Annotated in this window: 177 protein-coding genes, 4 pseudogenes and 1 other annotated feature (1 of these 182 only partly in view); of the genes and pseudogenes, 102 read left to right on the top strand and 79 right to left on the bottom strand. The window is 66.1% G+C overall.

Going from position 1 to position 201,935, the window contains the following annotated elements:
- Positions 1-89 precede the first annotated feature (89 nt).
- Together ACIGHN_RS04020 and ACIGHN_RS04015 are read right to left on the bottom strand one after the other, a co-directional pair.
- Positions 90-697, bottom strand: a pseudogene (locus ACIGHN_RS04020) (IS3 family transposase); the annotation flags it as partial.
- Positions 303-419: a sequence feature (AL1L pseudoknot), on the bottom strand. Its footprint overlaps the pseudogene before it by 117 nt.
- A complete protein-coding gene (locus ACIGHN_RS04015; protein WP_396503363.1) occupies positions 597-1,340 on the bottom strand; it encodes a hypothetical protein in 744 nt (247 codons plus the stop codon). The gene ACIGHN_RS04015 and the pseudogene ACIGHN_RS04020, both read right to left, overlap by 101 nt.
- A gap of 803 nt (positions 1,341-2,143) precedes the next feature.
- Between ACIGHN_RS04015 and ACIGHN_RS04010 the strand changes: the two genes are divergently transcribed.
- Both ACIGHN_RS04010 and ACIGHN_RS04005 read left to right on the top strand, forming a co-directional pair.
- Positions 2,144-3,136, top strand: coding sequence for a hypothetical protein (locus ACIGHN_RS04010; protein ID WP_396503362.1), 993 nt, complete (start codon positions 2,144-2,146; stop codon positions 3,134-3,136).
- A gap of 219 nt (positions 3,137-3,355) precedes the next feature.
- On the top strand, positions 3,356-4,261 hold the full coding sequence (locus ACIGHN_RS04005) for a hypothetical protein (RefSeq protein WP_396503361.1): 906 nt from the start codon (positions 3,356-3,358) through the stop codon (positions 4,259-4,261).
- 593 nt (positions 4,262-4,854) lie between these two features.
- Here ACIGHN_RS04005 and fusA read toward each other — a convergent pair.
- Both fusA and ACIGHN_RS03995 read right to left on the bottom strand, forming a co-directional pair.
- The gene (gene fusA, locus ACIGHN_RS04000; RefSeq protein WP_396503360.1) at positions 4,855-6,903 is read right to left on the bottom strand and encodes an elongation factor G; all 2,049 of its coding nucleotides are present in this window, start codon (positions 6,901-6,903) and stop codon (positions 4,855-4,857) included.
- A 539-nt stretch (positions 6,904-7,442) separates the two neighbouring features.
- Positions 7,443-8,339, bottom strand: coding sequence for a LysR family transcriptional regulator (locus ACIGHN_RS03995; protein ID WP_396503359.1), 897 nt, complete (start codon positions 8,337-8,339; stop codon positions 7,443-7,445).
- Positions 8,340-8,426: 87 nt separating this feature from the next.
- Between ACIGHN_RS03995 and ACIGHN_RS03990 the strand changes: the two genes are divergently transcribed.
- The 9 genes from ACIGHN_RS03990 (at position 8,427) to maiA (ending at position 16,108) form a co-directional block, all read left to right on the top strand.
- Positions 8,427-8,807 carry a carboxymuconolactone decarboxylase family protein gene (locus ACIGHN_RS03990; RefSeq protein WP_396503358.1) on the top strand — a complete coding sequence of 127 codons (381 nt, stop codon included), beginning with the start codon at positions 8,427-8,429 and terminating at the stop codon, positions 8,805-8,807.
- Between the two features lie 244 nt (positions 8,808-9,051).
- Positions 9,052-10,314 (top strand): aromatic ring-hydroxylating dioxygenase subunit alpha, encoded by a 1,263-nt coding sequence (locus ACIGHN_RS03985; protein ID WP_056417183.1) that lies wholly within the window; start codon positions 9,052-9,054, stop codon positions 10,312-10,314.
- A 2-nt stretch (positions 10,315-10,316) separates the two neighbouring features.
- Entirely contained in the window at positions 10,317-10,790 is a 474-nt protein-coding gene (locus ACIGHN_RS03980) for an aromatic-ring-hydroxylating dioxygenase subunit beta (protein ID WP_396503357.1), read from the top strand.
- Between the two features lie 9 nt (positions 10,791-10,799).
- Positions 10,800-11,114 carry a non-heme iron oxygenase ferredoxin subunit gene (locus ACIGHN_RS03975; RefSeq protein WP_396503356.1) on the top strand — a complete coding sequence of 105 codons (315 nt, stop codon included), beginning with the start codon at positions 10,800-10,802 and terminating at the stop codon, positions 11,112-11,114.
- A 28-nt stretch (positions 11,115-11,142) separates the two neighbouring features.
- Positions 11,143-12,420, top strand: a complete 1,278-nt coding sequence (locus ACIGHN_RS03970) for an NAD(P)/FAD-dependent oxidoreductase (RefSeq protein ID WP_396503355.1) — start codon at positions 11,143-11,145, stop codon at positions 12,418-12,420.
- A gap of 82 nt (positions 12,421-12,502) precedes the next feature.
- The gene (locus ACIGHN_RS03965) at positions 12,503-13,210 is read left to right on the top strand and encodes a fumarylacetoacetate hydrolase family protein (RefSeq protein WP_396503354.1); all 708 of its coding nucleotides are present in this window, start codon (positions 12,503-12,505) and stop codon (positions 13,208-13,210) included.
- 32 nt (positions 13,211-13,242) lie between these two features.
- Complete coding sequence (locus tag ACIGHN_RS03960; protein WP_396503353.1) at positions 13,243-14,367, top strand: cupin domain-containing protein; 1,125 nt, start codon at positions 13,243-13,245, stop codon at positions 14,365-14,367.
- A 98-nt stretch (positions 14,368-14,465) separates the two neighbouring features.
- Entirely contained in the window at positions 14,466-15,467 is a 1,002-nt protein-coding gene (locus ACIGHN_RS03955; protein WP_396503352.1) for a Bug family tripartite tricarboxylate transporter substrate binding protein, read from the top strand.
- A gap of 2 nt (positions 15,468-15,469) precedes the next feature.
- Positions 15,470-16,108 (top strand): maleylacetoacetate isomerase, encoded by a 639-nt coding sequence (maiA, locus tag ACIGHN_RS03950; RefSeq protein WP_396503351.1) that lies wholly within the window; start codon positions 15,470-15,472, stop codon positions 16,106-16,108.
- Between the two features lie 2 nt (positions 16,109-16,110).
- Here maiA and ACIGHN_RS03945 read toward each other — a convergent pair whose 3' ends face one another.
- Positions 16,111-17,097: a 2Fe-2S iron-sulfur cluster-binding protein gene (locus ACIGHN_RS03945; protein ID WP_396503350.1), complete on the bottom strand. Its 987-nt coding sequence runs from the start codon at positions 17,095-17,097 to the stop codon at positions 16,111-16,113.
- 97 nt (positions 17,098-17,194) lie between these two features.
- On the opposite strand from ACIGHN_RS03945, the gene ACIGHN_RS03940 reads away from it, so the two are divergent.
- The 3 genes from ACIGHN_RS03940 (at position 17,195) to ACIGHN_RS03930 (ending at position 19,511) form a co-directional block, all read left to right on the top strand.
- Positions 17,195-18,133 (top strand): LysR family transcriptional regulator, encoded by a 939-nt coding sequence (locus ACIGHN_RS03940; RefSeq protein WP_056417194.1) that lies wholly within the window; start codon positions 17,195-17,197, stop codon positions 18,131-18,133.
- A 290-nt stretch (positions 18,134-18,423) separates the two neighbouring features.
- Positions 18,424-18,579: a hypothetical protein gene (locus ACIGHN_RS03935; RefSeq protein WP_396503349.1), complete on the top strand. Its 156-nt coding sequence runs from the start codon at positions 18,424-18,426 to the stop codon at positions 18,577-18,579.
- A 44-nt stretch (positions 18,580-18,623) separates the two neighbouring features.
- The gene (locus ACIGHN_RS03930) at positions 18,624-19,511 is read left to right on the top strand and encodes an alpha/beta fold hydrolase (RefSeq protein ID WP_396503348.1); all 888 of its coding nucleotides are present in this window, start codon (positions 18,624-18,626) and stop codon (positions 19,509-19,511) included.
- Positions 19,512-19,697: 186 nt separating this feature from the next.
- On the opposite strand, the gene ACIGHN_RS03925 is transcribed toward ACIGHN_RS03930, so the two are convergent.
- From ACIGHN_RS03925 to ACIGHN_RS03885, 9 genes are all read right to left on the bottom strand, one after another.
- Positions 19,698-20,450 carry a response regulator gene (locus tag ACIGHN_RS03925; protein WP_396503347.1) on the bottom strand — a complete coding sequence of 251 codons (753 nt, stop codon included), beginning with the start codon at positions 20,448-20,450 and terminating at the stop codon, positions 19,698-19,700.
- Positions 20,447-21,157 (bottom strand): helix-turn-helix domain-containing protein, encoded by a 711-nt coding sequence (locus tag ACIGHN_RS03920; RefSeq protein WP_396503346.1) that lies wholly within the window; start codon positions 21,155-21,157, stop codon positions 20,447-20,449. The genes ACIGHN_RS03925 and ACIGHN_RS03920 overlap by 4 nt, the downstream gene beginning before the upstream one ends.
- Positions 21,158-21,292: 135 nt before the next feature.
- Complete coding sequence (locus tag ACIGHN_RS03915; protein ID WP_396503345.1) at positions 21,293-21,799, bottom strand: chemotaxis protein CheW; 507 nt, start codon at positions 21,797-21,799, stop codon at positions 21,293-21,295.
- A gap of 29 nt (positions 21,800-21,828) precedes the next feature.
- Positions 21,829-24,357, bottom strand: coding sequence for an ATP-binding protein (locus ACIGHN_RS03910; protein WP_396503344.1), 2,529 nt, complete (start codon positions 24,355-24,357; stop codon positions 21,829-21,831).
- Positions 24,358-24,359: 2 nt separating this feature from the next.
- Positions 24,360-25,301: a hypothetical protein gene (locus ACIGHN_RS03905; protein ID WP_396503343.1), complete on the bottom strand. Its 942-nt coding sequence runs from the start codon at positions 25,299-25,301 to the stop codon at positions 24,360-24,362.
- A gap of 74 nt (positions 25,302-25,375) precedes the next feature.
- On the bottom strand, positions 25,376-26,125 hold the full coding sequence (locus tag ACIGHN_RS03900; protein ID WP_396503374.1) for an ABC transporter substrate-binding protein: 750 nt from the start codon (positions 26,123-26,125) through the stop codon (positions 25,376-25,378).
- Between the two features lie 75 nt (positions 26,126-26,200).
- The gene (locus tag ACIGHN_RS03895) at positions 26,201-26,971 is read right to left on the bottom strand and encodes an HD-GYP domain-containing protein (RefSeq protein WP_396503342.1); all 771 of its coding nucleotides are present in this window, start codon (positions 26,969-26,971) and stop codon (positions 26,201-26,203) included.
- Positions 26,968-27,339 carry a response regulator transcription factor gene (locus tag ACIGHN_RS03890; RefSeq protein ID WP_396503341.1) on the bottom strand — a complete coding sequence of 124 codons (372 nt, stop codon included), beginning with the start codon at positions 27,337-27,339 and terminating at the stop codon, positions 26,968-26,970. Before ACIGHN_RS03890 ends, ACIGHN_RS03895 begins: the two co-directional genes overlap by 4 nt.
- A 129-nt stretch (positions 27,340-27,468) precedes the next feature.
- Positions 27,469-29,094, bottom strand: coding sequence for a PAS domain-containing methyl-accepting chemotaxis protein (locus ACIGHN_RS03885; RefSeq protein WP_056417215.1), 1,626 nt, complete (start codon positions 29,092-29,094; stop codon positions 27,469-27,471).
- A gap of 218 nt (positions 29,095-29,312) precedes the next feature.
- On the opposite strand from ACIGHN_RS03885, the gene ACIGHN_RS03880 reads away from it, so the two are divergent.
- The 7 genes from ACIGHN_RS03880 (at position 29,313) to ACIGHN_RS03850 (ending at position 38,143) form a co-directional block, all read left to right on the top strand.
- A complete protein-coding gene (locus ACIGHN_RS03880) occupies positions 29,313-29,528 on the top strand; it encodes a hypothetical protein (RefSeq protein WP_396503340.1) in 216 nt (71 codons plus the stop codon).
- 67 nt (positions 29,529-29,595) lie between these two features.
- The gene (locus tag ACIGHN_RS03875; protein WP_396503339.1) at positions 29,596-31,317 is read left to right on the top strand and encodes a methyl-accepting chemotaxis protein; all 1,722 of its coding nucleotides are present in this window, start codon (positions 29,596-29,598) and stop codon (positions 31,315-31,317) included.
- 235 nt (positions 31,318-31,552) lie between these two features.
- A complete protein-coding gene (locus ACIGHN_RS03870) occupies positions 31,553-33,466 on the top strand; it encodes a PAS domain S-box protein (RefSeq protein WP_396503338.1) in 1,914 nt (637 codons plus the stop codon).
- A 225-nt stretch (positions 33,467-33,691) separates the two neighbouring features.
- The gene (gene paoA / locus ACIGHN_RS03865) at positions 33,692-34,336 is read left to right on the top strand and encodes an aldehyde dehydrogenase iron-sulfur subunit PaoA (protein ID WP_396503337.1); all 645 of its coding nucleotides are present in this window, start codon (positions 33,692-33,694) and stop codon (positions 34,334-34,336) included.
- Positions 34,333-35,283, top strand: a complete 951-nt coding sequence (locus ACIGHN_RS03860) for an FAD binding domain-containing protein (protein WP_396503336.1) — start codon at positions 34,333-34,335, stop codon at positions 35,281-35,283. The genes paoA and ACIGHN_RS03860 overlap by 4 nt, the downstream gene beginning before the upstream one ends.
- Before the next feature lie 4 nt (positions 35,284-35,287).
- Positions 35,288-37,528: an aldehyde oxidoreductase molybdenum-binding subunit PaoC gene (gene paoC, locus ACIGHN_RS03855; RefSeq protein WP_396503335.1), complete on the top strand. Its 2,241-nt coding sequence runs from the start codon at positions 35,288-35,290 to the stop codon at positions 37,526-37,528.
- A 198-nt stretch (positions 37,529-37,726) separates the two neighbouring features.
- The gene (locus ACIGHN_RS03850; protein ID WP_396503334.1) at positions 37,727-38,143 is read left to right on the top strand and encodes a surface-adhesin E family protein; all 417 of its coding nucleotides are present in this window, start codon (positions 37,727-37,729) and stop codon (positions 38,141-38,143) included.
- Between the two features lie 43 nt (positions 38,144-38,186).
- On the opposite strand, the gene ACIGHN_RS03845 is transcribed toward ACIGHN_RS03850, so the two are convergent.
- Positions 38,187-39,743: a methyl-accepting chemotaxis protein gene (locus ACIGHN_RS03845; RefSeq protein WP_056417232.1), complete on the bottom strand. Its 1,557-nt coding sequence runs from the start codon at positions 39,741-39,743 to the stop codon at positions 38,187-38,189.
- A 389-nt stretch (positions 39,744-40,132) separates the two neighbouring features.
- On the opposite strand from ACIGHN_RS03845, the gene ligD (ACIGHN_RS03840) reads away from it, so the two are divergent.
- From ligD (ACIGHN_RS03840) to ACIGHN_RS03795, 10 genes are all read left to right on the top strand, one after another.
- A complete protein-coding gene (gene ligD, locus ACIGHN_RS03840) occupies positions 40,133-43,564 on the top strand; it encodes a DNA ligase D (RefSeq protein WP_396503333.1) in 3,432 nt (1,143 codons plus the stop codon).
- A 123-nt stretch (positions 43,565-43,687) separates the two neighbouring features.
- Positions 43,688-45,895: an ATP-binding protein gene (locus ACIGHN_RS03835; protein ID WP_396503332.1), complete on the top strand. Its 2,208-nt coding sequence runs from the start codon at positions 43,688-43,690 to the stop codon at positions 45,893-45,895.
- A gap of 249 nt (positions 45,896-46,144) precedes the next feature.
- On the top strand, positions 46,145-47,377 hold the full coding sequence (locus ACIGHN_RS03830; protein ID WP_396503331.1) for a SpoIIE family protein phosphatase: 1,233 nt from the start codon (positions 46,145-46,147) through the stop codon (positions 47,375-47,377).
- Positions 47,378-47,391: 14 nt separating this feature from the next.
- Complete coding sequence (locus ACIGHN_RS03825) at positions 47,392-47,964, top strand: SiaB family protein kinase (protein WP_396503330.1); 573 nt, start codon at positions 47,392-47,394, stop codon at positions 47,962-47,964.
- A 33-nt stretch (positions 47,965-47,997) separates the two neighbouring features.
- A complete protein-coding gene (locus ACIGHN_RS03820) occupies positions 47,998-48,387 on the top strand; it encodes a DUF1987 domain-containing protein (RefSeq protein WP_396503329.1) in 390 nt (129 codons plus the stop codon).
- Positions 48,388-49,149: a GGDEF domain-containing protein gene (locus ACIGHN_RS03815; protein WP_396503328.1), complete on the top strand. Its 762-nt coding sequence runs from the start codon at positions 48,388-48,390 to the stop codon at positions 49,147-49,149.
- On the top strand, positions 49,139-51,397 hold the full coding sequence (locus tag ACIGHN_RS03810; RefSeq protein WP_396503327.1) for a putative bifunctional diguanylate cyclase/phosphodiesterase: 2,259 nt from the start codon (positions 49,139-49,141) through the stop codon (positions 51,395-51,397). The genes ACIGHN_RS03815 and ACIGHN_RS03810 overlap by 11 nt, the downstream gene beginning before the upstream one ends.
- Positions 51,398-51,451: 54 nt before the next feature.
- Entirely contained in the window at positions 51,452-51,700 is a 249-nt protein-coding gene (locus ACIGHN_RS03805; protein ID WP_396503326.1) for a hypothetical protein, read from the top strand.
- On the top strand, positions 51,697-51,993 hold the full coding sequence (locus ACIGHN_RS03800; RefSeq protein ID WP_056417258.1) for a hypothetical protein: 297 nt from the start codon (positions 51,697-51,699) through the stop codon (positions 51,991-51,993). The genes ACIGHN_RS03805 and ACIGHN_RS03800 overlap by 4 nt, the downstream gene beginning before the upstream one ends.
- Positions 51,994-52,327: 334 nt before the next feature.
- Complete coding sequence (locus ACIGHN_RS03795) at positions 52,328-54,925, top strand: membrane-bound PQQ-dependent dehydrogenase, glucose/quinate/shikimate family (RefSeq protein WP_396503325.1); 2,598 nt, start codon at positions 52,328-52,330, stop codon at positions 54,923-54,925.
- Positions 54,926-54,934: 9 nt separating this feature from the next.
- Here the strand turns inward: ACIGHN_RS03795 and ACIGHN_RS03790 are convergent, their stop codons facing one another.
- Complete coding sequence (locus ACIGHN_RS03790) at positions 54,935-55,879, bottom strand: LysR family transcriptional regulator (protein ID WP_396503324.1); 945 nt, start codon at positions 55,877-55,879, stop codon at positions 54,935-54,937.
- A 176-nt stretch (positions 55,880-56,055) separates the two neighbouring features.
- On the opposite strand from ACIGHN_RS03790, the gene ACIGHN_RS03785 reads away from it, so the two are divergent.
- Positions 56,056-57,705: an argininosuccinate lyase gene (locus ACIGHN_RS03785; RefSeq protein WP_396503323.1), complete on the top strand. Its 1,650-nt coding sequence runs from the start codon at positions 56,056-56,058 to the stop codon at positions 57,703-57,705.
- 69 nt (positions 57,706-57,774) lie between these two features.
- Here ACIGHN_RS03785 and ACIGHN_RS03780 read toward each other — a convergent pair whose 3' ends face one another.
- The 7 genes from ACIGHN_RS03780 to ACIGHN_RS03750 all read right to left on the bottom strand — a co-directional run bounded on the left by ACIGHN_RS03780 (position 57,775) and on the right by ACIGHN_RS03750 (position 68,731).
- A complete protein-coding gene (locus tag ACIGHN_RS03780; RefSeq protein ID WP_396503373.1) occupies positions 57,775-59,853 on the bottom strand; it encodes a TonB-dependent receptor family protein in 2,079 nt (692 codons plus the stop codon).
- 216 nt (positions 59,854-60,069) lie between these two features.
- Positions 60,070-61,425 carry a PQQ-dependent sugar dehydrogenase gene (locus ACIGHN_RS03775; protein WP_396503322.1) on the bottom strand — a complete coding sequence of 452 codons (1,356 nt, stop codon included), beginning with the start codon at positions 61,423-61,425 and terminating at the stop codon, positions 60,070-60,072.
- A gap of 279 nt (positions 61,426-61,704) precedes the next feature.
- Positions 61,705-64,329: a diguanylate cyclase domain-containing protein gene (locus ACIGHN_RS03770; RefSeq protein ID WP_396503321.1), complete on the bottom strand. Its 2,625-nt coding sequence runs from the start codon at positions 64,327-64,329 to the stop codon at positions 61,705-61,707.
- Between the two features lie 157 nt (positions 64,330-64,486).
- Positions 64,487-65,203 (bottom strand): glutamine amidotransferase, encoded by a 717-nt coding sequence (locus ACIGHN_RS03765; RefSeq protein WP_056417274.1) that lies wholly within the window; start codon positions 65,201-65,203, stop codon positions 64,487-64,489.
- A gap of 88 nt (positions 65,204-65,291) precedes the next feature.
- Entirely contained in the window at positions 65,292-65,555 is a 264-nt protein-coding gene (locus tag ACIGHN_RS03760) for a DUF2024 family protein (protein WP_396503320.1), read from the bottom strand.
- Positions 65,556-65,646: 91 nt separating this feature from the next.
- Positions 65,647-66,420 (bottom strand): hypothetical protein, encoded by a 774-nt coding sequence (locus tag ACIGHN_RS03755; protein ID WP_396503319.1) that lies wholly within the window; start codon positions 66,418-66,420, stop codon positions 65,647-65,649.
- A gap of 160 nt (positions 66,421-66,580) precedes the next feature.
- Complete coding sequence (locus ACIGHN_RS03750; RefSeq protein ID WP_396503318.1) at positions 66,581-68,731, bottom strand: ATP-binding protein; 2,151 nt, start codon at positions 68,729-68,731, stop codon at positions 66,581-66,583.
- A 294-nt stretch (positions 68,732-69,025) separates the two neighbouring features.
- Here ACIGHN_RS03750 and ACIGHN_RS03745 point away from each other — a divergent pair, with 294 nt between their 5' ends.
- On the top strand, positions 69,026-71,422 hold the full coding sequence (locus ACIGHN_RS03745) for a catalase (RefSeq protein WP_396503317.1): 2,397 nt from the start codon (positions 69,026-69,028) through the stop codon (positions 71,420-71,422).
- A gap of 106 nt (positions 71,423-71,528) precedes the next feature.
- Here the strand turns inward: ACIGHN_RS03745 and ACIGHN_RS03740 are convergent, their stop codons facing one another.
- The 3 genes from ACIGHN_RS03740 to ACIGHN_RS03730 form a co-directional block, all read right to left on the bottom strand.
- Positions 71,529-73,157, bottom strand: a complete 1,629-nt coding sequence (locus tag ACIGHN_RS03740; RefSeq protein ID WP_396503316.1) for a methyl-accepting chemotaxis protein — start codon at positions 73,155-73,157, stop codon at positions 71,529-71,531.
- Between the two features lie 77 nt (positions 73,158-73,234).
- The gene (locus tag ACIGHN_RS03735; RefSeq protein ID WP_396503315.1) at positions 73,235-73,435 is read right to left on the bottom strand and encodes a hypothetical protein; all 201 of its coding nucleotides are present in this window, start codon (positions 73,433-73,435) and stop codon (positions 73,235-73,237) included.
- A gap of 63 nt (positions 73,436-73,498) precedes the next feature.
- Positions 73,499-74,392 (bottom strand): Ku protein, encoded by an 894-nt coding sequence (locus ACIGHN_RS03730; RefSeq protein ID WP_396503314.1) that lies wholly within the window; start codon positions 74,390-74,392, stop codon positions 73,499-73,501.
- Positions 74,393-74,531: 139 nt separating this feature from the next.
- Here ACIGHN_RS03730 and ACIGHN_RS03725 point away from each other — a divergent pair, with 139 nt between their 5' ends.
- Entirely contained in the window at positions 74,532-74,873 is a 342-nt protein-coding gene (locus ACIGHN_RS03725; RefSeq protein WP_396503313.1) for a hypothetical protein, read from the top strand.
- A gap of 67 nt (positions 74,874-74,940) precedes the next feature.
- Here ACIGHN_RS03725 and ACIGHN_RS03720 read toward each other — a convergent pair whose 3' ends face one another.
- From ACIGHN_RS03720 to ACIGHN_RS03685, 8 genes are all read right to left on the bottom strand, one after another.
- Positions 74,941-76,611: an ATP-binding protein gene (locus ACIGHN_RS03720; protein WP_396503312.1), complete on the bottom strand. Its 1,671-nt coding sequence runs from the start codon at positions 76,609-76,611 to the stop codon at positions 74,941-74,943.
- An 18-nt stretch (positions 76,612-76,629) separates the two neighbouring features.
- A complete protein-coding gene (locus ACIGHN_RS03715; protein ID WP_396503311.1) occupies positions 76,630-78,147 on the bottom strand; it encodes an ATPase domain-containing protein in 1,518 nt (505 codons plus the stop codon).
- Between the two features lie 376 nt (positions 78,148-78,523).
- On the bottom strand, positions 78,524-80,272 hold the full coding sequence (locus tag ACIGHN_RS03710) for a RecQ family ATP-dependent DNA helicase (RefSeq protein ID WP_396503310.1): 1,749 nt from the start codon (positions 80,270-80,272) through the stop codon (positions 78,524-78,526).
- A gap of 103 nt (positions 80,273-80,375) precedes the next feature.
- Positions 80,376-81,740 (bottom strand): iron-containing redox enzyme family protein, encoded by a 1,365-nt coding sequence (locus tag ACIGHN_RS03705; protein WP_396503372.1) that lies wholly within the window; start codon positions 81,738-81,740, stop codon positions 80,376-80,378.
- A gap of 296 nt (positions 81,741-82,036) precedes the next feature.
- On the bottom strand, positions 82,037-83,371 hold the full coding sequence (locus tag ACIGHN_RS03700; RefSeq protein ID WP_396503309.1) for a phosphoribosylamine--glycine ligase: 1,335 nt from the start codon (positions 83,369-83,371) through the stop codon (positions 82,037-82,039).
- Positions 83,368-84,315 (bottom strand): methyltransferase, encoded by a 948-nt coding sequence (locus tag ACIGHN_RS03695; protein WP_396503308.1) that lies wholly within the window; start codon positions 84,313-84,315, stop codon positions 83,368-83,370. The genes ACIGHN_RS03700 and ACIGHN_RS03695 overlap by 4 nt, the downstream gene beginning before the upstream one ends.
- Positions 84,316-84,338: 23 nt before the next feature.
- Complete coding sequence (locus ACIGHN_RS03690) at positions 84,339-84,821, bottom strand: hypothetical protein (protein WP_056417307.1); 483 nt, start codon at positions 84,819-84,821, stop codon at positions 84,339-84,341.
- 193 nt (positions 84,822-85,014) lie between these two features.
- The gene (locus ACIGHN_RS03685) at positions 85,015-87,024 is read right to left on the bottom strand and encodes a S9 family peptidase (protein WP_396503307.1); all 2,010 of its coding nucleotides are present in this window, start codon (positions 87,022-87,024) and stop codon (positions 85,015-85,017) included.
- A gap of 242 nt (positions 87,025-87,266) precedes the next feature.
- Here ACIGHN_RS03685 and ACIGHN_RS03680 point away from each other — a divergent pair, with 242 nt between their 5' ends.
- On the top strand, positions 87,267-87,503 hold the full coding sequence (locus tag ACIGHN_RS03680) for a hypothetical protein (protein WP_396503306.1): 237 nt from the start codon (positions 87,267-87,269) through the stop codon (positions 87,501-87,503).
- Between the two features lie 45 nt (positions 87,504-87,548).
- On the opposite strand, the gene ACIGHN_RS03675 is transcribed toward ACIGHN_RS03680, so the two are convergent.
- A complete protein-coding gene (locus ACIGHN_RS03675) occupies positions 87,549-87,986 on the bottom strand; it encodes an IPTL-CTERM sorting domain-containing protein (RefSeq protein ID WP_396503305.1) in 438 nt (145 codons plus the stop codon).
- Between the two features lie 405 nt (positions 87,987-88,391).
- On the opposite strand from ACIGHN_RS03675, the gene ACIGHN_RS03670 reads away from it, so the two are divergent.
- Genes ACIGHN_RS03670 through ACIGHN_RS03650 form a run of 5 tightly spaced genes read left to right on the top strand, consistent with a single transcriptional unit; the run spans position 88,392 to position 94,610 of the window.
- A complete protein-coding gene (locus ACIGHN_RS03670; protein WP_396503304.1) occupies positions 88,392-89,852 on the top strand; it encodes an NAD-dependent succinate-semialdehyde dehydrogenase in 1,461 nt (486 codons plus the stop codon).
- An 18-nt stretch (positions 89,853-89,870) separates the two neighbouring features.
- Positions 89,871-91,238 (top strand): aminotransferase class III-fold pyridoxal phosphate-dependent enzyme, encoded by a 1,368-nt coding sequence (locus ACIGHN_RS03665; protein ID WP_396503303.1) that lies wholly within the window; start codon positions 89,871-89,873, stop codon positions 91,236-91,238.
- On the top strand, positions 91,235-92,521 hold the full coding sequence (locus ACIGHN_RS03660; protein ID WP_396503302.1) for a Tm-1-like ATP-binding domain-containing protein: 1,287 nt from the start codon (positions 91,235-91,237) through the stop codon (positions 92,519-92,521). Before ACIGHN_RS03665 ends, ACIGHN_RS03660 begins: the two co-directional genes overlap by 4 nt.
- A complete protein-coding gene (locus ACIGHN_RS03655) occupies positions 92,518-93,189 on the top strand; it encodes an HAD-IA family hydrolase (RefSeq protein WP_396503301.1) in 672 nt (223 codons plus the stop codon). Before ACIGHN_RS03660 ends, ACIGHN_RS03655 begins: the two co-directional genes overlap by 4 nt.
- A gap of 32 nt (positions 93,190-93,221) precedes the next feature.
- Positions 93,222-94,610, top strand: a complete 1,389-nt coding sequence (locus ACIGHN_RS03650) for a transaminase (RefSeq protein WP_396503300.1) — start codon at positions 93,222-93,224, stop codon at positions 94,608-94,610.
- Between the two features lie 70 nt (positions 94,611-94,680).
- On the opposite strand, the gene ACIGHN_RS03645 is transcribed toward ACIGHN_RS03650, so the two are convergent.
- The 8 genes from ACIGHN_RS03645 to ACIGHN_RS03610 are packed head-to-tail and all read right to left on the bottom strand — an operon-like array spanning position 94,681 to position 103,126.
- Entirely contained in the window at positions 94,681-95,820 is a 1,140-nt protein-coding gene (locus ACIGHN_RS03645; RefSeq protein ID WP_396503299.1) for an ABC transporter substrate-binding protein, read from the bottom strand.
- The gene (locus ACIGHN_RS03640) at positions 95,817-96,761 is read right to left on the bottom strand and encodes a branched-chain amino acid ABC transporter permease (RefSeq protein WP_396503298.1); all 945 of its coding nucleotides are present in this window, start codon (positions 96,759-96,761) and stop codon (positions 95,817-95,819) included. Before ACIGHN_RS03640 ends, ACIGHN_RS03645 begins: the two co-directional genes overlap by 4 nt.
- On the bottom strand, positions 96,758-97,624 hold the full coding sequence (locus ACIGHN_RS03635) for a branched-chain amino acid ABC transporter permease (RefSeq protein WP_056417341.1): 867 nt from the start codon (positions 97,622-97,624) through the stop codon (positions 96,758-96,760). The genes ACIGHN_RS03640 and ACIGHN_RS03635 overlap by 4 nt, the downstream gene beginning before the upstream one ends.
- Before the next feature lie 6 nt (positions 97,625-97,630).
- The gene (locus ACIGHN_RS03630; RefSeq protein WP_056417344.1) at positions 97,631-98,329 is read right to left on the bottom strand and encodes an ABC transporter ATP-binding protein; all 699 of its coding nucleotides are present in this window, start codon (positions 98,327-98,329) and stop codon (positions 97,631-97,633) included.
- Entirely contained in the window at positions 98,316-99,041 is a 726-nt protein-coding gene (locus ACIGHN_RS03625) for an ABC transporter ATP-binding protein (RefSeq protein WP_396503297.1), read from the bottom strand. The genes ACIGHN_RS03630 and ACIGHN_RS03625 overlap by 14 nt, the downstream gene beginning before the upstream one ends.
- Before the next feature lie 12 nt (positions 99,042-99,053).
- Positions 99,054-100,367: an ABC transporter substrate-binding protein gene (locus tag ACIGHN_RS03620; RefSeq protein ID WP_396503296.1), complete on the bottom strand. Its 1,314-nt coding sequence runs from the start codon at positions 100,365-100,367 to the stop codon at positions 99,054-99,056.
- 30 nt (positions 100,368-100,397) lie between these two features.
- Positions 100,398-101,465: a CobW family GTP-binding protein gene (locus ACIGHN_RS03615; RefSeq protein ID WP_396503295.1), complete on the bottom strand. Its 1,068-nt coding sequence runs from the start codon at positions 101,463-101,465 to the stop codon at positions 100,398-100,400.
- Positions 101,462-103,126 (bottom strand): amidohydrolase, encoded by a 1,665-nt coding sequence (locus tag ACIGHN_RS03610; RefSeq protein ID WP_396503294.1) that lies wholly within the window; start codon positions 103,124-103,126, stop codon positions 101,462-101,464. The genes ACIGHN_RS03615 and ACIGHN_RS03610 overlap by 4 nt, the downstream gene beginning before the upstream one ends.
- A gap of 163 nt (positions 103,127-103,289) precedes the next feature.
- On the opposite strand from ACIGHN_RS03610, the gene ACIGHN_RS03605 reads away from it, so the two are divergent.
- Complete coding sequence (locus tag ACIGHN_RS03605) at positions 103,290-104,432, top strand: helix-turn-helix transcriptional regulator (RefSeq protein ID WP_056417359.1); 1,143 nt, start codon at positions 103,290-103,292, stop codon at positions 104,430-104,432.
- Positions 104,433-104,434: 2 nt separating this feature from the next.
- Here the strand turns inward: ACIGHN_RS03605 and ACIGHN_RS03600 are convergent, their stop codons facing one another.
- Positions 104,435-105,373: a transporter gene (locus ACIGHN_RS03600; RefSeq protein ID WP_396503293.1), complete on the bottom strand. Its 939-nt coding sequence runs from the start codon at positions 105,371-105,373 to the stop codon at positions 104,435-104,437.
- Positions 105,374-105,574: 201 nt separating this feature from the next.
- Here ACIGHN_RS03600 and ACIGHN_RS03595 point away from each other — a divergent pair, with 201 nt between their 5' ends.
- Positions 105,575-106,597 (top strand): helix-turn-helix domain-containing protein, encoded by a 1,023-nt coding sequence (locus ACIGHN_RS03595; protein ID WP_396503292.1) that lies wholly within the window; start codon positions 105,575-105,577, stop codon positions 106,595-106,597.
- Positions 106,598-106,921: 324 nt separating this feature from the next.
- Positions 106,922-109,039: a putative bifunctional diguanylate cyclase/phosphodiesterase gene (locus tag ACIGHN_RS03590; protein WP_396503291.1), complete on the top strand. Its 2,118-nt coding sequence runs from the start codon at positions 106,922-106,924 to the stop codon at positions 109,037-109,039.
- 183 nt (positions 109,040-109,222) lie between these two features.
- Here ACIGHN_RS03590 and ACIGHN_RS03585 read toward each other — a convergent pair whose 3' ends face one another.
- Positions 109,223-109,711: a hemerythrin domain-containing protein gene (locus tag ACIGHN_RS03585; protein WP_056417371.1), complete on the bottom strand. Its 489-nt coding sequence runs from the start codon at positions 109,709-109,711 to the stop codon at positions 109,223-109,225.
- A 229-nt stretch (positions 109,712-109,940) separates the two neighbouring features.
- On the opposite strand from ACIGHN_RS03585, the gene ACIGHN_RS03580 reads away from it, so the two are divergent.
- Positions 109,941-111,674, top strand: a complete 1,734-nt coding sequence (locus tag ACIGHN_RS03580) for a hypothetical protein (RefSeq protein WP_396503290.1) — start codon at positions 109,941-109,943, stop codon at positions 111,672-111,674.
- A 34-nt stretch (positions 111,675-111,708) separates the two neighbouring features.
- Here the strand turns inward: ACIGHN_RS03580 and ACIGHN_RS03575 are convergent, their stop codons facing one another.
- The 7 genes and pseudogenes from ACIGHN_RS03575 to ACIGHN_RS03545 all read right to left on the bottom strand — a co-directional run bounded on the left by ACIGHN_RS03575 (position 111,709) and on the right by ACIGHN_RS03545 (position 117,488).
- Positions 111,709-112,473: an SDR family oxidoreductase gene (locus tag ACIGHN_RS03575; RefSeq protein ID WP_396503289.1), complete on the bottom strand. Its 765-nt coding sequence runs from the start codon at positions 112,471-112,473 to the stop codon at positions 111,709-111,711.
- 236 nt (positions 112,474-112,709) lie between these two features.
- Positions 112,710-113,702 carry a Bug family tripartite tricarboxylate transporter substrate binding protein gene (locus ACIGHN_RS03570; protein WP_396503288.1) on the bottom strand — a complete coding sequence of 331 codons (993 nt, stop codon included), beginning with the start codon at positions 113,700-113,702 and terminating at the stop codon, positions 112,710-112,712.
- A gap of 192 nt (positions 113,703-113,894) precedes the next feature.
- Positions 113,895-114,209 (bottom strand): HU family DNA-binding protein, encoded by a 315-nt coding sequence (locus tag ACIGHN_RS03565; RefSeq protein WP_369817143.1) that lies wholly within the window; start codon positions 114,207-114,209, stop codon positions 113,895-113,897.
- A 174-nt stretch (positions 114,210-114,383) separates the two neighbouring features.
- Positions 114,384-115,109: pseudogene (locus tag ACIGHN_RS03560) on the bottom strand (amino acid ABC transporter ATP-binding protein); the annotation flags it as partial.
- Entirely contained in the window at positions 115,106-115,837 is a 732-nt protein-coding gene (locus ACIGHN_RS03555; RefSeq protein WP_396503287.1) for an amino acid ABC transporter permease, read from the bottom strand. The gene ACIGHN_RS03555 and the pseudogene ACIGHN_RS03560, both read right to left, overlap by 4 nt.
- 16 nt (positions 115,838-115,853) lie before the next feature.
- A complete protein-coding gene (locus ACIGHN_RS03550; RefSeq protein ID WP_396503286.1) occupies positions 115,854-116,549 on the bottom strand; it encodes an amino acid ABC transporter permease in 696 nt (231 codons plus the stop codon).
- A 99-nt stretch (positions 116,550-116,648) separates the two neighbouring features.
- Complete coding sequence (locus ACIGHN_RS03545) at positions 116,649-117,488, bottom strand: ABC transporter substrate-binding protein (protein WP_396503285.1); 840 nt, start codon at positions 117,486-117,488, stop codon at positions 116,649-116,651.
- Positions 117,489-117,845: 357 nt separating this feature from the next.
- On the opposite strand from ACIGHN_RS03545, the gene ACIGHN_RS03540 reads away from it, so the two are divergent.
- The 6 genes from ACIGHN_RS03540 (at position 117,846) to solA (ending at position 124,192) form a co-directional block, all read left to right on the top strand.
- Positions 117,846-118,733: a TauD/TfdA dioxygenase family protein gene (locus tag ACIGHN_RS03540; RefSeq protein ID WP_396503284.1), complete on the top strand. Its 888-nt coding sequence runs from the start codon at positions 117,846-117,848 to the stop codon at positions 118,731-118,733.
- A gap of 30 nt (positions 118,734-118,763) precedes the next feature.
- The gene (locus ACIGHN_RS03535; protein WP_396503283.1) at positions 118,764-119,774 is read left to right on the top strand and encodes an ABC transporter substrate-binding protein; all 1,011 of its coding nucleotides are present in this window, start codon (positions 118,764-118,766) and stop codon (positions 119,772-119,774) included.
- Positions 119,775-119,776: 2 nt separating this feature from the next.
- A complete protein-coding gene (locus ACIGHN_RS03530) occupies positions 119,777-120,670 on the top strand; it encodes an ABC transporter ATP-binding protein (protein WP_396503282.1) in 894 nt (297 codons plus the stop codon).
- Positions 120,667-121,539, top strand: coding sequence for an ABC transporter permease (locus ACIGHN_RS03525; protein WP_396503281.1), 873 nt, complete (start codon positions 120,667-120,669; stop codon positions 121,537-121,539). Before ACIGHN_RS03530 ends, ACIGHN_RS03525 begins: the two co-directional genes overlap by 4 nt.
- 80 nt (positions 121,540-121,619) lie before the next feature.
- Positions 121,620-122,966, top strand: a complete 1,347-nt coding sequence (locus ACIGHN_RS03520; protein WP_396503280.1) for an LLM class flavin-dependent oxidoreductase — start codon at positions 121,620-121,622, stop codon at positions 122,964-122,966.
- Entirely contained in the window at positions 122,963-124,192 is a 1,230-nt protein-coding gene (solA, locus tag ACIGHN_RS03515; RefSeq protein ID WP_396503279.1) for an N-methyl-L-tryptophan oxidase, read from the top strand. Before ACIGHN_RS03520 ends, solA begins: the two co-directional genes overlap by 4 nt.
- Positions 124,193-124,412: 220 nt before the next feature.
- On the opposite strand, the gene ACIGHN_RS03510 is transcribed toward solA, so the two are convergent.
- The 3 genes from ACIGHN_RS03510 to ACIGHN_RS03500 are packed head-to-tail and all read right to left on the bottom strand — an operon-like array spanning position 124,413 to position 126,876.
- Entirely contained in the window at positions 124,413-125,000 is a 588-nt protein-coding gene (locus tag ACIGHN_RS03510; RefSeq protein WP_396503278.1) for a hypothetical protein, read from the bottom strand.
- Positions 124,997-125,716: a hypothetical protein gene (locus tag ACIGHN_RS03505; protein ID WP_396503277.1), complete on the bottom strand. Its 720-nt coding sequence runs from the start codon at positions 125,714-125,716 to the stop codon at positions 124,997-124,999. Before ACIGHN_RS03505 ends, ACIGHN_RS03510 begins: the two co-directional genes overlap by 4 nt.
- A gap of 29 nt (positions 125,717-125,745) precedes the next feature.
- A complete protein-coding gene (locus tag ACIGHN_RS03500; protein ID WP_082516727.1) occupies positions 125,746-126,876 on the bottom strand; it encodes an AP2/ERF family transcription factor in 1,131 nt (376 codons plus the stop codon).
- A gap of 272 nt (positions 126,877-127,148) precedes the next feature.
- On the opposite strand from ACIGHN_RS03500, the gene ACIGHN_RS03495 reads away from it, so the two are divergent.
- The 10 genes from ACIGHN_RS03495 (at position 127,149) to ACIGHN_RS03450 (ending at position 137,856) form a co-directional block, all read left to right on the top strand.
- On the top strand, positions 127,149-129,506 hold the full coding sequence (locus ACIGHN_RS03495; RefSeq protein WP_396503276.1) for a type VI secretion system Vgr family protein: 2,358 nt from the start codon (positions 127,149-127,151) through the stop codon (positions 129,504-129,506).
- Entirely contained in the window at positions 129,496-130,104 is a 609-nt protein-coding gene (locus ACIGHN_RS03490; protein WP_396503275.1) for a DUF6484 domain-containing protein, read from the top strand. The genes ACIGHN_RS03495 and ACIGHN_RS03490 overlap by 11 nt, the downstream gene beginning before the upstream one ends.
- A 16-nt stretch (positions 130,105-130,120) precedes the next feature.
- Entirely contained in the window at positions 130,121-131,227 is a 1,107-nt protein-coding gene (locus ACIGHN_RS03485; RefSeq protein WP_162241050.1) for a DUF2169 domain-containing protein, read from the top strand.
- Position 131,228: 1 nt separating this feature from the next.
- Entirely contained in the window at positions 131,229-132,311 is a 1,083-nt protein-coding gene (locus tag ACIGHN_RS03480; protein ID WP_156371914.1) for a hypothetical protein, read from the top strand.
- Between the two features lie 9 nt (positions 132,312-132,320).
- The gene (locus ACIGHN_RS03475; RefSeq protein WP_082516725.1) at positions 132,321-132,713 is read left to right on the top strand and encodes a DUF4150 domain-containing protein; all 393 of its coding nucleotides are present in this window, start codon (positions 132,321-132,323) and stop codon (positions 132,711-132,713) included.
- 17 nt (positions 132,714-132,730) lie between these two features.
- Positions 132,731-133,972 (top strand): HNH/endonuclease VII fold toxin-2 domain-containing protein, encoded by a 1,242-nt coding sequence (locus ACIGHN_RS03470; protein WP_396503274.1) that lies wholly within the window; start codon positions 132,731-132,733, stop codon positions 133,970-133,972.
- Positions 133,972-134,943 (top strand): hypothetical protein, encoded by a 972-nt coding sequence (locus tag ACIGHN_RS03465; protein ID WP_396503273.1) that lies wholly within the window; start codon positions 133,972-133,974, stop codon positions 134,941-134,943. Before ACIGHN_RS03470 ends, ACIGHN_RS03465 begins: the two co-directional genes overlap by 1 nt.
- Positions 134,944-134,945: 2 nt before the next feature.
- Positions 134,946-136,361 carry a hypothetical protein gene (locus ACIGHN_RS03460; protein WP_396503272.1) on the top strand — a complete coding sequence of 472 codons (1,416 nt, stop codon included), beginning with the start codon at positions 134,946-134,948 and terminating at the stop codon, positions 136,359-136,361.
- On the top strand, positions 136,358-136,717 hold the full coding sequence (locus ACIGHN_RS03455) for a hypothetical protein (RefSeq protein WP_396503271.1): 360 nt from the start codon (positions 136,358-136,360) through the stop codon (positions 136,715-136,717). Before ACIGHN_RS03460 ends, ACIGHN_RS03455 begins: the two co-directional genes overlap by 4 nt.
- Positions 136,718-137,106: 389 nt before the next feature.
- On the top strand, positions 137,107-137,856 hold the full coding sequence (locus ACIGHN_RS03450; RefSeq protein ID WP_396503270.1) for a hypothetical protein: 750 nt from the start codon (positions 137,107-137,109) through the stop codon (positions 137,854-137,856).
- 709 nt (positions 137,857-138,565) lie between these two features.
- Here ACIGHN_RS03450 and ACIGHN_RS03445 read toward each other — a convergent pair.
- Positions 138,566-138,910: a hypothetical protein gene (locus ACIGHN_RS03445; RefSeq protein ID WP_396503269.1), complete on the bottom strand. Its 345-nt coding sequence runs from the start codon at positions 138,908-138,910 to the stop codon at positions 138,566-138,568.
- 29 nt (positions 138,911-138,939) lie between these two features.
- Here ACIGHN_RS03445 and ACIGHN_RS03440 point away from each other — a divergent pair, with 29 nt between their 5' ends.
- The 3 genes from ACIGHN_RS03440 to ACIGHN_RS03430 all read left to right on the top strand — a co-directional run bounded on the left by ACIGHN_RS03440 (position 138,940) and on the right by ACIGHN_RS03430 (position 140,254).
- Positions 138,940-139,449, top strand: a complete 510-nt coding sequence (locus ACIGHN_RS03440) for an AHH domain-containing protein (protein ID WP_396503371.1) — start codon at positions 138,940-138,942, stop codon at positions 139,447-139,449.
- Positions 139,450-139,457: 8 nt separating this feature from the next.
- Entirely contained in the window at positions 139,458-139,991 is a 534-nt protein-coding gene (locus tag ACIGHN_RS03435) for a hypothetical protein (RefSeq protein ID WP_396503268.1), read from the top strand.
- Between the two features lie 62 nt (positions 139,992-140,053).
- On the top strand, positions 140,054-140,254 hold the full coding sequence (locus ACIGHN_RS03430; RefSeq protein WP_396503267.1) for a hypothetical protein: 201 nt from the start codon (positions 140,054-140,056) through the stop codon (positions 140,252-140,254).
- Between the two features lie 150 nt (positions 140,255-140,404).
- Here ACIGHN_RS03430 and ACIGHN_RS03425 read toward each other — a convergent pair whose 3' ends face one another.
- The 3 genes and pseudogenes from ACIGHN_RS03425 to ACIGHN_RS03415 form a co-directional block, all read right to left on the bottom strand.
- Positions 140,405-140,764 (bottom strand): AHH domain-containing protein, encoded by a 360-nt coding sequence (locus ACIGHN_RS03425; RefSeq protein WP_396503370.1) that lies wholly within the window; start codon positions 140,762-140,764, stop codon positions 140,405-140,407.
- Positions 140,750-140,869: pseudogene (locus ACIGHN_RS03420) on the bottom strand (RHS repeat-associated core domain-containing protein); the annotation flags it as partial. The pseudogene ACIGHN_RS03420 and the gene ACIGHN_RS03425, both read right to left, overlap by 15 nt.
- A gap of 12 nt (positions 140,870-140,881) precedes the next feature.
- A complete protein-coding gene (locus tag ACIGHN_RS03415; RefSeq protein ID WP_396503266.1) occupies positions 140,882-141,400 on the bottom strand; it encodes an RHS domain-containing protein in 519 nt (172 codons plus the stop codon).
- Between ACIGHN_RS03415 and ACIGHN_RS03410 the strand changes: the two are divergent.
- From ACIGHN_RS03410 to ACIGHN_RS03385, 6 genes and pseudogenes are all read left to right on the top strand, one after another.
- Positions 141,387-141,560 (top strand): annotated as a pseudogene (locus ACIGHN_RS03410) (IS481 family transposase); the annotation flags it as partial. The gene ACIGHN_RS03415 and the pseudogene ACIGHN_RS03410 overlap by 14 nt on opposite strands.
- A gap of 212 nt (positions 141,561-141,772) precedes the next feature.
- Positions 141,773-142,252, top strand: a complete 480-nt coding sequence (locus tag ACIGHN_RS03405) for a rhodanese-like domain-containing protein (protein ID WP_056169053.1) — start codon at positions 141,773-141,775, stop codon at positions 142,250-142,252.
- A gap of 23 nt (positions 142,253-142,275) precedes the next feature.
- On the top strand, positions 142,276-143,214 hold the full coding sequence (epsC, locus tag ACIGHN_RS03400; RefSeq protein ID WP_396503265.1) for a serine O-acetyltransferase EpsC: 939 nt from the start codon (positions 142,276-142,278) through the stop codon (positions 143,212-143,214).
- Positions 143,211-143,483: a helix-turn-helix domain-containing protein gene (locus ACIGHN_RS03395; protein WP_056167206.1), complete on the top strand. Its 273-nt coding sequence runs from the start codon at positions 143,211-143,213 to the stop codon at positions 143,481-143,483. Before epsC ends, ACIGHN_RS03395 begins: the two co-directional genes overlap by 4 nt.
- Positions 143,484-143,564: 81 nt before the next feature.
- On the top strand, positions 143,565-144,497 hold the full coding sequence (locus tag ACIGHN_RS03390; protein ID WP_056167209.1) for a family 2A encapsulin nanocompartment shell protein: 933 nt from the start codon (positions 143,565-143,567) through the stop codon (positions 144,495-144,497).
- Positions 144,498-144,503: 6 nt separating this feature from the next.
- On the top strand, positions 144,504-146,624 hold the full coding sequence (locus tag ACIGHN_RS03385; protein ID WP_396503264.1) for a family 2A encapsulin nanocompartment cargo protein cysteine desulfurase: 2,121 nt from the start codon (positions 144,504-144,506) through the stop codon (positions 146,622-146,624).
- A 136-nt stretch (positions 146,625-146,760) separates the two neighbouring features.
- Here the strand turns inward: ACIGHN_RS03385 and ACIGHN_RS03380 are convergent, their stop codons facing one another.
- The 3 genes from ACIGHN_RS03380 to ligD (ACIGHN_RS03370) all read right to left on the bottom strand — a co-directional run bounded on the left by ACIGHN_RS03380 (position 146,761) and on the right by ligD (ACIGHN_RS03370) (position 148,810).
- Positions 146,761-147,189 (bottom strand): surface-adhesin E family protein, encoded by a 429-nt coding sequence (locus tag ACIGHN_RS03380; protein ID WP_396503263.1) that lies wholly within the window; start codon positions 147,187-147,189, stop codon positions 146,761-146,763.
- Positions 147,190-147,271: 82 nt separating this feature from the next.
- Positions 147,272-147,772: a flavodoxin family protein gene (locus ACIGHN_RS03375; protein ID WP_396503262.1), complete on the bottom strand. Its 501-nt coding sequence runs from the start codon at positions 147,770-147,772 to the stop codon at positions 147,272-147,274.
- Positions 147,773-147,868: 96 nt separating this feature from the next.
- The gene (gene ligD / locus ACIGHN_RS03370) at positions 147,869-148,810 is read right to left on the bottom strand and encodes a non-homologous end-joining DNA ligase (RefSeq protein ID WP_396503261.1); all 942 of its coding nucleotides are present in this window, start codon (positions 148,808-148,810) and stop codon (positions 147,869-147,871) included.
- A gap of 96 nt (positions 148,811-148,906) precedes the next feature.
- Here ligD (ACIGHN_RS03370) and ACIGHN_RS03365 point away from each other — a divergent pair, with 96 nt between their 5' ends.
- Entirely contained in the window at positions 148,907-149,119 is a 213-nt protein-coding gene (locus ACIGHN_RS03365) for a hypothetical protein (RefSeq protein ID WP_156370719.1), read from the top strand.
- Positions 149,120-149,198: 79 nt separating this feature from the next.
- On the opposite strand, the gene ACIGHN_RS03360 is transcribed toward ACIGHN_RS03365, so the two are convergent.
- From ACIGHN_RS03360 to ACIGHN_RS03325, 8 genes are all read right to left on the bottom strand, one after another.
- Entirely contained in the window at positions 149,199-150,362 is a 1,164-nt protein-coding gene (locus tag ACIGHN_RS03360) for an SDR family oxidoreductase (protein ID WP_396503260.1), read from the bottom strand.
- Between the two features lie 58 nt (positions 150,363-150,420).
- A complete protein-coding gene (locus ACIGHN_RS03355; RefSeq protein WP_200912429.1) occupies positions 150,421-150,567 on the bottom strand; it encodes a hypothetical protein in 147 nt (48 codons plus the stop codon).
- Positions 150,568-150,675: 108 nt separating this feature from the next.
- Positions 150,676-151,446, bottom strand: coding sequence for an alpha/beta hydrolase family protein (locus ACIGHN_RS03350; RefSeq protein ID WP_396503259.1), 771 nt, complete (start codon positions 151,444-151,446; stop codon positions 150,676-150,678).
- Complete coding sequence (locus ACIGHN_RS03345; RefSeq protein WP_396503258.1) at positions 151,430-152,596, bottom strand: DUF3182 family protein; 1,167 nt, start codon at positions 152,594-152,596, stop codon at positions 151,430-151,432. The genes ACIGHN_RS03350 and ACIGHN_RS03345 overlap by 17 nt, the downstream gene beginning before the upstream one ends.
- A 300-nt stretch (positions 152,597-152,896) precedes the next feature.
- The gene (boxA, locus tag ACIGHN_RS03340) at positions 152,897-154,180 is read right to left on the bottom strand and encodes a benzoyl-CoA 2,3-epoxidase subunit BoxA (RefSeq protein WP_396503257.1); all 1,284 of its coding nucleotides are present in this window, start codon (positions 154,178-154,180) and stop codon (positions 152,897-152,899) included.
- A 148-nt stretch (positions 154,181-154,328) separates the two neighbouring features.
- Entirely contained in the window at positions 154,329-155,756 is a 1,428-nt protein-coding gene (boxB, locus tag ACIGHN_RS03335) for a benzoyl-CoA 2,3-epoxidase subunit BoxB (protein ID WP_056417424.1), read from the bottom strand.
- 123 nt (positions 155,757-155,879) lie between these two features.
- Positions 155,880-157,550 carry a 2,3-epoxybenzoyl-CoA dihydrolase gene (gene boxC, locus ACIGHN_RS03330; RefSeq protein ID WP_396503256.1) on the bottom strand — a complete coding sequence of 557 codons (1,671 nt, stop codon included), beginning with the start codon at positions 157,548-157,550 and terminating at the stop codon, positions 155,880-155,882.
- A gap of 216 nt (positions 157,551-157,766) precedes the next feature.
- Positions 157,767-158,708, bottom strand: coding sequence for a helix-turn-helix transcriptional regulator (locus ACIGHN_RS03325; protein ID WP_056418279.1), 942 nt, complete (start codon positions 158,706-158,708; stop codon positions 157,767-157,769).
- A gap of 241 nt (positions 158,709-158,949) precedes the next feature.
- Here ACIGHN_RS03325 and ACIGHN_RS03320 point away from each other — a divergent pair, with 241 nt between their 5' ends.
- The 10 genes from ACIGHN_RS03320 (at position 158,950) to ACIGHN_RS03275 (ending at position 168,464) form a co-directional block, all read left to right on the top strand.
- Complete coding sequence (locus tag ACIGHN_RS03320) at positions 158,950-159,417, top strand: DUF4863 family protein (protein ID WP_056417430.1); 468 nt, start codon at positions 158,950-158,952, stop codon at positions 159,415-159,417.
- A gap of 98 nt (positions 159,418-159,515) precedes the next feature.
- Entirely contained in the window at positions 159,516-161,066 is a 1,551-nt protein-coding gene (locus tag ACIGHN_RS03315; protein ID WP_396503255.1) for a 3,4-dehydroadipyl-CoA semialdehyde dehydrogenase, read from the top strand.
- A 79-nt stretch (positions 161,067-161,145) separates the two neighbouring features.
- A complete protein-coding gene (locus tag ACIGHN_RS03310; protein ID WP_396503254.1) occupies positions 161,146-162,696 on the top strand; it encodes a benzoate-CoA ligase family protein in 1,551 nt (516 codons plus the stop codon).
- The gene (locus ACIGHN_RS03305) at positions 162,693-163,508 is read left to right on the top strand and encodes an alpha/beta fold hydrolase (protein ID WP_396503253.1); all 816 of its coding nucleotides are present in this window, start codon (positions 162,693-162,695) and stop codon (positions 163,506-163,508) included. The genes ACIGHN_RS03310 and ACIGHN_RS03305 overlap by 4 nt, the downstream gene beginning before the upstream one ends.
- The gene (locus tag ACIGHN_RS03300; RefSeq protein WP_056417441.1) at positions 163,505-164,677 is read left to right on the top strand and encodes an ABC transporter substrate-binding protein; all 1,173 of its coding nucleotides are present in this window, start codon (positions 163,505-163,507) and stop codon (positions 164,675-164,677) included. The genes ACIGHN_RS03305 and ACIGHN_RS03300 overlap by 4 nt, the downstream gene beginning before the upstream one ends.
- 42 nt (positions 164,678-164,719) lie before the next feature.
- Positions 164,720-165,592: a branched-chain amino acid ABC transporter permease gene (locus ACIGHN_RS03295; RefSeq protein WP_056417445.1), complete on the top strand. Its 873-nt coding sequence runs from the start codon at positions 164,720-164,722 to the stop codon at positions 165,590-165,592.
- 5 nt (positions 165,593-165,597) lie between these two features.
- The gene (locus ACIGHN_RS03290; RefSeq protein ID WP_396503252.1) at positions 165,598-166,632 is read left to right on the top strand and encodes a branched-chain amino acid ABC transporter permease; all 1,035 of its coding nucleotides are present in this window, start codon (positions 165,598-165,600) and stop codon (positions 166,630-166,632) included.
- The gene (locus ACIGHN_RS03285) at positions 166,629-167,381 is read left to right on the top strand and encodes an ABC transporter ATP-binding protein (RefSeq protein ID WP_396503251.1); all 753 of its coding nucleotides are present in this window, start codon (positions 166,629-166,631) and stop codon (positions 167,379-167,381) included. Before ACIGHN_RS03290 ends, ACIGHN_RS03285 begins: the two co-directional genes overlap by 4 nt.
- 37 nt (positions 167,382-167,418) lie before the next feature.
- Positions 167,419-168,120 (top strand): ABC transporter ATP-binding protein, encoded by a 702-nt coding sequence (locus ACIGHN_RS03280; RefSeq protein ID WP_056423067.1) that lies wholly within the window; start codon positions 167,419-167,421, stop codon positions 168,118-168,120.
- A gap of 65 nt (positions 168,121-168,185) precedes the next feature.
- Entirely contained in the window at positions 168,186-168,464 is a 279-nt protein-coding gene (locus ACIGHN_RS03275) for a hypothetical protein (RefSeq protein WP_396503250.1), read from the top strand.
- Positions 168,465-168,509: 45 nt separating this feature from the next.
- On the opposite strand, the gene ACIGHN_RS03270 is transcribed toward ACIGHN_RS03275, so the two are convergent.
- Positions 168,510-169,205: a Crp/Fnr family transcriptional regulator gene (locus ACIGHN_RS03270; protein WP_396503249.1), complete on the bottom strand. Its 696-nt coding sequence runs from the start codon at positions 169,203-169,205 to the stop codon at positions 168,510-168,512.
- A 132-nt stretch (positions 169,206-169,337) separates the two neighbouring features.
- Between ACIGHN_RS03270 and ACIGHN_RS03265 the strand changes: the two genes are divergently transcribed.
- The 16 genes from ACIGHN_RS03265 (at position 169,338) to ACIGHN_RS03190 (ending at position 187,859) form a co-directional block, all read left to right on the top strand.
- A complete protein-coding gene (locus ACIGHN_RS03265; RefSeq protein ID WP_396503248.1) occupies positions 169,338-170,261 on the top strand; it encodes a 3-keto-5-aminohexanoate cleavage protein in 924 nt (307 codons plus the stop codon).
- A gap of 74 nt (positions 170,262-170,335) precedes the next feature.
- Positions 170,336-171,331: a Bug family tripartite tricarboxylate transporter substrate binding protein gene (locus ACIGHN_RS03260; protein WP_396503369.1), complete on the top strand. Its 996-nt coding sequence runs from the start codon at positions 170,336-170,338 to the stop codon at positions 171,329-171,331.
- 55 nt (positions 171,332-171,386) lie between these two features.
- Positions 171,387-172,337: a 3-hydroxyacyl-CoA dehydrogenase NAD-binding domain-containing protein gene (locus ACIGHN_RS03255; protein ID WP_396503247.1), complete on the top strand. Its 951-nt coding sequence runs from the start codon at positions 171,387-171,389 to the stop codon at positions 172,335-172,337.
- A 59-nt stretch (positions 172,338-172,396) separates the two neighbouring features.
- Entirely contained in the window at positions 172,397-174,196 is a 1,800-nt protein-coding gene (locus ACIGHN_RS03250) for a feruloyl-CoA synthase (protein WP_396503246.1), read from the top strand.
- Between the two features lie 146 nt (positions 174,197-174,342).
- Positions 174,343-174,855, top strand: coding sequence for a sigma-70 family RNA polymerase sigma factor (locus tag ACIGHN_RS03245; protein ID WP_056417463.1), 513 nt, complete (start codon positions 174,343-174,345; stop codon positions 174,853-174,855).
- Positions 174,852-175,934 carry a FecR family protein gene (locus ACIGHN_RS03240; RefSeq protein WP_396503245.1) on the top strand — a complete coding sequence of 361 codons (1,083 nt, stop codon included), beginning with the start codon at positions 174,852-174,854 and terminating at the stop codon, positions 175,932-175,934. Before ACIGHN_RS03245 ends, ACIGHN_RS03240 begins: the two co-directional genes overlap by 4 nt.
- Before the next feature lie 230 nt (positions 175,935-176,164).
- Positions 176,165-178,621 carry a TonB-dependent siderophore receptor gene (locus ACIGHN_RS03235; protein WP_396503244.1) on the top strand — a complete coding sequence of 819 codons (2,457 nt, stop codon included), beginning with the start codon at positions 176,165-176,167 and terminating at the stop codon, positions 178,619-178,621.
- Positions 178,622-178,778: 157 nt separating this feature from the next.
- Complete coding sequence (locus tag ACIGHN_RS03230; protein ID WP_396503243.1) at positions 178,779-180,401, top strand: PepSY-associated TM helix domain-containing protein; 1,623 nt, start codon at positions 178,779-178,781, stop codon at positions 180,399-180,401.
- A 70-nt stretch (positions 180,402-180,471) separates the two neighbouring features.
- Positions 180,472-181,122 carry a nickel uptake transporter family protein gene (locus ACIGHN_RS03225; RefSeq protein ID WP_396503242.1) on the top strand — a complete coding sequence of 217 codons (651 nt, stop codon included), beginning with the start codon at positions 180,472-180,474 and terminating at the stop codon, positions 181,120-181,122.
- 6 nt (positions 181,123-181,128) lie between these two features.
- Positions 181,129-181,440, top strand: a complete 312-nt coding sequence (locus ACIGHN_RS03220; protein WP_396503241.1) for a DUF3649 domain-containing protein — start codon at positions 181,129-181,131, stop codon at positions 181,438-181,440.
- Positions 181,437-181,799 (top strand): DUF3325 domain-containing protein, encoded by a 363-nt coding sequence (locus tag ACIGHN_RS03215; RefSeq protein WP_396503240.1) that lies wholly within the window; start codon positions 181,437-181,439, stop codon positions 181,797-181,799. The genes ACIGHN_RS03220 and ACIGHN_RS03215 overlap by 4 nt, the downstream gene beginning before the upstream one ends.
- 160 nt (positions 181,800-181,959) lie before the next feature.
- Complete coding sequence (locus ACIGHN_RS03210; protein WP_396503239.1) at positions 181,960-182,595, top strand: hypothetical protein; 636 nt, start codon at positions 181,960-181,962, stop codon at positions 182,593-182,595.
- Positions 182,595-183,917 (top strand): efflux RND transporter periplasmic adaptor subunit, encoded by a 1,323-nt coding sequence (locus ACIGHN_RS03205; protein ID WP_396503238.1) that lies wholly within the window; start codon positions 182,595-182,597, stop codon positions 183,915-183,917. Before ACIGHN_RS03210 ends, ACIGHN_RS03205 begins: the two co-directional genes overlap by 1 nt.
- Before the next feature lie 59 nt (positions 183,918-183,976).
- The gene (locus ACIGHN_RS03200) at positions 183,977-185,944 is read left to right on the top strand and encodes a MacB family efflux pump subunit (protein ID WP_396503368.1); all 1,968 of its coding nucleotides are present in this window, start codon (positions 183,977-183,979) and stop codon (positions 185,942-185,944) included.
- Positions 185,945-185,979: 35 nt separating this feature from the next.
- A complete protein-coding gene (locus ACIGHN_RS03195) occupies positions 185,980-187,389 on the top strand; it encodes an efflux transporter outer membrane subunit (protein WP_396503237.1) in 1,410 nt (469 codons plus the stop codon).
- On the top strand, positions 187,386-187,859 hold the full coding sequence (locus tag ACIGHN_RS03190; protein ID WP_396503236.1) for a transcriptional repressor: 474 nt from the start codon (positions 187,386-187,388) through the stop codon (positions 187,857-187,859). The genes ACIGHN_RS03195 and ACIGHN_RS03190 overlap by 4 nt, the downstream gene beginning before the upstream one ends.
- An 81-nt stretch (positions 187,860-187,940) precedes the next feature.
- On the opposite strand, the gene ACIGHN_RS03185 is transcribed toward ACIGHN_RS03190, so the two are convergent.
- From ACIGHN_RS03185 to ACIGHN_RS03175, 3 genes are all read right to left on the bottom strand, one after another.
- The gene (locus ACIGHN_RS03185; RefSeq protein WP_056417487.1) at positions 187,941-188,429 is read right to left on the bottom strand and encodes an HU family DNA-binding protein; all 489 of its coding nucleotides are present in this window, start codon (positions 188,427-188,429) and stop codon (positions 187,941-187,943) included.
- 253 nt (positions 188,430-188,682) lie between these two features.
- Positions 188,683-188,856, bottom strand: coding sequence for a hypothetical protein (locus ACIGHN_RS03180; RefSeq protein WP_200912430.1), 174 nt, complete (start codon positions 188,854-188,856; stop codon positions 188,683-188,685).
- Positions 188,825-188,953, bottom strand: coding sequence for a hypothetical protein (locus ACIGHN_RS03175; RefSeq protein WP_255593410.1), 129 nt, complete (start codon positions 188,951-188,953; stop codon positions 188,825-188,827). Before ACIGHN_RS03175 ends, ACIGHN_RS03180 begins: the two co-directional genes overlap by 32 nt.
- A 169-nt stretch (positions 188,954-189,122) precedes the next feature.
- Here ACIGHN_RS03175 and ACIGHN_RS03170 point away from each other — a divergent pair, with 169 nt between their 5' ends.
- Complete coding sequence (locus ACIGHN_RS03170; RefSeq protein WP_396503235.1) at positions 189,123-190,127, top strand: M14 family zinc carboxypeptidase; 1,005 nt, start codon at positions 189,123-189,125, stop codon at positions 190,125-190,127.
- Positions 190,128-190,170: 43 nt separating this feature from the next.
- The gene (locus tag ACIGHN_RS03165; protein ID WP_396503234.1) at positions 190,171-190,995 is read left to right on the top strand and encodes an alpha/beta fold hydrolase; all 825 of its coding nucleotides are present in this window, start codon (positions 190,171-190,173) and stop codon (positions 190,993-190,995) included.
- A gap of 41 nt (positions 190,996-191,036) precedes the next feature.
- On the opposite strand, the gene ACIGHN_RS03160 is transcribed toward ACIGHN_RS03165, so the two are convergent.
- The 3 genes from ACIGHN_RS03160 to ACIGHN_RS03150 form a co-directional block, all read right to left on the bottom strand.
- Positions 191,037-191,819, bottom strand: a complete 783-nt coding sequence (locus ACIGHN_RS03160) for an SGNH/GDSL hydrolase family protein (protein ID WP_396503233.1) — start codon at positions 191,817-191,819, stop codon at positions 191,037-191,039.
- A gap of 211 nt (positions 191,820-192,030) precedes the next feature.
- Positions 192,031-193,524 carry an SPOR domain-containing protein gene (locus ACIGHN_RS03155; protein WP_396503232.1) on the bottom strand — a complete coding sequence of 498 codons (1,494 nt, stop codon included), beginning with the start codon at positions 193,522-193,524 and terminating at the stop codon, positions 192,031-192,033.
- A 228-nt stretch (positions 193,525-193,752) separates the two neighbouring features.
- Positions 193,753-194,811: a DUF533 domain-containing protein gene (locus ACIGHN_RS03150; protein ID WP_396503231.1), complete on the bottom strand. Its 1,059-nt coding sequence runs from the start codon at positions 194,809-194,811 to the stop codon at positions 193,753-193,755.
- A gap of 398 nt (positions 194,812-195,209) precedes the next feature.
- On the opposite strand from ACIGHN_RS03150, the gene ACIGHN_RS03145 reads away from it, so the two are divergent.
- The gene (locus ACIGHN_RS03145) at positions 195,210-196,724 is read left to right on the top strand and encodes an AMP-binding protein (RefSeq protein ID WP_396503230.1); all 1,515 of its coding nucleotides are present in this window, start codon (positions 195,210-195,212) and stop codon (positions 196,722-196,724) included.
- 214 nt (positions 196,725-196,938) lie between these two features.
- Positions 196,939-197,199 carry a hypothetical protein gene (locus tag ACIGHN_RS03140; RefSeq protein WP_056417505.1) on the top strand — a complete coding sequence of 87 codons (261 nt, stop codon included), beginning with the start codon at positions 196,939-196,941 and terminating at the stop codon, positions 197,197-197,199.
- A 326-nt stretch (positions 197,200-197,525) separates the two neighbouring features.
- Here ACIGHN_RS03140 and ACIGHN_RS03135 read toward each other — a convergent pair whose 3' ends face one another.
- Complete coding sequence (locus tag ACIGHN_RS03135) at positions 197,526-199,076, bottom strand: SIR2 family protein (RefSeq protein WP_396503229.1); 1,551 nt, start codon at positions 199,074-199,076, stop codon at positions 197,526-197,528.
- 666 nt (positions 199,077-199,742) lie between these two features.
- Between ACIGHN_RS03135 and ACIGHN_RS03130 the strand changes: the two genes are divergently transcribed.
- The gene (locus ACIGHN_RS03130; protein WP_396503228.1) at positions 199,743-200,216 is read left to right on the top strand and encodes a hypothetical protein; all 474 of its coding nucleotides are present in this window, start codon (positions 199,743-199,745) and stop codon (positions 200,214-200,216) included.
- 217 nt (positions 200,217-200,433) lie between these two features.
- On the opposite strand, the gene ACIGHN_RS03125 is transcribed toward ACIGHN_RS03130, so the two are convergent.
- Positions 200,434-200,916 (bottom strand): DUF488 family protein, encoded by a 483-nt coding sequence (locus ACIGHN_RS03125; RefSeq protein ID WP_396503227.1) that lies wholly within the window; start codon positions 200,914-200,916, stop codon positions 200,434-200,436.
- A 735-nt stretch (positions 200,917-201,651) separates the two neighbouring features.
- Here ACIGHN_RS03125 and ACIGHN_RS03120 point away from each other — a divergent pair.
- Positions 201,652-201,935 carry the 5' portion of a helix-turn-helix domain-containing protein gene (locus ACIGHN_RS03120; protein WP_396503226.1) on the top strand. The gene runs 199 nt beyond the window's last position, so 284 of the gene's 483 nt are visible here — the first part of the coding sequence; it begins with the start codon at positions 201,652-201,654; the stop codon falls past the right edge of the window.

The following is a 201,935-nucleotide window of genomic DNA, read 5'->3' as shown; positions in this document are numbered from 1 at the left end:
ACTCTTCGGGATATGGCTGCTTTGTCATGGCACCTCCTATTGGGCCTCAGGTTTGAGGCTCGAAGGTGTCTAGTTCAGCCGGGGCGATTCAGCCCCAGCTTGCGCATCAGCCGTTGGACCGTGCAGCGAGCTACGACAACGCCCTCGCGGGCCAACTGCCGCCAGACCTTCTCGACGCCATAGACTTGCATGTTGGCCCGCCAGACGCGTTGTATCTCCGGGACCAGCGCTTCATCTCGGCGAGCCCGTGCACAGCGCTTGTGAGGGGCACGCAGCAGTGCGACATGCCGCCGATACGCTGATGGGGCAACCTGCAGTACCTTGCAGACCGGCTCGACCCCGAACGTATCGCGATGCTTGTCGATGAAGGCTCTTAAGACTTCAGTCGGCGGTCGAGCTCCGCCTGGGCGAAAAACGCACTAGCCAGCTTCAGTATCTCGTTGGCTCGACGCAGTTCCTTGACCTCGCGCTCCAACTCCTTCATCCGCTGCGCTTCGCTGGTTGTGACGCCTTCGCGCACGCCTGAATCGACCTCAGCACGCTTGACCCATTCGTTCAATGTTTGCGGCACACAGCCAATCTTGGGAGCTATGGATTCAATGGCGGCCCACAGCGATGGGTACTCGCCTCGGTGCTCTTGCACCATGCGTACGGCACGCTCGCGAACCTCGGGTGAAAACTTGTTTGACTTCGTCATGGCTCAATCCTCTCAGAGTGTTGAGCCTCCTCAAAAACCGGGGTGATTCAGTGTGCCACTCGTACACCGGCGAAGAGGTAGACGAAAAGCCCAGAGCCTGAGTCATCTGGTACTCCACACCGTCCGGCGATGTAACGATGAGGCCGTCACCACCCGGGTTGCAGTCAGCCCGCCAGCGCTGAGTGGTCAGCGCCATGGGGGAGTTCTGGTTGGTGAAGGTGAGCAACTGACGGCTTCCGTCCGGCAACTCCAGCACTGGGTTCTCGGCGACTGTTTCCACGTTCTTGTTGAAGCACGGAAAGCCTTCGCGGGCTTTGAGGATGCGGCCGAAGTGAATGGCCCAACCCCACCCAGCCGTGGTTCTGGGCTGGCCGGCGCTGGCCGGGTCGACGTTGCTGCTGTTGTATGAGCGGATGACTTTGAGGTCCAAGCCGCCATTGCCCGGAATTCGGATGTCCACGTAGTGCCGCTGCAGCGAGCCGGTGAAGGGGTCGATGCTTTCGTGGTGGCTTTGATTGACCGCGTCGCGGTTGGGCTGGATCCCGGGCTCCTTATAGAAGTCGGGGATGACCTCCTGGGCTTGTGCTGCGCTGGCGGCAGCGATCAAGGCGAAGCTGATTCGCCGAAGGGTTGGGTTTGACACTGGGCTCTCCTCCCGTTGAAGGTGATAAATCACTCAGCAAGCACACGTGTGGGGCGGCCTCACATGTGCTCACGTCTTGTCGCAATCTATCTCTTCAATATCCACCAGCGATGAAAACCTTAAAAACTACCTATGTGGTCTTATGCACAAGTTGACCGGAGAAGTCAATTTGCTTTTGTAGCGCGCAAATTTTCACCAGTATCGGCGGAATCGTATTGTTTTGGGAAAGCAAAATGCAAATTAGTATCAGTGGCGAAGGTTGAATGCTGTTTTGCACACAAACTATTTGCTTTTGAATGTGACAATAATTCGAAATTTGCAACAAACGAAACGATTCACTTTGCTGTGGTGTATGGCGAAGTTAATTTGTAAGCATTAATTTGTTTTGCAACTAAACGATTTCAAAATCTCACATGTGTTAGTGGTGAGGATATGGCACCAATAAGCACAATCATGCAGTAAGTGAACACTTCGGCATACTTTCACTCACAAACAGCCCTTTTCAGAAACCATTGAAGCTTGCTTAATACAAATCAATCGCAATGGGTGGCTAGGCGGTGTTTTCTAAGGATACCTATCAAAAATGATATTGCATCAGTTGCGGCTGCTGCATTATTTGCCGGTTATTGCGATTGCGCGCGTGAATAAGGATGAGGGATCTGCGACGTCTCGCGATGGAGCTGTCCTTGCACATTGCAAGTGAACCCTGCTGAAGTTCCACTGATGCAGATGAAACACCTTATTTACCGCATTGCTTGCCTTGCTGAAGTACCGACCTTGACCTCAACCAGGAGATTTTTCGCATGAAGCACATATTCCTTTCGGTGGCACTGCTCGCATCCGTGGCTGCGTCGGCCCAGGAGTTCGAGAAGGACAACGGTGTCATCCGCATCAAACTGAACGAGGCCATAGCGCCCTACGGAACCAACTCGCCGATGATCACGAACATGTGGATCGCCGGCCGCAAGGTGGTGCCCCACGACAACGCCGGCGCAGACTTTCAGATGACAAGCCGCAGTAGCCAAGGCAACAACTACAACCCGACGCAGGGTGGTGATTGCGCAGGGCGCACCTCAGTGCTGATGGGCTCGATTCCGAATTGGAATGGCGCCCAGCTCGGAACCCCGGCAAGCAACGGCATCCTGCTCGGCATCGACCCACTGCTCTATGACGAACCGGGCCTCTCCGGCACCTGCAATGGCGGGCAGCCAGGCGTGGCTCCGTACGACATGGCATTCGGCGTGACGTTGGGCGACGGCATTGCGGTACCGCGCGAAGCGATGGTCGTGGACATGTCGATTCGCAAGGACGGCCCGGCATCTCCTGACCTGGTCAAAGCCCTGTCGGAACTGCCGGTGGCTTTTGTGGATGCCAACTTCTTGCGCTATGCCTACTACAGCGTCGACGGAGTGAATTTTCAGCCACTGCTAGGGTCGACCGGACCTAGCGTCAGTCACGATATCAAGCAATGGGTCTGGAACGATAACTTTGAGCGGAGTGGTCACGCGATTGCACTTTGTGACCGCGCGGATGCGGTCGAGCAACCAGCCCAAGGTACGTGCATGGCGTTCTATGCGCACGAATTCACCCGTGTCTACGCAAGCCGCCGCCAGGGCTCACCCACCGAGCTGGCGTTGATGTCCGTACTGGGTGACAACGCAGCTGCACCCACCATCTCCGACACGCAGTGGCACACAGCCCGCCGGTTGGTCGCCGTCGGCAACTTGTCGACGGTGGCTGCAGTGATTGGACATGCCGAGCAGAACTACCCTGCGTCTGGATGGGCGCGCTGGTAGGACTGCGCTTGTACTTAACAAGCCCGGCCGCCGGGACGATGTGGGTGGGCAACCCCCATGACGTCACCCGGATTGGCACCTGATCAAGTGCCATATGCCGACATGACAAAAGTTGGCTTCGCCGCGGGCGGGTGCGCCGTGCAGCGAACCATCGTCCCGCGCACTTCCTGCCCAGGCCCGCCCATCGCGGCGCCGAGCCACCACCACTGAGGAGCCGCTATGAACATTGCACAACGTCGTCCCCTATTCCCCGCTCTGCTGCGTCTGGCCGCAACCGCAGCAGTGTCGGTCCTGCTGCTGGCGCATGGCAGCTTGCTGCATGCGCAAGTGATCCCCAAGAAGATCGCTGTCTATACCGACTCCATCGGGGACGGAGGCAACGTCGGTGGCAATCCCACTACCGCTGCTGGCGCACCTTTGGGTACGGGCCCAATTTCTCAGTTCACAAGCTACCCGGCTCATGGTGCACACCCCAGCCTCTACGATCTGGCGTGGCGTATCTTCGGTGCCAGCGGCGCCTCCAGCTACGACGCGCAGCAGTTTGGCGGAAGCACGCTCACCGGTATGGTCAACGGCTATCGCAAGAGCTACGCCACCGACCCCGCCAGCGACGTGTTGGCATGGGGCGGCCTGACGCTGGTGCAGCACGCTGCAGCCATCCAGGCTGATACCGTCATCATCCACCTCGGTGGTAACGATGGCGAGGGTGAAGGTGTTTTTAACACGACCGACAAGCACAACATCGTGGCCTACCAAATCGGCATGCTTGGCAAGCAACTGGCCGCCCAAGGTCGCCGCCTCGTAGTGATCGAAGCACCCTACACGGTGCCCGAAGACGCCTACGCTGCTGGTCTCGTAACGCCCGGCCTCACTCCAGACTACATTGCTGCGAAGGTTTCGGAGTGGCAGGCGTATTTCCCTGCGACAAACACCGGCATCGACGCTGGCGTGGCCGAAGTGAATGCCCATTACCCCGGCTTCGCCATCCGCTCCAACTACTGGAGCGACGGCACCGTGGCAATGAACCCCGGCACGACCCACGAGGGTCTGCACCCGACGCTGGCAACGCACGCAGCCATTGCTGCGGCGGTGGCTGCGGACTTGAAGGCGTTTCGAGGCTGGTAAGCATGAGGGCTTAGGCCATCGTGGAGTGAAACATGGATCAGCTTCTCACAAGACTTATCTCTGCGGGCTGATTTGCATGGCGCGCTGAAGCAGAAAAGCCCGCAGACGATTCCGCGCCATCCAAGTCGCTGCAGAGAGTCTGCCGGAACCTTAGGCCGAAACACGGGCTACCCTGCAAGCCTTCGCCTCGGAAAACGACGGCGGTCGGGTATGCATGCGCCAATAGCTGGCGCCTAGGACTCGACGACCGTTGTGACAGTGCGCTTTCGCGTTCACGGTACTTCCCTGATCACAGGTCTGCAGGTTGGCACAGCGTGAAGTTTCGCGCTGAGCGTGTAGAGGGGGAAAACGCCCTGACTTAGACCCGTGGGGTGGCCCCGTGTGTGCGGTTTCAGCCGTGTGATTGACGCGACGGCCGTTTGTAGGGGCCCAACTGCATGTGTTTGGTTCGATAGTGAATCCTGGGCTCGAGTGATCAAACTCAGCGGTGCACGCAGCCACCAAAAAAGGGGCGCAGACATGCGTCCGCACCCCTTCCTGCTTGTCGCTGGCGCGCCCGGGCCATCCCGCCTGGCCCGGCGTGGTTCAGCCCACTATGGCAACAAGGCAGCCATCTGCGCCGCAGGCACCACCTCGTAGTGGTCCAGCTGCATCGAGTACTGCGCTCTCCCGGAGGACAAGGCGCGCAGGCTGCCGATGTAGCCGAACATCTCTTTCAGCGGTACCTGGGCCTCGACCGTGGCCGCGTTGCCGCGCTGGCCCTGGCCGCGCACGAGGCCGCGGCGTCGGTTCAGGTCGCCGATGCTGTCGCCCAGGTACTCGGCCGGCGTGATGACTTCCACAGCCATCACCGGCTCCAGCACCTGCGGCCCGGCCTGGGCGAACGCCTCGCGGAAAGCGGCCATGGCCGCCAGCTCGAAGGCCAGCGTGGACGAGTCGCGTTCATGGAAGCTGCCATCCACCAGCGCGGCCACGAAGTCCACCGCCGGAAAGCCGGCCACCACGCCCGAGAGGGCGGCGCGGCGGATGCCGGTCTCCACCGCGGGGATGAACTCGCGCGGCACGGCGCCGCCGACGATGCGGCTTTCAAAGCGGATGCCTTCGCCCCGGGGCAGGGGTGCGAGCTGCAGCCTCACCTCGGCAAACTGGCCGGGGCCGCCCGATTGCTTCTTGTGCACATGACTCACCTCCACACTCCGTGAAATGGTTTCGCGGTAGGCCACCTGGGGGCGGCCGACCGACACGTTGACGCCGTGGCGGGCGCGCAGCTTCTCGATCGAGACTTCGAGCTGCAGCTCGCCCATGCCGGACAGAATCGTCTGGCCGGATTCGGCGTCGTGCTGCAGCCTGAGGCTCGGGTCTTCGCGCAGCAGGGACTGCAACGCCTTGGACAGGCCTTGCTGGTCCGCGCTCGTCTTGGGTTCGATGGCCACATGGATCACCGGCTCGGGCACGCTGATCTGCTCCAGCACCACGGGGTGTGCGGGGTCGCTCAGGGTGTGCCCCGTCAGCGTGTCCTTCAGGCCCACGACGGCGGCGATGTCGCCCGCCACCAGCTCGTCGCGCTCGATGTGCTGGTCGGCATGCACTTCGTACAGGCGCGACACCCGCTCGGTCTTGCCCGTGCTGGTGTTGAGCACCACATCGCCCCGGCCCAGTCGGCCGCTGTACACGCGCACGAACACCTTGGCGCCATGGTCGTCGGTGACGACCTTGAACGCCAGGGCCGCGAAGGTGTCGGCGGCCGCACCGGGCTTTCCACTGCCTTCGCGCACGATGTCGTCCGGCGAGGGCAGGTAGTCCACCACGGCGTCGAGCAAAGGCTCCACGCCGCGGTTCTTGAACGCCGAACCGGCCAGCGCGGGCACGAAGGCGCCAGCTAGCACACCCTTGCGGATGGCGGCACGCAACACATCCACAGCGATCTCCTCACCGTTCACGTAGGCCTGCAGGGCCGCGTCGTCTTGCTCCACCGCGGCCTCCACCAGGCGGGTGCGGGCGCGCGCTGCCTGATCGGCCAGATCGGCAGGCACATCGGCTTCGCGGTAAGGGGCACTCGCGTCGTCCTTGTCCCAGATGCGGGCGCGCAGGCTCAGCAAGTCCACCACGCCGCGGAAGTCGCCTTCCACGCCGATGGGGATCTGCAGCGGCACCACGTGCACGCCCAGGCGCTCTTGCATCATGGCCACGACGCGGTGGAAGTCGGAACCCACGCGGTCAAGCTTGTTGATGAAGGCGATGCGGGGTACACGGTACTTGTCGGCCAGGCGCCAGTTGGTCTCGGTCTGCGGCTCCACGCCGGCCACGCCGTCGAACACGACGACCGCCCCGTCGAGCACGCGCAGCGAGCGGTTCACCTCGATGTTGAAGTCGATGTGGCCGGGCGTGTCGATAAGGTTGAGCTGCGTGCCCTTCCAGTGCACCGTGACGGCCGCACTGTTGATGGTGATGCCGCGCTTTTGCTCCTGTGGGTCGAAGTCCATGTGCGCCGTGCCGTCGTGCACTTCGCCGATGCGATGGCTCTCGCCCGTGTAGAACAGGATGCGTTCGGTGGTCGTGGTCTTGCCCGCGTCCACGTGGGCAATGACGCCGAGGTTGCGCAGTTGCGCGTTGCTGTGCGGGTTGCGTGAATTCTTGGTCATGGCGAATCTTTCAATCTGTCTTGCGGCTGCACTCGGCTCTGCGAGCAGCTGCCGCCTGGTTGGCTTTGCGCCAGCCCAGGCGAGATGGATTCGCCTGGTCGCTAGCGTCTGGGATGTGTGCTGTCGCCGGAGCCCGGGCGCACGGAACTCAAGCTCCGGCGGTCGGGAATCGTGGCGATCAACTTGTCGTAGGTACGCATAGGTGGGTGAGGGTGTCGATGGATCTGAAAACAAAAAACCCCGGAGGGATGGGCCTGCCGGGGTTTGTTGGACCGGAAGGCGCACAGCCCTCCGACACGCGATCGAGGGGCGCAGCTAGGTGGCGAACGATGCCTTGATCACGTTGGTGAGAATTTTCATAAGAGCGAATTATCCTCCTCGCGCAAAAAGCTTGCAAGCGACCGTGCTGCCGGTGCCACCGGTCCGCATCACGTGCGCAGGCGGTGCCTCCAACGCCCGGGCCGGGCGCAGGTCTTGTCGCGCAGCGGCGCCACCGCCGCGCTGCATTGAGCGAGACGGCGCGCGCTCAGAGGGCGCGATCAGACCGACTGCCGCACAAGTTCAAGAAACGACTTCAGGACGGGCGACGGATTGTTCTCAGCGTAGGCGACGGCAATTCCGCTGGAGAGATCCCGGGCTTCGCTCTTGAGCGGCCGAAAGACCACTCCGCGCCGTTTGACATTCTGCAGCGAGGGCGAGATGAAAGCGATGCCTTGCCCTTCGGCGATGAGCCCGAGCAGGATGTGATGGTCGTGGGGTTCCGGGATCGTGCAGGGCTTGAAGTCGATCCGTTCGAAGAAGGCTTGGCAGTGATCGTAGAAGCCGGGATTCAACCGGCGCTCGAAGCGGTAGATCGACTCGCTGCGCAGGTCATCGAAGCCGATCTTGCGTTTGCGAGCGAGCGGATGGCCTGCGGGCACGGCGGCCAGGAGGGATTCTTCCCGCAATGTCTCCACCCGCAGGCCTTGGGCTTCGGTGTGCAGGCCGATGAATGCGGCATCCATCGTGCCGTTCTGGACGTCTCTCACCAGGCTGATCGAATGCTTGCCTTGGGTGACGATGCGCCATGCCGCGAAGCGCTCCTGCAAGCGCGCAGTCACGTCGGGTATGGCGCTTTTGTCGAACACCGTGGTGTATCCGATGACGAACTGCTGGCGCTTAGGGCCTCGCGCGGCTCTGGCGGCGGCCACGGCCTTGGCGGCCTGGGCGAGTGTCCGCTTGGCCTCCGGCAGGAATGCGGTTCCCGCCTCCGTCAGCGTCACACCGACCTTGGTGCGGACGAAAAGCTCGACGCCCAGTTGATCTTCCAATTGTCGAATCTGCCTGCTCAGGGGCGGCTGGGAGATGTGCAGGCGCGCAGCCGCTCGACCGATGTGGCGTTCCTCGCTGACGGCGAGAAAGTACCGGAATTGCCGCAGGTCGATGGATGTGTTCATACCAAAAAGGTATCACACAAACGGTATTGGATGAACCTGCGGCACATCCGTAGAGTGCGCTGCATGAACACATGCAAAGGAAACGTCATGGACAGTGAACGCTATATCCGGGGCTGGAAGAGGCTGAAGGAAGTGGATGGACAGGCGGGCGAAAACGTCATCGAGAGTCTCAAGGACATCGCACCCGACTTCGCACGCCTGCTCATTGAATTTCCATTCGGCGACATCTATTCGAGGCCGGGCCTCGACCTGAAGGTGCGGGAGCTCGCGGTGGTGGCAGCGCTCACCGCGATGGGAACAGCCGTGCCGCAGTTGAAGGTGCACATCCATGGCGCCCGCAACGTCGGCTGTACCCGTGAGGAGGTCGTCGAAGTGATCATGCAGATGGCTGTCTACGCCGGCTTTCCCGCGGCGCTCAACGGCCTTTTCGCGGCCAAGGAAATCTTCTCTCAGGAGACGCCTGCGTGAAGCAACGCCCGACGCTTGCCGGCGCGGACTTGCGGATGTGAGTTGCGGGGGGCCTGCGTGGGCACTGTCGCGGCCCCGGGGCCTGATGGATGCCCTGGTCAGGGGTCCACGCAATATTCACATGGGTGATGTGAAACATCACTGTGGGTCCATTGACTGATATTGCAGGGGCGCGAATGATCGGTCCCCAGGCGCTGAATGCATCTGCATCGGCACCTGCCGACATGACAACAAGGAGACGCCCATGCATGAATGCCCCGTCACTGTCTTTCCGCAGCAGATACGCTGGGAAACGGACGGCACCAGCCGCATTCCTTTCCAGGCCTATACCGACGAGGCGCTTTACCGCAAGGAGCTGGACCGGCTGTTCTACAACGGCCACTGGTGCTACGTCGGCCTGGAAGCCGAGATTCCCAATGCGGGTGATTTCAAGCGCACCGTCATCGGTGAACGATCCGTGTTGCTGGTGCGTGACAAGGATGCTTCGATCCACGTGGTGGAGAACGTCTGTGCGCACCGCGGCATGGCTTTTTGCCGGGAGCGGCATGGCAACCGCGACAGTCTGACCTGCCCGTACCACCAGTGGAACTACACCCTGTCGGGTGACTTGCAGGGCGTGCCGTTTCGGCGTGGCGTCAAGCAGGATGGCAAGGTCAATGGCGGCATGCCGGCGGACTTCCAGCCAGCGGACCATGGCCTGACCAAGCTCAAGGTCGCCACGCGCGGCGGGGTTGTGTTCGCGTCTTTCGACCATGGCGTGGCGCCGCTGGAGGACTTCCTGGGGCCCGAGATCCTGGGCTACTTCGACCGGCTGTTCGATGGCCGCAAGCTCACGATCCTGGGGTACAACCGCCAGCGGATTCCGGGCAACTGGAAGCTGATGCAGGAGAACATCAAGGACCCCTACCACCCGGGCCTGCTGCACACCTGGTTCGTGACCTTCGGGCTCTGGCGCGCCGACAACAAATCCCAGCTGCTGATGGACGCGCAGCACCGCCATGCGGCCATGGTGTCCACCCGCGGCGCGGCAGGCAAGGCGGCCGACGTGACCCAGGTGTCCAGCTTCAAGGCGGGCATGCAACTGCACGACCCGCGCTTTCTCGACATCGTGCACGAAGACTGGTGGGGCGCGCCCACGGCCGTGATGATGACCGTGTTTCCGAGCGTCATCTTCCAGCAGCAGGTCAACAGCGTGTCCACGCGCCACATCCAGCCGGATGGCCAGGGCGCCTTCGATTTCGTCTGGACGCATTTCGGCTTCGAAGACGACAGCCAGGAGATGACGCAGCGCCGCCTGCGCCAGGCCAACCTCTTCGGGCCGGCGGGCTTCGTCTCGGCGGACGACGGCGAAGTCATCGAGTGGTCGCAGGAAGGCTTCGAGACCAAGCCGGCGCACCGCACGCTGGCCGAACTGGGTGGCCGGGAGGTGGGCGATACGGACCACATGGTCACGGAGACGCTGATCCGCGGCATGTACGAATACTGGCGCAAGGTGATGGAGGCGTGACCATGGACTTCCAGACCTACTACGAGCTGACGCAGCTCTATGCCCGCTACGCAAGTGCACTCGATGCCGCCGATTGGGATGCCTGGCCGGAGTTCTTCATCGACGACTGCAGCTACAAACTGCAGCCGCGCGAAAACCACGAACGCGGTTTCCCGCTCGCCACGCTGGCTTTCGACAGCAAGGGCATGTTGAAGGACCGCGTCTATGGCATCCGCGAGACGCTGTTCCATGACCCCTACTACCAGCGCCACGTGGTGGGTGCGCCGCTCGTCCACCAGGTCGGTGCCGATGGCCGCATCCACAGCGAAGCCAACTATGCGGTGCTGCGCACGCGCCTGTCCAAGGAGTCGACCGTTTTCAACGTGGGCCGCACGCTCGATGAAGTGGTGCGCACGCCAGAGGGGCTGAAGTTCGCTTCGCGACTGGTGATCTACGACAGCGAAATGATCCCCAATTCGCTGATCTACCCCATCTGAGGAACTGCCATGACCACGAACTGGATTGACGCGGTCGCGCGGAGCGACGTGCCGCAGGATGATGTGATGGGCCTGGCCGTTGCAGGACGCGACATCGCGCTGTATGGCGTGGACGGCGAGGTCTTCGCCACCGACAACGTCTGCACCCACGGCCATGCACGGCTGTGCGACGGCTTTCTGGACGGGCACGAGATCGAATGCCCCCTGCACCAGGGCAAGTTCGATGTGCGATCCGGCCAGCCCACCTGCGCACCGGTGACCGAGCCGCTGCGCAGCTACCCCGTCAAGATCGAAGGCGGCCGCGTCTGGCTGGCCTTCGACTGAGCGCTGCCACCCCTCACAAGGAGAGCCCATGACCGCCGAGCGACCAGAGGTTGCGGCCGCCGCATGGCCGGATGAAGGCGCGGACGCCCGCCCGATCCACACCATCGTGATCGTCGGCACCGGCCAGGCCGGTGGCTGGGCCGCGCAGACGCTGCGAAGCGAAGGCTTCACAGGCCGCATCGTGCTGATCGGCGACGAGATCCACCCGCCGCACGAGCGGCCGCCACTGTCCAAGGCGGTGTTGTCTGGTGCGGCACAGCCTGAGACCACGCGGCTCATGAAGCCCGAGGCCTTTGATGCCCTGGGTGCGCAATGGCGGCCCGGCGTGCGGGTACGCCGCATCGACCGCGCTGCCAGGCAGGTGCTGCTGTCCGATGGCGAAGCGGTGCCGTACGACAAGCTCATCCTGTGCACCGGAGGGCGGGCCCGCACGCTCGCGGTGCCAGGGGCCGACCAGGTGCCGCTGCACACGCTGCGCACCATCGAAGATGCGATGGCGCTGGCGCCCGCACTTGTGCCCGGCCGCCGCGTGGTGGTGGTGGGCGGCGGCTGGATCGGCCTGGAGGTGGCGGCCACGGCACGCCAGAGGGGCGCTGACGTCGTGGTGGTCGAGACGCAGGCCCGCCTGTGCGAACGCACCGTACCCGCCGAGATTTCCGACTATTTGCTCGCGCTGCATCGCGCCCAGGGAACGCGCGTTGTGCTGGGCGCTGGCGTGCGGGGCTTTGCGCGCGCGGCAGATGGGCGCTCGGAATTGCTGCTCGCTGATGGCAGCGTGCTGGCGGGCGACACCATCGTGCTGGGTATCGGCCTCGTGCCCAACGACGAACTGGCGCGCGATGCGGGCCTGGCCTGCGAAGGCGGCGTGCTGGTCGATGCCCGGTGCCGCACGTCAGACCCCGACATCCTGGCCGCTGGCGACGTGGCCGTGGCTTCCAACCCCTGGGCCGGGCGCAGGTTGCGGCTCGAGTCGTGGCAGAACGCGCAGGACCAGGGCATCGCTGCCGCGCGCTCGGCACTGGGCCACGCGGTGGACTACCAGCCCTTGCCCTGGTTCTGGTCCGACCAGTACGGGATGAACCTTCAGATCTACGGCGTGCCGACGCCGGCGCACCGTGTGGTGCAACGCGGCGACCAGGCCAGCGGCAGCTTCGTGATGTTCTACCTGGCCGGCGATGTGGTGCAGGCGGCCATCGGCCCCAACGCGGCCCGTGACCTGCGCTTCGCGCGCCGATTGATCGAGCAGCGCAGGCCGGTCGATACCGAGCGCCTGGCGGACATGGGAACGCCTATGTCCAAGCTGTGAATCGGGCGCCCGTTGCTTCGCTGCCCAAGGCTTGAACCCTACCCCACCCCACCACCCTCACTTTCAAACAAGGGAAACCCCGATGACATCCACCTCCTATCTCTGGACTCCACCGCCGGTCTACGCGCTGCCGGTGCGTGGCCGAAGCGAGCGGCTACCGATCCAGCGGCTGTTTTTTGTCGGCCGCAACTACCACGCGCACGCGGTCGAGATGGGCCGTCCGGTCGATAAGTCGGTCGAGGTGCCTTTCTACTTCACGAAGGCACCGTCCACGCTGGTCGCGTCCGGTGCCACGGTGGCCTACCCGCCCGGTACCCAGGACTACCACCACGAAATGGAACTGGTGGTGGCCATCGGCGCGGCCGGCTTCCGTGTGAGCGAGTCCGAGGCGCCGCGCCTCATCTATGGCTATGCCTGCGGTCTGGACATGACGCGCCGCGACCTGCAGCTCGCGGCGCGCGAGAAGGGCCGCCCCTGGGACCTGGGCAAGGATGTGGAGCAGTCCTCCGTGGTCTCGGAGGTCGTTCCGATGCCCCAGGTCGTCCTGAGCCAGGGCGAACTGGCGATGTCGGTCAATGGAAAGGTGCGCCAGAAGTCCGACCTGTCGAAGCTGATCTGGAACATCCCCGAGCTGATTGCCGACCTGTCCAGGTTCTACCACCTGCTCCCCGGCGACCTGATCTTCACCGGCACGCCCGAAGGCGTGGGCCCGGTGCAGCCCGGTGACCACATCGAAGGCCGGATTGCCGGCGTGGGCAGCATCGTGCTCGACGTTGGCCCGGCGGAGTGATATGGCTGAACACCTTGAGGAGACAAACCACCATGACCACCGACCTGACACCTTCTCCCGTGCGGCTGCATGCCGTTGCGGGGCGGGGCCAGCCCGACCCCACGCCCGCACTGGAGCAGCTGTACCGAGGATTCGAGCAGGAACTGCTGGTCCCGCTCTGGACCGAGATCGGCGACCTGATGCCCCGGCATCCCCAATCCAGAGCCGTGCCGCACTTGTGGCGCTGGGACCGGTTGAAGGCGCTGGCCGCGCAGGCCGGCGAGATCGTGCCTGTGGGCCGCGGTGGCGAGCGGCGTGCGATCGCGCTGGCCAACCCGGCGCTGGGCGGCCGTCCATTTGCCACACCCACGCTGTGGGCCGCCATTCAGTACCTCATGCCGGGCGAAGACGCCCCTGAGCACCGGCACACGCAGCACGCCTTCCGGTTCGTGGTGGAGGGCGAGGGCGTCTGGACCGTGGTCAACGGCGATGCCGTGCGCATGTCACGGGGCGACTTCCTGCCGCAGGCAGGCTGGAACTGGCACGCCCACCACAACGCCGCCACCGAGCCCATGGCCTGGATCGATGGCCTGGACATCCCCTTTTCGTACTACACGGAGAGCCAGTTCTTCGAGGTCGGGCGCGAGCGGATCTCGCCTGCCGAGCGCACCACGGCCGAGCGTTCGTACTCCGAAAGGCTCTGGGGCCACCCTGGCCTGCGTCCGGTGTCGATGGCGGGGGCGCAACCCGCCACGCCGCTCCTGGCCTACCGCTGGGTGGACACGGACCGCGCACTGGCCGACCAGCTCGCCCTGGAGGCCGAGGGCCAGGCCGGCACGCTGAGCCCGGGCCATGCGGCGGTGCGCTTTACCAACCCGGCCACCGGCGGCGACGTGCTGCCGACGATGCGCACCGAGATGCACCGCGTGCGCGCGGGCGGCGCAACGCGCGTCCATCGCGAGGTGGGCTCGTCGGTGTTCCAGGTGTTCGACGGCAGTGGTTCCGTGACGGTGGGCGATCGCACCTGGCAAGTGGCGCGTGGCGACTTGTTCGTGGTGCCGTCGTGGCAGCCGTTCTCGGCCCTGGCATCCACCTGCGGTGCGCTCGACCTCTTTCGGTTCAGCGACGCGCCGATCTTCGAGGCGCTGCACGCGCACCGCGCCCAGACCACCGGGTGAGCCGGCAGCCTCCGGCCCGCATGCCGCACTTGCCCAGCCCGCTGACCAGCCACGAAACAACAGGCCGATTCCGGCCCCAATGACAAGGAGACATAGCCATGATCACAGCCATCCGTACTTCCATTTTCCGCACGGCCACTGCGCTTTGCGCCTGGGCCCTGCTGACCGCCGCGGGCCTGCCCGGCGCAGCGGCGCAGACATACCCCAGCAAGCCCGTGCGCTCCGTCGCGCCGTATTCCCCGGGCAGCGGCCCGGACGCGGTGATGCGCATCCTCAGCGAGAGGTTGTCGCGCCACTGGGGCCAGCAACTGGTCATCGACAACAAGCCGGGCGCCAACGGTTTCATCGCCATTGGCGACGCCAAACGCGCAGCGCCTGACGGCTACACCGTTCTGCAGGTGGACAACACCCACATGGCCCTGCAGCCGCATGTGTTCAAGCAACTGCCCTACGACCCGCTGAAGGACTTCGAGCCGGTGGCCCCGGTGTACTTCACCAACTTCTTCGTGGTGGTGGCGGCCAACTCGCCGTGGAAAGACGTGGGCGACCTGATCCGGGCGGCCAAAGCGGCACCGGGCGAGATCACCTATGGATCATGGGGCATCGGCAGCGTGGCCCATGTGGGGGCGGCGATGCTCGAAGCCGCGACCGATACGAAGATGATGCATGTGCCCTACAAGGACATGGGGAACGTCTACACCTCCGTCGCCACTGGCGACATCAAGTGGGCGTTCGGCACGGCGGCGACTGCCGGACCGATGTACCAGGCCAAGAAGGTGAAGTTCCTGGCACTGGCCGCGCCCAAGCGCCTGGCGGGCTTCACCGATGTTCCCACCGTCGGCGAAGCGGGCGGACCTGCGGGGTTCGAGGTGAAGACCTGGGTCGGCCTGTTCGCGCCTGCAGGCACACCGAAGGCGGCGATCGAGAAAATCAACGCCGACGTCGGCAAGGTGCTTGCGACCGCCGAGGTCAAGGAGCGTCTGGCGACCTTCGGCTTCGAGCCCTACATGGGCCCGCCCGGCGAGCTCACCAAGGCCATCGAACGCGACTCACGCACGTTCGGTGATGTCGTCAAGCGCGCCAAGATCGCTCTGGACTGATCATGAAGCTCTACACCTTTTTCCGCAGTGGAACATCCCACCGCCTGCGCATCGCGCTGAACCTCAAAGGCCTCTCGTACGACCAGGTCGCGGTCGATCTGCGGCGCGAGGAGCACCTGGCGCAGGCCTTCAAAGCGATCCATCCGCAGCAGTTCGTGCCCGTGCTGGACACGGAAGACCGCTTGATGATCCAGTCGCCGGCCATCATCGAATGGCTCGAAGAACGCCATCCGGATCCGCCGCTGCTCCCCAGCGACGCCGCAGAGCGTGCGCAGGTGCGCGCGCTCGCAGCCATCGTGGGCTGCGACATCCACCCGGTCAACAACCGGCGCATCCTGGAGGCGTTGCGCCACCGCTTTGCCGCGGACGAGGCGGCGATCAACGACTGGTGCGGCACCTGGATCGGCGCGGGTTTCGACGCCATCGAGGCCTTGCTGGCGAGTGACCGGCGTCGTGGAGATTTTTGCTTTGGCAACCACCCGACGCTCGCCGATGTCTACCTGGTGCCGCAGGTGGAGAGTGCACGCCGCTTCAAGGTGGACATGGCGCGTTGGCCGCGGGTTCAGGCTGTGGACGCGGCCTGCGGGCAACTGGACGCGTTCCGCCAGGCCGCGCCCGCTGCGCAGCCCGATGCGGGCTGACCTCAGTCGCCCTGCATGTAGAAGGCCTCGGCATGGATGTGGGCCGCCTCCATGCCCTTGCCGAGTGCGAGCAGCGTGGTGGTCTCCACCATCGGCGGCGAGCCGCACAGATAGGCGCTCCATCCACGCAAGTGGGTGTGGTCCTGTTCGATGGCCTGGGTCACCAGCCCGCGCCGCTGCGTGGCAGGGTCTGCACCCGAGGCCATCACCACATGTACTTTCAACGCAGGGTGCGTGCTGCGCAAATGGTCCAGCCATGCGAGTCCGTAGAGGTCGCGCGGCGAGCGCAGCCCGAGGTACAGGTGGATGGGGTTGCGCATGCCGGCGGCCACGGCGCCCCGCACCACCGAGAGCACCGGTGCCAGGCCCGTGCCCCCTGCCACGCACAGCATGGGTCCGGCGTTCTGCTGGCGCAGATAGGCGGCGCCGAGTGGCCCGCTGACCTTGACCTTGTCCCCCACCGTCAGCTGTTCGGCGATGTAGCTGCTGACGCGGCCCTTGGGCATCAGCTGCACGTGAAACTCCAGCAGATCATCACCCGGCAGGTTGGCCATGCAGTAGGGCCGCGAGTGCTGTGGGGTCAAAGCGATCTGTGCGTACTGACCCGGAGAAAACGCAATCGGGTTGGCGACCTTGAGCAGCAGGCGCCGGATGTCGGCCGCCAGGGGTTCGATGGCGACGACGGAGGCCCTGGCCACACGCGCCCGGTGCACGACGGCCTCTTCAGGCGCTGGCACTTCGATCGTGCAGGCTTCGGTCACATAGGTCTGGCAGGCCAGTACGGCGCCGTCCATGCCGTCCAGCGGGCGCTGCTGCTCGCGCCCACCATCGAGCACCTCGCCATCGAGCACCCGGCAGCGGCAGATGCCGCAGCGGCCGGAGAGGCAGGAATAGGACATGGGAATCTGCGCCGCGCGCAGGGCGTCAAGCAGATTCGCACCGGGTGCGGCGCGGATCACGCGGTTAAGCGGCTGAACAAGGATGTCCACGGCGGTCGGCCTTCGGGGTCATGCACGCCATTGTGCCCACGAATCACCGGCTGCAATACCATTGCCATTTCACATCATCGGAGATGATGGAGGCGCCATGGAGCTATCCGATATCGATCTGAACCTGCTCGTGCTGTTTCAGCAACTCATGGTCGAGCGGCGCGTATCGCAGGTGGCCGACAACCTGGGGATCACGCAGCCGGCCGTCAGCAACTCGCTGGCCAAGCTGCGCAGAATCTTCGGCGACGAGTTGTTCCTGCGAACGTCCGGCGGCATGGTGCCCACACCGTTTGCCGAGCAACTGAGCGAGCCGGTGGGCTACGCGCTGGGCATGATCCACAGCGGGCTCAATCAGCGCACGCAGTTCACGCCGGCCACGCTCAAGCGCACCATCACCATCGGCATGACGGACATCGGCGAGATCGTCTTCCTGCCAGCCTTGCTGGAACGCCTGGGCCGGGAGGCGCCCGGCGTGACGCTCAACACGGTGCGCAACAACGCCACCAATCTGCGCGATGACATGGAAGCGGGCAAGGTGGATCTGGCCATCGGCCTGTTGCCGCACTTGAAGGCGGGCTTCTTTCAGCGCCGCTTGTTCCGCCAGCGGTATGTGTGCCTGTTTCGCCGCGGCCACGCGCTCGACCGGCCCAAGTTGCGGCTGGCTGACTACAAGGCGGCGGAGCATTTGGTGATCGTGTCCGCAGGCACGGGGCACGGCAAAATCGATGAGCTGATCCACAAGGCCGGCATCGATCGCCGCGTGCGGCTGAGCGTGCCGCACTTCGTGAGTGTGGGCCACATCCTTCAGAGTACGGCGCTGGTGGCGACGGTGCCCGAACGCCTGGCGCTCAAGCTGGCCGGGCCCTTCGGCCTGGTGCTGCGCACGCACCCCGTCCCCTTGCCCGATGCACCCATCAGCATGTTCTGGCACGCCAAGGTGCATCGCGAGCCCGTGAATCAATGGCTGCGCAGCATGGTGTTCGACCTGTTCGGAGGCGACCGGCCCGTCGACGGTGGTTCCGACGGTACAGGTTGAGTGGCCGCTGCAGCGGTCAACGCGCGGCGTCGATGACCATTCCGCCGTCGGGTGCCAGGTTGTAGGCTGCAGGCTGTAGCCGGCGATGCACTGCGCGCCCTGGCTGGCCGGGAACAGGATCACCGGTGCGATGTCGTGCTCGGGTGATCCGTTGCGGTCGAACCAGGTGGGCAAGAGCGGCCTGTCGCGGCCAAAGGTGTCCGCAGTCAGCATGACGTTGTGGACGGTGATCTGGTCGGCGCCTCCATTCACGCGTGTTTGCAGAGATACCGCGGCGTGTCCAGTACGTGATGACGCAAAAACGCCCGCGGGCTGGGGCCGACGAGAAAGCGCCCATGGACTGGTGGGGCGAGTACCGGTACAGCGTGCCCGTCAAAAAGGCCGGGCCGGGGCCGCACATCCCACGCTGCCGCACCGGCCAGGCGGTGATGGCCGGCGCGGTCTAACGCGCGCTCTTCGTGCGGCTGCGCCGCCGTGTCAGAATGAAATGATGAGCACGTCGACATCCTCCTTCCTCTCTGACGCAGACGGCACGCAGGTCGTCACATACACCTGGGCCGACGTGGCGGGCCCACCGTTGGGCGTGGTGCAGATCTCGCACGGCCTTGCCGAGCATGGCGAGCGCTACGACCGGTTTGCCAAGGCGTTGAATGCAGCCGGATTCCTGGTGCATGCCGCCGATCACCGCGGGCACGGGCGCACGGCCATGGGCCAGTGGGGCAACTTCGGCAAGGCGGGGTTCGGCGGGCTGATCGCCGACGTGGTGCAACTGGGCGCAGCGCTGCGCGCGCAGCATGCCGGCCTGCCGCTCTTTCTGTTCGGGCACTCGATGGGTTCGTTTGCGGCGCAGGCTGCCATCCTCGAGCATGCATCGACGTGGTCGGGCGTGGTGCTGTCCGGCTCCACGGCGCTCGACGTGCTGGCCGCCGGCATGGCCAATGCGCCGGCCGACGCGCCCTCCGGGCTGGCGGCATTCAATGCGGGCTTCGAACACCGCACGGGGTACGAGTGGCTGTCGCGCGACGCCTCCGAGGTGGATGCCTACGTCGCTGACCCTTGGTGCGGGTGGGATGTTCCGGACGATGTGATTCCATCACTGTTTGCGCCCGCATCCCGGCTGGCCGATCCTGCGCTGCTGGCGGGCATCCGCAAGGACCTGCCCCTCCTGATCGCCTCTGGCGACGCAGATCCGCTCGCTGGCGGTGGCGCGCTGATCCAGCTGCTGGGGCAGCGCTACCGCGATGCCGGCATTGCCGATGTGACGGTCACACTGTACCCGGGTGCCCGCCACGAAATCTTGAACGAGACCCACCGCCTTGAAGTGACGGCCGATATCGTCGCCTGGCTGCGTGCGCACGCGGACTCCGCGGCGTTTTAGCCATCAGTTGCGCCCACACCTGTCCGGCGCACGGATGCGATCAAGTTGCCGTGGGCCGTCGGGTCGCGGAGAGCGACGCCGGCTCTCCGCGCTGGCGCAGCACCATCGGCGATAGAACCTTGCAGGGCGAGCGCTCAAGGCCATCATCCTGATGTGGCCACCGCGCGGCATGGCGGCGCCCGGCAGTCAGTGGTCGGCCATGCTGAAAAGCAGACGTCGCAACGGGGCCCACGCAGTGGCCGAGGCGGTGGCATCGCCGGTGGCGGCCACGGTTTCGAGCCATTGCGCCATGGAGGCGCCCTCTGCCGCTCCCAATGTACGCAGCACGGTGCGCAGGCTGTGCGCCAGCCGACGCAGCGCCCCCAGGTCTCCCGCGTGCAAAGCGGTATCCCCGTCTTTCAAGTCTTGGGAAAACTGGGCTGCGCACATGGCTTTGTATTCGCGAAACAGTGCGGCATTCCCACCGAAATACGTATTCAGAAAGTCGCCGTCCTCGGCCGCGGGGGCCTCGCGGCACGTTGGGACCGCCGTGGCGGGTTTGTTTCGCTCCTCAGCCAGTGCGTCCTGCACACAGCTTTGCAGCTGTGCCACGGACGCGGGCTTGTACAAGATGCGCCATACGCCCATGCCTTTGAGCCCATTCTCGACACCTGCATTCATGCCTGCACTGAAGACCACGATCTTCGCCGCTCCGAGTCTTTCGGGGTGGTGCTGCAGCCGTTCGACCAACTCATAGCCAGATACCCCTGGCAGCATCAAATCGGTAATGATCAGCCGCACAGGCCGTTCGTCCAGCGATGTGAGAGCGCTCTCCGCGTCTGCGCAGACGACCAGATCAACCTGCTGGTCCTCCAGGGCCATGCCGATGAAGCGTGCGATCGAAGCATCATCCTCCACCACCAGCACACGCCGGACCGGAGTGTCCCCGGCGTGTGTCATGGATGGAGCGCGACAGCGGCGCTGGCATCCAGTCCGCGTGCCAGAAGCAAAGGCAGCTCGGTGACCAAGCGGGGCTTGTGGATGACATCCACGCCGTCGAGCGCAAACGCATAGGGAGCGCGTTGGGATTCGTCCAGCGAAGTCACGACAACAAGGCTGCTGTGGGTGAACTGGGGATGCGAGCGCAGCGTCATGATGAGTGCTCCGCCATCAATGCCGGGCAGCAGAAGATCCACGATCAAGATATCGGGTTGGATCTGGCCATACATCGCCAGCCCGGCAATGCCGTCATTGGCGATGTGCAGCTGCCAGTCTGGGAAGTGCTGTTTGATCAGCAGGGATACCAGGTTCTGGAAATGGATGGAGTCCTCGATCAGCAGGATCTTCACGGCACCGGAGGCTTGGGCCTTGCGTTCAACCGTCTCCTGTGCCGTCCGGCCTGCAGGAGTGAACGGCTCTTGCGCGAGCGCAGTGCTTGCGCGTGCACCTGGGCCTGGGTGCGTACCGCCGGAGCGCGAACGCAGCCACTGGTCGACCGAATCCCGCGAAATGCGCCGGTGCCCACCCGGTGTCTTCCAGGCTTGCAGCTCGCCGCGATCCACCATGAGTTGCACGGAGCGCACCGCCATGCCCAACATCCGCGCGGCCTCAAACGTAGTCAGTTGGTCGCCAGCAGTCGATGCGTCGAAAGGTGTGTCATTTTTCATGAGCACACCATTTTAGGTAAAAACAATGCTATTTATCCCGCATTGAAATGATCAAAATGAATTTTTTGAAACATTTGGTTTGCTGGGTGTCCATGGGCGAGCCATATGGCGGGACAGCCGGACGGCGGGCATCTGTCAGCACGCCACGGAAAGGTCGAGGGACGCGCAGTCGCGAATCCTCGAAATCATCTGGGAAGCGTCCAGGAGCAGCAGGGTGCGGTGCGAGCCCTCGTGCGTGACCTGTGCGATGCCGATGACCCCGTGCGAGTCTTCCGTACCGACCATGCCGGGCACCTCGCGGATTTGATCCCTGGTCAGCTCGACCACATCCGACACCGAGTCGACGACCATCCCAAAAGTGTCGTTGCCTACATTCGCGACCACCGTGACAGTGCTCGCAGTGAAGAGGGCGGTGATCCCGAGGCACACGCGCAAATCGATCAACGGCACGCTTTCACCTCGAAGGTCCAGCACGCCCAGGATATGGGTGGGTGACCCTGCGATGCGTGTAGGCGCTTCATAGAAGCGGATTTCCCGTACTCCCGAGATGGCGAGGCCATACTCCTGGTCGCCCAGGCGGAATGCCAGATGTTCTCCCGTTGTCGTGGGGCGTACGTTGCTGATGGTTGTCGATGTGTTCATATGCGCAGATGGCCGGTAAGGTGGATTCTTCAGTTAAGTTCCGCAGGCATCGTGTCACTGGTGCGCGCGGGGAGGGTGATATGGAATACCGCGCCATGCGGTTGCCGGTTCTCGGCATAGATCTGGCCGCCCAGGGCTTCAAGAATCTTTTTGCAGATGGCCAAACCCAGGCCGGTGCCGCCCGATCCATCCTTCGTGGTGCTGGACTGCTTGAACGCCTCGAAAATCGTGGTGAGTTCGAAGGGCGGTATGCCAGGGCCGCTGTCGCCTACCGCAATGCGGATCTGCCCCTGGCTGTCCACTCTGGCATGGATCTGTATCTGGGACTCTTCAGGTGAGAACTTGATGGCGTTGGCCACCACATTGCGGATGACCTGCTCAAAGCGCACGGGATCGACCTTTGCGGTCAATGGCGCGTCGCCCAGGTTCAGATCCAGCAGGAGCCTGCGCTGCGCCAGCAAGGGCTGCAGCTCCCGAAGCACTGGCCGTATGACCCCGCGTAAGTCGACCTTTTCCAGATGGAAGGTTCCCACCGTGCTTTCCAGCTTGGCCACATCGAGCAAATCGTTCACCAGGGACAGCATGCGTTCACCCGCGCGGTGAACGTCCTCGAACATGGCAGCGAAGGCTGGGTGCGCTTTGGCGCGGTACATGCCCAGTTCTGAAAATCCCATGATGGATTGCAAAGGCGTGCGCAACTCGTGGCTCATGTTGGCGACAAACTCCGATTTCGAACGAGATGCTTCTTCGGCCGAGTCCCTCGCTTCGCGCGTCACCCTTTCAGCCTCACGGAAATCGCTCACGTCCATCAAGGTGCACAGAATGCCGGTGGAGACACCCTCGGAGTCGGCCACGATGGCCTTGGTCACCCGGGTGTCTCGCCAGGACTGGTTTCCATTCAGAACGCGCGTTTCGAAGCGGACCGTGCCACGCCCTCGTTTCAGTTGCTGGTCGGCCGCTTCGTGCACAACGGCTTCTTCCGAGGGCAAGAAGTCCTGCAGGCGCAGCCCGATGACGTCTTTGCGCCGTCGTCCCTTGTATTCCTCCCAGGCGCGGTTGACCAGCAGCAGGCGTCCATCCATGTCCGTCATGGAGATCGGAAGCGGGTTCATTTCCAGCAGCAGTCCGCGAAACTCCAGCTCGCTTCGCAGCTTTTGCTGAGCGATCCACCGCTCGGTAACGTCGACCGCACTGCCGGCAAAACCCACTACTTGCCCCTCGTGGAGCAAGGGAACCAGTGCCATGTCAAAAAGCTTCCTACGGCCATCATCAAGACGGACCGACGCCTGGCAATGGCGTGCCTTTCCACTGGCTCCGTTCTGGAACAGCTGGGCTACGGACTGTTGTGACCGGGGCTCCACCAGCTCGTGCAGCGGACGGCCGACTGGCGATGTCTGTCCATGGCTGCCAAGCGCTATCCACTGGGCGTTCACGAAGGTGATGTGGCCACTTTCATCGGTGCGAAAGATCACCTCCTGCACGCTTTGCATCAGAACGGCAAGCTCTCGCTCGCTCTGAGCGATCCTGTTTTGTGCATCCTCAGCCAGCAGTTGAGCGGACTCCCTCAGCCTCAAGCCGCGCCATGCGACCAGCGACAGGAGCAGCATCAATGCGCACGCACCACCGCCCAGCCAGAGGTAACCGACGGAGTCGTCCAGCCACCGGCTCAGCGCCAGCGCGCGCGGTTCCTCCACCACGATCACGACAGGGTGTGTCCTGGAGACGCGGAATGCCACGATCTGCTGCTCCCCACCCAGTCCTCTGCCAATGAAGCTGGCGTGTTCGCGCGCGGGGAGATGCTCTTGGAAAATGGGGAGCGACTGCATGCCGCTGGTCGGCAGGGTGATCGTCCCCGCTCCGGCCAGAAACTCTCCCTTGTAGGTGGCAACCGCCGAACTGTAGCCAGCTTTCTCGACGGCAAGCTGCTGGATGTTGGCGAGCGCGTCCGGGTTCAGGAGGCCCACGGCATAGACGGACTGCTGGTTCGGTGTCTTGAGCTTTCGCAGCAGCGGTATGAAGCCCAGTCCCTTGGGTGCCGCGATCTTGCCTGTGACGGAGGCCAGGCTACTGATCCCTCGCCCTGCGATCAGAGGTCCGATGGCGTTTTTGTCGTCCGCGGGCAAAGGACCCAGCCGGCGCATGTCTATCTGTATGCCCAGCTCGTCCGACGAGTTGCTGGCCAGTATCCGGCCTTCGCCGTCGATGACCAAGAGGCCTCTCATGAAGGGGACACCAAGCAGGGCATGTTTGAGCGCTTCGTCGCCACGGGACGGGCTTTCGATGATGTCCTCAAACACCCGCGACTCCGCAAGCGTAGCCAGTACGAAGAACGCGCTGTCCATGGTCCTCGTGGTTTGATCTTCCAGCATGCGCGCGAGCAGCTCGGCCTTCTCTCGATCGGCCTGGATCAACTGGTTGCGGTCCGTGGACGCCACCCAGGTGGTCGCCAGCCCTACCCCCAGCGTGAGCAAAACGCCCGACAGGAGGGCGACCGTGCTCAGTTGCCGTATCGAAAACGACGGCATGCGGCGCAGCGGAGAGCGTGAGGTGATGAACATCGCTAGCCTTCACTTGCCAGGTTCTTTGGCTCGCTCAGGACGAGTGCGAGCACCAGGGATGCGAAGCTCCAGCCTACGCCCGCCCACAGCCATTTCGCAAGGCCATCGTGCTTCTGTCCGATGGCGAGACGCACCGGTATTTCAGCAACCACCACCAGCGGCGAAATCTCCGACGAGCGAAATGCAACCACTTGCTGGCTGCCTTGAACGCCACGACCGATGTAGCTGTCAGCCTTGCCTGTCGAAGCAGGATGGCCAACCACTGGCAGTGCGCTGATGCGGCTTTGAGCGGGCGTTGAGGCCCCAGTGCTCGCAACGATCAGGCCAGCGCTTGTCGCCAACGAGTACTGAAAATCAGGACGGCCCTGGTGCGATGCGCCGTCTTGCAGCAAGGCCTGGGGATTGATCAGGGCCAGCAGGTGCATACGCTTCCTCGCGCTGTTGAGAAAGGAATGGTGAAGGACAAGTGCATGGGGCGGCGAGCGAAAACTCACAGTACGGGCATCCGATAGGCAGTCATGGGTGCTCCACCCGGCAGAGAAGGCGCCGGTAACGCCTCTCTCACCGGATGGCATTGCACCAAGACCATGAAGATCCACGAATTGACCCTGCTCGCCAGTGCGAGTGCTTGCATGCACACGTCCTTCCTCGTCCAGCAAGAGGGCGCCACACAGAGAGGGGGCGCTTGCCAGCACATTTCTCAATGCCTCGTTCAGCGAGATGGCGCCAAGCGGCAGCGCTTGCGAAGACAGCCTATCACCGAGATGGTCGAGCGCCAACATGCCGATGCGCAGCGTGCGACTGACCTGCTCCTCAGCCAGATCCACCGCAGCGCGGGCATGGCTCTCTCCCTGGTGCGCGGCCTCTTCGGGGGCAAGGATTGCCACGCCCACCGCGGCGAAAAACACCGCGGCGGCACCGAAGACACCTGAAAAGAGGCACAAGACAGCGAGCCCGGTTCTTCGTGGGCAGGAACGTGCCGGGCTGGACCGCCAGGCCTGCAAGGCACCAAGGCGCATCATGGCATCACAATGCTGCTGAGTCCGTTGCGAGCCGCCGCCGCCGCCAAGCGGCCGTCGCGCTTGATCCGGACCACGAAGTCATCCATGGTCTTGAGCCAGGCATCGTCGCCGGGTTTGACGGCATAGGCATACGGAAGCACGAACACAGGCTTGGGGGGGACCACCAGGCGCGCCCAGTCTGCGTTGTCGAGCAGGCGGCGGCTGTAGGGGTAGTCCGTCATGAACACATCGACGCGGCCACTTTCCAGTTCCCGCTCACGCGTCGCTGGCGGAGAGATCTTCACGACCTTTGCGTGCTTGAGCCGCTCTGTCATGACCGGCTCCATGAAGGTTCCCGTCTGCACCGCCACCGCAACCCCCGGCTGGTCGATGTCAGCCCACTCCTTGACCACGGCATTGCTTTTGGTGGTGACACCGTAGATGTCGCTGCTCAGGTAGGGCTGGGTGAATTTGAGCGCCGCCATGCGCTGCGGCAGCATGCCGATGGCGAACATCGCCACGTCGCAGCGGTCGCCGCGCAGGTCGTCGATCAGCGTGGCAAAGGACGAATCGACGTACTCCACTTTCGCTTTCAGGTCGTTGCCCAGTGCAGCAGACAGTTCGATGTCGATGCCACCCAGTTGCTGGGTGCGCGGGTTTCGGTAAGTGATTCCGTAGTAGTCCGGCCAGATGCAGATGCGAACGGAACGCTGGCCTTGAACCTTGTCCAGCACGGTGCCAGCCGTTGCAGGAAAAGCAGCTGTCATGCAGAACGCGAAAGCCACAGAGTAGGAGCGCAGGAGTGAAGGCATGGTCGGAGTCCTGAGTGTGTAATTGGGGTTTCAGGCCGCGTCGATGAGGTCCGAAAACGTCGGGCGGTCCCGAGTGATCTGGAGGCGCAGGGCGTCGAGCGTGGCGATGTTGTCGACGAACGCATCCACCACGACGGGGTCGAAGGCCGTGCCGCGCAACTCCACCAACATCTCCAGCGCTTTCTCCGCGCTGAAAGCAGGGCGGTAGACGCGGTCCATGGTCAGCGCGTCGTAGAAGTCCGCCACCGCGGTGATGCGGCCGCAGAGCGGGATGGCCTCACCGCTCAAGCCTTTGGGGTAGCCTGTTCCGTCGAAGCGCTCGTGGTGCGTCAATGCGACTTCCGCGGCCAGGCGGAACACCGGAACGCGCGAGCTGCTGAGGATCTTGGCGCCCATTTCGGGATGCTGCTTCATCACGGCGCGCTCTTCGTCGGTCAGCGGCCCCGCCTTTTTCAGGACGTGATCCGGTGTGCCAATCTTTCCGATGTCGTGCATGGGGGCTGCACGGCGAAGCATGCGCGCGAACATTGGTGTGGACCCCAGATGCAGCGCCAGTGCTTCGGCCAGATATCCGATCCGGATGATATGAACGGATGTGTCGTCGTCGCGGAACTCTGCCGCCATGGAGAGGTGCAAAAGCGCTTCATGGTGCGCGCGTGTGACCTCCCGCAATGCCTCGTTGCGCTCCCTGTACATGTGACCGAAGTCTTCAACGAAGCGCTCCATCTGCGCGGCCGCCTCTTCTGCAAAGCAGCGGGGCTCTTCCCGGGGCGCCAGCAGTGTCGTTCGGACGGCAGTCATGCCGCTGCTTCCGCGCGGTAGACGGCTTCCAGGACCTGCAAGGTGCTGAATGGTTTGACCAGATACTCGTCAGCACCGGCCTTTTCGCCGTCGCGCCGATCTTCCGCCTGGCCGCGGGCGGTCAACATGATCACCTTGGTATGTTTGAGCGCAGGATTGGACTTGATGCACCTGCACACGTCGAGGCCTGAAAGAGCGCCCGGCATCATGACGTCGAGCAGCACGAAATCCGGCAAGATGTCGCGTGCCATCTGCAAGCCCGCCTCGCCGTTCGCTGCTTCATGGATGTCGAAATCCTCGAACTCCATCGTCATCTTCAGGAGCTTTCGAATGTCTACATGGTCTTCAACGATCAATACGGTTTTCATGGCTGCCTCTTGCATGTCTGCTGTGTGTCCATCATCCGGGTCCCGGGATGCGGGAGATGAGAACGGGTAAAAAATGGAGTGGCCAGGGGGCTCACCGCCCATCCACAACCGTCTTGTGGTCGTGAGCCTCTAGGCCGAGATGAGCTGGGGCGATGCATTCGATCGGCGCAACCCGACGGCATCTATCTGGCTCAAGGACGTTTCACCCGACTTCAGGCGGAAAAGTCGCATGGAGTTGCTCACGCCCTGGACCTGGCCGTGCACGGATTGCGCCGCGGCGGCGAGTTCCTCCACCATCGACGCGTTTTGCTGCGTGATGGAATCCATGTGGGACACCGCTTCGTTGATCTGGGAGACGCCGACCTTCTGCTCTCCGGCCGCGGTGCTGATTTCATCCAGGACCGAGTTCACCTTCCCGATGGACTCCAGAACCGCCTGCATGCGTTCGCGTGCTTGTGCGGCGCTGGTCACCCCCGCCGTGACGCGCGTCCCCGATTCGATGATCAAATCCTTGATGTCCTTCGCGGCTGTGGCCGTGCGTTGCGCCAGGGCGCGAACCTCCGAAGCCACCACTGCAAATCCGCGGCCCTGATCTCCTGCGCGTGCGGCTTCGACGGCGGCATTGAGGGCCAGGATGTTGGTCTGGAAAGCAACCCCTTCGATCAATTGAATGATGTCCTCGATGCGCTTGGAGGAGGCAGCAATGTCCTGCATGGTGGCCGCAAGGCTCTGCACGGCTTCGTCGCTGCGGCGAGCGACTTCGGCAGTCGTGTGCGCCATGTGTGCTCCATGGTTGGCGGAGCTGGCGCTATTTTGGATCGTGCCGTTGATCTGTTCCATGGAGGCGGCAGTCTGTTGCAGGTTGCCCGCCTGCGCTTCAGTGCGCGCCGAGAGGTCGTTGTTTCCAGAGGCTATCTCCTGGACGGCGATGTCCAGATGACCGACTTCTTCACGGACATCGCTGACCACGGTGCGCAGGTTCACGCTGACCTGGTTGAGCGCCTGCTGCAGTTGGCCCACGACGTCGCTCGCACCGGTTTCCACTGCGTGCGACAGGTCGCCGGATGCCAGGCAATTGGCGTCCCTGACCAAACGACGCAGTGGACTGACGGCAAAGGCGCGGATCAGCGCGAAGCTCCCGAGCACCGCGGCCGTTGCGACGGCGCCAGTCACATACCAGGCGGCACCCAACAGGGCAGGGGTCACGGTGGCCGTTGCAGCGGCCGCCTGCACGGCCATCACCTTGCTGGCCACTGAGGGGTGGGCCAGGCGCTTGATGCGCCCGAGCAGGCCCCTTTGCACGATGGCGCCGCGGTGCAGGCCATAGCTGGCCCGGCCTGAATTGCTCTGCCGGTTCAGTATCTCGTAGAAGGCTTCTGCTGCCCGCACCTGCTCCCTCGTCGGGGTCGTGCGCACCGAAAGAAAGCCTGTGATCTGGTTGCCGTCCATCATCGGAGTGGCATTCGCTTGAACCCAGTAGTGGTCGCCATCCTTGCGCCTGTTCTTCACGATACCCGTCCATGGCACGCCGGACTGGATCGTTTCCCACATGTCGCGGAAAGCTTCCGACGGCATGTCAGGGTGCCGCACGAGATTGTGTGGCTGCCCCAGCAACTCCTCTCTCTGGAACCCGCTGACCTGCACGAAGGCCCGGTTGCAGTAGGTGATGCGGCCCTTCAGGTCGGTCACAGACACCAGGGTTTCGTTCGCGGGGAATGTGAACTCTCTTTGGCTGACTGGGTGGTTGTTTCGCATCTTGGCTCCTTCGCTGAGTGGTCTGTCCGCAGTCGCGGCTGTCTGAAATCATCTTCAAGTTGCTTAAATGATAATTCTATCGCCCAGGAGATGTCAAATATGATTTTGCAGTTTTTGACTTGGATCAAGACTCTGGCTGTGCAGTGCACCGTTCTGACGCCGACGAAATGCAGAATTACTGCTCGATGGCTGCTTAAGATCGAAAAAAATTGCGCTTTGTGCGAATTTTTCACGCTATCAATGATTTTTGCCGGCGTTTTGAGCAAGGCATGGCCGTTGGCTTTCATGAGATCGCAATGTCAAAAACTGCCTTTCTCCGTAAGTTTCGCTTAAGAAATGATAAATATGATTTAAATGGATTCGGATTTCGCAGCCTGCCAGAACCCACGGTTAGCGCCGGGGCGGTATTCGAAGAAGAAGTAAGAGGTCTGTGAGCTCTGCGGGTGCGCCCGAGAGCTCATGAGCCACCTGAGGCCGTCATACCCAAGAGGGGCATCACTTATGAAAAACTTGAAGATTTCCACACGTCTCTACGGCACCTTCGGCTTGCTGGTGCTTTTGCTCGTGGGGCTGGCCGTCGTGGCGCTGCTACAGATGGGCTTGGTCAATGCTGCGACCACTGATATCGCGGACAACTGGTTGCCCAGCGTGCGGACTGCCAATGCGCTGGATGCCAAGGTCAAGGAACTGCGCATAGATCTGCTCAACCACGTGTTGAACACCGACGCTGCCACCATGGCCAGCATCGACCAGCGGATCGAGGCGGACCGCAGCGCGGTCGGCAAGCTCCGCAGCGAGTACGAGAAGCTGATCAGCAGTCCCGCAGAGCAAAAGTTGTATGAGCGCTTCTCGGAAACTTGGCGCCAATACAGGGAGGCCAACGACCATGCCTTGGACTTCTCGCGCAGGAACGAGAACGACAAGGCGCGTGAAGTGCTGGACGGCGAGTCCCTGAAGCTCCACACCCAGATCAAGGCTCAGCTGGACGAGCTCGTCAAACTCAACAGTCAAGGAGCCGATGCTTCGCGCGATAGTGCTCATCAAGCCTACGCAACCGCTCAAAAAACTTTGCTGATCATTGCGATCGTCGCCATATCAATGGCAGTCGCCGCCGCCATATGGCTGGTGCGCTCCATCACACGCCCTTTGGCCGTGGCCGTGGGGGTGGCGCAACGGGTCGCTGCGGGAGACCTGACGGCCACCATCCAGGTGTCCTCCCGCGACGAGATGGGGGAACTGCTGGGTTCGCTGCAAAGCATGCAGCAAAGCCTGGTTCGTACCGTGGGCCTGGTGCGCGAAAACTCCCAGAGCGTGTCCACTGCATCTTCAGAAATATCTCAGGGCAACAGCGACCTGAGCAGCCGCACGGAGCAACAGGCCAGTGCGCTGGAGGAAACCGCGGCATCCATGGAGGAGCTGAACTCCACAGTCCGCCAGAACGCGGACAATGCACGGCAAGCCAACCAATTGGCAATGAGCGCCTCGTCGGTGGCCGTGCATGGCGGCGAGGTGGTCGGCCAGGTCGTGGCCACGATGCGCGAGATCAATGAAAGCAGCCAGAAGATTGCCGACATCATTGGCGTCATCGATGGAATTGCATTCCAGACCAATATTCTGGCGCTCAACGCCGCAGTCGAAGCGGCCCGCGCCGGAGAGCAGGGCAGGGGCTTTGCGGTGGTCGCCTCCGAAGTGCGGAACCTCGCGGGCCGCTCGGCTGATGCGGCCAAGCAGATCAAGGCCTTGATTGGCGCCAGTGTGGAGCGCGTGAGCCAAGGTGCGTCCCTTGCCGACCAGGCTGGCGAAACCATGAGCGAAGTGGTGGGATCGATCAAGCGCGTCACCGACCTCATGGGTGAGATCAGCGCGGCGAGCACCGAACAGAGCCAGGGCGTGGCCCAGGTCGGCGAGGCGGTGACCCAGATGGACCAGGTGACCCAGCAAAATGCCGCGCTGGTCGAGGAGATGGCCGCTGCCGCCAGCAGTTTGAACAATCAGGCGCTGGAACTGGTGCGCGCTGTCGACTTCTTCAAGCTCTCCGACGAGCGTGAGGCCGCGTTCGGCTCCGTACCCGCGGCGGTGCCCGCGCCGACTGCGGCTGTGCGATTGACCAAGCCCGCCAATGCACGCACCATCGCCGCGGGCCGGAGGCCCGATGCGCGACCTGTGTTCGCGGCGCCCCAGCTGGCTGCTGCCGCAGGCAATGTGGATTGGGAAGCCTTCTGAGGCGGGTGTGTGTGTGGCGGGGCGCTTGGCGCAACCCCGATGGGTTTCGGCGGAATCCGGGCGCGGTGCTCAGCTGCATTTCTGCAATCTCGGGAAGGAATTGGATTGCTTCACAGCCCAACGGCTCGGCAGCGGGGAGAATGGGCGGAAACCACCCGCAGTGCGGGGTGCAGGCGCAAGCCGTCGCCGCTAGGCTACGATTTCCGATCTGAAACCCTTGATGCCACCAGCGAACATGGAACAACCCGCCGAGTACAACGCAGCCCGCCAAGGCGACTCCGACGGCAGCCCGCGGCCAAGCGAGCGGACATGGTCGGTGACACCCGACGTGATGATGGTGGCAGACGGTGCGGGGCGCCTTCTCGATGTCAATCCGGCTTGGACGCGCACATTGGGGTGGAGCCGGGAAGAGAGCCTGGGCCGGAGCTTCGAATCGTTCGTCCATGCCGCGGATATGCCCGCGACCCAGGAGGCCTTCAGGCAGCTGCAGCGCGGCGAGCCGGTGCTGCGGTTCGAGAACCGCTACCGTGCCAAGGATGGAAACTACCGCTGGCTGTCGTGGATCGCGGTGCCTGAAGGCAACGAGTTTCGGTGTTCGGCGCGGGACGTCACGCAGGACAAGACAGCGTCCGAAGAGCGCTCGAGGCTCTGGGCGCTCTCTTCCGACATGCTGGCCAGGGCCAACTACGAAGGCATGATGACCGCGGTGAACCCCGCGTGGACGGCGGTGCTGGGCTTTGCACCCGAAGAGTTGCTGGCCACCCCCTATGTGGACTTCATGCACCCTGAGGATGCGGGCGTGACGCTGGCCGCGCTGGAGTCCATGGGGCAGACCGGCGATCCCACGCGGTTCGAGAACCGCATCCGCTCTGCCGACGGGCAATGGAAACACATCGAATGGACGGTGTCGCCGGAGCCGGGTGGCGTCTATTTCGTGGCGGTGGGCCGCGACGTGAGCGAGCAGAAGGCCCGCGAGCGCGAGTTGGCCGAGGCGCAGGCGCTGTTGCGGCAGGCGCAGAAGATGGAGGCCGTAGGCCAGCTCACCGGCGGCATCGCCCACGATTTCAACAACCTCCTGAACGCCGTATCGCTCAATCTCGAGATGCTGTCGCGCCGCGTGGAGTTGGGGCAGTACGACGGTCTGGCCAAGTACATCGGCACGGCCCATGCATCGGTCAAGCGCGGCGCCACCCTCACGCAGCGCCTGCTGGCTTTCTCGCGGCGGCAGACCCTCGATCCCAAGCCGACCGATGTCAACCGGCTGGTGGCCGGGGTCGAAGACATCGTTCGTGGCGCCGTAGGCCCCTCCATCCACGTCGACGTGGTGCTGGCAGACGACCTGTGGCCCGCCAACGTGGACGCGTCGCAGCTGGAGAACTCCATCCTCAATCTGTGCATCAATGCGCGCGATGCGATGCTGCCGGAGGGTGGCAGGTTGGCCATCGAAACCGCCAACCTGTGGCTCGACAGCCACCAGGCGCGCGCGCGCGAGCTGCCGCAGGGCGAGTACATCTCTCTGGCGGTGTCGGACACGGGGTCGGGCATGGCGCCCGACGTGGTCGCGAGAGCGTTCGAACCCTTCTTCACCACCAAGCCCCTGGGGCAGGGCACAGGCTTGGGGCTGTCCATGGTGTACGGCTTCGTTCGGCAATCGGGCGGCCAACTGCGGGTGCAGTCCGAGGTGGGCCGGGGCACGACGATCCAGCTGTACTTTCCCCGCCATGTCGGCGCAGTGGCCGCGCCGCAGCCGCTGGCCGCCGATGGGGAATCCGCCACGGGCGGTGGCGAGGTCATCGTGTTGATCGACGACGAGGAAGCGATTCGCGTGGTGGCGGCCGAGGCCCTGGGCCTGGCCGGCTACCAGGTGTTGCAAGCGCAGGACGGGCCCTCCGGGCTGGCGGTGCTGCAATCGGGCCGACGGGTGGATCTGCTCGTGACGGACGTGGGCCTTCCCGGCGGCATGAACGGCCGGCAGGTCGCCGATGCCGCCCGGGTCGTCCGCCCGGGGCTCAAGGTGCTGTTCATCACCGGCTATGCTGCGACGGCGGCCGTTGGCAACGGGCATCTCGATGCGAACATGCGGGTGCTGACCAAGCCTTTCGAAATGGCCGCGCTCGCGAACAAGATCGACGAACTTCTCAAGCACTGACCACAGGCCCTCGCCACCCGGCTGTCGGCGGATGGCCAGGCGCGCGGCGGGCCGGTGTCGGGGCATGGCCCATGGTCCATGACCCCGTGCAGCCCCCTGCCGACGGCATGTGGCGCCGGCCAAACTGCGCCCTCGACCTACACAAGAAGTCTGTCCATCGGGTGATGCTGTTCGATGTGCCTGCTGCGGCGTGCACATCCCCACGACGACACGATGGACATACCCATGGACCACCATACCCAGCTTTCCGTTTCGCGGAGGGGCCTGCTGATCGCCGGTGCCTCCACAGCCGCCATGACCGCGGTGCCCGGCCAGGCGGGGGCGCAGACACCGCCCACACCCGTGCCCGAGGTGCCACACCAGCGCATGGCCTTGAAGGTCAACGGCACGGAGCACACCCTCCACCTGGACACGCGCACCACCTTGCTGGACGCCTTGCGCGAGCATTTGCAGCTTACGGGTACCAAGAAAGGCTGCGACCACGGCCAGTGCGGCGCCTGTACCGTGCTGGTGAACGGACGGCGCGTGGTGTCTTGCCTCAGCCTGGCGGTCATGAGCGAGGGCACGAGCGTCACCACCATCGAGGGCCTGGGGACACCGAAGGCGCCCCACGCCTTGCAGGCGGCCTTTGTGCGGCACGACGGATACCAGTGCGGCTACTGCACGCCGGGGCAGATCTGCTCGGCTGTGGGCGTGCTCGACGAAATCAGGCAGGGCATGCCCAGCCATGCCAGTCCCGACATCGTGGCCCAGCCCCTGGTCTCGGCCGACGAACTGCGCGAGCGGATGAGCGGCAACCTGTGCCGCTGCGGCGCGTACTCCAACATCATTGATGCCATCACCGACGTGGCGGGGAGGGCTCGCACATGACCCCCTTCACCTACGAACGCGCAACATCGCCCGTGCAGGCCGCAGCCGCCTTGGCCGCACGGCCCGGCGCCCGCTTCATTGCCGGTGGCACCAATCTGCTTGACCTGATGAAGCTGCAGATAGAGACGCCCGTGCACCTGGTGGACGTGAACGCTGCCGGCATGGGCACGGTGGAGCCCACGGCGCAGGGTGGCCTGCGCATCGGCGCGCTGGTGCGCAACAGCGACCTGGCGGCCCACCCCCGGGTGCGGCGTGACTATGGTGTGCTGACCCGCGCGCTGGTGGCGGGCGCGTCGGGCCAGTTGCGCAACATGGCGACCACCGGCGGCAACCTGCTGCAGCGTACGCGCTGCCCGTACTTCTACGACACCCACATGCCCTGCAACAAGCGCCTGCCCGGCAGTGGCTGCTCGGCCCTGGGCGGCGTCAGCCGCCAGCATGCGGTCATCGGCGCCAGCCAGGACTGCATCGCCACCCACCCGAGCGACATGGCCGTGGCGTTGCGCGTGCTCGATGCCACGGTGGAGACCGTCGATGCCGCAGGCCAGTCGCGCGTCATCCCGATTGCGGACTTTCACCGCCTGCCCGGCAACACGCCACACATCGAGACCGCTCTGCAGCCCGGCGAGCTCATCACCTCTGTCACGCTGCCCGCCCCCGTAGGTGGCACGCACACCTACCACAAGGTGCGCGACCGGGCTTCCTATGCTTTTGCATTGGTGTCGGTGGCCGCCATCGTGCAGCGCGACGGCAGCGGCCGGGTGGCGCTGGGCGGCGTGGCGCACAAGCCCTGGCGCGTGGAGGCGGCCGAGGCGCTGCTGCCGCAGGGCGCGAAAGCCACGGCCGACCGCCTGCTGGCGGGCGCGCGCCCCACGCACGACAACGCATTCAAACTGCCACTGGCCGAGCGCACGCTCGCTGCCGTGCTGCAACAGGCCAGGAGCTGACGCCATGAAGTTCGACACCCCCGCCACCGTCAATCCCATTGACCAGCTCAAGATCATCGGCCAACCGGTGGACCGCATCGATGGCCTGCTCAAGACCACCGGCACCGCCCCCTACGCCTATGAGCGGCACGATGTGGCGCACCGGCCCGCCTACGGCCACGTGGTGGGCGCGGCCATCGCCAAGGGGCGCATCCGCAGCATCGACCTGGCGCTGGCGCGCCGTGCGCCGGGCGTGCTTGCCATTGTCACGGCCCAGACGGCCGGCAAGCTCGGGCAGGGCAAGATGAACACGGTCCCGCTGCTGGCCGGGCCACAGGTCGTGCACTACCACCAGGCGGTGGCCCTGGTCGTGGCCGAGACCTTCGAGCAGGCCCGCGCCGCGGCACAGCTGGTGCGTGTGGACTATGAACGCACCCCGGGCGCCTACGACCTGGCTGCGGCCAAGGACTCGGCCACTGTGCCCGACAGCATCAACGGCGACGCGCCGGACACGGCCATCGGTGACTTCGACGGCGCCTATGCCGCAGCGCCGGTGAAGGTGGATGCCACCTACACCACGCCCGACCAGTCGCACGCCATGATGGAGCCGCATGCCACGCTGGCTGCGTGGAAGGGCGATGAGCTCACCGTGTGGACATCCAACCAGATGATCGCGTGGGGCCAGGGCGAACTGGCCACCACCCTGGGCATCCCCAAAGAGAAGGTGCGCCTGGTGTCGCCTTTCATCGGCGGAGGTTTTGGGGGCAAGCTGTTCCTGCGCGCCGATGCGCTGCTGGCCGCGCTGGGCGCCCGAGCGGCCCGGCGGCCGGTGAAGGTGGCGCTGCAGCGCCCGCTGATCGCCAACAACACCACCCACCGGCCCGCAACGATCCAGCGGGTGCGCATCGGCGCTGCCGCGGACGGCCGCATCACCGCCATCGGGCACGAGAGCTGGTCGGGAGACCAGCCAAAGGGCTCTGCCGATGGAGCCGTGGACCAGACCCGGCGGCTGTATGCGGGGCCCCACCGGATGACCGCCACCCGCCTGGCCGTGCTGGACCTGCCCGAGGCCAATGCGATGCGCGCACCCGGCGAGGCCACGGGCCACATGGCGCTGGAGGTCGCCATGGACGAGCTGGCCGAAAAGCTGCAGATCGACCCCGTGGAACTGCGCATCCGCAACGACACGCAGGTCGTGCCGGACACCGGCAAGAAGGGCCAGACAAAAGACAGCGCCGCAGCGGACAAGCCCTTCTCTCGCCGTGAGCTGGTGCAGTGCCTGCGCACGGGCGCCGAGCGCTTTGGCTGGAAAGAGCGCAAACCGCAGCCCGCGCAGCGCCGCGAGGGGCGCTGGCTGGTGGGTCTGGGCGTAGCGGCGGCCTACCGCGGCGCGCCAGTTGAAAAATCGGCGGCCCGCGTGCGCCTGGATGGCCAGGGCCTCATCACCGTGGAGACCGACATGACCGACATCGGCACCGGCAGCTACACCATCATTGCCCAGACTGCGGCCGAGATGATGGGCGTGCCGCTCGAGCGGGTGCGGGTGCGGCTGGGAGACTCCAATTTTCCCGTGTCCTCCGGCTCGGGCGGGCAGTGGGGTGCTGCCAGCTCCACGTCGGGCGTGTATGCGGCCTGCGTGAAGCTGCGCGAAGCCATCGCCCGCAAGCTGGGCATGGATCCGGCGACTGTGCAGTTCGCCGACGGCCAGGTGCAGGCCGGCGAGCGCAGCGTGCCCTTGGGGCAGGCGGCCGCTGATGGCGACATCACGGCCGAAGACGCTATCGAGTTCGGCGTGCTGGACAAGAAGACGCAGCAGTCCACCTTTGGCGCGCATTTCGTGGAGGTGGCGGTGGACGCCTACACCGCGGAAATCCGGGTGCGCCGCATGCTGGCCGTGTGCGCCGCGGGCCGCATCCTGAACCCCAAGTCCGCGCGCAGCCAGGTGATCGGCGCGATGACCATGGGCGTGGGCGGCGCGCTGATGGAGGAGCTGGCGGTGGACACGCGCCTGGGCTTTTTCGTCAACCACGACCTGGCGGGCTATGAGGTGCCCGTGCACGCCGACATTCCCCACCAGGAGGTGATCTTCCTCGACGAGGTGGATCCCATGGCATCGCCGATGAAGGCCAAGGGTGTGGGCGAGCTGGGCATCTGCGGCGTGAGCGCAGCCATCGCCAACGCCATCTACAACGCCACCGGAGTGCGCGTGCGGGACTATCCCATCACTCTGGACAAGGTCCTGGCCGGCATGGCCCGCGCCGCATGAGGACTGTGCAGTCACGGCATCAGCGCTCATCCATGGCTTGAAGGGAGTGGCAGCAGGCAATGAACTATGGGGCACTGCGCGGAGCTTCGACGCGCAGGCGGGAGTAGACTGCGCGCTTCATTCAATCCTTCGCCCCCCGGCTTCCGGCACGGCCTGGCTGCACCAGCCACGCCATGCGCCTGCCATCCAAGGCCCACCATGATCTGCGCGATGTTGCTGTGCGTTGCTGCTGCGTCCTCCGCAGGCGCTGGGGAGGACCTCTGGTTTCCGCTGTACGGCGATCCGCGAGAGACGGGCGTGAACCTGGTGGAAGTCAAGCCCGAGCCCGTGGGATTGGACCAGCGTGTGATGCTGGACCTGCGCGTCTCGCGCGACAGGCCGCGCACATCCTTCCAGGGCCAGAAGTACCGGTCCTACTATGCGAAGGTGGTGGTGCATTGCCCGTCGCAAACGGCTTGGTATCTATCGCTGTCGTACTACGGACTTCCGCTGTGGAAGGGAGAGGTCGTGGGCCGCGAGGACTATGCGGAGGGCAAGGCCCCTGTGCTGTTCAAGGACGTGCCGGGGGAGCCCTACAAACGCATGATCGCTGCGGCCTGCAAGGTCCGGGGATAGCGGCGCGCCCCGCCCTGGCCTGGGCTGTTTCTGCAGTGGCCTCTCAGGCGGGTTCGTGCCCGAGCCGGAACACGGACACGGCGTGCACCAGTTCCTGCGACTGCGTGCTCAAGCTGAGCGCCGCCGCCGACATCTGTTCGACCAGTGCCGCGTTCTGCTGGGTGGCGGCATCCATGTGCACCACCGACTGCACCACCTGAGACACTTCGTGGTGCTGGTGCCTGCAAGCGGTGTTGATCGCAGCCACCAGCTCGGACACCTTGTGGATGGCGCTCACCGCCTCGCCCATCGTCGCACCGGCGCTGTCGACCAGGCCTGAGCCGTGCTCCACCCGGCTGACACTGGTATCGATGAGGTTCTTGATTTCCTTGGCGGCCTGGGCGCTTCTCTGCGCCAGGTTGCGCACCTCGCTGGCAACGACCGCGAAGCCGCGGCCCTGATCGCCTGCGCGGGCCGCTTCCACGGCGGCATTGAGCGCCAGGATGTTGGTCTGAAAGGCGATGCCGTCGATGACGCCGATGATCTCGGAGATCTTCTGGGAGCTGTCGTGGATGCCCTTCATGGTCTTGACCACTTCCTGCACCACCGAGCCCGCGTTGTTCGCCACCGAGGCGGCGACACCTGCGATGCGGTCCGCTTCGGTCGCGTTGTCGGCATTCTGGCGAACCGCCGAGCTCAGCTGCTCCATCGTGGCGCTGGTTTGCTGCAGCGTGCTGGCCTGGTGTTCGGTGCGGGTCGACAAATCCTGGTTGCCGTTGGCGATCTCCTGGCTCGCGGCTGCCACGTTGTCTGCGTTGTGCCTGACGGTGCGCACGGCGTCGGACAGGCGGTGCGACATCGTGGCGAGTGCGGCCATGGCGCTTTCCGAATCCCCGTCGCGCAGCCGGATGGCGCGGGCCAGGTCGCCGTCGGCCACCGACTGGGCCACATGCTTGAGCGCATGCGGGTCCGCGCCCAGTTGCCGCACCACGGAACGCAAGTACAGCGACAGTCCCAGCAGCGCTGCCGCGATGCCTGCCATGACGGCAATCACGATATTGCGGTCCAGCGATGCCAGCGACTGGATCTCCTGAATGCGAAAGGCCAGGCGGTTGCCTTGGCGGGTTTTTTCTGCCGCCAAAGGCTGCAAAAGCCGGTTGCGGGCCGGAATGGTCTTGTCCACCAGGAAGGCGAACGCTTCCTCCTTTTTTCCGGCCTGTATGAGTTTGACGTTCTCCTCGCCCACGGCCCAGAACTCCGTCATCAGCGAGGGCAGCGGGGCGAACGCCCGGCGCCCATCCTCGTCCATCATGTTCTTGCCCAGGTGGTCCAGATGGTCGAGCAGCAGCTTTTTCTTGGCCCCGATGTCCGCAAGCGTCTCCGCGAGCTCCGCAGGCGTGCGGGCCAGGATGGCATGGCGAAGCTGCAAGGACGTGCGGGTGACGTTGAGCTCCAGTTCCCCGATGGTCACCAGCTGCGGGACGTTGGTGAGGTTGACGCGGTCCGCTGCCTCCGTCACCTTGTCCATCATGGACCAGACGATGACTGCTGCGATCACGAGCACGCTGATCAGCGACCCATTGATGAGCGCAAGCCGTTGCGCCAGAGAGAGACTTTTCATCGGATTTCCTGTGGTCGTCAATCTTTTGAAATACCGACCGGATGGCGTGCCTGTTTTGCGCAACCCAACAGGGCTTGCGCCAACTCCCTGAGGGGGAACAATTCCCTGTGGGGGAAGGTTTTCCCCGCATGGCCGCGAGCACGTCCAAATGCCGTCCAGGCCAGTGTAGGGAAAGCACAAAATGCTGCAAGTTTTTTCTTGCGTGCTTGTCGTCCGCTCCTGTGATGGAAGCCTGGCCACATCCGATGCCGTCCCAATGGCGCTTTACATTGGACTGTGCTTCGATGAGCCGCCGCAGGAAGTTTTGCGCCCAAGTCGCGCTGCTGGCTGACACCGTTGAGCGGGTCGCGCCGTAGCATGATCGACTGGATCAAAAAGCCATTCACGCCGTGCGCATCGCGACCTGGAACATCAACAACATCAACAAGCGGATCGACCTGCTTGTGGACTGGCTGCGCCGCACCAGTCCGGATGTCGTTGCGCTGCAGGAGCTCAAATGCCCGGCGTCGGACTTTCCGGCTGCGGCCCTCGAAGCCGCAGGGTACCGGTCCCTCGTGGTGGGACAGCGAACGTGGAACGGCGTCGCGCTCCTCTCGCGTGGACAAGAAGAACCTCTGGCGGTGGCAACCGCACTGCCGGGCGATTCCTCGGACAAGCAGGCACGCTATGTAGAGGCTGCCATCCATGGGGTGCTCTTCGCCTGCCTGTATCTGCCCAACGGCAACCCCCAGCCGGGCCCCAAGTTCGACTACAAGCTCAGCTGGTTCGACCGCCTGCAGCAGCGTGCACAGGCGCTCTGGGACTCCGGCCATCCGGTGGTACTGATGGGTGACTGGAACGTGGTGCCGACCGACGCGGACATCTACAAGCCCGATACCTGGCGCAACGACGCGCTGCTGCAGCCCCGGCCGCGCGCCGCCTTTGCCCAGGTGCTGGCGCAGGGCTGGACCGATGCCATTGCCAAGGTGCATCGCACCAGTATGCCGTTCACGTTCTGGGACTATCGGCGCAAGCGCTGGGAGCGCGATGCGGGTCTTCGCATCGACCACATCCTGGCGGGGCCGTCCCTGAAGGTGGTGGATGCCGGTGTGGACCGTGAAGAGCGTGCGCGGGAAGGCGCCAGCGACCATGCGCCGGTGTGGGCCGAACTCTCGCTGGGCAGGGCGCGCGCCCGGCGCAAGGCGGCGAGCCTGCCGGCGCCCGCCCGCTCGCGCACCGCGACCCCGCGGCCCGCGCCTGCAGCGCCGGCCGAGTCGCCGCTGTCCCGCTACAACGCCAAGCGTGATTTCACGAAGACTGCAGAGCCCTCGGGCGTCATGCCCAAGAAGCGGCCTGCCCCACGGTCCGGGGCTGCGCAGCGGCTGCACTTCGTGGTCCAGAAGCACTGGGCGTCCCGCCTGCACTACGACTTTCGCCTGGAACTCGATGGTGTGATGGTCAGCTGGGCGGTCCCGAAAGGCCCGTCCTTCGACCCTGCCACCAAGTCGATGGCGATCCAGGTGGAGGACCACCCCATCGACTACAACACCTTCGAGGGCACGATCCCCAAGGGCGAGTACGGTGCGGGCACGGTCATCGTCTGGGACCGGGGCACCTGGGAGCCGGTGGACGATGCGCGGGAAGGCCTGCGCAAGGGCAAGGTCCTGTTCAGGTTGCACGGCCAGAAGCTCGCGGGCCTGTGGGAGCTGGTGCGCATCTCCAAACCCGGAGAAAAGAAGCAGGACCAGTGGATGCTCTTCAAGAAGCGTGGCGACGCCTGGGCGCGGCCGCGCGCCGAATACGACGTCATCACAGCGCTCCCCGACAGCGTGGTCGACAAGCCGCTCGGCCTCGTCGAAGAGCGGGAGCCGCGGGGCAGCGGGGCCGCGCCGCAGCGCGCGGCGCCTGGCGCATCCGACGCCGTGCAGGCGGCCCGCAAGGCCCGGCTCCCCGCCAGGCTGCAGCCCCAGCTCGCCACGCTGGTGGCGAGCGTGCCGGAGGGCGACTGGGTCGTCGAGACCAAGTTCGATGGCTACCGGGTGCTGGTGCGCATCGACGGCGAAGAGGTGCGCATCTTCACGCGCAACGGCAACGACTGGACCGCCAAACTGCAGCCCGTGGCCGTTGCGGTGGCCGCGCTGGGCCTCACGAGCGCCTGGCTCGACGGTGAGATCGTCGTGCTCAACGACGCAGGCCTTCCGGACTTCAACCGGTTGCAGAACGCCATCGACAGTGCCCATCCGCGCGACATCGTGTTGTTCGTGTTCGACGTGCCGTTCCTGGGCGGCCGGGACCTGCGTGCCGTCCCGCTGGCAGCACGGAGAACAGTGCTGCAAGCGCTCTTCGATGAACGCCACAGCGACACCGTGCGGTTCAGCGCGTCTTTCGATGCGCCGCCATCCCAGCTGCTCGGCGCCGCGTGCCAGATGGGCCTGGAAGGCGTGATCGCCAAGCGGGCGGATGCGCCCTACGTGTCGGGGCGCACCGAGACCTGGCTGAAGCTCAAGTGCCAGCACCGGCAGGAGTTCGTGGTGCTGGGGTTCACCGACCGGTCGCATGCGGCCCGGGAGGTCGGCAGCTTGCTGCTGGGCTACTACGAGGGCGGAAAGCTGCACTCCGCGGGCTCGGTGGGAACCGGCTGGGATTCCGCTACCGGCAGGCAGCTGTACACCAAGCTGGCCAAACTGGAGGTGGCGACCTCGCCGGTGAGCGCAGACGAGGTCAAGCCGGGGCGATGGTCCCGGCGCAAGGCCGGCAGCGAGCGGTGGGTGAAACCGTCCATGGTCGTGGAGGTGGCTTTTGGTGATTGGACGCCGGATCTGCGCATCCGGCACGCCGTGTTCCGGGGTATCCGGACCGACAAGCCTGCCCGCGCGATCGTCCGTGAACAGCGGAAGGCGCCGCTGCAACCTCCGCAAGCTCGGCAGCAGGAGGCCCCAGTGCCGCAGAAGACCGCTCTGCGGCGCAAGGCCGGCACCGTGAAGATCACCCACCCCGAGCGGGTGGTCGACCCCAGCACCGGCCTGCGCAAGATCGATCTGGTGCACTACTACGAGAGCATTGCCGACAGGATGCTGCCGCACCTCAAGAACCGGCCTGCCTCCCTGGTGCGCGCGCCGACCGGCATCACGGGGCAGCTCTTTTTCCAGAAACACCCCGACAGCAAGATGCCGGGCGTGAGGGCACTGGACCCCGTGCTGTGGCCTGACCACGCGGCGCTGCTAGCCGTCCACTCGGTGGAGGCGCTCGTCTCGGCCGCGCAGATGAATGTGGTGGAGTTCCACACCTGGAACTCGAAGATTGCGCGCATCGACCAGCCTGACCGCATAGTGCTGGATCTGGACCCCGGTGAGGGCGTGACCTGGCCCATGCTGCAAGAGGCGGCCGAACTGACCCGCGTCATGCTCGCCGAACTGGGGCTGGAGAGCTGGCTCAAGACCAGCGGGGGCAAGGGCTTGCACGTGGTGGTGCCCATCACGCCGCAGCTCGACTACGACGCGGTGAAGGCCTTTTCCCAGTCGGTCGTCAAGCACATGGCCCGGATCATCCCTTCCAGGTTCGTGGCCGTCATGGGTGGCAAGAACCGCGTGGGAAAGATCTTCATCGACTACCTGCGCAACGGCCACGGGCAGACCACCGCCTGTGCTTTTTCTGCCCGTGCGCGGCCCGGCATGGGCGTGTCGATGCCCGTGGCGTGGGAGCAGCTGTCTGACCTCCAAGGCGGGGCGCAGTGGACGGTAGCGACAGCGCGGGAGTACCTGAGTTTTCAGAAGCAGGACCCGTGGGAAGGCTACTGGAAGAAGCGGCAGTCGATCCAGCAGGGCATCAAGATGCTGGCCTAGGGCTATCCCAAGCCCGGTGTGCGGCCTCAGAGGGCGGGCGCTATAGTCGGCCACCATCTCGTGGCCCCGAGGACGCGATATCTCCCCGTTTGTACCGCCAGATTCCTGTCTTGATCTGTGGCCATGCGCATCAAAAGTCAGCTGTTCGCTCTTGTCCTGTCCGTCCTCGTGCCTGCGTCTGTGGCTGCGATGCTGGCCATCTGGTACGTCTACCAGGAACAGCAGGCCACGCAGGAGACGGGGCTGAAGGAGGCGGCGCGCACCTTCTCGCTCCTGGTGGACAACGAGCTGCAGTCGCGGCAACGGGTGTTGCGCACCATTGCCAATGCACCTTCGCTGGCCAGCGGCGACATGGCAACGTTCTACGAATTCGCCATCAAGAACGCACCGACGCCCGACACGACGATCATCCTGTTCGACACGAGCGGCCGGCAACTGCTGAACACGCGGGTCCCGCTGGGCACCGCCCTGCCAACCCAGCGGGCTTCCAACATCAACGATCTGATGCAGGGGGACGGAGGCCTCTCGCCCCTCGTGTCCGACGTGTTTTTCGCGCCGCTCGGAAAGCGGTACGACTTCGTTGTCCAGGTCCCTTTCATGGAGGGCGGCGTCGTTCGGTACTTCGTGGTGATGGGGGTGAATGCAACGGCCATCCAGGCGCTGCTGTCGGAGCAAAACATGCCGGCCACCTGGCTGAGCACCATCGTCGACCGCAAGGGGACGGTGCTGGCGCGGTCGCGGGATCCCGACAAGTTCGTGGGCAAGTCGTCGGACGAGCGGCTGCACAAGCTGTTCTCGTCGACCACCCAAGGCGTGACCCGCTCGGTCACGCTCGACGGCGTGGCCGTCAAGACGTTCTACCAGCGCGTTGACGCCTCCGACTGGACCGTCGTGCTCAGCATCCCCGAGAGCGAGATTCAAAGTTCGGCGATCCGGGGCGCTGGCATCTTCGCCCTGGCGGCGGTACTGCTGCTGGTCATATCGTTGCTCGTGGCGCGGCGCATCGGCGCCGGCGTCATTTCGCGGATGCATCGGCTGGAAATGGCGGCGGAGGCACTGGGCCGTGGTGAACAGGTGAACTACTCATCACAGGGCCTCGTGGAGGTCGATGCGGTGGGCATGCGCATCGCGCAGGTCAGCGACCGGTTGCTGCTGAATCAGCGCGAACTGGAGCTGCGCGTTGCCCAAGCGGTCGCCGATACCGAGCGTGCGCAAAAGGCTTTGCTTCAGGGGCAAAAGATGGAAGCCTTGGGGCGCTTGACCGGCGGCATCGCCCACGAGTTCAACAACCTGCTGCAAACCTTGTCCACCTCGCTGCAACTGGCCAAACGGGCCAATGAGTCCGAACGCGTGCAGGGGCTGCTCGATACCTGCACCAAGGCGCTCCAGCGCGCCAAGGCATTGACCGGCCAGCTCAGTGCGTTTGGCCGCACGCAGGACGCGCGGCTGGAGACCGTCAGCCTGCCCAAGCACATCCAGGATTTTCGCCAGCTGGTGGACAACGTGCTTCCGGCCAGCATCACGCTGGACGTCAGCATGTCGCAAGACGCGTGGCCCGTCACCATCGACCCCACGCAGTTCGAACTGGCCTTTCTCAACCTCGCCATCAACGCCAAGGATGCGATGCCGTCCGGCGGCACCATCCGCGTGGTGGTGGGCAACGAGCCCGGTGCCTCCCCGGCCGAGGGCCTGCCGGTGGGCGACTATGTCCGGCTGCGGTTTTCGGATTCGGGCATCGGGATGACGGCGGAGATCATGGCCAAGGCGCTCGATCCCTTCTTCACCACCAAGCGGGTGGGCGAGGGCACGGGCCTGGGGCTGCCCCAGGCCTTCGGCTTTGCGCGGCAGGCCGGCGGCACGCTGGTGCTCCACAGCCGCGAAGGGCAGGGTACCCAGGTGGACATCTACCTGCCCAGGGCGACAGGGGCGGTTGCAGGGCCGCACGCCAGTGCAGTGCGTGCGCCGGAGGCTGCGGGCGTGAGCGGCGGCACGCTGCTGTTCGTCGAAGACGATGCCTTGGTGCGTGAAAGCGTTGCGCCCGCGCTGGAGGGCGGCGGGTTCTTCGTGATCATGGCCGAGAGCGCCGATGCGGCGCTGGCGTGCCTGGAGGCCGGCACCAAGGTCGACTTCGTTTTCTCTGACGTGGTGATGCCCGGCACGCTGAACGGAATCGATCTCGCACGCACGGTGGTGAGCCGTTTTCCGCACATCAAGGTGGTGCTGGCCACCGGCTATTCGGAAAACCGTGTGTCCATGCCCGGCGTCCAGGTGCTGGCCAAGCCCTACGATGTAGCGGATGTGCTGCGTGTGCTGAGAAAAGCAGCGGATTGACGGGCCGGTGCTCCGGCGCACCGGGTTCAGTGTCGGCGAGCGGCTGACGGGTTTTTTCGTTGGTGTCCGTGCGCCAGCTGGGCCAGCGTCAGGGCTTGGTCTGGCGGTCCGAAAAGATTCACTCGCGACCGCTTTTGGGGAGGTCGTAGCAGCAGTCGGGAGCAATGGCGCGGAATCGGTGTGATGGCGTCACAAAACCGAAACATCGTGTCGGTAACATTTGCTCACACCGATTCCCTGGCGCTGTCCATGCCCGCAACCACTGAGTACCTGAGCGACTTCCGGCCGCGTTTTCGCCAGCCCAGCGCAGCCGACCTGTGCATCGAAGTGCCGTGCATGACGACGGACGAGACCAATGAAAAGGTGATGGAGGTGTTCAACCGCCACCGCGACCTCGTGAGTCTGCCGGTGGTGGAGGGGAGCCAGCCGATCGGCCTCATCAACCGGAGCATCTTCCTGTCTCAGATGAGCAAGCAGTTCCGGCAGGAGCTCTACGGCCGCAAGAGCTGCATCGCGTTCATGGACAAGGAGCCGCTGATCGTCGACGCGGGCCTGGACATCGACGCACTGACTTTCAAGACCGTCGAGTATGGAGAAAAGGCGCTGTCCGACGGCTTCATCATCACACGCGACGGGGCCTATGCGGGCATCGGCAACGGCCTTCAGCTCATGCGGGTGGTGGCGGACATGCAGGCCTCCCGCAACCGCCAGATCATGCACAGCATCGAGTACGCCAGCGTGATCCAGCGGTCCACGCTGCGCAGCTCGCTCGACGCCATGGCGCGCGCCTGTCCGGCGGCCAGCCTGGTGTGGCAGCCGCGGGACATCGTGGGCGGCGACTTCTATCAGTTCAGCACGGACGCGGACGGCTGGTTCGCCACGGTGGCCGACTGCACGGGCCACGGCGTGCCCGGCGCCTTCATGACCCTGATTGCGTCCACCAGCCTGAACCAGGCCATCGAGCAGAACGGCCCGCGCGATCCTGCGAGCCTGCTCGGCCACGTGAATCGCAGCATCAAGCAGATGCTGGGCCAGGTGGATGGGCAGGATGGCACGCCGGGCTCTGACGATGGCATGGATGCAGCGTGCTTCTGGTTCGAGCCCGCGGCAGGCCGCCTCATCTTTGCGGGCGCGCGGCTGGCGATGTTCGTGGTGCGCCCCGGGGCCGACACGGTGGACGTGCTGGAGGGGCAGCGCAAGGGTGTCGGCTATGTGGACAGCGAGTTCGACTACGCATGGAAGAACCAGGAAGCGAACCTGTCCGTCGGCAGCCTGGTGTTCGTGAGCACCGACGGCCTGATCGATCAGATCGGCGGGGCCCGCGGCATTGCATTGGGCAAGCGCCGCGTGCGGGAGCTGTTGCTGGAGCACAAGGACAACACCCCGTCAGAGGTCAACGCAGCGCTGCTGGAGGCGCTGCGGGTCTGGCAGGGCGACCACCACCGGCGCGATGACCTGACCTTCTTTTGCTTTCGCACCTAGACAGACCACGACCTATGCCATCCCTCACGATCGCCAACAAGTACGGCTCGTTCTTCAATCTGGCGCGCCAGCACCAGGTCATCTTCTACTACGTGGGGTACTTCTCGCAGCACATCGTGGCCGCGATGGCCGATGCGGTGAAGCTGCAGCTGGAAGTGGCCGGGGTTGCCGCTCCCACGCGGCGCAAGCTGTTCTCCTCGTTCGTCGAGATGGCGCAGAACATCATCCACTACTCGGCGGATTCCCTGACCCCTGCAAGCCAGAACAATGGCGAACTGCGCCACGGCTCGGTGTGCATTCGCCGCGAAGAGGACGGCAGCTTCTCGCTGCTGTGTGCCAACCCCATCGAACGCCTGGTGGCCGAGGAACTGCGCGTCAAGCTCAGTGCGCTGCGCAGCATGACGCTCGAGGAGATCAAGCAGGCCTACCGGCAGACGCTGCGCGAGGAGACGCCCGAAGGAAGCAAGGGCGCAGGCATGGGGTTCCTCACCGTCGCGCGCGATGCCCGCGAGCCTCTCGAATTTGATTTCGATGCCGACGATGACCATGGCCAATCGCCCGTCTTCTACCTGAAGGCGGCCATCTAGGCGCTGAGCGCTCGCAACGAATCGAGACTACTGATGGAAAACCTCTACATCGCACCCACGCCCAGCTCGCCTGAGGTGGACTTCAAGTTTGACACGCGCACGCTGAGCCTGCGGGGCGAGTCCTACCCCGAGAACGCGGCCGCCTTCTATGGCGACATCATCACGCGGCTGGGCGAGTTCCTGTCCACGCAGCACGGCGCCGCGCTGGAGGTGAACGTGGCGCTCGCGTACTTCAACAGCTCCAGCACCAAGATGCTGTTCAACCTCATCGAGGTGCTGAGCAACGCGGCCGAGGCCGGCAACCGGGTGGTCCTGCACTGGTACCACGATGAGGAAGACGACACCATCCTGGAGTTCGGCCAGGAGTTGAGCGAGGACTTCCCGGCCATCGAGTTCGTGACCCATGCGGTGGGAGCTGCTTGAATGGCAAGCACTGCGACGGGGCCGGCGCCCGATCTTTTCGATGCGGAGAACCAGACGCTCCTGGCCGCGAGAGCGGCCCACAGTGCCTGCGCCAGCGCCGCGCAGGACGCCTGCGCACAGACCCTGGGCGAGCTGATCCTGGCGTACGAGCGGCTGCTGCGGGAGACGCGCAGGCTGGTGCGCCGCAGCGACAGGGCCGAGCTGGAAATGAACCAGATGAACACGCGGCTGCAGGACCTGGCGGCCGAGCTGGAGCACCGGGCCAACCACGATCCGCTCACGGGGGTGCTCAACCGTGCGGCCATCATCGAACGGGTCAACCGCCACTTCGTCCGCGAAGACCTGGCCCTGGTCGTGCTCGACATCGACCATTTCAAGCGCATCAACGACAGCTTCGGCCATCCGACGGGCGACAGGGTCATCCTGGGGGTGGTGGCCTGCCTGAAGGCCGTCGTCCCCGCCACCGCGCAGATCGGGCGTGTCGGCGGCGAGGAGTTCACCGTCGTGCTGCCGCGACACGGCGGCGCGGAATCCGAACGCGTGGCGCAGGAGCTGCGGCGCGCCATCGAGACGCATGGTTTCGACTTGCCGGACGGCAGTGGCGTGACGGCCAGCTTCGGCGTGTGCTGGGCACCTGCCGGCAGCGATTTCGATGGTGCCTATGGGCTGGCCGACGAAGCGCTCTATGTCGCAAAACGTGGGGGGCGCAACCAGGTCCGCATGGCGGCCCCGACCCTGCCCTCCCTCGAGCATGTGGTCTGAGGCCGAGCTGCGCAGGGCAGAACCCGGGTGGGCTGCCGTCGACGCCGCGCGGCGCGCTGGGCGCAGCCAGGGCACCCACTGGCGGATACTCGTGGTGGACAACGATCCCGATGTTCATGCCGCCACGCTGGCCGCGCTGGAGGGACGCACGCTGTTCGAGCGGCCTCTGGTGTTCATGCACGCCTTCTCGGGCGATGAAGCCAAGGCCTTGCTGCTCACCGAGACCGACCTCGCCATGGTCATCATTGACGTGGTGTCGGAGCAGCCCAGCGCAGGGCTCGATCTGGTCGACTTCATCCGCCATTGCGCGGGACTGAGAAACACCCGCATCGTCCTGCGTACCGGTCAGCCGGGCCAGGTGCCGGACCTGGAGACACTGCTCAGGTACGACATCAACGACTACCGGACCAAGGCCGAACTCACCCCGGACCGGCTGCTGGCGATGGTGGTGACCGCCGTTCGGTCGTACAAGCAGCTGTGCGCCGTGGATGCCAGCCGCGTCAGCCTGGAGCTGATCGTGCGCTCCAGCGCATCGCTGCTGGAAACCAAGGACGCCCACGAGTTCGCGTCGGCCGTGCTCACCCAGCTCGCCGCCTTGCTCCAGGTCCCCCGGGAAGGCCTGGTGTGCGTGCAGCGCGGTGAGGGCCGGCGCGACTACCATGTGCTGGCCGCTGCCGGCAGGTTCTCCGATCTTGCAGGCCTGCCACTCGACCTGCTGTCGCAGGGGCCGGAGCTGGACCTGCTGTGCGCCTCCATCGAGCGGCGGTACAACGTCTTCGGAGAGTCCGGGGGGCTCGCCCTGCACATCGGGCACAAGGACGAGCAGGATTTCGTCGTGTTCATGGACGTGCCCGGGAACCACCGCGGCCTGGAGCCTCAGCTGCTCGATGTCCTGTGCGCCAACTTGAGCACGCTGCTGCACAACCGCGGCCTTCTGGGGCGACTGCACGAGAGCGCCTACCACGACCCGCTGGTGAACCTGCCCAACCGCGCGCACTTTGTCGAAGAGGTCCATGACTGCGCGCGGCATGGTGCCACCGACTACGTGCTGGCGCTGATCGACATCGACGACTTCAGTGCCACGAACGACGTGATGGGCCACCGGTTCGGTGATCGACTCCTCGAGCAGGTGGCCCGGTGCCTGGAGGCAGCGCTTCCACCAGGTGTGCTGCTGGCGCGCCTGGGCGCGGACACCTTCGGGGTGCTCGGCTCCCAGCGGCAGGTACAGCCCAGACAACTGCTCGATTGCGTGCGGCAGCCGCTGAACATCGACGGCGTTCCGCACAAGGTTTCGCTTACCTGCGGGTACGTGCTGCTGCCGGCCGAGCCGCAAGCCGGCGTGGACCTGGTCAAGGACGCCACCATTGCGCTCAAACGCGCCAAGCGAGACCACCGCGGGCAGGACCTCCAGTACGCCGCGCAGATGGGGGCCGAGGCACGGGCCAGGGCGCTGCTGCGTTCGGAGTTGCGAGAGGCTATCGACGGCCAGCAGCTCTTCCTCGTGTACCAGCCCCAGCTGAACCTCAGCACCCATGCACTGGTGGGGCTGGAGGCACTGCTGCGATGGCGCACCAGCGACGGCAGGTTCGTCCCGCCGGACCAGTTCATCCCGGTGGCCGAACATTCCGGGCTCATCGTCGGGCTGGGCCAGTGGGTGCTGGCCACGGCCTGCGCCACCATGCGCGAGCTGCTGGATGCGAACGCAGCGCCGCAGCGGATGGCGGTCAACGTGTCCACCGTGCAGCTTCAGGACCCAGGGTTCTTCGACCTGGTGTGTGCCGCGCTCGAGCGCAGCGGGCTGCAGGGGCGGCACCTGGAGCTGGAGATCACCGAGTCGGTGGCCGTGCTTCCCACGCAGTTTCTGGAGCACACCCTGTCCGCGCTGCGTGCCCAGGGGATCTCGATTGCGATCGACGATTTCGGGACCGGGTACTCGTCGCTGAGCTACCTGGAGCGCCTGCCGCTGGACCGGATCAAGATCGACCGTTCCTTCGTGCACCAGCTGGGCGAACCGCGCGGCGCCCGCATCGCAGAAATGGTGGCGCAACTGGGGCGCAAGCTGGGACTGAAGGTGCTGGCGGAAGGGATCGAAGACGCGTCCGTCTGGCAGCCGCTGCTGGCCATGGGGTGCGAGGAGGGGCAGGGCTATTACATCGCAAGGCCCATGGAGAAGGACGCTCTCATCGCCTGGATGGAGCGCCAGGCTCGGCACGACGCGTGCGGGCCTCGGGAAGCCCTGGCCGGTTGAGGGTTGTGCAAGGGCTTGCGCGGCCTCCTGTACTCACGCAAGAACGCACACGCCTTGACGGCGCTGGTGGAGTCGTATGGCGGGCGCGAGTTCGTCGTCGATTGTTCTCAATACTGGAACGGTCAGTTGGCGACTGGGTGGTTTTTCTGGCGCGGCATGCGGCGTAAAGTTCAACCCATCGATGAGCCGAAACCCGCAAGGCGACTCACCGAACCCGGCACGCAGCAGTTCATCGCATCTGCGCTTGGCACTTCGTTCCGGCTTTTTTTGAGCGCTTTTTTATCCCAAGGAATTTCATCATGAACAAGACCGTACGCTTCCTCTCCATCGCCGCTGTGTCCGCTTTCGCCGCATTTGGCGCGCATGCCGATGAAGCCGATGCTTCGCAGTTCGCACTGCAATTCGATACCAACCGCACCCGCGCCGAAGTCAATGCCGAAGCCGTGACGGAAGCCCGCACGCACAGCATCGAGCCTGCCGGCTCCCGCGTGGTGACCTACAAGTCCACGGCCGACCGCACTGCAGTCCGCGCCCAGGCCGCAGAGGCCGTGCGCACCGGCCAGATCTCGCACGGCGAAATCGGCAACCTCATGTAATGCAGGCGATGCGGGCCTTCCCATGGGCGGCACCATCCGGGTGTCGATACCATGTGGACGTATTCCCCACACTGCCCTGCAGTCTCGTCTCAAAGGGCTCCCTCGGGAGCCCTTTTTGCTTTGCACACGACCTGCCGACAAGGTCATCCCCGTACTGCTTCGGAACCTGGGAGCCGCTGCTGTAGGTGGGTGCGCACTCGCCGACAGCGCGAGAACCCACTCTTGTGGAGTACAGACCGCGGGCACCATGTCGCTTCACCTAGCGAGCGAGCGAGCGTGCGCGCATTGCGCAGCGCACGCAATGGATATCCACTGAGCAGACGGGATGGGCAGCATGGCAGTTCAAACACGCAGGGCCAAGGTGACGGGCGTCGTCGTCGCTTTGTTGGGAGCAGCCATTGCGGCTGGCGGCATCTGGCTGGTATGGCTGGGCGGCAGCGGGTACTACGCGGCCGTCGGTGCTGCACTCATGGTCACGGGAGGGTTGTGGTTTCGCCAGAGCACCTGGGCGCGCGGCCTGTATGCCGTGGTGCTCGGCGGGTCGCTCGCGTGGGCGCTGTGGGAGGTCGGACTCGACTGGTGGCCGTTGGCTGCGCGGCTGGACGTGTTGTTCGTTCTGGGTGCGTGGCTGCTGAGCCCGTGGGCTGGGCATGCCACCGTTGCCTCCGCGCATGCGGTCCGAAGCCCATCGCAGCCAGCCGGCGCGCAGCCGGTGCGCCAGCGTTTCGGGGCGTCGCACCGGGGACTGCTGGCGGTGGTGATGCTCATGTCCGCCGCCGTGGCCGTAGCGTCGTGGTTCCGCGAACCCCATGACATGGCGGGGCAACTGCCGCAGATCCCAACTCCACCTTCTGCGCCGGCCGCGGCCAACCCCGTGGCAGACGCGGCGCCGGGCACGGCTGTCAATCCTGTGGTGCCGCCGGGCGAATGGCATGCCTACGGGCGCACGGGCCTGGGCCAGCGCTTTTCGCCGCTGGCAGACATCACGCCCGCCAATGTGGCGCAGCTGCAGCTGGCATGGGAATACCGCACGGGTGATGTGCGGGGCAAGCCGGGCGATCCCGAAGAGACCACGTACGAGGTCACCCCGCTCAAGGTCGGCAACCGGCTCTTCCTGTGCACACCACACCAGTCGGTGATCGCGCTGGATGCAACCACCGGCAAGCAGCTGTGGCGCTACGACCCCCAGATCGAAAACCAGCTCGCTCTGCAGCATCTGACCTGCCGGGGCCTGTCTTACCAGCCGCCTCGCGGCGCGAGCGCAGGCTCCACGACGCCAATGTCAGCCGCGCCTGCCGCCGCTTCCGCGACGGGCAGGCCCGCGCAGTTGGCCGAGCCTGCGGCAGCGGCCCCTGGCGCTGTCAGCACGCGCCGCCCACCCGTCGCCGCACAGCGCGGGGCCACGGACGCGGCCTGCACCGCGAAGCTGTTCATGCCCACGGCGGATGGCCGCATCATTGCGTTGAAGCCCGAGACAGGCGCCGTGTGCGCCAACTTCGGGGGAGGTACTGGCCAGATCGACCTGTGGCAGCGCATGCCCAACCTTCGCCCGGGGGCCTACTACTCCACATCGCCCGTGGTGGTGACCGAGCGCTACGTGATCGTGGGCGGCACCGTGCTGGACAACGCGTCGGTCAAAGAGCAGTCGGGGGTGATCCGCGCCTTCGACATCGATACCGGTGCACTGGTGTGGAACTGGGATTCGGGCAACCCCGAGGACACCGCGCCGCTGCCACCGGGCCGAACGTACACGCCCAACTCGCCCAACAGCTGGTCGATATCGAGCGTGGACGAAGCGCTCGGCATGGTCTATGTGCCCATGGGCAACCAGCCGCCCGACCAGTGGGGCGGCCGCCGCACTCCGGCGGTGGAGCGCTATTCATCGTCCGTCGTTGCGCTGGACCTGGCCAGCGGCCGCGTGCGCTGGCACTTCCAGACCGTGCACCACGACTTGTGGGACTACGACGTGCCAGCCCAGCCGACCTTGATCGATCTGCAGGTCAACGGCCAGACCGTGCCGGCGCTGGTGCAGCCCACGAAGCAGGGCGAGCTGTTCGTGCTGGACCGCCGCACCGGCGCCCCGGTGCTGCCGGTGCAGGAAGAGCCGGCGCCCCAGGGTGCTGCCACCGGCGACCACACGGCGCCCACGCAGCCGCGGTCGGCGCTGTCGTTCAACCCGCCGCCACTGCGCGAGCGCGACATGTGGGGCGCCACGATGTTCGATCAGCTGGCCTGCCGCATTGCGTTCCATCGGCTGCGCTACGAGGGCCGCTTCACCCCGCCGTCCGAGCAAGGCACCCTGGTGTACCCGGGCAACTTCGGCGTGTTCAACTGGGGCGGTATTGCGGTCGACCCGGACCGCCAGGTCGCGTTCACGACGCCCACCTATCTGGCATTCGTTTCCCGACTGGTCCCGCGCAAGGACGACACCAGCCTGCTGGTGCAGAACGGCGGGCCGCCCAAAGGCAGCCTGCCTGCGCTCAACGAGAACTTTGGCGCGCCGTTCGCGGCGTCGATGAAGCCCTTCGTCTCGCCTATCGGTCTGCCCTGCCAGGCGCCGCCCTGGGGTTACGTGGCGGGCGTGGACTTGCGCACCGGCCAGGTTGCGTGGAAGCACCGCAACGGTACGGTGCGCGACCTGGCACCGGTGCCACTGCCGTTCCGCATGGGTGTGCCCGGCATCGGCGGGCCGGTGGTGACGGCAGGCGGCGTCGCCTTCTATTCGGGGGCGCTCGACAACTATGTGCGCGCCTATGCCGTGAGCGACGGCCGCATTCTCTGGCACGACCGCCTGCCCGCCGGCGGGCAAGCCACCCCCATGAGCTACACCGGTGGCGATGGTCGCCAGTACGTGGTCGTCGTGGCGGGTGGGCATGGCTCCACCGGCACCAAGGCCGGCGACTCGGTGCGTGCCTACGCGTTGCCGCGTTAGCCCGCAGCGCTACTGCGGTCTTGCAAGCAGGTGGTCGATGAAACGGCGGCAGGGGTGGGTGCGGTCCGCCATCGCGTCCACACGGGCCAGTACGCCCAGCGGCGGCACGGGCCTGGGTTGCCACGCCAGGATCGCCAGGTCCTGCCGCTGCACGAAAGGCCGCACCAGGCTCATCGGCACGTACACCAGCAAGTCGCTGCCGCACAGCAGGGCGTAGGCGATTTCCGCGGAGCGGCCGGACACCCTGCACAGCTGCGGGACACCGCCCAGGTCGTCAAACAGTTGCTCGACCTGCTGGGGCCCGAGCCCGGTGAGCGGTGGTGCCAGCCAGCGCTGCGCGAGCAGGTCTGAGGCACTCAGCGCGGCCTGCCGGGTCAACGGGTGCTGGGGGCGGCACGCAATGACGAACTGGTCGTTGTGCACCGCATGGAATTCGAACCCCTGGGGCATGGGATCCGGTTCGCGGCAAATCGCGAGATCCAGCTTGCCGTCCTGAAGGCTGGCCAGCAGGTTGTCGATGGTGACTTCCTGCACATCCATCACCACATCCGGCTGCACTGCGCAGTACGCCGCAATCGCGGTGGTCAACAGGCCGTTGATACCCGCCGCAATGCTGCCGATGCGGATCGGTGCGGAGGCCGCCCCCTGCTGCATGAGTGCTGCGTTGCCTGCCACGGCCTGTATGGGCACCAGGGCCGCCCGCAACAGCGGAAGCACCGCGCTGCCCAGGGTGGTCAGCCGCATGCCTTTGGCGTGTCTTTCAAAAATGGCGCCACCCAGCGTGGCCTCCAGCTCTGCCAGGGCATGGGTGGCCGCAGGCTGGCTCAGTCCGATCGCCGATGCGGCCCGGTGCAGGCTTTGCAGGTCGGCGATCGCGATGGCCAGTTGCAGGTGCCGCAGGCGCACGCGTCCCAGGATGCGATTGAACAGGACCGAGGGGGAGGGCTCAGACATGGCGGCATTCAGAAAATGAATAGAGATGCGAAAGAACTATTGGTGGTGTTCGGGCCGGCATGCCACGATGCCGTGGCCTTGCAGAAGGGGCGCACGTACACCCGTCCATCCAATTCACGAATGTTATTGCCGAAAGGGACATCAAAAGTCCCGGGGCTATTCAGGAGACAACACCCATGCCATCGCTTTCGACCCACCCGACCCGCTCGCCGCACCGCGCCACCGGACGCACCTCCCGCTTTTCCATGCTGGCGGTGGTCGCAGCCATCCTGTCGCTTGGCCAGGCGCAGGCCGCCGATACGCTGGACACCGCGTGCAAGACCACGGCCGAATGCCAGGCTCAGGTCGCCAGGATCCAGGGGGTGGTCAAAGGCGAGGCCACCAGTGCGCTGTCGCGGTCGCAGGACACCTTCTACTGGTTCGGCCGCATCAACATGGCTTCGGCCGTGATGAATGTGGAGCAGGGCATCATTCCCAAGCCCCTGGCAGGCCGCATTGCGCGTGGTGTCGAGCAGTCCATCGCCCAGGCCTCTGCGCCCGGCGGCAAGCGCCCCACCGACGTGCTCCAGGTCGAAAAGATCATCACCGATGCCGTGGGGCCCGAGGCCACGCTCATCCACACCGGCCGCAGCCGCCAGGACATCCATTCGACGCTGAATGCCGCGCAGTTGCGGCTGGAGATGCTGGATTTCGCGGACGCGCTGGACCAGGTGCGGGCGCGGCTCATCACCATCGCGCAGGCCCACACCGCCACGTATGTGCCGGCGTACACCAACGGCGTGCAGGCCATGCCCATCAGTTATGCGCACTACCTGCTGGCCTTTGCCGACTCGTTCGGACGGGACTCGGCACGCATCCGCGAGGCCTACGCGCGCGTGAACCTCAGCCCCATGGGCACGGCGGTTTTGTCCAACTCCAGCTGGAACATCAACAGGGAGCGCCTGGCCCAACTGCTGGGGTTCGACGGGCTGATCGTGAACTCGCTCGACGCCGGGCAGATCAGCACCTATGACATCCCCATCGAGGCCACGTCCATCGCCAGCTCCACCGCCATCCGTGTCGGTGCGTTCATGCAGGACGTCCATACGCAGTACCACCAGACCCGGCCCTGGCTGCTGCTGGCCAGCTCCAGAACCTACACCAGCAGCGCCATGCCGCAAAAGGCCAACCCCGGCATCATCCAGAACACCCGGGCCAAGGCCAGCGACGTGGTGGCGTCTGCGCAGGCGTCGCTGTGGCGCGCCCATAACGTGACACCGGGCATGATCGACTACAAGAACACATGGAGCCCCGCCGGCGCCAAGACATTCGTGCAGGGGGTGGAAATGCTGCAGCAGTTCACCGATGTCCTGGACTCGCTGCGCATCGACCCGGCACGCGCATTGGAGGAGCTGGAGTCGGAATGGACCACGTCGATGGAGCTGGCGGAGGCCTTGCAGCGCAGCCACGGCATACCGTTTCGCGTGGGGCACCACTTCGCCTCCGATGTCGTGCTGTTTGCGAAGGAACGCAACATCCGGCCCAAGGACTTTCCGTACGCAGAGGCTGTGAGGATCTACCGCGAAGCAGGCAGAAAATACGATCTCAAGGAGCAGCGGCTTCCCTTGGGGGAGAAGGAGTTCCGCCGCGCGCTGTCGCCTGCGGAAATGGTCCTGACCCGCACCGGCACGGGCGGGCCGCAACCGCAAGAAGTTCAGCGGATGATCGCCAGCGGCAAGGACAGCCTGGCACGCGACCGCGCGTGGTCTGCAGAGGCGCGGCAGCGCCTGCTGTCGGCCGAAGCGGCGCTGAACGCGGCCTTTGCGAGCCTGGTGGCTGCTCCGTAAACGTTTGGCCTTGGCGCTGTGCGCTGAATCTGCGCGCAACGTGGCCGTGCGGTGCGGTCCCGTCTGGCCTCAGAGGAACTGCGCCCGCACGCCCACCATCAGCCGCCGGCCCGCCGCAGGCTCGAAGAAGCGGCCGTTGCCGTCGTTCACGATCAGCGTGCCTGCGTAGTGCCGGTTGAAAAGATTGTCGAGCCGGGCCCACAGCTGCCAGCGTGCTGCGCCGGGCGTGGTGCCGCGCAGCTGGTAGCCCGCGTGCAGGCCCACCACCGCAAAGCCCGCCGCGGATTCGCTGTTGGTGTCGTTCGCGAACACGCGGCCCGACAGGTTCACGGCGCCGCCCACGCGCCATTGGGAGCTGGGGGCATAGTCGAGGGCCCAGTGCGCCACATGCCGGGCAGGGCCGGGCAACTGGTTGCCGGCGGCTATCGCGGCACCGGCTGCACCCGTGTAGGCGTTGCCGAAGTGCGCATCCAGGTACGTGTAGCTGGCACTGGGCGACCAGGCGCCCCAGGCCGCCCGCCAGGCCAGCTCCAGGCCGCGCCGGCGCACGTTGTCCACGTTCTGGAAGACCGAGCGGCCGTTGACGGTTTCCACCGGGACGATCTCTCCACGGCTGCGCGTATCGAACCAGGCGAGGTCGATCTGCTGGCGCTCGCTACGCCATTTGGCCCCGACCTCCCACTGCCGGCTTCGCGATGCGGACAAAGCGTAGTTGGGGCCTGCGTTGCCCGTGCTGTAGGCCATCTCTGCCAGCGTAGGTGTCTCGAAGCCGCGGCCCGCATTGGCGTAGAGGTTGAGCGCGTCGGTGGCCGCCCACACCACACCCAGCACCGGGCTGGTGTGGCGCCAGGTGCGGGACCCGCTGTCGTCGGGATTGGCAGGGGTGACGTAACGGTCGTCCACCCGCACCCTCACCTGGCTGGTGCGGACCCCGGCGATGGCACGCCAGCGTGGCGAGAGCCACGCGTCGAGCTGGCCGTAGACATCGGTGTTGGTGGCACGGTCGTCCTCGTTGCGGCGCAAGGCGCCGCTGTCGCCGGCTTCATTCACGAAGCCCTGGCGCAGCTCTGCCATGCGGTGTGTCTCCAGGCCCGCCGTCCAGGTCACCGGCAGGCCGGATGCAAGCCGCACGGACCGCGTCCAGGTGGCGCCCACGCCGCGGTAGCTGCGGTCCAGTTCCACCACGCCGCCCGCGCTGTTGGCGGCGGCCCCGCTGAAGGACAGGTACTGCGTGAGCTCGCGCGCGCCGCCATAAGCGCGCAATTGCACGCTGTCCACCGAAGACAGCTGGTGGTCCACCACCACGCCCAGCTGGTGTTGCGCCACCGATTTGCGGGTGTCAAAGGCCGTGGCGACCGCGGCGGCCTGGCGCGGGTCGTCCCGCATCTGGGTGCGCGTGAGGCCCAGGGGGTCTTGTGCCAGCGGCTGGTCGTACACATTCACCAGCGCGGTGATGCGCGTTCGCGCATCCGGCCGGGCCACCAGCTTGCCGTTGAAGTGCGTGCGCTGCGCAGCGCTGTGCGCCCGCCAGCCGTCGATCTCGAAATGCGACAGGTCCACCAGGCCGCCCAGGCGCTGGTCGCCAAAGTCCAGCGAGGCATCCACCAGCCGCTGGCCGAACGAGCCCACCGCCACGCCCGCCTGCGCGGTGCCGGCGGCGCGGGGCTCGCGCGTGGTGACCTGCACCACGCCGCCGGCCGCATTGCCATACAGCTGCGCCAGCGGGCCGCGCAGCACATCGACCTGTGCGGCAGACGGCAGGTGGGCGGTCGCGGCCTGGCCCTGGCCGTCGGGCATGGTCGCGGGAATGCCGTCGACCAGGATGCGCACTCCGCGCACGCCGAAGGTGGCACGGGTGCCGAAGCCCCGCACGGCGATCTGCAGATCCTGTGCATAGTTGCCGCGGTCCTGCGTCACCACCCCGGCCTGGCCGCTCAGCAGCTCCGACAGGTGCACCAGCGGCATGGGCGCTGAAAAGCCGTCGACGGCCACGCTGCTGTGGCTGGCCGCGCTGTCGAAGCGGCGCTGGGCGGCGGTGCTGTCCAGCACCTCGACGGTGCCGAGCACCGGCGTGGCCTCGGCCACGGTGGGTGGCGCGGCAATGGCTTCGTCAGCAGCGTGCGCCGCGAGGCCGGCGCAGCCCGCCATCGCGAGACAAAGGCTGCGCCGATGGGTGGGCGACAAGGTCAAGAGCACAGGTGAACCCGACAAAAGAGGATGAGGACGGCTTGCCCGCCATGGGCCCGTGCGTGCGGGTCATGGCATGTGGCAGTCGCAAATGGCACGCGGGATGTGGCACGTGCCACAGGCGATTGTCGCCGTGCCCAACGCGCGAAGTAAGTCAGGTGCGCTGCGGCGTGGCGCTCATTCCGAGCGGACCACCCGCCAGATGGTGTTGCCGACGTCATCGGCCACCAGCAGCGCGCCCTTGGCGTCCAGGGCCACGCCCACGGGGCGTCCATACGCCTTGCCGTCCTTGCTGAGGAAACCCGTCAGAAACTGCACCGGCGGCCCGGACGGCCGCCCGCCCGCGAACGGCACGAAGACCACGTTGTAGCCCGTGAGCTCCTTGCGGTTCCAGGAGCCATGCTGCCCGATGAAGGCGCCGCTGGCGTACTGCGTAGGCATGCGCTCATCGGAGAACGCCAGACCCAGCGGCGCCACGTGGGAGCCCAAACCGTAGTCGGGCGCCACGGCCTTGGCGACCATGTCGGGGTTGGGCGGCTTCACGCGGCTGTCCACATTCTGGCCCCAGTAGCTCCAGGGCCAGCCGTAGAAAGCGCCGTCCTTCACGGAGGTGAGGTAGTCGGGCACGAGATCGTTGCCGAGCTCATCCCGCTCGTTCACGACGGTCCAGAGCGCCTTGCTCTGCGGCTCCCAGCCCAGGCCGTTGGGGTTGCGCAGGCCGGTGGCAAACGGCCGCTTGTTGCCGGTGGCCAAATCCACCTCCCAGATGGCTGCGCGGCCCTGTTCGGCTTCCATGCCGTTGTCGCCGATGTTGCTGTTGGAGCCCACCGTCGCGTAGAGCTTGCTGCCGTCCGCGCTGACGATGATGTTCTTGGTCCAGTGGTGGTTGGCACCTGCGGGAAGGTCCGTGACCTTGGCGGGAGCTGCCGTCACCGATGTCTGCCCGGTTTCATACGGCACCTTGACGATGGCATTCGCGTTGGCGATGTAGAGCTGGTTGCCCACCAGCGCCATGCCGAACGGCGACACCAGATCCTTCATGAACACCGCCCGGGTCTCCGCCACGCCGTCGCCGTCGGCATCGCGCAGCAGCGTGATCCGGTCCGCGCTGGGCGTGCCTGCGCCGGCACGTTTCATGACCATGCCCATGGCCTTGCCCCGCAGGCCGTCGGCATGGACATTCTTGGAGCCCTCTTCAGGCTGCGGCTTGTTGCTCTCGGCCACCAGCACGTCGCCGTTAGGCAGGGTGTACACCCAGCGCGGATGGTCCAGCCCGGTGGCCAGCGCGGTCACCTTGAACCCAGCAGGTGCCAATGGCATCGTGCCCTGCGGCCACTGGTCTGCCGGCGCGATGTTGACCGTGGGAATGAGCAGGTTCTTTTGCGGTGGCGGCAGTGGCGGGTTGGGGCCGACGCCCGGCGGTACCAGCGGCTGCGCCCCGGCGCCTGCGAAGGAGCAGCCGGCGAGCAGCGCGAGCACAGGCAGAGGCCACCAGGGCCGGGTCGGCGAAGTGTGTCGGGCAGGCGTTTGCATGGCGCAGTATGGGCAGTGCCGGCCCCCCGCCGATGTAGGCGGAAGCCGTCATTCTTGTGGCAAGTCAGGCACACACCGGGACGCACCGGGGGGCAGGCTTCCAGGAAAATAAAAAAGGCCACGCGCCGGCGCGGCGACGGCTGCGCTCCAGGCGTGGGCCTGCCTGGGTCACCCTGCAATCAGGGCTCTGCTCGGCCCGGGCGCAGCATGGGCTCGTTCCGCAAGAGCCCGATATAGCCGCGAAGTGCGCTACAACCAGCAGCGATGAACCCAGAGCCGTCAAGCTGCCTGCTGCGCGCTGCCCGCCAGATGGATGCGCCCCTTGCCACCGCGCTTGGCCTGAAGCATCGCTTCGTCGGCCTCGGCCACCAGCACTTCAGCCTCGGTGCGGCCTTTGGACAGGGCGACGCCGATGCTCATCCCCAGGTTGACCTGCAACCGTTCACCCAGCGCGATCGGCGCATCGACAGTCTGCATGAGCCGCTCGAGGATGGCGTGCCATTCGTTGCCCGACAGCGGCGCGAGCAGCAGGACAAACTCATCGCCCCCGATCCGCGCCGCGGTGTCCGTCGCGCGGATGCTGGCGGTGATCCGTGCGGCGATCGCCACGAGCAGCTTGTCCCCCGCCTCATGCCCGTGCTGGTCGTTCACTTCCTTGAAGCCGTCCAGGTCGATGAAGCACACAGCCACCTCGTGCCCGAACCGCTGCGCGCCGGCCAGGGCCTGCTGCATGCGGTCCAGCAGCAGCAGCCGGTTGGGCAACTGCGTGAGCGCGTCGTGAAAGGCCACGTGGGTGATCTGTTCGTGCGCGCGTTTGGCTTCGGTGATGTCCACCGCCATCCAGAACGATTCGGTGTCGGACAGCTGGACGCCGTTGAGATCCACCCAGATCACGTCGCCGTGCTTTTTCTTCAGGCGCACGTCGTCCCGGTAGTTGTCTCCCCTGCGCAGGTCCAGCAGGGTCTCTTGCGCCAGCGCATGGCGATCGCCGTCTTCCGCACACAGAATGTCGATGGCGGCGCCGGTCAGTTCACCGTCTTCGTAGCCCAGCATTTTTTCGAAGGCCCGGTTTTTCCAGCGGACCTTGCCATGGTGGAACTTGACCATGCCGACCACATCGCTGTTGAGCATGGCCGACTGCTCGCGCAACAGCGACTCCACACGCTGCTGCGCTTCACGCTGGGCCGTGATGTCCACCGCCACCGTGCGGCTCATCAGGAAGTTGCCATCGGCATCCCTTACGGCGGTGGAATTGATGCACAGGTGGCGCTGCGGGGCGTTGGCGGGCGAGATGCAGACCTCGATCTCGGGTGCGTGGAGCTGCAGGGCCAGGGCGATGAAATGGTCCCGAAACTGCGGGCGGGTCACCGCGTCCAGCAGCCCCACGAACTTCGCGTCGGACGGTAAATCTCCCCCCAGCCATGCCTTGGCAGTGGCGTTCAGGTGGACGAAGCGCCCGTCCGCGTCCAGCGAAAAGTATCCGCAGGGTGCGTGGTCATACAGGTCCTGGATGCGCGCCGAGGACTCTTCCAGGCTTTGGAGCAGGCGTTTCTTGTCGGTGATGTCCCTGGCCGAGCCGAAGATCAGCAGGTGTCCGTCGATGTCGACGGCGCGCCAGTGCAGGTCCACATCGATGATGCTGCCGTCGGAGCGCACATGCTGGACCTCCACACGCTGCCTGTCCCCATCCCGGATCTTGGCCAGCCAGGCATCGATCCGGGCCTCGTTCTGGTTCGCGTCCCAGCTCGACACATGCTGGCCTTGCAGCTTGTCCCGGGACGAGCCGTGCATTTCGGCGAATGAGTCGCTCAATTCGACCAGGCGCCCCGCGCGGTCCAGGATGTGGATGCCGTCTCCCGCCACGCGCAGCAGCGTCTGCGTCTGCCGGCCTTGGGCTTGCAACGCAGCCACTGCGCGGAGAGCGCGGCTGCCGAATCGGTAGACGGCGATGGTCGCCGCGCAGCTCAGTGCCCACGCCAAGCCTGCCAGGAGCGACACTACCAGCATCTCGCCGCGCCATTGGCTCCACCGATTGGAGTTGTCCAGTCCGGCAATCGCGAGCAGGGGCCAGCCGTCCACCTGGCGGTAGGCGAAGGTGCGGCTGATGCCGTCGACTTTCGAGGTCGCCAGGTAGCTGCCGGCCGACGGCTTGCTGCGCAGCGAGTCCTGCAGTTCCTGCGCGACGTCCCGGCTGCCCACCGCCGCCGCACCGCGGCCCCGCGGGGATTGCAATGCCACCAGCTTCAGGTCGTTGGTTCTGAGCGAAATGCCGTCGGAATCGGCCAGCTCGTACCGTTTGAAGATTTGTTCGAAGTGCTCGGTATGGATGCTGGCGTACAGCACGCCCCGGAACTTGCCGTCCCATGCCATGGGGCGGGCCACGACGATGACCGGGTGGCCCGACACTCGCGAGATCACGGGGTCGGAGACGACCGCCTTGTCGGAGCTGGAATCCCTGGCGAAAAAGAAGAAGTCCCGGTCGGTGATGTCGGGTGGAGAGGTGCTGTCGATGAGGTTGCCCCACCGGACGAGACCGTTTTCATCCGCCACCCGAAACCCCTCCACCCCTGCCAGCACCCGGTGCTTGGCCGCCAGGTGGTCGTTGATGTCCTGCACGGTGGCGCCCGCGTCGAAGCCAGCCCGTTGCAGATCGCCCATGGTGATCTTCAGCACCGTGTCCACCACGCCCAGTTCCGACTGCAGGCTGGCACTGGCGATGGCGACGAACCGCTCGGCTGCAGCACGCGCCCGGTCTTCATGCGCTTGCCGGGAAGAGGACAGAACGGAAAGCACCAGACCTGCCAGCACTGCGCCGAGCAAGAGATTGCCCCCGACCAGCAGCGCGCCGAGCTTTCGGCGTTGTTGTTCGGCCTGACTCGCTGGCGTGATGGAGTTCAAGGGCATGGGGAATGTTACCCACACGGTCATCGCCGAGCGGCGGGTTTACCCTGAAAATTGCGGGGCCGAAGTGCTCTCGCCGGCCCGATAGCCCCCCGCAATGCTGGGCGCTCACCAAGGCGGTGGTGTCAGGCTGGACCGAGCCGGGCGCGCCTGGATCTTTTTAAAGCTTGCACGATTCCAGCCAGCGGGTGAACACGTGCTGCGCGGCCTGTTCCAGCGCCCCACCCACCTTCAGCGCATCGGCGCGAATGCGGTGGGGCGCAACTCCCGCCTGCCGCAGCTCGCTGCTGTGGCCCACCAGCCATTGCTCGATGCGGCGAGGGTCTGCCTCCAGGTGGAATTGCAGCGCCAGCACAGCCGTGCCCAGGGTGAAGGCCTGCTCCTTGCACAGGGCGGTGCTGGCGAGAAGTTGCGCATGCCGGGGCAACTCAAAATGGTCGCCGTGCCAGTGCAGCACAGGGATGCCTGCCAGCGGGGCCAGCACGGACAGCTCCGGTGCAGTCCCCGACGACAGGGTCAACGGGCTGAAGCCTATCTCAGGGTACCCCATGGGCTGTACCCGGGCACCCGCAATCCTTGCAATGAGCTGTGCACCCAGGCAGATGCCCAGCAAGGGCTTGCCGCTGGCCAGTCGCCGCTCCAGCAGGCGCAGTTCCGCCGTCAGAAAAGGAAAGCGGTCCTCATCGACCGCACTCACCGGGCCGCCCAGCGCGACGACGAGTGCCGGTGTGGTGGGGTCGATGGCTTGCAGGTCGTCCAACGCAGGGTCAACATAGCGCACCTCGTAGCCGCGCCTGCGCAGCAGGGGCTCCAGGGTGCCCAGGTCTTCGAAGTGGACATGGCGCAAGGCCAGCACCATGGGGCGTTCGGTTTTCATGATGCTTCGGCCCTTGAAGCCTGCCGCCTTGGCGCCGTGGCAGGCGGTGCTGCCGGGCGGTCCATGCAGGCGATGGGCAGTGCGGCCATCACGTGCAGTGCTCCAGCTCGATGATGGCGAAGCCGTGCTGCGCGATCTCCTGCTCTACCGCTGGGTGGGCGGACTCGGTATGGCAGAAGTTGCACTTCTCGGCTTTCAGCGCGGTGGCTTCAAGGCCCCTGGCCGCCAGATAGGTGCGGCCATACTGCAGGACGCGCTCTTCATCGGTCAGGTTGCCAGGTACCAGGATGTCGAAGTGCATGCGCCGCCCGTCGGGGCGCTGCACGTAGGTGTCGTAGACTGAAATTTGCATGGGGTCGTCCGGGGTGTCGCGGCAATGAATCACAGGCTTGCAACCGATGGGCACGCAGCCTGCGTGCCCTCGCGGTCGCTGTCTGCCCGTCTTACTTGTTCGTCTTGCCGGGTAGGGACAGGTCGCCCGACGCGGTCTTGAACACATCGACGACGCACAGCAGCGGGCTGTGCACGCTGGCATTCACGCGCAGCGCGGCCGTCACGCCGTCGAAGCTGGCTGCGTTGACGGCACCGATGTCGTCAAAAGGCACGCGCACCTCCAGCGTGCCGCCGGAGAAGGTGGGGCTCCAGCCGGGGCTGTCGATCAGGATGGGCAGCCCGGGCCACGTCTTGGGGACACGGGGCTTGCTGCCCTGCGGAATGTCCACTACCTTGAGCGCACCTTTGCCGCACGCCTCGTCGGGCTGCAGTACCACCCAGTGCGAATGCCACACGCCACCGTCGTTGCCGGTGCGGCCATCGCCGTTCTCGTCGAAGAGCGGGGTGTCGTCGAAGTCGGGGTGGGAAGTCACGGCAAATGCCAGGATGCCGCTGCCGGGCTCAAACCCTACCGATGCGGGGTCGAGCGTGGTGGGCCACACATAGGAGAACACGCTGCTGCCAGCCAGCTTGCCCGTTCTGGTCGGCTTGCTCGCGCCGGCTTTGCCAGACACGTGCATGTGAAAGATCGCCACATTTCCGTCGGTGGTGATCTTGGTGTGGACGATGTCGTAGGGCGCTTTGACGGTGGCCGAAGGCGCGCTCTGGATGCCGCCGCTATGGGCCTTGCCCCTGTGTGAGGTGCCGTGTGCCACGGCGACAGAGGCCAGTGTGGCGCAGGCCAGGGCCAGGGTGGCGCGCTGAATGGAATGGTGCAGTGTCATGGGGTCCTCGCCTTGCAGTGGTCATGCTGATTGCATGGATGCAAGTGTTCCCCGCAGCGCCTTGGCGATGGGCGCCATTCGTGTTTTTAAGATATCCAATCGTCCAGGCAGGCCGTTCTCAGGCCCATCCCAGCGCGATAGCGCAGGGCGAACCGGCCATTCAGCCTTGTGAGTGGGCCCGGGTGAGCTTCGCCAGCGCCGTGTACAGCATCTCCGGCGTGCAGGGCTTGGGCAGCACCTCGAACCCCAGGCCGCGGATGCTGTCCAGCTGCTCGGCATACCCCGTCATCAGCAGCAGCTGCTGCCGCGGCCAGGTCTGGCGGATGTACTGGGCCAGGCCCACCCCATCCATGTCGCCCGGCATGACCACGTCGGACAGCACGATGTCCGGCTGGTCGCCGCGCTCCAGCAGTTGCCGGGCCTTGGCCGTGCGGTCCACATGCGTCACGCGGCAACCGAGCGATTCGAGGATGGGCACCAGCGATGCGGCGACCTCTTCGTTGTCTTCCACCATCAGCACGGTCTTGCCCAGCGGTGCGAGCGTGGGGTGGGACGCCGAGGCCTGCTGCACCTGTGGCGCGGCTGCGGGCAGCAGCAGGCGCACCCGTGTGCCCACGCCCAGCTCGCTGGAGATCTCTGCCCGCCCGTTCAGGCGCTGGCACATGCCGTACACCTGGCTCAGGCCCAGGCCGGTGCCCTCGCCGACGGCCTTGGTCGTGAAGAAGGGCTCGAAGACCTTGCTGATCAGCTCCGGCGCGATGCCTGTGCCCGAGTCCTGCACGTCGATGAGCACCATGTCCGTGGGCGTGCTGGTGCCTGCTTCTGCGGCGGTCGCATTGCGCGCCATGATCGACAGCGATCCGCCCTTGGGCATGGCGTCCCGCGCGTTGATGGCCAGGTTCAGCAGCGCCAGTTCCAGTTCCGCCAGGTCCAGGGTGACCGGTGCGGTGGCGGCATCCACCTGGACATCCAGCTGGATCTGGCTTCCCACCGCCGGGCTGACCAGGTCCTTGATGGACGGCAGCTTCTCCTGCAGCACCACGTGTTCTGCCACCAGCGGCTGGCGGCGCGAGAAGGCCAGCAGTTGCCGTGTGAGGTTGGTGGCTGACTTGACCGCCCGTGCGATGGAGTCCACTTGCTTCGTCGCCACGCCCGGTGCCGCGCGCCTGATAAGGTGCAGGTTGTTGCTCACCACCATCAGCGCGTTGTTGAAGTCGTGCGCCACGCCGCCGGTGAGCCGGCCCAGCGCCTCCAGCTTCTGGGCCTGCAGCAGGGCCTCCTCGGCGCGGTGGCGGGTTTCGATTTCCTTCTCCAGGCTCTCCATGGTCTGCAGCGCGGTCCGGGCGTTGCGCAGCGCGAGGGTGGCCGTCAGGAAAAGTGCCGCCACGGGCAGCGCGCCCATGGCGAACAGCGTCCCCAGCTCGGTCAGCACGTCATTGCGCAGCGCAATCAGGCTCATGCCCGTGCCCACGTAGAGGGGGTAGTTGTTGACCCTGCGGTAGGCCAGGAAACTGTCTTCCCCGTTGACCGATGAAATGCCCCGCAGCTGCGCAGACTCCTCGCCCGTGCGCAGGTGCGTGAGCACCGGGCCTTGCGGCGACAGCCGGTCCGGCGCACCAGCGATGTCCGGCCACCGGGTGTAGATTTCCCCGCCTTCCCGAAACAGATTGACCGCCAGGCCCGGGTCGTCGGCCACCAGGTCGCTGTAGTAGCCGCGGAAGTAGGACGTCAGCAGGGTGACGTTGATGACCCCGGCGAACCGGCCCTCGTGGTCGTAAAAGCCGGTGCTGAGGTTGAGCACCGGTTCTTTCGTCGTGCGCGTCACGAGGGGCTTGGACAGGTAGGAGCCCTTGAAGCCCTGTTGATGGACCTTGAAGTACTCGCCGTCGGACAGGTCCGTGACCGGGAACGGCAGCAGGCGGCTGCTGGCGACGGTCTTGCCTTGGGCGTCCAGGATCAGAATGGATTGGATCTGGGGCTGGTCCACGGTTCTGGCCCGCAGCGCCTCGTGCAAGGCGGTTTCGTTGCTGCGCAGTTCAGCCGGGTTTCTGCCGCTGACCAGCACCAGCACCTTGTCCTGCAGCGCTTCCGACGCCGCGATCACCTTGGAGGCATGCTCATGGGCGACCCGCAGCGAGCGGCTCACGCGCGCGGCGGCGTCGTCGCGGGCGCCCACGTACCGCACCGCGCCCACCACCAGATAGATGAACAGGGGGACTGCAATGCTCAGCATGACCAGCAGGCGCAGCCAACGGACCGAGTCGCCCCGTTGGCGGGGAGCGTGGGGGGCTGCGGCGGGGCTGTCCGGCATGTTCCGTCCTTGCAATCACGGTTCGGTGGTGGCGGGGGTGCCGGGGCTCGGCACGCAAACCTGCAGTGTGGATTACAACCGATTCTTACTGGCAGGTAGGTGGCGCTGGCGTCTCTTGGGAAGGGTGGGCTCCTTGGAGCGCGGGAAAGCGGGGACCTGAGCCGGTTCATTCCCTGACCGCCCTCCAGCGCCGCCGCCTACAAGCCCGCAATGGGGCCGTACACAAGATGAATGTGGCTTTGGAGCAGCACACCGCGCGTCCCAGGGCCTTCCACCACGCAACAAGGCCCCGCAATGATCAAAGACACCCGTGCTGCAGGCACCTCGGCAGCTGCCGCAGCCAGAAACACCGACAGCGGCCCGTCCGCTCTCGGTCCCCCCGCCGATGCGCATTCCGCCAAGGCTGGCGAGACCCATGACATGGCGGCAGCCATGCCCTACAACCTGGGCAAGGCGGCCGAACACGGCTTTCAGAACGGCGTGAATCCCCCGGCGGGCACCACGGTAGAGGCACCGTCCCGCCTGCCGCTGGGCAGCACCTTGTCGGAGGCCAACAGCACCGAGAAGACAGGCACCGTGGCGCCCGAAGGTGTGAACGCCACCATCGCCCCCCTGGACAGGGTGCGGGTGGACTCCACCGGGCAGGTGCTCACCACCAACCAGGGCGTGCCGATTGCGGACAACCAGAACTCGCTCAAATATGGTGAGCGTGGCCCGGCCTTGCTGGAGGACTTCATCCTCCGCGAGAAGATCACCCACTTCGACCACGAGCGCATTCCCGAGCGCATCGTGCATGCACGCGGCTCTGGCGCCCACGGTTTTTTTGAATGCTACGAGCCGTTGACCGAACTCACCCGGGCCGCACCGTTCAAGGAGGCGGGCAAGATCACCCCGGTGTTCGTGCGCTTTTCGACGGTGCAGGGCGAGCGCGGTTCCAAGGACACGGCGCGCGATGTGCGCGGCTTTGCCGTCAAGTTCTACACCGACGAAGGCAACTGGGACCTGGTGGGCAACAACATGCCGGTGTTCTTCATCCAGGACGCGATGAAGTTCCCCGACCTGGTGCACGCCGTCAAGCCCGAGCCCCATCACCAGATGCCGCAGGCTGCAAGCGCGCACGACACCTTCTGGGACTTCGTCTCGCTGATGCCGGAGTCCACCCACATGCTGATGTGGGTGATGTCGGACCGCGCCATTCCGCGCAGCTACGCCACGATGCAGGGCTTCGGCGTGCACACCTTCCGGTTCGTCAATGCAGCGGGCGAGTCGGTGTTCGTGAAGTTCCACTGGAACCCCAAGGCCGGCACGCATTCGCTGGTGTGGGACGAGGCGGTCAAGATATCCGGCGCAGACCCAGATTTCCATCGCCGCGACCTCTGGGAGCGCATCGAGGCCGGTGCCTATCCGGAATATGAGCTGGGCGTGCAGATGTTCACCGAAGAGCAGGCAGACAGTTTCAGCTTCGACATCCTGGACGCCACCAAGATCATCCCGGAAGAGCTGGTGCCCGTGCGCCGCATCGGCCGCATGGTGCTCAACCGCAACCCGGACAACTTCTTCGCCGAGACGGAGCAGGTGGCCTTCTGTGCGGCGCACGTGGTGCCGGGCATCGATTTTTCCAACGACCCGCTGCTGGCAGGGCGTATCCATTCGTACATCGACACGCAGATATCGCGGCTGGGCGGGCCCAACTTCCACGAGTTGCCCATCAACGCCCCGGTCGCGCCCGTGCACAACAACCAGCGCGACGGCATGCACCGGCAGGCCATTCACCGCGGAAAGGTCTCCTACGAGCCCAATTCCCTTGCGGGAGGCTGCCCCTTCCAGGCGGGTGCGGCGCAGGGCTTCGTGTCGGTGCCCGCACGCATCGAGGCCAAGGAAGCACAAGGCAAGGTCCGCGCCAAGCCCGAGAAGTTCGCCGACCACTACACGCAGGCCCGGCTGTTCCTGGAGAGCCAGACGCCCGTTGAGAAAGCACACATCGCTGCCGCTTTCCGCTTCGAGTTGAGCAAGGTGACGGTACCGGCAGTGCGGGAGCGCATGGTGGCATCGCTGCTGAATGTGTCCGAGGAATTGGGCCACGAGGTGGCCGCCGGGCTGGGCATGGAGCCTTTGCCCCCACCCATGCAGCGCGCGCTCGCCAAGCCGCCCAAGCCCGAGGTGGCCCGATCGGACGCGTTGTCACTGCTGGCCCGTCCGGGTGACGGCAGCCTGATGGGCCGCAAGGTGGCCATCCTGGTGGCTGATGGCGTGGTGGGGCAGAGCGCGGTGGATCTCCAAGCCGCGCTGTTCGCGCAAGGGGCGGTCGGCCGCTTCGTGGCGCCGCGCATCGGGCCGGTGAAAACGGCCGACAAGGTGGCCATCAACGCCGATGCGTCGCTGGAGAACGAGCCCGGCTTCCTGTTCGATGCATTGGCCCTGCCCGACGGCGATGCGGGGGTGAAGGCGCTGTCCGCGGACGGCCACACCATGGAATGCCTCAAGGACCAGTTCCGCCACGGCAAGACCATTCTGGTCATGCCGGCGTCTTCGGCGCTGATGCTCAAGGCGCAGATTCCGTCCACGCTCCCATCGGGAGACGCGGACCCAGGGATCGTGTTCGGTGCAGGGTCTCGGGAGTTCGAGCTGTTCATCGAGGGCATTGCCCGCCACCGCCATCCGGAGCGGGAGACGGACCCGCCGCTGGTCTGAGCGAGGGCTGCCACAGCGACGGCCCCCGCTGGTGGGGCCCGTCGCAAGTGGCAATTCGCAATTCGCTATTCGCAAGTGCCAGGTCGCAGTCGCCGCAGGCCGCGGCTCAAGCCGGTGCGAGCAAGGCCCGGGAGGGAACTCCAGCGATCGCACGCGTTGACCCCGCGTGCCCGAACGCGGTGCTTGCCGAGTCTTCCAGTTGGAAGGTGCGCACCGCCTCGGTCAGTTGCTGCGCCTGCATCTCCAGGCTCTTGGCAGCAGCGGCGCTTTGCTCCACCAGCGCTGCGTTCTGCTGCGTGGCATGGTCCATCTGATTGACGGCCTGGCCGATCTGGGAAATGCCTGTGCTCTGCTCGGAACTGGCCGAGCTGATCTCGCCGACGATGTCCGTCACGCGCTTGATCGCCCCCACGACCTCGACCATGGTCTGCCCGGCCTGGTCCACCAGACCGGTACCCACGGACACCTTTTCCACGCTCTCATTGATCAGGGCCTTGATCTCCTTGGCGGCGCTGGCGCTGCGCTGCGCGAGGTTGCGCACCTCGGTGGCCACCACCGCGAAGCCGCGGCCCTGCTCTCCAGCCCGCGCGGCTTCCACCGCGGCGTTGAGCGCCAGGATGTTGGTCTGGAAGGCGATGCCATCGATCACACCGATGATGTCCGAGATCTTGCGCGAGCTGTCATTGATGTCCCGCATGGTGGTGACCACTTTGGAGACCACCTCGCCGCCCCGTGTGGCCACGGCGGATGCGCTGATGGCCAGCTGATCGGCCATCTTGGCGTTCTCGGCGTTGTTGCGGATCGTGGAGGTGAACTCCTCCATCGTGGCTGCAGTCTGCTGCAGCGCGCTGGCCTGCTCTTCGGTGCGCTGGCTCAGGTCTGCATTGCCCATGGCGATTTCGCTGGTGCCGGTGGAGATGGAGTCGGTGGCGCCCCGCACCTTGCTCACGATGCTGGCCAGGTTCTGCTGCATGGCGCTCAGCGATGCCAGCACGCTTCCGTCCGGCGCCGCGCTGGCCCCGGCAATGCTCGACAGGTTGCCGCCCGCCACCTTGCTGGCGGCACTGCTCAGTGCATCGGGTTCCGCACCCAGGGCCCTGAGCACGCCGCGGGTGATCGCCACCCCGCAGGCAGTCGCGATCACGGTGGCCAGCAGCGCGAGGCCGATCAGAAACCGCCGTTGGAACTCGAAGTCGGCCTCGGAGGAGTCCACCAGTTGCTGGGAGCGGTCATCGGTCGTTTTTTGGTATTCGCTGGTCTTGGCGATCAGGGCGGCGAGCAGCGGCCGGCATTCATCATTGATTTTCGCAATGGCCTCGTCCTTTTTGTCGGCCATGGCCAAATCGACGATGGACAGGGCCACGGGACCGTACGACTGCTCGATCTTCGCGAGGTCGGCGACCAGCGCCTTGACGTTGGCCGGAATGCCCGGGCCCTCTACGGCCTGCTGGAGCAGGCCCAGGCGCTTCTGGACGTCTTCATGGGCTTTGGTGACGGCGGCTTTTTCGGCATCGCGCTCTGCGGGCTTGGTGGCCAGCACCAGGTTTCGCGCTGCCACCGCGCGCCGGTCCACAGCGCTTCGAATCTCCTGGGCCAGGTGGGCCCGTGCGTTGATGCCGGTCACAAAATCATGGAACTGCACCTTGGCGCTGCTCATGTCCTTGATGGCGACCGCAGACAGCAACACGATCAGCACCACCATCAGCCCGAACGAAAGCCCCAGTTTGGCCCGCATCGTCATATTCCGAACTACCATTTTTCCTCCCGCAATGACTTGATCTATGTCATGGTCCGGCCGGATGTAACACTTTGTCAATAGAAAATGGCTATGTCGATAGTGCGTGTTGATGCGGTGCCGAAATGCACGTAGAGCCCCGTATAGACGGCGCTGGAAGACGGAGTTAGTAAGCGCACGCTGCGAGCGCGCAGCAACATCCCGGTGGCTATGGGAGTGAAAACCAGCTCCGGCGCTCGAACCGCCTCAGTTGTTGCTATCAATTCAGGAATTTTCACGGTGCAGCCGTGCTGCTGCGATCGCATCCCCGAAAATCGCGGCAGCGGGCGTCGCTGTCCGGCTCAGGCAGCCTTCTTTTGCGCAGCAGCCTTTTTTGCGGGCGCTGCCTTCGCCGCGGTCTTTCGGACAGGGTTTTTGGGGGGGGACTTCGCGCCGGATTTGCCGCCGCCTTTGAGGCTGCGCTGGAGCAGCGCGGTGAGGTCGATCACTTCGCCGGACTTTGGCGCTTCCTCTTGCGGCTCCAGCACGGTCTTGCCTTCGCCGGCCTTGGCTTTCTTGTCCACCAGCTTCATCACCTGCAGGCGGAACTCGTCCTTGAAATCCTCAGGGTCCCAGGGGCCGGACATTTCCTCCACCAGCTGCCTGGCCATCTTGAGCTCGGCCGCGCTCACACCGTTCTTGCCGGAGGCGGGCAGGTCCAGCGAGTCCAGGGTCTTGACCTCGTCACCCCAGCGCAGAAGGTTCAGCACCAGCGCCGGCCCCGAAGGCACCAGTGCCGCCAGGTGCTGCTTGGTCGCGATGACGACCTTGGCCAAGCCGATCTTTCCGGTCGCCACCAGGGTCTCGCGCAAGAGCGCGTAGACCTTGTCGCTCTTGTTGATGGGCGCCACGTAGTAGGGGCGCTCCAGGAAGATGAAGGGCATCTCGTTGGCACTGATGAACCGCTGGATCTCGATGGTCTGCGTGGTCTTGGGAAACACCGCCTCGATTTCCTCGGGGCTGATGATCACGTACTTGCCGTCCTCGTACTCCACGCCCTTGACGATGTTGTCCTTGTCGATCTCCTTGCCCGTGCGCTTGTTGATGCGCTTGTAGCCCACCGGGTCCATGGACCGCTTGTCCAGCCAATCGAAATCCACCCCTTGCTCGCTGGAAGCGGTGTGCAGTCCGACAGGGATATGGACAAGGCCGAAGGTGATGGCGCCTTTCCAGAGGGTGCGACTTCCAGTGGCCATGGTGTGATCTCTCCGCACGGGGAACCCGGGTGGTACCAGTCTGCGGCGTGGCACCGTTGTGGGGTGTAGGTGTTTGCTTACCTGATCGGTAGGCCTCGGCATGGTCACGCCTTGGGTGCCCGGCCCCTATGCTTGCGGTATGCCAACCACACTGCGCCATATCTCCATCCATGTGGAAGAAACTTCGCCAAGCGCCTTTTACTGGGTGCTGAACGAGCGCGAGGACGGTGACCGCTGGAACGAGATCGCGAAATCGGACTCAGCGGCGCGCAGCTACAAGGACGCGATGGCCAAAGGATTGGCCGCGCTGCAAGCCCTGGTCGAAGACTTGGACGTGGGTCCACGCCGGCCCGGCAGATTGCGCAGCGACAGCGCCTGGGAGCCTGCCAAGCGCCGGCAGGCCCCGCCGGAAGAGGTCGTGCCAAGCAAGCCGAAAGAGTCCGACAGCCCTGCGCCATTCGGGTTCGGCCCGGCCGTTTGACCTGTCAAAGCGGCCACGACGCCCCCCGCACGGCAAGGCTGCAGGCGCGCCGCGCCAGGGTCGGCCTTCACGCCCGAAGGCGCCAGCGGGCCAGTTCGCTGCCCACCGCAGAGTTCAGTGTCTCCAGGTCGAACGGCTTCTTCAGCACGGATTGCACGCCCACCAGCCGTTCCACCTCGGCCATGTCCGCATAGCCCGTGGCCATCAGCACCGGAATTTCGGGGTAGAGCTGGCGGGCCGCCGCGATGAACTCGGCACCATTCATGCCGGGCATCAGGTAGTCCGCCATGAGCAGGTCGGGCATGCGGCGCTGCAACTCTCGCAGGCCGCTTTCGCCATCGCTGGCCTCGCGCACGCTGTAGTTCAGCAATCGCAGCCCTTCGGTGATGCCCCGCCTGACGGCATCGTCGTCTTCCACCACCAGCACCTCGGTGCGCCTGGAGGGGTTGGCGGCACCGCCCGGCGCGGCTGCGGCGTCCGGCGCGCTCTGCACCGCCGGAGTCGCCTGAGCGAACTGCAGCGTGACCGTGGTGCCTTCGCCCTCGCGGCTGTGGATCTCGGCGCTGCCGCCCGACTGGGTGGCAAAGCCATACACCTGGCTCAGTCCCAGCCCGGTCCCCTCGCCGTCGGCCTTGGTGGTGAAAAACGGATCGAACACCTTGGACTGCAGTGCTTCCGGAATCCCGCAGCCCGTGTCCTGCACGCTGATCTGCACCCGCTGTACACCGTCGTTGCCGGGGACCAGCCTGGTGCGGATGGTCAGGTGGCCACCGTCGGGCATCGCGTCGCGCGAGTTGACGGCCATGTTGAGCAGCGCCATTTCCAGCTGCGCACCGTCGAACAACGCCCACGCCTCGTCCTCGCACAAATCCATGTGCACCTGTACCTTGGAACCCACCGATACTTCGATCAGCTCCCGCAAGTTGCCGACCATCGTGTTGACCTCGTGCAACTTCGGCAAGAGGCTTTGCGCGCGTGAGAAGGACAGGAGCTGCGCGGTCAGTCTTGCTCCCCGGTCCACGGATTCCTTGGCACGGCGCGCGTAGTCGGCCAGCCGTTTCTCGTCGGCCAGCCGCATGATGAACTGCAGGTTCATGCTCACGGCGTGCAGCAGGTTGTTGAAGTCGTGGGCGATCCCCCCCGTGAGCCGGCCGATGGCCTCCAGCTTCTGGCTTTGCACGACTTTGGACTGGATGCGTTCCCGGTCGGCGATTTCGCGCATGAGGCGGTCATTGGCCCCAGCCAGATCGCTGGTGCGCGCGGCGATGCGGCTTTCCAGGTCTGCATTGAGCTGCTCCACGGTCTGCTTGGCAGATTCGATATCGGTCAGGTGCCGGCGCGAGGCGTATTGCCGTGCCCGCGCCCGAAAGGCCGAGCGCGCCGCACTGAGCAGCGTGTCGGGGTTGACCGGTCGCTCCAGGATCACCAGGTTGCCCAGCTCCTGCAAGGACAGCGCCGCACGTGCGGATCGGCGCACCGGCTGGCGCGTGGCCAGCACCACGAATGGAAAGTCCGACCATGCAGGCTGCTGCGCCAGATAGTTGCGCAGCGACTCATCAAGGCCGCCTGCCAGCACCTCTTCCGTGAGAACGGCGGTGGACGCCCCGGCTTCCAGCTCGGTCAGCAGCGTTGCCGCATCGTTGCAGATCAGGCATTGCAGCGCATCGCGGCGCAGCACCGACTCGATCACCTGTGCGTCGCGACCGTGCGGCGCAAGGATTAGCACGCGACCTTCCATGCGATTCCCTTGTGTTTTCTATCGGGCCGGCACGGCAGTGTCCGAGTCGCCCAGCAGGGCATATGTGCCCGCATAGGCTTCGGTGCCGGCCAGTATTCCGTGAAAGTCGGCCAGCGGCTTGCCGATTTCCACACCATCCGGGCCCAGGCGGAATTCGCGGATGCTGGTCTCGTGCCGCATGGTGCGGCTTTTCACCACCGAGATCGCCTTGAGCAGGTTGCCGCGCGCTTCAAAGAAGCGGTACTGCACCATCGCATCGCTCAGATAGCTCAGGTCCACGTCCGTGCGCATCTCGCCCACCACGCCGTGCAGGGACAGAATGATCAGGGTCACCACACCCCGCAGGTTCAGGTACGCCAGCAGCTCGTGCATCTGCAGCTGCAGGTACTGCCCGCCGGGCATGGCCTGCATGTACGAGTTCAGGCTGTCGATCACCACCATGGTGACGCCGTCCTTTTCCACGGCGTCCCGCACGGCGTGCGCAAACTGGCCGGGAGACACTTCTGCCGGGTCGAACGAGCGGATCAACAGCTGGCCCGACGCGATGAAGGGTTCGATGTCCAGACCCAGGAAGCGCGAGCGCACCCGGAGCGTGTTCAGGCCTTCGTCGAACAGGTAGTACGCCACCTTTTCGCCGCGCCGCATCGCGGCCACCGCGCAACTGGTGGCCGTGGTGGTCTTGCCCACCCCGGCAGGGCCGGCCAGCAGCAGATTGCTGCCGGGCGCCAAGCCGCCGCCCAGGAGTTCATCGAGCCCCGGGGTGCCGGTGGAGATGGGCTGGGTGTCGAAATCGCTGCCATGTTCGCCCGCCACCAGCCGTGGGAAGACCAGCAGCCCGCCCCGGTTCAGGTCGAAGTCATGGTCGCCGCTCCTGAACTTCACGCCGCGCAGCTTGACCACGCGCAGTCTGCGTTTGTCCGAGCCGTAGGCGTTCACGTTCTGATTGAGGTGAATCACGCCATGGGCGATGCTGTGCAGTTGCTGGTCGCCTTCACCGACGGACTTGTCGTCCAGCATCAGCACCGTGCAGCCCAGTTGGGCGAAGAAGCGCTTGAGTGCAAGGATCTGGCGCCGGTACCGCAGCGCACTTTGGGCCAGCAGGCGCAGCTCCGACAGGCTGTCGAACACCACCCGGTGGGGCTTGAGCTCTCCCACCAGCCGCATCACATCGCGCGTGGTTTCGCCCAGCTCGAACTCCGAGGGGTGAAGAATGGTCTGCTCGGCGTCCTCGCTGAGCCCTTCGTCGCTGACGAGGTCGTAGACCTCGATGCCGTCCAGGGACCAGCCGTGGGAATGGGCTACCTGGGCGAGTTCTTCCGAAGTCTCCGACAGGGTGACGTAGAGTCCCCGCTCACCCTGGGCACGTCCCGACAACAGAAACTGCAGCGCCAGGGTGGTCTTGCCAGTGCCGGGGCTGCCCTCCACCAGATAAAGGTGCCGCTCTGGAAGGCCGCCGTTCAGGATATTGTCCAGCCCCGCGATTCCAGTGGGTGCCAGGCCTTCGGGCGAGGAGGGGGCGCTTGAACTGTTTGACAAACCTGGATCCTTTCGATGGTGCAGCGGACTTTGCAACACGCAATCGCTGCTTCACCCATGGTGGCCTTTGTGTGTTCCGGCCAAGCCACTTCCGCCTGGCTGTGCCGACAGAGGCAAAACCTATACGCGGTCGGCCAATCCCAGGGGAGTCCGCCGCCACACGTCGACCGGAGCCATCAAGGCTGCAATGCTCCAGGCCACCAGGGGTGTGAATTCATTTTCGGATGTTAGGGGAGGTTTGCCGGTCAGCCTATGGCGAATGCTGGAGGGCGCCAGCTCCTACAGGTAGCTGTCCGGTCAGACAGCTACCGGCAGGTCGTTCGACGCGGCGTTTTTGAGAGGGGGCTACGGTGCCGCCCACGGGACGGGTGTGTCGTCACGCGGCCACCAGTTGCTGCTGCAGCGGCGGCGAAGACCGCGCGGCGCGCACAAATTCGGGCAGAAAGGTGCGGCGCGTGCCGTTCGCAAACTCCACTGTCACAGCGTGCGAATTGGCTTCGACCACCTGGCCTGCGCCATAGCGGCGCGCACGCACCGCCTGGCCGCTGGTGAAGCTGGGTTTGGCGGTGACGGGCGGGCGGACCTCGATGGGGCGCTCCGGCATGGCCACGGCAGGTGCGAGGTGTTTCAACGCCGCCATGCGCCGGCAGTTGTCGCACCGGCCGCAGCCGTCGAACGGGGGCTCCTCACCCAGGGCGGACAGCACGGCGTGCCAGCGGCATCGCCCGCCCTGGGCGTAGGCCACCATCGCCTCGAGCGTCTCTCCGTCCTGCTCGCGCCTGCGCCGGTAGCCGCACAGCAGCTTTTCCAGGGCATCGCCGCTCAGCTCTCGTGCCACGCCAAAGCGCCCGGAGCGGTCGCGCCGCACGACCTTGTGGCTGCGCAGCAGGCTCAAACCCACCAAGGTCTTGGCCCGCGGCCGTGCGACAGCGTCGACGATGGCGTCGGCCGTCCAACCGCCTTCCGGTGCTGCCTGGTGCAGCAGCGTGTGCACCGCCTGCAGGTCGTCCAGCGTCGGGTAGCGGCCGGACATGAAGAACTGCTGCAGCGACCGGTCCTGCCGTACGTACAGCAGCGTGCATTGCGAGTCGTTCCCGTCGCGGCCCGCGCGGCCTGCCTCCTGGTAGTAGGTGTCCACGCTCGCGGGCATCTGGTAGTGCAGCACGAACCGGATGTCGGGCTTGTCGATGCCCAGGCCGAAAGCGTTGGTGGCCACCATCACACGCACCTTGCCGTCCATGAAGGCGTCCTGCGCCTCGGCGCGCCGGGCCGGGGGCAGCTTGCCGTGGTACAGGCCCACGCTTTCACCCGCCGCCGCCAGCTTGTCGTACAGCTCTTGGGCGCTCTTGACCGTTGATGCGTACACCACCCCGGTGCCCTCGGTGGCAGCGATGTATTGCAGCGCGCGCGGCAGCCGATCTGCCGACCGTGACAGCTGCTCCACGGCGAGCTGAAGGTTCGGGCGGTAGGCACCGGCCTGAATGATGTTGCCGGACGCGATGCCGAACTGCGCCACGATTTCCTTCATCACCGCGGGCTTGGCGGTGGCGGTCAGCGCGAGCACAGCCGGCCGGCCCAGCGCCCGGACGGCGGGCGCAATCTCCAGAAACGCAGGCCGGAAGTCATGGCCCCATTGGGAAATGCAGTGCGCCTCGTCCACCACCAGCAGGCTCACCGTGTGCCGCGCCAGTGCGGCGGTGAGCGAAGGGTCGGCCATCTGTTCGGGCGTGGTCAGCACGATGCGGGCGCTGCCGTCGTCAATGGCTGCACGCGCGGCGCTCAGTTCCTCGGCGGAGATGGCGCTGTTGACCTGCACCGCCGCCACCCCCAGGCCCCGCAGCGTGTCGCATTGGTCTTTCATCAAGGCCACCAGGGGGGACACCACGACCGTGATGCCGGGCAGCAGCACCGCAGGCAACTGGTAGCACAGCGACTTGCCCGCACCGGTGGGCATCACTGCCAGGGTGCTGGCCCCTTGCAGCACGCGCTGCACCACGTCCCATTGCCCGGGCCGCAGGCGCTTGAGCCCGAAAACCTTCTTCAAGGTCTTTTGAATGTTGGCAGGTACCGGGGCCGGAATGGGCGTGGCGCCAGCCACGGCGGAGGCTTGGGATGTGGTGGTCATCGTCGAAGTGGATCTGTGGAGGCCGGACAACACGGCATTTCAGGGTTGCGGGCGGCGTAAAGGCATGGCCGATGGGCAGGGGTAAATGGCGCAGGCGCGCGTCTTAAGCTGTGTGGGGGGAAGCACGCTGCGATGGCGCGGCAGCGCCATGCAGCACCCGCACAAATTCACGTGTGGCTTCCAGGCCCGCGGGTGTCCAGTGCAGCGCAGGCGACAGGGCTTGCTGCAGCAGCTCGCGCTGCGCTTCACCTTGCAGCGATGGATACCGCTCACGAAAGATCGCAAGGTCGGCATCGAGCGACGCGTCGCTGGGCCCCTGCGCACCGCCCCGGGCTTGCCGCAGCCTTTCAGCAACCCGAAAGCTCATCAGGCGGCGGGGTCCTGCCGCCGCTTGCGCGCCATCCGCAGCCGCCGCACCCGCCGTTTCAAACGCCGCGCCGTCGGCGCTGTCGGTGCCCCGGATCCAGTCGTGGATGACCTGCAGCTCATAGCCAGAAAACACGCCGAACATTTCCGCGCGCTCGCCTTGCAGCAGCTTCCAGAATCGGCTCTCGTCCACCGGCCGGTTCCTCTTGATCCAGCCGTTGCGCTCAAGCGCTGCCAGGAAAGTTGACATCTCCTCGGGAACCGACAGCCAGTCGTTCACGCTGCGGCCCTCCACTTTGCAAAAGTCCGAATGTGCGCCGTTGCCGGCCGGGGACTTGTGCGCCATGATGCGGACCACTTCGGCCTCGATGTCGAAGCCCTGGATCACATCCATGGTGCTCACGCCAAGGTTGCCCAGCTTGGCGCCGGCCCGCACCCGCTGCCAGTATTCGCCGCCGTCAGGCATGCGGGGGGCGGCCTCCAGCGCTGCCTGGCAGGCGCGGCGCGCGTGCCCGGTGTCGGCGTTGTCGACGGTGACGTGCAGCGTGAAGTAATACGGGTCGATGCCCAGCTCGTTGAGCTCGTACGATGTGATGAGCAGGTGCAGCGGCAACTGCTCGTACGCCAGGTTGAAGCCGATGACTTCGGGCAGGAAGTCCTGCGCGTTCCATCCCAGCGCCAACTGGATCAGCCCTTGCTCATACAGCGCATCGGGCAGGCCATCGACCGGGTCCAGCCCGTAGCGTGACAGCAGGTTGCGGTAGAGCGTCACATGGTTTTTGTCCGGCTCCCCGTTGCCCAGCTCTTCGAGGTAGGTCGTGACCAGGTTGGACAGGCGCGGGTTGGCTGCGTGGGCACACAGGCCGTAGAGCCACGCACCGTCGACCAGTTTGGTGGGGGATACCTGCCGCAGAAAGTACAGCGCATGCGCGCGGTTGCCGAAGTAACGCCGCGGGGCACCTTCCTTGCGCGATTGCAGGTAGGACTGGTACTGGGTGTGAACGCGCTCCACGTTGGAGGTCATCCAGGTGGTGAGGTCGGCAGGGTCGGCGGGCAGGTCATCCACGTGCGTACCGGTGCGCTCCAGCGCTCCTGCCAGCATCTCTGCCGATTGCGCGATGTCATTGGCGGACGGAATGCCATCGGCAAGCCGGCCATACAGGTGCTGGAAAGAACGTCCTTCGTCGTTGCAGCAGTTGCTGGGAGTCCGAGCCCACGGCGCAGCCATCGGGAGGTCGGGACGATCGGAGAGTTCCTTCAGGATGGCAGACATGGAATGTGCGTGAGAGTGAGAAGTCTCCAGCATCGCGCCCGCCGATAACCGGTGGCATCGGGCCATACGCCATCACCGCGTGGGCACTCTCCTACGGCGGCGGCACGGCGCAAGGCACAGCGCACTCAGCCCAGCCATCCCAGGCGCTGCAGCCGCTCCCACTCGCCGCCCAGCTCCAGGCGCTCCCCGATGTCTCGGCGGTATCGGAGGTTGGGTACCACCACGCCCTGTGCCACCCGCAGTGCCTGCGCATTGGCGCGACCTGGCGTGTCGCCGATGCCGGTGGCCACGCCCATATAGCCCGTGGTACCGCTCGTCACCAGATGGCCGCCGTGCAGAGCGACCTCTGCAAAGTGCAGCGCCGCGCGATCATCCCGGGACAGCGTGCTGCGCAGGTGGATGGGCAGGCCCCTGGACAGCTCGGCGTATCCGTGGCGATAGGGGAAGGGCGGCACCGTCAGCACCACGCCCGCAGCGAACCCCGGGTGGGTGCGAAAGTGCAGTGCGCTTCGCTGGACCATGGCGGAAAAGATGGTCTCCCACGGGTCTGCGTGCAGCGCCTCGCAGATCGCAAAACCCGGGTATCCGAAACGGCTGGTGAACTCCAGCGGCCACAGCCCGCTTTCGTTGGCGATCAGGTTGACGTTGATGTACCCGCAGTAGCCGCCATCCCTAAGCACGGGGGCCAAGGGGGCCAGCACCGTGTCGAACAGCCGCTGCGACCGCTGGTAGGACACGATGGTGCCCATCTCGCCCGTCAGTTCCCCAAGGTCGCCCGGAAAGAACCGCTTGTGTTCGAAATCGATGCACGCGGGGCTCAGGAAAGCGTGTCCGTTGAAGTACCCACCTACGCCCACCTCCACGCCCTCCAGATATTCCATGAGCACAAAATCATCCCGATCCTGGCCATTGCCTTGGGGGCTGGCCGAAGCGGCTGTCGCGCTCGACCGGGCGTAGTGCGCCAGCAGCGCGATCACGTCCAGGCCGTCCGGTGCCACCCCGACATAGTTGCGCGTGCGCACGGCGTCGGCGCCGTTGAGCTTGAGCACATAGCGGGCGGGCCGCTCGTGGATGAAGGCGATCGCGGTGGCATGGTCGGCAAACCGGTGGCTGGCCGCCGTGTGCAGGCCGATGGATCGCAGCACGGCCTGGCCGAACTCCCGGTCGGCCTCCAGCCGGTCGCCGAACGCGCTGCCGCCGATGGCGTGGAATCCCTCTCGGCGCAACGCGTCCTGCGTGGCGCCGTCGCTGGCAGACTCGAAAAGTGCGATCCCGTCGTCGCCCGCCTCCCGAAGCCAGCCCAGCTCCTGTTGCCAATCGTCGGTGCGATCCAGCAGGCCCGCAAACACATCGTGATAGTCCGGGTCGCGCACGAACACCCGCACGTCGTGGCCCCGTTGCGCCAGGCCGAGGTACATCGCGGCCAGGTCATGGGTGTCCCCGATGCCGAGGAACCTCATGGCTTGTGCACCACCACGCCCACGGCAGCGATGCGGTCCACCTCCGCGTACGCGGGGTTTTGCAGCTCCTCGCCGAAGACGTCCGGGTCGAGTTCCTCGTAGGTCCAGTTGCACGCCTGCGCGGCAAGCTCCGACGCGATGGCTTCGCCCAGATGATCCACCCCGTGCGAGATGGATGAACCCGTGTACAGAACCAGGCGGCCCCCCGGCGCCAGCCGAGGACAGCCCTCGCGCAGGATGCGGATGGACAGCGCTTCACCCCATCGGCCGCCACCGTGGCGGTACAGCCTTTGGGCGCCATCGTTCAGGTAGGGCGGGTTGGCCACGATGAAGTCGAAATCACCCTCGACGCTGCTGAACAGGTCTCCCTGGCGGAAGGTAGTGCCGGGCACGCCGGCCAGTTCAGCGCTGGCTTGCGCGAACCGCAGTGCCAGGGGGCTGATGTCCGCCAGCACCAGGTGGGCAGGCGCTGGGCGGTCATGGGTTGCAGCCACCAGGCCACCGGCACCGGATCCACAGCCCATGTCGAGCACGCGGGATCCGCCATGCAAAGGGGCCATAGTGAGCTGGCGCCGGATCAGCGCGGCAAAGCGGTAAGTGTCCGGACCGAAGAACACGGACTCGTTGTGAAGCGTCGGAAACGCAGAGTGGGGAAAGATGAGGTCCCCCAGCGTGGAGAACCGCACGGTGGCGCGCAGCAGGTGTGCTCCCCACTCCTGCACCAGTGCCGCGCGCTGGAGGTGGGTGACCACCTCGGGTGGCAACAGCGTCGGCGCAAAAGGCAGGTTCCACCCGAAGACGTCCCTCGGATCGTGTGCCGTCGCATCAGCGCGGCGGCCCAGCACCACCGCATGCGTCGCGGGCGTGGGCGTCACGAACCGATAGTTCACGGACTGCAACCAGCGGCCGATGTCCACCAGCGCAGCGGGTTCAACCGGGTTCATGGCGGTGCACCCAGGTGCTCAGCTCAGCGGCCGCTGGCGAACCCGATCTCTATGCCCTCGGGAGCCTCGCCGGTCTCGGTCAGCGCAAAGTTCAACAGCGCGACATCCGTGGCCATGGCGTTGCGCCGGCCATCGCCGCCGATGCGGAAATGCGCAGTCGGGCTGTTGGCCAACTGGAGTGTGGAGGCAAACGCATGGGACGGGAGGATCAGCGTGCCGATGGCTGCGTTGTCGACCAGCTCGAACGACGGCAGCATCACATCGTCCGACTCCGCGAACCCGATCTTGAGGAACGTGCGGAAGGTGCCCGCACGCATGCCGGACAGCTCGATGAAGCCACTGGCCAGGGGAATGGTGAAGCCCTCGGCATTGAAGGTGTCGATGCCGGAGAGCACGGCCGCACGCACGTGCTTGACCTTGGTGACGACATAGCCATCCCAGTCCGGCTGGTGGGTCTGAGCCCTTTGGAGATTCGATCCCCACTGGTGGGGGAGAGATGTGGTCATGGTGGCCTCTAGAAGGCGGTAGGCGCCTCGCAGCTAAGTCAATGGATGAAACGATGCTCGCGGGCACACCTGCGCGGGTCTGTAGGAACATGCCTATACCTCTGACAGCCAGTCTCGCCAGGGCCTGGGCTGAAGGCGCGCGGCGCCCCGGTGACCTTCGCGGGTGTGGGCATGCGGAGCGGGGGGCGGGGCGTCATGGCGCAGCGGACTCCAACAGTCGGCCGGCATCGTCGTCCAGGGTGTGGTGCGACACCCAGTCCACGATGCGTGCCGCGGCATCGGCCCTGCAAACGGGGGCGCCTTCACCCAGAAAACCGTGGCCCTCCTGGGGGTAGAGCACCAGTTCACCCGGGGTTTCTCCGCCGCACATGAAAGCCACGAACAGCTCTTCGGACTGGCCCTGCGGGCACCGCGCGTCCGCTTTGCCCTGCATGAAGAGCGTGGGTGTCGTGGCGCTCCCGATGTACTGCACCGGCGAGTGGTGCCGGGCCTTCTCGCGGTCGAAACGCGGGGCTGTCGCCATGGAGAACGGGTCCACGTAGTAGCCGCTGTCGGACGTCCCGTAGTGGGTCTCGATGTTGCCCACCGGTGCCATGACCACGGCGGCCTTGAACATCTCGGTGTGGCCGATGGCCCAGGCAGAGAGGTAGCCCCCATAGGACTTGCCGCAGACTGCCAGGCGCTCATCGCAGATGCCTTGCGCTTTCAGGTCTTCGATGGCGGCGAGGTGCTGCGGCAGGTCATGCGTGCCCCAGTGGCCTTTCAGCGCGTGGGCGAATTCGTGTCCGAAACTGGCGGAGCCTGCGGCATTGAGCGCCAGTACCGACCACCCCTGCGAGCACAGCACATGCCAGTAGACGGCCGTGTCGAAGTCCAGCAGCGCATAGCTGGCCGGTCCTCCATGGATGTCGTTGAGCAGCGGAGACGGTCCCGCGGCAGCTTCGGCCCTGAGCAGCCAGCCTTCGATCTCCTGGACTTCCCCGTCGCCGCCGGGTACCTGGAACGACATCGCCTGCGCCTGGATGGGGGTCCTGTCGTCCCACCATGGGTTGAGGCGGCTGATCTGGCGCAGGCTGCCTGCGCTGTCCTGTGCACGGCAGACATGCAGCTCGGACGGCAAGGACGGGTGGTGGATGGACATCGCGAAGTGTGTGCCGGTGGAACCGAATGCACCCAGCTGGTGGTCTTTGGCGAGCAGCACATGCAGATGGCCCTCGAGTGTGATCTGCGCAATCTCGTGACGGCCCCGATGGGCGCGCACAAAGGCGATGCTGTGGTCCCCCTCCGGCCAATGCACAGATGCGGGGTCTGCGACTTCCACATCGCCGAGCTGGCGCGCCGTGCCGGTCTGAGTGTCGAACAGCCACAGACGAACCTCCGCATCACCCGCCAGCACCGCACCCGTGAAGGCGATGTAGCGCCCCGACGGAGACCACACCGGCTGCATGGCGTGGGTGTGGCTTTCGGTCAGGCGGGTGTGCCTGGCGCCATCCGCGCTGCAGACCCACAGGTCCGTGGCATGGGCCAAGCGCCCATCCCGCGTGCGCACATAGGCCAGTTGCGTTCCATCGTGCGACACGTCATGGGCCAGCACGTTGAAGGCGCCATCGGACAGGGGCGTGACGTCGCCACTCGCCACATCGACCCTGAACAAATGGATCTCACGCGCCAGCAGATAGCCGACGCCATCGGACTTGTAGGGCAATTTCCACGCGACTTCGGCGGGGCTTTGGCGGGCGGGCGCGTCGCGCGGGGCGCGCGCGCCCCGCAAATCGGGGTTCACACTGACCGACGCCGTCACCACGAGCGACTTGCCGTCGGGCGCCCAGCACGGGCTCGCCACGGATCCGGCGAAGTGGCCGAGCGGCCGTGCCTCTCCCCCCGACATGGGCAGCAGATGGATCTGTGGGCTGCCACCCCGATCAGAAATGAAGGCCAGCGTCTGCCCGTCCGGAGACCAGCGGGGCGAGTGGTCGCTGCCGGTGCCGTGGGTGATGGGATGGCTTTCGGAGCCGTCGAGCGCAAACATCCATAGTCTGGATTGGTAGCTGTTGCTCTGACGGTTCACGGACCGGACCACGCAGGCCGCGCGCTCCGAGCCGGGTGCACAGTGCAGCGCGGTGATCTTCTGGTGAAGGTGGAGGTCGTCGACCGAAAACGGGATGGGTGAGTGAGCGTGGGATGGCGGGGTGTCGGTGGTCATGGGTGTGCAGGGGCGAAGGACCCGTGAAAACTAACGCCGCCATCCGGCCGGGTTTGTAGGACGCCCGCCGAAGACACGACCTGGCTGTGATGTCGGAGCGTCACCCGCGCTGTTGCAGTGCCAGCGCTGGCCGTGGTCCTACACCGCAGGCACGCATCGCCCCACAGCCCCGATCTGCCTGCGCTTGAAGACTGAGGGTACAAGCTGGTCATGCTTTTCGCGGGCCGCACACGGAGATACCCATGACTGCAAAAACCCCATCGCCCGACTACAACCAATATGGCCTCAAGGACACCGACGGGAAGACCGACGATGTCTATGCCAATCGTCCCGGTGGCGAGCAGCCGGGGGTCGGCCCTGCCGACCAGGTCACCGCCTCTGGCCACCGGGTCGGAGCCATAGAGCAGCATCCCGACCCCAAGCCGTCCTCGCGCGCCGGTCAAAAAGTCCTGGGTGAGACGGACGACAAGCAGCGTTGATCCGGTCGCGGCGCTGGCGCTGTCCCCGGAGCCGCCGTGAGCACCTCAGCCGTTGGCGCGGCTTTTTGCCTTGACCTGGGCAAGCACCGCCACGCCCATCAGGGCTCCCATCACGATCAAGGCCCATTCCGAAAGAGTGGGAATCGCGGCAGCCCCCGGCGCTGCCAGATGGCCGGGCAGGGTCAGGGTGTCGGTACCGCAGGTGAAGGACGTGAGGCCGTCGATGGTGCCTCGCGCCACCACCCCATTGGGCGCGGTCAGATCGACCGTACCGGCGTCCGGCGGACCGCCGATGAAATTGCTGTTGGCCAGCGGTGCTGCAGCCGTCACCCCGTTGACCGTCAACGACCAACTGACCGGCGGCGTGGTCGCATTGAAGAAGTCGACAAAGTTGCAGCTGATGCCTGTCCAGGTCAATGTCCAGTCCGTGCCCGAACGCGTTACCGTCGCAGCAATCGTGGCCGACCAGCCCACGGTGGCCATGCCTAGCAGCGAGGCCATGACCGCATTGCGCCCAACTACTACCCACCGCCGTCCTGCCCGCATATCGATTGGCTCCCAAAGCTGATGCATTGACCCCCTCGCGCCCGAAAGGCCGGTGCACCGTCCACAACGGCGCGGGTTTTCAGGCTTTCCAGACGGCGCGCGTTGGCCGTGCCGTGACGAGAAGGGCGAAGGGGCCATCTTCAGGGGGCCGGCCCCATCCACCAAGACAGGCCTCGTTATCCGAGCCATAAGCGGATCTTTGGCGTTGCTGCGCCCCGGGGGACGCGGGCCGAACCATCCCGCATTTGTGCAGAAAACTGATCACGCCCCGTGTGTCTTCGCACCTATCGTCCAGCCATCACCCCACGCCGCAACACCCGGCCCTCTCGATGTCTGGATGCCATGACGACTTCCTACCCTGCGCTCGCCCTGCATGTGGCGGGCCACTGGACCACCCACACCGGCGGCGGCACGCGCCCCGTCGTCAACCCCGCCAGCGGCATGGAGCTGGGGCGGCTACCGCTGGCCGGACCGCTGGAGCTCGCGGCAGCCGCCGAGTCCGCGCTGCGCGGCTACCGCAGCTGGCGCCAGGTGCGGGCGCACGAGCGCTACGGGGCATTGCGGCGTGCGGCCGCGCTGCTGCGGGAGCGCCTGGACCTGGTGGCCACCGTGCTCACGCTGGAGCAGGGCAAGCCGCTGGCCGAGGCGCGGCGCGAGGTGTCGCTGTCGGCGGACATCATCGACTTCCAGGCGGAAGAGGCCAAGCGCCTGTATGGCCGGACGGTGCCGCCCCGCGTGGAGGGCATCTTGTCGCACACCGTGGCCCGCGTGCCCGTGGGGCCGGTGGCGGCCTTCACCGCCTGGAACTTTCCGGTCAACCTGCCCAGCCGCAAGCTCGCCAGCGCACTGGCAGCGGGCTGCAGCGTGGTGATCAAGCCGGCCGAGGAAACGCCGGGCAGTTGCATGCTGCTGGTGCGTTGTTTCCTCGATGCCGGCGTGCCGGCGGATGCGATCAACCTGGTGTGCGGCGATCCGGGGGAGGTGTCCTCGTTCCTGATCGAGCGCCCTGAAATCGCCAAGGTGTCCGTCACCGGGTCGGTGGCCGTGGGCAAGTTGCTGGGCGCCCAGGCGGCAGCCCATGTCAAGCGCTTCACCGGCGAGCTGGGCGGGCATGCTCCGGTCATCGTCTGCGACGACATGTGCGACGGCGACGCGCTGGACTTCGTGCTCCGGCAATCGGTGGCGGCCAAGTTCCGCAATGCCGGCCAGGTGTGCGCATCGCCCATCCGCTTTTATGTGCCCCGCGGCCACCTGGGCACGTTCGCCCAGCGCTTCAGTGCTGCCGCGCGGGCGTTGCGCCTGGGGCAGGGTATGGATGCCGCCACGCAGATGGGGCCGTTGACCCATGCGCGCAGGGTGCAGGACATGGAGCGGTTCGTGGACGACGCGGTGGCGCAGGGTGCGCGCCTGCTGGCCGGTGGCCATCGGGTCAGCCGCCCCGGCTTCTTCTTCCAGCCCACGGTGTTCGCCGATGCGCCCGCGCAGTGCCGCCTGATGCAGCAGGAGCCCTTCGGCCCCATGGCCGTGATCCAGCCTTATGACAGCCTGGACGGCGCCATTGAACAAGCCAATGCACTGCCCTACGCGCTGGGCGCCTACGCCTTCACCCGCGACCTGCACACCGCGCACCGGCTGGGCGAGGGCATCGAGGCCGGCATGGTCGGCATCAACCATTTCGGGGTGTCGCAGCCCGAGCTGCCTTTCGGCGGCCACAAGGAAAGCGGCCTCGGCCAGGAGATGGGGCCCGAGGGGCTCCTGCACTACACGGACGTCAAGACGATCACCGTCGGCACGCCTTTTTGAACCAGGACATTCTTCACCATGACGCGCACCATCGAACAGCTCAAGGCAGACAGCGGCCACTACCTGTGGCACCCCATGGCCCATCCCGCCGCCATGAAGAAAACCCCACCGGACATCGTTGCGCGTGGCGAAGGCTGCTGGATCTGGGATGTGGATGGCCACCGGATGCTCGACGGCGTGGGCGGCCTGTGGAGCAGCAACCTGGGCCACAGCGCCCGACCCGTGCGGGACGCCATCGTCGCCCAGCTCGATGAACTGCCGTTCTACAACGTGTTCCGCGGCACCACGCATCCGCGCGCCATCGAGCTGTCGCAGCGGCTGGTCCGGTTGATGCAGCCCGAAGGGGTCTCTGCCGTGCTGTTCTCCAACGGGGGCTCCGACGCGGTCGAGGGCGCGCTCAAGATCGCGCGGCAGTACCACAAGCTGCGTGGCCAGGCCGACCGCTACAAGTTCATTAGCCTGCGCCAGGGCTACCACGGCGTGCACTTCGGAGGCATGAGCGTGAACGGCAACACCAACTTTCGCCGCGCCTACGAGCCGCTGCTGCCGGGGTGCTTTCATATCGACACGCCCTGGCTCTACCGCAACCCGTACACCGACGACCCGGTGGCGCTGGGCGAGATCTGCGCCGAGCTGCTGGAGCGCGAGATCGTCTTCCAGGGGCCCGACACGGTGGCCGCGTTCATCGCCGAGCCGGTGCAGGGCGCTGGTGGTGTGATCGTGCCGCCTGCCAACTACTGGCCGGCCGTGCGCAAGATCTGCGACAAGTACGGCGTGCTGCTCATCGCCGACGAGGTGGTCACCGGCTTCGGCCGCACCGGCCATCTGTTCGGCACGCGGCTGTGGGGCGTCAACGCCGACCTGTGGTGCCTGGCCAAGGGCATCAGCTCGGGCTACGTGCCGCTGGGCGCGACCGCGATCTCGGGCAAGGTGGCGCAGGTGTTCGATGAGGACACGACAGGCCAGGCCGCGGTGAGCCACGGCTACACCTACAGCGCCCATCCCGTGGCCGCTGCGGCCGCGCTGGCCACGCTCGACCAGATCGAGGCGCTGGATGTGCCCGGCAACGCGGGCCGGGTAGGCGCCGTGATGCAGGAGCGCCTGCGCCAGCTGGAGCACACCTGCAGCTTCGTCGGCAACGTGCGCGGCGTGGGGCTGATGCTGGGCATCGAGATGGTCCAGGACAAGGCACTGCGCACGCCCATGCCGCGCAGCAGCGACATCCCCGCGCGCGTGGCGCGGGAGGCCTACCGGCGCGGCCTGATGGTGCGCATCTCGGGCCCCAACCTCATCCTGTCGCCGCCGCTGGTGATCACGCTGGAGGAGGTGGACCACCTGTGCAGCGCGCTCGAGGCCGCCTTCGCTGCGGTGGAGGCCTCGGCGTGACGCGCCCGCCCGCAGGCCGCCCGCCGGTCATCCTGCTGATCGGCACGGTGGACACCAAGAGCGAGGAGATCGCGTTCCTGCGCGAATCGGTCGGGCACTGCGGCGGCACCGCCCTGGTGATGGATGTCGGCGTGCTGGGCCGCGGCGGTGTCAAGCCCGACGTCCTGAACACCGATGTGGCAGCGGCTGCCGGCGTGAGCCTGCGCCAGGTGATGGACAGTGGCGACGAGAACACGTCCATGCAGCTGATGGCGCGCGGCGCGGCGTTGCTGGCGGCCCAATGGCACATCGAAGGCCGCTTCGACGGAGTGCTCATCCTGGGCGGCACCATGGGTACCGACCTGGCGCTGGATGTGGCCAACGCACTGCCGCTGGGCTGCCCCAAGCTGGTCCTCTCGACCATTGCGTATTCGCCGCTGATACCGCCCGAGCGCATACCGCCCGACCTCATCATGCAGCTGTGGGCGGGCGGGTTGTACGGCCTCAATCGCCTGTGCAAGGCGGCTCTGGGCCAGGCGGCTGGCGCCGTCGTGGGGGCCTGCCGGGCACGCACCGTGCAGGCCGACGCCCGGCCGGTCGTGGGCATGACATCGCTGGGCTCCAGTGCGCTGAGCTACATGAAGCTGCTCAAGCCCGCGCTGGAGGCGCGCGGCTACGAGCTGGCGGTGTTCCACACCACGGGCATGGGCGGCCGCGCCTTCGAGGACCTTGCGCGGCGCGGCTATTTCGCCTGCGTGATGGACTTCAGCCTGCAGGAGGTGGTCAACCACCTGGCGGGCAGTTGCGTGAGTGCGGGCGGTGACCGCCTGCTCGGTGCGGGCAGCGCAGGCGTGCCGCAGATCGTCGCCCCGGGCGCGACGGACATGGTGGACTTCGCGGCCTGGGCTGGCTGCCCCGCTGGGTTCGCACAGCAGCCGGTGCACGACCACAACCGCCTGCTGGCGTCGGTGGGCGCGGGGCACGCGCTGCGGCGCAGCGTGGCCCGCACGGTGGGCGAGCGGCTGGCGCAGTCCCGGGGACCGGTCTGTCTTTTGCTGCCCACCCGGGGCATCGAGGAGTGGGACCGCCCGGGCGGTGCCATGCACGACCCGCAAGGGCTGGCGGCCTTCATGGACGAGATCGGCCTGGCCGCGCCGCCGTCTGCCACGGTGCACCGCGTGGACGCGCACATCAACGACGAAGCGTTTGCGCGGGCTGCCCTCGGCGTGCTCGACGGCTGGGTGCGCGACGGGCTGGTCGCGCCCGGGGTTGCTGCCACGGGTGCGCAAGAGGTGGCGGCATGAGGGCCTCTGCCCTGGTGCTCGACTTCGGCGGCGTGATCAGCCGCATGCTGTTCGAGACGCACCCCCTCACGGAAGCCGCACTGGGCCTGCCCGCCGGTACGCTCACCTGGCGCGGCCCCTTCGATCCCGCCAGCGACCCGCTGTGGCAGGACATGCAGGCCGACCGCATCAGCGAGCGCGACTACTGGATGGCCCGCACCCGCGAAGTGGGGCGCCTGGTGGGTGAAGACTGGCGCAGCATGGAAACCTTGGTGCAGCGGGCCCGCGGGGCCGACGTGCAGGCGGTGATCCGCCCCGAAGCCGTGGCTGCGATAGAGGCTGCGCGCGCGGCCGGCAAGCGGCTTGCCATCCTCTCCAATGAGCTCGACCTTTTCTACGGCGCCGAGTTTCGCCGCAGGCTGCCCCTGCTGCAGGCGTTCGAAGTGATCGTGGACGCCACCTACACCGGGGTCCTCAAGCCCGATCCGCGCGCCTACGCAGCGGTGACCGATGCGCTGGGCATTCCTGCCCAAGCGTGTGTCTTCGTGGACGACCAGCTGCGCAACATCCAGGGCGGCCTGCGTGCCGGGCTGCAGGCGGTGCATTTCGATGTGCTGCACCCGGCGGCGTCGTTCGGGCGTGCGCTGGACTTGCTGGGCGTGGCCCGGCCGGCCTTGCTGGCGGCCTGAGCCGCCGCCCTCCCATCACTTCTTTCCAGACCATGACCTCTACCGTTTCAGGCGTTTCCTGCGCCCGCATTGCCGAACTGATGCGCGCCGAACAGTCAGACTACGCGGCCACCCATGCCCGCTCGGGAGCGCTTTACGCCCAGGGCAAGGGCAGCTGGCTCTACGGTGCCCCTTCCCACTGGATGCGCCGCTGGATCGGTGGCTGGCCGGTGTACATCGACGGCACGCCGCGCCCCTACGGCGTGCGCTTTGCAGACGTCGACGGCAACGAGTATGTGGACTTCTGCCTGGGCGACACCGGCGGCATGTGCGGCCATGGCCATCCGGCGGTGGTCGAGGCCATGGCCCGGCAGGCCCGGGTGGGCACGTCGCTGATGCTGCCCAACGGCGATGCCGAATGGGTGGGCGAAGAGCTGCAGCGCCGCTTCGGCCTGCCCTACTGGAACCTCACCACATCCGCCACCGACGCCAACCGGGCCTGCATCCGCCTGGCGCGCATGATCACCCACCGCCCCCGCGTGCTGATCTTTTCCGGCGCCTACCACGGCAACGTGGAGGAAGCGCATGTGGAGCTGCGCGAAGGGGCGCTGCACATGCGCAACGGGCTGCACCACAACTTCTTCCCGCACCAGGACCTGTCGGCGGTGGTGGAGTTCAACGATGTGGCGGCGCTGGAAGCCGCGCTGCGCCAGGGTGATGTGGCCTGCGTGCTGGCCGAGCCGGCCATGACCAACTACGGCATGATCGCGCCGCAACCGGGCTTTCATGCCGAACTGCGCCGCCTCACCCGCGAGACGGGCACGGTGCTCATCATCGACGAGACCCACACCATCTCCAGCGGACCGGGCGGCGCGACGCGCACCATGGGGCTCACGCCCGACATGTTTGTGCTGGGCAAGGCCATCGCGGGCGGCATTCCGGCCGCGGCGTTCGGCCTGTCGCAGGCCATGGCCGAACGGGTGTGGCAGGTGCTGCCGCCCGTGCACCCCACCGTGCGCCAGAGCGCCCATGCCGGCATGGGCGGCACGCTGGCGGGCAATGCCCTGACCGTGGCGGTGATGCGGGCCGTGCTGAGCGAGGTGCTGACCGATGCGGCGTTCGAGCGGATGCTGGTGCTCAGCGCCCGCTTGCACCAGGGCGTGGCCGACACCATCGCACGCCACCGCCTGCCGTGGCATGCCACTCGGGTCGGCGCGCGCGTGGAAACCATGTTCGCGTCCGACGAGCCGCGCAATGCGAGCGACGTCAAACAGCACCGCCACGGCGAGCTGGAAGCACTGCTGCACCTGTACCTGATGAACCGCGGTGTGCTCATCACCCCGTTCCACAACATGATGCTCTGCTGCCCCGGAACGCAAGCGCAGGACGTGGACCAGCACAACCGTGCTTTCGACGCCCTCGTGCGTGATCTGCTGGCCTAGTGGCCATGCCGGGACGACGACCTTGCGGTGGGCGGACCCCACCGCAGCGCCGGCATCGCCCCGAATCCGGTCAGTCCGTGATCCATCCGTGGTGGGCCACGCGCCATTTGCCATCGATGAGCCGCATCGGCAATGCGCTGCGGTTGAGCGCATGCCTTCCATCGGCCGCCACGCGCAGCGGATGGGCCATCATGCCCCCGCTCCACAGCGTCGTGCGCTCCAGCGTCTCGGCGACTGAGGCCCGGGTGATGGGGCCTTCCATGCCCCTCATCACCTGCACCAGGGCACGTGCAGCGATGTAGCCTCCCTGCGACAGCGAACTGGGCTCGATCTGGCTGGCGACCAGCAGCCGGCGCCAGTCGGTGGTCTGCATGGAGCTGCTGGACCAGGGGTCGAACTCGGCCATGGCGTAGATGGCTTCGGTCGTGGCCAGGTCGCTCAGCCGCCGTGCGGTGTGGGACGTGTAGGAGGCGGTGAGCAGCACCACGGGGATGCCGGCGAGCGCGGGGTGGCCCTCGCGCATCCATGCGAGCGACGGGCCTTCGGGGCCGGTGTAGACCACCGCCTGGCATTGGCGCGCGGCCACGCGCTGCACCACCGCCGGCAAAGCGTCTTCCAGTCGGTACACATCCAGCGACGGCGTGGCTGCCCTCATGCGGCGGGACCAGTCGTTCACGGCATGCGTGAAGGCGTCTGTCATGCCGGGCAGGGCCGGAGACACCACGCAGATCCTGGCGCGCTGCAGCACCTGGTGCACAAAGGTCAGGGCGTTGGCGGTGGATACGTAGGGGCCGGCATTCATGGGCGCGATGTGCGACGACGCAAAGCAGGCGGGGTCCACACCCGCTCCGGGCAGGTTGAACAGCCGGGCCTGGGCATAGCGTTCGTGGTTCACCCCGCACTCCAGAACGCTCGAACCACCGGCCAGCGCGACCACGCGCACATCGTCGATCAGCGCCGCCGCGCCCTGGCGGGCAACGTCCGGACGCATCTGGTCGTCGACCACGGTGTAGTCGATGCGGCGCCCCTGGATGCCGCCGGCGGCATTCACCGTGTCGAAATAGGCGCGGGCCGCCTGCACGCTGGCGGACGACGCGCCGGGGCCGCTCAGGCTGCTCACGGCGCCCACCACGATGGGCGGCTTGTCGGCCGCCTGTGCGCAAGTGCCGGCACACAGTGCCAGGCTTGCGGCGGCGACGGAACCTCTCATGGCGCGGCCACCCGCCGGGGCCACAGGCCCCACAGCCCGCGCGGCGCGAACAGGCTCACGGCCATGGCCACGCAGCCCATCGCGATGAGGTACCAGCCGCCGGAGATTCCGAGGGACACGGCCAGCACCTCCTGCAGGGCAAACCACACCAGCACGCCCACCACCGGCCCCGCGATCGTGCCGATGCCGCCGATCATGGTGGCAAACAGCATCATCACGACCCAGTTGATGTCGAACGCGGAGCCAGGCACCAGGAACATGCCGCCCATGAAATACACCGCGCCCGCCAGCGCGCAGACCGCGCCGGAGATCACGAAGGTGACCAGCCGCACGCGCTGCACGTCGATGCCCACGCTGCGCGCTGCCACCTCGTTGTCCCGCACCGCCGTCACGGCCAGGCCCAGCCGGGACTGCATCAGCAGGTACAGGCCGGCGATGGAGCCGGCGCCGAGCGTGCAGGCCAGCCAGAAGCTCACCCGGGCGAACAGCTCCACGTCGTCCAGCGTGGACATGTCCAGCGTCAGGCCCGCATTGCCGCCCAGCCACGCCGTCTTGGAGACCACCAGCGTGACGATCTCCGCCACCACCCAGATGCCGATGGAAAAGTACGCATCGCGCAGGCGAAACAGCGCGGGAGCGACCACCATCGCCGCCAGCGCGCCCAGCACACCCGTCGCTGGCAGCAGCAGGTAGGGCGACAGGCCCGTGCGTTGCGTGACATCGAACAGCGCATACGCGCCGATGCCGATGAACAGCTGGTGCCCCAGCGACAGCAGGCCGCCGTAGCCGGCCAGCAGGTTCCACATCTGCGCCATGCACAGGGCCAGGAGCACCTCGCTCGCCAGCCGCATCATGCCGGCATCCAGCCAGCGGGGCGCGAGGGTCGCCAGCGCGGCGGTGGGCAGCAGCCAGGCCAGCACGGTGAGGGCGGGCCGCTTCATGGTCGACCCCCTGCCAGGCCGGTGGGCTTGAGGATGAGGGTGCACAGGAACAGCAGGTGCGCGTACAGCGAGCCGGCATTGGAGTCGATGCGCTGGCCCACCAGCTGGGCCACGCCCAGCACCAGGCCGCCGGCCATGGCGCCCCAGAAAGAGCCCATGCCGCCGATGATCACGACCTCGAACGCGATGAGCATGCGTTCCACGCCCGAGAACGGCGTGAACAGCGTGCGCTGCGCGAGCAGGTAGCCTGCGCCCATGGCAAAGGCCGCAGCCAGCCCCATCACCTGGCAGAACACCTGCTCGGGCTTGACGCCCATCAGGCGCACCATGTCAGGAAAGTCCGCCGTGGCGCGCACGATGCGGCCGAACTCGGTGCGCCGCAGCACCCACTGCAGCGTGGCGAACAGGGCCAGCGCCAGCCCCAGCATCAGCACCGGGTACACGCCCACGGAAATGCCGAAGAGGTCCAGGCTGGCGCTGCCCAGTCCCCCCGCATCCACGGCGCGGGAGTCCGCGCCGAACAGCTCGACCATGCCGTTGCGCAGCAGCACCGACAGGCCGAAGGTGAGCACCATGGGCGTGAGCACGTTGCCCGTGCGTACGGCCCGGTTGAGCACGCACGCCTGCAGCAGCCAGCCGAACACATAGCCCAGCACCACCACGGGCAGCAGCATCGCCCACACCGGCACCTGGCTGAACCAGCCCACCAGAAAGAAGCCCGCGTAGGCGCCGAGCACGATGAACTCTCCGTGCGCCAGGTTCACCACCCGCATCACGCCGAACACCAGTGCCAGCCCCAGCCCGAACAGCGCATACAGCCCGCCCAGCAGCAGGCCGTTGATCAATGTCGATATCCATTCCATGTCTGTTCATTCCCCGAAATAGGCCGCTGTGACCTGTGCATTGCTGACGGCAGCGCTTGCGCCCTGCAGCGTGACCTGGCCCTTGAGAAGGCACGCCATCTGGTCGGACACGGCGCACGCGCGTGCCACGTCCTGCTCGACCAGCACAATGGACAGCCCCTCGCCGCGGATGCGGGCAAAGGTGCGGTAGATGTCCTCGACGACCAGCGGCGCGAGCCCGAGCGAGAGCTCGTCGCACAGCAGCAGGCGCGGATTGCACAGCAGCGCCCGGCCGATGGCCACCATCTGCTGCTGGCCGCCCGACAGCTGGGTGGCGTTGCGCTGCCGCAGGTCCTTGAGCACCGGAAAGGTGTCGTACACAGCATCCAGGGTCCATCGCCCCGGGCGGCGGGTGAGGGTGCCCATCTGCAGGTTCTCGTGCACCGACAGCGACGGGAACAGCATCCGGCCTTCCGGCACCATGGCGATGCCGATGCGCGCCAGCGCTTCGGCGCTGTGGTGCGTCACGTCGGCGTTGTCGAAGCGGATGCTGCCCCCGCGGGCGGCATGCAGGCCCGTGATGGCGCGCAGCAAGGTGGTCTTGCCTGCGCCGTTGGCGCCGATGAGCGCCAGCACCTGGCCTTCCTCCAGCGACAGGGTGATGCCCGACAGCGCCTGGAAGTCGCCGTAGAACACGTCGGCCGCGTCGATCTCAAGCAGCGGCATTGGCGGGCACTCCCATGTAGATCTCGCGCACGATGGCGCTGTCCATGACCGCGCCGGGGCGGTCCTCCAGCAGCTTGCGGCCGAAGTGCAGCACCATGATGCGGTCTGCCACGGCCCGCAGGGCCTGGGCGATGTGCTCGATCCAGATCACGGCATAGCTTTCCTTGAGCTGGTTGACCAGGTCCACCATCTGGAGCACCTCGCGCTCGGTCAGGCCGCCGGCCACCTCGTCCAGCAGCAGCAGCCTGGGCTGTGCCGCCACGGCCTTGGCCATCTCCAGCCGCTTGCGGTCCAGCAGCGGCAGGGCCCCTGCGGTTTTGGCCGCTGCAGACGCCAGGCCGCAGCGCTGCAGGGCCGCATGGGCGGCGTGCGCCGCCGCATCGCCGCGCAGCCCCGCCGCGAACGTGGCGGCGGCCAGCACGTTCTGGAACACGGTGAGGTTGCCGAACGGCTGCGGCACCTGAAAGGCCCGCGCCACGCCCAGGCGCGCGCGCCGGTGCGCAGGCAGGCCGGACAGCGCGTGGCCGTCAAGCACGATGCGGCCGGCGTCCGCCCCCACGGTGCCGGTGAGCAGATGGAACAGGGAGCTCTTGCCGGCGCCGTTCGGGCCGATCACCCCCAGGCATTGGCCGACCGAGAGATCGATATCGATCGCATCGGCCACCACGACCCGGCCGTAGGCCTTGCACAGGCCTCTGACTTGCAGTGTCACGGAGATGTCCCTTCAGGAGATTTGCGAGAGCAGTTCCAGCCGCCCGCCCAGGGGCACGGCAGGGGCGAGCGCGTTGTTCACCACCACCAGCTCGTACGGGTGCTTGGCGCCTGCCGCCGTGCGGCGCCACTGGCCGCCGGCGAGCGCGGTCCTGGCCACGCTCTTGATGGGGCTGCCCTTGAAGTCCACCATGCCCACCAGCGTGTCCAGCGTGGTGTTCTGGATGGCGTCGCGCACGGCCTTGCGGTCGAACGGGTTGCCCGCCGTCTTGAGGGCATGCAGGCCCACCTCCCACAGGGCGTGGGCGTAGCCCAGCGGCTGCGTCCACTGGTTGCCGGTGTCCTTCTCCCACTCGGCGGCGAAGTCCGCGGCGCTCTGGCCGGTGAGCGAGGACTTGTACGGAAAGCTCGGCGACCACCAGACCTCGGTGGACATGCCGTTGCCCGCCGCACCCAGGGCCTTGAGCGCGCTGGGGAACAGGAAGGCGCCGGCCACGGTGCAGGCCTGCGGCTTGAAGCCCTGCTGCTGCGCCTGCTTCCAGAACGTGGCGAAGTGGCTCTCGTACATGAAGCCCGAGACGATGTTCGCATCGGCTTTCTTGAAGCCCGCGATCTGGTTGCTGAAGTCGTCCGTCGCGACCTTGAAGAAGCCCCCGTTCGACTCGCGGTACCCGGCCTTGCTCAGCACCGGCGGCATGCCCATCAGCGGGTCGGCGAAGGCCGCGCCCGGCGGGTTGTCGATGTACAGCGTGCCCACGGTGCGGTTGGTCTTGGCGCTGTCCCACAGCGACACGAAGGTCTTGACCACGTCGTCGGCGCCCCAGAAGAAGTGGAACGAGAACGGAAACCCCTTGCTGACCTTGCCGTTGCGGGCAAACAGGAAGGCCTGCCAGGGCGACATGGTGCTGACCATGGGGATGCCGTGCACGTCGCACAGTTGCCCGGCAGGGGTGGACGCATCGCCGTCCTGCACCAGCATCAGGTCGACCTTTTCGCGCAGCACGAGCTCGCTGGCCACCTGCACCGACCGGTTGGCATCGGACTGGTTGTCGCGCAGCAGGATCTCCACCGGCACCTGCTGGCCACCGATGTCGATGCCGTTCTTGAGGCGCTCGCGCAGCTTGGCCAGGTGCCACTGGTCGGCCACGCCGAACGGCGCACGCGGGCCGGACAGGGCAGTGATGTAGCCGATGCGCAGGGTCTTGGGCTGCGCAAAGGCAAAACCCGCCACGCTGCTGGCAGCCGTCAGCGCCAGAGAGTTCCGCAGGAACCGGCGGCGTGGTGCCTGGGGCAGCGCGGCTGCTGCGGGAGGTAGTGGCTTGGTCATGGGGATACTCCAGAAGTGAGGATGACGAGGTCAGGCGTGGGAAGCGAAGGCAAGGGCGCCGGTGAATTTCTGCAGCGTTCGGGCGATGAGCCCGGGCTCCATCCCCTGGGTGATGAACACCAGGAGCGAGCGTCGGTCCGCGCCCGGCCAGGCAGGCAGCCGCCGGGGCGGGTGCACCAGGTGCTGCGCGGCATGCACCACCAGCGGCCGGTCCGGGTCATCGGCGACCTGGATCAGGCCTTTGAAGCGCAGCATGTGGTCTCCCCGCATGGCAGCCATCAGTTCCAGCCAGTGCTGGAACACATCGGCCTGCAGCGGCTCGTCGAGGGCAAAGCACTCGGTGACGATGTCCGTGGCATGGGGCGGCGCAAATCGGTGCAGAACGGACGAGAGCGGGGGCTCCTGGCCTGGCGCTCCGCGCAGCAGCCATCCGCGGCCGATGCCGGGCAGCCCGGGGCTGCTGCGCGGGCGTGCCAGGAACTGGTGTTCCAGGTCCTGCAGATGCGCCGAATCCAGCTGGCCCTGCACCACCAGGTGCTGCGGTGCGCTGCCGTTGGTACGGGCCAGGCATTGCTGCAGTGCCTGCAGCGCTGGCGCACCGGCCAGGTCGGTCTTGGTCAGCAGCAGGGTGTCTGCCATGGCGACCTGCCGGCGCGCCTCTTCATGGCGCTGCAGCGTGGCGGCACCGTTGCAGGCGTCCACCGTCACAGCCACCCCGGACACCCGAAACCGGCGCGCCAGCGCGTCGTGCGTGGCCAGCGTGTGCAGCAGCGGCAGGGGGTCCGCCAGCCCGGTGGTCTCTACCACCACGCGGGCGAATGCCAGCTCGCCGCGCTGCCGGCGGGCGTGCAGGTCGGTCAGGGTGTCGATGAGGTCTTCGCTCACCGTGCAGCACACGCAGCCGTTGGGCAGCACCTGAACGTCGGGGGCGACGTGCTGCACCAGGAGGTGGTCCAGGCCCATCTCGCCCAGTTCGTTGACGATGACGGCGGTGTCGCTCCATTCCGGGCGCTGCATGAGTTGCTGCAGCAGCGTGGTCTTGCCGCTGCCGAGAAAGCCGGTCAGCACCAGGACGCACAGGCGCGGGTCGTCTGTCATGCGGCCGCCCCGTGCACGCAGCGGCCCTCGAACCAGGTCTGCAGGGCGCGGGTCGCCCCCAGCTGGTGCGGCGGCGCCTCGAACAGGTGCGTGTCCAGCACCACCAGGTCGGCGGACTTGCCCACTTCGAGCGAACCCGTGAGGTGGCCCAGCCCGATGGCCTGCGCCGCCTGCAGGGTGTAGGCGCTGAGGGCCTCATCCACGGTGATCGCTTCTTCGGGGCACAAGGTGCCCGGCAGGCGCCCGGTGGGGTCGCTGCGCGTCACCATGCCCTGGATGGCGGGCCAGGGGCTGGGGTCGGGGACCACGGGCCAGTCCGACCCACCAGCCACCAGCGCGCCGGCATCGATCAGCGAGCGGATGGGCGCGACCCGGTCCACGCGGGGTTGGGGCACCGTGGTGCGGATGGCGTCGATGATCACGCTCGGAAACCACAGCGGCGGCGACAGGTCGGCCACCACGTCCAGCTCGGCAAAGCGCGGAATCTCGGCCGGGTCGATGAAGCTGGCGTGGGCGATCTGGTGGCGCAGGCCCGGGCCGTTGAAGCTGCGCAGCACATCGATCGCATCGAGCGCCGCGCGCGTGGACGCGTCGCCCGTGCAGTGGATCTTCACGCGGATGCCGCGCCGTTCGCTGTCGGCCAGCACCTTGGCCAGCTGCGGCACGGTGAGGGTGGTGCCGCCGCGAAAGCAGCAGCCGTGCACCGCGTCGGGCAGATACGGCTCCAGCATGGCGGCGGTGCGCGAGGTGGGTACGCCGTCCAGGAAGATCTTGCCCGCGTCGGGCATGAAATGCCGGGTGCGAAACTGATCGCGCAGCGCCAGCAACTCCTCACCCGCCTCGCCGGGGGCGAGCGGCGCGTCGGTCACCGGCACCGATCCCACCACCCAGGCGCTCAGCCGGCCCTGGTCTTCCAGGCCCTTGACGGCACGCAGCACGGCGCGGGTGGTCAGTGCCTCCTGCATGCCGGTGACGCCGCAGGCATTGAGGCGCCGCACCGCATGGGCGGCAGCTTCGATGTCCAGCTCTGGCGTGGCATCCATGGCCTTGGCCAGCGCAATCTCCACCAGGCTGCAGGCGGCCTCCAGCAGCAGGCCGGTGGCTTCGCCCGTGGCCGGATCGCGCACGATGCGGCCATTGGCCGGGTCTGCGGTATCGCGCGCGATGCCCGCTGCGGCCAGTGCGGCGGAGCTGACGAAGCGGTTGTGGTGGGAGTCGTCGCGCAGCATCACGGGGCGGCCGCCCGCCGCTGCGTCCAGCCGCTCGCGGGCAGCGTGGTCGAGCTGGTCCATCAGCGACGACCCCCAGATGCCGCCCACGATCCATTCGCCAGGGGCCTTGCGGGACGCGGCCTCCCGCACCGCCGCCAGCACCTGGTCGAGGCTGAACACCGGCGGCACGAACATTTCATACAGCTCGGCCCGGCCGGCCCAGACGAAGTGGTTGTGCACATCCACCAGGCCGGGCACGACCATGGCGCCCGGCAGGTTCACGACCCGTGCGCCGGGCAGTGCCGCCTGGGCTTCCTGCAGGGTGCCGACGGCCACGATGCGGCCTTCCTGCACGGAAATTGCTTCGGCCCAGGGGCGATCGGCCGCCATCGTGCAAATGCGCGGGTGGCAAAGAATCAGGCTCGGCAGCATGGGCGTGTCAGTGGTCATGGGCAGGTGTCTGTAGGTCGATGGGGTGAACAACGAGGGAATCCACCGTGGCGCGTCTGGCGGCAATCGGTACGCTCAGGGCCTGTGGTGGGTGCAGGCTGGCGTTGGCGCACTGCGTTGGGTGCGGACCTGCGACGCCGGCCATCGAATTCATTTCTTTTTTATGAGCCACAGTGCCTCTGCATACCTGAGCAAGCCCGACGAACTGTTGCTGGACCTGTACGCCAGTGCCGCGCAACCGGCGCGCTGGACCCAGTCGCTGGACAGGCTTTGCCTGTCCACTGGCGCGTGCTCGGCGGTGGTGCAGGCATTCCGCTTCGAGCAGGGGCGCGCGTGCATCCTGTGGTCGGCCCGCGATTCGCGGACCCTGGCCGGGCTGGCCAGGGAGCCCCACGGGCTGGCCGATGGCGACAACCCGCGGCTGAATCTGCACCGGGCGCTGCGCGGGCTGGACCGCGTGGCCGGCGATGAAGTGCTGTTCGACCCCGGGGACGAAGCGCGGCCCCAGCTCGAGCAGCGCCTGGCCATGCTGGGCCTGGGCCGTTTCATCGGCACGTTGCAGGATGTCGGCCGTGGTGTGTACCTGGGCCTGGCGCTGCACCGGTCGGTGCAGGACTCGGGAGATTTCAGCGAGCAGCACGCCCACCGGCTGGCCGATCTGGCGCCGCATTTCGGCCAGGCGTTCCTGCTCACCGAGCAGCTCAACGCGTCGGTGCAGCGTGATGACCGCCTGCGCGAGTTGATGGATGCGCTGCGCTTTGGCATCGTGCTGAGCGACGACGAGGGCCGTGTGCAGTGGGCCAACCGCCAGGCCCTGGCCTTGCTTGGGCCCGAGGCGGCCCTCACGCTGCGCGGCGAATCCCTGCAGGGCCGCAGCACGGTGGAGACGCGCCGGCTGCTGGACCAGCTTGCCAAGGTGCAGAGCGCACCCGGGCAGGAAGTCGGCTACATCCGAATGGGGCAGGGCGCGCAGTCGCTGCACGTGGCCGTGCAGGCCGCGGGCGAACCCGGGGCGCTGATGCTGGTCATCTCGGCGGCCGACCAGACGCTGGACCTGCCGCCCGGCGCGCTGGAAAACCTCTTCGGCCTGACGCCGACCGAGGCCCGCCTGCTCGCGGCCCTGGCGACCGGCAGCTCCGTGGAGGACTACGCCGTGCAGCGCGGCGTGTCGGTGGGCACTGCACGCGTGCAGCTCAAGCAGATACAGGCCAAGACCGGCCAGCATCGCCAGTCCGACCTGGTGCGCCTGGTGCTGTCGTCTGCGGCTGCGCATCTGTCGGGGCCGGACAGGTGGAGGGTTCGCTGAGCTCAGAACGTCCAGGCCGCACGCACGGCGAACTGGGTGCCCTGCGAGCGGTTGCGGGCGCCGAACTCCTTGTAGACATGCGCCCAGACCAGGGGCCAGTCGGAGCCCAGCTCGAAGAAGCTGATGCTGGGGCCGAGCGCCACCACGCGTGAGCGGTTCCCGTCCTGGAAGCGCACGCCATTGACCTTGTCGTCGGTGAGCTGCCTGTACAGGTAGCCGCCCATACCGAACGTCCACGGGCCCACGTGCTGGCCCACGGCGAAGTCATGCTGGTACTCCTTGCCCGAGCGGTACTGCGTGTCCTTGTTCTTGCCGTGCACATTGACCTGGATGTTGGACGACACCTCGAACCCGCCGGGCGTGATGTAGGTGAACGCGAACGTGGGCGACGCCGTCCAGTGGTTGGTGCCTGCGTTGATGATGCGGGTGCGGTCGTACGAGCCGGTGGGCAGCTGCAGCTCCACGCGGGCGTTCATGAACACGCCGGGCGAGGGCGTCCACTTCACGATCACCGGTGCCACCTGCACGTCGCCAATGGCCCGGTTCTCGCCGCTGAGCGCCAGCGGGCCCACTGGCGTGGGCACATTCAGGCGGTTTTGCATGTCCAGGTACGGGACGACGGCCGAGAAGCCGTAGGTGCCGCCGAGCAAGGGCGTGTCCGTCATCTTCACCACGGCTACACCGACGCTGGTCGCCCGGATCTTGATGCCCACGGGCGAAGCATTGCCGTTCGTGTCCTTCAGGCGCGTCGCGCTGTACTGCGCGGCGCGCACCCCCACGGTCGCCACGTCCGATGGTGGGGGCAGCATGCCGGCGCCGAAATCGAACACCCCGATGGGGGTGATCGGGGCGCCGTTCTCGACGGCTTGCGCTGCGCAGGCCAGGCCCAGGATGCCGGCCGTCACCAGGTAATTGCGCGGGCGGATGGATGAAATTTGCATGGAATGCGTCTCGTGGAGGGAGGGTGGGTGGAAGAAAGCGTCTGTCTGTGCCAGAAGGTTAGGCAGGGGGCAGGGCGGCGGCACCTACCAAACGGGATATGCCGCGGTAGGGGTTTCTTCGGGGACCTGCATGCCGGGCGCTCGCCGATATTTCAGGCCCGCACCGTGGTGGCCCCGCGGGGCATGCAAGGAGGATCGTTGGTGAGAAACACGCAGGACGAAAACGGCCCCGTGCCGCCAGGCGAAGCCGGCATGCGCCTGGGGCAGCACCGCGCCGATACCGCGGATGTGCAGGAGCACGCGAGCTCGTTGCCGCAGTGGGCGCTGCAGTACGAGCAGCTCTCGCAAGGCGTTTTCCAGGGACGGGTGGAGCACATCGCGCTGCCCGGCGCGTACATGGTCCGCGAGACCATGAACCGGTCCGTGCGCCAGCGGGGCGAGATCGGGCGGCACATGTATGGATTCGCGATGGTGCTGGAGCCCGATGGCCAGGCCATCTGCAACGGCCAGCGCTTTGGCGCGGGCGCGCTGCTGGTGGGCAGGGGCGATGACCTGGATCTGTGCAACAGCGGCGCGTCGCAGATCGGCGCCTTCTCGGTGGACTGCGATGTGGTCGAGGAACTCTCGCAGCGGATCTTTGACCGCCCCGTGGCCCCGTGGCTCGATCAACAACTGGCGGTCGCCGTGGACCCGGCCGTCGCGCAGGCACTGCGTGCGCAACTCCACCAGGCCTTTGCCGTGGCGCGTGCTGAAGATCAGCCCGCCGCGGGAGCGCCCCAGGGGATGGCGCGGATGCGCGACGAGACGCTGCTGGCGTTTCTGGACTCGCTGCCGCTGCGGGCAGATACCTCGCACCTGAAATCCATCGCCTTGCGCCGGCGCATCGTGCACCGGGCGCGGGAGATGATCATGCAGCGCCCGGACGACCCGCCTTCGCTTCCCGACATCTGCCGCCACGTGGGCGCGAGCCTGCGCAAGCTCAACTATTGCTTTCAGGACATCGTGGGCATGAGCCCTGCGCGCTATCTGCGCGTGCTGCGGCTCAATGCCGTGCGCAGCCAGCTGCGGGCGGGCCACCGCCAGTGCGGCGGCGTTCACGATGCTGCGGCGCGCTGGGGGTTTTGGCACCTGGGGCTGTTCGCCGCGGACTACCGTCGCCAGTTTGGAGAGCTGCCGTCCAGGACGCTGGCCCTGCGACAGGCCGCAGGCACGGCTGGAGGCTGAACGCTCCTGCCGCCGCTTTCGGGTATTCACGCGGCAATGTCGCTGCACAAAGACTGCAAGATGTAACGCAATCCGGCCGCACTTGCGGTGGTTGGCGACCGATAGGGATCCTTTGCGTGTTCTTGGTGCGCTTTAAAACTTGCAAGTCCGCCAGGTTTTGGCACCATTTCGCCATCCACCTTCGTCGCATGCCCGCGTGGGGACCCGCGCGACCATGGCAACACCCCACTTGGAGGAAGCGTAGTGAAGTGCCCCCCTGTTCTGGAGTCAGAAGCCGCACGTCTTCAGGCGCTTTCCGATTACGGGCTTCACAGCGACCGCCCCTTGCCGAGCCTCGATTCCGTGGTGCAGATCGCCGCCAGGGTGTTCGGCATGCCGGTGGCCGCCGTGAACCTCGTGGGCGACGACCATGTGTTCTTTGCCGCCAGCACGGGTTTCGAGGGGCAGCGGGTGGACATGCGGCGAGACGTGTCGTTTTGCGCGCATGCCATCGCCAAGAACGAGGTGCTGGTCGTGCCGGACGCGACCCGCGATGCGCGCTTCTACGACAACCCGCTGGTCACCGGCTTTTCGGGCGTCCGGTTTTACGCCGGCGTGCCGCTGTACTCGCCGGCTGGTTTGCCGCTCGGTGCGCTGTGTGTGCTCGACAGCGTGCCGCATTTCGATTTCTCGGACGATGACCGCGCGCGTCTGTCGGACCTGGCCCAGATGGCCTGCGACCGTCTCGAACTGCGCAGGCTGGAGCACTCCACGGAGCGGGCGCGCCAGCCCTTCGGCGCAGATGCCCGCACCTCGCCCACGGCGGTGGTGTGGTTTGACGAGGGCCTGCGGATCATGGCCTGGAACAGGGCCGCCGCGGCCATCTTCGGGTACACGGCGGCAGACGGCCCGGGCCGGATGGTGCCAAGCTTCATGGCGGAGCGCCACCGCGACGCCGTGGCGCAGCTCGTCGCCCAGGCTGCCGCCGCCGGGACGGCCGATGGCTTGGTGGTGCCCGACGGCTTGCGCGGCGTGCGCCAGGACGGCTCGGAGTTTCCTCTGGGGCTGGCGCTTTTTTGTTGGACCGACCAGGGCAAGCTCACCTTCCATGCGCATCTGCACGACCTGTCGGACAGCCACGCGCATTCTGCCGAGCTTCGCAGGCTGGCCACCACCGACCTGCTCACAGCACTGGCCAACCGCGCGAGCCTGTATCGGCGCATGGAAGAAGCGATGGCCGGGCCTGCGGGGGCCTGCCTGCTGATCATCGATATCGATGGCTTCAAGGAGGTGAACGACGCGCTGGGGCCTGCGGTGGGCGATGCCGTCCTGCGCGAGGCCGCCCGCCGGCTGGTCGAGTGCGCCCCTTCCCTGGCCACGGTGGCGCGCACCGGTGGGGATGAATTTGCGGTGCTCATTCCCGGGTGCACCAGCCGCGCGGAGTCGACCGCGGTCGCCCGAAACATGGTCGAGAGCCTGGCCGACCCGGTCAGTGTGAACGGGCAGGAGATTCTCATCACGGCGGGCTGCGGCCTGGCCACGTCGCCCCACGACGCGCACGAGGCGCTGGAGCTGTTCAGCAATGCGGACCTCGCGCTGTTCAAAGCCAAGAGCCACGGGCGCGGACAGGTGTTCGCGTACGTGGCGGACCTGCGCATGGAGGCCGCGGCCCGCAGGCTCTACAGCATCGAGCTGCACCGCGCCGTCAGCGAGGGCGAGTTCGTGTTGTTCTACCAGCCGCAGATCAGGCTGAGCGACGGTGCGCTGCGCGGCGCGGAGGCGCTGATCCGTTGGCAACATCCGCAGCGGGGCCTGTTGTCGCCAGCGGCCTTTCTGCCCGCGCTCGAGAGCGGCCCGCTGGCCGCGGTGGTGGGCTTCTGGGTGCTGGACGAGGCGTGCGCGCAAGCGGCACGCTGGCGCCGCAGCGGTGCCAGCGACTTTCGCATGGGGGTGAATCTGTTCAGCGCCCAGTTCAGGGTGAACGACATGGTGGCGGAGGTGGCCGCTGCGCTGCAAAGACATGGTGTGCCGCCGCAGGCCCTGGAGCTCGAGATCACCGAGAACATCGTGCTGGACGATGACGACTTGGTGCTGGGGGTGCTGCACCAGCTTCGCGATATGGGGGTGGGCATTGCGTTCGACGACTTCGGCACCGGGTACGCATCGCTGAGCCTGCTCAAGAAGTACCCGCTGAGCCGCCTGAAGATCGACCGGTCATTCGTGCAGAACACGCCGGAGTCTGCGCGTGACACTGCAGTGGTGCGCGCCGTCCAGGACATGGCCCGCAGCTTCAACCTGGAGACGGTGGCAGAAGGCATCGAGACCGCCGCGCAGCGCGACTATCTGCAACGCATCGGCTGTGAGGAGGGGCAGGGCTACCTTTTCAGCCGACCGGTGTCTGCCTACGAGTTTTCAGAGGCGTTCCATCTGCATACCCCGCAAGTGATGGCGCAAAGGGCGTGAAAGCGGGCGCGGTGAGTTCCGGTCTGGCGCAGGCATCGGCCAGTACCGCCTGGCTGCAATGGCCCATCTTCACCGCAGAAGAAAACAAAAAGCCCAACAGCCCGCATATGCGGAGTGTTGGGCTTCTGGGCTGTGGTCCTCAGTGCCGTGCAGCTGCGCAGCTGCTCTTCTTGAGGCTCATCTTCAAGCCGCGGCGAGGTGTTCGTCCATCAGCTCCTGCTTGCGGGCCTCGACCTCGTCGCGCATCGCCACCAGGTCCAGCTTCTTGGCCGCGCGGGCTTTCGGGAACATCTCGTTGCGCTCTTCCTTCACATGGTGGTCGATGTATTCACCCAGCACCTTCACCTTGGCGTTGAACTCTTCGTCCGCCGTCTCGGCCGCTTCGATCTGGGCAATCAAGTCCTTGGCGGTCTGGTGCTCCACTTCCGCTTCGGCGATCAGGTCGGTTTCCTTGATGGCATTGCGCACTGCGGGGTAGAAGATTTCTTCTTCCACCTGGGCATGTACCGTCAGCTCCATGCAAATCTGGCGCGCGAGGTCCAGGCGCGACTGGGCGGCGCTGCGCGCCTTGGATTCGGTCAGTGCATCGAAATCCTTGAACATCTTCTTGACGGCCTTGTGGTCGGCATCAAGCAGATCGCACACGTCTTTCTGGCGTTGGCTGGTAGGCATGGGGAAAACTCCTGTGGGGTTGATATGGATATGCAACACCCATGTTCAGGATGCGGCGCAGGCGCTTTTGTAGGCGCACACCCTTGCTTTCCGTCATCACCCCGGATGCGCACCGCTGCAGGCGCGCCTGCATGGCAGGCGATGCCAGTCGCCACCTTGCGATCTACGCTTCAGTTGTCGCGCCATCTGCCGATAACCCTCAGATAACAGCGGAGGAGAAGCATCGAAGATGAGCACTGTAGGCCTTGCCACTCCCTCTGCGGCCGTGCCCGTGCCTGTGCGCAGCTCCATGGCCGCGCCGTCGGTGTCGGTGGCGTCCCCGTCGCCTGCCGCCGGCGGGCCCGATGCCTCCGCCCGGTCCGTGCCCGTCACGTCGTACACGCCGGGCAGCGCAACGGCTGCCTACACCGCCAGCACGGCGGGGGGCGATCAGCGCTTCCTGCATGTCACGCAGATGCCGGGCAGCCTGGAGACGGCGCAAGCCACCTATGAAGCACTCCTGAACGTACAGACCCGCGGCGGTCAGATGCAGGTCTGGGAACAGGCGCCCGATGATGCGCTGGCCGAGATCATGGGCCGCAACGCCAGTGGAACGACGCAGCAAAGGCGGCTGGCGGGTGTGGGGAGCGCATTGCTGGAACAGGTGGCCAGCACGGGGGCAGGGTACCGCCAGACCATCATGAACATCGGTGCGGCCTACTCGCCCGGCCAGATCCAGCGCAAGGCCGCCGATGCGCTGTGGGCCTTCCAAAGCAGGCCCAGCGCCAGTGCGGAGCTGTCCATCGAGACCGCCTCGGGCGCGAAAGTGCGTTTGTCCATCACGGACCAGAAGGAATACAGCCCCACCGGGTCCGGGATGTCGGTCTCCATCGAAGTGGACGGTGAACTCACCGCGCAGGAGCGCGATGCGCTCAAGGCCCTGGCGGCAGGGTTCGACGCAGCCGTGCAGGGCCTGGCAGGCGACGAGCCGCGGCTCGACCTGGAAAAACTGCTCCAGTTCGACAGCAAGGCGCTCGGGCGCGTGGAGCTCAAGTTCGAGCGCTACGGCTTCGACAACGAAGGCAAGCGGGTGCTGGAACTGGGCGCCGACCTGCGGCTCGATGCCAGCCGCCGCGAGGTCGAGGTCAAGACGCGCGAAGGCGTGGTGGCGATGAACACCGACCTCCGGCAGCCTGCGCAGTGGGGCAGTGCTGCCCAGAAGGACAGGGCGGTGGCGCAGTACCTGGGCCGCATCGATCAGGCCGCAGAGCGTGGCCGGGCCAACCCTGGCCTGGTGGAGCTGTTCAAGTCCACCTTCTCTGCCATGCACGCGAGCTACCCCAGCGAGGGCCGTGACAGCAGCCGCCTGGGCATCAGTCCGGGCGCGCTGCCGCTGCGCAGCGATGCGCAAGCGTTCAGTGCCGAGGACCAGAGCCTCATGACGGGGTTGGCAGACTTTCATGCCAGCATCGCGGCCACCACGCGCGCCACCAACCCGCGGCGCACCCAGGAGCGGGATCAATTTCAGTACACGCTGAACCAGTCCACCGACATTGCCGGAACCTCGCGCGGCACCCGCGCCGTCACACAGACGCAAACGTCCAAGCTCTCGGCCGCATACCACCAGTCGCTGTTGAGCTCGGCCGCGCCCAAGTTCAACTCCACCGCCGCGTCGCAGAACTACTACTACAACACGGTGGAGGACAGCAGCACCACCGAGATGCGGCTGGCCTATGACGATGACGAGCCCACGCGAGCCACGCTGACCCACCAGGCATCGCAATCGCTGCACAGCCTCAAGGTCGAAAACAACCAGGTGGTGGGCAGCCAGACCACGCCAGGCCAGCAGTCGAGCTACAAGGACCTGCTGCCCCTGATCAAGGAGCTGAAGCGCCAGCAGCGCGACCAGGAAGCGTCCGAACGCGATCGGCAGGACACGCTCGACGCCTTGCACACCCTGGTGCTGCAGGTCTCCGGCGCCTGACGCGCCCAGGCGAGCGGCACTGCAGCGCGTCAGGTCAGCCGCGGCCGACGAAAGGCATCTTGGTGGCCATCACCGTGTGGAACAGCACGTTCGCTTCGAGCGGCAGGTTGGCCATGTACAGCACGGACTGGGCGACGATGTCCACATCCATCAGTGGCTCCACCGCGATGTCGCCGTTGGCCTGCGGAACGCCCTTGGCCATGCGCGACGCCAGGTCCGTCATGGCGTTGCCGATATCGATCTGGCCCACCGCGATGTTGTACTGGCGACCGTCGAGCGACGCTGTCTTGGTCAGGCCCATGACGGCGTGCTTGGTGGAGGTGTAGGCGGCCGAGTTGGGCCGGGGCGTGTGGGCAGAGATCGATCCGTTGTTGATGACCCTGCCCCCCTGCGGGGCCTGGTCGCGCATGACGCGAAAGGCCTGCTGCAGGCAATAGAACATGCCGTTCAGGTTCACGTCCACCACATCGCGCCACTGCTGTGGCGTCCAGTCGAGAAACGACCCCGGCGGGTTGCCGCGTCCGGCGTTGTTGAACAGCAGATCCACGCGGCCGAATCGGGCCACCGTTTGCGCGAAGAGCTGCTCCACGGCCGCAGGGTCGGCCACATCGGTGGGCACGCACAGCATCCGCTCGTCCGCGCCGGACAGAGCCTGGGCCTGTGCCGCCACCTCATCGAGCAACGCGCTGCGCCGCCCGGCAAGGACCACGCTGTACCCATCGCTCGCCAGGGCGAGCGCCACGGCCTTGCCGACTCCGGAACCTGCGCCCGTGACGACGGCGACTCTCTGCTGCTTCATGTGGAATGCTCCTTGATGGCGTGCTCGGCGGACCCCGGAATGTGCAGGGCGGGCCGGCGGCTGGTGAGCCGTCATTGTGCGTGATCGGGTCTCGCCTTCAGCAGCGGCACGGGTTTGCCATCTGAAGGGCACGCACTCCCGCAGGATGCACCTGCGCGCGCTGCGCAGGCGCGGCGGGCTGGTGTTGGCGATGAAGTGCCGGTGCTTGGGCGGTGGCTCCACCGCCGCGGCCCGACTCATTCGATCTTGATGCCGGCGGTCTTCACGATCTGGCCGTACCGCACGTACTCTGCGGTCACCTGGCGCTGGAACTGCTGCTGCGGGTAGCCCGTGGCGTCGATACCCTGGGCGGCCAATTCAGCGCGCGCCGCGGGGGTCTGCACGATGCGCCCCACGTCCGCGGCAATGGTGTCCAGCACCGGCTGCGGTGTGTTGGCAGGCGCAAAAAGGCCAAACCAAGTGCCTGAGCCGTAGCCCGCATAGGTCTCCGCAATGGCGGGCACGTCCGGCAGCAGGGCGTTGCGCTTGTCGCCGGTGGTGCCCAGTGGCGTCAGCCTGCCGCTGCGGATGTGCGGCAGTGCGGGGCCCAGGGCGATGAACATCACTTCGACCTGGCCGGCAATCACGTCCTGCAGGCCCATGGGGCCGCCGCGGTAGGGGATGTGCGTGGCGAAGAAGCCGGCCTGCTGCTTGAGCATCTCCATGCTGAACTGCAGGGCGCTGCCGTTGCCGGCCGAGGCGTAGCTGTAGCGGCCCGGCTGGGCTTTGGCGGCGCGCACGAAGTCGCCCAGGCTGCGAAACCCCGTCTTGGGGTGGGCCACCAGCACGAAGTCCACATGGCCGAGCGAGACCACCGGCACCAGGTCGCGCTGCGCGTTGTAGGGCAGGTTGCTCTGCAGGTTGAGCAGGATGGTGATGGGGCCGTCACCACCCACCAGCAGGGTGTGGCCGTCCGCCGGTGCCTTGGCCAGCGCATCGGCCGCCACGATGCCGCCGGCGGCGCCGCGGTTGTCCACCACCACCGCGTGCTTCCATTGCTCGGACAGGCGCTGGGACAGGTAGCGCGCCAGCACGTCGGGCGCACTGCCGGGCGAGTTGTGCACGGTGACGCGCACCGTCTTGGTGGGGAAGGGCGTGGCGGGCGCTGGCTGCGCCAGCGCGGCACAGCTTGCCCACGCGGCGAGCCACAACACGACGAGGGACTTGAAAGGGGCTGCGGCGGCGTGCATGGTGATGGCGGTCGTGGACAGGAGCGGTGGAGGCGCGATTGTCTGGCCCTGCTGCTCTCAGGAGAACGACCGATTTGTCACATGCTTAGCTGCAAAGCGCCATATGGGCGGCGCCGCCCACCCTGGCCGCGCAAAGAAAAAACCGCCCGAGGCCGAAGCCTGAGGCGGTTGTGCCGAAGCGGCGGGGCCTGCTTACTTGGCCGCCTTGCGCTTGGCGGCCTTGGGATCGACGGCGGCCTTGAACTTGGCACCAGCGACGAACTTGGGCACGGTAGTGGCAGGGATCTTCAGGGCGGCGCCCGTGGAGGGGTTCTTGCCTGTGCGGGCGGCCCGCTTGGCGGACTTGAAGGTGCCAAAGCCCACCAGCTGGACGGTGTCGCCCTTCTTGACGGCCGTCTGCACGGTCTCGATCAGCGTCTCCAGCACGGCGTTGGCCGCAACCTTGGACAGATCATTCTTGGAAGCCAGGATATCAACGAGTTCTGCGCGGTTCATGGATGCTTTCACACAAAGATGGATGAGGTGCGCTATTTATAGCGCAAGCGCTGCCCGCCGGGCGCACTTGTTCTGCGCATATGCAAAGTCGGCGACGCTGGACGTCTATTTTTTCACAACGCCTGCGTCCGGCCAAGGGTCAGGCGGCGGCATCAGGCGGCGGCGTAAGGTGGCCGAGTCAGGCAGCGGCGCCCGGATGTCCGACAGAAACTGCCGCGCGCGCGGGTGCTGCGGGCTGTCGAAGAACGCCTGGGGGCTGGCGCGCTCCAGCACGCGCCCCGCGTCCATGAACCAGATGCGGTCGGCCACCTCGCGCGCAAAGCCCATTTCGTGCGTGACGCACACCATGGTCATGCCGTCGCGCGCCAGGTCGCGCATCACCGACAGCACCTCGCCCACCATCTCGGGGTCGAGCGCGCTCGTGGGCTCGTCGAACAGCATGATGCGGGGCTCCATGGTGAGCGCGCGGGCAATGGCCACCCGCTGCTGCTGGCCGCCCGACAGCTCGGCGGCGTGGGCGTCGGCCTTGTGCGCCAGGCCCACGCGGTCCAGCAGGGCCAGCGCGCGCTGGCGGGCCTGGTCTGGCGACCCCTTGCGAAGATGCAGCGGTGCCAGCGTGCAGTTGTCCAGCGCGGTCAGGTGCGGGAACAGGTTGAACTGCTGGAAGACGAAGCCGATGCCTGCGCGCAGCACATTCAGGTTCAGCTTGGGGGCGTGGATGTCCTGCCCGTCGACGGTGATGCGGCCTTTGTCGATGGGCTCCAGCCGGTTGATGGTGCGGATCAGCGTGGACTTGCCCGAGCCCGACGGCCCGCACACGACCACGACTTCGCCGGCGGCGACGGTCTCGGTGATGTCTGCAAGCGCGTGGTAGTCGCCATACCACTTGTTGACGTTGTCGAAGGTGATCATGGTGCGGCCCCCGCGGCGGGGGCGTGGAGAGGCATTGGGCGCGCAGGGCGCAGCGCAAGCCGTTGCTCCAGCCAGACCGCGAAGCGCGTCAGGCCGAAACACAGCACGAAATAGGTGAACCCCAGCACCAGGTAGACCTGCGTGGGCAGCGTGAACACGAGCGTGTTGATCTGCGAGGCGATGAACGACACCTCGGCCAAGCCGATGATGTAGCCCAGCGACGTGGCCTTGATGGTGGAGACGAACTGGTTGACCAGAGACGGCAGCATGTTGCGCAGTGCCTGGGGCAGCACCACCAGGCGCATGGACGCCAGGTACGGCAGGCCCAGGGAGCGCGCGCATTCCATCTGCCCCCGGGGCAGGCCGCGGATGCCGGCGCGCACGATCTCCGCCAGGTAGGCGGCGTCGAACACCACCAGCGCGATCAGCATGGTGGTGAACTGGCCGGTCTTGTGCCCGGTGATGCTGGGCAGGAAGAAGTAGGCCCAGAAGATCACCATCAACAGCGGCGTGCCGCGCACCACGAACACCAGCGCGCTCACGGGCCATCGCAGCCAGGCCCAGGGGCTGACCCGGGCCAGGCCGAGCAGCAGGCCTGCGGGGATGGCCAGCAGCAGGGCGCACGACGCCAGGAGCAGCGTCAGCGCCAGGCCGCCCAGCGGCCCGTCGGGGTACTGGCCGATGAGGAAGAAGAGCCAGTAGGCATCGAGCATCTCGAGAAAACTCATGGTGGCGTGCCTCCTGTCATGCCGCGCGTGGCGGGTACCGGTGCTGGTACCACGCCGCCAAGGAGGTGATGGCCAGCGAGACGCCGAGGTAGCTGACCGTGGCGAAGGTGAACGCTTCGAAGCTCTTGAAGGTCGCGCTCTCGACCTTGGCGGCCTGGTACATGAGCTCGGCCGTGCCGATCACGGTGGCGATGCTGGTGTCCTTCCACAGGTTGAGGGTTTGCGACACCAGCGGCGGCACGCTGGTGCGCACGGCCTGCGGCAGCACCACGAGCCGCATGGCGGCGACGAACCCCAGGCCCAGCGCACGGGCGGCCTCCAGCTGCACCGTGGGCACGGACCGGATGCCGCTGCGGATGTCCTCGGCCATGAAGGCCCCGGCATACAGGCTGAGCGACACCACGGCCGCGATGGCCTCGATGTTGTGCTGGTAGAGCCATTCTCTGGCGGACTCCGGAAGGAGTTCGGGCGCACCGAAGTACCAGAACAGCATGTGCGCGAGCAGCGGGATGTTGCGCTGCGACTCCACGAACAGAAAGCCGGTCCAGCGCAAAGGCGCCAGCGGCGCCAGGCGCAGCACGGCCACCAGCAGGCCCAGCAGCAGGGCCAGCGGCAGCGTGACGGCCAGCAGGGTCAGCGACAGGCGCAGGCCTGCCCAGAGCATGGCGTGGTAGGGGCCCGCGAGCAGCAGCGAAAAATCGAAAGTGGGCATACAACAAAAAGCGGCGGCCTGCCTCTGTGTGAAAAGGCAGGCCGTCCTTTGGGCCTTCAGCGCTCAGCGATCAGCGATCAGGGGACCAGCGTGCAGCGCTCAGCCGTCCACCTTGTCCGATTCGAAGCGGAAGGTGCGCTTGGCGAACTTGAGCTTGCTCTGGGCGCCCCACCACTTTTCGTACAGCTTCTCGGCGTCGCCCGAGGCTTCAAGGCCGCGCAGCGTGTCGTCGATGGCCTTCTTCAGCGCGGGTTCACCCTTGCGGATGCCCAGGGCCAGCGGCTCGACGTTCAGGTTCTGCGGAAGGATCAGGTAGTCGCCGCCCTTGGCGCCCAGCTTGGCCACGTCGTTGTACAGCGACGACTCGTCATTGACGTAGGCAATGCCCTTGCCCTGCTGCAGCGCCTGGAAGGCCTGCTGGGTGTTCTCGAAGGTCACGACCTCGGCGGTCGGCACGGCGCGCAGCAGGTTGGGCTCTTGCGTGCCGCCCTTCACCGTCAGCACCTTCTTGCCCGCCAGGTCGGCCACGTTCTGGATGCCGCTGCTCTTCTTGACCAGCACCTTGGAGCCGGTGACGAAGTGGGTCAGGCCGAAGTCGATCTGCGCCTCGCGCTCCTTGTTGTGCGTGAGGGATGCGGCCAGCACGTCCACATGGCCCTGCTGCAGCTCGGGGATGCGAGCGGCCACGGCCAACTGCTTGAACACGGGTTTGACGCCCAGCTTCTTGGCCACCGCGGTGGCGATGTCGATCTCGTAGCCGATGAAGCCGCGGGTCTTGGGGTCCACGAAGCTGTTGGGCTCGTCGGTGCCCAGAACGCCGAAGACGATCTCACCCTTCTTCTTGATGTCGTCCAGTTGGTCGGCCTTGGCGGCAATGCCCACGAGCGCCAGCGCGGTGGCCGCAATGAAACCGGTGAGGGATGAGAATTTCAGTCGCATGGTGTGATGAGTGAAGGATGTCTGGTGGATAGGGCGCTGGCCTGCACAAATGCCCTTGCAGGCGGACAAGGCGCAGCGCCAGCGAGAGCCGCGACGATAGGCGCGCGCCCCGACCCGGCCAACGAAGGAAAGCGCATATCCAAATCCGTTCAATGAGCGGCATGCAGCGGCGCGGCTGCGTTACCTTGCGAGCGAGTGCGCAGCTTTTGCCCGGCTGCACATCCACCGTGACGCGATTCCTTTGGATGTTTATTTCATAAACAAGCAACAAATCATTCGTTCCGTGTGGAACAAAGCATCCCTACAGTCGGCAGCTCCCATGCACCAGCCCCTGCGAACTGAGCGCGAGAGCCCCCAATGACTGCCACTGCCACCCGTTCTCCTGCCCCCGTACAGAACTTCGAGATACGGCCCTTCGATGCGCCCGTGGGCGCTGAAGTCGTGGGCCTCGATATCTCGCGGCCCCTCAGCGACAGCGAGTTCGCCCGCATCCACCAGGCGCACCTGGACCACCATGTGCTGGTGTTCCGCGACCAGCAGGTGTCGCCTGCAGCCCATGTGGATTTCAGCCGACGTTTCGGCCCGCTGGAGATCCATGTGCTGCACCAGTTCCAACTGAAGGGGCAGCCCGAGATCCTCATCGTCTCCAACATCAAGGACAACGGCGAGCCCATCGGCCTGGGCGATGCGGGCGTGTACTGGCACTCCGACATTTCGTACAAGCCGCATCCCAGCCTGGGGTCCTTGCTACACGCACAGGAGCTGCCCAGCGAGGGCGGCGACACGCTGTTCGCCGACCAGCACCTGGCCTGGGAAGCGCTCAGCCCCGAACTGCAGCAGCGCATCCTGCCGCTCAAGGCCGAGCACAGCTACCTGGCCAAATACGAAGACCTGCGCGCCAAGAACCCCTGGCGCCCGAAGCTCTCACAGGCGCAGATCGACCAAGTCTCGCCCGCCGTGCAGCCCGTGGTGCGCACGCATCCCGAGACCGGCCGCAAGGCGCTGTTCGTCAGCGAGCACTTCACCACGCGCATCGTCGGCCTGCCGCAGGCAGAGAGCGATGCGCTGCTGGCCGAACTGTTCGCGCACAGCGTCAAGCCCGAGTTCATCTACCGCCACCACTGGCAGCCGCACGACCTCGTCTTCTGGGACAACCGCTCGCTGATGCACCTGGCCGCCGGCACGCCCGACCACCTGCGCCGCAAGCTCTACCGCACCACGATTCAGGGCGATGCACCGTTCTGACCACCATCCTCCAGAGAGAAACACAAACCCATGAAGAACTTCACACGCAAAGCCGCTGCCATCGCCACCGGCCTGGGCCTTGCCTTCGGCAGCCTTGCCGCCCATGCAGAGGGCCAGATCCGCATTGCCCAGCAGTTCGGCATCGTCTACCTGCTGCTCAACGTGGCGCAAGAGCAAAAGCTGATCGAAAAACACGCCAAGGCCGCCGGTGTGGATGCCAAGGTGGAATGGGTGCAGCTCTCGGGCGGCTCCGCCGTCAACGATGCGCTGCTGTCGGGCAACATCGAGATCGCCGGCGCCGGCGTGGGGCCGCTGCTCACCATCTGGGACCGCACCAAGGGCCGGCAAGACGTAAAGGGCGTGGCGTCGCTGGGCAACTTCCCGTACTACCTGGTCACCAACAACCCGAACGTGAAGACCATTGCGGACTTCACCGACAAGGACCGCATCGCACTGCCGGCCGTGGGCGTGTCGGTACAGTCGCGCGTGCTGCAGCTGGCATCGGCCAAGCTCTGGGGCGACAAGGAATTCAACAAGCTCGACAAGATCAGCGTGGCCGTGCCGCACCCCGACGCAGCCGCAGCCATCATCAAGGGCGGCACCGAGATTTCGGCGCACTTCGGCAACCCGCCGTTCCAGGAGCAGGAGCTGGCGGGCAACCCGCAGGCGCGCATCGTGCTCAAGTCCTATGATGTGCTGGGCGGCCCCTCGTCGGCCACCGTGCTGTACGCCACCGACAAATTCCGCACCGAGAACCCAAAGACCTACAAGGCCTTCATCGATGCGCTGAACGAGGCCTCGCAGTTCGTCACCGCCAACCCGGAGAAGGCGGCCGACATCTACCTCAAGGTCAGCAACGCCAAGACCGACCGCGACCTGCTGCTCAAGATCATCAAGAACCCCGAAGTCCAGTTCAAGATCACGCCGCAGAACACCTACGCGCTCGCCGAGTTCATGCACCGTGTGGGCGCCATCAAGAACAAGCCTGCCTCTGCCAAGGACTATTTCTTTGCAGACGCGCACAACGCGGCGGGGAACTGACCATGCCCGTGCTGGCGCCTGACCTTGCGCTGCGGCAGGGCTTTCTGGCTGAAGCCGCAGTGGATGCACCGCACGCCGCGCCGGCGCCTGCCGCCGCAGTGCAGGCGGCGCCTGGCGCGCTGCTGCAGGTCGATGGCGTCAGCCTGGAATACCGCACCACCGAACGCGTGGTGCGCGCCACGCACCAAGTCAGCTTCGACGTGCATGCGGCCGACCGTTTCGTGCTGCTCGGCCCCTCGGGCTGCGGCAAGTCCACGCTGCTCAAGGCGGTGGGAGGCTTCATCGCACCCATCGAAGGCGAGATCCGGCTGGGTGGGCAGCGGGTGAGCGCGCCCGGGCCGGACCGCATCGTGGTGTTCCAGGAGTTCGACCAGCTGCCGCCCTGGAAGACCGTGAAGCAGAACGTGATGTTCCCGCTGCTCGCGTCGCGCACGGTGGGCAAGAAAGAAGCCGCCGAGCGGGCCCTGCACTACCTGGCCAAGGTAGGGCTAGAAAAGTTTGCCGATGTGCACCCGCACCAGCTGTCGGGCGGCATGAAGCAGCGCGTGGCCATTGCCCGGGCGCTGGCCATGCAGCCACGCATCTTGCTGATGGACGAACCCTTCGCCGCGCTGGATGCGCTCACGCGCCGCAAGATGCAGGAAGAGCTGCTCGCGCTGTGGGACGAGGTGCGTTTCACGCTGCTGTTCGTCACGCACTCCATCGAAGAAGCCCTGGTGGTCGGCAACCGCATCGCGCTGCTGTCGCCGCATCCGGGCCGCATGCGCGCCGAGATCAACAGCCACAACTACCACCTGGGCAGCCTGGGCGGCGCCGACTTCCAGGCCACGGCGCAGCGCATTCACCACCTGCTGTTCGAAGAAGAAAAAGACAACGAAGGGCATGCGAAGCCATGAGCCCACTTTTGCACCCGCCCGTGCGGCCCGAATACGAGCGCACCCTGGAGCCGTTTCGCGACGTGCCGGTGGAGCGCGCCCTTCCACTGTCAGACCGCATCTGGGGCCAGGAGTGGCTGCGCAAGGCGGTGATCCTGGCGGTGCTCGCTGCCGTGTGGGAGGTGGCCGCGCGCTGGCAGAACAACGATCTGCTGCTGCCCACGTTCAGCGCCACGATGAAGGCGCTCGTCGAAGGCCTCTGGAGTGGCGAGCTGATCGAGAAGGTGCGCCTGTCGCTGTTCGTGCTGGTGCAGGGCTATGTGGCGGGCGTGGTGCTGGCGTTCGCGCTCACCACCCTGGCGGTGTCCACCCGGCTGGGCCGTGACCTGCTGGGCACGCTCACGTCCATGTTCAACCCCTTGCCCGCCATTGCGCTGCTGCCGCTGGCGCTGCTGTGGTTTGGCCTGGGGCGGGGCAGCCTGGTGTTCGTGCTCATCCATTCGGTGCTGTGGCCGCTGGCGCTCAATACCTATGCGGGCTTTCAGGGTGTGCCAGAGACCCTGCGCATGGCCGGCCGCAACTATGGCCTGCGGGGCATTCCGTATGTGCTGCAGATCCTCATACCCGCAGCGCTGCCGGCCATCCTGTCCGGCCTGAAGATCGGCTGGGCCTTTGCCTGGCGCACGCTGATCGCGGCCGAGCTGGTGTTCGGCGCATCGTCGGGCAAGGGCGGCCTGGGCTGGTACATCTTCCAGAACCGCAACGAGCTCTACACCGACCGCGTGTTCGCGGGGCTGGTCATGGTGGTGCTCATCGGGCTGCTGGTGGAGAGCCTGGGCTTTGCCACGCTGGAGCGGCTGACCGTGCGCAAGTGGGGACAGCAGCGCTGAGCGCGTCCGTAGCGTACCGGTGCCCCACGCGGGGCGTGTAGCCCCCTCATTCATTCTCGACAGGCGCAAAGCCTTCTTCCATGCCGACACCTTCTCCCACCATGCACCTGGGCGCCTTCTTCTTCGGCGTGGGGCACCACCTGGCCGCCTGGCGCCACCCGGACGTGAACCCCGGTGCGGCCAGCTCCATCGCGCAGCTGCGTGCATGGGCGCAGATTGCCGAAGCCGCCAAGTTCGACGCCATCTTCTTTGCCGACAATGTGGGCCTGCCGGGCCCGCCCGATGCGGTGGTCGCCAAGAACGCGTTGTGGTACCCGATGGAGCCGCTGCTGGCGCTGTCGGCCCTGTCGCAGGCCACGGAGCGCATCGGCCTGGTCGCCACCGTGTCCACCACCTACCTGCCGCCCTACCACCTGGCGCGCAAGTACGCCACGCTCGACCAGATCAGCGGCGGGCGCGCGGGCTGGAACCTGGTCACCTCGGGCAGCGACTTCGAGGCGCGCAGCTTTGGCCTGGACAAGCAGCTCGACCATGCGCACCGGTACGCCCGAGCGCACGAATACGTGCAGATCGTCAAAGGCCTGTGGGACACGTGGGAGGACGATGCCTTCATTCACGACAAGGCGGCCAACCAATTCTTCGACCCCGAGCGCCTGCACCGCGTGGCGTTCGATGGCGAGCACTTCAAGGTGCATGGTGGCCTGCAGACGCCGCGCTCGCCGCAGGGCTACCCGGTGTTGGTGCAGGCCGGTTCGTCCAGCGACGGGCAGGACCTGGCGGCGTCGGCGGCCGAGGTGGTCTTCACCGCGCAGCAGACGCCCGAGGCTGCGCGCGCGTTCTACCAGTCGCTCAAGGGGCGTCTGGCGGCGTACGGCCGCACGCCGGACCAGCTCAAGATCCTGCCCGGCATCTCGCCCTTCGTGGGGCGCACGCAGCAGGAGGCCCAGGACAAGTTCGACCAGCTGCAAGGCCTCATCGACCCGGTGCTGGGCGTCGGGCTGCTGTCCACCTTTCTGGGCAACGCGGACCTGTCCGCCTACCCGGTCGATGGGCCCTTTCCGCAAGACCTGCCGGTCACCCAGGGCTGGCAGAGCCGCCAGGAACTGTTCGCCAAGATGGCGCGCGACGAGGGGCTGAGCATTCGCCAGCTGTACGAAAAAGTGGCCGGCGCGCGGGGCCACTGGACGCTGGTGGGCACGCCCGAGACCATCGCCGACCAGCTGGAGCACTGGTTCACCACCGGCGCGGCCGACGGCTTCAACGTGCTGGCGCCCACGCTGCCGCATGGCCTCAAGGACTTTGCCGAGCTGGTGGTGCCCGAGCTGCAGCGCCGCGGCCTGTTCCGCAAGGACTATGCAGGCACGACCTTGCGCGAGCACCTGGGCCTGGCGCGGCCCGCGCACCCGGTGCGGCGGGGCACGGCATGAGTGCCCACGGCCACGATATCCCCCACTACGACGCCATCGTCGTGGGCCTGGGGGCCGTGGGCGCTGCCACGCTGTACCAGCTGGCGCGGCGCGGGGGGCGCGTGCTGGGCCTGGACCAGTTCTCACCGCCGCACACCCAGGGGTCGTCGCATGGGCAGACCCGCATTACCCGCCTGGCCGTGGGCGAGGGCGAGCAGTACGTGCCCCTGGTGCGGCGCTCGCACGAGATCTGGGCCGAGCTGGAGGCCGCCACGGGCCAGTCCATCTACACCCGCACCCATGGCCTGGTGCTGGGCCCGCGCGACGGCGCGGCCCCCCGCGCGGGCAAGCCCGATGACTTCGTGCGCCAGACCATCGAGATTGCACAGCGCCACGGCATCGCGCACGATGTGCTGGACACGGCCGACCTGCGGCGCCGCTACCCGCAGTTCAAGCTGCGCGGCGACGAGTTCGCCTACTGGGAGCGCGATGCAGGTTTCGTCCGCCCCGAGGTGGCCATCGGCGCCCAGCTGCAGGTGGCGCAGGCGCACGGCGCCGAGGTGCACACCCACGAGACGTTGCTATCCCTTACGCCGCTGGGTGATGCAACGGTGGTCACCACCACGCGCGGCACCTACCGCGCGGACCAGGTGGTGCTGGCCGCGGGCGCATGGCTGCCTCAGCTGGTGCAGGCGGGCGGGGCGCTGCACAGCGCGCCGCTGGCCGGGCAGTTGAGCGTCTACCGCCAGGTGATGTTCTGGTTCGACGTCGGTGCCGATACCGATGCGTTCTCGCCCGCGCGGTTTCCGGTGTTCATCTGGGCGCAGGGGGATGAGGACGGCCCTGCGTTCTACGGCTTTCCGGCCGTGGGGCCCGGTGCTCCCGCCTTGAAGATTGCCACCGCCCAGTACCAAGCCACCACCACGCCCCAGGCGGTGGACCGCACGGTCGCCCCTGGCGAGGTAGAGGAGATGCTGCGGCGCTACGTGCAGCCGCGGCTCCATGCGCCCGAGGCGAAGTTCTCGCAGGCCCATGTGTGCCTCTACACCGTCTCCCCCGACCACGGCTTCGTCATCGACCGCCTGCCGGGATGGCCGGGCGTGCATGTGGCGTCGCCGTGCTCAGGGCACGGCTTCAAGCACTCGGCCGCCATTGGCGAGGTGCTGGCACTGCGGGTGCTGGGGCTGCCGGAATGGGCGGACCTCTCGACCTTGTCGGCAGGGCGGTTTGCGCCGGCGGGAGCCTGAGTGTTACTCACCCAGCGCGGAGCGTTGCCGAGGACTACGGTTGCCTGCAGACCGTCAAAGGATCTTCTGCACGAATCCCTGCGTAATGTGCCTACGGAGGCTGGAGGCCGAGACAATAAGGTGTTGAAGCAAAGCAGCCTGGGCCTGAGCAACACAGGTAAGCGCACGCGCATGCGCATGCGCATGCGTGAATATGGTCCCACGTTCTCGCACCCCACCCTCAATCGATGCTACGGCGCAGCACGATCCGTCCCGTTTCAACCGAAATCGCGACTCTCTCAGTGAAGAACTGGAAAACAACCAACACCCCGGAAGCTCCAGGTCCTTGATCTGATGCGCCATCGGTGTTGTAAAGAATTCGATAGTTCATCCAGCCACAACGTCCATTCCACCGTGAAGTACAAAACGAATCGTAGACATTTTGTAGGGCCGCAGTGTCAACATCGGTGCCCGACTTGCGGCTTTGTCGGATCTGCTCACGCAGCCCTTGCGCTTGGCTGAACACCAGATGGCTGACGATGAGGCCGCAGGCCACGCTGGCAAAGTACGTCCCGATCAGACTGACCGATACTTGATGGCTTCGCAATATGGCAAAGACGCTGTGGCGCTTCAAAAGTCCTGACACGACCGCTGCCGCGGTCCAAAGCAGTGCAAGAAAAGAAACTGCCAGCCCAGCCAAAGGTGCCTGCAAAATCAAGTCAACCCATACTGCGGCAGCCAACAAACACCCTGCAGGTAGCCAGAAAGCGCGCAAGTGAGAAGCGCTCTTGGGTTTGCTGTGCGCTGCCTCGGCGACGTCCCTTGTCATTTGCGTGAGAACTTGTGCGTCATGGCTGCCTCGCAAGCGGCCTGTGGAGTCATACCAAGTTGGTGGTAAGAGTTACCAAGTTGGCCCCATCTTTCGGTGAAATCGGGATTGCTGGAACCTGCTTTGCCGAGCAACGCTTCGGCTCCCGGAACATTCATGCGCGCTTGCTGCAGCAGCTTCTTGCCCGCGATAGCCATCGTCTGCGAGCCCGGGAAAACATTCCAGAATCCCTCTGCCGCCATGGCGAAGCGTTCAGCGGCGGCCAAGTTGTTGTCATAGCGGTCAAGGCCCTCTTCGCGTCGCGCAGCCAGCCAGAGACCTGGGGTCTGGTACTCGCCGGCATTGGACAGAGCAGCGCGAAGCCAAGTCCTCACGTGTTCATCCGTATCAGCGATGCGCTTGAGACTCTGCTCGTTGCCCCAATGGGGCTTGTCGCCAACTGCAGACGAACTGGTTGACGCTGATACCCCTGGGGCAGATTTCTGCTGGGACTTGTTGCCGTGGCTCGAATCTGAAGGCATGCTGCGCGCCGGTGCGGGGTAGCGCTGCGAAGAGCGTCGCGATTCCGCGTCAGTCGAGTGCGTTCCTAAAGGAGTTGGAGTGTGCCCCTTGCCAATGAAGCTGTGCGATGGTTCGTGCAGGCGGATTTTGGAGAACTCGCCATTGCTGTCGTGCTCATTGGTGCCCAACGGGCCTGGGCGTACAAATTCGGTCATGGATTTTTACTCAACGGCAAGACGCCACATCAGTGTTTGACAGTTCGTGACCTAGGCGCACGGGGCAGCCTATCAGCCGCTGTGGTGCCTGTTTGTGCAACGCGCTTGGCTGGTGGCTCGCGCAGCCACTCTTGGCACTGCGCATCCGCAAGTGTGCGTGCTCCGTCCTCGCCGTAGCGCGTCACGCTGAATGTAGCGGTACGCTGATGCCCATCGCCTGGGAAGCGATAGGTCACTTGCCAGTAAGCCAAACTTCGTCCATCGGATCGTGATCGCTGGAGTTTGCGATGCATACTGCAAATCGGTTTACGGCTGGCTCGGCGTCCTTTTCTCGTCGCACCTTTCAAGGGCTTGTCGGGGGGATGTTGGTCCCATACGGCACGCTGGTCTACCGCCATCTGTCTGGAGACATCTTCCCCAAATCTTGTGACTGAGTAGGTGCGCCTTGTGATCCCCTTGTCCGGCCATCGGTATTCAGCGCCCCACATCGGGCTTTCCAGCAAAGTGCCATCGGGGCGCCGCCTTCGATAGATGAAACGGAAGACCCCCTGGACGTCGTTGCTCGGCCGCGATACTGCCGTGACCGAGCCAGATGTCAAAGGCACCACCACGTCGGTCACGAGACACTGCGGCGCAAGCGCCAACACCGGGTCGCATGGCGCGCGAAAAGTTTTTTGGTCCACTACGAGCGCGAGCATCTGTTTGCGCGCTTGCACCGCCAATTCAAAAGCCTGTTCAAAGCCATACTTCTTGACGCAAAACGACGCGGAGGTAGAACCCCCCTCGCTCAACCGAATGCTGGCGATCCACCGCTCCGACGCGCTGGTTTTGCTCAAGCGAACGCCAGGAATGCCGGAGTGGCAGTTGGCCCGCAAAATGACGTGGTTCTCCCGCTTGCTCACCATTGCGTGCTCACTGACCACCTTGTTACGGTATGCCAGTGCTGCGTGGATGGCCGCCTCGTCGCTTCCATAGCGCTTGACGGAAAAAGTCCTTGCAAACGAGCGCCCTCTACGGCTGAGGCATACCCGCCACGACACCCCACCTGCGCGTGATACCTGACGGTAAATCCCATAAAAGCGCGGCGAGCCTGTTGACGGCATCTTTCGCAGCAGATTCTGCCGATCAATAGGCTTCTGAGACAGCTTTGAATTTTTCACAGCAGCGCATCGGAAAAAAGACGTACCGCATAAGGAGCCGGCTCCTCACGCGACTTGGAATTGTCGTGGCGCAGGAGCATACAAAAAGAATGAGGCCTGCAATATGTCTTCCACGATGTGGCGCGGTACTGTTGCGATCAGTTGCAAAAAATTGGCTCAATGCATGCAATCTCGCAACAAGTTACTTCATCTCCCGCTGCTAGCATCGCCCGGCCCCTTGGTATCGACGCGCGCGTTGTACCTATACCCACACCATCGACCTTTCGCTTTCCATGAGCCAACGCCGCACCAAGATCAACACCCCGCTGGGCGATACGCTGCAACTGCGCCAACTCCATGGCACGGAAGAACTCAGCAGGCTCTTTACCTTCAATGTGCAGGTGATCAGCGAGTCCAAAACCGTGGACCCCAAGGCGCTACTCGGTAAGTCGGCAACGGTCGAGGTGGAGACAGACGGCGGCGGTAAGCGGTATCTCAATGGCGTGATCAGCCGGTTTGGCATGCGGGGGCAGGACGCCTCCAAGTACAGCTACTTTCTGGAGATGCGTCCCTGGCTGTGGCTGGCCACGCGCAAGACGGATTTCAAAATCTTTCAGAACATGACCGTGCCGGACATCATTCGTGATGTGCTGGGCAAATACGGCGAGCCCATGGAGTTCCGGCTGACCAAGGCCTATCCATCCGTCGAGTACCTGGTTCAATACTCAGAGAGCGACTGCAACCTGGTGTGCCGCTTGGCAGAAGACCTGGGTATCTACTTTCACTTCAAACATTCCAGCGGCAGCCACACATTGGTGTTCTGCGATGACACCATCAGCTCGCACGAACCCATGGCCGGGGGCGGACTGCCGTTCTATCCGCCTGAGAAGGCCGCGGTCGCCCGAGAAGAGAACCTGGATGACTGGGACTTCACGCAGGGGTTGCGCTCGGGCAAGGTGGCGACAGACGATTTCGACTTCAAGAAGCCCCGCGCCGATCTGACCAATACGCGCAAAATGCCGCCGGGCCATGCCAACGACGGATTCGAGACCTATGAGTTTCCGGGGCAGTTTACGGAGTACGACCAAGGGGAGCACTACGCCAAGGTCCGCGTCGAAGAGCACATCGCCGCGCACGAGCGTGTAGCAGGCCAGGGCAACGCCAGAAACCTGGTGGGCGCCACAGGCTGCTTCATGACGCTGCGCAACTACCCGCGCGAAGACCAGAACGTGCAGCACTTGCTGATATCGGTCACTTACCACTTCACAGAGAACGTACAGGTGAGCGACGCAAGTGTGGGCTCCACACAGCGGTTTGCCCTCGAGGCATTGCCCACCACGCGGGCGTTCAGGCCCGCGCGTATTACGCCGAAGCCGCGCACACAGGGCTTGCAGACTGCCTGGGTGGTCGGCCCGCCTGGGGAAGAGATCTATTGCGACAAGTACGGCCGCGTCAAAGTGCAGTTCCACTGGGACCGCATCGGTGCCATGGACGAAAACTCCAGCTGCTGGATGCGGTTTTCCAGCAGTTGGGCAGGTTCGAACTTTGGTGCTATCGCCATACCGCGCATCCGCATGGAAGTGTTGGTGGACCACATCGACGCCAACCCGGACCGGCCCATCATCGTGGGCGTGGTCTACAACGCCGACAACATGCCCCCGTGGTCGCTGCCGGCCAACCAGACCCAATCGGGCATAAAGACCCGCTCAAGCAAAGGCGGTGCTGCGGGCGCCGGGATGAAGAACGGTCCAGGCGATGCCAACGCCCTGCGCTTTGAAGACAAGGCCGGGCAAGAGCAACTGTGGCTGCACGCGCAAAAAGACCAGCTGACCGAAGTCGAGAACGATGAAGAAAAATGGGTGGGCAACGACCGGCGCAAGACCATCGACCGAGACGAGACCAACACCATCCACCGGGACCGCACCGAGACGGTGGACCGCAACGAGGGCATTACGGTGCACGGCTGGCGCACGGAAGAGGTCGATGGCGACGAGACCATCACCATCCACAGCAACCGCAAGGAGCGGGTGGACCACAACGAGACCGTGGACATCGGCGACAACCAGACCTTCAAGATCGGCATCAACCGCACCAAAACGGTGGGCAAGAACGAGAAGGACAAGATCGGCAGCAACTGGTCCATCAAGGTGGGTAAGTTCAAGACCGAAACCGTCGGCATCGCCTACATGCAGAACGTCGGTGTGGGGCGCATGGAAAACGTGGGCGTTGTCTACAACCTGAACGTTGGCGCGGTGATGGCCACCCTGGTAGGCAAGGACCAGAGCACCAAGGTGGGCAGCGACAAGACCACCACCGTAGGCACCAAGTACGCACTCACGGTTGGCGGGGGCGGTGGGGGCTCGGGCGGAACTGCAGCCGGCGGCGCAGCAGGAGCCGGGGGCCCCAAGAACATCGTAGCGCCTTCGGGTGGTGCGGCTGGGAGTGGAGAAGGCGGTGGTGGTGGTGGCTCCAACATTTTCATGGATGCAGACTCCATCACCTTGAGCGTTGGAGCCAGCACCTTCGTCATGAAAAAGGATGGAACTGTCACGCTCAACGGGCACGACTTGACCGTGACCATGACAGGTGAGCAAGTGATCACCGCCGATGGAAATATCACCATGAAGGGAGCGAAGATCCTTGAAAACTAGTAGCCCCAAGCCCGCCGGCAACGCTTCGATAGCGCCGCTTTCCGACGACCTCGGGAGTTCTACGAAATCGGGCTCTCCGGATGCCGCGTTTCAGGCACTTTTGCACCAACAGACAGCCTCGCCTGACCGCTCAAAGGCGGCAGCTACTTCTTTGAGGGCTGAGGGCATTGCCATTGGTTACTTGAGCGGCGTTGACCCACAGACGCGCGAGATTCTCGTAGACATCCCCAGCTTGCAACTACAGGCAGTGGCCGCTGTCAGCATGGTGCAACTTGAAGCGCACCATGTGGGGCACGCTGTGGCCTTGGGTTTTGAAGGAGCCGATGCATACCGGCCAATCGTGTTGGGTTTGATGATGCACGGCACTCCGGCACAGCAGTATCAAACACAGGCCGGACAGTTCGATGCAGCTGGGGTGCAGATAACGCACAACGGTCATAGAGTGGTGGTACAAGCCCAAAGCGAATTGGAGTTGCGCTGCGGCGAAGCGGTCATTCTCCTCTGTGAAGACGGGAGCATTCAGATACGCGGCACCTATGTGACCACACATGCTAGCGCCAGCAACCGCATACGCGGTGGTTCAGTGCAGATCAACTGACCAGGGGTTGGCAGACATGGATATCGTTCAGGGAAATCAGTTGCTACGCACTGAAGTCTTTCCCGCTTTGGATGTGCGGGGCCAAGAGCATTTGGTGGTGGTCACCAAGGGAACATGGACCTTGCCAGAACCGGGTCAAAGGCCAAGGCCCATTCCAGCAGGCCCTTTGGCGCATGCAGACGAACATTACGGTGAACCGGGTGCATCGGCAGTGCGCCACGCTGCTGACTTGGTGCGCTACAAGCCGCAATGCGACATTCTTTTTGATGCTTGCGCCCACAGTCCCGACGGACAGCCAATGATTGCGCTGGCCGTGCAGGCACAGGTGGGCGCGTGGCAAAAGCAGGTCAAAGTGTGGGGCCACCGCACTTGGAAGCGGTCACTCCTGAGCTACGAGCCATCCCCGCCCGAGCCGTTTGTAAGCATGCCTCTTCATCTGGGTTTGGGGTTCGGTGCCACCCGCACGTATGTCAAAAGTGGAGACACTTTGACAGAAGCTTTCGATGCCAATCCCGTGGGACTTGGTTGGGCTGGATCCCACACCATTGGCGAGATGGCAAACCAACCTATGCCATGTTTGGAGGCATTCGAAGATCCGGTAAGGCAACCTGACGGAGCACATTTTCCTATTGGACTGAACGCCATCAGCGCCAACGTCCCAGAGCGCAGCCAGTACGCTGGTACGTACGACGCGACATGGCGTCGTGATGTATTTCCGTTTTTGCCTGAAGACTTTGACGATCGATTTCATCAGAGCGCACCGGCCGATCAACGTGTGGCCTATTTGCAAGGCGGGGAGCAAGTACAGCTCGTGCACATGAATCCCAAACAGCCCCACATTCGCTTCAAGCTTCCGCCACTTAACCAGCTACAAGTGCGTATCTTGCGCAAAGACTACAGCGTTGAGATGCCAACTGTTCACGTCGACACCCTTTTCTTCGAGACGGAAGCGGCACGTTTTAGCGTGGTGTGGAGAGCCAGCGTGCCGATCCGTCGTCGTATCCAGGAATTCAACACCATCGCGGTGGGCCCGCTGGATGAACAGTGGTGGAGAGCGCGATCTCTGGGTCTGGATGAAAGCGACTGCACGAATTGCGGGCAACCAGCAAGGCAGGTGACTTGAAATGAAAAGCTCATGGATGGCGACCCTGCAAAACGGCGCCACCGATAAGACTTTGCGCGTTGCGTCGGTGGGTCTCTGCTGTTCAGTCGGTTACACCGCAAAGGCCGCCTCATGCGCCATGCGTGCAGGCATGGACCATTTTCAGGAGGGCGAATTTGTTACCTCCAACGGCGAGGCAATACGCGTAGCGAGGCTGCCCGACAACGAAACTTGGGGGACAGCACGTCTTGTGCGCTGGATGGCTCACGCTATCGATGACTGTCTGAGCCAAGGCGTGGTGCTGCAAGACACACGACTTTTGACCATTGTTTTGACTGCAGAAAATGATCGTTGTGCGATAGATCTGAGCCATCTCCAACAGCTAACTCTATCGAGCATTCCATCTGCGCAGCTGCATTCGAATTCTGAAATCGTGCGAACGGGCCGTGCAGGTTTGGCACCGGTTTTGGACAAAGCACACGAACTGTTGAGCGAAGGAGTTTGCAAGCAGGTTCTCGTGCTTGGCATTGACAGCTTCTTGAATGCTGAAACCGTCAACCACTATCTGCGGGCAGATCGATTGTTGGTGCCCGGCAATCGCGACGGGTTCATTCCGGGAGAAGCGGCGGCCGCCGTGCTACTCGAATTGGCTCCTCCCGACGTGCCAGGACTGCACATCGTGGGCTGGGGCCGTGGCGAAGAGCCTGGCCGTCCCGACGGGAGCGTGCCCAGCCGTGCTCAAGGCCTGAGCCGCGCATTGCGAACAGCCTTCGACCAAGCCGACATCGACTGCAACGACTTGGCATTTCGCATGAGCGATCAGAACGGGGAAGGTTTTTTTGCTGGCGAAGCTGCCAACGCATTTACGCGCGTGGCAGTGGACGGCGGCACTACCCCCATGGTGTACACCACTGCTGACTGTGCAGGCGAAGTCGGTGCAGCTACAGGCGCACTCATGCTCGCTTGGCTGCAGCACCTGCTGCCAAGGCCCGATGGGCCAGGCGATTGCGGAGTCATCCATCTAGCGAACGACGATGGGCTTCGAAGTGCCGTTGTGGTTCGTCACCAGCAAGCGCCGCGCGACAGGTCCATACCTGCACTTTGAAAGAGTTCAATGGAAACCCACGTTTACGCCAACGATGATGAGTTTTGCTCCCAAGCTGCTGATGGAGTTGCTGCCGCATGTTTTCCGGACGTATGCCACAGCCCACCAAAGCCACCCAAGATCGGCATTCCCGTCCCCTATCCCAACACCGCATATGCCCGCGATCTGGCAAACGGTAGCACCACCGTTTTCGTGTGCGGCACGCCCATCTGCAAAAAGGACGTGTCTTATCTGGCAACGAGTACCGGGAATGAGCCGGCCACCTATGCATTCAAGATGGGTGTCGTCAGCAACACCATCAAAGGACGCTGCTATTTCGTGGACTGGTCTCCTGACGTGAAAGTAGAAGGCCTGAACGTATGCAGACACACCGACCCCACTACACACAACCATAAAACCTGAGGGGGTACGGGAGGACCATGGCCGTCAAAAAGAAAACGGGCTCAAAAGACAGCTCGAAAGATCAAGGCAAAAAGCCCGCCGCCAGCCAAAAGGGCGCGCCCAATACCGGCAGGCACATCTACATGGACACGGCTGCCAGCAAGGCCGCGTGCGCGAAAGACAAGGGTGCTATCGACAAAAATTGCAAACCAGAATCGGAGTCCGCGAAGAGCGAAAGACAAAAGAAGGAAGCGCCACCGCTCTTGAACAAACTGAAGCTGCCGTCGCATACCGGCAAGGCCTCCAATCCGAACGCACAGTGGGTGAACGATCATTGTGAATTCTTAATGATCAAGCCTAGCAGTCCAGAAGACATGTTCAAGGAACTGGAAAAGATTCCGGAGCAGATGGCCGAGGAACTTGGGGTCAAGGCATTGCAGTCGGTAGAAGCCAAGGCCAAAGAGAAGTTGGAACAGGCTATCAAAAACAAGGCTGCAAAGACAGCAGGCAAGCAAGTTGTCGGGCGGGTAGCGCCATTTCTGGGAGGACCGTGGGTTGGTATCGCAGCCAATGTTCTCATGACGGCCGACGGCGCCATGGATATGGCGCAAGCTGCCAAAGAGTTTCCAGACATCGCTAGCGAAATCAGCGAGGCTTCTCAAAAGCTCAAAGATGCCCAGGCAAAGATTGCGGACATGAAGGGGCACCTCGACAAGTACAAGAATCCAGACGGCACCTACAAAAAGCAGGAAATGGTGTCCGACATGATGAAGGGTGCTGCCGTACTCAACCCGTGCATTCGAGCTCGTCGATGCGCTTTGGTGCCATACAAAGAAACTGAGAAGGAAAAGGCTGGCAAGGACGGCGCTGGTTGCTGCCCTGGCCAATCCGGACACCATGTGCTGCCCAGTTCGATGTTCAAGGATTGCGCTGACTACAAGCCCAATGAGGCTCCCACAGTATGCGTGGAGGGCACTAACAACACCCATGGCTCGCACGGAACTGTGCACAGAGCGATGGGCAAGGAACTTGGCGATTTGAAATATCCCAATGGACAAACTATTCCAAAAGGGGCGCAAATCACCAAGAAAGATGCTATCGAATCGGGGGCTAAGTCCGTAAAAGCCGCCTTTCCTGAGTCAGGCTGCGATACCAAATGTCTGGAGGCGCAACTGCGTTCGTTCTACGACAAGCTCAATTGCACGCCTAAGAATGAGTCTGGGGAAACGAGTGGAGGCAAGGAAAAGCCAAACGCGCCGTCCAAACCAAGGAGAAAGTGATGACCAAGCCAATCAAGATCACTGCTAGTGAATATCAATCTGCTATTAATGGATTTTCCGTCTACGACTGTGCTATCCGCTCTAACAGAGTCTTCTCCTTCCTACTTTTGCAAACAATCGATGATGCTGCGAATGGTGATCGCAGATTACTCAATTATTTCCCAGACGATGCGGATGGTGAACGCTTAGATTGGATGGATTATGAGGGTTTTGCTGCTCCAAAAATTGCAGCCACATCTCAGCCTAAAGATCAAGTGGTTTTGATTGGTAGGGATTGCGTCGTTGCGGTTTTAGGTGGCGGAGACGGTGGCATGGAATCCCCCATTCCAAATGGAAACGCCAAGACTATTCTAGATTCATCTTGCCACGGAGTGGCGACAATTGAAGGCCAGGTTTATGCGGTGGGTGGCTGGCGAGGCGTTTGCCGACGTTTGGGCCCTAACAGCTGGGAGAGCCTTGCAGGGGACCGGAGCACATTGCCAACCCCTAAAAGGTTGAGCTACGGCGGAACAGATGGAGGCTTCAACGCGATTGCCGGTTTCAACTCCAAGAACATCTATTGCGTCGGTGGTGAAGGTGACGCTTGGCGCTACGACGGCCAGCGCTGGTATCAGTGCGCCGTGCCGACCAACATGCGCTTTGAAAGCGTTTGCTGCGCGGGTGACGGATATGTGTACATCGGTATGCAAAGCGGCTCTGTATTGAGAGGCCGCGAGGACAAATGGACCATCATTCATAAGGACGAGATGACCTTGCCGTTCAAAGACATGGTGTGGTTTGGTGGCAAGGTGTGGTGCACGTCTGACTACGGCCTTTGGGTCATCGAAGACGGCAAACTTCGAGAAGCGCCCGTATCCCCAGAAGTCAAATCGTGTTCGGGCAATCTGGCTGTGGGGGACGGCGTCCTGCTGCTGGCAGGGATGTACGGAGCCACGGTGAATGATGGCAAGCAGTGGAACCGACTTTGGTGACTATGCGTACTTCTGTGGCCCCGATCATTGCGCCGCTCGTCGCACGCCACGCTGGAGACGCTGCCTTTTATTGGCAGCAGCGTGATACCTCGGTGCATTCACCCTTGGTGGGTCTGCCTCAATTGATGGAGTTCGACCGGCTGCTGGATGCGCACCTGGACGGCTTGCGCGTGGCCGAAGATGCAGGCTGGGACTGCGCGCTAGAGCAACTGCGCCGCTGGCAGCGTGCACCGCAGGTTTTTGTCTGCACGCTTTTGGCGCTGGAGCATTCTGAGCCTGGCCCACAACTATCGGAAGTATGGTCAGTGGTGCAAACGAATCCTTCGCGCATGCTCCGAGGGATGATTTCTGCGTTGGCCTGGGGCCCGGCGGAAACCTCATTGGGGTGGTGCTGCCACTGGCTCGCCGAGCCGCGCACGCCTGCCCCTCTGGTGGTGGCGGCATGGCGGGCCTTGGCCCTTCGCCAGTCGTCGCCTGCAGATGAGCAACCCATAGGGATGGAGCAGTCGGCGTGGTCCGTTGTAAGTACCGCGCTGCCATTGGCAATCGCCAGTTCGAACGAACACGTGCGTGCGGCTGCTTGCCGATGGCTGGCAGCTGTTGGGCAGCCACATTCCTTGCTCCCATTGTTTTCAGATCCAACCCCTCGGGTTCGCGCAGAGGCCGCTATCGGCTGGATAGCGGCTGCGTCGCGGAGTGACTCTCAGGTCAACGGCCATCCATCCCATTCGATGCCGCAGTTCACGCCCGCGCAACGGCTGGATATGCAAACACAGGCCGCGAGTGTCTTATGGCTTGTCACTCACGCGATGGTCCAAGAGCTTGCCTCGTCGTCCGGTCTTCCTCGCAGTCAACTCCAGCATAGATTGATGCGGTGGCTCTGTTATTTGGGTTCGGCCGCACCTATCGGCCATGCAGGCATTGCCAAGCTGCTTGAATTGCTGCCACCGCGGCTGAGCTTGTGGTTTGTATTGCACCACGGTGATGGCCGTTATCTGCCGACAGTGGAACATTACATGGCGGACCCAGAGGTTGGCCGCTTGGCTGGGTGGGTATGGAGTTCACTCACCGGGATCGATCTGCAAAATGAGGGTCTTACACTAGCTCCACGTGGGCCTGCGCAAGCACCACGCGGCACAGATATTCGCGATCCAGGACTGCCCGAGCCCAACATCAGCGCCATCGCCCAAATCGGGGTGGCGCTGCAACCAGGCGTAGTTAGTTTGGGGGGGCAACAAGTCAACGAGTCAGTGCTTGCTAGCGCTTTGTGGCACGCGCCCCAGGCTCTGCGTTGGATAGCCAACCAGCGTTTGATTTCTGCGGGTGCTCGATCTACTGCCATACGATCAAAGGCGCGAACCCAGCACAGCGTACTGGCTCGTATGCACGCCCAAGGCCAAAAGATACCTGCATCATGAAGCTGGATCCGTGGAGCAACGCACAAATCCTGGCACAGCGTTTAGCTCAGCCAGAAGCCAAATTGGTACTTGTCATTGGTGCTTTGGCTTGGTGTCAAAAGTGTCGGGAATACTTGCCAATTTTTGAGGACGAGGCGCTCCATGCCTCACCAAATCAGAGCTACGTCTGGCTAGATGTTGAAGAACACGCAGCGTTTCTCGGACTGTATATTCCTCATGACCTCCCCTTACGTCTTGAATATCAAGCAGGGCAATTGTCAGTTAGCAGAGTAGCTGGAATCGATATTAATTCTACGGACAACAATATTCCAGCTGAGCAAATTTATAAGAGGCTGACCGCTGACGACTGGGCGTAACAATCCATCATGTATAAATGTGCAGTTTAGCAGTTTATGGCCAATGAGTTCAACGCCATCAAGTGCGTATATTTTGGTGCAAACCTCATCCGGTAGCTTGCAGAAAGTCTCGGCGAAGTCGTCTGTAGCACTCTCCAGATTGATCGAACTGCTACGTTCAGAGGACGTCGCAGCAAATCAAAGTTGCTTGAGCAGGAAAAGCAGCAGCCATCTCTATCTCTGTGTCGCCGAACGTACTCCGCGCCGAAGTGGATTGTGCTCGCACACTGCAGAAGGCTTAGGCATCGAAAGGCCTGCGTGGATTAGAAACTCGCGTGACTTGATCGACAGCCAAGGATTGCTGGAGGTACGTCAACAACGAATTAGAAAACGCAAAGCTCCTCTAGATCATGAACGCCAACATGCCACATACCGAACAAAATGCTACCTCCCGAAAGTGGAGCGCCTTGGGTTGGCCTACTGCACTTAGTTTAATCACGGCTATAGTAGCTGCAGGAACCGTAGCACTCCATCTCATTGGTGTCGTGCGACACCGGCACTATCTCATGTACTGGAACATAGATGCCGGACTTTTTCCTAAATCAACAGATTGGATACTGATCAACGGGTACTACGGTGTGGTAGATCGGTCTATTGCGATGCTTGCAGCAATGTTCGGCAACGCTCATTGGCTCCTAGTGGCCGCGGTCATTTTAGGAGCTTATCTCTTCATTCTCATGTCTCCGATAGCCAGTACATCCGCTGGGGCACCTCCTTGGTTGCTCAAGCAGCCTGAGTGGTGCCGCCGCCTCATTCGAAAATTGCTGTTGAGTGCATTATTTTTCAGCGCAATGCCTTGTGCACTTTTTCTGCTGACGGCCTTCATGGCAGTACCGGCTGCACTTGGCGAGACCGCGGGAAAGGCCGCTGCAGAGAGCGATGCAATTGAGTACATGAAAGAGTGTCAGGTCTCGAAGATGCCGTGCGTAGAATTGCAGCGTGAAGGAAAGGCAATCGCTACGGGATTTATTCTCGATAGTTCGCCGTCGCATATAGCTATCTTTGACGCTAAGGAGAAGCGTAGTCGAATCCTAGTCATGGATAAACTTGAGGTACTTTCCAATCGTATGCCACTTCTGCAAGAGCGCAATGCGCGTTGATTTTAAAACTAAGGCGTCATCTGGGAACTTCGCGAAATCAAGTGCGAGACATAGTAGTTTTGGGGAATTCACCCTGCCCCCCAAAAGAGCACTTTTTTGCGCACTCGTCAATGCCACAAAGCTGTCGCCCAGCGGCTGAAGAACCGCGTCGGCGATGGACTGCAGTTGTTTGACGAGGTAGTGTTCGTAGTCAATGCGAGATTGCTGGGCCTCCAGAGGCTCGGGACCGCTTTGCGTCATCCCATACCGGATCCAACCGCCACTCTGGTACTGCTGAGGACGGTTCAACTTCGCGTGTGCGCGTCAGCGATGGCGCCGCGCGCACCTGAGGTGGCAAATTGGCGTCGTAGGCATCGAGCCGGTGACGCAGGCGTTCTCGGTAGACCAGCAGGGCATCCATCTGGCCATCCAGCATTGATCGCGCGTAGTCGGTCACGGATGCCCGATACCGCTCACAATGGAAGATGCGTGATAGCAAGCTCTCCTGAAACTGGTGTGCCAACGGGGTCCAACCGTCGAACAGGTGCTCATCCACGTGTGTGGTACACCAAGCTATGGTCGAGGTCAGGCCAAAGTTCACTGGTCTCGATAACGTGGCGCGAACTGTGCCCCACGGTACGAACGAAAAATTCGACCACCAAGAGACAGTCGATGTATTACAGTTGTTTGTGTCAAAGAAAGTGTAAGGACGAGAGCGACGAGTTGTGCATCAACGGGTCAATGCAAACCGGATCTCAGGTAGGGGGTCAGCGCGAGACTCATCCACGGCAGCTTGGAGATCAGAACTGTTGACCCCCGCGGATTCCAGCAATGTTTTCGCCATGCACAGAGCTTCGGCCCTTACCAGAGAAAAGAAGGCTTCATCGTCCGTACCGGCCTGCACTCTATCAGGCTGAGTTTGCTTCAAAAGCACGTGAATTGCTTTTGCGGAACGATCAGTATTCATTGAAATATTTTTTGCAAAAACTGCATGCGCAGATTTGACAATTGCGGGTACAGATCGACCAAAATTACCGACTAACGCAGCAAGAAGGGCCTCCTCTAGGTGTCGCATCCCGGATGATTGCATAGACTCTAAACGCTATTAGTCAAGATCCCATCGGACTTGCGGGAGGTGCAAATCTTTTTGCGTACGCCCCAAATCCAATTACACTATCTGACCCCTCTGGCCTAGATTATCGATCTACTTTTTGGGATGCTGTCGGTCATGCCGAAAGGGATAAATATCAAGTTCATCATATAATTCCTCAAGCCGTATATGATAAGCATACCGCATTAATGAACTGTGCAGGCATCAAGAAAGACGAACCCGATAATCTTATTGGATTGCCAAAAAAAGCAGAACATGCAGGAACTCGTACTGGCCGATATTTCGGCACTTCTCCACACAACACTAATCACTCAGAATACTCAAAAGCCGTCAATAGCGCACTTAATAAAATAGCAAAACTACCAACATGCGCTGCAAAAAAAGCTGGGGCGAAAGCATTGCAAGAAACTTTAAGAGAAGCGCTCAGAAGAAAGGGGAACCCTCTAATGAATAGAGAAGGTTCGACCGAAGGTAGCTGGGGTTTAATTATTAATTTACCTTGAGAGCGAGTATGAAAATAGAGCGCGCACTAGAAAATGTTGATTTAATGTTTAACCGACTGAAATTTCTTATCAGCGACGAAGAGTTTTTATTTGGGATGAGTGCGGGAGTTCATGAAGAGGTTACGCACGATATCGAAGACGCAATCCGCTACTCAACAGACCAAGATATTCAAGACGCATATCCAGAAATACAATACTGGACATCCATTCTTGAATGCAATAATAAATTACTAGATATTGAAAATGTTGGAATTGGCGAAGTCGGCAGGAAAAAAATTAACGAAAAAATATCCGCATATAGCCGTATTCTAGCACGGGATATTGATAAAAAGGTGCGGCAACTTGATCTGCCCGATGATATCTCGTACGTCATCTCTGAGAATTTCAATGTTTTTCTTAACGAGGCTTCATACTTCGGGGAATTGTCTGATTTTCAGAAAGAGCTCCTAGATGTTTACGAGAGAAGATTTTTTCCTTGCGGGTGGAGAGGTGATTTTCCAAAGGGAAAATTAATAATCTTCTCCAAAGAAAATTATAGTTAAATATTATACAAATCGTAGTCGAACTGGCTCTTGAGTTAGCCCTGGCTGCAGCTAATCTCGCGATGCACCGCCGCATCGCGCTCCATGTCGGCCAAGGTTTGGCGGGCAGGCTCTTGCCCGGCAATAGCGGGCTCGGCCAAGACGAGCTGGTGCAGATGACCAAGTTCGCCTGTTTTGGCAGAATTCCCATTCGCTTCGAGCACAGATTGGACATTCACAGCCAGCTGTTTGCTGGCCGCCGCCATCTGCTCGACTCTTATTGAACGGCCGTGTAGCGACATGTAGGCCTGTCTAGGGGCTGCAGGATGCATTCTTACAAAAAATCATCAGTCTGCCATTAGGGAATTCACCTCTCCAACCACACGGAACCCCCCCATTTTTATAGACAAGAGATAGCCTCTCCTGAAATGTGCTCAATCGCTTGAAGAATGTGCTTTTGCGCCCGCTTTCTTAGCGGCACAGGTGGGAAGCTTTGATACAGCAGTAAGAGCTTTATCTACACTGTTCGAATAAGCCGAGTGACTGGTGTTGTGCATTGAGGTTCCGAAATAACGTCCCGTTCGCGTTCCCGCGTACTCCGCCTTATTGGGCAATCCAATCATATTATCTGGCCCATCTTTTTCAATTCCTGCGCAGCTCATAAGCGAAGCATGCTTATCGTAAATTTTTTGTGGAATGATGTGATGAAATTGATATTTTTCCCGTCCTAATCCTCCGACAGTATTCCAAAACGTAGATCGATAGTCCAGTCCGAGTGGATCTGCCAGAGTCAAAGGATTTGGAGCATAAACAAATAGATGTTGACCGCCTTTTAGTCCAATGGGATCTTGACTTACAAATCGTCCCACTACGGGATCGTGGTATCTGAACCGGTTGTAATGAAGGCCGGTTTATTCATCAAACTGCTGCCCCTGGAACCGAAATGGTTGCTCAATAGCAGCCCCTGGGGTCAAATAGGGCGTCTGCCTTTCATGCCAGTGGCGGCCATTTCGTGCCGATGCGCCATCCGTCCCGGTGCGAGCCGTTGTTTCCCGCACCCGCGCCTCTCCCCAAACTTTGTAATCCGCAGCCCAAGCAGTGCCTCCCTGCTCGTCAGTCAACTCCTGCGGCGTGCCGATCTGGTCGCACTGATACCAGTAAGTGTGGTGGTCGTTCTGCGTTCCCTGCACAGTTGCCAGCGGGACAAAGCTGCCTGGCTCATAGATGAACAGACTGCTACGTCCCCCGCGCTGGCTTTGCACCATCAGATCGCCATCCCACAGATACCGCGTGGCACCGAAGGCATCGGCCTTTCCCACCCGCCTGCCCAGCGCGTCGTAAGCATAGCGGGTCGCCTGCGTTACGCCATGGCGCGTGGTGGTGGCTTCAACCAGCTGATGGTCTGCATTCCAGCGCAGTTGCGAGGACATGCAGCAGACCTTTCAGCGCTATGTGGCGCTGTACAACCACCAATTGCCGCAGTCAGCGCTGGGCAGCAAGACGCCCATGCAGGCGATGAAAGAGTGGTACGAGGAGCGCCCGGATCTGTTTCTCAAGCGGCCATATGATCGTGCGGGATGCTACAGCTAAGCGCCTGCGCGGCGCGTTGCGCATGCCTGACCAATCAAAGCAAGTGCTGCTTTAGTTTAGGCATCGCGGTGAAATAGCCATTGTCGATTCGTGAAGAGATCCCTAAGGATTCTTAAGTAATTTTGAACGGAGTTTTTATTCGTTTGTGATCGATGCCTGGGCCCGTAGATTCGATGGCTATCACCACCGAATTCATTGCCAGGAGCCATTTCATGACCTACGAAACCGCAGACGCCGTGCTGCCCACAGCCCTGGAGCAGGTGCGCCAGGCGTCGGTGGAGCAAGGACTCTCTTACGCCGGCGGTGTGAAGCCACCGGCCGCCTGGGATCTGGTGCGCGAGGGCCAGGCCCTGCTGGTGGACGTGCGCTCCGCCGAAGAGCGCAAGTTCGTCGGCCATGTGCCCGGCAGCCTGCACGTGGCGTGGGCCACGGGCACGGCGCTCACCCGCAACCCCCGCTTCGTGCGGGAGCTGGAGGCCAAGCTCGCCAAGGACGGCGGCAAGGACGCCGTGGTGCTGCTGCTGTGCCGCAGCGGCAAGCGCTCGGTGCTCGCGGCCGAGGCGGCAGCCGCCGTCGGCTTCCGCCATGTGTTCAATGTGCTCGAAGGCTTCGAGGGCGAGATCGACGACCGCCAGCAGCGCGGCGGCAGTGATGGCTGGCGCTTTCATGGCCTGCCCTGGGTGCAGGACTGAACCGCGCAGCGCACAAGGCACCCATGGCAAATTTCCACATCGAGCAGATCGCCGCTTCGCTGAGCGAGGTGCGCCGCGAATGGCGCGAGGCGCAAAAGAGATCGCAGGAGCCGGGGGGCCGCGAGTTCCCCTCGCGTGACGCGCTGGCCCAGGTGGTCGAGCAGCTCAAGGGCGCGCTTTTTCCCATGCGCCTGGGGCCCTACGACCTGCGCCAGGAGAGCGAGGACTTCTACGTGGCGCACACGCTCGACACCGCACTGCACACGCTGTTCACGCAGATCAGCCTGGAGCTGAAGTACAGCGCCCGCCACGAGGAGCGCGACGCCGATGGCGTGCAGGACCAGGCGCAGCAAGTGGCGCAGGCGTTTGCGCAAGCCCTGCCGCAAATCCGGCGCCTGCTCGACAGCGACGTGCTGGCCGCCTACCAGGGCGACCCCGCTGCACGCAGCGTGGACGAGGTGCTGCTGTGCTACCCCGGCGTGCTGGCCATGATCCACCACCGACTGGCCCACTGCCTGTACCAGCTGGGCCTGCCGCTGCTCGCGCGCATCGTGTCCGAGCTGGCGCACAGCCAGACCGGTATCGACATCCACCCCGGTGCGCAGATCGACGCGGGCTTTTTCATCGACCACGGTACGGGTGTCGTCATCGGCGAGACCGCCGTCATCGGCAAGCGCGTGCGGCTGTACCAGGCGGTCACGCTGGGCGCCAAGCGGTTCCCCACGGATGCCCAGGGCGTGCTGCAAAAGGGCCTGCCGCGCCACCCGGTGGTCGAGGACGACGTCGTCATCTATGCGGGCGCCACCATCCTCGGGCGCGTCACGCTGGGCAAGGGCGCGGTCATCGGCGGCAATGTGTGGCTCACGCACGACGTGGCGCCCGGCGGCAACGTGACGCAGGCCAGCACCCAGGAGTCGGGCCGCGCCCCGCGGCCTGCGGCCGCCGCCGAGGTGCTGCCATGACCACCACACTCATCAAGGGATTCGGCATCGCGGTGCGCCAGTCGCGCGAAGCCCAGGGTTGGTCGCAGGAGCGGCTGGCCGAGCACTCGGACCTCAACCGCTCTTACGTCGGCGAGGTCGAGCGCGGCCGCGTGATCGCGTCCCTGGTCACCGTCGAGAAGCTCGCGGTGGCTCTGGGCGTGACGCCTTCCACGCTGGTCACGCGCGGCGAAGTGGTGCACACCGCCAACCTGGTGCGCGGCCTTCAGTTGGCGGCTATAGCCTGTTGAAGCCCGGCCGCAGAGCTTTGACACTCAGCGCCGCAGTTTCATCTTTTCCCCATTCAGTTTTCAACCACACGGAGTTCTCACATGTCGGCAACAGTGGGCGGTACCACCGCACTCGGCGATCACGCAGCAAGGCAACTCGCCAACGCGACCAAAACAGTCCCCCAACTGGAGACCATCAGCCCGCGCTGGCTGACGCACCTGCTGCAGTGGGTGCCGGTGGAAGCGGGCATCTACCGCCTCAACAAGGTCAAGAACCCCGAGGCGATCAAGGTCGCATGCACCGCCAAGGAGTCCGAGAACCAGCTGCCGCGCACCTTCGTGGACTACGAAGAAAATCCGCGCGAATATTTCCTCAATGCCGTGAGCACCGTGCTCGACGTGCACACCCGCGTGTCGGACCTGTACAGCAGCCCGCACGACCAGATCAAGGAGCAACTGCGCCTCACGATCGAGACGATCAAGGAAAACCAGGAAAGCGAGCTCATCAACAACCCCGACTACGGCCTGCTGGCCCAGGTGACGGAAGAGCAGCGCATCTTCCCGCTCACCGGCGCGCCCACGCCCGACGACCTGGACGAGCTGCTGACCAAGGTCTGGAAGGAGCCCGCGTTCTTCCTGGCCCATCCTCTGGCCATTGCGGCCTTCGGCCGCGAAGCGACTCGCCGCGGCACACCGCCGCCCACGGTGAGTCTGTTCGGCTCGCAGTTCATCACCTGGCGCGGCATCCCGCTGATCCCATCCGACAAGGTGCCGGTGGCCGACGGCAAGAGCAAGATCCTGCTGCTGCGCGTGGGCGACAAGCGCCAGGGCGTGGTCGGCCTGTTCCAGCCCGGCCTGCCGGGTGAGCAGGGCCCCGGCCTGTCGGTGCGCTTCATGGGCATCAACAACCATGCCATCGCGTCCTACCTGATCTCGCTGTACTGCTCGCTGGCCGTGCTGACCACCGACGCCCTGGCGGTGCTCGATGACGTCGAGATCAACAAGTACCACGACTACCCCGATACCTACAAGTAATCCGCGGTGAGCAATCTTCCATCCACGCCGCAAGGCGCAGTTCCCCACGCGCTGGAAGCGCCGATCAGCCCTGCGCTTTTGGCGCAGATGGCCACAGCGCTTTTCTCGGCCCGGCCGGGCGAGGCACCGGCTTTGCCTGCCGGCCCCGCCGCCGGGCTGCCGTCCACACCACCGGGCGCCGTCCCCGGCTTTGCACAGGCGCTGTCGCCCGTGCCGGCCGGCGTGCAGGCGCCCGTCAACATCGCGCCGCCGGGCTCGCCGCTGGTCAGCCCCGCGGGGTTCGGCCCCAGCGTGCCGGGCACGCCGATTCCGCCGGGCGTCGTTCCGGGCAGCAACATCGTCCCGGCATCGCCCACGCCCCTGGCGTCGCTGGCGCACCGGGCCCCGGCTTTGCTGCCGCACGCCACGGCGGGCAACGGCCTGCCGGACACGGTGGTCAGTGCACTGCCGGCGTACGAGCCGCGCCTGGGTGGCGCTGCGCTGGGCGTGCCCGAGGCCTCGGGCGCCAACGCTGCCTCTGTGGCGCGGCATGCGCCCACGGGCGGCGCTGCGCAGCCTGCGTCGCCGTTCTACTTTCTGGCCGACCGCCACGGGCAGCCGTTCCCCAGCGGGCACCCGGCACCGTCTGCCGGCGCGCCCACGGGCGTGCCCTACGGAGCCTCTCCCAACGCACTGGGCGACACCCGCATCAGCGACGAGCTGGCCCGCCAGCCCTTCGCATCGCTGCAAGGTGTGGACCTGCGCAGCGCGCCATCGGCATCGCAAGGCCCGCTGGGCCACTCCAGTGCCGGTGCCGCGCCTGCGCAGTTCTACTTCACCGATGCGGTGGTGCTGCCCAGCGGCTACGTGACGCCGGCCAAGCCCGCGCCGCACGCCAGCGTGCCGCTGGCGGGGCAGGGCCACCACCCGCCGTTCGATGTGCACGCCATCCGCCGCGACTTCCCGGTGCTGGCCGAGCGCGTGAACGGGCGGCAGCTGGTGTGGTTCGACAACGCGGCCACCACGCACAAGCCCCGGGCGGTCATCGACCGCATCAGCTATTTCTACGAGCACGAGAACTCCAACATCCACCGCGCCGCGCACGAGCTGGCGGCGCGGGCCACCGATGCGTACGAAGGCGCACGCCAGCGCGTGAAGACCTTCATCAACGCGCCGGATGTGAACGAGGTGATCTTCGTGCGCGGCACCACCGAGGCCATCAACCTCGTGGCCAAGAGCTGGGGCGCGCAGCATGTGGGCGAGGGCGACGAGATCATCGTCAGCAACCTGGAGCACCACGCCAACATCGTGCCTTGGCAGCAGCTGGCGGCCGCCAAGGGCGCGAAGCTACGGGTGATTCCGGTGGACGACTCGGGCCAGGTGCTGCTGGATGAATACCAGAAGCTCCTGAACGACCGCACCAAGATCGTTGCGGTCACGCAGGTGTCCAACGCGCTGGGTACCGTGGTGCCGGTCAAGGAGATCGTGGCGCTGGCGCACCGCGCAGGGGCCAAGGCCCTGGTCGACGGCGCGCAGTCGGTGTCGCACATGCGGGTGGACGTGCAGGACCTCGACGCCGACTTTTTCGTCTTCTCGGGCCACAAGGTGTTCGGGCCGACCGGCATCGGCGTGGTCTGGGGCAAGCGCTCGGTGCTGGAAGACATGCCCCCGTGGCAGGGCGGCGGCAACATGATCGCCGACGTGACCTTCGAGAAGACGGTGTTCCAGCCCATCCCGAACAAGTTCGAGGCCGGCACCGGCAACATCGCCGACGCGGTGGGCCTGGGCGCTGCCATCGACTACGTGAACCGGGTGGGCATCGAGAACATCGCGCGCTACGAGCATGAACTGCTGGTGTACGGCATGCAGCAGCTCGCCACCATCCGTGGCGTGCGGCTCATCGGCACGGCGGCGGACAAGGCCAGCGTGATGTCCTTCGTGCTGGCGGGCTACTCCACCGAAGAGGTCGGCAAGGCCCTGAACGAAGAGGGCATCGCGGTGCGCACCGGCCACCACTGCGCGCAGCCCATCCTGCGCCGCTTTGGTGTGGAGACCACGGTGCGGCCGTCGCTGGCGTTCTACAACACCTTCGATGAGATCGACCGCCTCACGGCGGTGGTCCGCAGGCTGGCTGCGCAGCGGATCTGACGGCTGCGAAGCTCGTTCGCTCTGGCGCGGGCGCTTCACCTCAAGGGGTGGAGCGCCCGCGGTCCCTGGGGGCTGCAGGTGGCCGGGTGGTGCGTGCCCTGGTGGGCGGGGCCGTGCAGCGCATCGGCCCCGGCGTTCACTTATCCTGCAGCGACATCGCGCACGCCGCCTTGATCAAACGGTCCCGGGGGTTCTCGGCCATGTCCGCAAAGGCCAGGTCGCGCCCGTCGCTCTCCACGTACTCGTGCATCCGCATCTGGCCGTGCCACAGCGGCTTGTTGAAAAAAGTGATCGATCGGTGCCAGGCTTTCATCTGCGTGCAGTCGACCATGGCGGTGGAGTAGTACGAGTGAAAGGGCAGTCCATCGAAGGCGGTGCGCGGCTTGGCGCGGTTGACGCGCAGCTTGACCAGGCGCATGGACTCGAAAGCCACGGCGCTGGCGGCGTCCACCTCCACGGTGTCGGTGAAACCATTGCCGGGGTCGCCGACCACGGTGAGCCAGCTGGGGCTTTGGGCCGCCACCGTGGCGGACACCAGCGCGGCGGCGAGCACGACGGATTTCATGGGCATCCTCTTTCGCAAAACGCTATTCAAGCACCAAACGGCCCGGCGGTGCAGCTTTTGGCATGGCCGGGCAACTGCAGGCTCAGAACACGCCCATCGCCAGCCCCGCCGCCAGCGCACGGCCCAGGGCGCCGCAGCGCTCCAGGTCGTCGGCGCCGATCTGCTTGGGGGCCAGGATGGCCTCTGGCGTCTGCGCGTGGGTGCAGACGATCAGCGGTTCGGCCACGGCCTTGAGGCGCCAGCCCGTGGCGATGCGCTCGATCTGGCGCGCCGCGTTGGCCCCGTCGCTGCCGGCGCAGACCAGGCAGGCGTAAGGGCGGCCATTGGCCTGGTCGAGCGCTGCGTAGTAGGTGCGGTCGAAAAAATCCTTGAGCTGGCCGCTCATGGCGGCCAGGTTCTCCGGCGTGGCGAAGAGGTAGGCGTCCGCGGCCAGCACGTCGGCTGCGATGGCCTGGCCCGCATGCAGCAGGCGCACGTGCACGCCGGGCTCCTGCGAGGCGCCTGCGCACGCAGCCTGGGCCATCTGCAGCGTGCCGCCCGTCATGGAGTGGTAGACGATGAGCAGCGTCTTCGTGGTGTGCATGGGGCGAGCATAGCGCTGGCGGGCGGGCAGGTTCGCTGGTGGCTGGCCTGGTTGCGCCACAGAAGCAGACCCCGCAGGACTGCGTGCCGAGGGCGCCTAGCCTTCGTCCGCCACGAAGCCCAGCCGCTTCATGGCCGTCCCGAGGCTCGCGGCTGCCTGGCCATAGCCGTCCCACGGCGTGTTGCCGGTGCCCAGGCGCGCGCCGATGTTCTGCACCGTCCAGTGGGCAGAGCTGGCCAGCGTGTCGAGCTCGTCCCATGCCACCGGCACGGACACGCCCATCCCCGGCCGGGCGCGGGCCGACCAGGCGCACACGGTGGTGGTCCCGCGCCCGTTGCGCAGGTAGTCCACGAAGATCTTGCCGACGCGGTTGCGTGGCCCGCTCTTGGCCACGAAGCGCTCGGGTATCGTGCGCGCCAGGTGCTCCACGATGGCCTTGGAGAATGCCCGCACCGTGGCCCAGTCGCGCAGGCGCTTGAGGGGCACGACCACATGCAGTCCCTTGCCGCCGCTGGTCTTGAGGTACGCCGGCAAGCCCAGCTCCTGCAGCAGCACCCGCACCAGGCGCGCACCCTCCTGCACCTGTTGCCACGAGGCACCGTCGCCCGGGTCCAGGTCGAACGTCATGCGGTCCGGGCGCTCGATGCGGTCCTTCAGCGCGTTCCACGTGTGGTATTCGATCACGTTCATCTGCGCATAGCTGCGCAGCCCCTGGGGCGAGGCGATCTCCATCAGCGGCGCATGGCCCTCGTCCAGGGCCGGGTCCAGCTGCAGCACGCCCGCCATGGAGTCGCTGTCCTCGTGCTTCTGGAAAAACAGTTCACCCGCGATGCCATCCGGCGCCCGCACCACCGCCACGGGGCGTGCGGCCAGATGCTCCATCATCAACGGCGCCACCTGCGCGCAGTAGTGCACCAGGTCCATCTTGGTGAAACCGGTGGAAGGGTCGATCACCCGGTCGCCATGCGTGATGTGGGGCGCTTCCGCCTCGCCTTGCGATGGCCGTGCGCGGGCAGCTGCTGGTGTGCGGGAGGGCATGCTCTGCGGCCTTTCTCAAGGGTGGGCCGGAAGCGCTGTTCGCTGACAGTGGCCGCGCGCCCGGCTGCGGACAATGGCCGTCACAAGGAGGTATTCATGCCACAGGAAATTCGCGAAGAAAACGTCTTCGGCACGTCCGACGCCAGCTCGTACTCTGCCGTGCTCTCGCACGCCGGCTCCGGCAAGGTGACCATTCAGAGCCTGCTCGTCGATGGCCACAACACACCCCTGCGCGAAGCCACCTACGGCTCGCGCGACGAGGCGGTGGCGGCTGTCGAGGCATACGCGCGCGGCGACAAGAAGCCCTGAAGGCCCGGGCCCCGCGCGGCCCGTCGTGCGCTGGTGCGCCAGGGTGTGGTCAGCGGGGCCGGCGAGGGGAGGAGCGTGGTCATCCGCCATCGCCCGCATTGCCCGTGATGGGCAGCACGATGCCGGTGATGTAGCTCGAGCACGCGGGCGCAGCCAGAAACACATAGGCCGGTGAAATTTCTTCAGGCTGTGCCGGGCGGCCCAGGTGCGTCTTCTCCCCGAATTCAGCGATGTCCTCGGGGCTCTTGTCCGCGGGGTTGAGCGGCGTCCACACCGGCCCCGGGGCCACCGCGTTGACGCGGATGCCCTTGTCCGCCAGGTTGTGCGCCAGCGCCTTGGTGAAGGCATGGATCGCGCCCTTGGTCGCTGAATAGTCCAGCAGTTCCTTGCTGCCGCGCAGGCCCGTCACCGAGCCGGTGTTGATGATCGCGTCGCCCCGCTGCAGGTGGGGCAAGGCCGCCTTGGCCATGTGGAAGTAGCCGTAGATGTTGGTGCGGAAGGTCTCGTCGAAACGTTCCTCGGTCAGGTCCGCCAGCGATGCCGCGTGCTCCTGAAAGGCCGCGTTGTTCACCAGCACGTTGAGCTTGCCGAATGCCTTGACCGCCTGCGCCACCGCCTGCTGGCAGTAGCTGGCATCGCGCACATCGCCGGGCAGCAGGATGCAGCGCCCGCCCTCGGCCTCCACCAGCTCGCGGGTGCGTTCAGCGTCCTCGTGTTCTGACAGGTACGCGATCGCCACGTCCGCACCCTCCCGCGCAAACAGCACCGCCACGGCACGGCCGATGCCCGAATCGCCCCCTGTGATGAGGGTGGAGAACCCCTGGAGCTTGCCGCTGCCCGCATAGTGCGGCGCCTCGAAGCGGGGCTGCAACTGCATCTGCGCTTCGCTGCCAGGCTTGGTGAGGTGTTGCCGCGGCAGGGGCGGTGCGGGCTCTGCGCGGCCTGGGCCTGGGGCGGCCTTCTTCTTGGCACTTGGGGAAGTGGCGGCCTGCTTGCCGTTGGGGGCCTTGCGATCCTTGGCATCCTGCTCGGCCTGGATCTTCTGCTGCTTGCGGGTGGTGGCTGCCGATGCGCTGGCGGCTGCCGGTGTGGTGGTGTTGGCACTGCCCCCGGCTGGGCTGGAGCCGGTCCTGGCTGGAGGTCGGGACGGTGCGGCAGCCCTTTTCTTCGCCGCCGGCTTGGCCGGGGTGGATGCGGCCGGCGCGGTGGCGGCAGGGGCTTTGGGGGCGCGTCGAGTGCTCATGGGTGAATCGATTCCGTGGTTGGGGTGCGCATGGGCGTTCGCCCGGGGTGCGTGCGTATCAGCCCAGCGGCTTCCACACCGGTGGCTCGGGGTCTGGGAAGCGCAGCGGGACCGAGCGGGGGCGGGCCATCGCCTCCCACTGGCGCATGCGCTTGCGGGCGCGGGGCTTGGTCTGGTCGGGGCCGGTGCGGTGGGTCTTCGACATGACGATCTCCTTGGAGCGTGATGCCTTCCATTACTCCACCGCCGGCTGCTGGCCCGTGTCAGACAGCGTCTGCTTTGCGCATCGGCGCCACGTGTTGGCGCGGTGCTTTCAGCGGGTCGCAGCCTTGTCGCGTGCTGCGGCGCGCTCCTTGGCGTCGCCGAGCATTTCCTTCATCCAGTTCACCAGCATGCCGGTGTAGGCCTCGCTCCATTCGGGCTTGGCCAGCGCGTGGTCGGCACCAGCAATCACCCGGTAGGTCATGGAGCGGGTGCGCAGGAATGCGGCCCGGTAGTTCTCCAGCACCGGGTGGGGCACGATGTGGTCCATCTCGGATTCGACCAGCAGCACATCGCCTTCGAACACGGCACTGGCCGCCAGCGCGCGGTTGGCGCCGGTGGGCAGCTTCATGGCGCGGTAGCGGGCCAGTTCCTGGCGGTCGAGGTGCTGCTTGGGGACCAGCCAGTCCTCATCCTTGTAGAGGGCGGGCGCGCGCAGCGCCATCCAGCGCACCGGCCGCAGGGCGCTGAGCACGGTGGCCAGGTAGCCGCCGTAGCTGCTGCCCACCACGGCCACAGACTGGCTGTCCACGGCCGGATGCCCGGTGAGCAGGTCGTACGCGGCCAGCATGTCGTTGAGGTTGTCTTCCCGCGTCACGGTGTCGCGGTGCGCCTTGTCGCGGGCATGGCCGCGCAGGTCGATGGTGAGGCAGATGCAGCCCAGCGCCGCAATGGTGTGGGCGCGCGACAGGTACTGCTCCTGGCTGCCGTCCCAGCCGTGCACCAGCAACACGCCGGGCACCACGGTGTCCGGCGCCACCAGCGTGCCGGCGATGGTGCGGTCGCCCGAAGGGATCTGAATGTCTCTATGCCGTGTCGCCATCGGCTTGCACCACGGTGTACTTGGTCAGCGGCCCGACCTCGGGGTCCTCGCCCTGGAAGTAGACGATGGCGGATGCGGGCGGTGGCGCCAGAGGGCCGAACTCTTCGATGCAGCTGGCCCGCACCGTGTTCAGGCCGGGGTCGGCATGGAAGGCCTCCAGCGCGGCGATCTCCGCGCCGGTGGCGCCACCGATGCGCCAGGACTGCTCCAGCACGCCCGAGCTCCATTCGCCGCCGGCATGGATACCCTGTGCCACGTCGTAGTTGACACGCGATGCGTAAAAGCCCGGAAAGCACTGCCGCACCGACGCGTCGTACAGCAGCGCCTGGTCCACGGCCTTGCGCACCGGGCCGGGGGGCAGCGTGGCCAGCAGCGCATGAAAGTCGCCGCGCACCACGGTCAGGTCCGACCCGCCGTACGCCACGGCGCCGCGGTTGTCGCGTGTGAGGCGCTGGCGGCCATGGTACGAGGCCAGGATGCCCGCCACGCGCACCTGGCCGACGCTCAGCGTGTCGACGTTCGAGAGGTTGTGCTCCAGCACCACGCCATGCTCGGCAAAGGCGTTGTCGCTCAGCGCCGCCAGGCTCATGGTCAGCTCGCCGATGGCATGCACCACCGACTGCCCGCGCCCGCCGGTCTCCGCCACGGGCTTGATGCGCACGGGCCCCAGGGCCAGCAGCCGTTCGCCGGCCTCGGCCGCTTCGTGGCGCGTGAAGGCGGTGTAGCCCGCCAGCACGGCCTTCTCGACCGCTTCGGGCAGAACATGGCTCCAGCCCGGGGGCGCGGCGGCGTCGGGCGCGATCAAGGGGTGGGTGATGGCCTTGGTCGCCACGAAGGCGTGGGGCACCACACCGCCGAACAGATCGTCTTCGCCGCGCAGGTGCAGGCTCAGGGCGGCGGCCTCCACCAGGGTTTCGCTCGGCACCAGGTAGGTGCGCTGCGTCCACAGCGAGGGGGGAAGTTCGTGGCTGAACGCACAGCCCTTCAGGTGGGCCACGCGGCGTGCGATGTGTTCACGGGTCTGGCGCTCGTGTTCGCTGGCATGGCCGCGCAGTCCCAGTGTGAACGGCATGACCACTTCTTCATGCTGCAGCGCCGTGTGCTGCAGCGCGGAGCGCAAGGGGCCGCCAGGGGCGGTCGGGTCGGTCATGCAAGGTCCTTTCCTTTCGGAGGGCCGGCCAGCGGGCCGGCGGCGCCGGTACCAAAGCACGGGCGTTCTGAAAGCATCGTATTTTTGGACCGCTCCGTCCGGTGTAGGACGGATAAGCAAGCGCGGGACAGCGGCGCCACCCGGGCGCAAGCCATGGAACACGCCAGACGCCGATGCACGCAGGGCTCTCAGCCCGGGCCTGCAGCGTGTTTTGCCGGCCCGGCATGCAGTTTGCTATTAAATATATAGCTTAAAAATGACGCCCATCAAGCGGTAGGGGCAGTTTGAACGTCTCACCCCTCAGTACGTCTCCAGGTGCAGCCGCCCTTCGCGCTTGAGCGCCGCGCCCACCTGGCCCCAGTCCAGCCCGCTGGTGGTGGCGATGTCGCGCAGGGCCATCACCACGCCTTCTTCCATGCTCTTGAGGCCGCACACATAGAAGTGGCTGCCGCCATCGCGCAGCAGCGCGGCCAGGTCGGCGGCGCGATCGCGCATCAGGTCCTGCACATAGCGCCGGGGTTGCCCTGCGGTGCGCGAGAACGCGAGGTTGATGTCGATGAAGTCCTTGGGCAGGCTTTGCAGCGGGCCGAAGTAGGGGAGCTCCTGCTGGGTGCGCGCCCCGAAGAACAGCAGCAGCTTGCCGCCCTCGAACTTGCCGCTGCTGCGCAGCCGCCGGCGCCATTCGGTCATGGCCCGCATCGGTGCGCTGCCGGTGCCGGTGCAGATCATCACGATGTGCGAGCGCGGGTGGTTGGGCATCAGGAACGAGCTGCCGAACGGCCCCACCACCTGCACCTTGTCGCCCACCTGCAGGTCGCACACGTAGTTGGAGGCCACGCCGCGCACGGCGTGGCCGTCGTGGTCGGTGGTCACGCGCTTGACCGTGAGCGCAAGGTTGTTGTAGCCGGGCCGCTCGCCGTTGCGCGGGCTGGCAATCGAGTACTGGCGCGCGTGGTGTGCCTTGCCCAGCGCATCGGTGCCCGGCGGGATGATGCCGATGGACTGCCCCTCCAGCACCGGGAACGGCATGCTGCCGAAGTCGAGCACCACGTGGTGTGTCTCGCTCTCGAAACCCGCTTCGGTGCAGTTGAAGTTGCCCACGACTGTCGCGGTGGTGGGGCTTCGGGGCGGGAACAGGTTGGTGTAGGGGTGCGCGGCCGACCAGGGCGGCACGGTGGCACCGTACTGGGCCGATTGAAACGGCTGGGCCCCGGGCTCTGCCGCGGCGGCGGGAGGCGCAGCCTGCAGCCCGGTGGCCTGTGCCGCCGCGGCCGGTGCGCCCTCGGCCGCCAGCTCCTCGGGCGACAGTTCTGCGGGCAGTTCTTCCCACGTCAGCTGTTCCTCGATGCTGTAGGCCCGCGCCAGCGGCATGGTGCGCCAGTTGTCGATGGAGCCCGTGGGGCAGGGCGAGATGCAGGCCATGCAGCCGTTGCACACATCGGCCCGCACGACGTAGTTGTTGTCGTCGTGCGTGATGGCGCCCACCGGGCAGGTGGCCTCGCAGGTGTTGCAGCGGATGCAGATCTCGGGGTCGATCAGGTGCTGCTTCAGCATGCCGTTGTCGATCAGCGTGGTGGTATCCATATTTTTCTTCCAGCGAAGCCGCAGAATTCTTGGGCGATGCCTTGGATTGCGCGCGGCCCCGGGCCAGTGCCACCGCGGAACCGGCTCCGCCGGGCCGCCGGTGGCGTCTCCCCTCGGGGCGGGAAGCCGCGCAGCGGCTCAGGGGGGCTCAATTAAAGCGGACGTATTCGAAATCGACCGGCTGGCGGTTGATGCCCATCACCGGTGGCGCGATCCAGCCCGCGAACTTGCCGGGCTCCACCACGCGACCCATCAGCGATGCGACGAACGCAAAGTCCTCGGGCGTGGGCAGCCACTCGGCCTTGCGCGCTGCCCATTCCACGTCGTTCACCACGCGGCCGTCGGGCGACATCTTGATGCCGGCCAGCGCGCCGATCTGGCGGTTGAAGGCCTTGTGCGGCACCGACAGGCGCGTGGGGATGCCGGCTTTTTCCAGCACCTTGTTCCAGCGGCCCACGCCGGCCATCGAGTCCTTGATGAAGTCGTCGCGCAGCACCTCGTTCAGCGCGTTGAGCATGGGCACGTCCTTTTCCAGCAGCTGGCCGTCCTTGACCTCCAGCACCTTGTAGGTCTGGCCCTTGAGGATGTGGTCGTCACCTCGTTTGCCTTCTTCGTAGCGGCCCTTGAGGCCCGAGCTGTAGAAGATGGCTGCGTTGCTCGACTGGTCGGCGCCGAACAGGTCGATGGTCACGCTGTAGTGGAAGTTCAGGTAGCGCTGCACCGTGCCCAGGTCGATGGCGCCGGCGGCGCGCACCTTGGCCGGGTCGTCGGTTTTCAGCTCGTTCATCACCTGCGCGGTGCGCGCCAGCACGCGCGAAACGCCGGACTCGCCCACGAACATGTGGTGGGCCTCCTCGGTCAGCATGAACTTGGTGGTGCGGGCCAGCGGGTCGAACGCGCTTTCGGCCAGGGCCGAGAGCTGGAACTTGCCGTCGCGGTCGGTGAAGTAGGTGAACATGAAGAACGCCAGCCAGTCGGGCGTTTTTTCATTGAAGGCGCCCAGGATGCGCGGGTTGTCCTGGTCGCCCGAGGTGCGCTGCAGCAGCGCTTCGGCTTCTTCCCGGCCGTCGCGGCCGAAGTGCTTGTGCAGCAGGTAGACCATGGCCCACAGGTGGCGGCCTTCTTCCACGTTGATCTGGAACAGGTTGCGCAGGTCGTACATGCTGGGCGCGGTGAGGCCCAGGTGGCGCTGCTGCTCGACCGATGCGGGCTCGGTGTCGCCCTGCGTCACGATGATGCGGCGCAGGTTGGCGCGGTGCTCGCCGGGCACGTCCTGCCAGGCCTTCTCGCCCTTGTGGTCGCCAAAGTGGATCTCGCGGTTGGCGTCGCCCGGGTTCAGGAAGATGCCCCATCGGTAGTCGCGCATCTTCACGTGGCCGAACTGTGCCCAGCCCTGCGGGTCCACGCTCACGGCGGTGCGCAGGTAGACCTCGTGGTCGGTCGAGCCCTCGGGGCCCACGTCGTCCCACCAGTTGATGAAGTTGGGCTGCCAGCCTTCGAGCGCGCGCTGCAGCGTGCGGTCTTCGCCGAGGTTGACGTTGTTGGGGATCTTCTCGCTGTAGTTGATCGTGCTCATGGCCAGTCCTTCAAGTGGAGGTTCATATCAGTTCGGCCTGGGCTTGTCGAAGGCTTGCGCAGGGCCTCGACAAGCTCAGGCTGAACAGGTGGGGAGGTCAATCGGTTGGGTGGGGGGTTGGGGTCAGACGCGGTTCAGATCGAAGCCAGCTTTTTCACCGGTGCCGTAGACCTTGAGCGCACCCTTGTCGCCCACGGCGTTCGGGCGGTTGAAGATCCAGTTCTGCCAGGCGGTCAGGCGGCCGAAGATGCGCGTGTTCATGTTCTCCTTGCTGGCAAAGCGCAGGTTGGCCTCCAGCCCGGTGAGCGAGTCGGGCGACATCGCGGCGCGCTCCTCGATGGCGATGCGGATCTCGTCGTCCCAGTCGATGTCGTCCGGGGCGGCGGTCACCAGGCCCAGGGCCAGCGCGGCGTCCGCATCCAGCGGCGTGCCGGCCGCGGCGCGCGCGGCTTCCAGCGGGGCGGCTTCTTCGTAGAAGCGGCGCTGCAGGCGGCTTTGGTCGTTCACCATCGGCAGCAGCCCGAAGTTGAACTCGTTGAGCGTGAGCTTGGGCGCGCGCTCGGCATCGTCGGGCAGGGCCAGCATGTAGGTGCGGTCGGCGGCCAGCGCCAGTTCGGCCAGCGATCCGGCAAACGCCGAGCCCGACTCCACCAGCGCGAACAGGCTGCGCGAGGACACGTCCAGCCGTGCGAACGTGCGGCGCAGCGCGCCGATGGTCTCACGCACCAGCCAGTGGTCCTGGTGGGCGATCAGCGTGGCGTCGCTGGCCAGCACGGCGTGGGCGTCGCCCTCGGTCTTGAGCAGCCAGGTGCCGATGTCGAGTTCATTGGTGCGCAGGTTCAGGATGGCGTCGTCCAGCTGGCGCGCCAGGGCCAGCGGCCACCAGGCGGCGCCTGCGGCCTCGATGCCGGCGATGTCCGTGGGTTGCGCGCCGGTGGGCGCCTTCAGCGTGAGCGTGGCCGTGCGGCGGGTGCGGTCGATGTCGACGCTGACATGGGCGTAGCGCAGGCTGTCGGCGCCTTCTTCGCGCTCCACGCGGGTCAGGGCCACGCCGTTTGCGTTGGCTGGGCGGTGGCTGCCATGGGCCAGGCGCGCCGCCGCGTCATCGACGGCGGCCGCGAACTGCGCCGGCTTGGCGATGCGGTCCACCAGGCGCCAGTCCACCGCGCGCTGGCCGCGCACGCCTTCCACGCTGGTGCAGAAGATGTCGGCCAGGTCGTGGCGCACATGGCGCTTGTCGGTCACGCGCGTCAGGCCGCCGGTGCCGGGCAGCACGCCCAGGAGCGGCACTTCAGGCAGCGACACGGCCGACGAGCGGTCGTCCACCAGCACGATTTCGTCGCAGGCCAGGGCCAGCTCGTAGCCGCCGCCCGCGCAGGCCCCGTTCACGGCGGCGACGAACTTCAGGCCCGAGTGCTTGGACGAGTCCTCGATGCCGTTGCGCGTCTCGTTGGTGAACTTGCAGAAGTTCACCTTCCAGGCGTGGCTGGAGACACCCAGCATGAAGATGTTGGCGCCCGAGCAGAAGATGCGGTCCTTGGCGCTGGTGACGATCACCGTGCGCACATGTGGGTGCTCGAAGCGCACGCGGTTGAGCGCGTCGTGCAGCTCGATGTCCACGCCCAGGTCGTAGCTGTTGAGCTTGAGCTTGTAGCCGGGGCGGATGCCGCCGTCTTCGGCGATGTCCAGCGACAGGCGGGCGACGGCGCCATCCACCGCCAGCTTCCAGTGGCGGTACTGCGTGGGGTCCGTGCGGTAGTCAACGCGGGTGGGTGCGGTGGTCTGGGCGGTCATGGGGCGTCTCCGTCAAAAACTGCTAACAGGAATAATAGTGCATAAATCCATCAACTGATGTGCATCATGATGCACGTTGGCAGGCGAGTCAATGCATGTTTGTGCTGATCGCCAATTTTTCTGACGCGATGGGCCGTGCAGAGGGCGCTCCGCCGGTCGGGCGGTCGGTGGCGCGTGGGGTGCGTCCGGGGGGGGGCGCCCGGGGGGGCCGGGCTTTCAGTCGGGCCGGCTGGCCATCAGCCTGCGCACGCCGGTGCGCAGCTGCCGCAGGCTTTCCTCCAGGTTCTGCCCGGAGGTATCGATGGTCAGGTCCGCCTTGGAATAGAACGCCGCCCGGCCTTCCAGGATGCGGCGCAGGTCGTCCATGGCCTCCTTGCTGGCGGCCATGGGGCGCATGTCGCCCTGGGCCAGCACGCGGCCCATGTGCTCCTCGGGCGCGGCGCGCAGCCACACCGTGGTGCAGTGCGCCAGCAGCTCGTTGAAGGTGGCGGGGTCCGAGACGATGCCGCCGGGCGTGGCGATCACCACCTCGCTGTGGATCTGCACGATCTCCTCAAGCGCGCGGCGCTCGTAGCGGCGGTACGCGGTGGTGCCGTACAGGTCGTGGATCTCGCGCACGCTGCAGCCCGCCAGGGTTTCGATCTCGCGGCTCAGCTCGATGAACGGCACGTCCAGGTCGCGCGCCAGCAGGGGGCCCAGGGTGGACTTGCCCGCGCCGCGCAGCCCCACCAGCGCAATGCGCCGGTGGCGTGCTGTGTCGCTGGCGCCGCTGTTCAGCAGCTCGTGCAGGGCCAGCCGGGCGCGGCGCAGCTCGGGCTCGCTGCGGTGCTCCAGCAGCTCGCGGATCAACAGCCATTCGGGCGATCGGGTGGTGAAGTCGCCCACCAGTTCGGCCAGCGAGCAGTGCAGCGCGCCGGCCACCTGCTGCAGCACCAGGATGGACGCGTTGCCCGTGCCGTACTCCAGGTTGGCCAGGTGCCGCTCCGACACATCGGCCGCCACCGCCACCGCCTTGCGCGTGAGCCCGCGCTGCGCACGCAGGTTGCGCACCCGCTCGCCCAGTGCGGTCAGCAGGGGGTTGCGGGCTTCGTCGGCAGGCCCTGGCGCGACCTCGCCCAGGGCTGGGGGCAAGGTGGCGGTGTCTTCTGGTTCGTTCATGTCCATCCTCAAATTCACATCGGCTGCACCTGGGCATTTTGCGGTGCATCCCCCGGGCGGCCCGCGCGGCCGGACACCGTAGGGGAAAACACCATGCATGCACTATAGTGCTTGACACTGCATCAAGCATTACCTATCGTTCATGTGCAGGCAAGATACTGCACATTGCCGAATCCCACAAGAAAATGCATGCAGCACTGTGCACGCTGCGCTCCATTGTCCCAGCCACCCACGAGTCGCCATGTCCGATAAAGCAGCATTCCATGAAGCCCTGGCCGCATTGACCGGGCAGATCGCAGGCCGACGTCTGGACGGTGACCTGCAAACCTGGCTCAACCAGACGCACGGCCAGGGCAGCGACGCCTACCGGCAGCTCAAGGCGGGTTGCCTGGCGGGCGTGGCGCAAGGCTGGCTCTGCGAGCGCGAGGGCGGCGGCATCCGCTACGGCCGGGTCTTCCAGGCAGACGACGCGCTGCACCGCTTCTCGGTGGACGTGGTGGACATGCAGGACATCGCCGGCCCGCACCACACCCATCCGCTCGGAGAGATCGACCTGATCATGCCGCTGGAGGGCGACGCCACCTTCGACGGGCACCCCGCCGGCTGGTGCGTGTACCCGCCCGGCAGCGCCCACCGCCCCACCGTGGCCCAGGGCCGCTCGCTGGTGCTCTACCTGCTGCCCGAGGGGCAGATTCAATTCACGCGCTGAAGGCACGGCGGGCTCGCCGCCCGACTTGTCCGCTGCATCGCTGCCGCAACCGACATCGCCACCGCGGGCGCTGCCGACCACCTGCAAGAAAGATCTCCATGACCGAACTGCTCCCCAACTACGCTGCCGGACGCTGGCAAACCGGCCAGGGCCCGGGCGCCGTGCTCCAGGACCCGGTGCTGGGCCACGACCTGGTGCGCGTGGATGCCACGGGCCTCGACCTGCCCGAGGCGTTCCGGTTCGCCCGCGAACAGGGCGGCTCGGCCTTGCGTGCGTTGACTTACCGGCAGCGCGCCGCGCTGCTGGGCGCCGTGGTCAAGGTACTGCAAACCCACCGCGACGCGTACTACGAGATCGCCACGGCCAACTGCGGCACGGTGAAGAACGACTCCGCCGTGGACATCGACGGCGGCATCTTCACGCTGGGCCAGTACGCCAAATGGGGCGATGCGCTGGGCGATGTGCGCGCGCTGCGCGATGGCGACGCCGCCCGGCTCAGCAAGGAGCCCGTGTTCCTGTCGCAGCACCTGCAGGTGCCCACGCGCGGCGTGGCGCTGTTCATCAACGCCTTCAACTTCCCGGCCTGGGGCCTGTGGGAAAAGGCGGCGCCCGCGCTGCTCTCCGGCGTGCCGGTGATCGTCAAGCCCGCCACGTCCACCGCCTGGCTCACGCAGCGCATGGTGCGCGACGTGGTCGATGCGGGCGTGCTGCCGGCGGGCGCGCTGTCGGTCATTGCGGGCAGCTCCGCCGGGCTCATGGACCAGCTCGGGCCGTTCGACGTGGTCTCGTTCACCGGCTCGGCCGACACGGCCGGCATCATCCGCGCGCACCCCGCGGTGGCCCAGCGCTCGGTGCGCGCCAACATCGAAGCCGATAGCCTCAACAGTGCGCTGCTGCTGCCCGATGCGGCACCCGGCAGCGACGCCTTCAACCTGCTGGTGCGCGAAGTGGTGCGCGAGATGACCGTCAAGTCGGGCCAGAAATGCACCGCCATCCGCCGCATCCTGGTGCCGGCGGGCGTGTACGGCGCTGCGGCCGAGGCCATCGGCGCCAAGCTCGCAGGCGTGACGGTGGGCAACCCCCGCAACGACGGCGTGCGCATGGGCTCGCTCGTCAGCACAGCCCAGCTGCACGCCGTGCGCGAGGGGCTGGCGCAGCTGTGCGCCCACGCCGACATCCTGCACGACGGCCGGCAGGCGCAGCTGGTGGACGCAGACCCTGCGGTGGCCGCGTGCATCGGCCCGGTGCTGCTGGGTGTGCGCGACGCCGATGCGGCGGCCGTGGTGCACGACGTCGAGGTGTTCGGCCCGGTGGCCACGCTGGTGCCTTACCGCGATGTGGACCATGCCCTGGCGCTTGCACAGCGCGGCCAGGGGTCGCTGGTGGCATCGCTGTACGGCGCCGACGAGGCCGCGCTGGGGCATGCCGCCGTGCAGCTCGCAGCCAGCCATGGCCGCGTGCACGTGGTGACGCCCGACGTCGCGCAGGCCCACACCGGCCACGGCAACGTGATGCCCATGTCGCTGCACGGCGGCCCGGGGCGTGCGGGCGGCGGAGCGGAGCTCGCGGGCCTGCGGGCGCTGGGCTTCTACCACCAGCGCAGCGCCGTGCAGGCCAGCCCTGGTGTGCTGGCCGCGCTGGGCCTGTGACCGCCCAGGCGCAGACGACGGCAGCCGCCAGCCAGGACGCAGCACCAGAAAAACGCCAGCGAACCACGGAGACATCGCCATGACCACCCTGCCCGAGCGTTTCAACTTTGCACAGCACCTGTTCGACCTGAACCGCGACCACGCGCAGCGCACGGCCTACATCGACGACCGCGGCACGCTGAGCTACGGCGACCTGCAGGACCGCGCCCGGCGCCTGGCCGCTGTGCTGGTGGATGCCGGCCTGCGCCGCGAAGAGCGGGTGCTGATGCTCATGCACGACACCAGCGACTGGCCCGTGTGCTTTCTGGGTTGCCTGTACGCCGGCGTGGTGCCCGTGGCGGTGAACACGCTGCTCACGGCGGACGACTACGCCTACATGCTGGGCCACAGCCGCGCCCAGGCCGTGCTGGTGTCGGGCGCGTTGCTGCCCGTGCTGCACAGCGCCATGGCACTCGGCCCGCATGAGGTGGCCGCGCTGTGGGTGTCGCAGCCCACGCAGGCGGTCGGCAAAGGGGCCGTGGCGCTGGACGAGGCCATTGCCTATGCGCAGCCGCTGCCTGCGCCGGCCGCCACCGGACCTGACGACCCGGGTTTCTGGCTGTACTCGTCGGGCTCCACTGGCAAGCCCAAGGGCACGGTGCATACCCACGGCAATCTCTGGTGGACGGCCGAGCTGTACGGCAAGCCCGTGCTGGGCCTCACGCGCGACGATGTGTGCTTCTCGGCCGCCAAGCTGTACTTCGCCTACGGGCTGGGCAATGCGCTCACGTTCCCGCTGTCGGTGGGCGCCACCGTGGTGCTGATGGCCGAGCGGCCCACGCCCGACGCCACCTTCCAGCGCTGGGTGGACCACCGGCCCACCGTGTTCTTCGGTGCGCCCACCGGTTTTGCGGGCATGCTGGCCTCGCCCCGGCTGCCGGCGCGCGCCCAGGTGGCGCTGCGCATGTGCTCGTCGGCCGGCGAGGCGCTGCCCGCCGAGATCGCCCAGCGCTTCAAGGCGCATTTCGGCTGCGACATCATCGACGGCATCGGCTCCACCGAGATGCTGCACATCTTCCTGTCCAACCGCCCGGGCGACATCCGCTACGGCACCACGGGCAAGCCCGTGCCCGGCTACGAGGTCGAGCTGCGCGGCGAGGACGGCCGCCCTGTGGCCGACGGCGAGGTGGGCGACCTGTACATCCGCGGCCCCAGCGCCGCCCTGATGTACTGGAACAACCGCGACAAGACGCGCGACACCTTCCAGGGCGGCTGGACCAAGAGCGGCGACAAGTACGTGCGCGACGCAGACGGCTACTACACCTACGCCGGGCGCAGCGACGACATGCTCAAGGTCAGCGGCATCTACGTGTCGCCCTTCGAGGTCGAGGCCACACTGATGCAGCACGCCGCCGTGCTGGAGGTGGCGGTCATCGGCAAGCAGGACGGCGAGGGCCTGACCAAGACCAAGGCCTTCGTCGTGCTCAAGGACGGCCACGGCGCGACGCAAGAGGAGCTCAAGGACTTCGTCAAGGACCGCCTGGCGCCCTACAAGTACCCGCGCTTCATCGAGTTCGTGCCCGAGTTGCCCAAGACCGCCACCGGCAAGATCCAGCGCTTTCGCCTGCGCGAGCAGGAGGCGCGGGCATGAGTGCCAAGGCCGAAGTCAGCGAATTCGCCAACATTGCTTGGCGCGGGCGCGAGGTGCAGGTCGAGTACCAGTGGATCGCGCCCGAGCGTACCAACGCTCCGCTCGTGGTCTTCCTGCACGAAGGCCTGGGCTCGCTGGCGATGTGGAAGGACTTCCCGCAGCGGCTGTGCGCGGACGGCGGCTTTCGGGGCCTGGTGTTCTCCCGCCCCGGCTACGGCCGCTCCACGCCGCGCGCGGCCGACGAGCGCTGGGGCGTGGACTTCATGCACCGGCAGGCCGAGGAGGTGCTGCCCGCGCTGCTGCAGGCGCTGGGCGTGAGTGAAGCGCCCTGGCTGTTCGGCCACAGCGACGGCGCCTCCATCGCGCTGCTGTACGCCGCCCGCTTTCCGGAAAGCGTGGCCGGCCTGGTGCTGCTGGCGCCGCACATCTTCGTCGAGGACGTGACCATCGCCAACATCGAACAGGCGCGCGCCGCCTACGAGACCACCGACCTTCCGCAGAGGCTCGCCCGCTACCACGACGACCCCGATTCGGCCTTCTGGGGCTGGAACCGCATCTGGCTCGACCCCGCCTTTCGCGGCTGGAGCATCGTGGCCGACATCGCCGCCGTGCGCGCGTCTGTGCTGGCCGTGCAGGGCCTGGACGACGAATACGGAACGCTGGCGCAGATCCGCGGCATTGCCGAGCGCGTGCCGGGCACCCGCCTGCTGGAGCTGCCCGCCTGCGCGCATTCCCCCCACCGTGACCGGCCCGGCGACGTGATCGCCGAGACGGTGGCGTTCATCACGACAACATCCAGGAGACAACCATGACATCTCGCTACGCACGCACGGCATTCGCAGCGCTGGCACTGGCCTGCGGCGCCACCGCGGGTACGGCCCAGACCACCGACAAGCTCAAGGTCGGGCTCATGCTGCCGTTCAGCGGCACCTTCAGCGCGCTGGGCGTGGCCATCGAGAACGGCTTTCGGCTGCACGTGGCCGAGCAGGGCGGCAAGCTCGCGGGCCGCGAGATCGAGTTCTTCAAGGTCGATGATGAATCGGACCCGGCCAAGGCCACCGACAACGTCAACAAGCTCATCAAGCGCGACGGCGTGGACGTGATCGTCGGCACCGTGCATTCGGGCGTCGCCACGGCGATGGCGCGCGCCGCCAAGCAAAGCGGCACCCTGCTCATCGTGCCCAACGCGGGTGCGGATGCGGTCACGGGTGCCCTGTGCGCGCAGAACATCTTCCGTTCGTCGTTCTCCAACTGGCAGTCGTCCTACGGCATGGGCACCGTGGCCGCGAAGCAGGAGAAGAAAAAGACCGCCGTCACCATCACCTGGAAGTACGCCGCCGGCGACGAGATGACCGAGGCCTTCAAGGAAGGCTTTGAAAAGGAAGGTGGCAAGGTCGTTAAGCAGCTCACCGTGCCGTTCCCGAACGTGGAGTTCCAGGCGCTGCTCACCGAGATCGCGGCCACCAAGCCCGACGTGGTATTCGCATTCTTCGCGGGCGGCGGCGCGGTCAAGTTCGTCAAGGACTACGCAGCCGCCGGGCTGAACAAGGTCACGCCGCTGTACGGCTCGGGCTTTCTGACCGACGGCACGCTGGAGGCGCAGGGCGATGCCGCGCAGGGCCTGCTCACCACGCTGCACTACGCCGACGGCCTGAACACCCCGCGCGACAACGCGTTCCGCACCGCCTACGCCAAGTCCTTCAAGCTGCAGCCCGACGTGTACGCGGTGCAGGGCTACGACGCCGCCCAGATCCTGGCCACGGGCCTGAAGGCCGTGAAGGGCGACATCGCGAAGAAGGCCGAGTTCGCTGCCGCCGTGCAGAAGGCCACCATCGACAGCCCGCGCGGCCCCTTCACCATGAGCCGCGCCCACAACCCCGTGCAGGACATCTACCTGCGCAAGGTGGACGGCAAGGAGAACAAGGTCGTCGGCGTGGCCGCCAAGGCGCTGGCCGACCCCGCGCGCGGCTGCAAGCTGTAAACGGCTGGCAGACCGTCTCCTTCAACACAGGACACACCTTCCATGGACATCGGAACCTTCCTGGTCCAGTGCCTGAACTCGGTCCAGTACGGGCTGCTGCTGTTTCTGGTGGCATCCGGGCTGACGCTGATCTTCGGCATCATGGGCGTGATCAACCTCGCGCACGGCAGCTTCTACATGATCGGCGCCTACATGGCGTTCGCGCTGTCGCCGCTGTTCGGCGACCAGTTCCTCGTCATGCTGCTCGCGGGCATCGCGCTGGCGGCGGTGCTGGGCTACCTGCTGGAGTGGGCGTTCTTCAGCTACCTGTACCAGCGAGACCACCTGCAGCAGGTGCTGATGACCTACGGGCTCATCCTCGTGTTCGAGGAACTGCGTTCGCTGCTGGTGGGCAACGACGTGCACGGCGTCAAGGCGCCTGCGTGGCTCGACGGCAGCTTCGCGCTGGGCGAACTCATGAGCTACCCGTGGTACCGCCTCTTCGCGTCGGCAGCCTGCATCGTGCTGGCCGTGGGGCTGTACTGGGTGGTCAACCGCACCCGCCTGGGCATGATGGTGCGCGCCGGTGCCAGCAACCGCGACATGGTGCGCGGCCTGGGCATCGACATCCGGCGGCTGTACCGCATCGTCTTCGCGGCGGGCGTGGCGCTGGCGGCGCTGGCCGGGATGATCGCCGCGCCCATGTCCTCGGTGTACCCCAACATGGGCGCCAGCGTGCTCATCATCTGCTTCGTGGTGGTCGTCATCGGCGGCATCGGCTCCATCACCGGGGCGCTGGTGGCGTCGCTGCTGGTGGGGTTTGTCGATACCTTCGGCAAGGTGTTCTTCGCGGAAATCAGCGGCATCGGTGTGTACCTGCTGATGGCCGGGGTTCTGATCTGGCGGCCCGAGGGGCTGATGGGGCGCAAGGCATGACGGTCATGAATCCATCCACTCCTTCACCGGCCCCCCTCCGCCCCGCGGGCCCCGCAGGCGCTGCGGCGGGCTCGCCCGGCAGGGCCGGCGGGCACCTCATCGCCACGCTGCTGCCGGTGGCCGCTGCCATCGCCGTCGGCGCGGGCGGCATGGCGCTCAGCCCTTACCTGTCGGACCTGCTGGTCAAGGTGATGATCCTGTCGATCTTCGCGCTCAGCCTGGAGCTGCTGGTGGGCATGGCCGGCCTCGTGAGCCTGGGCCATGCCGCCTTCTACGGCATCGGTGCCTACACGGCGGTGCTGGCCTCGGGCCAGGAGGGTGGCAACCTTGTCGTCCTGCTGCTGCTGTCGATGGGCGCCGCCGCCGTGTATGCGCTGGCCGTGGGGGCGCTCAGCCTGCGCACGCGCGGGGTGTACTTCATCATGGTCACGCTGGCGTTTGCGCAGATGGCGTACTTCGTGTTCCACGACACCAAGGTGGGCGGCGGCAGCGACGGCATCTACCTGGATGTGCGCCCGTCCATCGGCAGCCTCAGCCTGGAGTCGCGCGGCGTGCTGTTCTACACGGTGCTGGCGGCGCTGGTGTTCACCTACGGGCTGCTGGCGCTGGTGCGGCGCTCGCGCTTCGGGGCGGCGCTGGCGGGCATCCGCGTGAACGAGCAGCGCATGCGCGCGGCGGGCTTTCACACCTACGGCTACAAGCTGGCAGCCTTCGTGCTGGCGGGGGCGCTCGCCGGGCTGGCCGGCTTTCTGCTGGCCGCGCGCGACGGCGTGGTGAACCCGGAGCTGCTGTCCTGGCACACGTCGGGCGACGTGCTGCTGATGGTGATCCTGGGCGGCATGGGACACCTGCGCGGCGCGGTGATCGGCGCGGTGGTGTTCACCCTGCTCAAGGAGCTGCTGTCCACGCACGCCGTCATGGGGCCGCTGGCCGACCACTGGCAGCTGACCCTGGGGCTGTCCATCATCGTCTTCGTCGCGCTGCTGCCCAAGGGCCTGGTGGGCGTGGCGCAGCGCCTTTCGCTGAAGGGCCGGGCATGAGCGCCGCCGCACTGCTCTCGGTCAAAGGCCTCACGCGCCGCTTCGGAGGTCTGGTGGCGGTCAACGCGGTGACGCTGGACTTGCGCCTGGGCGAGGTGCATGCCGTCATCGGCACCAACGGCGCGGGCAAGTCCACGCTCATCAACATGCTGTCGGGCGAGCTGGATGCCTCCGACGGGCGCATCGCGCTTGACGGGCAGGACATCACGCGGCAATCGCAGGCGCGGCGCGCGCTGGCCGGCGTGGGGCGCAGCTACCAGCGCACCACGATCTTCCCGGAATTCACCGTGCACGAGAACTGCCGCCTGGCAGCGCAGGCCGCGGCGCCCCAGCCCTGGAAGCTCTGGCAGGCCGCCGCGGCCTGCAGGCACAGCAACCAGACGGCGCACGAGGCGCTCGAAGCCGCCGGCCTGGCCGCCGACGCCCACCGCTCGGCAGGCACGCTGAGCCACGGCGCCAAGCGTCAGCTGGAGGTGGCGATGTGCATCGCCACGCGGCCCCGCGTGCTGCTGCTCGACGAACCCCTGGCCGGCATGGGCGCCGAGGAAACCGACCGCATGCTCGCGCTGCTGTCGCGCCTCAAGCGCAGCCATGCCATCTTGCTGGTGGAGCACGACATGGATGCGGTGTTCCGCATTGCCGACCGCATCACCGTGATGGTCAACGGGGCGGTGATCGCCACCGGCGACCCCGCCGAAATCCGCCAGAACCCGGAGGTGCGCACCGCCTACCTGGGCGACGGGCACTGAGATGCGCACCGCCCCGCAGCAACCCAAGGAGACCGCCATGCTCAACGTCACCGGCCTGCACGCGCGCTATGGCGACAGCCATGTGCTGCGCGGCGTGGACGCCGAGATTCCCGCCGCCACCTCCGTGGGCCTGCTGGGCCGCAACGGCATGGGCAAGACCACGCTGATCCGCACGCTGATGGGCTACGTGCGCCCGCCGGCCGGCGAGGTGCGCATGGACGGCCGCGCCGTCACCGGCTGGGTGCCCGAGAAGATGGCGCGCCTGGGCATCGGCTACGTGCCCGAAGGGCGCGGCATCTTCCCCAACCTGAGCGTGCGCGAGAACCTGGTGATGAGCGCCCGCGCCGGCCCCGACGGCGGCCGCGCCTGGACCTTCGACCGCGTGATGGCCACGTTCCCGCGCCTGGCGGAGCGGCTGGGCCACGGCGGGCAGCAGCTGTCCGGCGGCGAGCAGCAGATGCTGTCCATCGGCCGTGCGCTCATGACCAACCCGCGCCTGCTGATCCTGGACGAAGCGACCGAAGGCCTGGCCCCGCTGATCGTGGTGGAGATATGGCGCGTGATCGCCGAGATCCGCGCGACCGGCATCGCCACGCTCATCGTGGACCGCGACTGGCGCAAGGTGCTGGCGCACACCGACCGCGCGATGGTGATGGAAAAGGGCCAGATCGTGCTGCAGGGCGCATCGGCCGGGCTGCTGGCCGATCCGCAGGCCCTGCATGGGCTGCTCAGCGTGTAAGCCCCCGGCGCACGCGCCCCGCCGCAGCCGCTTCACCATTGCCCCCGGCATTCCCAGGAGACCCCATGACACGCTCGATGGCGACTTCCCTGCATTGCCTGCGGTGGCCGCTTGCCGGGGCGGCGCTGGTCGCCCTGTTCGCCTGTGGCACCACCGGCCAGGCGCCTGCCGTGCCCGCCCCGGCCGATGCGCTGGTGCAGATGCGCAACGCGCCGGCCGCGCCCTCCGCCACGCTGGCATCGCGCCCGCTGTGCCGCTACCCGCGCTACCCGCGCTATCCGCAGTACGTGGGCGGGGACGCGCGCAGCGCGGCCAGCTACCGCTGCGCCGTGTCCGCGCCCTGAGGCACCCACTGCCGGGCAGTGTCCACGGCAGCCAGGACGCCCGGCTCAGGCCGGCACGCGCCGCTGCAGTCCCGCCAGGTCCAGCACCGTGATGCCGCCATAGCCGATGGCGATCAACTGCGCCTGCGCCAGCCGTTTCAGCGCCGCATTGCAGCGCTGGCGCGACAGTCCCGAGAGGTTGGCGATCTCCTCCTGCGAGACATGCAGGTGCGGGTCGCTGCCGGGGTGCAGGAAGGGGTGGAACAGCCCCACCAGCGCGCGGGCGACCTGCGTGTCGGTGTCCAGCAGGTGGTAGGCCGTGAAGTTGCCCAGGAACCAGTGCATGCGCTCGTTGATCTGGCGCAGCAGGAAGTGGTCGAAGCTGCGCTCCGTGGCGTGCAGCCATTCGAAGGTGTCCAACGGCAGCAGCGCCACGCGGCTGGGCCGCAGCGCGATGATGTCGGCGGTGCGGGGCACGCCACGCAGCAGCGTGCCTTCGCCGAACCAGCTGCCCGCGGACAGGCCGCCCAGCGTTACCGAGCGCCCGTCGTCGGACGTCACCGTCCACTTGAGCAGCCCTTCGATCGCGCCGTACCAGTGCAGCGGCACGTCGCCGCGCCGGCACAGCGCGCCGCCCTGCGGCACGTTGACCTCGCGCAGGTCCTCGAGCACGCGCTGCTGGGCTGCGGCGTTCAGCACCGGAAACCAGGCCGAGTCGTTCAGCAGTTCGGCGGCCGTGGGCGCAGCCTTTTTGACCAGCATGGGAAGCGTTCTCCAACGGGCAGGGCCGCACGGTTCCTCGTATACCCTGAGTCCAAATGTCATCGCAATGACTGAGTATGCAAGCGCCCGAAAAAATAATGCGTGCAGTACCATTTTCCCTCAGCCAATGCCATGACCCAGCGCAAAGTCATCGTCACCATCGCCCCCACCGGCGGCATGGCGCACAAATCGCAGAACCCGCACCTGCCCACCCAGCCCGCCGAGATCGCCGAGGACGTGCAGCGCTGCTGGAACTCCGGGGCCAGCGTGGTGGCCATCCATGCGCGCAGGCCCGATGACGGCGCCACCTGCAACGCCGACATCTACCGCGACATCAACACCCGCATCCGCGCCAAGGGCTGCGACATCGTCATCAACAACTCCACCGGCGGCGGCGTGCACGGCGACATGGTCAGGCCGCTGCCCGGCAACCGCTGGGAGATCGCCTGGGAAGAGCGCATCAAGGGCATGGACGCGGGCGCCGAGATGTGCACCCTGGACGCCACCACGCTCAACCTGAGCTTTGACGGCCGCGAGATCCTGATGGACACCCCCCTGAGCCGCGGCCGCGAACTGGCCGCCGGCATGAAGGCGCGCGGCATCAAGCCCGAGTGGGAGGTCTTCAGCCCCACCCACATCCTGCAGGACACCACCACCCTCATCGACGAGGGGCATGACGACGACGGTCCGCATTTCATCAACCTGGTGATGAACGTGCACCGCGCCTTCCAGAACGCCATGCCGTACTCGCCGCGCCACCTGCAGATGATGGTGGACACGCTGCCCCAAAACAGCCTGTTCTGCGTGAGCGGCATCGGCCCCTCGCAGCTCGAAGCCAACGTCGCGGCCCTGCTGCTGGGCGGCCATGCGCGCGTGGGGCTGGAGGACAACCTCTACTACCGCCACGGCGAGCTGGCCACCAACGTGCAGCTCACCGAGCGCATCGTGCGCGTGATCCGCGAGCTGGGCATGGAGCCCGCCACGCCCGCCGAGGCCCGCGCGCTGATGGGCCTGCCGCGCGTGGGCGGCCCCCGCCCCGAGTTCGCGCCGCACTGAACGTCACCATCCCGCCACCGCATCCATCGCCGCCGCACCCATCCCCACCAGAAAGAAAGAGGAGACAAGAAATGATGAAGCCGACACGCCGCCAGTTCATGCACCACGTGGGTGCTGCCACCGCGCTCGGGGCCCTCGCGCCCTGGAGCGCCTTGGCGCAGACCATCGAGCAGGTCAAGATCCTGTATGGCTTTCCGGCCGGCAGCGCGGGCGACAGCGTCGCGCGGCGCGTGGGCGAAAAGCTGGCGGGCTCCGCGTACACCCGCAACAGCGCGGTGGTGGAGAACAAGCCCGGCGCGGGCGGCCGCATCGCGCTGGAGTCGCTCAAGGGTGCACCGGTGGACGGCAGCGTGCTCACGCTCTCGCCGTTCTCGTGCACGTCGATCTACCCGCACATCTACAGCAAGCTGAGCTACGACCCGGTGAAGGATTTCGTGCCCGTGTCCATCGGCGCGGTCATGCACCATGGCCTGGCCGTGGGCCCGCTGGTGCCAGCTTCGGTCAAGACCGTGAAGGACTACCTGGCCTGGGCCAAGGCCAACCCGGGCCAGGCCAACTACGGCTCGCCCGCCGCGGGCTCCACGCCGCACTTCATCGGTGCGCTGCTCGGGATCAACAACGGCGTGGACTTGAAGCATGTGCCCTACCGCGGCTCCATCCCCGGCGTGACCGATGTGGTGGGCGGGCAGATCGCGTCCATGGTCACCCCGAGCGGCGACTTCATCCCCAACCACAAGGCGGGCAAGCTGCGGCTCATCGCCACGTCCGGCCAGGCGCGTTCGCCGTTCTCGCCCGAAGTGGCGACCTTTGCGGAACAGGGCTTCCCCGAGCTCACGACCGAGGAATGGTTCGGGTTCTACGCCCCCGCCCGCACGCCGGCCAGCGTGGTGGCCGCCGCCAATGCAGCCATCAACCAGGCCATCAAGGAAAAGGCCGTGATCGACAGCCTGGCCGTCGTGGGCCTGATCGCCAAGGGGTCGACCCAGGCCGAGATGGCAGCGTCGCAGCAGGGGGAGTTCGAGCGCTGGGGGCCGCTGGTCAAGAAGATCGGGTTCACGGCCGAGTCTTGAACAGGTCTTGACGCACCCCTGAGCCGCTGCGCAACAACGACAAGGAAAATCTTCGATGGATTCGACAGTGAAGCGCGTGGCCGTGGTGGCCACCGGCGTCATCGGCGCCAGCTGGGCGGCCTACTTTCTGGCGCAGGGCCTGGACGTGGAGGCCACCGACCCCGCTGAAGGCGCCGAGCAGAGGCTGCGCGAAGCGGTGGCCCGCCACTGGCCCGCACTGGAGCAACAAGGGCTGGCACCCGGCGCCAGCATGGCCCGGCTGCGGTTTCACGCGCGGCTGGAAGATGCGGTGGCGCAAGCGGACTTCGTGCAGGAGAACGGACCGGAGCGCGAGGATTTCAAGGCCGACCTGATGCGCCGCATCGACGCGGCAGCACCCCCGCACGCCATCGTGGCGTCCAGCTCGTCGGGCCTGTCGGTGTCGGCCATGCAAGCGCAATGCGCCCGGCCGGAGCGCATTGTGCTCGGGCACCCGTTCAACCCGCCACACATGATCCCGCTGGTCGAGGTGGGCGGGGGCGAGAAGACGTCGCCCGAGGCCATTGCCACCGCAATGGCCTTCTACACCGCCATCGGCAAGCGCCCCATCCATGTGCGCCGCGAGATCCAGGGCCACATCGCCAACCGCCTGCAGGCCGCACTGTGGCGCGAGGCGTTCCACCTGGTGAACGAAGGCGTGGCCAGCGTGGCCGACATCGACACCGCCATCGCCCAGGGCCCCGGCCTGCGCTGGGCGCTGATGGGGCCTTTCATGAACCTGCACCTGTCCGGCGGCGACGGCGGCATGGCCTATCTGCTGGCCCACCTGGGCGGCCCCATCGAAGGCTGGTGGGACGACCTGGGCGCGCCGCGCATGACGCCCGAGTTGCAGCGCCGCGTGGTCGAGGGCGTGGACCAGGCGCTCGGCGGGCGCACCCAGGCAGAGCTGGCGCAGGCGCGCGACGCCCTGCTCATCGGACTGCTGCGCGCCAAGAGCGCATCCCCCGGGCTGGACACGCCGACCTGATGCGCCGGGCGCTCCCCATCACCTGCCTCACCCAGACACCGCCAGAGAGACACCACGCCATGCACCCCGGATTCCTTGACGACGACACCCAGATCGCGCTGGCATTGACCACCCAGACCCGTGCAGACGACGGCTCGATCACGCTGCAGTCCCCCGTGCCGCTGGGCGACTATGCGCGCTGCATCGGCGAGTGGCTGGAGCACTGGGCGCTTGAGACGCCCGACGCGCTGGCCCTGGCCGAGCGCGATGACAAGGGTGAGCACTGGCGCAGCCTGACGTACGGCGAGTTGCGCCGTGCCGTGGGCGCCGTGGCGCAGTCGCTGCTCGACCTGAAGCTGCCGGTCGACCGCCCCGTGGCGATCCTGTCGGACAATGCGGTGGACCACGCGGTGCTCATGCTCGCGGCGATGCATGTGGGCCTCGCTTCGTGCTCGCTGTCCAGCGCCTACGCGCGCTCCAAGGACTCCACTCGGCTGCACAGCATGCTCGCGGCGCTGGGGCCGTCGCTGATCTATGCATCCGATGCCCGGGCATACGCACCGGCCTTGGCGGGGTACGCATCGGACGCGCTGCAGGTGTTCAGCCGCCACGCCGACGAGGTGCCGGGCGCGCTGCCCTTCGCGCGGCTGCTGCAGGGGGTGGAGACCCCGGCCGTGCGCCAGGCGTTCGACGCCATCGCGCCCGACGACCATGCCAAGTACCTGCTGACGTCAGGCTCCACCGGCCGGCCCAAGGTGGTCATCAACACCCACCGCATGCTCTGCGCCAACCAGCAGATGATGGCCCAGACCTGGCCCTTCCTGACCCACGAAAAGCCGGTGCTGGTGGACTGGCTGCCGTGGAGCCACACCTTTGGCGGCAACCACAACCTGAACATGGTGCTGTGCCACGGCGGCAGGCTCTACATCGACGAAGGGCGGCCCGTGCCCGGGCTCATCGAGAAGACGGTGCGCAACCTGCGCGACGTGAAGCCCACCATGCTGTTCAACGTGCCGCGCGGCTTCGATATGCTGCTGCCCTTCCTGGAAGCGGACGAGCAACTGGCCGCCGAGGTCCTGTCGCGCATGCGGCTGGCGTTCTATGCGGCTGCGGCGCTCGCGCCGTCCACCTGGCAGCGGCTCGAAGCGCTGGCCCTGCGCGTGCGGCCCGCGCAGCCGCTGTGGCTGACCACCTCCTGGGGCTCCACCGAGACATCGCCCGCCGTCACCAGCGCGCACTGGCGGCTGGAGAAGGCCGGCTGCATCGGCGCGCCGCTGCCCGGGCTGGCGCTCAAGCTCGTGCCCAATGGCAGCAAGCTGGAGATGCGGGTCAAGGGCGTGTCGGTGTTTCCGGGCTACCGCAACGCGCCGGCCGAGACGGCGGCCGCGTTCGACAGCGAGGGTTTCTACCGCATCGGCGACGCCGGCTACCTGGTGGACCCCGAGCGGCCCGAGCGTGGCGTGGTCTTCAACGGACGGGTGGCCGAAGACTTCAAGCTCTCCAGCGGCAGCTGGGTGTCGGTGGGCACGCTGCGCGTGGAGCTGATCTCGCAGCTCGCGCCGCTGGTGCAGGACATCGTGCTTACCGGCCACAACCACGACGAAGTGGGCATGCTGGTGTTCCCGTCGGCAGCGGGCGCGGCCGACCCTGCGAAGCTCACCGCCGCCCTGCAGGGCGTGATGCGGGCCCGGCGCAACGCCGGCGCGGGCTCGTCGCAGTGCCCCACGCGCGCCCTGGTGCTGGCGCAGCCGCCCGATGCGGACAGCGGCGAGATCACCGACAAGGGCTACATCAACCAGGGCGCGGTGCTGGCGCGGCGGGCCGCCGACGTGGCGCTCCTGCAGGCCAGCCCGGTGGACGAACGGGTCATCACCGGCTAGTCCATCTTTACAAACCCGGGCCGGCCCAAGTCCTTACAATATGAGAATCATTCTTATTAGCCACGGGCCTGACCACACTGCGCCCCCAGCCGTCCCGGTCCCGAACCTGCCGCGTTCGGGCCGCCCTTTGTCAGGCTGCGTGCGCCGTGGTTGCCCACTATTACCAAGAACTGCTGAACTACTTTGCCCGCATGGTGCGCAGCCGCGACACGGCGGCAGACCTGGTGCACGAGGCCTACGCGCGCGTGCTGGCGCTGCAGCGCAGCGGCGAGGCCGTGGCCCAGCCGCGCGCGCTGCTGTACCGCACCGCGCGCAACCTGCTCATTGACCAGCACCGCCGCCATGTGGTGCGCGGCACGGTGCCTTCGGAGGCCGACGACAGCCTGCCCGATGTGTCCGAATTGCCCGCACCCGCCGTGTGCGAGCCCGAAGCCGCCTTCACCTCCGCGCAAGGCGTGGCCTCGATGATCGCCACCATCGAATCGCTGCCGCTGCGTTGCCGCGAAGCGTTCATCCTGCACAAGTTCGACGGGCTGTCGCAGGCCGAGGTGGCCGCGCAGATGGGCATCTCGCGCAAGATGGTGGAGCAGCACATAAAGCGCGCCATGGTGGCCTGCCGCGCGTGCCGCGCCACCGCACAGGGGGAGGACCAGCCATGAGCGCGCAGCCCCCCATGCCCGCGCCGGACGGCGCCAACGACTGCATCGACGCCATCGACCACTTCGACGGTGAAGCCTTGGACTGGCTCGTGCGCAGCCAGGGCGCACCGGATGCTGCCACGCTGCAGGCCCTGCATGCGTGGCGCGACGCCGACCCGCGGCATGCGGCGGCGCTGGCGCGCTGGCAGCAGGACTGGCGCGCGCTCGACGCATTGCCCGCAGCGGCAGTCCGGCAGCTGCGCGCGGGCTTGACGCAGGACAAGGCCCGTGCCGGCGCACCGGCCCGCCCACGTGCATGGACCTGGAGTTGGAACTGGAGTTGGGGGCAGGGCGCCGCCACGGCCGCATCGGTCTGCCTGGTGGTTGCTGCCACGGTCATGGGCTACCACCACTGGCAGCAGCAACCCGTGTATGAGCAGGCCCTCTCCACCGGCCTGGGCCAGCAGTCCGAGGTGCACCTGCCCGATGGCAGCACCGTGCGCCTGGACACTAACACCCGCCTGGACGTCACCTTCCGCCGCCAGCGCCGCGAGGTGGTGCTGCCCGAAGGTCAGGCCGTGTTCAGGGTGCAGGGCGATGCCGCGCGGCCGTTCGACGTGCTGGCAGGGCCCTTGCGCATCACGGTGGTGGGCACCCGGTTCTCGGTGCGCTACACGCCCGGCGTGCCGGGCGACGCCGGTGTGCGCGTGGCGGTGGAAGAGGGCCGCGTGCGCGTGGCGCGCGCTGCCGATGCCGGGCCCGAGGTGGTGGAGCTGACCGCAGGCCAGCAGGTGCGCAGCGCTGCGGACGGCCACCTTGCCGCCATCGCCCCCGTGCCCCCTGCGGGCATTGCACCCTGGCGCGATGGGCGGGTGAGCTTCGACGACACGCCCTTGTCGCAGGCGCTGGCCGAATTCGCCCGGTACGGCTCCACGCAACTCGTGGTGCGCGACCCTGGCGTGGGGGCCCTGCGCCTGACCGGCACGTTCGACCCGCGGCGGCTGGATAACTTCACCCGGGCACTGCCCAGCGTGCTGCCCGTGCAGCTGCGCGCGCACGGCGCGGTCACCGAGATCGTGGCCGCTCCCCACCCCCAGTAGCCACCTCGGTATCGGCAGGCTGCAGGCCGTTCCTGGCCGTCCGCCGCCGGCGGATGGGTCTGCGCGCCTGTGGGCCCCGCGCGCCCCGCCTTGCCCTGCACAGGGCCCCGCATCTTTTTTCAAAAAACTTTACCCACCGACCTAGGGGGATGGCTTCGGCCTGCGTCTACATGAGAAGGCGTCTTATTCAAACATCCATTCCAACATCCGTTTCCAGGGAGATCTCTCACATGCCCCGCACCCGATTCCGGCCCGCCCCGTTGGCCCTGGCCGCCGCGCTCAGCCTGGTGGCCATGGGCGCCAGCGCCCAGGTGGCGCCCGCCGCCGCGCAGCCCGCCGTGGCGCTCAGCATTGCCGCGCAGCCGCTGGCCCAGGCGCTCAACGACCTGGCGCGCCAGTCGCGCATGGAGCTCATGGTGCAGCCCGCACTGGTGGCCGGGCGCTCTGCGCAGGCCGTGAACGGGTCGCTCACGGTGCGCGAGGCGCTGGACCGGCTGCTCGCGGGCTCGGGCCTGGTGGGCGTGATCGAAGGCACCAGCATCGTGGTGCGCAGGCCGCCTGCGGCGGCTTCATCGGGTGCTGCGGGTGCTGCCGGCGAGACCAGCCTGGCCGAAGTGCGGGTGCAGGCCCAGGCCGAGCCCAGCGCGCTCACCGAGCACAGCGGTTCCTACACCACGCGCCAGGCGGGCACGTCCACGCCGCTCGCCCTGTCGCTGCGCGAGACGCCCCAGTCGGTCAGCGTCATCACGCGCCAGCGCATGGAAGACCAGGGCCTGACCCAGCTGTCCGACGTGGTCGCGCAGACGCCCGGGCTGGTGTTCAGCCAGAGCGGCAACCAGGGCTCGGACACCTCGCCGATCTACTCGCGCGGCTTCTCGGTCAATACCTACATGATCGACGGCGTCCGCCAGACGGACTCCAACTACTCGAGCATCTTCCAGACCAACGACATGGCGATGTTCGACCGCGTGGAAGTGGTGCGCGGCGCCTCGGGCCTCATGAACGGCATCGGCACGCCGGGCGCGGCCATCAACATGATCCGCAAGCGGCCCACCGCCGACTTCCAGGCCTCGGTGCGGGCCGAGGCGGGCTCGTGGAACCATGTGCGGACCGAGGCGGACATCGCCGGGCCCATCAACGCGTCGGGCAGCGTGCGGGGCCGCCTGGTGGCCGCCGCGCAGGACAACGACTCCTACATCGACCGCCTGAAGGAGCGCAAGAAGCTGCTCTACGGCGCGGTCGAGGCCGACCTCACCGCACAGACGCAGTTGCTGGCCGGCGCTTCGGTGCAGCACCACGACGCCACGGGCCATGCGCGCGGCGGCCTGCCGGCCTACTACTCCGACGGCACGCGCACGCAATGGAGCCGCTCGGCCTCGGCCGCGCCGCCCTGGGCGTATTCCAAACGCCACTACACCTCGGTGTTCGCGGCGCTGGAGCACCGCTTCAGCGACGACTGGAAGGTCAAGGCTACGGCCACCCGCACCAACAACTTCTACGACGAGCTGATCGGCTACGCCAGCGGCGGCGCGCCGGTGCGCGCGACGGGCGCGGGTGTCACGCTGTGGGCGGGCCGCTGGAGCGCCACGCCCCGCCAGGACAGCCTGGACGTGCAGACCACGGGCCGCTTCGACCTGCTGGGCCGCAAGCACGACGTGGCCTTCGGCGCGCAGATGTCGCGCACCAGCTACGACGCGCCGTCGTACACCAACTGGACGCACGCGGGCTGGAGCAGTGCCATCGGCAACATCTTCACCTGGGACGGCACCTCGCCCGCCGCGCCGCCCAACCCCAGCATCGGCCGCAACACGTCGGACGAACGCCTGAACAGCGCCTACGCCACCGTGCGCTTCAAGCCCACGGATGCGCTGGCCGTGCTGGCCGGCGCGCGCGTGGTGGACTGGAGCCGCGCGCAGACCAGCACCCGCTTTTCCACCGGCGCCACCACCGCCAACAACCGCTACGAAAGCGGCGAGGTCACCCCGTACCTGGGCCTGGTCTACGACATCGACCGCAACTGGTCGGCCTACACAAGCTTCACCACCATCTTCACGCCGCAGAGCCTGCGCCTGGCCAACGGCGACTACATGGACCCTCAGACGGGCGACAGCTTCGAGCTAGGCGTGAAGGGCGCGTTCCTGAACGACCGCCTCAACGTCTCGGGCGCCATCTACAAGGCGCGGCAGGACAACCTGGGCGTGGCCATTCCCAACGTGTTCGCCCCGGACGGCAGCCAGGCTTACGAGGCCGTCTCGGGCACCAGCACGCGCGGCTTCGAGGTCGAGGCCACGGGCGAGGTGCGCCCGGGCTGGCAGGTCGCGGCGGGCTTCTCGCGCAACCTCACGCAGGACCGCCTGCGCACCCGCCTGCTCACCGACGTGCCGCAGAACACGGCCAAGCTGTTCACCAGCTACCGCATCGCGGGCATCGGCAAGGGCCTGACCGTGGGCGGCGGCCTGCGCTGGCAGAACCAGATCTACCGCGACAACCAGGGCGCCGCGCGCGTGCGGTTCACGCAGCCCGCGTATGCGGTGGTCGACCTCATGGTGCGCTACGCCATCACCGACACGGTGGCCGTCACGGCCAACCTGCGCAACGCCCTCGACAAGGTGTACTACACCTCGGTCGGCAACTCGTACTACGGTGCGCCGCGCAGCCTGCAGGTGGCGCTGGACGTGCGGTTCTGATGCACCCCCTGAGTCGCTTTGCGCCGTCCCCCTGGAAGGGGGCCGCTCCCAGCGCGGCGGGGCGGCCCTTGCGCGGGAGCCCTGGCCTGTGTTGCGCCAGTTTTACCGGCAGGGGGTGATGCATGCCATCGCATCGCTGCAACCGGAGTGATCTGCCATGAAAGAAGGCTTTCGCCAGTGCATGGCCTGGCTGCACACCTGGGTCGGGCTGGTGGTGGGCTGGGTGCTGTTCTTCGTGTTCGTGACGGGCACGGCCGGCTACTTCGCGCACGAGATCGACCGGTGGATGCGCCCCGAGCTGCCCTTGGACACCGCTGCCGCGACAGTGGACCCGCACCGGGCGGTCGCGCTGGCGCAGGCCTACCTGCAGGCCAACGCGCCGCCACAGTCGCAGGACTGGTCGGTGCAGTTGCCCGGCCAGCGCGGCAGCAGCGCACTGAGCGTGAGCTGGCGCGAGCCGCCCGCCGATGGCAAGCCCGGCGCGCGCGGCCGCTTCGTGCGCCGAACGCTCGACCCGGACACCGGTCAGGCAGCCGCCGAGCCCGTGGTGCGCAAGACCGGCGGCGGCCACCTGCTGTACCGCATGCACTACATGCTGCACTACGTGCCGTACGACGTGGCGATCCGGCTGGTGGGCGTGTGCACCATGCTGATGCTCATGGCCGTGGTGACCGGGGTCATCACCCACAAGAAGATCTTCGTGGACTTCTTCACCTTCCGGCCGGGCAAGGGGCAGCGCTCGTGGCTGGACGCGCACAACATCATCAGCGTGACGGCGCTGCCGTTCTTTCTGATGATCACGTACAGCGGGCTGGTGTTCTTCCTGTTCCAGTACATGCCGGCGGGCCTGGCGGCCAGCCACTATGCGGGCAACGCGCAGGTGTTCTACGACGACCTGCTGCAGCGACCGGCCGCCGTGAATGCCACTGTTTCCGCGCAGCCGCTCACCGCTTTGGCGCCGCTGGTGGCCCAGGCCGAGGCGCAGTGGGGCGCGGGCCAGGTGGCGCGCGTGGGCGTGCAGCAGCCCGGGCGCGCCGATGCCGACGTGCAACTGGTGCGCGTGGCGGGCGGGCAGATTGCCGGCAGCGACCGGCTGCGCTTTGATGCCCGCACGGGCGAGGCCCTGCCGCCCAAGGCCGAAGACGGCGCGGCCCGCGAGACGCAGGACGTCCTGCTGGCCCTGCACGAAGGCCGCTTTGCAGGGCCCGTGCTGCGCTGGCTGTACTTTGCGAGTGGCCTCTTGGGCTGCGCGATGATCGCCACCGGCCTTGTGCTCTGGACCGCGAAGCGCCGCGCCCAACAGGACAAGCGGGCCAAGGCGGGCGGCAAGCCCGAGTTCGGCTTTCGGCTGGTGGAGTGCCTGAACATCGGCACCGTGGCCGGCCTGCCCGTGGCCGTGGCCGCGTACTTCTGGGCCAACCGCCTGATCCCGGCGGACTTCGCCACCCGCCGCGAGTGGGAGGCGCACGTGCTCTTCATCACCTGGGGCGTGCTGCTGCTGTACCCGGCCTTGCGCACGCCGCTGCGCGCGTGGCTGGAATCGCTGTGGCTGGCCGCCGCGGCGTTTGCGCTGCTGCCCCTGCTCAACGCACTGACCACCGACCGCCACCTGGGCGTCACCCTGCCTGCGGGCGACTGGATGCTGGCCGGGTTCGACCTCACCATGCTGGCGCTGGGCGTGTGCCTTGCGGTCGCTGCACGCCGCGTGCACCGCCGGCAGCGCGCTGCGGCGGAGCCCGCACGCGCCCGTGGTGCCGTGGTCGCGGGTGCCGCCCTCTAGCGCGCCGCAGTGCTTCTTCCCCGATTTCTCTTTCTTCTTTTTCTTCTTCTCGATTTTCAAAGGAGTCTCCATGTTCAAGAAAACCCTGCTCGCCGTCGCCCTGTCCGGCATCGCCCTGTCTGCCACCGCCCACCAGCTGTGGCTGGAGCGCGATGCCACCGGCCCGGTGCGTGTGTACGTGGGCGATGCCGACAGCGAGCACGACAAGGGCGCCGAAGTGGCCAAGCTGGCCGCCACCACCCAGGTCTTCACCACCGACCGCCAGCAGACGGCCAAGCTCACCGCCAAGGAGGAATTCCTGGAGGCCGACGTGGCCGCTGCCGGCGACGTGCGCCTGTCCAACGACCAGGTCTGGAAGCCCTGGAAGGCCAAGGACGGCAGCTTCCAGGCCGCCGTGTTCAACGCGCGCGCCGGCCGCAGCGAGACGCAGGCCGTGCTCGACTACGAACTGGTGCCCGTCACGGCGGGTGGCAACACCTTCACGCTGGTGTTCAAGGGCCAGCCCGTGGTGAACAAGACCGTCACGGTGATCACGCCCGACAAGTGGACCAAGGGCTTCAAGACCGATGCCGCCGGCCGCATCGACGTGCCGGTGAACGGCAAGGGCCGCTACGTGCTCGTCAGCACCCACGAGGCACCTGCCGTGGGCGATGTGGTCATTGCCGGCCAGAAGGTCGCCAAGCTGGGCTACACGACCACGCTGACCTTCGTCGCGCAGTAAGCCGCCATGGCCACCGCACACGCAGGCTCTGCCGCGCGCTACCGCCTGATGGTGGCCAGCCGCGCCCTGGCGGCGGCCCTGGGCGGCTATGCGCTGGCGTCGCTGTTCACCGCGGTGCTGGCCGTGGGGCTGCCCCGCGCGTTGGACACCAGCCGCGCCAGCGCGCTGCTCACGGCCACCCTGCTCAGCTTTGCGGTGTATGCGGCGGCGGTGATCTGGGCCTTCAGCGCACGCAGTGCACTGCGCGCCTGGATGGGCCTGGCCGTGCCGTCGGCCGTGCTGGCCGCTGCGCTGTGGGCGCTGAAGGCGGGCGCATGACGGCGGCGATCTGGGCCGCACCGCTGGCCGCGCTCACGCTGTCGTTCAGCGGCATGGCGGGCCTGGCGCTGGCCCTGGACCGCCACCACGAACAGGTCACCGGCCGCGCCGAGGTGCCGCGCACACGGCGCCGGGTGCTGCGCTGGGCGGGCAGCCTGCTGCTGGCGCTGTCCCTGGCCGCCAGCATCGGGGCCTGGGGCGCCACCGTGGGGCTGACCGCCTGGTGCGGCCTTCTCACGGCGGGCGGCCTGCTGGTGGGTGTCCTGCTGACCTACGCGCCGCACCTGGCGGTGCGGGTGTCGGCGGCCACGGTGCTGGTGGCGGGCGTGTGCCTTGTGGGGTCCGCTGGCGGGCTGTAGGCACCGGCGGCGCCGCTTGGGGGGCGTCGGCAAAAAAAGTCCCGAACAGCGTGCCCTTTTTTCCGTCTCGTTGGTCATAGGCAGTAGGTGCAGTGCGCGGGCCCTGCAGCCTGCGCCGTTGGCGGCCTGCGTTTTTTTATCTTCGTTTTTCGAACCAGCCATGTCTTCACTCTTTGCCTCACCTTCCGCCGCCGCCGGTGCCTTGCTTGCGCTGGCCGCCTGCGCCTGGGCGGGCCATGCCCATGCCGACTATGTGTGGCTGCAGCGCGATGGGGCCCAGGCCCGCGCCTACGCCGGCGAGCTGCCCCGCCGCAGCGCGGCGCTGCCGCCCCTCCAGGCGCCGCGCGCCTACCTGGCCGACGGCAAGGACCTGCCCGTGGCGCCGCAGGCCGGCCACATCGACATCACCGCGCCGGGCGGGGACGACCTGCGCCTGAGCACCTTGCACATCACCGGCCACGGCGCGGTCACCTACTACCAGGCTCGCACCGGCCGCACCGAGACCCGCGCCGCCAACGACCTGGAGCTGGTGCCCACCACGCCGGGCGGCAACACCTTCAAGCTGGTGTGGAAGGGGCAGACCGTGGCGGCGTCGCAAGTGAATGTGGACACCAGCGCCGGCTGGCGCCGCACGCTGGCCCCGGCGGCCGACGGCACGGTGCAGCTGGAGACGCCGTTCCCCGGCCTCTACGTGCTGGAGGTGAGCGCCAAGGTCAACGGCTCCGTCACCGTGGACGGCAAGAAATACGACGACGTGCGCCACACCGCCACGCTCAGCTTCGAGGTGCCCCGCTGATGGCCCCGACCCCACCCCATACACACACCGCACGCACTGCACGCACTGCACGCACGGCCCGCCGCGTGGGCGCCCTGGTGGTGCTGGCGGGTGCCATCGCCGCCGGCGCCTGGTGGTGGACGCGGCAGCCCGCCATGGTCTACGACACCGTGCCCGTGGCGCGCGGCGACATCGAGGCCACGGTCAGCGCCATCGGCACGCTGCAGCCGCGCCGCTATGTGGACGTGGGCGCGCAGGTGTCGGGGCAGATAACGCGCCTGCACGTGCAGCCCGGCACCGAGGTCAAGAAGGGCCAGCTGCTGGTGGAGATAGACCCCAGCGTGCAGCAGGCCACGGTGGACGGCGCGCGCGCCGCGCTGGCCGGCCTGCGCGCGCAGCTGGCCGAGCAGCAGGCCCAGCACCGCCTGGCCCAGCAGCAGCAGGCCCGCCAGCAGCAGATGGAGCGCGAAGGCGCCACGCGGCTCGAAGACCTGCAGACGGCTGAGGCCGCGCTCGCATCGGCCGCGGCGCGCATCGACCACCTGAAGGCACAGATCGACCAGACCCAGGCGAGCCTGAAGGCCGATGAGGCGCGCCTTGGTTACACCCGCATCTACGCGCCCATGGCCGGCACCGTGGTGGCGCTGGAAGCGCGCGAGGGCCAGACCCTGAACGCCACCTACCAGACGCCCAACATCCTGCGCGTGGCGGACCTGTCGACCATGACCGTGTGGACCGAAGTCTCCGAGGCCGACATCCGCCGCGTGCAGGCGGGCCTGCCGGTGTACTTCACCACGCTGGGCGGGCAGGCCGACGCCGCCGCGCGCCGCTGGCGCAGCACCGTGCGCCAGGTGCTGCCCGCGCCGCCCACGCCCGAGGCCAAGGCCGCGGGCGGCGCCAACGCACAGGCCGCCGCGAGCAAGGCCGTGTCGTACACCGTGCTGTTCGACGTCGACAACGCGGACGGCGAGCTGATGCCGCAGATGACCGCGCAGACGAGCTTCGTCACCGCGCAGGCGCAGGGCGTGATCGCCGTGCCGCTGTCGGCACTGGCCAGTCCGGCCAGCCCTGCCAGCCCGGCCGGCGGCAAGGCGGCGGGTGGCAAGGCAGCTGATGCGGAGGGTGACGGTGACAGCGCTGGTGCCGGCGCTGGCGAGAAGGCCGCCGCGGCCACCCACAGCGCCCGCGTGCTGCGCGCCGATGGCGTGGTGGAGCAGCGCGCCGTCGTCGTCGCCGTGAAAAGCCGCCACCTGGCCGAGGTGCGCTCGGGCCTGCAGGAGGGCGAGCAGCTGGTGACCGGCGAGCGCCCTGCGCGCAGCGGCCCGCAAAGGTTCAAGCTGTGACCGCAGGCAACGGCATCCAACACGACACCCTGCACAGCGTCTTGCATGACGCCCCGGGTGTGCCGCTGATCGAGCTGCGCGGCGTGCGCCGTCGCTACGGCGGTGGCGAGCAGCCCGAGGTGGAGGTGCTGCGTGGCATCTCGCTGTCGATCCATGCGGGCGAATTCGTCGCCATCGTGGGCGCGTCGGGCTCGGGCAAGTCCACGCTGATGAACCTGCTCGGCTGCCTGGACAAGCCCAGCAGCGGCAGCTACCGCTTCCAGGGCGAAGACGTGGCGGGCTTCGACGCCGACCAGCTGGCCTGGCTGCGGCGCGAGGCCTTCGGCTTCGTCTTTCAGGGCTACCACCTGATCCGCGCCGAGTCGGCGTGCGAGAACGTCGAGGTGCCCGCCATCTACGCCGGCACCCCGCGCGAGGAGCGCACCCGCCGCGCAGCCGCACTGCTGTCGCGCCTGGGCCTGGCCGACAAGCTGCACCACCGGCCCACGCAGCTGTCGGGCGGGCAGCAGCAGCGCGTGTCGATTGCGCGGGCGCTGATGAACGGCGGCCGCATCATCCTGGCCGACGAGCCCACCGGCGCGCTGGACACCCACAGCGGCGCCGAGGTGATGGCGCTGCTGCACGAGCTGGCCGATGCGGGCCACACCATCGTGCTCATCACCCACGACCGCGAAGTGGCCGCCCAGGCGCGCCGCGTGATCGAGATCCGTGACGGCGAGATCGTGGCGGACAGCGGTGCGGTCGTGGCAGGGGCGTTGGAAGAAAAAAATGCCTCTACCGCGCAACCAGCAAGCGCAAGCAGCTATAAAAATGGTAGCAAGCGTTCTGGCCGCGTCTTCTGGGCCGAACTGGCCGAGGCCGCCCGCTCGGCCTGGCGCGGCATGCGCATCAACCGCGCGCGCACCGGGCTCACGCTGCTGGGCATCGTGATCGGCGTGGCGTCGGTCATCGTGATGATGGGCGTGGGCGAGGGCGCCAAGCAGCGCGTGGTGGAGCAGATGGGCTCCATGGGCACCACCATCATGTACCTGGGCGCCAGCCACCCGCGCGAGGGTGGGCCGCAGGGCGAGATCACCGCAGAGGACCTGGAGGCCATCGCCCGCCTGCCCGAGATCGGCCACGTGATGCCCGTCATCGGCGACCCCATCCCCGTGCGCCATGGCAATGTCGAGCGGCAGATCTACGTGTTCGCCGCCAGCGAGGACATGCCCCGCGTGCACCACTGGAAGGTGGCCCAGGGCCGCTACTACAGCGCGGCCGAAGACCGCGACCTGGCGCCGCTGGTGGTGCTGGGGCACAAGGCCAGCGCGCAGTTCTTTCCGGACCACCCGAACCCGCTGGGCCGCCACCTGCTGATCGGCAACGCGCCGTTCGAGGTGATCGGCGTGATGGCCGAGCGCGGCGCCGACTCGGGCGCGCAGAACTACGACGACATGGTGTTCATCCCCTACCAGTCGGGCCGCGCGCGCGTGTACCGCGTGCAGACCCAGCCCGACTACACCGTGGTCGCTGCCGCGTCGGTGGAGCAGGTACAGGCGGCCGAGAAGGCCATGCACGCGCTGCTGCTGTCGCGCCACGGGCGCGAGGACTTTCGCATCGGCAACGCGGCGGCCAAGCTGCAGGCCGAGGCGCAGACGCGCAACGCCATGACCATGATGCTGGGCCTGATCGCGGCCGTGTCGCTGGTGGTGGGCGGCATCGGCGTGATGAACGTGATGCTGATGACGGTGCGCGAGCGCACGCGCGAGATCGGCATCCGCATGGCCACCGGCGCGCGGCAGGGCGACATCCTGCGCCAGTTCCTCACCGAGGCCGTGCTCGTCACGCTGGTGGGCGGCGCGGCGGGCCTGGCCATCGGCCTGGCCGTAGGCGCGGTGCTCATCGTGTCGGGCGTGCCCGTGATCTTCTCGCTCACCGCCATGGGCGGTGCCTTTGCCTGCGCCGTGGCCACGGGCCTGGTGTTCGGCTACATGCCCGCCCGCCGCGCCGCCGGGCTCGACCCCGTGGTGGCCCTGGCTTCCGAATGATTGTGATGGTTGGTATGCGCACTTGTATTGCTTCTGTGTCCTGTCTTGCCGCCGGCGTGCTGCTGCTCGGCGGCTGCGCCGCGGTGCAGCCGCTGCCCGAAGATGCCGCTGCCGCACCCGCCTTGCCCGTGCAGTGGGCCAGCCCGCTGCCGCCTACGCAGGGGGTGGCGACGGGTGTCTCCGTGCTCGGCGTCGCAGAGCTCGACGCGCTCATCCACGCCGCCCACGCGCAGAGCCCGGACCTCGCCGCCGCCATCGCGCGGGTGCAGCAGGCCGATGCCGTGGCGCGGGCCGCCGGCGCCAGCCTGCTGCCCGCCGTGACCGGCACGCTCGACGCCCGCCGCCAGGCCCGTGCCGGCGGGCAGGCCGAGGTGGCCGGCAACCAGATCGGCGCTGCGCTGGTCGCCAGCTACGAGCTCGATGCCTGGGGCCGCCTGGGTGCCGAGCGTGCCAGTGCCCAGGCCCTGCGCACCGCCAGCGTGCACGACCGCGGCGCGGTGCAGATCACGCTGACGGCGGCGGTGGCGCAGGCCTGGCTGCAACTGGTGGGCGGGCGCGAGCGCCTGGCGATTGCCGAGCTGAACCTGCACAGCGCCGAGCGCGTGCTGGCCGTGGTCGCGTCGCGCGCGCGCGCCGGGGCCGCCACGCAGCTCGAGCTGGCGCAGCAGCGCGGCCTGGTGGCCACGCAGCGGCAGGTGCTGGAGGCACGGCGCCAGCAGGTGTCGGGCGCTCACACGGCGCTGGCCGCGCTGCTGGGCCAGGCGCAGTGGCCGGTGGTGCAGGCCAGCGCATTGCCCGCCACGCAGGTGCTGGCGCCCGCTGCCGGGTCGCCCGCCGACCTGCTGGTGCGGCGGCCCGACATTGCGCGGGCCGAGGCGCGGCTTTTTGCCGCCCACGCCGACGTGGCCGCAGCCCGCGCGGCGCTGCTGCCGAGCATCAGCCTGACTGCCAGCCTGGGCACCGGGGGCAGCAACCTGCCCCGCGTGTTCGACAACCCGCTCTACAGCCTGGCCGCCGCGCTGGCCGCGCCCATCTTCGACGGCGGGCGCCTGGCTGCCGACCGCGATGCGGCCCAGGCGCGGCAGGCCGAGCTGCTGGCGCAGTACCGCGCCAGCATCGTGGCGGCCGTGAGCGATGTGGAACAAGCCCTGCAGGCGGTGGCGGGCACGCAGGCCCAGCGCACCGCGCAGGCGCAGGTGGTGCAGCAGGCGCAGCAGGCGGCCACGCTGGCGCAGTCGCGCTACCGCGCCGGGGCCGAGACGCTGCTCACGCTGCTGGATGCACAGCGCACCCTGTACGCCGCGCAGGACATGGCGGCCCAGCTGCACCAGGCCGAATGGCAGGCGCAGGTGGCTCTGTACCGCGCACTGGGCGGGGGCTGGCAGCCCGATGTTGACGCTGTCGCGCACAGCGTGGCCGCCATGGCCACCGTGGTGCAGCCATGAGGGTAGCCACCGACGAGCCGGTGACCATGCCGCAGCGCCTGCGCACCGCGGGCCTGCGCCCCACCACGGCGCGCATCGGCGTGCTGCAGGTGATCCACTCCGCGGGCAGCGCGGGCATCGGCGCGGACGAGGCGTTTCACCAGATGCTGCTGCGCGGCACGCACGTGAGCACCAGCACGGTGTACCGCATCATCCATGAGCTGCAGACCCTGGGCGTGCTGCTGCACGACCGCAGCGACCGGCGCCACACCGTGTACCGCCTGCGGCCCCATGCGCCGCCGCCGTCGGCCGACGTGCGCATGGCCTGCCGCCGGTGCGAGCGCTCGGCCACGCTGCCCGGCGCACAGCTGCGCAACGAGCTGGAGCTGCGCGCGGCCGAAGTGGGCCTGCGGCCGCTGGTGGCGGGCTTGGTGCTGCAGGTGGACTGCCTGGGCTGCGACGGCGCCACGGGGCACTGCCAGCCCAACTAAAACCCCAGGCCCGCACAAAGAAAAAGGACCAGACGCCCGGAGGCATCTGGTCCTTGTCGCTGGGGAGCGCGGGCTGATTGATCAGGCCGTTGCGTCCTTGAGCTTCTTCAGCGCGCGGGTCTTGATCTTGACCGATGCGGGCTTGGCGGGGAACCAGCGCTCTTCACCGGTGAAGGGGTCCTTGCCGAAGCGCTTCTTCTTGGCCGCGACTTGCTGCAGGCCGATCTTCAGCACGCCTGGCAGCGTGAATTCGCCGGAGCCCTTCTTGTGCACGGAGCCCAGGATGGCGGCTTCGAGTGCTGCCAGCACGGCCTTGGTGGCCTTGGGTTCCACGCCCGATTGCTCGGCCAGGTGGGCGACCAGCGTGGTCTTGTTGAACGCTGCCTTGATGGGCTTGAGCGCTGCCGGCACGGCGGCGGCCTTGGCGGCAGGAGCCTTCTTGGCAGGGGCTGCCTTGGTCGCAGGGGCTGCGGCCTTCTTGGCGGGAGCCGCCTTCTTGGCTGCAGGAGCCGCGGCCTTGACGACGGCCTTCTTTGCAGGAGCAGCGGGGGTTTTTTTCGCAGTTGCCATGATGATTTTGTTGTTTCAGAGTTTCGAGACGTCCCTGTTCAATTTTTTGAGGGGACGCGCGATTTTAGGTGCGTATGCGCAACGCGCCAGCATATGGAAGACCCGCAGAGGTTTGAGGATTCTTGCAGCAGCGTTCGCGCAGCGCTGTGCGGGGGCGCGTCAAGCGCTGGCGCGGCCCGCGCGGCATGCGCGGGCAGGGCCTGTTCATGGCGCCGCAGAGGGCCTGCGCAGGGCGCGCTGCGGCGGCTGGGGATTAACGCAGCAGGCGCGCGTCCGATGTGTGGTGCCTGTCGCGCCACAGCTGGTAGCGCGATCGCTGCAGCGCCAGCAGCTCCACCAGGCCCCACGCAAATGCGCAGCCCAGCGTGCCGCACAGCACCGCGAGGCGGTAGGCCTCAGTCTTGCGACGGGAGCGGCGCGTCGTCATGGAACCATCCGTCCGTGCGGGGCAGGTCAAAGCGCACCCAGCCTTGATCGAAGAGCTCATCCAGCAGCCGCTGCAGTCCGAGAATTTTCCAGAGCATGGTGTACCTCCACCCGTTGACTGCGGCCACGTTAGCCCGCCAATGTGACGGTTTGGCGTCACCGGGGTGAATAGCAACAGCCGCCCGCATGGGGCTATCGCGGGGCCGGGCGCCCGCTTAAGCTCGCCGGCTGGTGCGCGCCCCACGGGCCGCCATTCACCGGAAAAACATGCTGTCCGAGCTGCTGGCACTGGAAAAGATCATCGAGCAGGGCGCTGCGCACCTGGACGTGCGGGTGGTGCGCCAGGTGCAGGTGCCTGCCGGGCCCAGCCTTCCCATCTACGCCATCGGCATCGGCAACGACGCGCCCGATGTTCCGGCGGTGGGCTTCTTCGGTGGCGTGCACGGCCTGGAGCGCATCGGCACCGAGGTGGTGATGGCCTACCTGCAAAGCGTGGTGATGCGGCTGCGCTGGGACGCCACGCTGCACCGGCAGCTCGAGCAGGTGCGGCTGGTGTTCATGCCCATCGTCAACCCGGGCGGCATGTGGTCGTCCACCCGCGCCAACCCGCGCGGCGTGGATTTGATGCGCAACGCGCCGGTCGAGGCCATGGACCGCGTGCCGCTGTGGGTGGGCGGCCAGCGCCTGAGCGCGGGCCTGCCGTGGTTTCGGGGCCGTGCGGGCGAGCCCATGGAAGAAGAGGCCCAGGCCTTGTGCGAGGTGGTGGAGGCCGAGCTGCTGCCGCGCAGCTTCAGCCTGGCGCTGGACTGCCACTCGGGCTTTGGCGTGCAGGACCGGCTGTGGTTTCCGTTCGCCCACACGCGCAAGCCCATCCCGCACCTGGCCGAGCTGCATGCGCTGCAGGAGATCTTTTTGCAGGCCCACAGCCACCACCCGTACGTGATCGAGCCGCAGAGCGCGCAGTACCTGACGCACGGCGACCTGTGGGACCACCTGTACCTGCAGGCCTGCCGCAACGTGCCGACCCACACCTTCTTGCCGCTGACGCTGGAGATGGGCTCGTGGCTGTGGATCAAGAAGAACCCGCGCCAGCTGTTCTCGCGCTGGGGCATCTTCAACCCGCTGATCGACCACCGCCAGCAGCGCGTGCTGCGCCGGCACATGCTGCTGCTGGACTTTCTGTCGCGCGCCGCGTGCAGCCACGCGCGCTGGGCCCCCGCGCCCGAGCAGCGCGCGCAGCGGCGGGCGGATGCGCTGGCGGCCTGGTATTGATGCGGTAGCCGCTGTGCCGCAGACTGTTGGTTGAAAGGGACGGATGCCCACCTGGATCTTCCTGCGCGGCCTCACGCGCGAGTCAGCGCACTGGGGCAGCTTTGTGGCCGACTTCGAGCGGGCGCTGCCAGGCCATGCCGTGACCGCGCTGGACCTGCCGGGCAATGGCGCCCTGCACCGGCAGCCATCGCCCACCACGGTGGCGGGCATGGTGGCCGCATGCCGCGCCGGGCTGGCACGCCGGGGCGTGGCGCCGCCGTACCACCTGCTGGCCATGTCGCTGGGTGCCATGGTGGCCACCGAATGGGCCCGGGTGGCGCCGCACGAGGTGGCGGGCTGCGTGCTCATCAACACCAGCTTCCAGCCCTTCAGCGCCTTCTACCAGCGGCTGCGGCCGCGCAACTACGCGGCGCTGCTGGGGCTGGTGCTGCGGCCCCGGTCACCCGAGCAGATGGAGCACACGGTGCTGCGCCTGACCAGCCGCCGCGTGGCAGACCATGGCGCTGCCGTTGCCGAGTGGGCGCGCGTGCGGCGGGCGCGGCCCGTGTCGCCGGCCAACGCGCTGCGCCAGCTGGCCGCTGCAGCCCGCTACCGCGCGCCGGTGGCCGCGCCGCTGCAGCGCGTGCTGATGCTCGCCAGCCAGCGCGACGGGCTGGTGGATGTGCGGTGCTCCATCGCCATCGCGCAGGCCTGGCAGGTACCTTTGCGGCTGCACCCCGGTGCGGGGCACGACCTGCCGCTGGATGACGGAGCCTGGGTGGTGGAGCAGGTCAGGGCCTGGGTGGCCGACGTGGGTGGTGATGGCAGTGCGCCAGGCAGTGCACAAAGCAGTGCCGAGGCGTGCACGGACACCTCGGGGCCTGGTTGAACCGCCCGCCTCCCGCCGCGCCGGGCGGCGGCACAGGGGGGCTATTCGGAAGCCGGGGTGGCGGTGGCGCCTGCCGTGGCGGGAGCCAGGCCGCCCTGGGCCACCAGCTCCTGGTACCACTGCGCATAGCCTGCGCTGCTGGGGTGCAGGCCGTCGGCGGCGTTCAGCTCGTCGCTGCGCAGCACGAAGGGGTCTTCATCGCGCGGGCGCAGCAGGCGCACGTAGCGCACCTGGTTGGCCGCGGCCACTTCCTGCACCATGGCGTGCAGCCGCTCGGACCGGCTGGACATGGCCCACGACAGCGGCGGTACGAAAAACGGCGCATGGCCCACATTGCCGCAGGGCATCAGCACCACGGTGCGGCCCTTTTCGCGCGCCAGCGCCACGGTCTGCTCCAGGTTGGCGCGCAGTGTCTTCTGGGTGGTGAGGCGGATCACATCGTTGCCGCCGGCCAGCACCAGCACCATGTCGTAGCCCGCCTCGGCGCCCTGCAGCTGCTTCGCCACGTCGCCGAACTTGGCGCCGTTGGCGGCCAGGTTGTCGATGCGCCACTGCGGGTGGGCCTTGCCGATCAGGCCCGCCAGGCTGTCGGCGGGGCTGCTGGCCCCGGTGCCCAGGGCCGTGCTGTCGCCCACGACCAGCAGCCGCTGGCTGGGCTGCGCGGGTTGCGCGGTGTAGGGCTGGGCCTGCTTGGCCAGGTCCACCGATGTGAATATGCGCCACGGCGCGCAGGCCGACACCAGCAAGGCGCCGCCGATGGCGGCCGCAGTGACCAGGGCCAGGCGGCGGGTGCGGGAGGGGTGGCGGTGGGCGTGGTGTGGCATGGTGGCGCAGGCAGGGCGTTGGGTATGCAGCCAGCGTATCGCCGCGATACCGCCGGGTAAGTCGGCGACGCGCCGCGGCCCGCGTAGGACAGCGCACCCCTGGGCGCTATCTGTGCCCACCCGCCAGCGTTGTTCTCCACCGCAGCGCGGGCAGCGGGCGGGTGACACGGGTCGCTGCCTGCCGCTACCGCTGACCGTTACCGCCGCAAACCTACTGCTTGAAGACCACCGCGTCCAGGTCCATCGCGCGGATGGATTCGGCCGCGGCGGCCGCCTGCGCCCGGCTGTCGTACGGGCCCACCCGCACGCGGATGCGGCGGCCCTTGGCGTTGTTCAGCTCCTGCCGGAAGGCGGGCAGCCCTTCGTTGAGCAGCCGCGCCTGCGTCTTGCGCGCGTTGGCCTCTTCGGCGAACAGGCCCACGTTGATGTAGTAACCCGCCGCGCTGCCCACGGTGGCAAGCGGTGCGCTGGCGGCCTCGGAGGCCGCTGCGGCGGCGCCGGATGCGGCAGCCGCAGGCTTGGCGCCGCCAGCCTTTGCGGTGCGGGTGGCGCGCTCGGGGGCTGGCGCCGGCTTGCTGGCGGCCTTGGCCGCAGCCTTGGCGGTTGCAGCGTCTGCCTTGCTGGCCGGGGCTGCGGGCGCTGGGGCGGGTTTGGAGGCAGGTGCAGGTTTCGGTGCGGGTGCGTCGGCCTTGGCGGCGGCGGTCGTAGCGGCTGTGGCGGCGGCAGTGGCCTGGGCTTGGTCGCTCCTGGCAGGCGCTGATGCTGGCGCGGGCGAAGCCGCAGGGGCGCTGGCCTTGTCGTTGGCGGGTTTGTTTGCAGTGGGCGCCGCTGGCGTGGCAGGGGCTGCCGGCGCGGTGGCTGGTGGCTGTGCCTTGGCGGCGGGCGCTGCTGGTACCGGCGCGGTTGCCGGCATGGATGCGGGAGCGGGTGCCGGGGCCGTCGCCGCAGGTGCACCGCTGGCGGTGGCCATGGCGGCGGCAGGCGTGGGCGCGGGTGTCGCGGGTGCTGGCTCGGCCGCCGGGGGCTGGGCCGCCGCCTGGGCAGACGCCGCAGATGCCGCAGCGGCCGCTGCCGATGACGCCTGGGCCACGGTCACGGCCGGCGTCATCGACGTGTCGGCCTCGTTGTGAAACCCTGCCCCGGGCAGCGTCAGGTACGCCGCCACCGCGATGATGGCCAGAGCCACATTGACGCCCACGATGGCCTGCAGGCGCTTGCGGCTGCTGGCCCGCTGCTGCAGCAGCGCGCAGGCCTCGGGCACGGTGCGCGACGCGGCCAGCGCGCGCGAGATGCGCCGGCGCACGTCGGCGTGCAGGATGGCGTTGCCATACAGGCCCGGCACCGTGAACGCCAGCATGGCAAACGCGGCCAGCACGCCCAGCTCCACGCCCTGCGGCCAGTTCAAGAACTGGCGGCCCAGCGCAAACACCAGCAGCGCCAGGCCCTCGGCCACGGCCACATAGGCCAGCGCGCCGCTCCACACCTGGCGGAACACCATCCAGTTCAAGGTGCACAAGCTGGCTGCCCAGTTCCAGGTGGTGGTGGTGCGGCCCGCGGTGTCAAAGCGGGCGAAGACGGGAAGGTAGTAGTCGGTGTTGACCGGCCCCAGCGCCACGCGGTACAGCGCCGTCATGGCGTTGTCGGACGGCGAGTCCAGCGACATGGCGGGGATGAGGGAGTCTGCAAAGTCCGTGGTGGCGCGCATGCCTGATTCTGTCATGCACTGGCGCGCATTCACCGCGTGTTGCGGGCGCGCAGCGCCTGCGCGGTACCAGGGCGGCGCCCGCGGTGGGGGCTGGCAGCGCTGCGGCAGCAGGCCTGCAGGGGTGGCACTGCCGCAGGATTGGATAAAAAATGGCCGCTACCGCTTTCTGGGTAAGCGCAAGCAGCTATAAAAATAGGAGCGGCGTGCCGCAGCCGCTCTGCCCCCGCCTCAGCCGCCCCGCACCATCGCCATGATCTTGCCAGCATCCAGCGTGGCCGCCTTTTGCTGGATCTGCGGCAGGTACTGCGACTGCATCTGCTTGGCCGGGCCCAGCAGGTTCTGAAAACTGTCGCGCAGCATGGCGGTGCTCATCACCCGGCCGCCCGCGTAGTAGCGCTTGGCCACCTGGCCCAGTGCATACGTGGTGGCAAAAGAAAACGCCATGCCGGTGGCCGCGCTGCCCACGCCCCCGATGGTGCGGCCCGCCACCTTGCCCAGCAGGCCGCCCAGCAGCTTGCGGCCAAACTGCTCCAGGTACTGCGACGTCATGCCCACGCCCGCGGCGGCGATGAACTCCTTGATGTGACCCTGGTCCAGCTCCACGCCGTGCGCCTTGCCGATGCCGTAGACCATCTTCACCTGCATCGGGATGATGGCCATTGACGCCCACGACTGCGGCAGCAGCTCCAGCGCGCCGTTGAGCATCGCGTAGTTCAGGATGGACTTGTCCAGCTCGGCGTCGCCCGGGCCTGCGGGCACGGCCACCGGCACGGGCATGGATGCAGGCGACGAGGACGACGAAGAAGAAGGAGAAGAATGAGCTGATGCAGCGGCTGCGTAGGCCGCAGCACCGGTGGCCGCCGCACCCGCCACGCCCCAGGGCACGGCAGAAGGCGGCGCCTTTTCGGCCACGTCCACCAGCGCATCGGCCTCATGCTCGAAGGCGGCGGTCTGCTGCGCCCCCAACTGCAGCGCAGACTTGAGCGTGGCCAGGAACTGCGCCTCCGCAGGCGTCTGGCGCCCATCCACATCGCACACGCACACTGCCATCTCGTAGGCCAGCTGGCGGTGGCCGGGGTCGGTCAGCGCGGCGGCGGCGGCCTGCACCGTGGTGCGCTTGAGCAGCACGTCCTGGTAAATGCGCGGCAGGTCGGCCATGCCGCTGTCGCCTGCCAGGGACTGGGCGATGCGGCGGATCTCTTCACGCTCGGCGTCGTCCTTGGTGCCGTCCGCAAACGCGGCCAGCAAGGCGATGGTGAGGATGGATTTTTGCTGTTCTGGAGTCATGCGGTGCGGGCCTGCAAGGCCGTGAAATGAAGGGGCTGACACGCTGCCTGTGCCAGAAGGCAGTGTGGCGGCGTGCGGTGTGAGGACAGGTGCAGTCTAGGGCGCGCGCTTTCAACGCCACGGCTTGTGGGGAATTGCAGGCATCTGGTAACCAGGTGCATCGTGGCACCGACTGCCGGCCTTGCGCTGCCCACCCGGGTTTCCCCTTGCGTAGTTGATCGGCTGTGCGTCCGGGCGCGGCTTGCGTACAGTGGCTGTCTCAATGCAAGGAGGCAAGGCATGCGGCAAGCGGCGACGACCAGCAGGGCAAGCAATACCAGCGTTACGGGCAGTACGGGCAGTAAGGGCAGCACCAGCAGGGCAGGCACCACCACCCCCAGCGCGCGGGGCGCCACCCGATGAACATCGCCCACCTGCTGCGCCGCAGCGCGCAACTGCACGCCCACCAGCCCGCCGTGCTGCACGGCGACCAAGTGCTCTTCGACTACCAAACGCTGGGCGCACGCACCGCCGCGCTGGCCGCCAGCTTGCGCGCACGCTACGGCGTGCTGCCCGGCGACCGCGTGGCCATCTACGCCGCCAACGCGCCCGAGTACCTGGAGGCGCTGCACGCCATCGTGTGGGCCGGCGCCGTGCACGTGCCCGTCAACTACAAGCTGCACGCCAAAGAGCTGGCCTACGTGCTGGCCGACTCCGGTGCGCGCGTGGCGCTGGTGTCCGAGGCCCTGCACCCCGCCGCGCGCGAGGCCGGCGCAGACCCTGCAGCCACACTGCTGCTGGGCTCTGCCGACTACCAGCAGGCCGTGCAACAGCACGGTGCGCCCATGCCCGTGCACGACCGTGCCCCGGACGACATCGCATCGCTGTTCTACACATCGGGCACCACCGGCCGGCCCAAGGGCGTGATGCAGACCCACCGCAACCTGCTGGCCATGACGGCCTGCTACTTCACCGACGTGGACGACGTGCTGCCCGGCGACGCCATGGTCTACGCCGCGCCCATGTCGCACGGTGCGGGCTTGTACAACTACGCCCAGGTGCTGCGCGGCGGGCGGCACGTGGTGCCCGTGTCCGGCGGCTTCGACCCCGCCGAGCTGGTGCAGTTGGCCGCATCGGTGGGCCAACTCACCCTGTTTGCCGCGCCCACCATGGTGCACCGCCTGGTGGACCACGTGCGCGCCACCGGTGCCGACGTGTCGGGCTTCAAAACGATTGTCTACGGCGGCGGCCCCATGTATGCCGACGACCTGCGCACCGCCATGGCCGTGATGGGCAACGACCGCTTCGTGCAGATCTACGGCCAGGGCGAAAGCCCCATGACCATCACCGCGCTGTCACGCGCGCACCTGGCCGACACCACGCACCCCCGCTGGGCCGACCGCATGGCCTCGGTCGGCGTGGCGCAGTCGCTGGTGGAGGTGCGCGTGGTCGACGCCCAAGGCCAGCCCATGCCCGTCGGCGACACCGGCGAGGTGCTGGTGCGCGGCGACACCGTCATGCCCGGCTACTGGAACAACCCCGACGCGACGGCCCGCACGCTGCAGGCCGGCTGGCTGCACACGGGCGATGTGGGTGTGCTGGACGCCGATGGCTTCCTGACCCTGAAGGACCGGTCGAAGGACGTGATCATCTCCGGCGGCAGCAACATCTACCCGCGCGAGGTGGAAGAGGTTTTGCTGCTGCACCCCCAGGTCCGCGAGGTGGCCGTGGTGGGGCAGCGGGATGCCGAGTGGGGCGAGGTGGTGGTGGCCTACCTGGTGGCGGGTGAGGGCGGGCCGGTGGAGGATGCGGTGCTGGACGCGCTGTGCGGGGAGCACATCGCGCGGTTCAAGCGGCCGAAGGTGTATCGGTGGGTGGAAGGGTTGCCGAAGAACAGCTACGGCAAGGTGTTGAAGACGGAACTGCGCGGGTAGACGCGTCGCATGCGGTGGCAATGAAGCACCGGTTCATCGCTGCTATCCATGCGCCTATTCAGCCACACATGCGCCACTCGTGAGCGGGTTCCGTTGCGGTCCTACAAGCGGTGGCCTCCGGTGTCCCTAAAGTTGCGGGCTTCGTGTGTCCGAACCGAGCGGCAACAGCTCATCGGCACAACCCTCCAATTCACTTCGTTTTATCTCTCCGACCATGATGCAGATCGTCTCCGATGCAGCGCAACCCGGCCTCATCATCGTGAACCTGGACGCCCAAGGCCACGACCTCTCCGTCCGCCTGGACCGCGCCATGCTGGAGCACACCCTGGGCGTGCACGGCGCTTTTGCATCCCTCGCCCAGGCCGTGGGCCGCAACATCGAACGCATCCAGGACGCCGCATTGCGCAAGTACCAGCAGACCCGCCAGCGGTGTGTGATTTTGTCGAAGGCTGAGTTGATGCGGGTTGCGGGGTGATGGGAGCTGGCTAGCGTTGGGTCAGCGGGCGACTGATGCGTGTCGCTGATTCCTGTTCCTGGGTACGCGGCTAAGGCTTCCATGAACAGTGATGAGCATGTGTTGAAGACAGAATCGAAAGGGGAGCTTGAGACCGGGTCGCATTGCCAACTACCGGTATAGGCTGAGTGCAGCCGGTCAACTAAGGCCTTGCGAATAACCGCGGTCGCCGACACCGGGCACTGGCCGTCTCGCACGTCGAGCGACAGCAGCGAGAGCTTGGGAAACTAAGGTCCTACCATTGGCGCGGGAAAGCAACCCGCGCGTGGCAAGGACGAGGGAGCACGCTACCACCCATACCGAAGCTGGTCGTACAACGCTGCCAGCTTTCGGAAATAGGATGCGTAGTTGGAATATTCGTAGTCAATCTTATCTTCGTGTTCTTGTAGGAACGCGCGTAGACGATCAGGATCAATTTTTTCCTTGGCCAAAAATGGAATCAACGTTGCGGCGTTCTCTGGCGTTGAGCCAGTAATGATCTCTTCCAGACTTTCGTGACGCCGCTTGTAGAAGGCCGCCTTGTACAGCTTCACCCGATAATCCTTCAGATCTCGGTTGACCCATTTATCAAGAGGGAGGCCACTCTTCTGAAATGAGTCTTTTGAGGTGATGCCGATACCGCTGAGATACTTGAAAACAGGCACGTACTTCGTGTTTCGGCCGGCTCGTTTGATAACGCTTTCGATGATCTGCCGTGGGTTGTAGTTCCGGTTGTCGTGGACTAGATCGGTAATCAGATCTTTTACATCGATCGCCTCATATCCTATTTTTGCTATATCGGCAGCCTCGGGGGAGGCGACGCCAACGCCAACTAGAAATTCGACGTCTTCCTTTTGATCAATCGCGTCGATGTCTACTACGCAAAGCTTTTTCTCGGGCTCCAGGGATCGGACAAGTTCGTAGAGCTGCTCCTTGCAGTACCGAAGCACGCGGGCAGGAATTTTCCTCTTAGTTGAGCCGAGCGCACGATATACCTCAGAAAAGTCGTTAGTGCGGACCAGCACAAGTGGGATCTGAACACCGTCGATAGTCAGAAACGTGTCTGAAACGCCACCTGTCTCACCATCTTTTAATCGCTGAACAAATATCAGATTCCTGCGGAGTTGTTCTATCTGATCTTTACCCATGCAAAGTGTGATGGATCGCAAGAGGGATGAGACGTTGAGGTCAGAAATGGAGTACCCAAGGAATACGACAGGGTGTTCGACAAATACTGTTATCAACTTGGCGGCCAAATACGGGTTTTTCTCGTGGAAAGCAGCGTAGTCATCTGAGGTAAGTACTAGCGATTCTGGGCGAGATGCACAGCCATGAATCTTGTAGATCTCTCCGATTTCCTGGGGATTCGAGAAGAGGAGCTCGTTCTGGCCAATATACTTCCGATAGTCTGGGAAGAGTTGCTCCAGAAATATGTCCCAGTTCGTGGTGATGATGCCATCTACGTTTAAACTGGCGAGGAGCTTGATTTCTTCCAAATACTCTATGTTCGCGGAAGCAGCTTGATCCAGGCCGCCCAAGTATGCAGACACCTCCAAGCGCAGTGCCGAACTTACGTCTGCCACTCTAGATTGGTACCGTTCAACGCTCGCCGCATACTCAGGTGCTTTCCACCAATATTCATTGAAGTCCACCGCCAGCAGTTTGGCTGCGGCGGGGACATCTCCATTTGCTGTAGTGAGGTAATAGCCGAACGGTCGCCCAGCGACACAGAATCTGGAGAGTAGTCCTACCCAGTCCTCCAAGCCGAGATACCGGCGAGAAAAGCCGGAGCCGACAAAAAGAAATGCACCTGCATGTCTAGACTTCAGGATCTCAGTCAGGTCGGCTTCTAAGCTCATAAGGCAAATTGATTTTTGAAAACCTATCAAGCATACGCTGATCCCGAAGAGCCCGACCGAGCCTCGCGTAGGTGCTTCTCCGCGTCGCTTGTGCGTGGCTCCTAGAGGATCATTGCCCGACGACGGACCGTGTGGGTGCCACGAGTAACTACCGAGGCTGCAGGGCATTTCAGAAAAATGCCTGAAGGCCTTCGCTGTATCTCGGGTGTCGCTCAATGGAAGGACCGGCGTTTCCAAGCTCACGCTGTGGACCCGCTCCGCTCCATTGCCATTGTTCGCGCTTCTGTAGCTCAAGGTGGCGTAGTGAACGCAATCGAGCCTAGACCATGGCTGGAGTCCATCGGTGTGCGACCGCAATCGCTGCAGAAGCGACTTCAGACTTAAACTGGAGTCGCCTTGAGCGCATCATCCACCTGGAGGTGGAATCATTCCCTTGAGAGGAGCCCTTTTTATCTCGACCAGACAGGCGGATGGAATGACATTTCCGCTGCTGACGAGTTATTGGAGGACAGCGTTGTGGCTTGATGTGCTGGTCAATTGGCTGCTTTGAAGCAGTCTTTTCAGGGAGGAAATCACGTGGCATCAGACCACCAACGGATCCTGATTCTGTGCAAGACCTACCCGTCGCCCAGCGCTCGGTATGTTGAAACTTCTTGCGTCGCTGGGATGACCGACGACGGACGCTTGATCCGGCTGTTTCCGGTGCCGTTCCGACTGGTGGAGGACGATCAGCAGTTCAAGAAGTGGCAGTGGATCACAGCCCGGGTTCGCCGCGCGCAGGACGATGCCCGGACCGAGAGCCACCGCATTTCGGTGGACACGATCGAGGTGGAGGGCGATCCGCTTCCCACCCGCGACTACTGGATAACCCGCCGCGAGGCGATCAAAAGCGTACCGGTGTTTGATTCGTTCGATGCGCTGGAGGCTTCACGTCAGGCGAGTGGGACGACCCTGGGGCTGGTGCGGCCGAGCCGCTTGCTGGGGCTGGACATCAAGGCCGTGGAATCTCCAGACTGGACCGAGGATGAAATGGCCAAACTGTTGCAGGAGCAGCAGCAAGGCAGCCTGTTCGATGCGGTGGAGGATCAGCGCTCCCTCAAGACGCTCAAGAAACTCCCTTACGACTTCCACTACCGCTAAGAATGCCAGACCTCCGAGAGTGTGAAGCCGTTCAAGCACAAGCTGGTGGACTGGGAGGCCGGAGCGCTCTACTGGAACGTGCACCGCCGCGCTGATTGGCAGGAGGCGATGCGTCACAAGTTTGTTACCCAGTTCAGCGAGCTGGATGTCATGTTCCTCATGGGTACCATACACCGGTTTCCGGGGCAGTGGTTGATCGTGAGCGTGTTGTACCCGCCTAAGCTGCCAGAGACGCTGGTGCGTCAGCAAACACTGTTTTAGCCGTCAGGTGGTGCACCGCCGGGCCACCAGCAGCTCGAACGGCGCGGGCCACGTAGGAGCGGTGGCAGGCAGAAAAATCAGCCTCGAAACAGACCAGGCATGCCCGGTGGTCGCGGGCTGTGGCGGCCAGGTTCCGTACCTCGGTTTTCACGGTATCCAGATGGGCCAGAAAACCACGGGTGTAGTCAGCCCAGTCGCCGTTTTCGCGGTATTTATCGCGCACAGGCTTGGGGCAACCCAAGGCGGGCCGATGCTCATAACCAATGCCTGCCGCGGCCAGATGCTCGCGGAATGCGCTTTTCGAGAACCCCTTTTTGCGTGAGAGCGGCAGCTCGCGCACGTCCACGATCAAGTTCACGCGCGCGTCCTTCAGACGGGAGATGAATCCGTCGATAGTCAAACCTTCATAGCCGAAGGTGAAAAGCGCGGGAGTGGTCACTGGTAGTCGAGGGTTGGAGCATCACCGAAGAGTGGTGCGGGACGATTGTCTCACGCGAGCTTTGGCCAGGTCGGGCCGCAGTACACGATTTAGCGGTAGAGCTGCGACTGTCGGGAAGCAGCCATTCGTCAACGCCCGCTCCTTGGCCGAGAGCGGTCGCATGCCGCCGCCCTACTTACTGACAGCAGTCGCTGCAGAGCCGCCGTCAGATACACCCCCAGACGCCTTCACGCGATACCCTAGGCCTCGCGTCTGAACCCGTTCCAACGCGCAGTTTCGAGTACCGCTCGAAACCCAGCGCAACGGCCCTACCCAAGTTCAGGCAAAACATGGCCCCCGCCCCATCACGTCTGCCCACGGCACCCACACCCCCTCGACGTTACGGCTCCATCGTCGTTGGGCATACGACCGTCCAAAGTACACGCCTGGCCCACCCGCCGTCGCCGGGCCAACCAGATGCCAAGTGCGACGGCTATTGCCACTGCAACGCCGAGCGCGGATGCCAGGTACTCACGGCTGACCGACAGACGCTCCCAGTCCAGCCCCGCTAAACCAGCCACGGACAGGCCGGAGATCACGGGTACGAGTACGGGCACCGCACAGCAGGCGGCGCAGGCGCCTGCGAGGCCGATGGTGGCGAGGAGGGGTTTCTTCATGGCGAGTCCTTTCAAAGATCGGTTCAGACCGATAGACTGACTCTAGAACCTCAAGTCGCTTGAGATGCAAGGATTTCCCATGAATAACCTTTCCGCACCGTTGACCATCGGTGCACTGGCGGAGCGCAGCGGGTTGAGCGTGTCTGCCATCCGCTATTACGAAGAGGTGGGCCTGATCCCCGAAGCCATGCGGCGGCCCAGCGGGCACCGGGTGTATGGCGAGGATGCGCAAGAGCTGCTGACGCTGATCCGCCATTGCCGCGATTTCGGGTTTTCTGTCGTGGACACGAAAGCCCTGGTGGCCCTCGCATCCAACGACGACATGGATTGCGTGCACGCCCGCGACATCGCGCAGGTGCATCT

This window comes from Acidovorax sp. NPDC077693 (genome assembly GCF_044542805.1).
Lineage (GTDB): Bacteria > Pseudomonadota > Gammaproteobacteria > Burkholderiales > Burkholderiaceae_C > Acidovorax.
The sequence above is the reverse complement of the archived record's forward strand: the minus strand, read 5'-3'. Positions and strand labels throughout refer to the sequence as shown.

What these genes read in the sequence shown, in the direction of transcription:
- ACIGHN_RS03525 (WP_396503281.1), top strand. Translation starts at nt 120,667, where the DNA reads ATGAGCCCACTTTTGCACCCGCCCGTGCGGCCCGAATACGAGCGCACC.
- ACIGHN_RS03165 (WP_396503234.1), top strand. Translation starts at nt 190,171, where the DNA reads ATGCCCACCTGGATCTTCCTGCGCGGCCTCACGCGCGAGTCAGCGCAC.
- ACIGHN_RS03235 (WP_396503244.1), top strand. Translation starts at nt 176,165, where the DNA reads ATGCCCCGCACCCGATTCCGGCCCGCCCCGTTGGCCCTGGCCGCCGCG.
- ACIGHN_RS03175 (WP_255593410.1), bottom strand. Translation starts at nt 188,953, where the DNA reads ATGCTCTGGAAAATTCTCGGACTGCAGCGGCTGCTGGATGAGCTCTTC.
- ACIGHN_RS03900 (WP_396503374.1), bottom strand. Translation starts at nt 26,125, where the DNA reads ATGACAGCTGCTTTTCCTGCAACGGCTGGCACCGTGCTGGACAAGGTT.
- ACIGHN_RS03800 (WP_056417258.1), top strand. Translation starts at nt 51,697, where the DNA reads ATGAACAAGACCGTACGCTTCCTCTCCATCGCCGCTGTGTCCGCTTTC.
- ACIGHN_RS03915 (WP_396503345.1), bottom strand. Translation starts at nt 21,799, where the DNA reads ATGAACACATCGACAACCATCAGCAACGTACGCCCCACGACAACGGGA.
- ACIGHN_RS03585 (WP_056417371.1), bottom strand. Translation starts at nt 109,711, where the DNA reads ATGCCTACCAGCCAACGCCAGAAAGACGTGTGCGATCTGCTTGATGCC.
- ACIGHN_RS03645 (WP_396503299.1), bottom strand. Translation starts at nt 95,820, where the DNA reads ATGAGAGGTTCCGTCGCCGCCGCAAGCCTGGCACTGTGTGCCGGCACT.
- ACIGHN_RS03760 (WP_396503320.1), bottom strand. Translation starts at nt 65,555, where the DNA reads ATGCAAATTTCAGTCTACGACACCTACGTGCAGCGCCCCGACGGGCGG.
- ACIGHN_RS03890 (WP_396503341.1), bottom strand. Translation starts at nt 27,339, where the DNA reads ATGAAAACCGTATTGATCGTTGAAGACCATGTAGACATTCGAAAGCTC.
- ACIGHN_RS03690 (WP_056417307.1), bottom strand. Translation starts at nt 84,821, where the DNA reads ATGACCACATCTCTCCCCCACCAGTGGGGATCGAATCTCCAAAGGGCT.
- ACIGHN_RS03675 (WP_396503305.1), bottom strand. Translation starts at nt 87,986, where the DNA reads ATGGCCACCGTGGGCTGGTCGGCCACGATTGCTGCGACGGTAACGCGT.
- ACIGHN_RS03130 (WP_396503228.1), top strand. Translation starts at nt 199,743, where the DNA reads ATGACCGACGACGGACGCTTGATCCGGCTGTTTCCGGTGCCGTTCCGA.
- epsC (WP_396503265.1), top strand. Translation starts at nt 142,276, where the DNA reads ATGGCAAATTTCCACATCGAGCAGATCGCCGCTTCGCTGAGCGAGGTG.
- ACIGHN_RS03785 (WP_396503323.1), top strand. Translation starts at nt 56,056, where the DNA reads ATGCCATCGCTTTCGACCCACCCGACCCGCTCGCCGCACCGCGCCACC.
- ACIGHN_RS03520 (WP_396503280.1), top strand. Translation starts at nt 121,620, where the DNA reads ATGCCGACACCTTCTCCCACCATGCACCTGGGCGCCTTCTTCTTCGGC.
- ACIGHN_RS03465 (WP_396503273.1), top strand. Translation starts at nt 133,972, where the DNA reads ATGACCAAGCCAATCAAGATCACTGCTAGTGAATATCAATCTGCTATT.
- boxC (WP_396503256.1), bottom strand. Translation starts at nt 157,550, where the DNA reads ATGACCGCCCAGACCACCGCACCCACCCGCGTTGACTACCGCACGGAC.
- ACIGHN_RS03670 (WP_396503304.1), top strand. Translation starts at nt 88,392, where the DNA reads ATGACGACTTCCTACCCTGCGCTCGCCCTGCATGTGGCGGGCCACTGG.
- ACIGHN_RS03190 (WP_396503236.1), top strand. Translation starts at nt 187,386, where the DNA reads ATGAGGGTAGCCACCGACGAGCCGGTGACCATGCCGCAGCGCCTGCGC.
- ACIGHN_RS03510 (WP_396503278.1), bottom strand. Translation starts at nt 125,000, where the DNA reads ATGACAAGGGACGTCGCCGAGGCAGCGCACAGCAAACCCAAGAGCGCT.
- boxB (WP_056417424.1), bottom strand. Translation starts at nt 155,756, where the DNA reads ATGAGCACGATCAACTACAGCGAGAAGATCCCCAACAACGTCAACCTC.
- ACIGHN_RS03455 (WP_396503271.1), top strand. Translation starts at nt 136,358, where the DNA reads ATGAAGCTGGATCCGTGGAGCAACGCACAAATCCTGGCACAGCGTTTA.
- ACIGHN_RS03355 (WP_200912429.1), bottom strand. Translation starts at nt 150,567, where the DNA reads ATGTCGAAGACCCACCGCACCGGCCCCGACCAGACCAAGCCCCGCGCC.
- ACIGHN_RS03980 (WP_396503357.1), top strand. Translation starts at nt 10,317, where the DNA reads ATGGACTTCCAGACCTACTACGAGCTGACGCAGCTCTATGCCCGCTAC.
- ACIGHN_RS03860 (WP_396503336.1), top strand. Translation starts at nt 34,333, where the DNA reads ATGACCCCCTTCACCTACGAACGCGCAACATCGCCCGTGCAGGCCGCA.
- ACIGHN_RS03740 (WP_396503316.1), bottom strand. Translation starts at nt 73,157, where the DNA reads ATGCGGGCCAAACTGGGGCTTTCGTTCGGGCTGATGGTGGTGCTGATC.
- maiA (WP_396503351.1), top strand. Translation starts at nt 15,470, where the DNA reads ATGAAGCTCTACACCTTTTTCCGCAGTGGAACATCCCACCGCCTGCGC.
- ACIGHN_RS03650 (WP_396503300.1), top strand. Translation starts at nt 93,222, where the DNA reads ATGACCTCTACCGTTTCAGGCGTTTCCTGCGCCCGCATTGCCGAACTG.
- ACIGHN_RS03475 (WP_082516725.1), top strand. Translation starts at nt 132,321, where the DNA reads ATGGAAACCCACGTTTACGCCAACGATGATGAGTTTTGCTCCCAAGCT.
- ACIGHN_RS03730 (WP_396503314.1), bottom strand. Translation starts at nt 74,392, where the DNA reads ATGGCCACTGGAAGTCGCACCCTCTGGAAAGGCGCCATCACCTTCGGC.
- ACIGHN_RS03790 (WP_396503324.1), bottom strand. Translation starts at nt 55,879, where the DNA reads ATGTCTGAGCCCTCCCCCTCGGTCCTGTTCAATCGCATCCTGGGACGC.
- ACIGHN_RS03580 (WP_396503290.1), top strand. Translation starts at nt 109,941, where the DNA reads ATGAGCACTGTAGGCCTTGCCACTCCCTCTGCGGCCGTGCCCGTGCCT.
- ACIGHN_RS03990 (WP_396503358.1), top strand. Translation starts at nt 8,427, where the DNA reads ATGGACAGTGAACGCTATATCCGGGGCTGGAAGAGGCTGAAGGAAGTG.
- ACIGHN_RS03550 (WP_396503286.1), bottom strand. Translation starts at nt 116,549, where the DNA reads ATGCCCACTTTCGATTTTTCGCTGCTGCTCGCGGGCCCCTACCACGCC.
- ACIGHN_RS03965 (WP_396503354.1), top strand. Translation starts at nt 12,503, where the DNA reads ATGACATCCACCTCCTATCTCTGGACTCCACCGCCGGTCTACGCGCTG.
- ACIGHN_RS03255 (WP_396503247.1), top strand. Translation starts at nt 171,387, where the DNA reads ATGGATTCGACAGTGAAGCGCGTGGCCGTGGTGGCCACCGGCGTCATC.
- ACIGHN_RS03725 (WP_396503313.1), top strand. Translation starts at nt 74,532, where the DNA reads ATGCCAACCACACTGCGCCATATCTCCATCCATGTGGAAGAAACTTCG.
- ACIGHN_RS03220 (WP_396503241.1), top strand. Translation starts at nt 181,129, where the DNA reads ATGGCCACCGCACACGCAGGCTCTGCCGCGCGCTACCGCCTGATGGTG.
- ACIGHN_RS03390 (WP_056167209.1), top strand. Translation starts at nt 143,565, where the DNA reads ATGTCGGCAACAGTGGGCGGTACCACCGCACTCGGCGATCACGCAGCA.
- ACIGHN_RS03320 (WP_056417430.1), top strand. Translation starts at nt 158,950, where the DNA reads ATGTCCGATAAAGCAGCATTCCATGAAGCCCTGGCCGCATTGACCGGG.
- ACIGHN_RS04005 (WP_396503361.1), top strand. Translation starts at nt 3,356, where the DNA reads ATGAACATTGCACAACGTCGTCCCCTATTCCCCGCTCTGCTGCGTCTG.
- ACIGHN_RS03705 (WP_396503372.1), bottom strand. Translation starts at nt 81,740, where the DNA reads ATGCTGGCAGGAGCGCTGGAGCGCACCGGTACGCACGTGGATGACCTG.
- ACIGHN_RS03265 (WP_396503248.1), top strand. Translation starts at nt 169,338, where the DNA reads ATGACCCAGCGCAAAGTCATCGTCACCATCGCCCCCACCGGCGGCATG.
- ACIGHN_RS03250 (WP_396503246.1), top strand. Translation starts at nt 172,397, where the DNA reads ATGCACCCCGGATTCCTTGACGACGACACCCAGATCGCGCTGGCATTG.
- ACIGHN_RS03135 (WP_396503229.1), bottom strand. Translation starts at nt 199,076, where the DNA reads ATGAGCTTAGAAGCCGACCTGACTGAGATCCTGAAGTCTAGACATGCA.
- ACIGHN_RS03605 (WP_056417359.1), top strand. Translation starts at nt 103,290, where the DNA reads ATGAGCCACAGTGCCTCTGCATACCTGAGCAAGCCCGACGAACTGTTG.
- ACIGHN_RS03210 (WP_396503239.1), top strand. Translation starts at nt 181,960, where the DNA reads ATGTCTTCACTCTTTGCCTCACCTTCCGCCGCCGCCGGTGCCTTGCTT.
- ACIGHN_RS03225 (WP_396503242.1), top strand. Translation starts at nt 180,472, where the DNA reads ATGTTCAAGAAAACCCTGCTCGCCGTCGCCCTGTCCGGCATCGCCCTG.
- ACIGHN_RS03260 (WP_396503369.1), top strand. Translation starts at nt 170,336, where the DNA reads ATGAAGCCGACACGCCGCCAGTTCATGCACCACGTGGGTGCTGCCACC.
- ACIGHN_RS03930 (WP_396503348.1), top strand. Translation starts at nt 18,624, where the DNA reads ATGAGCACGTCGACATCCTCCTTCCTCTCTGACGCAGACGGCACGCAG.
- ACIGHN_RS03875 (WP_396503339.1), top strand. Translation starts at nt 29,596, where the DNA reads ATGAAAAACTTGAAGATTTCCACACGTCTCTACGGCACCTTCGGCTTG.
- fusA (WP_396503360.1), bottom strand. Translation starts at nt 6,903, where the DNA reads ATGACCAAGAATTCACGCAACCCGCACAGCAACGCGCAACTGCGCAAC.
- ACIGHN_RS03290 (WP_396503252.1), top strand. Translation starts at nt 165,598, where the DNA reads ATGAATCCATCCACTCCTTCACCGGCCCCCCTCCGCCCCGCGGGCCCC.
- ACIGHN_RS03280 (WP_056423067.1), top strand. Translation starts at nt 167,419, where the DNA reads ATGCTCAACGTCACCGGCCTGCACGCGCGCTATGGCGACAGCCATGTG.
- ACIGHN_RS03920 (WP_396503346.1), bottom strand. Translation starts at nt 21,157, where the DNA reads ATGAAAAATGACACACCTTTCGACGCATCGACTGCTGGCGACCAACTG.
- ACIGHN_RS03685 (WP_396503307.1), bottom strand. Translation starts at nt 87,024, where the DNA reads ATGACCACCGACACCCCGCCATCCCACGCTCACTCACCCATCCCGTTT.
- ACIGHN_RS03710 (WP_396503310.1), bottom strand. Translation starts at nt 80,272, where the DNA reads ATGACCACCACATCCCAAGCCTCCGCCGTGGCTGGCGCCACGCCCATT.
- ACIGHN_RS03445 (WP_396503269.1), bottom strand. Translation starts at nt 138,910, where the DNA reads ATGCGACACCTAGAGGAGGCCCTTCTTGCTGCGTTAGTCGGTAATTTT.
- ACIGHN_RS03275 (WP_396503250.1), top strand. Translation starts at nt 168,186, where the DNA reads ATGACACGCTCGATGGCGACTTCCCTGCATTGCCTGCGGTGGCCGCTT.
- ACIGHN_RS03845 (WP_056417232.1), bottom strand. Translation starts at nt 39,743, where the DNA reads ATGAAAAGTCTCTCTCTGGCGCAACGGCTTGCGCTCATCAATGGGTCG.
- ACIGHN_RS03935 (WP_396503349.1), top strand. Translation starts at nt 18,424, where the DNA reads ATGACGCAAAAACGCCCGCGGGCTGGGGCCGACGAGAAAGCGCCCATG.
- ACIGHN_RS03775 (WP_396503322.1), bottom strand. Translation starts at nt 61,425, where the DNA reads ATGCAAACGCCTGCCCGACACACTTCGCCGACCCGGCCCTGGTGGCCT.
- paoC (WP_396503335.1), top strand. Translation starts at nt 35,288, where the DNA reads ATGAAGTTCGACACCCCCGCCACCGTCAATCCCATTGACCAGCTCAAG.
- ACIGHN_RS03380 (WP_396503263.1), bottom strand. Translation starts at nt 147,189, where the DNA reads ATGAAATCCGTCGTGCTCGCCGCCGCGCTGGTGTCCGCCACGGTGGCG.
- ACIGHN_RS03830 (WP_396503331.1), top strand. Translation starts at nt 46,145, where the DNA reads ATGCCCGCAACCACTGAGTACCTGAGCGACTTCCGGCCGCGTTTTCGC.
- ACIGHN_RS03325 (WP_056418279.1), bottom strand. Translation starts at nt 158,708, where the DNA reads ATGAACGAACCAGAAGACACCGCCACCTTGCCCCCAGCCCTGGGCGAG.
- ACIGHN_RS03160 (WP_396503233.1), bottom strand. Translation starts at nt 191,819, where the DNA reads ATGCCACACCACGCCCACCGCCACCCCTCCCGCACCCGCCGCCTGGCC.
- ACIGHN_RS03405 (WP_056169053.1), top strand. Translation starts at nt 141,773, where the DNA reads ATGACCTACGAAACCGCAGACGCCGTGCTGCCCACAGCCCTGGAGCAG.
- ACIGHN_RS03820 (WP_396503329.1), top strand. Translation starts at nt 47,998, where the DNA reads ATGGAAAACCTCTACATCGCACCCACGCCCAGCTCGCCTGAGGTGGAC.
- ACIGHN_RS03975 (WP_396503356.1), top strand. Translation starts at nt 10,800, where the DNA reads ATGACCACGAACTGGATTGACGCGGTCGCGCGGAGCGACGTGCCGCAG.
- ACIGHN_RS03485 (WP_162241050.1), top strand. Translation starts at nt 130,121, where the DNA reads ATGGATATCGTTCAGGGAAATCAGTTGCTACGCACTGAAGTCTTTCCC.
- ACIGHN_RS03415 (WP_396503266.1), bottom strand. Translation starts at nt 141,400, where the DNA reads ATGTCCTCGCAACTGCGCTGGAATGCAGACCATCAGCTGGTTGAAGCC.
- ACIGHN_RS03780 (WP_396503373.1), bottom strand. Translation starts at nt 59,853, where the DNA reads ATGGCGGGCTGCGCCGGCCTCGCGGCGCACGCTGCTGACGAAGCCATT.
- ACIGHN_RS03480 (WP_156371914.1), top strand. Translation starts at nt 131,229, where the DNA reads ATGAAAAGCTCATGGATGGCGACCCTGCAAAACGGCGCCACCGATAAG.
- ACIGHN_RS03995 (WP_396503359.1), bottom strand. Translation starts at nt 8,339, where the DNA reads ATGAACACATCCATCGACCTGCGGCAATTCCGGTACTTTCTCGCCGTC.
- ACIGHN_RS03925 (WP_396503347.1), bottom strand. Translation starts at nt 20,450, where the DNA reads ATGACACACGCCGGGGACACTCCGGTCCGGCGTGTGCTGGTGGTGGAG.
- ACIGHN_RS03155 (WP_396503232.1), bottom strand. Translation starts at nt 193,524, where the DNA reads ATGCGCGCCACCACGGACTTTGCAGACTCCCTCATCCCCGCCATGTCG.
- ACIGHN_RS03960 (WP_396503353.1), top strand. Translation starts at nt 13,243, where the DNA reads ATGACCACCGACCTGACACCTTCTCCCGTGCGGCTGCATGCCGTTGCG.
- ACIGHN_RS03815 (WP_396503328.1), top strand. Translation starts at nt 48,388, where the DNA reads ATGGCAAGCACTGCGACGGGGCCGGCGCCCGATCTTTTCGATGCGGAG.
- ACIGHN_RS03170 (WP_396503235.1), top strand. Translation starts at nt 189,123, where the DNA reads ATGCTGTCCGAGCTGCTGGCACTGGAAAAGATCATCGAGCAGGGCGCT.
- ACIGHN_RS03300 (WP_056417441.1), top strand. Translation starts at nt 163,505, where the DNA reads ATGACATCTCGCTACGCACGCACGGCATTCGCAGCGCTGGCACTGGCC.
- ACIGHN_RS03180 (WP_200912430.1), bottom strand. Translation starts at nt 188,856, where the DNA reads ATGACGACGCGCCGCTCCCGTCGCAAGACTGAGGCCTACCGCCTCGCG.
- ACIGHN_RS03720 (WP_396503312.1), bottom strand. Translation starts at nt 76,611, where the DNA reads ATGGAAGGTCGCGTGCTAATCCTTGCGCCGCACGGTCGCGACGCACAG.
- ACIGHN_RS03495 (WP_396503276.1), top strand. Translation starts at nt 127,149, where the DNA reads ATGAGCCAACGCCGCACCAAGATCAACACCCCGCTGGGCGATACGCTG.
- ACIGHN_RS03750 (WP_396503318.1), bottom strand. Translation starts at nt 68,731, where the DNA reads ATGCCGGACAGCCCCGCCGCAGCCCCCCACGCTCCCCGCCAACGGGGC.
- ACIGHN_RS03755 (WP_396503319.1), bottom strand. Translation starts at nt 66,420, where the DNA reads ATGACACTGCACCATTCCATTCAGCGCGCCACCCTGGCCCTGGCCTGC.
- ACIGHN_RS03615 (WP_396503295.1), bottom strand. Translation starts at nt 101,465, where the DNA reads ATGACAGACGACCCGCGCCTGTGCGTCCTGGTGCTGACCGGCTTTCTC.
- ACIGHN_RS03205 (WP_396503238.1), top strand. Translation starts at nt 182,595, where the DNA reads ATGGCCCCGACCCCACCCCATACACACACCGCACGCACTGCACGCACT.
- ACIGHN_RS03150 (WP_396503231.1), bottom strand. Translation starts at nt 194,811, where the DNA reads ATGACTCCAGAACAGCAAAAATCCATCCTCACCATCGCCTTGCTGGCC.
- ACIGHN_RS03850 (WP_396503334.1), top strand. Translation starts at nt 37,727, where the DNA reads ATGATCTGCGCGATGTTGCTGTGCGTTGCTGCTGCGTCCTCCGCAGGC.
- ACIGHN_RS03360 (WP_396503260.1), bottom strand. Translation starts at nt 150,362, where the DNA reads ATGAGCACTCGACGCGCCCCCAAAGCCCCTGCCGCCACCGCGCCGGCC.
- ACIGHN_RS03185 (WP_056417487.1), bottom strand. Translation starts at nt 188,429, where the DNA reads ATGGCAACTGCGAAAAAAACCCCCGCTGCTCCTGCAAAGAAGGCCGTC.
- ACIGHN_RS03375 (WP_396503262.1), bottom strand. Translation starts at nt 147,772, where the DNA reads ATGCACACCACGAAGACGCTGCTCATCGTCTACCACTCCATGACGGGC.
- ACIGHN_RS03555 (WP_396503287.1), bottom strand. Translation starts at nt 115,837, where the DNA reads ATGAGTTTTCTCGAGATGCTCGATGCCTACTGGCTCTTCTTCCTCATC.
- ACIGHN_RS03470 (WP_396503274.1), top strand. Translation starts at nt 132,731, where the DNA reads ATGGCCGTCAAAAAGAAAACGGGCTCAAAAGACAGCTCGAAAGATCAA.
- ACIGHN_RS03365 (WP_156370719.1), top strand. Translation starts at nt 148,907, where the DNA reads ATGCCACAGGAAATTCGCGAAGAAAACGTCTTCGGCACGTCCGACGCC.
- ACIGHN_RS03240 (WP_396503245.1), top strand. Translation starts at nt 174,852, where the DNA reads ATGAGCGCGCAGCCCCCCATGCCCGCGCCGGACGGCGCCAACGACTGC.
- boxA (WP_396503257.1), bottom strand. Translation starts at nt 154,180, where the DNA reads ATGGATACCACCACGCTGATCGACAACGGCATGCTGAAGCAGCACCTG.
- ACIGHN_RS03810 (WP_396503327.1), top strand. Translation starts at nt 49,139, where the DNA reads ATGTGGTCTGAGGCCGAGCTGCGCAGGGCAGAACCCGGGTGGGCTGCC.
- ACIGHN_RS03745 (WP_396503317.1), top strand. Translation starts at nt 69,026, where the DNA reads ATGATCAAAGACACCCGTGCTGCAGGCACCTCGGCAGCTGCCGCAGCC.
- ACIGHN_RS03270 (WP_396503249.1), bottom strand. Translation starts at nt 169,205, where the DNA reads ATGCTGGTCAAAAAGGCTGCGCCCACGGCCGCCGAACTGCTGAACGAC.
- ACIGHN_RS03795 (WP_396503325.1), top strand. Translation starts at nt 52,328, where the DNA reads ATGGCAGTTCAAACACGCAGGGCCAAGGTGACGGGCGTCGTCGTCGCT.
- ligD (WP_396503261.1), bottom strand. Translation starts at nt 148,810, where the DNA reads ATGCCCTCCCGCACACCAGCAGCTGCCCGCGCACGGCCATCGCAAGGC.
- ACIGHN_RS03460 (WP_396503272.1), top strand. Translation starts at nt 134,946, where the DNA reads ATGCGTACTTCTGTGGCCCCGATCATTGCGCCGCTCGTCGCACGCCAC.
- ACIGHN_RS03955 (WP_396503352.1), top strand. Translation starts at nt 14,466, where the DNA reads ATGATCACAGCCATCCGTACTTCCATTTTCCGCACGGCCACTGCGCTT.
- ACIGHN_RS03505 (WP_396503277.1), bottom strand. Translation starts at nt 125,716, where the DNA reads ATGACCGAATTTGTACGCCCAGGCCCGTTGGGCACCAATGAGCACGAC.
- ACIGHN_RS03140 (WP_056417505.1), top strand. Translation starts at nt 196,939, where the DNA reads ATGATGCAGATCGTCTCCGATGCAGCGCAACCCGGCCTCATCATCGTG.
- ACIGHN_RS03765 (WP_056417274.1), bottom strand. Translation starts at nt 65,203, where the DNA reads ATGAAAACCGAACGCCCCATGGTGCTGGCCTTGCGCCATGTCCACTTC.
- paoA (WP_396503337.1), top strand. Translation starts at nt 33,692, where the DNA reads ATGGACCACCATACCCAGCTTTCCGTTTCGCGGAGGGGCCTGCTGATC.
- ACIGHN_RS03435 (WP_396503268.1), top strand. Translation starts at nt 139,458, where the DNA reads ATGAAAATAGAGCGCGCACTAGAAAATGTTGATTTAATGTTTAACCGA.
- ACIGHN_RS03620 (WP_396503296.1), bottom strand. Translation starts at nt 100,367, where the DNA reads ATGACCAAGCCACTACCTCCCGCAGCAGCCGCGCTGCCCCAGGCACCA.
- ACIGHN_RS03145 (WP_396503230.1), top strand. Translation starts at nt 195,210, where the DNA reads ATGAACATCGCCCACCTGCTGCGCCGCAGCGCGCAACTGCACGCCCAC.
- ACIGHN_RS03600 (WP_396503293.1), bottom strand. Translation starts at nt 105,373, where the DNA reads ATGCAAATTTCATCCATCCGCCCGCGCAATTACCTGGTGACGGCCGGC.
- ACIGHN_RS03350 (WP_396503259.1), bottom strand. Translation starts at nt 151,446, where the DNA reads ATGGCGACACGGCATAGAGACATTCAGATCCCTTCGGGCGACCGCACC.
- ACIGHN_RS03450 (WP_396503270.1), top strand. Translation starts at nt 137,107, where the DNA reads ATGAACGCCAACATGCCACATACCGAACAAAATGCTACCTCCCGAAAG.
- ACIGHN_RS03535 (WP_396503283.1), top strand. Translation starts at nt 118,764, where the DNA reads ATGAAGAACTTCACACGCAAAGCCGCTGCCATCGCCACCGGCCTGGGC.
- ACIGHN_RS03430 (WP_396503267.1), top strand. Translation starts at nt 140,054, where the DNA reads ATGCACCGCCGCATCGCGCTCCATGTCGGCCAAGGTTTGGCGGGCAGG.
- ACIGHN_RS03305 (WP_396503253.1), top strand. Translation starts at nt 162,693, where the DNA reads ATGAGTGCCAAGGCCGAAGTCAGCGAATTCGCCAACATTGCTTGGCGC.
- ACIGHN_RS03770 (WP_396503321.1), bottom strand. Translation starts at nt 64,329, where the DNA reads ATGCCCTTGAACTCCATCACGCCAGCGAGTCAGGCCGAACAACAACGC.
- ACIGHN_RS03635 (WP_056417341.1), bottom strand. Translation starts at nt 97,624, where the DNA reads ATGGAATGGATATCGACATTGATCAACGGCCTGCTGCTGGGCGGGCTG.
- ACIGHN_RS03530 (WP_396503282.1), top strand. Translation starts at nt 119,777, where the DNA reads ATGCCCGTGCTGGCGCCTGACCTTGCGCTGCGGCAGGGCTTTCTGGCT.
- ACIGHN_RS03345 (WP_396503258.1), bottom strand. Translation starts at nt 152,596, where the DNA reads ATGACCGACCCGACCGCCCCTGGCGGCCCCTTGCGCTCCGCGCTGCAG.
- ACIGHN_RS03665 (WP_396503303.1), top strand. Translation starts at nt 89,871, where the DNA reads ATGACGCGCACCATCGAACAGCTCAAGGCAGACAGCGGCCACTACCTG.
- ACIGHN_RS03695 (WP_396503308.1), bottom strand. Translation starts at nt 84,315, where the DNA reads ATGAACCCGGTTGAACCCGCTGCGCTGGTGGACATCGGCCGCTGGTTG.
- ACIGHN_RS03575 (WP_396503289.1), bottom strand. Translation starts at nt 112,473, where the DNA reads ATGAAGCAGCAGAGAGTCGCCGTCGTCACGGGCGCAGGTTCCGGAGTC.
- solA (WP_396503279.1), top strand. Translation starts at nt 122,963, where the DNA reads ATGAGTGCCCACGGCCACGATATCCCCCACTACGACGCCATCGTCGTG.
- ACIGHN_RS03870 (WP_396503338.1), top strand. Translation starts at nt 31,553, where the DNA reads ATGGAACAACCCGCCGAGTACAACGCAGCCCGCCAAGGCGACTCCGAC.
- ACIGHN_RS04010 (WP_396503362.1), top strand. Translation starts at nt 2,144, where the DNA reads ATGAAGCACATATTCCTTTCGGTGGCACTGCTCGCATCCGTGGCTGCG.
- ACIGHN_RS03940 (WP_056417194.1), top strand. Translation starts at nt 17,195, where the DNA reads ATGGAGCTATCCGATATCGATCTGAACCTGCTCGTGCTGTTTCAGCAA.
- ACIGHN_RS03310 (WP_396503254.1), top strand. Translation starts at nt 161,146, where the DNA reads ATGACCACCCTGCCCGAGCGTTTCAACTTTGCACAGCACCTGTTCGAC.
- ACIGHN_RS03540 (WP_396503284.1), top strand. Translation starts at nt 117,846, where the DNA reads ATGACTGCCACTGCCACCCGTTCTCCTGCCCCCGTACAGAACTTCGAG.
- ACIGHN_RS03640 (WP_396503298.1), bottom strand. Translation starts at nt 96,761, where the DNA reads ATGAAGCGGCCCGCCCTCACCGTGCTGGCCTGGCTGCTGCCCACCGCC.
- ACIGHN_RS03910 (WP_396503344.1), bottom strand. Translation starts at nt 24,357, where the DNA reads ATGTTCATCACCTCACGCTCTCCGCTGCGCCGCATGCCGTCGTTTTCG.
- ACIGHN_RS03315 (WP_396503255.1), top strand. Translation starts at nt 159,516, where the DNA reads ATGACCGAACTGCTCCCCAACTACGCTGCCGGACGCTGGCAAACCGGC.
- ACIGHN_RS03655 (WP_396503301.1), top strand. Translation starts at nt 92,518, where the DNA reads ATGAGGGCCTCTGCCCTGGTGCTCGACTTCGGCGGCGTGATCAGCCGC.
- ACIGHN_RS03230 (WP_396503243.1), top strand. Translation starts at nt 178,779, where the DNA reads ATGAAAGAAGGCTTTCGCCAGTGCATGGCCTGGCTGCACACCTGGGTC.
- ACIGHN_RS03610 (WP_396503294.1), bottom strand. Translation starts at nt 103,126, where the DNA reads ATGACCACTGACACGCCCATGCTGCCGAGCCTGATTCTTTGCCACCCG.
- ACIGHN_RS03295 (WP_056417445.1), top strand. Translation starts at nt 164,720, where the DNA reads ATGGACATCGGAACCTTCCTGGTCCAGTGCCTGAACTCGGTCCAGTAC.
- ACIGHN_RS03970 (WP_396503355.1), top strand. Translation starts at nt 11,143, where the DNA reads ATGACCGCCGAGCGACCAGAGGTTGCGGCCGCCGCATGGCCGGATGAA.
- ACIGHN_RS03570 (WP_396503288.1), bottom strand. Translation starts at nt 113,702, where the DNA reads ATGCACGCCGCCGCAGCCCCTTTCAAGTCCCTCGTCGTGTTGTGGCTC.
- ACIGHN_RS03680 (WP_396503306.1), top strand. Translation starts at nt 87,267, where the DNA reads ATGACTGCAAAAACCCCATCGCCCGACTACAACCAATATGGCCTCAAG.
- ACIGHN_RS03545 (WP_396503285.1), bottom strand. Translation starts at nt 117,488, where the DNA reads ATGCGACTGAAATTCTCATCCCTCACCGGTTTCATTGCGGCCACCGCG.
- ACIGHN_RS03285 (WP_396503251.1), top strand. Translation starts at nt 166,629, where the DNA reads ATGAGCGCCGCCGCACTGCTCTCGGTCAAAGGCCTCACGCGCCGCTTC.
- ACIGHN_RS03985 (WP_056417183.1), top strand. Translation starts at nt 9,052, where the DNA reads ATGCATGAATGCCCCGTCACTGTCTTTCCGCAGCAGATACGCTGGGAA.
- ACIGHN_RS03395 (WP_056167206.1), top strand. Translation starts at nt 143,211, where the DNA reads ATGACCACCACACTCATCAAGGGATTCGGCATCGCGGTGCGCCAGTCG.
- ACIGHN_RS03700 (WP_396503309.1), bottom strand. Translation starts at nt 83,371, where the DNA reads ATGAGGTTCCTCGGCATCGGGGACACCCATGACCTGGCCGCGATGTAC.
- ACIGHN_RS03215 (WP_396503240.1), top strand. Translation starts at nt 181,437, where the DNA reads ATGACGGCGGCGATCTGGGCCGCACCGCTGGCCGCGCTCACGCTGTCG.
- ACIGHN_RS03885 (WP_056417215.1), bottom strand. Translation starts at nt 29,094, where the DNA reads ATGCGAAACAACCACCCAGTCAGCCAAAGAGAGTTCACATTCCCCGCG.
- ACIGHN_RS03630 (WP_056417344.1), bottom strand. Translation starts at nt 98,329, where the DNA reads ATGCCGCTGCTTGAGATCGACGCGGCCGACGTGTTCTACGGCGACTTC.
- ACIGHN_RS03835 (WP_396503332.1), top strand. Translation starts at nt 43,688, where the DNA reads ATGCGCATCAAAAGTCAGCTGTTCGCTCTTGTCCTGTCCGTCCTCGTG.
- ACIGHN_RS03825 (WP_396503330.1), top strand. Translation starts at nt 47,392, where the DNA reads ATGCCATCCCTCACGATCGCCAACAAGTACGGCTCGTTCTTCAATCTG.
- ACIGHN_RS03895 (WP_396503342.1), bottom strand. Translation starts at nt 26,971, where the DNA reads ATGACTGCCGTCCGAACGACACTGCTGGCGCCCCGGGAAGAGCCCCGC.